This is a genomic window from Dyella sp. Tek66A03, from assembly GCF_052567735.1.
On record NZ_CP199584.1, the window covers coordinates 517,681 to 744,720 of the forward strand.

General features: G+C 62.4%; 200 protein-coding genes, 3 tRNA genes, 3 rRNA genes and 2 pseudogenes. 129 read left to right on the forward strand and 79 right to left on the reverse strand.

The features are described 5' to 3' along the window. Window positions 1-120 precede the first annotated feature (120 nt). The 3 genes from thiC to ACT01B_RS02245 all read left to right on the forward strand — a co-directional run bounded on the left by thiC (window position 121) and on the right by ACT01B_RS02245 (window position 2,991). Entirely contained in the window at window positions 121-1,998 is a 1,878-nt protein-coding gene (thiC, locus tag ACT01B_RS02235; protein ID WP_445145774.1) for a phosphomethylpyrimidine synthase ThiC, read from the forward strand. 130 nt (window positions 1,999-2,128) lie between these two features. After that, window positions 2,129-2,719: a ferritin-like domain-containing protein gene (locus tag ACT01B_RS02240; RefSeq protein WP_445145775.1), complete on the forward strand. Its 591-nt coding sequence runs from the start codon at window positions 2,129-2,131 to the stop codon at window positions 2,717-2,719. A gap of 65 nt (window positions 2,720-2,784) precedes the next feature. After that, the gene (locus ACT01B_RS02245) at window positions 2,785-2,991 is read left to right on the forward strand and encodes a hypothetical protein (RefSeq protein ID WP_445145776.1); all 207 of its coding nucleotides are present in this window, start codon (window positions 2,785-2,787) and stop codon (window positions 2,989-2,991) included. 72 nt (window positions 2,992-3,063) lie between these two features. Here ACT01B_RS02245 and ppa read toward each other — a convergent pair whose 3' ends face one another. The 5 genes from ppa to ACT01B_RS02270 all read right to left on the reverse strand — a co-directional run bounded on the left by ppa (window position 3,064) and on the right by ACT01B_RS02270 (window position 9,686). Then, window positions 3,064-3,603, reverse strand: coding sequence for an inorganic diphosphatase (ppa, locus tag ACT01B_RS02250; protein ID WP_445145777.1), 540 nt, complete (start codon window positions 3,601-3,603; stop codon window positions 3,064-3,066). 134 nt (window positions 3,604-3,737) lie between these two features. Continuing rightward, a complete protein-coding gene (locus ACT01B_RS02255) occupies window positions 3,738-4,574 on the reverse strand; it encodes a 2OG-Fe(II) oxygenase (RefSeq protein ID WP_445145778.1) in 837 nt (278 codons plus the stop codon). Between the two features lie 59 nt (window positions 4,575-4,633). Continuing rightward, window positions 4,634-6,766, reverse strand: a complete 2,133-nt coding sequence (locus ACT01B_RS02260) for a prolyl oligopeptidase family serine peptidase (RefSeq protein WP_445145779.1) — start codon at window positions 6,764-6,766, stop codon at window positions 4,634-4,636. Between the two features lie 216 nt (window positions 6,767-6,982). Continuing rightward, window positions 6,983-9,031 (reverse strand): sodium-translocating pyrophosphatase, encoded by a 2,049-nt coding sequence (locus ACT01B_RS02265; RefSeq protein WP_445145780.1) that lies wholly within the window; start codon window positions 9,029-9,031, stop codon window positions 6,983-6,985. Window positions 9,032-9,233: 202 nt separating this feature from the next. After that, on the reverse strand, window positions 9,234-9,686 hold the full coding sequence (locus ACT01B_RS02270; RefSeq protein ID WP_445145781.1) for an RcnB family protein: 453 nt from the start codon (window positions 9,684-9,686) through the stop codon (window positions 9,234-9,236). Between the two features lie 183 nt (window positions 9,687-9,869). On the opposite strand from ACT01B_RS02270, the gene ACT01B_RS02275 reads away from it, so the two are divergent. After that, window positions 9,870-10,640: an alpha/beta hydrolase gene (locus tag ACT01B_RS02275; RefSeq protein ID WP_445145782.1), complete on the forward strand. Its 771-nt coding sequence runs from the start codon at window positions 9,870-9,872 to the stop codon at window positions 10,638-10,640. Here ACT01B_RS02275 and ACT01B_RS02280 read toward each other — a convergent pair. Continuing rightward, complete coding sequence (locus ACT01B_RS02280; RefSeq protein WP_445145783.1) at window positions 10,630-11,901, reverse strand: 6-phosphofructokinase; 1,272 nt, start codon at window positions 11,899-11,901, stop codon at window positions 10,630-10,632. The genes ACT01B_RS02275 and ACT01B_RS02280 overlap by 11 nt on opposite strands. Window positions 11,902-11,908: 7 nt before the next feature. Then, complete coding sequence (locus ACT01B_RS02285; RefSeq protein ID WP_445145784.1) at window positions 11,909-12,337, reverse strand: VOC family protein; 429 nt, start codon at window positions 12,335-12,337, stop codon at window positions 11,909-11,911. Window positions 12,338-12,564: 227 nt separating this feature from the next. Here ACT01B_RS02285 and ACT01B_RS02290 point away from each other — a divergent pair, with 227 nt between their 5' ends. From ACT01B_RS02290 to ACT01B_RS02320, 7 genes are all read left to right on the forward strand, one after another. Next, window positions 12,565-13,149 carry an adenylate kinase gene (locus tag ACT01B_RS02290; protein WP_445145785.1) on the forward strand — a complete coding sequence of 195 codons (585 nt, stop codon included), beginning with the start codon at window positions 12,565-12,567 and terminating at the stop codon, window positions 13,147-13,149. 99 nt (window positions 13,150-13,248) lie between these two features. Continuing rightward, entirely contained in the window at window positions 13,249-14,604 is a 1,356-nt protein-coding gene (mpl, locus tag ACT01B_RS02295; protein ID WP_445145786.1) for a UDP-N-acetylmuramate:L-alanyl-gamma-D-glutamyl-meso-diaminopimelate ligase, read from the forward strand. A gap of 190 nt (window positions 14,605-14,794) precedes the next feature. Continuing rightward, on the forward strand, window positions 14,795-15,397 hold the full coding sequence (locus ACT01B_RS02300) for an LON peptidase substrate-binding domain-containing protein (RefSeq protein WP_445145787.1): 603 nt from the start codon (window positions 14,795-14,797) through the stop codon (window positions 15,395-15,397). Between the two features lie 79 nt (window positions 15,398-15,476). Beyond that, a complete protein-coding gene (locus ACT01B_RS02305) occupies window positions 15,477-16,295 on the forward strand; it encodes an SDR family oxidoreductase (RefSeq protein WP_445145788.1) in 819 nt (272 codons plus the stop codon). A 5-nt stretch (window positions 16,296-16,300) separates the two neighbouring features. Continuing rightward, window positions 16,301-16,756, forward strand: coding sequence for an HIT family protein (locus ACT01B_RS02310; protein ID WP_445145789.1), 456 nt, complete (start codon window positions 16,301-16,303; stop codon window positions 16,754-16,756). Continuing rightward, window positions 16,753-17,172 (forward strand): VOC family protein, encoded by a 420-nt coding sequence (locus tag ACT01B_RS02315; RefSeq protein WP_445145790.1) that lies wholly within the window; start codon window positions 16,753-16,755, stop codon window positions 17,170-17,172. The genes ACT01B_RS02310 and ACT01B_RS02315 overlap by 4 nt, the downstream gene beginning before the upstream one ends. Before the next feature lie 618 nt (window positions 17,173-17,790). Beyond that, window positions 17,791-19,131 carry a sigma 54-interacting transcriptional regulator gene (locus tag ACT01B_RS02320; RefSeq protein WP_445145791.1) on the forward strand — a complete coding sequence of 447 codons (1,341 nt, stop codon included), beginning with the start codon at window positions 17,791-17,793 and terminating at the stop codon, window positions 19,129-19,131. Here the strand turns inward: ACT01B_RS02320 and ACT01B_RS02325 are convergent. Continuing rightward, a complete protein-coding gene (locus ACT01B_RS02325) occupies window positions 19,090-19,260 on the reverse strand; it encodes a hypothetical protein (RefSeq protein WP_445145792.1) in 171 nt (56 codons plus the stop codon). The genes ACT01B_RS02320 and ACT01B_RS02325 overlap by 42 nt on opposite strands. A gap of 721 nt (window positions 19,261-19,981) precedes the next feature. On the opposite strand from ACT01B_RS02325, the gene ACT01B_RS02330 reads away from it, so the two are divergent. Beyond that, window positions 19,982-21,217, forward strand: coding sequence for an acetylornithine transaminase (locus ACT01B_RS02330; protein WP_445145793.1), 1,236 nt, complete (start codon window positions 19,982-19,984; stop codon window positions 21,215-21,217). A gap of 28 nt (window positions 21,218-21,245) precedes the next feature. Here the strand turns inward: ACT01B_RS02330 and ACT01B_RS02335 are convergent, their stop codons facing one another. The 3 genes from ACT01B_RS02335 to thiE all read right to left on the reverse strand — a co-directional run bounded on the left by ACT01B_RS02335 (window position 21,246) and on the right by thiE (window position 24,186). Next, window positions 21,246-22,112, reverse strand: a complete 867-nt coding sequence (locus tag ACT01B_RS02335; protein ID WP_445145794.1) for an ion transporter — start codon at window positions 22,110-22,112, stop codon at window positions 21,246-21,248. A gap of 153 nt (window positions 22,113-22,265) precedes the next feature. After that, window positions 22,266-23,552 carry a glutamate-1-semialdehyde 2,1-aminomutase gene (gene hemL, locus ACT01B_RS02340; RefSeq protein WP_445145795.1) on the reverse strand — a complete coding sequence of 429 codons (1,287 nt, stop codon included), beginning with the start codon at window positions 23,550-23,552 and terminating at the stop codon, window positions 22,266-22,268. Window positions 23,553-23,562: 10 nt separating this feature from the next. Continuing rightward, entirely contained in the window at window positions 23,563-24,186 is a 624-nt protein-coding gene (thiE, locus tag ACT01B_RS02345; RefSeq protein WP_445145796.1) for a thiamine phosphate synthase, read from the reverse strand. A 100-nt stretch (window positions 24,187-24,286) separates the two neighbouring features. On the opposite strand from thiE, the gene ACT01B_RS02350 reads away from it, so the two are divergent. Further along, window positions 24,287-24,484 carry a rubredoxin gene (locus tag ACT01B_RS02350; RefSeq protein WP_445145797.1) on the forward strand — a complete coding sequence of 66 codons (198 nt, stop codon included), beginning with the start codon at window positions 24,287-24,289 and terminating at the stop codon, window positions 24,482-24,484. A gap of 231 nt (window positions 24,485-24,715) precedes the next feature. Here the strand turns inward: ACT01B_RS02350 and ACT01B_RS02355 are convergent, their stop codons facing one another. Then, window positions 24,716-25,165 carry a DUF192 domain-containing protein gene (locus tag ACT01B_RS02355; protein ID WP_445145798.1) on the reverse strand — a complete coding sequence of 150 codons (450 nt, stop codon included), beginning with the start codon at window positions 25,163-25,165 and terminating at the stop codon, window positions 24,716-24,718. Window positions 25,166-25,610: 445 nt separating this feature from the next. Between ACT01B_RS02355 and ACT01B_RS02360 the strand changes: the two genes are divergently transcribed. From ACT01B_RS02360 to glpK, 7 genes are all read left to right on the forward strand, one after another. Further along, window positions 25,611-27,155, forward strand: a 16S ribosomal RNA gene (locus ACT01B_RS02360). 199 nt (window positions 27,156-27,354) lie between these two features. Further along, a tRNA-Ile gene (locus ACT01B_RS02365) sits at window positions 27,355-27,431 on the forward strand. 11 nt (window positions 27,432-27,442) lie between these two features. Beyond that, a tRNA-Ala gene (locus ACT01B_RS02370) sits at window positions 27,443-27,518 on the forward strand. A gap of 234 nt (window positions 27,519-27,752) precedes the next feature. Then, window positions 27,753-30,632, forward strand: a 23S ribosomal RNA gene (locus ACT01B_RS02375). A 194-nt stretch (window positions 30,633-30,826) separates the two neighbouring features. Next, window positions 30,827-30,941, forward strand: a 5S ribosomal RNA gene (rrf, locus tag ACT01B_RS02380). The 16S, 23S and 5S rRNA genes sit together here with 2 tRNA genes alongside, the layout of an rRNA operon. Window positions 30,942-31,245: 304 nt before the next feature. Further along, window positions 31,246-31,806, forward strand: coding sequence for a TIGR00645 family protein (locus ACT01B_RS02385; RefSeq protein WP_445145799.1), 561 nt, complete (start codon window positions 31,246-31,248; stop codon window positions 31,804-31,806). Between the two features lie 70 nt (window positions 31,807-31,876). Next, the gene (glpK, locus tag ACT01B_RS02390; protein ID WP_445145800.1) at window positions 31,877-33,376 is read left to right on the forward strand and encodes a glycerol kinase GlpK; all 1,500 of its coding nucleotides are present in this window, start codon (window positions 31,877-31,879) and stop codon (window positions 33,374-33,376) included. Between the two features lie 137 nt (window positions 33,377-33,513). Here glpK and ACT01B_RS02395 read toward each other — a convergent pair whose 3' ends face one another. Further along, a complete protein-coding gene (locus tag ACT01B_RS02395) occupies window positions 33,514-34,449 on the reverse strand; it encodes a carbohydrate kinase family protein (RefSeq protein WP_445145801.1) in 936 nt (311 codons plus the stop codon). Window positions 34,450-34,707: 258 nt separating this feature from the next. On the opposite strand from ACT01B_RS02395, the gene ACT01B_RS02400 reads away from it, so the two are divergent. From ACT01B_RS02400 to ACT01B_RS02455, 12 genes are all read left to right on the forward strand, one after another. Beyond that, window positions 34,708-35,754 carry a rod shape-determining protein gene (locus ACT01B_RS02400; RefSeq protein WP_445145802.1) on the forward strand — a complete coding sequence of 349 codons (1,047 nt, stop codon included), beginning with the start codon at window positions 34,708-34,710 and terminating at the stop codon, window positions 35,752-35,754. Window positions 35,755-35,782: 28 nt separating this feature from the next. Then, on the forward strand, window positions 35,783-36,784 hold the full coding sequence (mreC, locus tag ACT01B_RS02405) for a rod shape-determining protein MreC (protein WP_445145803.1): 1,002 nt from the start codon (window positions 35,783-35,785) through the stop codon (window positions 36,782-36,784). Next, on the forward strand, window positions 36,781-37,266 hold the full coding sequence (gene mreD / locus ACT01B_RS02410; RefSeq protein ID WP_445145804.1) for a rod shape-determining protein MreD: 486 nt from the start codon (window positions 36,781-36,783) through the stop codon (window positions 37,264-37,266). The genes mreC and mreD overlap by 4 nt, the downstream gene beginning before the upstream one ends. Before the next feature lie 5 nt (window positions 37,267-37,271). Further along, window positions 37,272-39,278 carry a penicillin-binding protein 2 gene (gene mrdA / locus ACT01B_RS02415; protein ID WP_445145805.1) on the forward strand — a complete coding sequence of 669 codons (2,007 nt, stop codon included), beginning with the start codon at window positions 37,272-37,274 and terminating at the stop codon, window positions 39,276-39,278. Then, entirely contained in the window at window positions 39,275-40,393 is a 1,119-nt protein-coding gene (gene rodA / locus ACT01B_RS02420) for a rod shape-determining protein RodA (protein WP_445145806.1), read from the forward strand. Before mrdA ends, rodA begins: the two co-directional genes overlap by 4 nt. 174 nt (window positions 40,394-40,567) lie before the next feature. Continuing rightward, a complete protein-coding gene (mltB, locus tag ACT01B_RS02425; RefSeq protein WP_445145807.1) occupies window positions 40,568-41,581 on the forward strand; it encodes a lytic murein transglycosylase B in 1,014 nt (337 codons plus the stop codon). Then, window positions 41,578-42,513 carry a septal ring lytic transglycosylase RlpA family protein gene (locus ACT01B_RS02430; protein WP_445145808.1) on the forward strand — a complete coding sequence of 312 codons (936 nt, stop codon included), beginning with the start codon at window positions 41,578-41,580 and terminating at the stop codon, window positions 42,511-42,513. The genes mltB and ACT01B_RS02430 overlap by 4 nt, the downstream gene beginning before the upstream one ends. A gap of 61 nt (window positions 42,514-42,574) precedes the next feature. Further along, on the forward strand, window positions 42,575-43,804 hold the full coding sequence (locus ACT01B_RS02435; protein WP_445145809.1) for a D-alanyl-D-alanine carboxypeptidase family protein: 1,230 nt from the start codon (window positions 42,575-42,577) through the stop codon (window positions 43,802-43,804). A 14-nt stretch (window positions 43,805-43,818) separates the two neighbouring features. Next, window positions 43,819-44,109 carry a YbeD family protein gene (locus ACT01B_RS02440; RefSeq protein ID WP_445145810.1) on the forward strand — a complete coding sequence of 97 codons (291 nt, stop codon included), beginning with the start codon at window positions 43,819-43,821 and terminating at the stop codon, window positions 44,107-44,109. 159 nt (window positions 44,110-44,268) lie between these two features. After that, complete coding sequence (gene lipB, locus ACT01B_RS02445) at window positions 44,269-44,937, forward strand: lipoyl(octanoyl) transferase LipB (protein ID WP_445145811.1); 669 nt, start codon at window positions 44,269-44,271, stop codon at window positions 44,935-44,937. Window positions 44,938-44,956: 19 nt separating this feature from the next. Further along, window positions 44,957-45,958: a lipoyl synthase gene (lipA, locus tag ACT01B_RS02450; protein ID WP_445147407.1), complete on the forward strand. Its 1,002-nt coding sequence runs from the start codon at window positions 44,957-44,959 to the stop codon at window positions 45,956-45,958. A gap of 23 nt (window positions 45,959-45,981) precedes the next feature. Further along, a complete protein-coding gene (locus ACT01B_RS02455) occupies window positions 45,982-48,237 on the forward strand; it encodes a carboxy terminal-processing peptidase (protein ID WP_445145812.1) in 2,256 nt (751 codons plus the stop codon). 264 nt (window positions 48,238-48,501) lie between these two features. Here ACT01B_RS02455 and ACT01B_RS02460 read toward each other — a convergent pair whose 3' ends face one another. The 4 genes from ACT01B_RS02460 to ACT01B_RS02475 form a co-directional block, all read right to left on the reverse strand. Beyond that, window positions 48,502-49,878 carry a leucyl aminopeptidase family protein gene (locus tag ACT01B_RS02460; RefSeq protein WP_445145813.1) on the reverse strand — a complete coding sequence of 459 codons (1,377 nt, stop codon included), beginning with the start codon at window positions 49,876-49,878 and terminating at the stop codon, window positions 48,502-48,504. 269 nt (window positions 49,879-50,147) lie between these two features. Beyond that, a complete protein-coding gene (locus ACT01B_RS02465; protein WP_445145814.1) occupies window positions 50,148-50,864 on the reverse strand; it encodes an HAD family hydrolase in 717 nt (238 codons plus the stop codon). After that, entirely contained in the window at window positions 50,861-51,844 is a 984-nt protein-coding gene (locus tag ACT01B_RS02470) for a substrate-binding domain-containing protein (protein ID WP_445145815.1), read from the reverse strand. The genes ACT01B_RS02465 and ACT01B_RS02470 overlap by 4 nt, the downstream gene beginning before the upstream one ends. Before the next feature lie 544 nt (window positions 51,845-52,388). Beyond that, window positions 52,389-53,780 carry a Do family serine endopeptidase gene (locus ACT01B_RS02475; protein WP_445145816.1) on the reverse strand — a complete coding sequence of 464 codons (1,392 nt, stop codon included), beginning with the start codon at window positions 53,778-53,780 and terminating at the stop codon, window positions 52,389-52,391. Between the two features lie 344 nt (window positions 53,781-54,124). Here ACT01B_RS02475 and ACT01B_RS02480 point away from each other — a divergent pair, with 344 nt between their 5' ends. From ACT01B_RS02480 to ACT01B_RS02500, 5 genes are all read left to right on the forward strand, one after another. Beyond that, window positions 54,125-56,272: an adenosylcobalamin-dependent ribonucleoside-diphosphate reductase gene (locus ACT01B_RS02480; protein WP_445145817.1), complete on the forward strand. Its 2,148-nt coding sequence runs from the start codon at window positions 54,125-54,127 to the stop codon at window positions 56,270-56,272. A 114-nt stretch (window positions 56,273-56,386) separates the two neighbouring features. Next, window positions 56,387-57,049, forward strand: a complete 663-nt coding sequence (locus ACT01B_RS02485) for a histidine biosynthesis protein HisIE (RefSeq protein WP_445145818.1) — start codon at window positions 56,387-56,389, stop codon at window positions 57,047-57,049. Between the two features lie 224 nt (window positions 57,050-57,273). Next, a complete protein-coding gene (locus ACT01B_RS02490; RefSeq protein ID WP_445145819.1) occupies window positions 57,274-57,999 on the forward strand; it encodes a TSCPD domain-containing protein in 726 nt (241 codons plus the stop codon). A gap of 130 nt (window positions 58,000-58,129) precedes the next feature. Beyond that, complete coding sequence (locus ACT01B_RS02495) at window positions 58,130-59,287, forward strand: DUF3800 domain-containing protein (RefSeq protein ID WP_445145820.1); 1,158 nt, start codon at window positions 58,130-58,132, stop codon at window positions 59,285-59,287. Window positions 59,288-59,658: 371 nt separating this feature from the next. Further along, entirely contained in the window at window positions 59,659-60,342 is a 684-nt protein-coding gene (locus tag ACT01B_RS02500; RefSeq protein WP_445145821.1) for an epimerase, read from the forward strand. A 45-nt stretch (window positions 60,343-60,387) separates the two neighbouring features. Here ACT01B_RS02500 and ACT01B_RS02505 read toward each other — a convergent pair whose 3' ends face one another. After that, window positions 60,388-60,627 (reverse strand): hypothetical protein, encoded by a 240-nt coding sequence (locus ACT01B_RS02505; RefSeq protein WP_445145822.1) that lies wholly within the window; start codon window positions 60,625-60,627, stop codon window positions 60,388-60,390. Window positions 60,628-60,769: 142 nt separating this feature from the next. Then, complete coding sequence (locus ACT01B_RS02510; protein ID WP_445145823.1) at window positions 60,770-61,357, reverse strand: DUF1415 domain-containing protein; 588 nt, start codon at window positions 61,355-61,357, stop codon at window positions 60,770-60,772. Between the two features lie 307 nt (window positions 61,358-61,664). Here ACT01B_RS02510 and ACT01B_RS02515 point away from each other — a divergent pair, with 307 nt between their 5' ends. The 4 genes from ACT01B_RS02515 to ACT01B_RS02530 all read left to right on the forward strand — a co-directional run bounded on the left by ACT01B_RS02515 (window position 61,665) and on the right by ACT01B_RS02530 (window position 66,185). Next, window positions 61,665-63,236: an SDR family NAD(P)-dependent oxidoreductase gene (locus tag ACT01B_RS02515; protein ID WP_445147408.1), complete on the forward strand. Its 1,572-nt coding sequence runs from the start codon at window positions 61,665-61,667 to the stop codon at window positions 63,234-63,236. 114 nt (window positions 63,237-63,350) lie between these two features. Further along, window positions 63,351-64,208, forward strand: a complete 858-nt coding sequence (locus tag ACT01B_RS02520; protein WP_445145824.1) for a PhzF family phenazine biosynthesis protein — start codon at window positions 63,351-63,353, stop codon at window positions 64,206-64,208. Between the two features lie 44 nt (window positions 64,209-64,252). Next, entirely contained in the window at window positions 64,253-65,146 is an 894-nt protein-coding gene (locus ACT01B_RS02525) for a hypothetical protein (protein ID WP_445145825.1), read from the forward strand. A gap of 109 nt (window positions 65,147-65,255) precedes the next feature. Beyond that, the gene (locus ACT01B_RS02530; protein WP_445145826.1) at window positions 65,256-66,185 is read left to right on the forward strand and encodes a M14 family metallopeptidase; all 930 of its coding nucleotides are present in this window, start codon (window positions 65,256-65,258) and stop codon (window positions 66,183-66,185) included. 192 nt (window positions 66,186-66,377) lie between these two features. On the opposite strand, the gene ACT01B_RS02535 is transcribed toward ACT01B_RS02530, so the two are convergent. The 8 genes from ACT01B_RS02535 to ACT01B_RS02570 form a co-directional block, all read right to left on the reverse strand. Beyond that, a complete protein-coding gene (locus ACT01B_RS02535) occupies window positions 66,378-66,770 on the reverse strand; it encodes a hypothetical protein (RefSeq protein WP_445145827.1) in 393 nt (130 codons plus the stop codon). 361 nt (window positions 66,771-67,131) lie between these two features. Then, a complete protein-coding gene (locus ACT01B_RS02540) occupies window positions 67,132-67,917 on the reverse strand; it encodes a lysophospholipid acyltransferase family protein (RefSeq protein ID WP_445145828.1) in 786 nt (261 codons plus the stop codon). 243 nt (window positions 67,918-68,160) lie between these two features. After that, complete coding sequence (locus tag ACT01B_RS02545) at window positions 68,161-68,913, reverse strand: hypothetical protein (protein WP_445145829.1); 753 nt, start codon at window positions 68,911-68,913, stop codon at window positions 68,161-68,163. Beyond that, entirely contained in the window at window positions 68,907-70,154 is a 1,248-nt protein-coding gene (locus tag ACT01B_RS02550) for a hypothetical protein (RefSeq protein WP_445145830.1), read from the reverse strand. Before ACT01B_RS02550 ends, ACT01B_RS02545 begins: the two co-directional genes overlap by 7 nt. A 239-nt stretch (window positions 70,155-70,393) precedes the next feature. Beyond that, entirely contained in the window at window positions 70,394-70,528 is a 135-nt protein-coding gene (locus ACT01B_RS02555) for a hypothetical protein (protein ID WP_445145831.1), read from the reverse strand. Window positions 70,529-70,633: 105 nt separating this feature from the next. Next, window positions 70,634-71,704, reverse strand: a complete 1,071-nt coding sequence (locus ACT01B_RS02560; RefSeq protein WP_445145832.1) for a TraB/GumN family protein — start codon at window positions 71,702-71,704, stop codon at window positions 70,634-70,636. A gap of 580 nt (window positions 71,705-72,284) precedes the next feature. After that, the gene (locus ACT01B_RS02565; RefSeq protein ID WP_445145833.1) at window positions 72,285-72,449 is read right to left on the reverse strand and encodes a hypothetical protein; all 165 of its coding nucleotides are present in this window, start codon (window positions 72,447-72,449) and stop codon (window positions 72,285-72,287) included. A gap of 290 nt (window positions 72,450-72,739) precedes the next feature. Next, on the reverse strand, window positions 72,740-73,075 hold the full coding sequence (locus tag ACT01B_RS02570; RefSeq protein WP_445145834.1) for a hypothetical protein: 336 nt from the start codon (window positions 73,073-73,075) through the stop codon (window positions 72,740-72,742). A 552-nt stretch (window positions 73,076-73,627) separates the two neighbouring features. Between ACT01B_RS02570 and ltrA the strand changes: the two genes are divergently transcribed. The 6 genes from ltrA to ACT01B_RS02600 all read left to right on the forward strand — a co-directional run bounded on the left by ltrA (window position 73,628) and on the right by ACT01B_RS02600 (window position 79,137). After that, the gene (ltrA, locus tag ACT01B_RS02575; RefSeq protein ID WP_445143493.1) at window positions 73,628-74,869 is read left to right on the forward strand and encodes a group II intron reverse transcriptase/maturase; all 1,242 of its coding nucleotides are present in this window, start codon (window positions 73,628-73,630) and stop codon (window positions 74,867-74,869) included. 444 nt (window positions 74,870-75,313) lie between these two features. Beyond that, on the forward strand, window positions 75,314-76,318 hold the full coding sequence (locus tag ACT01B_RS02580; protein ID WP_445145835.1) for a restriction endonuclease: 1,005 nt from the start codon (window positions 75,314-75,316) through the stop codon (window positions 76,316-76,318). Window positions 76,319-76,389: 71 nt separating this feature from the next. After that, the gene (locus tag ACT01B_RS02585) at window positions 76,390-77,016 is read left to right on the forward strand and encodes an HAD-IA family hydrolase (protein WP_445145836.1); all 627 of its coding nucleotides are present in this window, start codon (window positions 76,390-76,392) and stop codon (window positions 77,014-77,016) included. Window positions 77,017-77,159: 143 nt separating this feature from the next. Continuing rightward, entirely contained in the window at window positions 77,160-77,807 is a 648-nt protein-coding gene (locus ACT01B_RS02590; RefSeq protein WP_445145837.1) for a hypothetical protein, read from the forward strand. A 271-nt stretch (window positions 77,808-78,078) separates the two neighbouring features. Beyond that, window positions 78,079-78,492, forward strand: coding sequence for a response regulator transcription factor (locus tag ACT01B_RS02595; protein WP_445145838.1), 414 nt, complete (start codon window positions 78,079-78,081; stop codon window positions 78,490-78,492). A 108-nt stretch (window positions 78,493-78,600) separates the two neighbouring features. After that, window positions 78,601-79,137: a DUF4199 domain-containing protein gene (locus ACT01B_RS02600; protein WP_445145839.1), complete on the forward strand. Its 537-nt coding sequence runs from the start codon at window positions 78,601-78,603 to the stop codon at window positions 79,135-79,137. Window positions 79,138-79,349: 212 nt separating this feature from the next. Here the strand turns inward: ACT01B_RS02600 and ACT01B_RS02605 are convergent, their stop codons facing one another. Continuing rightward, window positions 79,350-80,096 (reverse strand): ZIP family metal transporter, encoded by a 747-nt coding sequence (locus ACT01B_RS02605; RefSeq protein ID WP_445145840.1) that lies wholly within the window; start codon window positions 80,094-80,096, stop codon window positions 79,350-79,352. Between the two features lie 590 nt (window positions 80,097-80,686). On the opposite strand from ACT01B_RS02605, the gene ACT01B_RS02610 reads away from it, so the two are divergent. Continuing rightward, window positions 80,687-81,040, forward strand: a complete 354-nt coding sequence (locus tag ACT01B_RS02610) for a hypothetical protein (protein ID WP_445145841.1) — start codon at window positions 80,687-80,689, stop codon at window positions 81,038-81,040. A gap of 80 nt (window positions 81,041-81,120) precedes the next feature. Here ACT01B_RS02610 and ACT01B_RS02615 read toward each other — a convergent pair whose 3' ends face one another. Next, window positions 81,121-81,735 carry a TetR/AcrR family transcriptional regulator gene (locus ACT01B_RS02615; RefSeq protein ID WP_445145842.1) on the reverse strand — a complete coding sequence of 205 codons (615 nt, stop codon included), beginning with the start codon at window positions 81,733-81,735 and terminating at the stop codon, window positions 81,121-81,123. Window positions 81,736-81,850: 115 nt separating this feature from the next. Here ACT01B_RS02615 and ACT01B_RS02620 point away from each other — a divergent pair, with 115 nt between their 5' ends. After that, window positions 81,851-82,501, forward strand: a complete 651-nt coding sequence (locus ACT01B_RS02620) for a glutathione S-transferase family protein (protein WP_445145843.1) — start codon at window positions 81,851-81,853, stop codon at window positions 82,499-82,501. 200 nt (window positions 82,502-82,701) lie between these two features. Here the strand turns inward: ACT01B_RS02620 and ACT01B_RS02625 are convergent, their stop codons facing one another. Both ACT01B_RS02625 and ACT01B_RS02630 read right to left on the reverse strand, forming a co-directional pair. Beyond that, complete coding sequence (locus ACT01B_RS02625; protein WP_445145844.1) at window positions 82,702-83,682, reverse strand: hypothetical protein; 981 nt, start codon at window positions 83,680-83,682, stop codon at window positions 82,702-82,704. A gap of 36 nt (window positions 83,683-83,718) precedes the next feature. Next, the gene (locus ACT01B_RS02630; protein ID WP_445145845.1) at window positions 83,719-86,109 is read right to left on the reverse strand and encodes a hypothetical protein; all 2,391 of its coding nucleotides are present in this window, start codon (window positions 86,107-86,109) and stop codon (window positions 83,719-83,721) included. A 1,190-nt stretch (window positions 86,110-87,299) separates the two neighbouring features. On the opposite strand from ACT01B_RS02630, the gene ACT01B_RS02635 reads away from it, so the two are divergent. From ACT01B_RS02635 to ACT01B_RS02650, 4 genes are all read left to right on the forward strand, one after another. Next, entirely contained in the window at window positions 87,300-88,070 is a 771-nt protein-coding gene (locus ACT01B_RS02635; RefSeq protein WP_445145846.1) for a carbonic anhydrase, read from the forward strand. Window positions 88,071-88,373: 303 nt separating this feature from the next. After that, window positions 88,374-89,837 (forward strand): hemopexin repeat-containing protein, encoded by a 1,464-nt coding sequence (locus tag ACT01B_RS02640; protein ID WP_445145847.1) that lies wholly within the window; start codon window positions 88,374-88,376, stop codon window positions 89,835-89,837. Between the two features lie 142 nt (window positions 89,838-89,979). After that, on the forward strand, window positions 89,980-90,312 hold the full coding sequence (locus ACT01B_RS02645; protein ID WP_445145848.1) for a DHCW motif cupin fold protein: 333 nt from the start codon (window positions 89,980-89,982) through the stop codon (window positions 90,310-90,312). A 141-nt stretch (window positions 90,313-90,453) separates the two neighbouring features. After that, entirely contained in the window at window positions 90,454-90,744 is a 291-nt protein-coding gene (locus ACT01B_RS02650) for a DUF2845 domain-containing protein (protein WP_445145849.1), read from the forward strand. A gap of 109 nt (window positions 90,745-90,853) precedes the next feature. On the opposite strand, the gene ACT01B_RS02655 is transcribed toward ACT01B_RS02650, so the two are convergent. Together ACT01B_RS02655 and ACT01B_RS02660 are read right to left on the reverse strand one after the other, a co-directional pair. After that, window positions 90,854-91,330 (reverse strand): SRPBCC family protein, encoded by a 477-nt coding sequence (locus tag ACT01B_RS02655; RefSeq protein WP_445145850.1) that lies wholly within the window; start codon window positions 91,328-91,330, stop codon window positions 90,854-90,856. Further along, window positions 91,323-91,658: an ArsR/SmtB family transcription factor gene (locus tag ACT01B_RS02660; protein ID WP_445145851.1), complete on the reverse strand. Its 336-nt coding sequence runs from the start codon at window positions 91,656-91,658 to the stop codon at window positions 91,323-91,325. The genes ACT01B_RS02655 and ACT01B_RS02660 overlap by 8 nt, the downstream gene beginning before the upstream one ends. 276 nt (window positions 91,659-91,934) lie before the next feature. Between ACT01B_RS02660 and ACT01B_RS02665 the strand changes: the two genes are divergently transcribed. Further along, window positions 91,935-92,933 (forward strand): Vgb family protein, encoded by a 999-nt coding sequence (locus tag ACT01B_RS02665; protein WP_445145852.1) that lies wholly within the window; start codon window positions 91,935-91,937, stop codon window positions 92,931-92,933. Between the two features lie 52 nt (window positions 92,934-92,985). Here the strand turns inward: ACT01B_RS02665 and ACT01B_RS02670 are convergent, their stop codons facing one another. Further along, the gene (locus ACT01B_RS02670) at window positions 92,986-93,711 is read right to left on the reverse strand and encodes a DUF4440 domain-containing protein (RefSeq protein WP_445145853.1); all 726 of its coding nucleotides are present in this window, start codon (window positions 93,709-93,711) and stop codon (window positions 92,986-92,988) included. Between the two features lie 384 nt (window positions 93,712-94,095). Here ACT01B_RS02670 and ACT01B_RS02675 point away from each other — a divergent pair, with 384 nt between their 5' ends. Together ACT01B_RS02675 and ACT01B_RS02680 are read left to right on the forward strand one after the other, a co-directional pair. Continuing rightward, window positions 94,096-96,015 (forward strand): AI-2E family transporter, encoded by a 1,920-nt coding sequence (locus ACT01B_RS02675; RefSeq protein ID WP_445145854.1) that lies wholly within the window; start codon window positions 94,096-94,098, stop codon window positions 96,013-96,015. 188 nt (window positions 96,016-96,203) lie between these two features. After that, window positions 96,204-97,109 (forward strand): hypothetical protein, encoded by a 906-nt coding sequence (locus ACT01B_RS02680; RefSeq protein WP_445145855.1) that lies wholly within the window; start codon window positions 96,204-96,206, stop codon window positions 97,107-97,109. Window positions 97,110-97,243: 134 nt separating this feature from the next. Here ACT01B_RS02680 and ACT01B_RS02685 read toward each other — a convergent pair whose 3' ends face one another. From ACT01B_RS02685 to ACT01B_RS02705, 5 genes are all read right to left on the reverse strand, one after another. Further along, entirely contained in the window at window positions 97,244-98,092 is an 849-nt protein-coding gene (locus tag ACT01B_RS02685) for a helix-turn-helix domain-containing protein (RefSeq protein WP_445145856.1), read from the reverse strand. A gap of 144 nt (window positions 98,093-98,236) precedes the next feature. Next, a complete protein-coding gene (locus ACT01B_RS02690; RefSeq protein ID WP_445145857.1) occupies window positions 98,237-98,788 on the reverse strand; it encodes a carboxymuconolactone decarboxylase family protein in 552 nt (183 codons plus the stop codon). A 310-nt stretch (window positions 98,789-99,098) separates the two neighbouring features. After that, the gene (locus ACT01B_RS02695) at window positions 99,099-99,902 is read right to left on the reverse strand and encodes a radical SAM protein (RefSeq protein WP_445145858.1); all 804 of its coding nucleotides are present in this window, start codon (window positions 99,900-99,902) and stop codon (window positions 99,099-99,101) included. Window positions 99,903-99,953: 51 nt separating this feature from the next. Continuing rightward, the gene (locus ACT01B_RS02700; protein WP_445145859.1) at window positions 99,954-100,523 is read right to left on the reverse strand and encodes a hypothetical protein; all 570 of its coding nucleotides are present in this window, start codon (window positions 100,521-100,523) and stop codon (window positions 99,954-99,956) included. Next, window positions 100,520-101,179: a toprim domain-containing protein gene (locus tag ACT01B_RS02705; RefSeq protein ID WP_445145860.1), complete on the reverse strand. Its 660-nt coding sequence runs from the start codon at window positions 101,177-101,179 to the stop codon at window positions 100,520-100,522. Before ACT01B_RS02705 ends, ACT01B_RS02700 begins: the two co-directional genes overlap by 4 nt. A gap of 391 nt (window positions 101,180-101,570) precedes the next feature. Between ACT01B_RS02705 and ACT01B_RS02710 the strand changes: the two genes are divergently transcribed. The 18 genes from ACT01B_RS02710 to ACT01B_RS02795 all read left to right on the forward strand — a co-directional run bounded on the left by ACT01B_RS02710 (window position 101,571) and on the right by ACT01B_RS02795 (window position 121,110). Continuing rightward, window positions 101,571-102,218: a YjfI family protein gene (locus ACT01B_RS02710; protein ID WP_445145861.1), complete on the forward strand. Its 648-nt coding sequence runs from the start codon at window positions 101,571-101,573 to the stop codon at window positions 102,216-102,218. Between the two features lie 9 nt (window positions 102,219-102,227). Then, window positions 102,228-102,920, forward strand: coding sequence for a PspA/IM30 family protein (locus ACT01B_RS02715; protein ID WP_445145862.1), 693 nt, complete (start codon window positions 102,228-102,230; stop codon window positions 102,918-102,920). A gap of 87 nt (window positions 102,921-103,007) precedes the next feature. Then, a complete protein-coding gene (locus ACT01B_RS02720; protein ID WP_445145863.1) occupies window positions 103,008-103,649 on the forward strand; it encodes a DUF2491 family protein in 642 nt (213 codons plus the stop codon). A 22-nt stretch (window positions 103,650-103,671) separates the two neighbouring features. After that, window positions 103,672-104,232, forward strand: a complete 561-nt coding sequence (locus tag ACT01B_RS02725) for a DUF1190 domain-containing protein (protein WP_445145864.1) — start codon at window positions 103,672-103,674, stop codon at window positions 104,230-104,232. Window positions 104,233-104,235: 3 nt separating this feature from the next. After that, window positions 104,236-105,396: a glutathionylspermidine synthase family protein gene (locus ACT01B_RS02730; RefSeq protein ID WP_445145865.1), complete on the forward strand. Its 1,161-nt coding sequence runs from the start codon at window positions 104,236-104,238 to the stop codon at window positions 105,394-105,396. A gap of 148 nt (window positions 105,397-105,544) precedes the next feature. Beyond that, window positions 105,545-105,958: a VOC family protein gene (locus ACT01B_RS02735; protein WP_445145866.1), complete on the forward strand. Its 414-nt coding sequence runs from the start codon at window positions 105,545-105,547 to the stop codon at window positions 105,956-105,958. A gap of 377 nt (window positions 105,959-106,335) precedes the next feature. Further along, a complete protein-coding gene (locus tag ACT01B_RS02740) occupies window positions 106,336-108,153 on the forward strand; it encodes a lysostaphin resistance A-like protein (protein ID WP_445145867.1) in 1,818 nt (605 codons plus the stop codon). 191 nt (window positions 108,154-108,344) lie between these two features. Continuing rightward, on the forward strand, window positions 108,345-109,376 hold the full coding sequence (locus ACT01B_RS02745) for an IS110 family transposase (RefSeq protein ID WP_445145868.1): 1,032 nt from the start codon (window positions 108,345-108,347) through the stop codon (window positions 109,374-109,376). A 311-nt stretch (window positions 109,377-109,687) separates the two neighbouring features. Continuing rightward, complete coding sequence (locus tag ACT01B_RS02750) at window positions 109,688-110,245, forward strand: hypothetical protein (RefSeq protein WP_445145869.1); 558 nt, start codon at window positions 109,688-109,690, stop codon at window positions 110,243-110,245. Window positions 110,246-110,322: 77 nt separating this feature from the next. Continuing rightward, window positions 110,323-111,483 (forward strand): IS30 family transposase, encoded by a 1,161-nt coding sequence (locus ACT01B_RS02755; RefSeq protein ID WP_445145870.1) that lies wholly within the window; start codon window positions 110,323-110,325, stop codon window positions 111,481-111,483. An 812-nt stretch (window positions 111,484-112,295) separates the two neighbouring features. Further along, the gene (locus ACT01B_RS02760) at window positions 112,296-113,327 is read left to right on the forward strand and encodes an IS110 family transposase (protein ID WP_445145871.1); all 1,032 of its coding nucleotides are present in this window, start codon (window positions 112,296-112,298) and stop codon (window positions 113,325-113,327) included. Window positions 113,328-113,622: 295 nt separating this feature from the next. Continuing rightward, a complete protein-coding gene (locus ACT01B_RS02765; RefSeq protein ID WP_445145872.1) occupies window positions 113,623-114,081 on the forward strand; it encodes a GNAT family N-acetyltransferase in 459 nt (152 codons plus the stop codon). 55 nt (window positions 114,082-114,136) lie between these two features. Next, window positions 114,137-114,508, forward strand: a complete 372-nt coding sequence (locus ACT01B_RS02770) for a hypothetical protein (protein WP_445145873.1) — start codon at window positions 114,137-114,139, stop codon at window positions 114,506-114,508. Between the two features lie 159 nt (window positions 114,509-114,667). Beyond that, window positions 114,668-115,375 (forward strand): hypothetical protein, encoded by a 708-nt coding sequence (locus ACT01B_RS02775; RefSeq protein ID WP_445145874.1) that lies wholly within the window; start codon window positions 114,668-114,670, stop codon window positions 115,373-115,375. 181 nt (window positions 115,376-115,556) lie between these two features. Next, window positions 115,557-115,958 (forward strand): HIT family protein, encoded by a 402-nt coding sequence (locus ACT01B_RS02780; RefSeq protein ID WP_445147409.1) that lies wholly within the window; start codon window positions 115,557-115,559, stop codon window positions 115,956-115,958. 137 nt (window positions 115,959-116,095) lie between these two features. Further along, complete coding sequence (locus ACT01B_RS02785; protein ID WP_445145875.1) at window positions 116,096-116,299, forward strand: hypothetical protein; 204 nt, start codon at window positions 116,096-116,098, stop codon at window positions 116,297-116,299. A 90-nt stretch (window positions 116,300-116,389) separates the two neighbouring features. Beyond that, window positions 116,390-117,826: an IS1182 family transposase gene (locus ACT01B_RS02790; RefSeq protein ID WP_445145085.1), complete on the forward strand. Its 1,437-nt coding sequence runs from the start codon at window positions 116,390-116,392 to the stop codon at window positions 117,824-117,826. Window positions 117,827-118,746: 920 nt separating this feature from the next. After that, window positions 118,747-121,110, forward strand: coding sequence for a hypothetical protein (locus tag ACT01B_RS02795; protein WP_445145876.1), 2,364 nt, complete (start codon window positions 118,747-118,749; stop codon window positions 121,108-121,110). A gap of 18 nt (window positions 121,111-121,128) precedes the next feature. Here ACT01B_RS02795 and ACT01B_RS02800 read toward each other — a convergent pair whose 3' ends face one another. After that, a complete protein-coding gene (locus tag ACT01B_RS02800) occupies window positions 121,129-121,419 on the reverse strand; it encodes a hypothetical protein (RefSeq protein ID WP_445145877.1) in 291 nt (96 codons plus the stop codon). Between the two features lie 58 nt (window positions 121,420-121,477). Beyond that, window positions 121,478-121,876, reverse strand: coding sequence for a GNAT family N-acetyltransferase (locus ACT01B_RS02805; protein ID WP_445145878.1), 399 nt, complete (start codon window positions 121,874-121,876; stop codon window positions 121,478-121,480). A gap of 396 nt (window positions 121,877-122,272) precedes the next feature. Here ACT01B_RS02805 and ACT01B_RS02810 point away from each other — a divergent pair, with 396 nt between their 5' ends. After that, window positions 122,273-122,899 (forward strand): hypothetical protein, encoded by a 627-nt coding sequence (locus ACT01B_RS02810; RefSeq protein ID WP_445145879.1) that lies wholly within the window; start codon window positions 122,273-122,275, stop codon window positions 122,897-122,899. 59 nt (window positions 122,900-122,958) lie between these two features. Next, entirely contained in the window at window positions 122,959-123,606 is a 648-nt protein-coding gene (locus ACT01B_RS02815; RefSeq protein WP_445145880.1) for a hypothetical protein, read from the forward strand. Window positions 123,607-123,709: 103 nt separating this feature from the next. Here the strand turns inward: ACT01B_RS02815 and ACT01B_RS02820 are convergent, their stop codons facing one another. From ACT01B_RS02820 to ACT01B_RS02865, 10 genes are all read right to left on the reverse strand, one after another. After that, entirely contained in the window at window positions 123,710-124,114 is a 405-nt protein-coding gene (locus tag ACT01B_RS02820; RefSeq protein WP_445145881.1) for a GFA family protein, read from the reverse strand. Window positions 124,115-125,077: 963 nt separating this feature from the next. Next, complete coding sequence (locus tag ACT01B_RS02825; RefSeq protein ID WP_445145882.1) at window positions 125,078-126,643, reverse strand: phospholipase D-like domain-containing protein; 1,566 nt, start codon at window positions 126,641-126,643, stop codon at window positions 125,078-125,080. Window positions 126,644-126,883: 240 nt separating this feature from the next. Further along, complete coding sequence (locus tag ACT01B_RS02830) at window positions 126,884-127,189, reverse strand: hypothetical protein (RefSeq protein WP_445145883.1); 306 nt, start codon at window positions 127,187-127,189, stop codon at window positions 126,884-126,886. An 82-nt stretch (window positions 127,190-127,271) separates the two neighbouring features. Further along, the gene (locus tag ACT01B_RS02835; RefSeq protein ID WP_445145884.1) at window positions 127,272-128,663 is read right to left on the reverse strand and encodes a sugar porter family MFS transporter; all 1,392 of its coding nucleotides are present in this window, start codon (window positions 128,661-128,663) and stop codon (window positions 127,272-127,274) included. 75 nt (window positions 128,664-128,738) lie between these two features. After that, window positions 128,739-129,647: an SMP-30/gluconolactonase/LRE family protein gene (locus ACT01B_RS02840; RefSeq protein WP_445145885.1), complete on the reverse strand. Its 909-nt coding sequence runs from the start codon at window positions 129,645-129,647 to the stop codon at window positions 128,739-128,741. Next, complete coding sequence (locus ACT01B_RS02845; RefSeq protein WP_445145886.1) at window positions 129,644-130,408, reverse strand: SDR family NAD(P)-dependent oxidoreductase; 765 nt, start codon at window positions 130,406-130,408, stop codon at window positions 129,644-129,646. Before ACT01B_RS02845 ends, ACT01B_RS02840 begins: the two co-directional genes overlap by 4 nt. Before the next feature lie 4 nt (window positions 130,409-130,412). Then, the gene (dgoD, locus tag ACT01B_RS02850) at window positions 130,413-131,561 is read right to left on the reverse strand and encodes a galactonate dehydratase (RefSeq protein ID WP_445145887.1); all 1,149 of its coding nucleotides are present in this window, start codon (window positions 131,559-131,561) and stop codon (window positions 130,413-130,415) included. Beyond that, complete coding sequence (locus ACT01B_RS02855) at window positions 131,558-132,196, reverse strand: 2-dehydro-3-deoxy-6-phosphogalactonate aldolase (RefSeq protein WP_445145888.1); 639 nt, start codon at window positions 132,194-132,196, stop codon at window positions 131,558-131,560. The genes dgoD and ACT01B_RS02855 overlap by 4 nt, the downstream gene beginning before the upstream one ends. Window positions 132,197-132,206: 10 nt before the next feature. Continuing rightward, a complete protein-coding gene (locus ACT01B_RS02860) occupies window positions 132,207-133,130 on the reverse strand; it encodes a 2-dehydro-3-deoxygalactonokinase (protein ID WP_445145889.1) in 924 nt (307 codons plus the stop codon). Then, window positions 133,127-133,852, reverse strand: coding sequence for a FadR/GntR family transcriptional regulator (locus ACT01B_RS02865; RefSeq protein ID WP_445145890.1), 726 nt, complete (start codon window positions 133,850-133,852; stop codon window positions 133,127-133,129). The genes ACT01B_RS02860 and ACT01B_RS02865 overlap by 4 nt, the downstream gene beginning before the upstream one ends. 402 nt (window positions 133,853-134,254) lie before the next feature. Here ACT01B_RS02865 and ACT01B_RS02870 point away from each other — a divergent pair, with 402 nt between their 5' ends. The 9 genes from ACT01B_RS02870 (at window position 134,255) to ACT01B_RS02910 (ending at window position 145,323) form a co-directional block, all read left to right on the forward strand. Then, a complete protein-coding gene (locus ACT01B_RS02870) occupies window positions 134,255-135,409 on the forward strand; it encodes an aldose epimerase family protein (RefSeq protein WP_445145891.1) in 1,155 nt (384 codons plus the stop codon). Between the two features lie 101 nt (window positions 135,410-135,510). Then, window positions 135,511-136,698, forward strand: coding sequence for a 1,4-beta-xylanase (locus ACT01B_RS02875; protein WP_445145892.1), 1,188 nt, complete (start codon window positions 135,511-135,513; stop codon window positions 136,696-136,698). A gap of 117 nt (window positions 136,699-136,815) precedes the next feature. Further along, window positions 136,816-139,632 carry a TonB-dependent receptor gene (locus ACT01B_RS02880; protein ID WP_445145893.1) on the forward strand — a complete coding sequence of 939 codons (2,817 nt, stop codon included), beginning with the start codon at window positions 136,816-136,818 and terminating at the stop codon, window positions 139,630-139,632. A gap of 98 nt (window positions 139,633-139,730) precedes the next feature. Then, window positions 139,731-141,302: an exo-alpha-sialidase gene (locus tag ACT01B_RS02885; RefSeq protein WP_445145894.1), complete on the forward strand. Its 1,572-nt coding sequence runs from the start codon at window positions 139,731-139,733 to the stop codon at window positions 141,300-141,302. 57 nt (window positions 141,303-141,359) lie between these two features. After that, window positions 141,360-142,349, forward strand: coding sequence for a glycoside hydrolase family 43 protein (locus ACT01B_RS02890; protein WP_445145895.1), 990 nt, complete (start codon window positions 141,360-141,362; stop codon window positions 142,347-142,349). A 139-nt stretch (window positions 142,350-142,488) separates the two neighbouring features. After that, entirely contained in the window at window positions 142,489-142,767 is a 279-nt protein-coding gene (locus ACT01B_RS02895) for a hypothetical protein (protein ID WP_445145896.1), read from the forward strand. A 112-nt stretch (window positions 142,768-142,879) separates the two neighbouring features. Beyond that, window positions 142,880-143,857, forward strand: coding sequence for a ribosome small subunit-dependent GTPase A (gene rsgA, locus ACT01B_RS02900; RefSeq protein ID WP_445145897.1), 978 nt, complete (start codon window positions 142,880-142,882; stop codon window positions 143,855-143,857). A 369-nt stretch (window positions 143,858-144,226) separates the two neighbouring features. Then, window positions 144,227-144,583, forward strand: a complete 357-nt coding sequence (locus ACT01B_RS02905) for a GFA family protein (RefSeq protein WP_445145898.1) — start codon at window positions 144,227-144,229, stop codon at window positions 144,581-144,583. Window positions 144,584-144,984: 401 nt separating this feature from the next. Beyond that, on the forward strand, window positions 144,985-145,323 hold the full coding sequence (locus tag ACT01B_RS02910; RefSeq protein WP_445145899.1) for a GGDEF domain-containing protein: 339 nt from the start codon (window positions 144,985-144,987) through the stop codon (window positions 145,321-145,323). A gap of 11 nt (window positions 145,324-145,334) precedes the next feature. Here the strand turns inward: ACT01B_RS02910 and ACT01B_RS02915 are convergent, their stop codons facing one another. The 3 genes from ACT01B_RS02915 to trxA all read right to left on the reverse strand — a co-directional run bounded on the left by ACT01B_RS02915 (window position 145,335) and on the right by trxA (window position 148,933). Then, window positions 145,335-146,390, reverse strand: coding sequence for an acyltransferase family protein (locus tag ACT01B_RS02915; protein WP_445145900.1), 1,056 nt, complete (start codon window positions 146,388-146,390; stop codon window positions 145,335-145,337). Between the two features lie 164 nt (window positions 146,391-146,554). Beyond that, the gene (gene rho / locus ACT01B_RS02920; protein ID WP_445145901.1) at window positions 146,555-148,324 is read right to left on the reverse strand and encodes a transcription termination factor Rho; all 1,770 of its coding nucleotides are present in this window, start codon (window positions 148,322-148,324) and stop codon (window positions 146,555-146,557) included. A gap of 258 nt (window positions 148,325-148,582) precedes the next feature. Beyond that, the gene (gene trxA / locus ACT01B_RS02925; RefSeq protein ID WP_445145902.1) at window positions 148,583-148,933 is read right to left on the reverse strand and encodes a thioredoxin TrxA; all 351 of its coding nucleotides are present in this window, start codon (window positions 148,931-148,933) and stop codon (window positions 148,583-148,585) included. 442 nt (window positions 148,934-149,375) lie between these two features. Here trxA and ACT01B_RS02930 point away from each other — a divergent pair. The 11 genes and pseudogenes from ACT01B_RS02930 (at window position 149,376) to ACT01B_RS02980 (ending at window position 164,169) form a co-directional block, all read left to right on the forward strand. Further along, a pseudogene (locus ACT01B_RS02930) lies at window positions 149,376-151,080 on the forward strand (DEAD/DEAH box helicase). Window positions 151,081-151,239: 159 nt separating this feature from the next. Next, window positions 151,240-151,917, forward strand: a complete 678-nt coding sequence (gene ftsE / locus ACT01B_RS02935; protein WP_445145903.1) for a cell division ATP-binding protein FtsE — start codon at window positions 151,240-151,242, stop codon at window positions 151,915-151,917. A gap of 50 nt (window positions 151,918-151,967) precedes the next feature. Continuing rightward, window positions 151,968-152,921, forward strand: a complete 954-nt coding sequence (ftsX, locus tag ACT01B_RS02940) for a permease-like cell division protein FtsX (protein ID WP_445147410.1) — start codon at window positions 151,968-151,970, stop codon at window positions 152,919-152,921. A gap of 148 nt (window positions 152,922-153,069) precedes the next feature. After that, entirely contained in the window at window positions 153,070-153,912 is an 843-nt protein-coding gene (locus ACT01B_RS02945) for a response regulator (RefSeq protein ID WP_445145904.1), read from the forward strand. Further along, complete coding sequence (gene ung / locus ACT01B_RS02950; protein ID WP_445145905.1) at window positions 153,909-154,610, forward strand: uracil-DNA glycosylase; 702 nt, start codon at window positions 153,909-153,911, stop codon at window positions 154,608-154,610. Before ACT01B_RS02945 ends, ung begins: the two co-directional genes overlap by 4 nt. 182 nt (window positions 154,611-154,792) lie before the next feature. Continuing rightward, a complete protein-coding gene (gene rpoH / locus ACT01B_RS02955; protein ID WP_445145906.1) occupies window positions 154,793-155,650 on the forward strand; it encodes an RNA polymerase sigma factor RpoH in 858 nt (285 codons plus the stop codon). A 107-nt stretch (window positions 155,651-155,757) separates the two neighbouring features. Continuing rightward, window positions 155,758-156,456, forward strand: coding sequence for a response regulator transcription factor (locus ACT01B_RS02960; protein ID WP_445145907.1), 699 nt, complete (start codon window positions 155,758-155,760; stop codon window positions 156,454-156,456). Further along, window positions 156,453-157,883, forward strand: a complete 1,431-nt coding sequence (locus ACT01B_RS02965; RefSeq protein ID WP_445145908.1) for an ATP-binding protein — start codon at window positions 156,453-156,455, stop codon at window positions 157,881-157,883. Before ACT01B_RS02960 ends, ACT01B_RS02965 begins: the two co-directional genes overlap by 4 nt. Window positions 157,884-158,048: 165 nt before the next feature. Then, the gene (locus tag ACT01B_RS02970; RefSeq protein ID WP_445145909.1) at window positions 158,049-161,252 is read left to right on the forward strand and encodes an efflux RND transporter permease subunit; all 3,204 of its coding nucleotides are present in this window, start codon (window positions 158,049-158,051) and stop codon (window positions 161,250-161,252) included. A 252-nt stretch (window positions 161,253-161,504) separates the two neighbouring features. After that, window positions 161,505-162,716, forward strand: coding sequence for an efflux RND transporter periplasmic adaptor subunit (locus ACT01B_RS02975; protein WP_445145910.1), 1,212 nt, complete (start codon window positions 161,505-161,507; stop codon window positions 162,714-162,716). Further along, on the forward strand, window positions 162,703-164,169 hold the full coding sequence (locus ACT01B_RS02980) for an efflux transporter outer membrane subunit (protein ID WP_445145911.1): 1,467 nt from the start codon (window positions 162,703-162,705) through the stop codon (window positions 164,167-164,169). Before ACT01B_RS02975 ends, ACT01B_RS02980 begins: the two co-directional genes overlap by 14 nt. Before the next feature lie 102 nt (window positions 164,170-164,271). On the opposite strand, the gene tal is transcribed toward ACT01B_RS02980, so the two are convergent. The 4 genes from tal to ACT01B_RS03000 all read right to left on the reverse strand — a co-directional run bounded on the left by tal (window position 164,272) and on the right by ACT01B_RS03000 (window position 170,386). After that, complete coding sequence (tal, locus tag ACT01B_RS02985; protein WP_445147411.1) at window positions 164,272-165,231, reverse strand: transaldolase; 960 nt, start codon at window positions 165,229-165,231, stop codon at window positions 164,272-164,274. 31 nt (window positions 165,232-165,262) lie between these two features. Continuing rightward, a complete protein-coding gene (locus ACT01B_RS02990; protein WP_445145912.1) occupies window positions 165,263-166,573 on the reverse strand; it encodes an NAD(P)/FAD-dependent oxidoreductase in 1,311 nt (436 codons plus the stop codon). A gap of 63 nt (window positions 166,574-166,636) precedes the next feature. Then, entirely contained in the window at window positions 166,637-168,805 is a 2,169-nt protein-coding gene (locus ACT01B_RS02995) for a primosomal protein N' (protein ID WP_445145913.1), read from the reverse strand. A gap of 462 nt (window positions 168,806-169,267) precedes the next feature. Then, complete coding sequence (locus ACT01B_RS03000) at window positions 169,268-170,386, reverse strand: DUF3667 domain-containing protein (protein ID WP_445145914.1); 1,119 nt, start codon at window positions 170,384-170,386, stop codon at window positions 169,268-169,270. A gap of 127 nt (window positions 170,387-170,513) precedes the next feature. Between ACT01B_RS03000 and ACT01B_RS03005 the strand changes: the two genes are divergently transcribed. Together ACT01B_RS03005 and sppA are read left to right on the forward strand one after the other, a co-directional pair. Then, window positions 170,514-171,881: an MATE family efflux transporter gene (locus ACT01B_RS03005; protein WP_445145915.1), complete on the forward strand. Its 1,368-nt coding sequence runs from the start codon at window positions 170,514-170,516 to the stop codon at window positions 171,879-171,881. A 152-nt stretch (window positions 171,882-172,033) separates the two neighbouring features. Continuing rightward, window positions 172,034-173,899, forward strand: a complete 1,866-nt coding sequence (gene sppA / locus ACT01B_RS03010) for a signal peptide peptidase SppA (protein ID WP_445145916.1) — start codon at window positions 172,034-172,036, stop codon at window positions 173,897-173,899. Between the two features lie 69 nt (window positions 173,900-173,968). On the opposite strand, the gene ACT01B_RS03015 is transcribed toward sppA, so the two are convergent. Further along, window positions 173,969-174,793, reverse strand: a complete 825-nt coding sequence (locus ACT01B_RS03015) for an ABC transporter ATP-binding protein (RefSeq protein ID WP_445145917.1) — start codon at window positions 174,791-174,793, stop codon at window positions 173,969-173,971. Window positions 174,794-174,856: 63 nt separating this feature from the next. Beyond that, window positions 174,857-175,075, reverse strand: coding sequence for a hypothetical protein (locus tag ACT01B_RS03020; protein WP_445145918.1), 219 nt, complete (start codon window positions 175,073-175,075; stop codon window positions 174,857-174,859). Between the two features lie 102 nt (window positions 175,076-175,177). Here ACT01B_RS03020 and ACT01B_RS03025 point away from each other — a divergent pair, with 102 nt between their 5' ends. Further along, entirely contained in the window at window positions 175,178-175,960 is a 783-nt protein-coding gene (locus tag ACT01B_RS03025) for an SDR family oxidoreductase (protein ID WP_445145919.1), read from the forward strand. Window positions 175,961-176,195: 235 nt separating this feature from the next. Here ACT01B_RS03025 and ACT01B_RS03030 read toward each other — a convergent pair whose 3' ends face one another. Continuing rightward, window positions 176,196-176,831 (reverse strand): DUF4124 domain-containing protein, encoded by a 636-nt coding sequence (locus tag ACT01B_RS03030; protein WP_445145920.1) that lies wholly within the window; start codon window positions 176,829-176,831, stop codon window positions 176,196-176,198. A 373-nt stretch (window positions 176,832-177,204) separates the two neighbouring features. Continuing rightward, complete coding sequence (locus ACT01B_RS03035; protein WP_445147412.1) at window positions 177,205-178,149, reverse strand: DegV family protein; 945 nt, start codon at window positions 178,147-178,149, stop codon at window positions 177,205-177,207. A gap of 187 nt (window positions 178,150-178,336) precedes the next feature. On the opposite strand from ACT01B_RS03035, the gene ACT01B_RS03040 reads away from it, so the two are divergent. The 4 genes from ACT01B_RS03040 (at window position 178,337) to ACT01B_RS03055 (ending at window position 188,447) form a co-directional block, all read left to right on the forward strand. Next, window positions 178,337-179,128: an AMP nucleosidase gene (locus tag ACT01B_RS03040; protein WP_445147413.1), complete on the forward strand. Its 792-nt coding sequence runs from the start codon at window positions 178,337-178,339 to the stop codon at window positions 179,126-179,128. 431 nt (window positions 179,129-179,559) lie between these two features. After that, window positions 179,560-182,556: a TonB-dependent receptor domain-containing protein gene (locus ACT01B_RS03045; RefSeq protein ID WP_445145921.1), complete on the forward strand. Its 2,997-nt coding sequence runs from the start codon at window positions 179,560-179,562 to the stop codon at window positions 182,554-182,556. A 1,017-nt stretch (window positions 182,557-183,573) separates the two neighbouring features. Continuing rightward, window positions 183,574-186,546, forward strand: a complete 2,973-nt coding sequence (locus ACT01B_RS03050) for a TonB-dependent receptor plug domain-containing protein (RefSeq protein WP_445145922.1) — start codon at window positions 183,574-183,576, stop codon at window positions 186,544-186,546. A 71-nt stretch (window positions 186,547-186,617) separates the two neighbouring features. Beyond that, on the forward strand, window positions 186,618-188,447 hold the full coding sequence (locus ACT01B_RS03055; RefSeq protein ID WP_445145923.1) for a sulfotransferase: 1,830 nt from the start codon (window positions 186,618-186,620) through the stop codon (window positions 188,445-188,447). 14 nt (window positions 188,448-188,461) lie between these two features. On the opposite strand, the gene ACT01B_RS03060 is transcribed toward ACT01B_RS03055, so the two are convergent. Continuing rightward, complete coding sequence (locus tag ACT01B_RS03060) at window positions 188,462-190,108, reverse strand: tetratricopeptide repeat-containing sulfotransferase family protein (protein WP_445145924.1); 1,647 nt, start codon at window positions 190,106-190,108, stop codon at window positions 188,462-188,464. Next, window positions 190,105-191,682, reverse strand: a complete 1,578-nt coding sequence (locus ACT01B_RS03065; protein WP_445145925.1) for a tetratricopeptide repeat-containing sulfotransferase family protein — start codon at window positions 191,680-191,682, stop codon at window positions 190,105-190,107. The genes ACT01B_RS03060 and ACT01B_RS03065 overlap by 4 nt, the downstream gene beginning before the upstream one ends. Before the next feature lie 158 nt (window positions 191,683-191,840). On the opposite strand from ACT01B_RS03065, the gene ACT01B_RS03070 reads away from it, so the two are divergent. Both ACT01B_RS03070 and ACT01B_RS03075 read left to right on the forward strand, forming a co-directional pair. Then, window positions 191,841-193,163, forward strand: a complete 1,323-nt coding sequence (locus tag ACT01B_RS03070) for an aspartyl/asparaginyl beta-hydroxylase domain-containing protein (RefSeq protein ID WP_445145926.1) — start codon at window positions 191,841-191,843, stop codon at window positions 193,161-193,163. A gap of 437 nt (window positions 193,164-193,600) precedes the next feature. Further along, window positions 193,601-194,563, forward strand: coding sequence for a quinone oxidoreductase family protein (locus tag ACT01B_RS03075; protein WP_445145927.1), 963 nt, complete (start codon window positions 193,601-193,603; stop codon window positions 194,561-194,563). 54 nt (window positions 194,564-194,617) lie between these two features. On the opposite strand, the gene ACT01B_RS03080 is transcribed toward ACT01B_RS03075, so the two are convergent. The 3 genes from ACT01B_RS03080 to ACT01B_RS03090 all read right to left on the reverse strand — a co-directional run bounded on the left by ACT01B_RS03080 (window position 194,618) and on the right by ACT01B_RS03090 (window position 196,397). Then, entirely contained in the window at window positions 194,618-195,532 is a 915-nt protein-coding gene (locus ACT01B_RS03080; RefSeq protein WP_445145928.1) for an ion channel, read from the reverse strand. An 80-nt stretch (window positions 195,533-195,612) separates the two neighbouring features. Beyond that, window positions 195,613-196,119 (reverse strand): M48 metallopeptidase family protein, encoded by a 507-nt coding sequence (locus ACT01B_RS03085; protein WP_445145929.1) that lies wholly within the window; start codon window positions 196,117-196,119, stop codon window positions 195,613-195,615. Then, the gene (locus tag ACT01B_RS03090; protein WP_445145930.1) at window positions 196,116-196,397 is read right to left on the reverse strand and encodes a hypothetical protein; all 282 of its coding nucleotides are present in this window, start codon (window positions 196,395-196,397) and stop codon (window positions 196,116-196,118) included. The genes ACT01B_RS03085 and ACT01B_RS03090 overlap by 4 nt, the downstream gene beginning before the upstream one ends. A 66-nt stretch (window positions 196,398-196,463) precedes the next feature. Here ACT01B_RS03090 and ACT01B_RS03095 point away from each other — a divergent pair, with 66 nt between their 5' ends. From ACT01B_RS03095 to ACT01B_RS03105, 3 genes are all read left to right on the forward strand, one after another. After that, a complete protein-coding gene (locus ACT01B_RS03095) occupies window positions 196,464-196,922 on the forward strand; it encodes a PIN domain-containing protein (protein WP_445145931.1) in 459 nt (152 codons plus the stop codon). 75 nt (window positions 196,923-196,997) lie between these two features. After that, entirely contained in the window at window positions 196,998-197,399 is a 402-nt protein-coding gene (locus tag ACT01B_RS03100) for a hypothetical protein (protein WP_445145932.1), read from the forward strand. A 46-nt stretch (window positions 197,400-197,445) separates the two neighbouring features. Continuing rightward, on the forward strand, window positions 197,446-197,634 hold the full coding sequence (locus tag ACT01B_RS03105; protein ID WP_445145933.1) for a CPXCG motif-containing cysteine-rich protein: 189 nt from the start codon (window positions 197,446-197,448) through the stop codon (window positions 197,632-197,634). 15 nt (window positions 197,635-197,649) lie between these two features. Here ACT01B_RS03105 and pncA read toward each other — a convergent pair whose 3' ends face one another. Then, entirely contained in the window at window positions 197,650-198,303 is a 654-nt protein-coding gene (gene pncA, locus ACT01B_RS03110; RefSeq protein ID WP_445145934.1) for a bifunctional nicotinamidase/pyrazinamidase, read from the reverse strand. 205 nt (window positions 198,304-198,508) lie between these two features. Between pncA and ACT01B_RS03115 the strand changes: the two genes are divergently transcribed. Both ACT01B_RS03115 and ACT01B_RS03120 read left to right on the forward strand, forming a co-directional pair. Further along, on the forward strand, window positions 198,509-198,877 hold the full coding sequence (locus tag ACT01B_RS03115; RefSeq protein ID WP_445145935.1) for a hypothetical protein: 369 nt from the start codon (window positions 198,509-198,511) through the stop codon (window positions 198,875-198,877). A gap of 81 nt (window positions 198,878-198,958) precedes the next feature. Beyond that, a complete protein-coding gene (locus ACT01B_RS03120; RefSeq protein ID WP_445145936.1) occupies window positions 198,959-200,158 on the forward strand; it encodes an MFS transporter in 1,200 nt (399 codons plus the stop codon). 3 nt (window positions 200,159-200,161) lie between these two features. Here ACT01B_RS03120 and cls read toward each other — a convergent pair whose 3' ends face one another. Both cls and ACT01B_RS03130 read right to left on the reverse strand, forming a co-directional pair. Then, window positions 200,162-201,565 carry a cardiolipin synthase gene (cls, locus tag ACT01B_RS03125; protein ID WP_445145937.1) on the reverse strand — a complete coding sequence of 468 codons (1,404 nt, stop codon included), beginning with the start codon at window positions 201,563-201,565 and terminating at the stop codon, window positions 200,162-200,164. A 101-nt stretch (window positions 201,566-201,666) separates the two neighbouring features. Then, window positions 201,667-202,596, reverse strand: a complete 930-nt coding sequence (locus ACT01B_RS03130) for a LysR family transcriptional regulator (RefSeq protein WP_445145938.1) — start codon at window positions 202,594-202,596, stop codon at window positions 201,667-201,669. A 208-nt stretch (window positions 202,597-202,804) separates the two neighbouring features. Between ACT01B_RS03130 and ACT01B_RS03135 the strand changes: the two are divergent. The 3 genes and pseudogenes from ACT01B_RS03135 (at window position 202,805) to ACT01B_RS03145 (ending at window position 206,062) form a co-directional block, all read left to right on the forward strand. Further along, window positions 202,805-203,919 (forward strand): annotated as a pseudogene (locus ACT01B_RS03135) (MFS transporter). Between the two features lie 25 nt (window positions 203,920-203,944). Beyond that, the gene (locus tag ACT01B_RS03140; protein WP_445145939.1) at window positions 203,945-205,003 is read left to right on the forward strand and encodes an SDR family oxidoreductase; all 1,059 of its coding nucleotides are present in this window, start codon (window positions 203,945-203,947) and stop codon (window positions 205,001-205,003) included. Window positions 205,004-205,045: 42 nt separating this feature from the next. After that, window positions 205,046-206,062: a zinc-binding alcohol dehydrogenase family protein gene (locus ACT01B_RS03145; protein ID WP_445145940.1), complete on the forward strand. Its 1,017-nt coding sequence runs from the start codon at window positions 205,046-205,048 to the stop codon at window positions 206,060-206,062. 46 nt (window positions 206,063-206,108) lie between these two features. Here the strand turns inward: ACT01B_RS03145 and ACT01B_RS03150 are convergent, their stop codons facing one another. Both ACT01B_RS03150 and ACT01B_RS03155 read right to left on the reverse strand, forming a co-directional pair. Further along, a complete protein-coding gene (locus tag ACT01B_RS03150; RefSeq protein WP_445145941.1) occupies window positions 206,109-207,476 on the reverse strand; it encodes an FAD/NAD(P)-binding protein in 1,368 nt (455 codons plus the stop codon). 31 nt (window positions 207,477-207,507) lie between these two features. Continuing rightward, the gene (locus ACT01B_RS03155) at window positions 207,508-208,086 is read right to left on the reverse strand and encodes a cysteine dioxygenase (RefSeq protein ID WP_445145942.1); all 579 of its coding nucleotides are present in this window, start codon (window positions 208,084-208,086) and stop codon (window positions 207,508-207,510) included. A gap of 224 nt (window positions 208,087-208,310) precedes the next feature. Here ACT01B_RS03155 and ACT01B_RS03160 point away from each other — a divergent pair, with 224 nt between their 5' ends. Further along, window positions 208,311-208,601, forward strand: a complete 291-nt coding sequence (locus ACT01B_RS03160; protein ID WP_445145943.1) for a hypothetical protein — start codon at window positions 208,311-208,313, stop codon at window positions 208,599-208,601. Between the two features lie 118 nt (window positions 208,602-208,719). On the opposite strand, the gene ACT01B_RS03165 is transcribed toward ACT01B_RS03160, so the two are convergent. Beyond that, window positions 208,720-209,379: a TonB family protein gene (locus ACT01B_RS03165; protein WP_445145944.1), complete on the reverse strand. Its 660-nt coding sequence runs from the start codon at window positions 209,377-209,379 to the stop codon at window positions 208,720-208,722. A gap of 191 nt (window positions 209,380-209,570) precedes the next feature. After that, window positions 209,571-210,398: a universal stress protein gene (locus tag ACT01B_RS03170; protein ID WP_445145945.1), complete on the reverse strand. Its 828-nt coding sequence runs from the start codon at window positions 210,396-210,398 to the stop codon at window positions 209,571-209,573. 335 nt (window positions 210,399-210,733) lie between these two features. On the opposite strand from ACT01B_RS03170, the gene ACT01B_RS03175 reads away from it, so the two are divergent. The 3 genes from ACT01B_RS03175 (at window position 210,734) to ACT01B_RS03185 (ending at window position 212,317) form a co-directional block, all read left to right on the forward strand. Then, window positions 210,734-211,162: a hypothetical protein gene (locus tag ACT01B_RS03175; protein WP_445147414.1), complete on the forward strand. Its 429-nt coding sequence runs from the start codon at window positions 210,734-210,736 to the stop codon at window positions 211,160-211,162. A 118-nt stretch (window positions 211,163-211,280) separates the two neighbouring features. Beyond that, window positions 211,281-211,949, forward strand: coding sequence for a PAQR family membrane homeostasis protein TrhA (trhA, locus tag ACT01B_RS03180; RefSeq protein WP_445145946.1), 669 nt, complete (start codon window positions 211,281-211,283; stop codon window positions 211,947-211,949). 5 nt (window positions 211,950-211,954) lie between these two features. Next, window positions 211,955-212,317 carry a TfoX/Sxy family protein gene (locus tag ACT01B_RS03185; protein ID WP_445145947.1) on the forward strand — a complete coding sequence of 121 codons (363 nt, stop codon included), beginning with the start codon at window positions 211,955-211,957 and terminating at the stop codon, window positions 212,315-212,317. A 37-nt stretch (window positions 212,318-212,354) separates the two neighbouring features. Here the strand turns inward: ACT01B_RS03185 and ACT01B_RS03190 are convergent, their stop codons facing one another. The 3 genes from ACT01B_RS03190 to ACT01B_RS03200 form a co-directional block, all read right to left on the reverse strand. Next, the gene (locus ACT01B_RS03190) at window positions 212,355-214,127 is read right to left on the reverse strand and encodes a DUF885 domain-containing protein (protein ID WP_445145948.1); all 1,773 of its coding nucleotides are present in this window, start codon (window positions 214,125-214,127) and stop codon (window positions 212,355-212,357) included. Between the two features lie 92 nt (window positions 214,128-214,219). Then, window positions 214,220-214,702 carry a DUF456 domain-containing protein gene (locus ACT01B_RS03195; RefSeq protein ID WP_445147415.1) on the reverse strand — a complete coding sequence of 161 codons (483 nt, stop codon included), beginning with the start codon at window positions 214,700-214,702 and terminating at the stop codon, window positions 214,220-214,222. Window positions 214,703-214,769: 67 nt separating this feature from the next. Beyond that, window positions 214,770-215,546, reverse strand: a complete 777-nt coding sequence (locus ACT01B_RS03200; protein WP_445145949.1) for a ferredoxin--NADP reductase — start codon at window positions 215,544-215,546, stop codon at window positions 214,770-214,772. A gap of 367 nt (window positions 215,547-215,913) precedes the next feature. On the opposite strand from ACT01B_RS03200, the gene dusA reads away from it, so the two are divergent. The 4 genes from dusA to ACT01B_RS03220 all read left to right on the forward strand — a co-directional run bounded on the left by dusA (window position 215,914) and on the right by ACT01B_RS03220 (window position 219,411). Then, a complete protein-coding gene (gene dusA, locus ACT01B_RS03205) occupies window positions 215,914-216,918 on the forward strand; it encodes a tRNA dihydrouridine(20/20a) synthase DusA (RefSeq protein ID WP_445145950.1) in 1,005 nt (334 codons plus the stop codon). A gap of 84 nt (window positions 216,919-217,002) precedes the next feature. Further along, a complete protein-coding gene (locus tag ACT01B_RS03210) occupies window positions 217,003-217,335 on the forward strand; it encodes a PepSY domain-containing protein (protein ID WP_445145951.1) in 333 nt (110 codons plus the stop codon). Beyond that, complete coding sequence (locus tag ACT01B_RS03215) at window positions 217,335-218,027, forward strand: response regulator transcription factor (protein ID WP_266149863.1); 693 nt, start codon at window positions 217,335-217,337, stop codon at window positions 218,025-218,027. Before ACT01B_RS03210 ends, ACT01B_RS03215 begins: the two co-directional genes overlap by 1 nt. Continuing rightward, window positions 217,993-219,411 carry an ATP-binding protein gene (locus ACT01B_RS03220; protein ID WP_445145952.1) on the forward strand — a complete coding sequence of 473 codons (1,419 nt, stop codon included), beginning with the start codon at window positions 217,993-217,995 and terminating at the stop codon, window positions 219,409-219,411. The genes ACT01B_RS03215 and ACT01B_RS03220 overlap by 35 nt, the downstream gene beginning before the upstream one ends. A gap of 285 nt (window positions 219,412-219,696) precedes the next feature. Here ACT01B_RS03220 and ACT01B_RS03225 read toward each other — a convergent pair whose 3' ends face one another. Then, the gene (locus ACT01B_RS03225) at window positions 219,697-220,461 is read right to left on the reverse strand and encodes a M90 family metallopeptidase (RefSeq protein ID WP_445145953.1); all 765 of its coding nucleotides are present in this window, start codon (window positions 220,459-220,461) and stop codon (window positions 219,697-219,699) included. Between the two features lie 11 nt (window positions 220,462-220,472). After that, entirely contained in the window at window positions 220,473-220,691 is a 219-nt protein-coding gene (locus ACT01B_RS03230) for a hypothetical protein (protein ID WP_445145954.1), read from the reverse strand. A 343-nt stretch (window positions 220,692-221,034) separates the two neighbouring features. On the opposite strand from ACT01B_RS03230, the gene ACT01B_RS03235 reads away from it, so the two are divergent. The 8 genes from ACT01B_RS03235 to ACT01B_RS03270 all read left to right on the forward strand — a co-directional run bounded on the left by ACT01B_RS03235 (window position 221,035) and on the right by ACT01B_RS03270 (window position 227,040). Beyond that, window positions 221,035-222,006, forward strand: a complete 972-nt coding sequence (locus ACT01B_RS03235; RefSeq protein WP_445147416.1) for a biotin--[acetyl-CoA-carboxylase] ligase — start codon at window positions 221,035-221,037, stop codon at window positions 222,004-222,006. Continuing rightward, on the forward strand, window positions 222,003-222,761 hold the full coding sequence (locus tag ACT01B_RS03240; RefSeq protein WP_445145955.1) for a type III pantothenate kinase: 759 nt from the start codon (window positions 222,003-222,005) through the stop codon (window positions 222,759-222,761). The genes ACT01B_RS03235 and ACT01B_RS03240 overlap by 4 nt, the downstream gene beginning before the upstream one ends. 36 nt (window positions 222,762-222,797) lie before the next feature. After that, window positions 222,798-223,508, forward strand: a complete 711-nt coding sequence (locus tag ACT01B_RS03245; RefSeq protein ID WP_445145956.1) for an SPOR domain-containing protein — start codon at window positions 222,798-222,800, stop codon at window positions 223,506-223,508. Window positions 223,509-223,560: 52 nt separating this feature from the next. Then, window positions 223,561-223,636, forward strand: a tRNA-Thr gene (locus ACT01B_RS03250). A gap of 15 nt (window positions 223,637-223,651) precedes the next feature. Next, the gene (locus tag ACT01B_RS03255) at window positions 223,652-224,062 is read left to right on the forward strand and encodes a rhodanese-like domain-containing protein (protein WP_445145957.1); all 411 of its coding nucleotides are present in this window, start codon (window positions 223,652-223,654) and stop codon (window positions 224,060-224,062) included. Between the two features lie 9 nt (window positions 224,063-224,071). Continuing rightward, entirely contained in the window at window positions 224,072-224,986 is a 915-nt protein-coding gene (gene rocF / locus ACT01B_RS03260; protein WP_445145958.1) for an arginase, read from the forward strand. A 324-nt stretch (window positions 224,987-225,310) separates the two neighbouring features. Then, entirely contained in the window at window positions 225,311-226,672 is a 1,362-nt protein-coding gene (locus ACT01B_RS03265) for a tryptophan--tRNA ligase (protein ID WP_445145959.1), read from the forward strand. 38 nt (window positions 226,673-226,710) lie between these two features. Further along, on the forward strand, window positions 226,711-227,040 hold the full coding sequence (locus ACT01B_RS03270) for a hypothetical protein (protein WP_445145960.1): 330 nt from the start codon (window positions 226,711-226,713) through the stop codon (window positions 227,038-227,040).

The window sequence follows — 227,040 nt, forward strand, 5'->3', positions numbered from 1 at the left end:
GGCGCCGTCGCTTCGTTGCTTGTTTGCGAATCCATTCGCAACAACCCGCACATCCGTGTGCGGACTCTTCAACAAAGCGAGTCCCTCCGCGGACGCTGCCCAGATACCGGACGAATGCCGATGAACGCTCTGCCCACTGACCTCGCGCGCGCCGCGCAGGAACTCTCCGAAGCCGTGACGCGCCCGATTCCGGGTTCGCGCAAGGTCCATGTGCAGGGCAGCCGTCCCGATCTGCGTGTGCCGCTGCGCGAAATCGAGCAGGCACAGACGCCGACGTTGTTTGGTGGCGAAGTGAACCCGCCGATCACCGTTTACGACACCTCGGGCCCGTATACCGACCCCGACTATCAGGTCGATCTCGCCTCCGGCCTGCCGCCGGTGCGTGCGGCCTGGATCGCCGAGCGCGGCGACACCGAGCAGCTCGGCGGTCTCAGCTCCGCCTTTGGGCGCCAGCGCGCCGCCGATGCCAAGCTCGATGCCTTCCGATTCACCGGCATCCGCGCGCCGCATCGCGCCAAGGCCGGTGCCAACGTGACCCAGATGCACTACGCGCGCCGTGGCATCATCACGCCGGAGATGGAATACATCGCCATCCGCGAGAACCAGAAGATCGAGGCGCTGCACGGCAGTGCGCTGCTCAAGCAGCACCCCGGTCAATCGTTCGGCGCTGCGTTGCCCAAGCTGATCACGCCGGAGTTCGTGCGTGACGAAGTGGCTCGTGGTCGCGCCATCATCCCGGCCAATATCAACCACCCGGAAAGCGAGCCGATGATCATCGGCCGCAACTTCCTCACCAAGATCAACGCGAATATCGGCAATTCGGCGGTGTCGTCGGGCATCGCCGAAGAAGTGGAAAAGCTGGTGTGGTCGATCCGCTGGGGCGCGGACAACGTGATGGATCTGTCCACCGGCAAGCACATCCACGAGACGCGCGAGTGGATCATCCGCAACTCGCCGGTGCCGATCGGAACGGTGCCGATCTACCAGGCGCTGGAAAAGGTCGATGGCGTGGCCGAAAACCTCACCTGGGAAATCTACCGCGACACCCTGATCGAGCAGGCCGAGCAGGGCGTGGATTACTTCACCATCCACGCCGGCGTGCTGCTGCGCTTCGTGCCGCTCACCGCCAAGCGGGTAACCGGCATCGTCTCGCGCGGCGGTTCGATCATGGCCAAGTGGTGCCTGGCGCATCACCGGGAAAACTTCCTCTACACGCACTTCGAAGACATCTGCGAGATCATGAAGGCGTACGACGTTTCCTTCAGTCTCGGCGATGGCCTGCGCCCGGGCTGCATTGCCGACGCGAACGACGCGGCCCAGTTTGGCGAGCTCGATACGCTCGGCGAGCTGACCCAGATCGCCTGGAAGCACGATGTGCAGGTGATGATCGAGGGCCCCGGCCACGTGCCGATGCACCTGATCAAGGAGAACATGGACCGTCAGCTGGAGAAGTGTGGCGAAGCGCCGTTCTACACCCTGGGGCCGCTGACCACCGATATCGCACCGGGCTACGACCACATCACCAGCGCCATTGGTGCGGCGATGATCGGCTGGTTCGGTACCGCCATGCTCTGCTACGTGACGCCGAAGGAGCACCTGGGCCTGCCGAACAAGCAGGACGTGCGCGACGGCATCATCGCCTACAAGATCGCGGCCCATGCGGCGGATCTGGCCAAGGGTCATCCGGGCGCGCAGGTGCGCGATAACGCGCTGAGCAAGGCGCGTTTCGAGTTCCGCTGGGACGACCAGTTCAATCTCGGTCTGGATCCGGAGAAAGCCAAGGAATTCCACGACGAGACGCTGCCGAAGGATGCGCACAAGAGCGCCCACTTCTGCTCGATGTGCGGCCCGAAGTTCTGCTCGATGAAGATCACCCAGGACGTGCGCGACTACGCGGCCGAGCACGGCACGGGCGAGATCGAGGCATTGGAAGAGGGCATGGCGGAGAAGTCGGCCGAATTCCTTGCCCAGGGTGCCGAGGTCTATCACAAGGCCTGATGCAATAACGGTCACCCGCTGAGACAAAAGCCGTGCGCACACGTGGCGCGCGGCTTTTTTTCACCTGCGTTTCGCGTGCGGCACCCTACGGTTTGGGCTATTGCCTAGCCAGCCCGACGGGAGATAAGCCATGGCGACCAAGCCATTCGTGACCGACATCGAAAACATTCGTCGACGCGCGCGCGAACACATCGACCAGGGCGCGATTACCGCTGGCTACAGTGCGGATCGCGAAACGGTGATCAAGCTGCTGAACGAGGCGTTGGCCACTGAGATCGTGTGCGTGCTGCGCTACAAATATCACTACTACATGGCCAAGGGCATTAACGCGAAAAGCGTGGCGGCGGAATTCCTGGAGCATGCCAACGAAGAGCAGGGCCACGCTGATCTCATTGCGCAGCGCATCACCCAACTCGACGGTGCGCCAAACTTCTCGCCGGAAGGTTTGCTGAGCCGCAGCCATGCCGACTACGTCGAAGGTGACGACCTGGTCGACATGATCAAGGAAGACCTGGTGGCCGAGCGCATCGCCATCGACAGCTACCGCGAGATGGTCCAGTACCTGGGTACGGGGGATTCGACCACGCGGCGCATGATGGAAGGGATCCTCGCCATGGAAGAGGAGCATGCGGAGGATCTTGCGACGATGCTGGACGAGTTGGGCAAGAAGGGCGAGCCAGCCAAGCCGGGGCCGAACAAGAAGAAGTCAGGCAAGAGCTGAGGCCTTTGTCAGCCGCACCCGAGTTTTGGCGTTATAGACAGAACTGTCGCCTTCAGGAGTCGCCCATGTCGACGCCGGATACCGCTAGTCGAACTAGTCATACGCTGCTGCGTACCGTGTCGATTGCGCTGGCCATCGGCGTGCTGGTCGTGTGTGCGCTGATGTGGTGGTGGGTGACGGCGCCGGATATCTATGATCCGGTGGCGGCCGCGTCGAGCCGTGGCGCCTCGTACGCCCAGGCGCTGGCCGCGGTGGCCCAGGCTTTGACCTAGCTCTCAGAGTCGGCTGGCAGGCACAAAAAAAGCGCGCCGCCCGCAGGGGCGACGCGCTTCGATCGACGGCGATCAGGCCTTCTTGTCAGCCTGGTAGCGATCGATGCCGGCCAGGATTTCGGCCTTGGCTTCGTTGGCGCCAACCCAGCCTTCGAGCTTGACCCACTTGCCCTTCTCGAGATCCTTGTAGTGCTCGAAGAAGTGGCCAATGCGCTCCAGCCAGTGGCCGGAGACCGCATCGATGTCCTTGATGTGGGCGTAACCGGCGAAGACCTTCTCCACCGGAACCACCACCAGCTTCTCGTCGCTGCCGGCCTCGTCCGTCATCTTGAGCATGCCGACCGGATGGCAGCGGATCACCGCGCCCGGCACCAGCGGCAGTGGCAGGATCACCAGCGCGTCCAGCGGATCGCCGTCGCCGCCCAGAGTGCCCGGCACATAACCGTAGTTGCACGGATAGCGCATCGGCGTGGACAGGATGCGGTCGACGAAGATCGCCCCACTTTCCTTCTCCACCTCGTACTTGACGGGCTCGGCATCCTTGGGGATTTCGATGATGACGTTGATTTCGTCCGGTACCTTGCGGCCGGCGGAGACGAGGTGCAGACCCATGGGGTGTCCTTAGGCTTAGTCGAAAACAAAGACCCAAAAGGATACGGCAAAAGGTGGTGCATCGCAGCAGCCGGACGTGCCCGCGCCCCGCTTGAGTTCAGATTTGCCGACTCCTGAGGACCAGCCTCCGCCCGTCAGGGACGAAAAGGCCGCTCCCGCAGCCACTTGGTGGCGATCCATTTCTCGCCACGGGTGACCGGCAGGCCGGCATGCAGCGAGGCTTCCTCGCCCGTCTCATAGGCGAAATAGACTGCTGAGCCGCGCATGGCGGTGACGGTGAGTCCCAAGGCCGGGAAATGGGTGCCCCCATCGGCTTCCGGGGTATTGAGGTACATGATCACGCTGGCGATGCGCTGGCCGCCCTTCGCCGTGACTGCCTCGAAGCCGGGCTGGTCTGGGTCAAACCAGTCGTAGTGCGGCTCGTACGCCTGGCCTGGAAGGTAGTGCAGGATCTGCAACCCTTCACCGTGATCCGTGGGCATATCCAGCAAGCTGGCGATGCGCTGCTCGATACGTTGGACCAGCGGCGTCTCGCCATTGCGAAAGAACATGCCCTGGCTGGTGCGCCGTTCGTCCGTCTGGTGCCGGCCATCCACGTCCACGGTGAGCGAGCGTTGCAGCCGAGGTTTGGATTGCGCGATCAGTTCGTCGCATTCCTGATCGGAAAGCAGCCCCTCGAGTACGCGGATCACCGGCGTATCCACGCTAAGCGTGACGCGCACAGCGCGATCGCCAATCACCTGCAGTGGTGGTGCGGGATGTCGCGTTCGTCGACCGTTGGGACGCTTGCCCGTGCCGAGCGTAAGCGTGGCTACCGGGATTTTCAGTACGCGAGCGACGATGTGGCGGCTCTGCTCGCCGCTGTAGCCGGCCTCTTTCATCAGCCGGAGTACGTCCTGGTTGCTGTGTCCGTCGCGAGTCGTGGTAAGAATCCACTCACGCAGTTCAGGGCGAATCGTGTGGTCTTTCATGCGCCATCGAAGGAGAGCCGGCCCATGCCGGCCCTCCCATGTTACGCGGTGAGGCAGGCTTACTTCACGTGTTCCCAGAGATAGCTGTAGCCCAGGGCGCTCATGAAGGCGGACTGCTTGTTGTCCGCCGCGGCGCCGTGACCACCCTCGATGTTCTCGTAGAAACTGGTGTCATAGCCCAGCTGGTCCATCTTGGCGTACATCTTGCGCGCGTGCACCGGACCCACCCGGTCGTCGCGCGTCGAGGTGGTGAACAGCACCGGCGGGTACTTCTGTGCGGCCTTGGCGTTCGCATACGGCGAGAAGGTCTTGATCCATGACCACTCGGCCGGCTTGTCCGGGTCACCGTATTCGGCGATCCACGAGGCGCCTGCGGACAGGTGCGTGTAGCGCTGCATGTCGAGCAGGGCCACCTGGCTGACGATGGCGCCATAGAGCTGCGGATATAGCGTGAGCATATTGCCCATCAGCAAGCCGCCGTTACTGCCGCCCATCGCACCCAGGTGCTGCGGCGAGGTGATTTTGCGCGCGAACAGATCTTCGGAAACCGCCGCAAAGTCCTCGTAGGCGCGCAGGCGGTTCGCCTTTAAGGCTGCCTTGTGCCAGCGCGGACCATATTCGCCGCCGCCACGGATGTTGGCGATGACGTAGACGCCGCCTTTCTCCAGCCAGGCGCGGCCCACATTGCCGCTGTAGTTTGGCTGCAGCGAGATTTCGAAACCGCCGTAGCCGTACTGCAGGGTCGGGTTCTTCCCATCGGCCTTGAGGTTCGTCGGGGCAATCTCGAAGTACGGCACGCGGGTGCCGTCCTTGGACGTGGCGAAGTGCTGGCTCACCGCATAACGCGAGGCATCGAAGAAGCTCGGGCTGTGCTTGATCGCCTGCGCCTCGCCCTGGCCGAGCGTGCCGTAGTACAGCGTGGTGGGTTGCAGGAAGCCGGTGACCGTGAGGAAGTAGTCGTCACTGGCGTCTTCGTCCACCGCGCCTGCTGCGATGGTGGAGAGCTTGGGTGCACCGCCAAGGCTTTCGCGCTTCCAGTCGCCGGCCTGCGGCGTCAACACTTCAAGCTTGTTCACCACGTCGTCCATCACGTTGAGAATCAACTGATGGCGAGTCCACGAATAGCCGTCCAGGGCCGTGCTGTCGGTCGGCTCGAACAACACTGTGAGCTCGCGCTTGCCCTGCCTGTACTTACCCTGCATGTAGTCGTCGAAGCGGGCCGCCAGCAGCGAGCCGGACTTGTACACCTTGCCGCCGACGTTCCAGTCGCTGCGCGGCTCGATCAGCAGCCATTCGCGATGCACGTCGGTGTTGGCGTCGGTCGGCACGTCGATCTTGGTGAGCTTGCCGTCCTTGCCGCGCACGAACGTCTCGCTGTCGTAGAAGGCAATCTGGCGAACGACGAAGTCACGTTCGAATCCGGGCGTGTTGTCGCGCGCTGCCGAGACGCTCATGTCGTCGTGCTTGGCTTCGTAAACGGTGGTGGCGCTGGACAGCGGCGTACCGCGCTTCCATGCCTTCACGATGCGCGGATAGCTCGATGTGGTCATCGAGCCGGGGCCGAAGTCGGTGGCGACGTAGAGATGGTCCTGGTCCATCCAGGCGACGCGACTCTTGGCCTCGGGCAGTTCGAAACCACCCTTGACGAATTGCTTGCCGGGCAGGTCGAACTCGCGGACGACGTCGGCATCGGCACCACCGCGTGAAAGGGAGATCAGGCAGCGCTGGTAAGCAGGCTTCAGGCATTCCACACCGTGCCAGACCCAGTTTTCGCTCTCGGTCTTTGCCAATGCGTCGAGATCGATCACGGTTTCCCATGCCGGCTTTTCCTTGCGGTACTCGTCCATCGTCGTGCGGCGCCATAGACCCTTGGGATGATCCTTGTCGCGCCAGAAGTTGTAGAAGTGATCGCCGATCTTGCTCACCATCGGAATGCGCGTGTTTGAATCGAGCACTTCGAGAATGCGCGCATCGAGTTGCTTGAACTCGGTACTGTCGGCGTATTTCTTGACCGTCTCGGCGTTCTGTTGCTTGACCCAGTCGAGCTGCTTGGCGCCGTCGATATTTTCAAGCCAGAGGTTGGGATCATTACTTGCCGGAGCAGCCGGCGTCACTTTGTCAGTTGCGTGCGTCATGCCGCCTAGTGTGAGGCCCAGCGCCAGTGCCAGCCAGACCGATGTCTTGGATGTCATGTGGTTTCCTTGATTTGTGCTCCCTCTCCCCTCCGGGGAGAGGGTCGGGGTGAGGGGCGGGCGCTTGAGGGATGCTTGCCTGGGGCGAGCTTTTTTTAGAAGCGAGACTGAGGCCAGCGTGACCCCTCACCCCAACCCTCTCCCCGGAGGGGAGAGGGGGCAAATGTGCCATGCGGGTTCGCCCGATCGATGTTGCGGCGATCGGTCGCGCTTCGGTTACAAGAGAGGTATCAGTAACAGGGCCACGATATTGATGATCTTGATCAGCGGATTCACCGCCGGTCCGGCCGTGTCCTTGTACGGATCACCCACGGTGTCGCCGGTGACAGCGGCCTTGTGCGCTTCCGATCCCTTGCCGCCGAAATGGCCGTCCTCGATGTACTTCTTCGCGTTATCCCATGCACCACCGCCGGTGGTCATGGAGATGGCCACGAACAGGCCGGTGACGATGGTGCCGATCAGTACGCCGCCCAAGGCCTGCGCACCGGCTTCCACACCGCCCAGCCACTTGAAGCCGAACAGCACCAGTACCGGCACCAGCACGGGCAGCAACGACGGCACCAGCATTTCCTTGATCGCCGACTTGGTCAGCATGTCCACCGCGCGCGAATAATCCGGCTTGGTGGTGCCTTCCATGATGCCGCTGATCTCGCGGAACTGTCGGCGCACTTCTTCCACCACGGCACCCGCCGCGCGGCCCACGGCTTCCATCGCCATGGCGGCGAATAGATAGGGAATCAGGCCGCCAATCAGCAGGCCGATGATCACGTAGTGGTTGGAAAGGTCGAAGCGGAAATCTGTGACGTTGAGATGCTGCTGGAGGTTATGCGTGTAGTCGGCAAACAGCACCAGCGCGGCGAGGCCGGCGGAGCCGATCGCGTAACCCTTGGTCACCGCCTTGGTGGTGTTGCCTACCGCATCGAGCGGGTCGGTGATGCCACGCACTTCCGGCGGTAGGTCGGCCATTTCGGCGATGCCGCCTGCGTTGTCGGTGATCGGGCCGTACGCATCGAGCGCCACGATCATGCCGGTCATGCTGAGCATGGCGGTGGCTGCGATGGCGATGCCATAAAGGCCCGCCAGTGTGTAGGAACCCCAGATCGCCGCACACACGGCAAGTACCGGTAGCGCGGTCGACTTCATCGAGACGCCGAGGCCAGCGATGATGTTGGTGCCGTGTCCGGTGGTGGAAGCCTTGGCCACGTGCTGCACCGGGGCGTATTCGGTGGCGGTGTAGTACTCCGTAATCACCACCATGGCACCGGTCAGCGCCAAGCCGATCAAGGCACAGCCGTAGATATGGCCCACGCCGTAGGACGAGTCGGCCATCAGCTGGCTGGTGATCGGCCAAAACGCAACGGCGGCAAGCACTGCCGACACGGCGACACCGGCATACAGCGCATTCATGATCTTGGGGCCGCGCGCCTTCACGAAGAACGTGCCGATGACCGAGGCGACGATGGATGCACCACCCAGCAACAGCGGGAACAGCACGCTGTTGCTGCCGGCCTGCTCGGCCATGACGCCGCCCAGCAACATGGTTGCGATCAACGTCACCGCATAGGTTTCGAACAGATCGGCCGCCATGCCGGCGCAGTCGCCCACATTGTCGCCCACGTTGTCCGCGATCACCGCCGGGTTGCGCGGGTCGTCTTCGGGGATGCCGGCTTCCACCTTGCCGACCAGGTCAGCGCCCACATCGGCGCCCTTGGTGAAGATACCGCCGCCCAGGCGCGCGAAGATCGAGATCAGCGAGGAGCCAAACGCAAGTCCGACCAGGGCGTGCAAGGCATGCATGGTCTCGTAGCCCATCTGGCGCAGCACCAGGTAGTAGCCGGTGACGCCAAGAAGGGCCAGGCCAACCACCAGCATGCCGGTGATGGCACCGCCCCGGAACGCCACATTCAGTGCCGCGGCCAGCCCGCTACGTGCCGCTTCGGCGGTGCGCACATTGGCGCGTACCGAAACATTCATGCCGATATAGCCGGTAGCACCGGAAAGGATGGCACCCACCGCGAAGCCGATGGCGGTACCCCACTCCAGCGCGAATCCAATGATCAGGAACAGCACGACACCGACGCCGCCGATGGTGGTGTATTGGCGATTGAGATACGCCTTCGCACCCTCCTGGATCGCCGCGGCGATCTCCTGCATGCGCGCATTGCCCGGTGATTGCGCCAAGACCCAGCGCACCGACAGCGCGCCATACAAAAGTGCCACGACCGCACATGCCAGCACGATCCACAAGCCATACTGCTGCAGCATCAGAGCCTCCCCACGAGTGGTGGTACCTACGTCGGGACCGCCTCCGGCAGCCCGACACGGCGACCGCCCTGTGCGGGCGGTCCTGGGGAGTATAGGCAGAGGTTGACGACAGTCGTGTTGTGCGTCGCAGCGCATTGCGGGCCACGGTCACAAAAAAGGGCGATACCTCACGGTATCGCCCTTGGAGAGAGTCCACGGGCAATCAGCGGATAGCCACGTCCAGGATCATGTTGTCGCCGATCGACACCAGTACGTAACTGCGGTCGTCACGCACCCAGCGGTAGCCATACGGGGGCGGAGCCAGCCGGTAATCGCCGTAATCGTTCACGATATACATGGGCCCGTCATAGCGCACGCCGCGAGCCCACTGGCGTGGACCGGGGTAATAGCGATCGCCGCGGTCATAGCGAGCGCCGTAGTAGCGGCGGTCGTCCCCGCGGTCGTCCCCATCGCCACCTCGATAATGGTGGTCGCGGCCGTCCCAGTTACGATGGTCGTCGCGATCGTGGCGGTCATCGCGCTCATCGCGGCCATGGCGATCGGTGTAGCCGTGCCCGCGGTCGTGTCCATGGTCGTCGTGATCCTGGTCGGCCAGGACGGCGCCACTGCTCACGAGCAGGGATAGGGCTACGAACATGCTGGAAAGGGCCTTCATCGCATCCTCCTCGGGATATCAGCCAACGCATTTGGCGTTGGTCAGGCAATGCCATCGTAGAAATCGGCATCTGAACGGGGAGGGTGATTTCCTGCGAAGGACGTGCGAGCTTTCAGCTTTCGCTCATTCACGTGAAAGCGTGGGTCGAGGGCCTGCTGGCGGCTTGTGCACGAGGGAGGGGTAATGTTCCTACGGGTGATGGCGGTCTTGGCTCTGCTGGCTGCGCTGCTTTATGGCGCACTTTGCCTCTCGCTGTACCTGGGGCAGCGTCAGCTGGTCTATCACCCGGAGGGGACCTGGCGTATCAGTCAGCGAACGGATCTCGAGCTGGCCCGAGACGGCGTCAGGCTGCGAGGGTGGGTCATGAATCCTGGGAAGAGTCGGGCGCTGCTGTACTTCGGCGGCAACGCTGAGCGGGTCGAGGACGCGCGCGCCGATCTTGCGACGTGGTTTCCCGATCGGACGATTTATCTGTTGCCCTATCGCGGCTATGGCGCCAGCGAGGGCGTGCCTACCGAATCAGCGCTGGTGGGCGACGCGGTCGCCCTGTTTGATCAGGTGTCGCCGCAGCATGCGTCGGTCGCGGTGATGGGCCGCAGCCTGGGCAGCGGCGTGGCGGTCCAGCTGGCGGCACAGCGGCCAGTCGAACGGCTGGTGCTGGTCACGCCGTTCGACAGCCTGGTGCGCGTGGCCGCGGCCTATTACCCATGGGTGCCGGTGAATGGCCTGATGCGCGAGCGATTCGACTCGTGGCATTACGCCGCCGACATCCATGTGCCGGTCTTGCTGGTGCGCGCGGAGCAGGATGAAATCATTCCGGCCGAACGCACGGCGGCGCTCGCCGCCGCTTTTCCACAAGCGCCCACGCAACGGGTCGTTGCGGACGCGGGCCACAACACCATCCAGGACTACGCCGATTACCGCGTGAGCATGTCCCGCTTTCTCACGCCTTGAATGGTGGCAGCTTGCGTGGCGCGGCCTCGTTCCTGAGCGTCACGTATTTCGGCAGGCCATCCTTGCCGTAAGGCAACGATGCTTCGCCCTGAATCAACGGGGCGAGATAGCGTCGAGCCGCTGCCGTGATGCCGAAGCCATCACGGGTTAGAAATCCTGCCGGCATCTTCTTTTCGCGATTGGCGATCTTCAGCAGCGGTGCGGCTTCGATTTTCCAGCGATAAGGCGTATCACTGGTGCGCACGATCACTGGCATGACGGCGTTCATGCCGGCCACCGCGTAGTCAACGGCGGCCTTGCCGACGGCGTAGGCCTGATCGGCGTCGGTCTTCGAAGCAAGGTGGCGAGCCGAGCGCTGCAGGTAGTCGGGCAGGGCCCAGTGATACTTGTAGCCGAGCTTCTCCTTGACCAGGGCGGCCAGCACCGGTGCCACGCCGCCCAGCTGGCTATGGCCGAACGCGTCGCGCGTGCCGGCTTCGGCGAGGAACTGGCCCTCCGCATTGCGGATGCCTTCCGAGGCGACGACCGTACACCAGCCCACTCGTTCTACCGTGGCTTTCACCTTGGCCAGGAAGGCGGCCTCGTCGAACACGCGCTCGGGGAACAGGATGAGGTGCGGTGGCGCATCGGCGCCTTCGCCGGCGAGGCCCGCGGCGGCGGCGATCCAGCCCGCGTGGCGACCCATCACTTCGAGGACAAACACCTTGGTCGAGGTATCGGCCATCGAGGCAACATCGAGGCTGGCTTCCAAGGTGGACACCGCGGTGTATTTCGCCACGGAACCAAAACCCGGGCAGCAGTCGGTGACGGCGAGGTCGTTGTCCACCGTCTTGGGCACGCCGATGCAGCGGATGTCATAGCCCATGGCCTTGCCGAGCTGGGAGATCTTCAGTGCGGTATCGGCCGAGTCGTTGCCGCCGTTGTAGAGAAACCAGCGGATGTCGTGTGCGCGGAACACGTCGATCAGGCGCTCGTACTCGGCGCGGTTCGCTTCCAGCGACTTCAGCTTGTAGCGGCAGGAGCCGAAGGCACCGCCTGGCGTGTGACGCAGTGCCGTGATGGCGGCTTTGGATTCCTTGGAGGTATCGATCAGGTCCTCGCGCAGGGCGCCGAGAATGCCGTTGCGTGCGGCATACACCTTCACGCCCTTGGCGCGCGCGGCCTCGATCACGCCAGCGGCGGTGGCGTTGATCACGGCGGTGACGCCGCCGGACTGGGCATACAGCAGGCGACCTGAGGCTGGGGATGTCGACTTCGTCATGGGCGTATCAGTCCGGTAGGGCGAGGTTGCCTTGCTCATCAAACACGAAGTACGGGTTGAAAGCGAACTCCCATAGATGACCGTCCGGGTCCGCGACGTAGCCCGAATAGCCACCCCAGAACACTTCCTGCGGCGATTTGATGGCGCTGGCGCCAGCCGTTACCGCAGCGTCGAACCACTCATCGACCTCGGCCTTCGAGCTGGCGTTGCGGGCGAGCGATACGGCCGCGAATCCCGTGGGCTGATCGTCGACCTGGGCATCTTCCGCCAGCGCCTGACGGCCGTAGAGAGCCAGCACGCCTGCACCGCCTTTCAGGAAGACGATGCCTTCATTGCTGGCGGACGATGCCTTCCAGCCCAGCGTCTCGTAAAAACGCCGCGAGCGCGCAGGGTCGCTCACGCCAAGCGTCACGATGTGAATTCGGGGTATCGACATGGCAACTCCTATCCTCGGAAGGCTGGTCGACGCCTGTCTTGGGGCGTCGAGGTGTCCTTTGTGACCGTCGTGTGTCGTCAAGTATCCGTTTTGCAACAAGGGTTTGGCACGAAATAGCTGCTGCTGTCGTTTGACGGCACCCCCTTCAGACGCTAATTTGAAGGCTAATTTTCATGCATCCGACGGGCGCCGCAGCGTGCGGCAGCTCGTGGATACCTTGGAGCATTATGCGACTCGTCCTACTCGGTCCGCCCGGCTCGGGCAAAGGCACCCAGGCCGCGCGGCTGAAGGTGGAACTCGGCGTACCGCACATCTCGACCGGCGACATGCTTCGCGCGGCGGTGGCGGCGGGGACGCCGCAGGGCCTCAAAGCCAAGGAAGTGATGAATGCCGGCAAGCTGGTGTCCGACGACATCCTGCTCGGCATGCTGGAAGAGCGTCTTTCCCAGCACGACGTCAAAAACGGCTTCATCCTCGACGGCTATCCGCGCAACCTGGCCCAGGCCGATGCGCTCGACCACCTGCTGGCCAAGATCGGCCAGCCGCTGGACGCCGTGGTGAAGCTCGACGTGCCGAACGAAGTGATCATTGGCCGCTGCGAAATCCGCTTCAAGGCCGAGCATCGCCATGACGACGATCCGGAAGTCGTGCGCGATCGCCTGCAAATCTACGCCGAGCAGACGGCGCCGGTGGCGGATTTCTTCGCCCGTCGCGGCAAGCTGCAGGTGGTCGATGGTGTGGGTGAACTGGACGAGGTCACCGCACGCATCAAGCGCGCACTGTCCAGCAAATCGGCCGCCGCCAACGTCTGATGCTCCGGGCCGCCCCGCGTCAAGCATTGACGGCGGCCCAATGTTTTCCGGGGCGGATCATCGCTTCGCCGCCCTCCGGTTCCAGCGAACAGGTTACACATGCGTCTGCATATCCTTGGCATCTGCGGCACCTTCATGGGCGGCGTCGCCGCGCTGGCACGTGAGCTAGGGCTCACGGTCGAAGGCTCCGACGCGAACGTCTATCCCCCCATGAGCACCCAGCTGGAGTCGCTCGGCATCCGCTTGATGGACGGCTACCAAGCCGACTACCTCAAGCCGACACCGGACCTCGTGGTGGTCGGCAATGCGATGGTGCGTGGCAACCCGGCAGTGGAATACATGCTGGACGCGCAGCTGCGCTATATCTCCGGCCCGCAATGGCTGGGCGACACGTTGCTGCAGGGGCGCGAAGTGCTGGCGGTAGCCGGCACGCATGGCAAGACCACCACCACCAGCCTGCTGGCGCATCTGCTGGAAAGCGCAGGGCTGGCGCCTGGCTTCCTGATTGGCGGCGTGCCTGGCAATTTCGAGGTCTCCGCCCGCGTCGGTAGCGGCAAGCCGTTCGTGATCGAGGCGGACGAATACGACAGCGCCTTCTTCGACAAGCGTTCGAAGTTCGTGCACTACCGTCCGCGCATCGCGATTCTCAACAATCTCGAATACGACCACGCGGATATCTTCCCGGACGTGGCCGCCATCCAGCGTCAGTTCCACCACCTCGTGCGCACAGTGCCGGGCAATGGTCGACTGATCGTCAACGCGCACGACAAGCATTTGTCCGAAGTGCTGGCGATGGGCTGCTGGACACCGGTGGAGACGTTCGGCATTGGCAAGGGCGACTGGCAGGCGGAACTGCTCGCCGCCGATGGCTCGGCCTTCGCCGTGCGCCACAATGGCGAGTCGATCGGTGAAGTGCGTTGGCCCCTGCTGGGCAACCACAGTGTGATGAATGCACTCGCCGCGTTGGCTGCCGCCACGGCGGCCGGCGCTGATCCGCGAGCACTGCTGCCAGCCTTCGCCAGCTTCGAAAGCGTCAAGCGGCGAATGGAAATCGTCGGTGAGGTCGGCGACGTGCGTGTCTATGACGACTTCGCCCATCACCCCACGGCGATTGCCACCACCTTGGCGGGTCTGCGTGCCAAGGTCGGTACATCGCGCATTTTGGTGGCGCTGGAGCCACGCTCCAATTCGATGCGCCTGGGTGCCCATTCGGAAGCGCTGGCACCTTCGCTGGCCGACGCCGATGCCGTGGTGTTTCTGCACCGCCCGGAGCTGGCGTGGGATGCGGGGCGTGTCACCGGCGCACTCAATGGTCGCGGCAGCGCCGTGCCGACAGTCGATGCGCTGATCGGCGCGCTGCGTAGTCAAGTGCGGCCGGGTGACCACGTGGTGTTTATGTCCAATGGTGGTTTCGAAGGCGCGCCTAGGCGCTTTGTGGAAGCGCTAAAGGCGTAGCCCCATTTGCATTAGCTCCTTCTCCCCGCAGGGGAGAAGGTTGGGATGAGGGGCGGGTGCTCGCGACAGCGGTGAAACGTGTTGTCTTTAGCTTGGCGACGTTCCCGCGAGCACCCGCCCCTCACCTCAGTCCTCTCCCCGAAGGGGAGAGGAAGTAAGCAGCGTCGCCAACCCGCTAAACTTACCCTCCATGGCGGCCCAAACCCATCTCATCGATCTGCCGTTGTTTCCCCTCGGCACCGTGCTCTACCCCGGTGGCCAATTGCCGCTGCGCATCTTCGAGCCACGCTATCTGGACATGGTGCGCGAATGCGCGCGCACGGGCAGCCCGTTCGGCGTGTGCCTGATTCTGCAGGGGCACGAGGTGGGCGAGCCGGCAATGCCGGCGGCCGTGGGCACCTTGGCGCGGATTACCGACTTCCACAATCGCGAAGATGGTCTGCTGGGAATACTCGCGGAGGGTGGTGAACGCTTTCGCGTATCCAGGACGCGGGTACGCTCCGACGGCTTGGTCCGTGGTGAAGTCGAGTTATGGGCGGCAGAGGAGACTCAACTTGTCCCCGTGGAGTTCGCGCTGCTGCAATCCATTCTTGAGCGCCTGATCGAGAACATGGCGCCGCATTGGCGGCATGCGCCGCGTCATCTGTACGAGGACGCGGGCTGGCTTGGCTTTCGATTGGCGGAACTGTTGCCGCTGCACGACGACGAGCGGCAACGCCTGCTGGAATTGACCGACCCCGTGGGGCGGCTCGGCGAGCTGCGCGATATCCTGCCGCGTTTCCAGAAGGCCTGATGATCGACGTCGTGAACGCTCGCATGGCAATCACGACCTGACGTTCTACACTCTTTCCTTTTTGGCGGAGACGCAACTCATGGGCAGTCTGGCAGGCAAGACTTTGTTCATCACCGGTGCTTCGCGCGGTATTGGACTGGCGATCGCGCTGCGCGCTGCGCGTGATGGCGCCAACATCGCCATCGCTGCGAAGAGCAGCGTGCCCAACCCCAAGTTGCCGGGCACCATCCATAGCGCGGCGGCGGAAATCGAGGCGGCCGGCGGCAAGGCGTTGCCGATCAAGTGCGACATCCGCGAAGAAGCCGAAGTGCAGGCCGCCGTGGCGGCCACCGTGGAGGCGTTCGGCGGCATCGATATCCTGGTCAACAACGCCAGTGCGATCTGGCTGGCCGGCGCGCTCGAGACGCCGATGAAGCGCTTCGACCTGATGCAACAGGTAAACGCGCGTGGCAGTTTCCTGTGCGCACAGGCGTGTCTGCCGCATCTGCTCAAGGCTGCCAACCCGCACATCCTCACCCTGGCGCCGCCGCCGTCGCTCAAACCCAAGTGGTGGGCACCGCATACCGGCTATACGCTGGCCAAGATGGGCATGAGCTTCGTCACGCTTGGTCTTGCGGGTGAGTTCGGTCCCAAGGGCGTGGCGGTCAACGCGCTGTGGCCGCGCACCATCATCGCTACCGATGCGCTCAACATGATTCCTGGCGTGCCGCTGGATCGTTGCCGCAAGCCGGCCATCATGGCGGACGCCGCGCATGCGGTGCTTACCCGTGCCGCCGCGGGTTTCGCGGGCAACTTCCTGATTGACGACGAGGTGCTGCGCGACGCCGGCATCACCGATCTATCGCCCTACGCGATGGATCCGACGCAGCCGCTGCTGCCTGACCTCTTTCTGGACTGATCGCCGTGGTGTGTCCGTTCTGCGCCATCGTGGCGGGCGACCTGGAGGCAAGCGTGGTCGCCGAGACGGACGCGGCCTTGGCGTTTCTCGATCTGCGTCAGGCAGTGCCAGGACACGTACTGGTGGTGCCGCGCCAGCACGTCGAGGACATCTACGCGATCGATCCGACCATCGCCGGTGCCGTGATGCAGTTGGGCGTGCGCGTCGCGCATGCCCTGCGCGCGGCGTTCGACCCGCCTGGTCTCAACGTGTGGCAATCCAACGGTCATGCCGGCGGCCAGGAAGTGCAGCATTTCCACCTGCACGTCCAGCCGCGTCGCGTCGCCGATGGCCTGCTGCGCATCTATCCCCACGGCGTGCCCGTGCAGACGCCGCGCGATGAGCTTGATCGCATGGCCGCGCGCATTCGCCTATCCCTACCGCTTGACGGCGTTTCCCCCACGCCATGGAGTGCTTCATGAAATACCTGCATACGATGATCCGGATCCGCGATATCGACGCCAGCCTGCGTTTCTTCTGCGAAGGGCTGGGCTTGAAAGAAAACCGCCGCATGGAGAACGCGGCCGGCAAGTACACGCTGATCTTCCTGGCTGCGCCGGAAACGCCGGAGGCTGAAGTCGAGCTCACCTATAACTGGGGTTCGACCGAGGATTACGGCAGTGCGCGCAACTTTGGCCACCTGGCGTTCCGCGTCGACGACATCTACGCCACCTGCGCCCGCCTTCAGGCCATGGGCTACACCATCAACCGCCCGCCGCGCGATGGCCACATGGCCTTTGTGCGCTCGCCCGACCTCATTTCCATCGAATTGCTGCAGGATGGCCAGCTGCCAGCGCAGGAGCCCTGGGCGTCGATGCCCAACACCGGTGTTTGGTAATCCTTTGACTGATCCCGGTCCGGCCTGATGCCTGACCGTCGTCGTCGTGTCATTCCTGTCACGCGCCTTGCGGTATCTGGCTGTCCGCTGGCGCGTGATGTTTCTGCGAAAAAACGCCAAGGGATGCCCTGATCTATTCAACGAGGGTGGCATGATGTCCAGAAAGTTCGCAGGGTGTGGGGCGTGGCGAAGCGCAGGCTGGCTGCCTGGGCAAGCCGCGCACCGCGGCCTGCGGGCTTTCTGGACATCACCCGAAGGGCCGGTTCTGTCTGCCCACAGCTGCGCACCGCGCCGTCTCGACAGGCGGCCAGCCTGCCTTCGCCGACGCAGCACGCATCTGCAGGCAGACAGAACCGGTGACACCCTCGTTGAATAGATCAGGGCATCCCTAGGCCATAGGTCTTAGCCAATCGCCCGACCCCCGGCTTCCGTTCGACGGATATGCGCCATTTGTCGGGTGCCTGTCATGCGCATAGTTGTATATTGTGCGACGCATATCACACTTTTCATCGGTCGCGGCGTTGGGTTGCGCGACGGACGTGGTAACCGGGGGGTAGCCAACGACTTGGCTGCGTCCGGCCGAAACCTGTGACCCTTATAGGGGAGGGGGAGGGAGCCATGGCTGTATTGAGGGAGGAAGCCAGACGCTGTGTCGTCTGGTTTGGGCAGCCTGACAGCGAGGAACGCGCTGGCCTGGCGAGGGCGGGATGGATTATCCGCGTGGCCAATGCCGGTACGCAGAGTGGCGTCGGCATGCGCAACAACGACACGGTGGTGGCGTTGGCGGATCTGCGCCACAGCGACTCCGAGCCGGCCCAGGCCATGGCCCAGCTCATGGCCGATCATCCCTGGCTGCCTTGGGTGGCGCTCATCGCGCCCGACATGCCAACCAACGACCCACTGATCGATCGCATCCTCGAGGCCAGCATCGAGTACTTCACCACACCGGTGGACGTCGATCGGCTGCTGGAGTCCCTGGCGCGGATCGGCGGTGACCAGCCGCTGGTCGCCGAGCCCAGCGACATCGGCGTGACCGGCCGCAGCGCCGCCATCTGCACGGTGGTGGCGAGCATTCGCAAATATGCGCCGGTGGAACTGCCGGTGTTGATCACCGGCGAGACGGGCACTGGCAAGGAAGTCGCTGCACGTGCACTGCATGGGCTCTCGGCCCGCGCCGAGCGGCCGTTTGCGGCCATCAATTGCGGGGCGTTGCCGCCCAACCTGGTGCAGTCGGAACTGTTTGGACATGAGCGCGGTGCCTTCACCGGCGCCAACGCACGCCGCATCGGCCATTTCGAGACGGCGGCAGGCGGCACGGTATTTCTCGACGAGGTCGGCGATCTGCCGCTGGACGCGCAGACCAGCGTCTTGCGTTTCCTGCAGGAAGGCACGCTGGAGCGCGTAGGCAGCAGCCAGTTGATCAAGCTGGACGTGCGCGTGCTGGCCGCCACCCACGTGGATCTGGAAAAAGCCGTCGAGCAGGGGCGTTTCCGCGAGGATCTGTACTACCGCCTCAACGTGCTGCGCCTGCGCATGCCTGCGCTACGCGAACGCGAGGATGACGTGGTGACGCTGGCGCAGCGCTTCCTCGATGCATTTCGCGAGCAACATGCCAGCCGCGCGCGTTCCTTCAGCGCCGCGGCGCGGCGGGCCATGCTCGATTTCGCGTGGCCGGGCAACGTGCGCGAACTGCTCAACCGGGTCCAGCGCGCGGCCGTGGTCGCCGAGGACGCCTTGATCGGCGTGAACGACCTGGATCTGTCCGATGTACTGACCAAACGGGCGGCGCATTCCAGTCTCGGCAACACGCGTGTGGCCGCCGAGCGCGATGCGGTCATGGCCTGCCTGCGTGAAAGCCGCTTCAACGTGAGCGAATGCGCGCGCCGACTGAAGGTGTCGCGGGTCACCATCTATCGCTTATGCAAGAAGCACCAGCTCGCGCTCGACGAGTTGCGCTGAGTAGATGTCCAGGGCGAGGGCCTGTGCCTCAGAGGCGGCGTGTTCGCCCTTGGCGGGATGCGTCGCCAGCGGGCCTTTGACGAAGTCGATGGCCGCAGCGAGGTGAGCGGCGGGCACTCGCAAAAGCATGGCTGGGTCGGCGCCGGCCCAGCCGAGGCACTGCAAGCACCCGCCGCTCACCGCTCATCCAAAGAGGAAGGCCCCCGACCCGCAGGGGTCGGGTCGGGGGCTTCCATTGGTGCCCCGGCCACAGGGGTTGCCGGGTTACCGCCCACATGACCGCCTTGCGGCGGAATCTCGATCGGGCCACAACCTAGGGCGTGGCCGTTGATGACGGGATGGAAAGGACGACCATTGCCAGCTGCGAGCCTCGCGCCGACGTTGCCCTGGGCCTCCCAAAGGCGTTGCCAATCCGCCGCCGTGGATCTCCCTGCCACGGTGGTCGGTGCGTTGTCGCAGCTGGCCCTTCCCCCTTCCCGCCTGTACGAGTGAAAGAGAGCAAGCGGCGTGCCAATGGGCGTAAACCCTTCAACCGCGCGGGTTGACCGTGCACAGACCGGTTACCGCTCGCGCGAATGGCGTGTTGACGGCGTTACACCCGCATCCGCCAGAAGGCGGCCTGGTGGCTGGTGAGCCGCGCGGTTAAGCGCTTTTCCAAGGGCTGTAACGTGATCGATACAAGTTGCGGGGCAGGTTGACACTCTTGCTGGCCGCTGCGCTTCAGGGGCGCCGTGCAATCACCTGGCGCAGGGCTTACGATGCGTGGTGCGTCGCAGCAGGCTCGCGGCGTCCCCCTTCCCTCCCAACCTAAGTTATGGCGCCGTCCCTCCGACGACGCCCGGAGTACGCCATGCAATCGCAAGACCCTTCCGCCCAGTCCCTGATCGATCTCGGCAAGCGCTACTGGCTGCCGGTGTATCGACCGCGCGATGTGGTGCTGGATCACGGCAAGGGCGCGCGCGTGTGGGACACCCAGGGGCGCGATTACATCGATTTCGGTGCAGGCATCGCGGTGAACGCCTTGGGCCATCAAGACCCCGATCTACTCGACGCGCTGACCACGCAGGCACACAAACTGTGGCACACCAGCAATGTGTTCTACAGCGAGCCCCCACTGCATCTGGCCGAAGAGCTGGTGACTGCATCGGGCTTCGCTGAGCGTGTTTATCTTTGCAACTCGGGTACGGAAGCGAACGAAGCCGCCATCAAGCTTGTGCGCAAGTGGGCGGCATCGCAGGGACGTGAGGCTGACAAGCGCGTCATCGTCACCTTCCGCGGCTCCTTTCACGGCCGCACGCTCGCAGCCGTCACCGCTACTGCGCAGCCGAAATACCAGGAAGGCTATGAGCCGCTGCCGGGCGGCTTCCGCTATCTCGACTTCAATGACGTGGGCGCGCTTGAGTCCGCCTTCGCCTTGGGCGACGTGGCGGCGGTGATGCTGGAGCCGGTACAGGGCGAGGGCGGCGTGCTGCCTGCTGCGCCCGGCTTCATCAAACGTGTGCGCGAGCTGTGCGACCAGTACGGCGCGCTGATGGTGCTGGACGAAATCCAGTGCGGCATGGGCCGTACCGGTTCACTGTTCGCCTACGTGCAGGACCAGGCGACGCCGGACATCGTGACCCTGGCCAAGGCGCTCGGCTGTGGCTTCCCGATTGGCGCCATGCTGGTAGGCCCCAAGGCGGCCGAAATCATGCAGTTCGGCGCACACGGCACCACCTTTGGCGGCAACCCGCTGGCGGCGGCGGTGGCGCGGGTCGCGCTGCGCAAGTTGTCTTCGCCGGAAGTGCTGGGCAATGTACAGCACCAGGCGCAGGCGCTACGCGATGGCCTGGCGCGCATCAACGCATCGCTGGATGTGTTCGACGAAGTGCGCGGCCGTGGCCTGATGCTCGGCGCGGTGTTGAACGATGCCCACAAGGGCAAGGCAGGGGCGGTACTCGATCACGCCGCCGCGCACGGCTTGCTGCTGCTGCAGGCCGGGCCGGACGTGCTGCGCTTCGTGCCGGCACTGAATATCAGCGACGCCGATATCGCCGAAGGTCTGCAACGCCTGGAAGCCGCGCTGCGTTCCTACCTGGCAACCTGAACTCGCGCGACAACCGCCGCGCGCCGCGCTACGGCGGCGTGCGAGTCAGCGCGGCACCGCATGCGCGGCAGTACCGCGCATCGCGGTCATGATCGGCAAGCTGACAGCCCGGGCACACGGTTTGTTGGCGCGCATCGCGGATGCCAGCGGCCAGTTCCGCGGCAAAGATGCCGGTGGGCACGGCAATGATGCTGTAGCCCACCAGCATGATCAGCGAGGTGAGTACTTGGCCCAGCGGGGTACGCGGCGTGATATCGCCATAACCCACCGTCGTCAGGGTCACGATGGCCCAGTACATCGCACGGGGAATGCTGGTGAAGCCGTTCTGCGGGCCTTCCACCAGAAACATCAGCGCGCCGAAGATCAGCACCAGCGTCAGGATGACGCTGACGAAGATGAGGATCTTACGGCGTCCACGCACCACTGCGGACCAAAGCAGATCCGCTTCGCCCACGTAACGCGTCATCTTCAAAATGCGAAAGATGCGCAGGATGCGCACCGCGCGGATCACCAGCAGGTATTGGCTGCCGGTGACGAGCAGGCTGAGATAGGTCGGCAGCACGGTCAACAGGTCGACGATGCCGAAGAAACTCAGCGCATAGCGGCGCGGCCGGGCCACCACGGCCAGGCGCATCACGTATTCCAGCGTGAATGCGATCGTGAAGATCCATTCCAGTACATAGAAAGCGGTCTCGAACCGCTCAGACAGGTCGACCACCGTGTCGAGCATGGCGACCAGGATGCTCGACAGGATGGCCACGATAAGCACCAGGTCGAACAGCCGTCCGGTTGCATCGTCATGGCCGAAGATGATGTGAAACCAGCGGGCGCGCCATCCGCTCTGCGTGGCGGGAGCGACGGAAGGCTCACTCTTAAGCGGCTTCGGCTGGCTCATGCGTGTGGAGTCCCTTACGCGTTGGAGCGCAGCATAACGCCGGCGTGCTCCTTTGAGCGTGGCCATTCGCCGTATCTCACACTCGCCAGGCGCAACCTACGATCACGATGCACGCCATTCGAATCGGATGGCGTGCATCGTGCTTTGTACGACTTACCCGGCGCGGGCGGAACGCATGGCCGCGCGTGCAGCTTCCAGCGTATCGGCGATCTCCTGCTCGCCATGCGCGCTGGAAACAAAGCCGGCTTCGAAGGCCGAGGGCGCCAGGTACACCCCGCGTTCCAGCATGCCGTGGAAGAAGCGGTTGAACATGGCCGTATCCGCGGCCGTGGCCTGGGCGTAGGTGTCGACCTTTTCGCTGGTGAAAAACAGACCGAACATGCCACCGACGCGGTTTGTGCTGAAGGCCAGTCCTTCACCATCGGCCACCGCCTGCAGTCCGTCAGTGAGCAGGCGGGTGCGGGCGGCGAGCTGCTCATAAAAGCCCGGGGCCTGGATCAACTCCAGCATCGCCAGGCCAGCCGCCATGGCGACCGGGTTACCCGACAAGGTGCCCGCCTGATAGATCGGGCCCGCGGGCGCCACTTGCTGCATCAGTTCGCGACGACCGCCATAGGCGCCCACCGGCATGCCGCCGCCGATGATCTTGCCGAACGTGGTGAGGTCCGGCGTGACGCCGTAATGCGCCTGCGCGCCACCCAGGGCGACACGGAAGCCGGTCATCACCTCATCAAAGATCAACAGCGCGCCATGCTTCGTGCACAGCTCGCGCAGGCCTTGCAGGTAACCGTCCTTGGGCGGAATGCAGTTCATATTGCCCGCGACCGGCTCGATGATCAGGCCGGCGATGTCACTGCCGTGCTCATCGAACAGCACGCGCGCCGCATCCAGATCGTTATAGGCAAGCGTCAGCGTGAGGTCGGCATTCGCCTTGGGCACGCCGGGCGAGGTGGGCACGCCAAAGGTCAGCGCGCCCGAACCCGCCTTCACCAGGAAGCTGTCGCCATGGCCGTGGTAGCAGCCTTCGAACTTCACGATCTTGTTGCGCCCCGTGGCGCCGCGGGCGACGCGGATGGCCGACATCGTCGCCTCGGTGCCGGAGTTGACCATGCGCACCATGTCGATCGAGGGCACCAGGCGCGTAATCGTCTCGGCCATGGTCACTTCGGCCGGGCAGGGCGTGCCGTAGGACAGGCCATTCTTGACCGCGCGCTCCACCGCCTCGCGCACGTGCGGATGGTTGTGGCCGACGATCATCGGGCCCCACGACCCCACGTAGTCGATATAGCGCTTGCCTTCCACGTCCCACAGGTAGGCGCCGTCTGCGCGTGCCGTAAAGAACGGTTCGCCGCCCACCGACTTGAAGGCGCGCACCGGCGAGTTCACGCCGCCCGGCATCAAGTGCTGCGCGCGTTGGAAGAGTTCGTGGTTGGTGGTCATCGTGGAAGTCTCAATGCGAAGGGAAAAGTCGAGCAAAGCGTTCGGCGGCGCCGCGCACGTCCGGATCGCCGAACACGGCCGAAATCACGGCCAGGTAGTCCGCGCCGGCGTCGATCAGGGATCCACCATTGTCCGGGGTGATGCCACCGATCGCCACCCGAGGCACGCCGAGCGCGGCGCTCTGCCGCAGCAGTTCAGGCGAGGCACGTTGTGCGTCCGGCTTGGTCGGCGAGGGGAAGAAGGCGCCAAAGGCAACATAGTCGGCGCCGGCCGCGGCGAGCAAACGCGCACGTTCAAGCGAGTCGTAGCAGGACACGCCAATGATTGCCTGCTGCCCCAGCGCGCCGCGTGCGGCCGCGACATCGCCATCGTCTTCACCCAGGTGCACCCCGTCGGCGCCCGCGGCCCGGGCCAGCTCAATATCGTCATTGACGAGCATGGGGACGCCTTGACCGGCGCACAGCGCCTGCAGAGCCCGGGCTTCGGCAAGCCGGCGCTCGCCGTCACTCGTCTTGTCGCGGTACTGCACCAGCCGGGCGCCCCCCGCGAGCGCCTGGGCCACTACATCCAGCAGGTCGGGGCGGGGGCCGTCGGTAATCACATAGAGGCCGCGGCCCCGGAGTCGAGCATGCATTGGGTTCAATCCTGGAACAAAAGGAGGCGCCATACGCTTTCGCATCGGCAGGGGAGTTGCGAGAATGCGCCTCTTATTCTCCTTATCAAGCAGTTCAGCGATGAATCAGAGCTCCAACGAAACCGGCACCCTGCGCAAATGGATGTGTGTTGTCTGCGGCTTCATCTATGACGAGGCCCTGGGCGTTCCCGACGAGGGGATCGAGCCTGGTACGCGCTGGGCCGACGTACCCGATACCTGGACGTGCCCGGACTGCGGCGCGACCAAGGAAGACTTCGAGATGATCGAAATCGACTGATTTCGCTCTCCGCGTCGCCCTCAAACGGCCCGATTCCGTCATCGTACGGACCGGGCCGTTTGCTTAAATGCTCCTGCGCACCACGAAACGGTGTGCACAGCGCAGGAGCAGCAGCATGCAACAGTTCATTCCTTTTGAAGACGATTGGGACGCCCTGGAACATCTGCGCCCCGACTCGCTGATTCCTTACCATGTCGGCGTCCCCTGCCGGCACGATCTATCAGTCCCTTCTTACTGCACGGTGCCGACTGTCCCCTCGATCGTCAGCTCGTCGCCCATCTGCACGCCGATCTGCGCTGCGGTGCCGCCTGGCAACTCCAATACATAGCGCGCCGGGAAGTCGCTCGGATAGCTGGGGCAGGGATCGGCCTTGCACGGCGGCACATTCGGCTGCACCGACACCAGTTTCCGCTTGCCATCGAAGTAAAGGATATCGAGCGGGATAAGCGTGTTCTTCATCCAGAACCAGCGCGGCGCGTCTTCTGGAAACACAAACAGCATGCTGTGATCGGCCGCCAGCTCGGTACGCATCATCAAGCCACGCTCACGGCCCGCATCGTTGGTGGCGAATTCCGTCGTAAAGCGCTTGCCGTGCAGCTGCACGGCGGGCGCGCTCGCCTGGGGCGCGGCGAAAGCACCGGTGGCAAAGACCATAAGAAGAGGCGCGAGCAGTCGTTTCATTGTTGTGTGGGCTCGTTTCAGAGAGGTGTTGGCGAGTGTAGCGGCGCCTGTGTTTGTCATCGCAGTGAAAAAAATGTGCTCTTACCCCTTCCCAGGTCTGCGGATGGGCGCTATTATTCCGCTCCTGCCAACGAGACGCTCTTCGTTGGACGGTTTCCACCCCAACCCGACAGCAAAAAGTTCCACGCTGAAGGTGTTGACGGACCGGAAAAACGATGTAAGATGAGCGGCTCACTCGGAACGAAATGTTCCAGCGCGACATCGGCAACGAGTCGCAAGTGATTGAGATCTTTGACAGTGTGCGCAGGTGACTTGTGTGGACGCCTTGCAGTGGACGGAATGACTGTCCAAAGTAATGCAAGGGTCCAACATAAAGTCAGCAATGACGTTTTACGTTGGGACAATCCCTTCAGAAAGATAGATGGTCTTCGGATCATCGAAAACTTAAGTGAAGAGTTTGATCCTGGCTCAGATTGAACGCTGGCGGCATGCCTAACACATGCAAGTCGAACGGCAGCACAGCAGTAGCAATACTGTGGGTGGCGAGTGGCGGACGGGTGAGTAATGCATCGGGATCTACCTAAACGTGGGGGATAACGTAGGGAAACTTACGCTAATACCGCATACGTCCTACGGGAGAAAGCGGGGGATCGCAAGACCTCGCGCGGTTAGACGAACCGATGTTCGATTAGCTAGTTGGTAGGGTAATGGCCTACCAAGGCGACGATCGATAGCTGGTCTGAGAGGATGATCAGCCACACTGGAACTGAGACACGGTCCAGACTCCTACGGGAGGCAGCAGTGGGGAATATTGGACAATGGGCGCAAGCCTGATCCAGCAATGCCGCGTGTGTGAAGAAGGCCTTCGGGTTGTAAAGCACTTTTATCAGGAGCGAAACGCTGTCGATTAATACTCGGCGGAACTGACGGTACCTGAGGAATAAGCACCGGCTAACTTCGTGCCAGCAGCCGCGGTAATACGAAGGGTGCAAGCGTTAATCGGAATTACTGGGCGTAAAGCGTGCGTAGGCGGTGAGTTAAGTCTGTCGTGAAATCCCCGGGCTCAACCTGGGAATGGCGATGGATACTGGCTCGCTAGAGTGTGATAGAGGATGGTGGAATTCCCGGTGTAGCGGTGAAATGCGTAGAGATCGGGAGGAACATCAGTGGCGAAGGCGGCCATCTGGATCAACACTGACGCTGAGGCACGAAAGCGTGGGGAGCAAACAGGATTAGATACCCTGGTAGTCCACGCCCTAAACGATGCGAACTGGATGTTGGTCTCAACTCGGAGATCAGTGTCGAAGCTAACGCGTTAAGTTCGCCGCCTGGGGAGTACGGTCGCAAGACTGAAACTCAAAGGAATTGACGGGGGCCCGCACAAGCGGTGGAGTATGTGGTTTAATTCGATGCAACGCGAAGAACCTTACCTGGCCTTGACATGTCTGGAATCCTGCAGAGATGCGGGAGTGCCTTCGGGAATCAGAACACAGGTGCTGCATGGCTGTCGTCAGCTCGTGTCGTGAGATGTTGGGTTAAGTCCCGCAACGAGCGCAACCCTTGTCCTTAGTTGCCAGCACGTAATGGTGGGAACTCTAAGGAGACTGCCGGTGACAAACCGGAGGAAGGTGGGGATGACGTCAAGTCATCATGGCCCTTACGGCCAGGGCTACACACGTACTACAATGGTCGGTACAGAGGGTTGCAATACCGCGAGGTGGAGCCAATCCCAGAAAGCCGATCCCAGTCCGGATCGAAGTCTGCAACTCGACTTCGTGAAGTCGGAATCGCTAGTAATCGCGGATCAGCTATGCCGCGGTGAATACGTTCCCGGGCCTTGTACACACCGCCCGTCACACCATGGGAGTGAGTTGCTCCAGAAGCCGTTAGTCTAACCGCAAGGGGGACGACGACCACGGAGTGGTTCATGACTGGGGTGAAGTCGTAACAAGGTAGCCGTATCGGAAGGTGCGGCTGGATCACCTCCTTTAGAGATAGGCAGCTTTCGCTGCTGCAAGACGTCCACACAAGACACCTGCCCTTAATTTCACGCAAAGCGTTTGCTTCACGCGGCTTCCGTGCCGCGAAAAGCAAAACCAGCCTTCCCTGGCTGGACTTTTCAATGAAACCCACGCGCTGATGCTGGTCATTGGCTGCGTTATTTTCGTTGGAGAGGTACAAAGGTTCCCGGGTCTGTAGCTCAGGTGGTTAGAGCGCACCCCTGATAAGGGTGAGGCCGGTGGTTCGAGTCCTCCCAGACCCACCACCAAATCACTTGGGGCCATAGCTCAGCTGGGAGAGCACCTGCTTTGCAAGCAGGGGGTCGTCAGTTCGATCCTGACTGGCTCCACCATTTGGTGACCGGACGTGAAAGGTAAGGCAGCGCACACATAAAGATTTAGAAACGAGGCGGCATTGTGGCCGTTCTTGTGTTCTTTGAAAAACTGTAAACGAGTGACAAGCGTCTTGGTTCGAAACCGAATCGAGATGTGTCGAAGAGGCAATTAAGCGAATCGTTGTTTTGCATGAGTTGGCATCCCCTCGTAAGGGATGTGCAATCCGGCCCCGAGGCGACTTGGGGTTATATGGTCAAGCGACTAAGCGTATACGGTGGATGCCTTGGCAGTCAGAGGCGATGAAGGACGTGGCAGCCTGCGAAAAGTGTCGGGGAGCTGGCAACAAGCTTTGATCCGGCAATGTCCGAATGGGGAAACCCACTCCGCAAGGAGTACTGCATGGTGAATACATAGCCATGCAGGGCGAACCCGGGGAACTGAAATATCTAAGTACCCGGAGGAAAAGAAATCAACCGAGATTCCGTCAGTAGCGACGAGCGAACGCGGACTAGCCCAAAAGTTTCTAGTGTTTTAGCCGAACGGTTTGGAAAGGCCGGCCATAGCGGGTGATAGCCCCGTAGGCGAAAGGGCATTAGAGATGAAATTGAGTAAGGCGGGGCACGAGAAACCCTGTCTGAACATGGGGGGACCATCCTCCAAGGCTAAATACTCCTGACTGACCGATAGCGAACTAGTACCGTGAGGGAAAGGCGAAAAGAACCCCGGAGAGGGGAGTGAAATAGACCCTGAAACCGTATACGTACAAGCAGTGGAAGCCCGCAAGGGTGACTGCGTACCTTTTGTATAATGGGTCAGCGACTTACTGTCAGTGGCAAGCTTAACCGTATAGGGGAGGCGAAGGGAAACCGAGTCTGAATAGGGCGCATAGTCTCTGGCAGTAGACCCGAAACCGAGTGATCTATCCATGGCCAGGTTGAAGGTGCGGTAACACGCACTGGAGGACCGAACCCACATCTGTTGCAATAGATGGGGATGAGCTGTGGATAGGAGTGAAAGGCTAATCAAACTCGGAGATAGCTGGTTCTCCTCGAAAGCTATTTAGGTAGCGCCTCGTATGAATCTTCCTGGGGGTAGAGCACTGTTATGGCTAGCGGGCCATCGCGGCTTAGTAAACCATGGCAAACTCCGAATACCAGGACAGAATGTACGGGAGACACACGGCGGGTGCTAACGTCCGTCGTGAAAAGGGAAACAACCCAGACCCGCAGCTAAGGTCCCCAAGTTATCGCTAAGTGGAAAACGATGTGGAAAGGCATAGACAGCCAGGAGGTTGGCTTAGAAGCAGCCACCCTTTAAAGAAAGCGTAATAGCTCACTGGTCGAGTCGGTCTGCGCGGAAGATTTAACGGGGCTAAGCGATACACCGAAGCTCGGGGTGCACATTTAGGTGTGCGCGGTAGAGGAGCGTTCCGTAAGCCTGTGAAGGTGGATTGAGAAGTCTGCTGGAGGTATCGGAAGTGCGAATGCTGACATGAGTAACGTTAATGGGGGTGAAAAGCCCCCACGCCGAAAGCCCAAGGTTTCCTCGCGCAACGTTAATCGGCGCAGGGTGAGTCGGCCCCTAAGGCGAGGCAGAAATGCGTAGTCGATGGGAAGCAGGTTAATATTCCTGCACTTGTCTGTAGTGCGATGTGGGGACGGAGAAGGTTAGGTCTACCGGGCGTTGGTTGTCCCGGGGAAAGGCGGTAGGCATGAGGGTTAGGCAAATCCGGCCCTCTTTATGCCGAGCACCGAGACGAGCCCTTTTGGGCGAAGTGACTGATACCACGCTTCCAGGAAAAGCCACTAAGCTTCAGCTACAGAGAAACCGTACCGTAAACCGACACTGGTAGGCAGGGTGAGAATCCCAAGGCGCTTGAGAGAACTCGGGTGAAGGAACTAGGCAAAATGGCACCGTAACTTCGGGAGAAGGTGCGCCCTTTTTGGTGGCTACATGCGTAGCTGAGCTGAGAAGGGTCGCAGTAACCTGGCCGCTGCGACTGTTTATCAAAAACACAGCACTCTGCAAACACGAAAGTGGACGTATAGGGTGTGACGCCTGCCCGGTGCTGGAAGGTTAATTGATGGGGTCAGCCGCAAGGCGAAGCTCTTGATCGAAGCCCCAGTAAACGGCGGCCGTAACTATAACGGTCCTAAGGTAGCGAAATTCCTTGTCGGGTAAGTTCCGACCTGCACGAATGGCGTAACGACAGCGGCGCTGTCTCCACCCGAGACTCAGTGAAATTGAAATCGCTGTGAAGATGCAGCGTTCCCGCGGCAAGACGGAAAGACCCCGTGAACCTTTACTATAGCTTTACACTGAACGTTGAGTTCTTCTGTGTAGGATAGGTGGGAGGCTATGAAACCGAGACGCTAGTTTCGGTGGAGCCATCCTTGAAATACCACCCTGAAGTGCTTGACGTTCTAACCTAGGTCCGTAATCCGGATCAGGGACCGTGTATGGTGGGTAGTTTGACTGGGGCGGTCTCCTCCCAAAGAGTAACGGAGGAGCACGAAGGTACGCTCAGCGCGGTCGGACATCGCGCACTGTGTGCAAAGGCATAAGCGTGCTTGACTGCGAGATCGACGGATCAAGCAGGTACGAAAGTAGGTCTTAGTGATCCGGTGGTTCTGTATGGAAGGGCCATCGCTCAACGGATAAAAGGTACTCCGGGGATAACAGGCTGATACCGCCCAAGAGTTCATATCGACGGCGGTGTTTGGCACCTCGATGTCGGCTCATCACATCCTGGGGCTGTAGCCGGTCCCAAGGGTATGGCTGTTCGCCATTTAAAGTGGTACGCGAGCTGGGTTCAGAACGTCGTGAGACAGTTCGGTCCCTATCTGTCGTGGGCGTTGGAGATTTGAGGGGGGCTGCTCCTAGTACGAGAGGACCGGAGTGGACGTTCCGCTGGTGTTCGGGTTGTCATGCCCATGGCATTGCCCGGTAGCTACGAACGGAAGTGATAACCGCTGAAAGCATCTAAGCGGGAAGCACGCCCCAAGATGAGATCTCCCGAGACTTCGAGTCTCCTTAAGGCACCATCAAGACTAGGTGGTTGATAGGCGCGGTGTGGAAGTGCAGCAATGCATTGAGCTTACGCGTACTAATGAGCCGTGCGGCTTGACCATATAACCCCAAGACGCTTCGCTAGAGATAATTCCTCGCGATACATCTAAATCCGATTTCACCTCGACGCTTGTCACTCGTTTACATCCTTATTCACGTGAGATCCGTCTCACGAGAAGAGCAAAAATCGGCCATCCATGGCCGAACTCTTCAAAGTTTGAAGCGGGCGCTGTTTAAGCGCTGCTTTAACCCTTTCCCTGGCGGCTATAGCGCTGTGGTCCCACCCGATCCCATCCCGAACTCGGAAGTGAAACGCAGCTGCGCCGATGGTAGTGTGGCATTGCCCATGCAAGAGTAGGTCACCGCCAGGGGCTTTATCCTCAAACGCCTTCCCTTTTGGGAAGGCGTTTGTCTTTATCCCGAACCCTCGTCGCTCACGCGACGGGGGTTTGTTCTTTTGGACGCGTCGAAAACGTCAGGCGTCACCGCATAGCCCATCCATACCTCACCGTCATCCCAGCGTTCGCTGGGATGACGGTGAGGAGGGGCGAAGGCGAGAGAGGAATCGAGACGGTTTTGTGCTTGCCTTGTGCTGAACGCCAAAAGCTCGCTTGGTGTCCGTTGCCGCAATAATTTGCGATGATCATCGGCCCCCTATAGAGCTTCGATGATTCCATGACGACTCCAACGACGAGCCGCCTCGGTCCGCTTTCCTATCTGATTTTCTCCTCACGTTGGCTGCAATTGCCGCTTTATCTCGGCCTGATCGTCGCGCAGGCGATCTACGTTGTTCAGTTCATTCGCGAGCTGTGGCACCTGGTGATGACCACCTTGTTCAACGGCGGCATCGACGTCACCGTCGCGGACAGCGCAGAAACCACCATCATGCTGACCGTGCTGGGCCTGATCGATGTGGTGATGATCTCCAACCTGCTGGTGATGGTGATCGTCGGCGGCTACGAGACGTTCGTGTCGCGCTTGCGGCTGGAAGGGCATCCCGACCAGCCGGAATGGCTTTCGCATGTGAATGCCACGGTGCTCAAGGTGAAACTGGCGATGGCGATCATCGGCATCTCATCGATCCACTTGCTGGCTACCTTTATCAAGGCCGCCTCGCTTAGCAGCCAAACCATCATGTGGCAGATCCTGCTGCACCTCACGTTTGTGGTTTCGGCGGTGGCTCTGGCCTATATCGACCGCATCATGCAGCCGGGCGCCAAGGCCGAAAGCCACTGACGCGAGATAGGCGCGCCGGGTTGTTGCTACGCTTGCCCCAACGGCATTCAAGCGACGGAGCGGTCCCTGCGTGGAACAGCGTTACATCCTCGCCCTTGATCAAGGTACGACCAGTTCCCGCGCGATTCTTTTCGATCGCGCGGGTACGGTCGTGGGCTCGGCACAGCGCGAGTTTGCGCAGATCTTTCCCGAGCCGGGCTGGGTCGAACATAACCCGCGGGATATCCTCACCAGCGTTCTGGTGACGGTGACCGAGCTGCTCGCGAACACCCAGGTCGATCTGGCGGAGATTGCCGCCATCGGCATCACCAATCAGCGCGAAACGACGGTGGTATGGGATCGCGCCACCGGTCAGCCCGTGCACAACGCCATCGTGTGGCAATCGCGGCAGAGTGCGGCGATTTGTGAGCGCCTGCGGAGCGAGGGTTACGAACCGCTCGTGCGTGAACGCACGGGTCTGCTGATCGACGCGTACTTCTCGGGAACCAAGCTGCGCTGGATCCTCGATCATGTTGAAGGCGCTCGTGAGCGCGCCGAACGCGGCGAGTTGCTGTTCGGCACGATCGATACCTGGCTGATCTGGAACCTGAGCGGCGGAGCAGCGCACGTCACCGATGTCAGCAATGCCGCTCGCACCCTGCTTTACGACATCCATCGACGCTGCTGGGATGATGACCTGATGCACATGCTGGATATTCCGCGCGCCATGCTGCCCGAGGTGCGCTCAAGCAGCGAAGTCTATGCGCGCACAGCTCCTTCGCAGTTTTTCGGCGCCAGCGTCCCGATCGCGGGTGTCGCTGGTGATCAGCAAGCCGCCTTGTTCGGGCAGGCGTGCTTCGCGCCGGGCATGGCCAAGAATACCTATGGCACCGGCTGCTTCATGCTGATGAACACCGGCGAGCAGGCGGTACCGTCGAAACACGGCCTGCTCACCACCATCGCCTGGCAACTGGGCGATCGCACTGAGTACGCGCTCGAAGGCAGCATCTTCGTCGCCGGCTCGGTGATCCAGTGGTTGCGCGACGGCTTGCGCATGTTGGGTAAGGCGAGCGATTCCCAGGCTTATGCCGAGCGGGTGGCATCGAGCGAAGGTGTCTACGTGGTGCCGGCGTTTGTCGGTCTTGGTGCGCCTTATTGGCGTAGCGATGTACGCGGGGCGGTGTTCGGTCTCAGTCGTGGCACCAGCAAGGAGCACTTCGTGCGTGCTGCGCTTGAATCGATGGCGTATCAGTCACGCGACGTGTTGACGGCGATGGAAGCCGATGCGGGTATCGCGTTGAAGGAGTTGCGCGCTGATGGCGGCGCCATGGCCAACGACTTCATGGTGCAGTTCCAGAGCGACATGCTGGGTGTGCCGGTGCTGCGTCCGCGCGTGCAGGAGACTACGGCGCTCGGCGCGGCCTATCTCGCGGGACTTGCCGTGGGTTTCTGGCGCGACTGCGATGAGATCGCGAGCTTGTGGCAAGTCGATCGGCGCTTCGAGCCGGTGATGCCCGAAGCCGAACGCGAGCGACTGTATCGCGGCTGGCAGGATGCGGTGAACGCGACCATGGGTTTTCGTGTGGGCTGAAACGAACGAGCCCCTAGGCAGGGGCTCGAAGTTCGATCGGTGGGAGCGGCTTTAGCCGCGATGAGGCGACCGGTCGTCGCGGCTAAAGCCGCTCCCACCACAAGGCTGCCTTCATCTCTCCCTAAACCAACGGGAGGTCAGTCGATTGAGTAGCCGAACTGATCCTTGAACTCGGCCGCGAACTGGGCGAAGTCGAAGTGCTGGTTTTGCGTGCCCGGGTGCTCCACCTTCAGCGCGCCCATCAGCGAGGCCATGCGACCGACGGTCGGCCAGTCCTTGCCGGCCATGAGACCGAAGATCAGGCCGGCACGGTAAGCGTCGCCGCAGCCGGTCGGATCGACCACCTGGCGCTCACGTGCCGGCGGGATTTCATGCGTGATGCCGTCGGTATAGATCTGCGAACCGCGCGGACCCTGCGTGACGATATAGGCCTTCACGCGCGAGGCGATCTCCTGCGCGCTCCAGCCAGTGCGCTGCTGCAGCAGCTGCGACTCGTAGTCATTGACGATGACGTAGGTCGCCTTTTCGATCATGGCGCGGAATTCCTCGCCACTGAACAGCGGCATCGCCTGGCCCGGGTCGAAGATGAAGGGCACGCCGCGGGCGGCGAACTCGTTCACATGCTGCAGCATGGCGTCGCGGCCATCCGGCGCCACGATACCGAAGCTGATCTCCGGGATGTCGCGCACGTGGTTCTCATGGGCGCTGAGCATGGCACCCGGATGGAAAGCGGTGATCTGGTTGTTGTCCAGGTCGGTGGTGATGAAGCACTGCGGCGTGAACTGGTCGTCGAACGCACGCACATAGTCCAGGCGGATGCCGTACTTCTGCATATGTGCGCGATACGGGGCGAAATCCTGGCCAACCGTGGCCACCGGCAACGGGTCGCCACCGAGCAGCTTGAGGTTGTACGCGATATTGCCGGCGCAGCCGCCGAACTCGCGGCGCATGGCCGGCACCAGGAACGACACGTTCAGGATGTGAACCTGATCGGGCAGGATGTGATTCTTGAACTGGTCCTGGAACACCATGATGGTGTCGTAGGCGAGCGACCCGCAGATGACGGCAGACATGATGCGAGGATCTTCCCTGGCAGATGGAGTGGGGGCCAGGAGGCTTGTCGCCCGACCTTGCCCAAAGCGTTTGATGATACCGATATCGAGCTCCAACGGCGACTTTCTTGCGAAAGGCCGCTCGTGTCTGGCACCTCCAAAACGTGCTTATCATCGCGTAGACAAAGGCTTTCTTAACGAGATTGTCCTTGCGAAACGGGGGTTTGCTGACTAGACTGGCCCGCTTACTTTTTAACCAGCCCAACACGCGGCGGACACATGTTCAAGAAGTTTCGCGGGTTCTTTTCCAACGACATTTCCATCGACCTTGGCACGGCCAATACGCTCATTTACGTGCGCGGCCAGGGCATTGTCCTGAATGAACCGTCGGTGGTGGCGATCCGTCAGGAGCGTGGCCCGGGCGGTCCGCGTACAGTCGCTGCTGTTGGCAGCGACGCCAAGAAAATGCTGGGTCGTACGCCAGGCAACATTGCGACGGTGCGTCCGATGAAGGATGGCGTGATCGCCAACTTCTCGATGACTGAGGCGATGCTGCAGCACTTCATCAAGCAGGTGCACAAGTCGCGCATGCTGCGTCCGAGCCCGCGCGTGCTGGTGTGCGTGCCGTGCGGCTCCACCCAGGTGGAGCGTCGCGCCATCAAGGAATCGGCCGAAGGCGCCGGTGCGCGTGATGTATTCCTGATTGAAGAGCCCATGGCCGCTGCGATCGGCGCCGGTATTCCGGTGCACGAGGCGCGTGGCTCGATGGTGCTGGATATCGGCGGTGGTACCTCGGAAGTCGCGGTAATCTCGCTCAACGGCATCGTCTACTCGCAGTCCGTGCGCGTTGGCGGCGACCGTTTCGACGAAGCCATCATCAACTACGTGCGCCGCAACCACGGCACCTTGATCGGCGAATCGACCGCCGAGCGCATCAAGATGGAGATCGGCTGCGCGTTCCCGCAGAGCGAGGTCAAGGAGATCCAGATCTCCGGCCGTAACCTCGCCGAGGGTGTGCCGCGCATGTTCACCATCAACTCCAACGAAGTGCTGGAAGCGCTGCATGAGCCGCTGTCGGGCATCGTGGCAGCCGTGAAGTCCGCGCTGGAACAGACTCCGCCCGAGCTGTGCTCGGACGTGGCCGAGCGTGGCATCGTGTTGACCGGCGGTGGTGCCTTGTTGCGCGACCTCGATCGCCTGATCTCCGAGGAGACCGGCCTGCACGTGCAGGTGGCCGACGAACCGCTGACTTGCGTGGCACGCGGTGGTGGCAAGGCGCTGGAGCTGATCGATCAGCACGGCAGCGACTTCTTCGCCGCCGAATAAGCTACCGACAGAGGGGAGGGGATAGCCCATGGCGCTCGCGCGCGAGGAATCCTCGCCCCTGTTCGCCGGCACCGTTGCCGGCACGCTCAGGCTTATCTTCTATCTTGCGCTGGCCATGGTGCTGATGGTGCTCGACCATCGCAATGGCTGGATTTGGCGTTTGCGTTATGCCACCTCGGTCGTGGTCGAGCCGGTGTATCGCCTGGCCGGCCTGCCGGCGGCCGGCATGCGCACGATGAGCGTCGCTTTTGCCGATCGCAAGATGCTGACCGAACAGAACCAACGCCTGCGCGAAGATCTGTTGCTGGCCAATGCCAAGCTCAATCGCATGGCCTCAGTGGCGCAGCAGAATCAGCGACTCAAGGAACTGCTCGATACCCAGCACAGCCTGGAACTCAACGTGCAGCTGGCTCGCGTGATCGACGTGGATCTGGGCGCCAGCCGCCACCGCATGCTGCTCAACGCGGGCGCGCGTGACGGGGTGAAGTCAGGGCAGGTGGTGATCGATGCGCACGGCGTGATGGGCCAGGTGGTGGAAGTCATGCCGAGGACCTCGCTGGTGATGCTGGTAACCGACCCCGATCACGCGATTCCCGTGGTGATCGAGCGTACCGGCCTTCGTACCGTGGCCTATGGCCTGCGTGAGGGCGATTTGCTCAGCCTGCCGAATATTTCCATGGCGTCGGATGTGCATGCCGGCGACAAGCTGCTGACCTCGGGCTTGGGCGGGCGTTTCCCGCCGGGATTCCCGGTGGGCGAAATTCTTAGCGTCGACCAATCGCCGTCCGGCATGTTCCTGGAGGCGCGTGCGCGCCCCACCGCGGACCTGGATCGCAGTGAGGACGTGCTCTTGCTGCATGACCAGGCCGAACCCGCAGGCCCGCCCGAACCCGGCGCACCGGCGGGGCCGCCTGCGGACCTGGCACCGGTGACGCCCGCCGTCCCCACGAGCAGCGCGCCGCCTCCGCGTTCCGCCGAGGCGCGCGTGTCGCCAGCTCCTGCGGCTAGCGCCGCGCCGGTGCAGCCATGAACAAGCAACGGATCAATCTGCTGTGGTTCGTCGGCACGCTGGTGTTTGCCTTGCTGTCGATGCTGATCCCGCTTCCCGCGCCATTGCAGCCGTTCAAGCCGTACTGGCCGGCGCTGTTCCTGCTCTATTGGTCGCTGGAATCCGCAGATCGCGTGAATCTTGGCCTGGCCTTCTGCATCGGCCTTGGCGCCGACCTGCTGGATGGCGTGCTGCTCGGCGAGCAGGCCATGCGCCTGTGTGCGCTGGTGTTCATCGCGCTGCGCTTCCGTTCGCGCCTGCGTTTCTTCCCCATGTGGCAGCAGACCTTGGCCGTGCTTGCCCTGCTGGTGAACGACCGCATCTTGCTGCTGATGGTGCGTACCTTTGCGGGTGAGGCGCTGCCGCCGGCTACGTGGTGGATTTCGCCATTTGTCGGTGCGGCGCTGTGGCCGTTCCTGTTCCTGCTCATGGACGACCTGCGCATGCGCTTGCGCATTCAGTAGCGGCCATGGCCTTGAAACGACGTTCCATCAAGGATACCCGCGGTGAGCGCACGCTGTTCCAGCGGCGCGCGCTGGCGGGGTTTGCCTTGATTCTGCTCGGTCTGTGCACCCTGATCGTGCGCTATCACTACCTGCAGGTGCACCGTCATGATGAGTTTGCCCTGCGCTCGGAGAACAACCGGGTCAAGCCACGGGCGATTCCGCCGGCACGCGGCCTGATCTTCGATCGCAATAGCGTGCTGCTGGCCGATAACGTGCCGGCCTTCCGCCTGGAAGTCGTGCCCGAGCAAGTGTCCGACATGAAGGCGATGTTGGCGCAGATCGGCGACGTGGTGCCGCTCGGCGACGACGACATCGACACGTTCAAGAAGCAGCTCAGGCAGAACCGCCGCTTCGACAGCGTGCCGCTCAAGATGCACCTGACTGAGGACGATATCGCGCGTTTCGCCATCAATCGCTGGCGATTCCCGGGCGTGGACGTCGTGCCCTACCTGACGCGCCGTTATCCCTACGGTGCCTTGTTCGCGCACGTTGTCGGTTATGTCGGCCGTATCGACGCGGACGACGTGAACCGGCTCGACCCGGACCGCTACAAGGGCACCAGTCATGTGGGCCGCAGCGGCCTGGAACGTTCGTACGAGGACATGCTGCACGGCACGCCAGGCTATGAACTGGTCGAGGTGAATGCGGACGGGCGCACCCAGCGTGTGCTGGAAACGCATCCGCCGATTCCCGGCAAGAACCTGTATCTCAGCATCGACGTGCGCGTGCAAAAGGCCGCGACCGATGCGTTCGCGGACAGGCCGGGTGCGGCCGTGGCCATCGATCCGCGCAATGGCCAGGTGCTGGCGATGGTCAGCGTGCCGAGCTTCGACCCGAACCTGTTTGTCAACGGCATTGGCCGCGCCGACTACACCGGCTACATGACGGCGGAAGACAAGCCGCTGCTCAATCGCGCGATTAAGAGCGCTTATCCGCCGGGCTCCACCGTCAAGCCGTTCCTTGCGCTGGGCGGCCTCGAATACGGCATACGCCGACCGGAAGACACGGTGTTGTCGACCGGCGAATTCTGCATGCCCGGCCAGCAGCGCTGCTATCGCGATGACGAGCGCGGCGGCAATGGCGTCGTCAACATGGTGCGCGCGATCGAGCTCTCCACCAATACCTACTTTTACAAGCTCGCCCTGGACATGGGCATCGACCGGCTAAGCAGCTGGATGGGCAGCCTCGGCTTCGGACACAAGACGGGCGTTGACCTGCTGGGCGAGGCTGAGGGCATCTTGCCTTCGCGCGAATGGAAGGCCACGCGCAGCAAGTTCGGTTGGTTCCCCGGCGAAACCGTGATAGCAGGTATCGGCCAGGGCTACTGGAACGTCACGCCGCTGCAGTTGGCCCATGCCACGGCAACCTTTGCGGGCCACGGCACGCCGTTCGCGCCGCGCCTGGTGATGGCCACGGCCAATGTGAAGGAGCGCCCGGTACCGCTAGCCAATCCGCCCAGCGGCCCCTCGGTGATCCGCAAGCCCAGCAACTGGAATGTGGTGAACCAGGGCATGGAAGCGGTGATTACCGGCGGTACGGGCAAGGCTGTTTTCATTGGCTTCCCCTATGTCGTTGCTGGCAAGAGCGGTACCGCCGAGCGCTTCTCGCGCCGGTCCAACGATTACGACACCAACAAGAACAGCGCTCACCTGGCCGCGCGCCACCGTGCCTGGTTTACTGCCTACACACCTACCGATGCACCGCGTATCGCCGTGGTGGCGATGTTGGAAGCTGGTGCCTGGGGTGCGTCGGACGCCGGCCCCATCGTGCGCAAGGTGATGGAGGCGTGGATCGCGGCGCAAGGCGGCGCGGTGCCGCCGAGCAAGACGCCGGAAACTGGTGTGGTTTCCGCCTCCAGCGCACCGGAAGAGCCCGAAGACACGCCCGTGGCGACGCCCGCCGATATGCCCGCCGGCGTGCCGGCTGATTCATCCAGCACGGCTTCGCCGGAAGACGGAGGCAACCGATGATCGACGAACTCCAGGCGCGCCTGGTGCGCGTCCTGCGCCGCATGATGACGCGGCCGCGCATCGACCTGCCGCTGGCTTTTGGCTTGTTCGTGCTCGCCATCGTCGGTCTGATGACCTTGTACAGCGCCAGCGGCGGCAGCCTGGGCATGATCACCGGTCAGGCCGCGCGCTTCGCGATGGGCGGCCTGCTCGTGCTGCTGATCTCGCGCATTCCGCCGTCCACCCTGCGCAGCTGGACGCCATGGCTCTACGCGGCCAGCGTCGCCTTGCTGCTGGTGGTGGCGGCCTTGGGTCAGGTGCGCAGCGGTTCCAAGCGTTGGCTGGACCTGGGCGTGATGTCGTTCCAGCCGTCCGAGCTGCTCAAGCTCACCATGCCGATGATGGTGGCCTGGTATCTGCATTCCCGACAGCTGCCGCCGCGCTGGAAAGACATCGTCGTGGTCGGCATCCTGATTGCCATTCCCGCCGGCCTGATCGCGGAACAGCCTGACCTGGGCACGGCCTTGCTGGTGTCGGCGGCCGGTGCGTTCGCGCTGTTCCTCTCCGGCATGGCGTGGTGGAAGATCGGCAGCCTGCTCGCTGCGGTGGGCGGCATGGTCCCGGTGGCCTGGCATTTTCTGCACGAGTACCAGCGCAACCGCGTGCGCACCTTGCTGGATCCGGAATCGGATCCGCTGGGCAATGGCTGGCACATCATCCAGTCGCAGATCGCAGTAGGCTCGGGCGGCATGTTCGGCAAGGGCTGGCAGCACAGTACGCAGTCTCGCCTGGACTTCCTGCCCGAACACACCACCGACTTCATCTTCGCGGTGTTCTCCGAGGAGTTCGGCCTGGTCGGCGTGATCGGCCTGATGCTGTTGTATGCCTTCATCATCGGCCGCTGCCTGTGGATTGCGATGGAAGCGCGCGACACCTATTCGCGCCTGCTCGCCGGTGCCATCGGCATGAGCTTCTTCGTCTATGTGTTCGTCAACGGCGGCATGGTCGCCGGCATGTTGCCGGTGGTGGGCGTACCGATGCCGCTGGTGAGTTATGGCGGCACCTCGGCGGTATCGTTGCTGACCGGCTTCGGCGTGGTGATGTCGATCTTCGCCAATCGCAAGATGCACGATTAGTGGGAGCGGCTCTGTGGGAGCGGCTTCAGCCGCGATAGCAGTGCCTGCAGAGAGCCATCGCGGCTGAAGCTGCTCCCACACGATCACGCCCATACAACTGCGTGGAAATGCCTGGTTTAACCCTCTTCGCGTGCTAGGCTTTGCGTGAAGCCGTTCACGACAGCGAAGTCCTTCATGCCCTCGATTCCCGCGTCGCTCCCGACTCGTCGCCTCGTCGCCTCGCTGGGCTTGTTACTCGTCGCTGTATGCATGCCGGTTCGCGCCCAAATCCACCCGGGTCAGGCGCAGCTGGTGAGCGAAGTGGCCAAGGACACCGGCAAGAATCCCAAGGCGCTGAACGCGCTGCTGGATCGCGCGCAAAAGCAGCAAAGCATCCTCGATGCGATCAGCCGCCCTGCCGAAGGCAAGCCCTGGAAGGACTACCGGCCGATCTTCATCACCGATAAGCGCATCAACGACGGCGTCGCCTTTTATCGCGAACACCGCGAGCTGCTCGAGCGCACCGCCAAGCAGTACGGCGTGCCGGCCGAATACATCGTGGCGATCATCGGTGTGGAGACCTCGTACGGTCGCAACACCGGCAAGTACAAGGTGCTCGACGCGCTGGTGACGCTGGGCCTGTATTACCCGCCGCGCGCCACGTTCTTCCGCGACCAGCTGAAGACCTTGCTCGAGCTGCCGGACAGCCAGCTTGGCGGCCCCATCGACAGCTTGACCGGCTCGTATGCCGGTGCGCAGGGCTGGGGCCAGTTCATGCCGTCCAGCATCCGCGACTTCGGTGTGGATGCCGATGGCGACGGGCATATCGACCTGAAGAATTCGCTGCCGGACATCTTTGCCAGCGTGGCCAACTACTTCGCCAAGCACGGTTGGCAGACCGGTGGCCCGGTCGCCTTGGCCGCTCAGGCCGATGCGGCCGCCAGGCCGATCTCGGTGAACGACTCCTCGCCGCAGTGGCCGCTGGAGCAGCTGCAAGCCTGGGGTTATGCACCCTCGCAGTCGCTCAATCCTGGCGCACCTACCAGCCTGCAGTCGCTGGAAGGTGCCAATGGCATGGAGTACTGGTTCACCTTCCAGAATTTCTATGTGATCACCAAGTACAACCGCAGTCCGTTGTATGCGCTGGCGGTGCATCAGCTGGCGCAGGAGATCGCCGAGGGCGTGCGCATGGCGGATGCCCGGCAATGAGATGGTGGCATGCGCTGCTGCTTCTGCTGATCGTTCTGCTGGCCGCCTGCAGTGGGAACAAGACCCGCTCCCCGGCGAGTGCTGGCGGATCGCGCGCGCGTGTCGCGTCCTCGTCCTCGTCGGCCAGTGGCTCCTCGCGTGGCGGCTTCCAGGACGACACCAGCCGTCCGCAGAGCAGCCGCTATCGTGACGGCAGCGACAGCGTGCCGGATGGCCCGCCGCCGGACATCAGCAAGCTGCCCGAGCCGGTGCCCAAGGTCGAGCCGCGTGCCCTGTATGGCAACAAGTCGCCGTATACCGTGCTGGGCCAGTCCTATCAGGTGCTGCCTGGTCCCGGCGGCTATGTGGAGCGCGGCATCGCGTCGTTCTACGGCAACAAATTCCACGGGTACAAGACCTCGAGTCTCGAGGACTACGACATGTACCAGTTCACCGCCGCGCACAAGACCTTGCCGCTGCCCAGCTATGCGCGCGTGACCAACCTGGAAAACGGCAAGAGCGTGATCGTGCGCATCAACGATCGCGGCCCGTTCCACGAGAACCGCCTGATCGACCTGTCGTTTGCCGCCGCCGTGAAGATCGGCGTATGGCCGAAGGGCACCGGCCTGGTGGAAGTGCGCGCCATCGATCCCGCCCAGCCGCTCACGGCGCAGACACTGCCGCCGCCACCCCCTCCGCCCAAGCCCGCCAGCCCGGGGCCAGGTATTTACCTGCAAGTGGGCGCATTCTCCGACGTGACCAATGCCGAACGCGTGGCGCAGCAGCTGCGCGTGGCCAATTTTGCGCCGGTACAGGTCGTGGATGCCCAAATCAACGGTCGTAGCATCCGTCGCGTGCGGGTGGGGCCGATTGCCAGCGTCGATCAGGCCGATGATGTGACCTCACGCATCGAGGGCATGGGTCTGCCTCGGCCGCAGGTCGCGGTAGACTAAAGCATTGAATTCTCGCGACGTCTCATAGCGTCGCCATACAGCACTTGGATTGAACTGAACGATGAGCCTGATTCGCCGTACCCTGACCTCGTTTGCCGTCGCCGCCCTGGTTGTCGGTACCGCCTTCGCCCAGCAGACCCCGCCAAAACCCGTGCCTGTGCCCCGTCCGGTCACGCCAGAGGCGCCCGTGCCGCCACCGCCGGATGTGGACGGCAAGAGCTGGGTGCTGATGGATTACGCCACGGGCCAGGTGCTGGCGTCCAAGGACCCGGACGTGCGTCTGGAGCCGGCCTCGATCACCAAGGTGATGACCGACTACGTGGTGTCGGCGGAAATCGCCAATGGCAAGATCCACATGACCGACCCGGTCACCATCAGCGAAAACGCCTGGCGCGGCGGCGGTGCAGCCACCGACGGCTCCACCAGCTTCCTCAAGCTCAACAGCCAGGTGCCGCTGAAGGACCTGCTGTACGGCATGATCATCCAGTCAGGTAACGACGCCGCCATCGCGTTGGCCGAGCACACCGCCGGCTCCGAGCCCGCCTTCGCCAACCTGATGAATGCCTATGCCAAGCAGCTGGGCATGACCAACTCCAACTTCCAGAACGCGTCGGGCTACCCGATCGCCAACCACTACACCACCGCACGTGACATCGCCCTGATGTCGCGCGCGCTGATCCACGATTTCCCCGAGGACTATGCGATCTCGGCGATCAAGGACTTCGAGTGGAATGGCATCAAGCAGCACAACCGCAACCTGCTGCTGTGGCGCGACCAGACCGTTGACGGCATCAAGACCGGCCATACCGCTGCCGCCGGTTACTGCCTGGCCGCCTCGGCCAAGCAGGGCGATTCGCGCATGATCGCCATCGTCATGGGTGCCAGCAACGAGAAGGCCCGCGCCGATTCGGCCCTGGCGCTGATGAACTACGGCTTCCGCTTCTACGAAACCCACAAGCTTTACGACGCCAGCAAGCCGCTGGCCACGCCGCGCCTGTGGAAGGGCCAGGCCAATGACCTGCCGCTGGGCGTGGCCGACAACGTGCTGATCACGGTCAAGCGTGGCGACTACGACAAGCTCAAGGCCACCATGGATATCCCGGCCACCCTGATTGCCCCGTTCACCAAAGGTCAGCAGGTCGGCACGCTGCGCCTGACCCTGGACGGTCAGCCGGTGCAGAACGTGCCGCTGATCGCCCTGGCCGATGCCCCGCAGGGCGGCTTCTTCGCCCGCCTGTGGGACAGCATGATGTTGTGGTTCCACAGCGACAAAAAGCCTGAAGCAAAGTAACGGAGGCTACGGTGATGCGCGATATCGAATCGATCGAGGCCCGCCAGGACGGCCAGGGTTTCCAGTTCCCGGGCGAGTTCGAAATCACCGCCATGGGCAATGCGAGCGCGGAACTGCAGATCCGCGTACCGCAGATCCTGGAAGGCGTTGGCTTGCACGTACTGCATGAGACGGTGAAGCACCGTCAATCGCGGGAGGGCAACTTCCTGTCGGTCACGGTGAGCTTCCGCTGCGAGACGCGCGAACAGTACGACGCGGCGCACGCCGCGTTGCGGGCCGATGCGGATATCCGCTACACCTTGTAAGCATCAGGGACCGTGGGCAGGGGCGTCGTAACAGGGCGCCCTTGTCGTTCCTGGCCCTGACGAAGCACGTGGCAGCCAGTTTTCATGCTTGTGCCCCTCTTGGCTTCCCCGCTATTCGGCCGCACTTCTACCCAATCCCCGGCCCATCAGGTTCACCCCATGTCCCTGCCGCTCAAGGTTCGTCGTCTCGGTCGTCAGCCCTACGCGGCGACGTGGGAGGCGATGAGTGACTTCACCAACAACCGGGGGCCGGACACGCCCGATGAGCTGTGGCTGCTCGAGCATGACCCGGTGTTCACCCAGGGCCAGGCCGGCAAGGCGGAACACGTGCTGGCGCCGGGCAATATCCCGGTGGTGCAGGTGGACCGCGGCGGCCAGGTGACCTATCACGGGCCCGGCCAGATCGTGGGCTATCCGCTGATCGACCTGCGCCGCGCTGGCGTCAGCGTGCGCGAGCTGGTCAACAAGCTCGAGCAATCCATCATCGATACGCTGGCGCATTGGAATATCGGCGCTGAACGGATGGATGGCGCGCCCGGGGTTTACGTGGCTGGTGCGAAGGTGGCCGCGCTGGGTCTACGCGTACGCCGTGGCTGCAGTTTTCACGGCCTGGCCTTCAATGTATCGATGGATCTGGAGCCTTATCACCGCATCAATCCTTGCGGTTACAAGGGTTTGGCGGTCACCCAGGTGTTAGACTTGGGTGGTCCGTCGCGCTTGTCCGACGTCGAGGACGCCCTGGTGGAAGAGTTCTGCCGCCAGTTCGGATTCGACGCTGAACAGGCCGCCCCCATTCTCCCTGAACTCCCCGCTCGTGCAGCGGTCTGAGCTTGCCTACATGAGCGAAATGTCCTCTTCCTCCCCCAAGGTTATTCCGATCAGCGTTGTCGCTGGCACGTCTGCCGTCGACAAGCAGCTCGGTAACGACAAGATTGCGCTTAACCGCGCAGGCTTCGACACGGCCGTACCCACGCTGCGCAAGCCGAGCTGGATCCGCGTGCGCCTGCCGCAGGGCAATGCCGTGCAGCAGCTCAAGGCGCGCCTGCGCGAAAACGCGCTGGTCACGGTGTGCGAAGAGGCCAGTTGCCCGAACATCCACGAGTGCTTCAGCAAGGGCACCGCCACGTTCATGATCCTCGGCGAGGTCTGCACGCGTCGTTGCTCGTTCTGCGATGTGGCGCATGGCCGTCCGGCCGCGCCCGATCCGCTGGAGCCGGCACGCCTGGCCGAAACCATTCACGACATGCGCCTGAAGTACGTCGTGATCACCTCGGTGGATCGCGACGACCTGCGCGACGGCGGTGCCGAACATTTCGCCGCCTGCATCCGCGCGGTGCGCCACGCCAGCCCGAACATCCGCATCGAGATCCTCACGCCCGATTTCCGCGGCAAGGGTCGCATGGAGCGCGCGCTGGAAGTGCTCAAGGACTTCCCGCCGGACGTGTTCAACCACAACCTCGAAACCGTGCCGCATCTGTATCGCGAAGTACGTCCGGGCGCCGACTACCAGTGGTCGCTGGACCTGCTCAAGCGCTTCAAGGCGCAGCATGCGGACGTACCGACCAAGTCCGGCATCATGCTGGGCCTGGGCGAGACCATGGAGCAGGTGTTGGAAACCATGCGCGACTTGCGTGCGCATAATGTCGAGATGATCACTATTGGGCAGTATCTGCAGCCCACGCCGCATCATCACCCGGTGATCCGTTACTGGACGCCGGAAGAGTTCGAGCAACTGCGTGAAGCCGGTGAGGCGATGGGTTTCCATCATGTCGCTTCCGGCCCGCTGGTGCGTTCGTCCTATCACGCTGACCTGCAGGCTCACGCCGCGGGCGTCACTGAGCATGCCTAACTGAGCAGGCCTAAAGAGACTTTATGAAACTGCGCCCATCGCTTGCCCTATTGCTAGCCCTTGCCGTCACCGGTGTCGGCGTCCATGCGCAGTCCGCTGCTGACCTGACCGACGCCAGCGCGCCGCGCAAGTTCTCCACCTTGCCGTTGAAGCCGACCACGACCGAGGCGCAGGCCGCGCAGCTGTCGGCGCGCTTCCTTACGCGCTTCCACTACGACGCGCAGCCGCTCGACGCGGCGATGTCGCAGAAGATCTTCAAGGCCTACATCGATAGCCTGGACGGCGAGAAGGTGTTCTTTACCCAGGCCGACATGGCCAAGTTCGCGCCGCTGAAGACACAGCTGGACGGGTCGATCTGGAACCAGGACCTGTCCGGTCCGTTCTCGATCTTCAACCTGTACGTGCAGCGCGCGATCGAGCGCATGACTTACGCGCGCGCCCTGCTCACCAAGGGCTTCGATTTCACCGCGAACGAAAACTACAACTACGACCGCAAGAAGGTTGACTGGCCCAAAGACCAGGCCGAGCTGGATACGTTGTGGCGTCAGCGCACCATGAACGACTGGTTGCGCCTGAAGCTCGCCGGCAAGACTGACGATGACATCCGCAAGACGCTGGACAAGCGCTATGCCGGCTACATCGATCGGGTGAAGCAGCTCGACGGCGAAGACGCGTTCCAGTCGTTCATGAACGCCTATGCCGAATCCACCGATCCGCACACCGATTACCTCGGCCCCCGTGCGGCGGAGAATTTCGACATCTCCATGAAGCTGTCGCTGGAAGGCATCGGCGCGGTGCTGCAGGCGCGCGACGAGTACACCGCGATTCGCGAAGTCGTCCCGGCCGGTCCGGCCGCCAAGTCCGGCAAGGTGCATGTGGGCGACCGCATCCTCGCGATAGGCGAAGGCACCAGTGGTCCCATGGTCGACGTGATCGGCTGGCGCCTGGACGATGTGGTCAAGCACATCCGCGGCAAGAAGGACACCACCGTGCGGCTGGAGATCCTGCCGTCTGACGGGGGTGTGGACGGCAAGCACGAGATGATCACCCTGGTGCGCCAGAAGGTGAGCATCGAAGAGCAGGCGGCCAAGAAGAAGATCATCGAGATCAAGGACGGCAATGTCAGCCGCAAGATCGGCGTGATCGACCTGCCGACCTTCTATTCCGATTTCGGTGCGCGCCGCGAGGGCGACAAGAACTTCAAGAGCGCGACGCGCGACGTGGCCAAGCTGCTCGGCGAGCTCAAGGCCGCCGGTGTCGAAGGCGTGGTGATGGATCTGCGCAACAACGGCGGCGGCTCGCTGGCCGAGGCCAACGAACTCACCGGCCTGTTCATCGACAAGGGTCCGGTCGTGCAGGTGCGCGATGCGCGCGGCCAGGTCGAAGTGCAGGGTGACGACGATCCGGGCATGTCCTGGAGCGGTCCGATGGCCGTGCTGGTCAACCGTGGTTCGGCCTCGGCGTCGGAAATCTTCGCTGCTGCCATCCAGGACTACGGTCGCGGCCTGATCGTCGGTCAGCCCACCTTCGGCAAGGGCACGGTGCAGAACCTGGTCGACCTCGACCGCTTCACCCGCACCGGCCAGGAAAAGCCGCAGTTCGGCGAACTGAAGATGACCATTGCGGAGTTCTTCCGCATCAACGGCGGCTCCACCCAGCTCAAGGGTGTGACGCCGGACATCCAGTTCCCCAAGAATGGCGACGAGAAGGACTTCGGCGAGTCGACCTACGACAACGCCTTGCCGTGGACCCAGATCGCGCAGGCGGATTACAAGCCGGTGGCGAATCTCAAGGCCTACCTGAGCCCGCTGCAGACCAAGCATGACGCCCGTGTGGTCCAGTCGCCCGCGTGGAAGCTGATGCTCGACGAGCTGGCGCAGTACCGCAAGATGCGCGACCGCACGACGATCTCGCTCAACTTTGCCCAGCGTGAGCAGGAGCGCAAGGAGCTGGACGCTTTGCAGGCCGACTTCCGCGCGCGCCACAAGGCGATCGACGGCAGTGCTGATGTTGAAGACGACGTGGCGACCGACGATGGCCTCAATGCGAACGAGCGCAGCCTCAAGAGCGAGCTGAAGCAGGAGACGGATGCCAAGAAGGCCCCCGATCCGCAGTTGAACGAAACCGCGCACATCCTGTTCGACGCGGTGGGCCTGATCAAGGCGGACTCCAAGCTGGCGGCGCAGGTGCTGCCCTACGGCGGCAAGTTCGATACCAGCTCGACGGCAGCGGTGTCGCAGACACCGGCTCCGGCCAGCCCGGCGGCGACCACGCACTAAGCGGTTCGCCAGGAAAACCAAAAAGGGCGGTGCGCAAGCGCCGCCCTTTTTTTATGGTCGTAGCGCGCTTCGGCTCCTTCTCCCCGGAGGGGAGAAGGTTGGGATGAGGGGCGGGTGCTCGCGATAACGCATCAACTGGGCGTGGTTGCCCACGGCAAAAAACGGCAAGCTGGCGATAGGGCGCACAGCTAGGGTGTCGCAAGATTGGCCCCTCATCCCAGCCTTCTCCCCTCTGGCGAGAAGGAGCTAGAAGCCACCGCTCGCTCAGCTGTAGCGCTGCTGCAGGAACGCAAAGAACGCACGCAGACCCAAGGCTTCGCCACCACGGGGGCGCCCGGGGCGATCCCCGTCATTCCACGCATACGTATCCAGATGCAGCCACGCCGTCGTCTCCGGCACGAAGCGCTCCAGATACAGCGCCGCGGTGATCGCACCGGCATGGCGCGAGGCGCCCGAGTTGGCCATGTCGGCCAGATACGATTCGAGCATCTTGCGGTACGGGCGCCACAGCGGCAGTCGCCACAGCGGATCGTTCACCTCACGTCCCGCGGCGAGCACACGCTCCGCGAGATCGTCCCGGTTGCCGAACAGCGCCGGCAGGTCGGGGCCGAGCGCGATGCGTGCGGCGCCGGTGAGCGTGGCGAAGTCGACGATCAGGTCCGGCTTCTGCTCGCTCGCGTAGGTGATCGCATCGCACAGGACCAGGCGGCCTTCCGCATCGGTGTTGTCCACCTCGACCGTGATGCCGGCACGCGTGGTGATCACTTCACCCGGACGCATCGCGGCGCCGGACACGGCGTTTTCCACGGCGGGAATCAGCAGGGTCAGGCGCACCGGCAGTTTGGCCTGCATGATCAGGCCGGCCAGGGCGATCGCGTGTGCGGCGCCACCCATGTCCTTCTTCATCCAGCGCATGCCATCGGCCGGCTTCAGATCGAGGCCGCCAGTGTCGAAGCACACGCCCTTGCCGATCACCGCAAGCTTGGGATCGCTGGTCTTGCCCCAGTTCAGTTCGATCAGACGCGGCGCGCGATGGCTGGCGCGGCCCACGGCATGGATGGTGGGGAAGTTGGCGTCGAGCAGCTCGTCGCCCACCCACTCGCGCACCTTGCCCTTATGCGCCTTGCCCAGCCGCTTGACCGCGTCAGCCAGGTGCTTCGGGCCCATGTCTTCGGTCGGGGTATTGACCAGGTCGCGCACCTGCGTGGTGGCTTCCACCAGCGGTGCCAGCACGTCCAGCTCGGCGGCGGCGATGGCGAGCCTGGCAGGCGCGCGGCGAGCCTTGCGATAGCGCGTGAATTCGTAGGCGCCCAGCGCCCAGCCCAGCGCGATCTGCAGGGTGTCCTTCGGTACGCCCTCGTCGGCCAGGTGATAGACGGCCTCAGGTAGGGTGCGCGGCAACGCGCCCAGCGAGCTCAGAACGTCGCCGGTGTCCACGCCGACCAGCACGCGTATCAGCTTGCCGCTTTCATCGGCGATCAGCGCAAACGTGCCCGGCGTGGCATCAAAGCCGCAATCGGTCAGCCAGCGGCGTTGTGCGGCGGTAAGGCGGCGCTTACTGGCAGCAAAACGGGCAGCGTCGGTGGTCTCGATGGCGATGCTTTGGCGGTCGCCGGTTTTGCGTTCGATAAGAGCAGACATGAAGTTCCTTGCGCGGCGTAGGGCAGCCGGCCGCGATGGCGGCGTACGAAGCCCTAATGATGCGCGCTTTTGGGGGTTGGGTCACTCGCTCGCCCGTCGCTCGTCTCTCGCTCGTCATCCCAGCGAAAGCTGGGATCCAGCGCCTTTGGAGGCGCTGCGACAAGGCGAAAGGCACTGGATCCCAGCTTTCGCTGGGATGACGGTTCTACCGGGACGACGGTTCTACTTCGGACAATGCCGCAGTCGTTGAAGACAGTCCGAGCGCTCGCTCAACCCCGCGCCTCAAGCCAATCCGCCAACGCACCCATGTCACGCAGATCCAGGTCGGGTGCCCGACCGAGGGCGCCGGGCCAGGGGTGGCCTGCGCGGTTGATCCATGCCGTGCGTAGCCCGGCGTCGCGGGCGCCGACGACATCCAGTTCCGGATCATCGCCCACGTGCAGGATCTCGGCGGGCGTCAGGCCCAGGCGTTCGGCTGCGGTGATGAAGATGCGCGCATCGGGTTTCGCCACGCCGGTGTCGCGTGCGCTGACGTGGTGGGCGAAGTGAGCGCGGATGCCGATGCGTTCGAGATCGGCGTTGCCGTTGGTGAGGCTGACCACCGGCCAGCGTTCGGCAATACGCTGCAAGGCAGGAAGGCTGTCGGGATACAGGTCGACGCTGTTGCGCGCCGAGAAATAGATGTCCCACAGCGTGTCGAGCGGTGCCTGCTCAATGCCGCAGGCCGAGAACGCGCGCTGCATGGTGATATAGCGCTGCGCGGTGAAATCGTGGGCGAGATCGGTGCGTTCCGCCGCCACCTCGGCACGGAGCACGCGCATGGCCGGGATCGGCCATGCGCGTGCGACGTCGGGATAGTGCTGGCGCAGATACGCGTCGAGATCGCGGTCTGCGCGCTCCAGGGCCGGCAGCACCGGCCACAGGGTGTCGTCGAGATCGAGCGTGACGGCGCGAATGCGGACGTGGCGCTCAACCTCGGTTATCACTGGTGCGCGGCACCCGTTACCGCCGCCGGCTCTTCGGCCGGCATCTTGATGCCGTTCTCGGCCAGGATCTTGGCGCGACGTGCGTGGTCCTGCTCGGCCAATTCCGGTGCATCGGTGTACGGCACGAGCTGGTGCTGGCGGGCGAGCGCCTTCACCGCGTCGGTCTTGAGGAACGCCATGAAGGCTTCGATCTGCGCGGCCTTCGGGCTGTTCTGTTTGGTGACCAGGTAGAGCGGGGTGTACAGCACGTAGCTGCCGCTGGTCACGGTCGCCACGCTCGGACGCGTGCCGTCGACGCTGACCATCTTCACCTTGCCATTGCTCGCCACGCCCGACAGGGTGGTTACGCCCAGCGCATTGGGGTCGAGCGTCACGGCTTCTTCCAGCTTCGCCGTATTGACGTACAGGCGCGGCGCGGCGATCGGCTGGTTGCCGCGGCCGAAGATCAGGCGGCGCAGGCTGTACTCGACACCGTCACCCGGGCTGGCCACCGCGTACAGATTGATCGGCGCGTCCTTACCGCCGACTTCCTTCCAGTTGGTGATCTTGCCGAAGTAGATCTGGTGCAGCTGCGCAATGGTGAGGTTGCTCACCTGGTTCGACGGATGGGTGATCATCACCAGGGCGTCGTACGCAACCGGCAGGAACACCAGGTCGCTCTCGCTGCCACCGGCGCTGCCGCGCGCGCTGCCCGCGATGTCGGCGGTGCCCATGGCGACCGCATCCAGGCCCGAGGCCGTATTGAACGGCTGGATTTCGATGCGACCCTTGCCGCTCTTTTCCCACGCCTTGCTCACGTCTTCCACCACGCCGCGCGCGGTGGCGTAGTCACCACGCCACACCAGGGCGGGTGCCGTGGACGCGGCGGGCTTGGCGGGCGACTTGGCCTTGGTCTTGCCGGTTGCGGCAGCAAGCGCACCGGTGGCGGCGCATGCACTGAATAGCGCAACGATGAGCAGACGAGAAATGCGAGAGGACATGGCGATGAGGAACCCCGAGGCTTTGAGTGTGGCGTCCGCGTGCGGCCTTGACCAGAACGCGTGCAAGAAAAAGCGTGTAACCCGGCTATTTCATCCAGCTCAGGCCCAAACATCAAGCTAATTCATGCGTTTGCACCGCTGAAAAACGCGATGTTGCGCACGCACTGCAAAGTTGTTCATCGCACGTTGTTGTCTCAGTGAGGGGCATACGGTCGCATATGGGGTGCGACGGCAGGCGTTAGCTCATTCGTGGTCCGTACGCGTCCGTTATTCGGGTTTTTCCGTAATTCCAGGGAGCCGTCTCCCTCCTCACCGACGGAACCCCATCTCTCCTCACCGTCATCCCAGCGAAAGCTGGGATCCAGCGACTTGGACTTCGTAACTTTGGCGCAGGACCCTAAAGGCAATGGATCCCAGCTTTCGCTGGGATGACGGTGAGGTGGGGATGACGGTGAGGGGAGTGACGGTGAGGGGCGCGGCAACGTGGGACGACTAAACCGTGGCGTGACGGATGCCGAGGATCAGCCCCCCGTCATTCACCGCTCTAGCGCACATCCACATACCGCACCCCATCCTCACCCGCCACCACCAGCACCAACTGCTGTGGATTCACACCGGCCAGTTGCTGCAGCGTGCGCAGGTTCGGCACGCGCAGGTTGCCCACGCCGACCACGATGTCGTTGGCCTGCAGGCCCGCCTGCGCGGCGGGACTGCCCGCACGGATCGCGCCCACGCCCACGCCGGCAACACCCTGGCCGCGCTGATTCTGCGAGAGCTCGTTGAAGGTCACCCCGGCCAGGCGCGGATCAAGCTTGTCGCCATCGAGCGTGGCGAGCTTCTCGGCCACCAGCTTCGCGGTGACATCGTGCGTGCTGCCATTGCGCTGTACGCTCAGCTTCACCGCGCTGCCGACCGGCAGCAAGCCCTCGGCATTGCGCAGCTCCTGGGCGTTGTGCAGCGGCTTGCCGTCGATCGCGGTGATCACATCGCCGACCTGGATATCGGCATCCCCGGCCGCCGAGCCCGTGGCCACGCGCGTCACCACGGCCCCGTCGGTCGCCTTGAGGCCGAGTATCTGGGCGATGCGCGGCGTGATGTCCTGCGTCTCCACACCGAGGTTGCCGCGATTGACCTTGCCGGTGGCAATCAACTGACGCATCACCTCGCCACTCAGGTTGGTCGGAATGGCGAAGCCGATGCCCACGTTGCCGCCCGAGGGCGAGAAGATCATGGTGTTGATGCCGACCAGTTGGCCGTGCAGGTTCACCAGCGCACCGCCGGAGTTGCCGGGGTTGATCGAGGCATCGGTCTGGATGAAGTTCTGGTAGCCGTTGCCGCCCAGGCCGCTGCGCCCGAGCGCGGAGACGATGCCCGAGGTCACCGTCTGGCTCAGGCCGAACGGGTCGCCCACGGCGACCACGAAGTCACCCACGCGTAGCTTGGACGAATCGGCCATCGGCAGCGCCTGCAGGTTGGTCGCCGGGATCTGCACCACCGCCACATCGGTGTCCGGATCGGCGCCGACCAGCTTGCCCTTGAAGTTGCGCCCGTCCTGCAGCGACACCGTGATGTCGTCGGCACCGCCCACCACATGGTTGTTGGTCAGCACATAGCCCTTGGCGGCATCCACGATCACGCCCGAGCCCAGGCTCTGCTCCACGCGCTCGCGCGGTGAGTTGGGCACGCCAAAGAACTGGCGGAACATCGGGTCGTCGAAGTACGGGTCGCGCACCTGCACGCGTGTCTTGGTGGAAATGTTGACCACCGCCGGCGTCACCTTCTCCAGCATGGGCGCCAGGGAGGGCAGGGGTTGGCCATCGACGGAGGGCGGCAGGGAAGCGTGGCTGGCGTCCGGTACCAGGGTGATCAGGGCAAGCGCAGACGCGACGAGCACAAGCGAAATAACGACGGGTCGGCGGGTGAGGCGGGCAAACATGGAGGCGTCTTTCCTTGAGTGAGGGGCCGTGCTTCGACTCGCCGTTGCGACCACGGTTCCATAGGTCCGTTACTGACGAAAACCCTTTACATCGACCGGGCTCAGGGGTAACTTCCCATTCCGTTCGCGACCACAACATCTTGTGTAATCAGACTGGGAGGAAACCCAAGCGCTGGGGTCACAAGACATCCTCAGGGGGATGTGGTCGAAGGTCGGGCATGGAACGCAAGGGTTGGGCAGCTGTACCGGCTATGCGGTTCCGGTGCTGGCCTGACGCGAGCGGCTTAGCCGATAAAGAACAAACCAAAGGGGCCGAGAGGCCATACCTGGAGGTCAGGAAGCCGATGAGCACCATGCGTGCACCCGTTGTAGGTCGTGACACCGCAGCCATTCCGCTGCAACCGGCGTCTTACGATATCTGGGACAAGAAGTACCGCCTGAAAGCCAAGTCAGGTGAACCGGTCGACGGCAGCGTCGACGAAACCTATCAGCGCGTCGCGCGCGCCCTGTCCGATGTGGAAGCCACCCCAGAGCTGCGTGAGCACTGGTTCGAGCGTTTCCTGTGGGCACTGCGCCGCGGTGCGATTCCGGCTGGGCGCATTACGTCCAATGCCGGCGCGCTGGCGCACAAGCCGGCCACCTCCACCATCAACTGCACCGTGTCCGGCACCATCCGCGACTCCATGGACGACATCCTGGAGAAGGTGCACGAGGCAGGCCTCACGCTGAAGGCCGGCTGCGGCATCGGCTACGAATTCTCCACGCTGCGTCCGCGCGGCGCGTACGTCTCGGGCGCGGGTGCCTACACCTCCGGCCCGCTGTCCTTCATGGATATCTACGACAAGATGTGCTTCACCGTCTCGTCGGCCGGTGGCCGTCGCGGCGCGCAGATGGGCACATTCGACGTCAGCCATCCCGACGTGAAGGAATTCATCCGCGCCAAGCGCGAAGACGGCCGCCTGCGCCAGTTCAACCTGTCCCTGCTGATCACCGACGGCTTCATGCAGGCGGTGGAGCACGACCATGACTGGCCGCTGGTATTCCCGGTGCACGTCAAGGAACAGAACGAGATCGACCTCACCGACGCCGAGAAAGTCGTTTGGCGCGAGTGGCCCACCCACGACAACTACGTGGAGCGCGAAGACGGCCTGGTCGCCTGCAAGATCTACGGCCACATCCGCGCGCGCCACCTGTGGGACATGATCATGGTGTCCACGTATGACTATGCCGAGCCGGGTTTCATCCTGATCGACAAGGTCAACGAGATGAACAACAACTGGTGGTGCGAGCACATCCGCGCCACCAACCCGTGTGGCGAGCAGCCGCTGCCGCCGTACGGCTCGTGCCTGCTCGGCTCGATCAACCTCACCACCTTCGTGCGCGACCCGTTCGGCCCCAAGGCCCGTTTCGACTGGGACGAATACCGCGAAGTGGTGAAGATCTTCACCCGCATGCTCGACAACGTGGTGGAGATCAACGGCCTGCCGCTGCCGCAGCAGCGCGAGGAGATCCTCTCCAAGCGTCGCCACGGCATGGGCTTCCTGGGCCTGGGCACCACGTTGACCATGCTCAAGATGCGCTACGGCACCGCCGAGTCCGTCTCCTTCACCGAGGACGTCTCCCGCGAGATGGCCGTGGCCGGTTGGGAAGTCGCGCTCGACCTCGCCAAGGAAAAGGGCGCCGCCCCGGTGCTGCTGCGTGACTACGCCATCACCGGCGACATGCTGCGCAAGCGTCCGGAAATGGTCGCCGACGGCTACAAGGTGGGTGACACCATCCCCGGCCGCGTGCTGCACGCCAAGTACAGCCGCTACATGCAGCGCATCGCCAGCGTGGCACCGAACCTGGTCGCCCAGCTGGCCGAGACCGGCGCGCGCTTCACCCATCACAGCTCAATCGCGCCCACCGGCACCATCTCGCTGTCGCTGGCCAACAACGCCAGCAACGGCATCGAGCCGAGCTTTGCGCACCACTACTCGCGCAACGTCATCCGCGAAGGCCGCAAGACCAAGGAAAAGGTCGAGGTGTTCAGCTACGAGCTGCTCGCCTACCGCGCCCTGATCAATGCCGACGCCATGCCGTTCGCCACCGAAGGGCTGACCAAGCTGCCGGATTACTTCGTGTCGGCCGACGATATTTCGCCCAAAGAGCACGTCGACATCCAGGCCGCCGCGCAATTGTGGGTGGATTCGTCCATCTCCAAGACGGCGAACGTGCCGACCGACTACCCGTACGAAGACTTCAAGGACATCTACTTCTATGCCTATAAACAAGGCTTGAAGGGATGCACGACCTTCCGTTTCAACCCCGCCGCCTTCCAAGGTGTGCTGGTCAAAGAATCGGATCTCGAAAGCACCCTCTATCGTTTCGAATTAGAGGACGGTAGTGTGGTGGAACTGAAAGGCAACGAAGAAGTGGAATACGACGGCGAAATGCATACCGCCGCCAATTTGTTCGATGCCTTGAAGGAAGGGTATTACGGAAAGTTCTAAACTAGTCGCCGGTACCTGGCTTCCAGGTGCCGGCTCGCTGGCGAAAGCAATCCGAGTGCCCCAGAGGCAAGGCTCACTACAAGTTCCAAATCCACGTCGGAGGGGATTACCCGCATGTCTATCGATACAGAGTTTGATCTGAAAGAAGAAGCCGTTGTGGTTGTTGACGCGCCGGTGGAAGTTGCCGCTGTCGAAGTAACGCCGGTGGCAGCGCCCAAGAAGGCCCGCGCCGCCAAGAAGAAGTTGTCGCCGGCCAAGAAGGCAGCTCCGGCCAAGAAGGCGGCGAAGAAGGCGGTGAAGAAGACCGCCAAGAAGGCTGTGAAGAAGGCTGTCAAGAAGGCGGCTGCCAAGAAGGCTCCGGCCAAGAAGGCCGCTGCCAAGAAGGTCGCCAAGAAAGCGGTGAAGAAGGCTGCCGCCAAGAAGGTCGCCAAGAAAGCGGTGAAGAAGGCTGCCGGCAAGAAGGTAGCCAAGAAGGCCGTGAAGAAGGTCGCCAAGAAGGCAGTGAAGAAGACTGCCAAGAAGGCCGTCGCCAAGAAGGTGGCGCGCAAGGTGGCCAAGAAGACCGCCAAGAAGGCCGTCCGCAAGGTCGCCAAAAAGGCCGTCAAGAAGGTCAGCAGCAAGAAGACGGCACGGAAGGCCGCAGTAAAGAAGGTGGCTAGGAAAGTCGCCGGTAAGAAGACCGCCGCCAAGGCGGTCAAGAGGTCCACTGCCAGCAAGAAGGCGAGCGTGAAGAAGGCCGTGCGCAAGCCGGTCAAGAAAGCCGCCCGTCGCAAGTAAGTCGTAAACCGGTCCGGCCCGGCGTTATAACGCCGGGCCGGGTCGTTCCAAAGTGACCGACAGGACCGGACACCTTAGTCCCGTCGTTCCAGCGGCTCTCAACAGCCGAAGGGCTGGTCAAGCTGGAACCCAGCGCCTTTAAGGCCCTGAATCTCGGGACCCCACCAGTCCCACCAACACCCAAGCCGTCGCGCGCCGCCACTACTCGAAAAGAAGCACACACCATGGCGATCAAGATCGAAAAGAAGATCAAGGGCTATAACGTCGTCAAGCCCGAGGACAAGGCCGCGCCCGCCGCAGCACCCGCCGCGCCCAAAGAAGCGCCCAAGGCGGAAGTCATCCAGATGCACGAGAGCCTGGAGCGTCCCGAGACGCTGGTCGGCTCCACCTACAAGATCAAGTCGCCGCTGTTCGAGCACGCGTTGTACGTCACGCTCAACGACATCGTGCTCAACGCCGGCACCCAGTACGAACAGCGCCGCCCCTTCGAGATCTTCATCAACTCGAAGAACATGGACCACTTCCAGTGGATCGTGGCGCTCACCCGCATCCTCTCCGCCGTGTTCCGCAAGGGCGGCGACGTCACCTTCCTGGTGGAAGAGATGAAGGCCGTGTTCGACCCCCGCGGCGGCTACTTCAAGGCCGGCGGCGTCTACATGCCCTCCATCGTCGCCGAGATCGGCGCGGTCATCGAGCGGCACATGAAGATGATCGGCCTGATCCACGACCCCGAGATGGACGAATCCACCCGTAAGCTGGTCGCCGAAAAGCGCGCCGCCTACGAGGCCCTGGCCGCCGGCAAGAAAGCCGCCACCACCGAAGCCCCCGCCGAAGCCTCCAACGGCTTCCCGCCCGGCGCCACCCTCTGCGCCAAGTGCAACACCCAGGCGCTGGTGCTGATGGACGGGTGTCAGACGTGTTTGAACTGCGGGTATAGCAAGTGCGGTTGAGTTTGTTGCTTAAAGATCAATGAAATTAAAAAGGGCGGCAGCGATGCCGCCCTTTTTTTGCGGAGGAGCGAGGGATAAATGAGTCTGCCTCCTTTATCTCCCTATCCCGTTTTTCGCTTGAGGAGCAGGGATGGATCAGTTACACGTTTTTGTAGACGAGTACGGCGATCCTCACCTGGATCTTAGTAAGCCTGGTGTTTCCTCAACATATATCGTTGCGGCTCTGTGCGTTCGGGAAAGAGAACTGGAGCGCGTCAGGTCTGAGTGTGAGGAGATTCGCCGCAAATTTTTTCAAGCCGGGGAAATGAAGTCAAGTTCGATTGCCGCCAACGATGGGCGGCGACTTAACGTCCTGCGGGCACTTTGCAAGCTCGATGCATTCGTAATCGCATTTTGCGCAGATAAGGAAAAAGTTGACGCGGGGTCTGGTCTAGCCTTTAAGAAGAGCTTTATCAAGTTTTTTGCGCACGCACTATATGAGCGCATTACTCGTTGTGCCAGTGATGCAAGAATATTGGCTGATGAGCACGGAAGTGCCGAGTTTCAGGAGGAATTCAAGGCCTATCTCCAGCGAAAATTTAAACCCGACTTGTTTGCGTCCATAACGTTTGATTGTGGCCATAGTAAGGCGGACGCACTTCTTCAGGTCGCAGATGTGTTTGCCGGAAGCTTTGCGCGTATTTTTGATGAGAAGAAGCTTTCCGAGCGTGCCGAAGAATTGAAGGTCGTTCTATATAGCAAAGCCTCCATAACTCATTGGCCGAGTGGGGATGAAGAAAGCGAAGTCCAAGCCGACGAACATATCAGCGCCGACGATGAGCACATACGCACGTACTGTGTTCGTCGAGTGCGCAGCTACCTGGAGGGTGCAGTTGCCGAGATGGGGGATCAAGATGAGCGAGCCAGATTGATTTTCTTGGATGTGCTGCTTGCCCATCACACTCTTGGGGAGCCGGGAAGCTTTGTCTCAACCTCTACGCTACAGAGAGAAATAAGCACTCTTTTAGGTGAGTCGTTTAGTCAGCATCGTCTTCGCTCGAGTGTGGTGGCGAAGCTTAGGGACGCTGATGTGATCATCTCTAGCTGCGCTAAGGGTTACCGAATACCGTCCTCTCTTCGGGATGTATTGGAGTTCGCATCTTTTGCAAACTCTCAAATCCCACCAATGGTGGCGCGTCTCGAGAGGGCTAGAAAGGGGGTTCGAGAGGCTACGCTTGGGCGTGTCGATATACTTCAAGGTGTCAATTTTAAGAGCTTGCAAGCGATCGTTGAGGCGGCGCGCGGATAAACAGCAATACACGAAGAACGATGCCGGGTTCGACCCAAATGCGGTGCAAGGATGAGTTATCGCCAGCTCCGAGACATCGAAATAACGGGGTCGAGTTGAGTTATTTCACGTCGCCGACCAAGTCGTGGTCGCGGGGACATCAATCTGGCCAGATCTTCGTAACAAACAGAGGTCAGAGTGCACTTTTCCTGGAAGTGGACTCAGACCCCTGTTTTGGCTCGCTCTCACTGCCGCATGAAGCACGACCGCCTCAGTTGAAAAGTCGGTAAGGACGTTGTCGTGTTTAGATGACGAATTGGCGCAATCGGATTAGCGGACTCACCGAGCGATCGCGATACTTGATAGACAACGCTATCAAGTGACGCCTACGTATGAGAGTGGCTCTGTTCGGTGCGACCGGCATGGTCGGCCAAGGTGTATTGCGCGAATGCCTGCGAGATGCCGCCGTCTCGCAGATCGTCTGCGTCGGGCGCACACCTCTTGGTATGCAGCATCCGAAGGTCGAGGAGCTCGTCAGCGGGGATCTCTTTGAATTGGATCAGTTCGAAGACGAGCTGCGCGATCTCGATGCATGCCTCTTCTGCTTGGGGGTTTCTTCGAGCGGCATGTCCGAGGAAAGCTATCGTCACCTTACCTACGACCTGACTCTCTCGGTGGCCGGCTTGCTGGCCCGGCTCAATCCCGGTATCACCTTCGTGTATGTATCGGGGGCCGGTACCGATAGCTCCGAGCAAGGTCGAAGCATGTGGGCGCGGGTGAAGGGAGCGACGGAGAATGCGCTCCTGCGCTTGCCGTTCAAAGCGGCTTACATGTTCAGGCCCGGGGTCATCGTGCCCCTTGATGGCATCCAATCGAAGACGCCGAGTTATCGGATTTTCTACGCCATGCTCGGCGTGTTGCTGCCACCGCTGCAGCGACTCTTCCCTCGGTTTATGAGCACGACTCGAACCATCGGGCTGGCGATGCTCGAGGTGGTTCGGCACGGGGCGACGTCGCCGATTTTGGGCCCTGCGGACATCAATGCCGCGGCGATCAAACGAATGACCGACACCTAACACGCGTACAAATAAGGGGTCAAAGTGAGCTGGCCCGGATTCCGCCTAGGTCTCCGCCGCCTTTTGCGCGAGTTCTTTGATCTTGAGCACACGCAACTGTTCAGACTTTTTGAGTCCTTCGCGAGCCTCTTTGATCACTTCGTGGGCCAGATTTAGGTTGGTGTGATGCCGCTTCATAGCGATAGCGGCATCCAGCCGTTGCTGGGCTGCCTTGATCGCATTATCGACGCGATAAAGGGGGCCATGCGGGTTCGTAGTCAGGGGTGGGTCGTAGCTTTTCGTCATGGTGTTTCTTCGTGATCAGGACGGCACGATAGCCCTGTTGACCTCGCTCCGCACGCGCATCGTCGTTACCTGCTTGGAAACAAAAGGGTGAAAACAGGGGGCAGAGTGCACTCTTTCTAAAAGTCGACTCTCACCCCTGCTTTCATTCGGGAACACCCACGTCAAGCGCATCCCAGCCCGCGCGCCCCAGCTTTCGCAACGTCTCGATATTCCGGCGATAGATCTCGTCCGGGTCGCTCATCGCATCGGCCGCGCGTTCGACGCTGGCCTCGCGCAATAGATGCAGGGTCGGCCAAGGCGACCGGTTGGTGGCGTTCTCTACATCATCCGGCGCGGTGTCGGCGAACTGGTAGTGCGGGTGAAAGCTGGCGACCTGTAGCACACCGTCGAGCTTGAGTGTCTCGACGGCGGTATCGGCGACATCGAGGAAGTCGTTGTAGTCGAGGAAGTCGCCCAGCACGTGCGGATGGATCAGCAAGGTCGTTTCACACTCGTCCGCATTGACGGCGGCGAGGCTTTGCAGTTCGCCGCAGAGATCGTCCAGCAGCGCGTCGGTATCGCGGGCATGGCTGACCGCATAGCGGATCTTCCCTTGGATGAACGGCGCTCGTGCAAACGGGCAGAGATTGAGGCCGACCACGGCGCGCTCCACCCAACGGCGGGTGGCGTCGATGTAGGGCGTGTCAGCGGCGCTCACACCGGCGGTGATGGCGGAAGATGTGTCGGTCATGGGGAAGGTCACAGGCGGGTCAACACGCACTATAGCCCTCATGCCGAACAAGCTTGGATCCCAGGCCCGACCTGGGTACGGCCCTGGCACCTGGCCTCATACAGCGTCGCCAATGGCCAGCCGGGTGCCTAGCCCAGGGGCTTCCCAAGGCCGCCCCCGCACCCCCAATCGTCCAGGCCGACCACGGCAAGCTGAACGGCTTAACCCCCGAGCCCGGCCATAACAGGCAAAATAGACGGTTGGCTAGGTGCGATGCGCCCTCCTGCATCTCACTTCGCGCCGCCTTACTCGATACGGATCAATGCTCGTGACCACCACCACACCACCGCCCGGCGACGCCGATACCGAACTGCTGCAGCGCGTACGCGAAGCGGCGCAGCTGCTGGAAACGGTGGCGGCCGATCGACTCTTACTGGACACGCTGCCGGCGGATGACCGCCAGCGCCTGTCTCAGGCGGTGGCGCAGGTCTATCACCCGGATCCGGTTGAGCGTCGGATCAAGCTGAAGGCGGCCCAGAAGGCGCGGCATGTGGCGAAGATCCAGGCCGAGGACAGCGTGCTCAACCAGACTGGTATCCGCGAACTGCGTCGCAAGCCGGTTTTCACCACGCCGAATGTATTTGCTCCGCAGGGTTTCCAGGCGCACGACATCGCGCCCGATGCCGACGCCGCGCAACCGCGCGAATCAATCGAGCCCAAGCACTGCTATGTGTGCAAGCAGAAATATTCGGCGATCCATTTCTTCTATGACCAGTTGTGCCCAACCTGTGCTGCGTTCAACTACGCGAAGCGCACCGAACTGGTTGACCTGCGCGGTCGCGTCGCGCTGCTGACCGGTGGTCGCGTGAAAATCGGTTATCAAGCCGGTCTGAAATTGCTGCGCGCCGGTGCGGAACTGATCGTCACCACGCGCTTCCCGCGCGACTCGGCGGCACGCTATGCCGAGGAAGCGGACTTCGGCGAATGGGGCCATCGCCTGCAAGTCTACGGACTGGACTTGCGCCACACGCCCAGTGTCGAAGCGTTCTGCCAGGAACTGGTCGCCACGCGGCCGCGACTGGACTTCATCATCAACAACGCCTGCCAAACCGTGCGTCGCCCACCCGACTTCTACGCGCACATGATGGACGGCGAGACGGCTGCGCTGCACGACATGCCCGAACACGTGCGCAAGCTGGTCGGTCACTACGAGGGCCTGCGCGGCTCCAACATCCTGCCCGATGCGGGCGTTGCAGCGACCCCGCTGGCCAGCCGCGCCGCGGACCTGCCCGGCCTGGCCCGCGCTGCCGAACTATCCCAGGTGCCGCTGCTGCCCGAAGAACTGCTGGCGCAGAGCCATCTGTTCCCCGAGGGCCGGCTCGACCAGGATCTGCAGCAGATCGATTTGCGCGAACGCAATTCGTGGCGCTTGCTGATGGCCGAAGTACCTTCGGTGGAATTGCTGGAAGTGCAGCTGGTCAATGCGATCGCGCCGTTCATCATCAACGCGCGACTGAAACCGCTGATGCTGCGCACTCACGAACGCGACAAGCACATCGTCAACGTGTCGGCGATGGAAGGCCAGTTCTACCGCAACTTCAAGACCACGCGCCATCCACACACCAACATGGCGAAGGCCGCGCTCAACATGATGACGCGCACCTCGGCCACCGATTACCACAACGACGGCATCCACATGAACAGCGTCGACACCGGCTGGGTGACCGATGAGGATCCGGCCGAGCTGGCAGCGAAAAAGGTGCTGGAAGAGCGCTTCCACCCACCGCTGGACATCGTTGACGGCGCCGCGCGCATCGTCGATCCGATCATCAGCGGCATCAACACCGGCGAACACGCGTGGGGGCAGTTCCTCAAGGATTATCGACCGACCGACTGGTAAGTCGATCAGTCGAAGCCATCGGGCCGCCGCTGACGAAGAAGCCGGTATGGCAACTTGGTATCGTTTTTGTAAAAGTCGACGCTTGCCCCCGCTTTGATCCTATAAGGACAGCTCGTGCCTCGTAGTCTCTTCAAGCAAGTTGATGTGTTTAGCGATCAGCCCTTCAAGGGAAACCCCGTCGCGGTGATTTTGGATGGGGATGATCTTTCTGTAGATCAAATGGCGGCGATAGCTCGTTGGACGAATCTCAGCGAGACAACCTTTGTCCTCAAGCCAAACGATCCGAGGGCAGACTATCGCGTGCGGATCTTTTCGACGGTGCTTGAGCTTCCGTTTGCCGGACACCCGACGCTGGGAACCTGCCATGCCTGGCTGGAGGCGGGAGGGAAACCCCGTGGCGGCGAAATCATCCAGGAATGCGGGGTCGGGCTGGTGCGTGTTCGGCGCGACGCGAATCGGCTGGCGTTTGTTGCGCCGCCCCTGCAACGATCCGGTCCGGTAGCCACCGACCAGGCGGAAGCCGTCCGCCGCGCCTTGCGCATCGAAGCGCATGAAATGCTGGGCGCGCAATGGATAGACAACGGTGCCGGTTGGCTGGCCTTGAGATTGTCCAGCCCCGACGTCGTCTTACGCATCAAACCCGACTTCGCCCAACTTGGAAGCACGCCGGTGGGAGTCTTTGCGGCATGGCCCGCACGTGCAAGCCATGACGACGTAGAGTTCGAGGTCAGAGCCTTTATAGCAGGCGATGCGATGCCCGAGGATCCCGTCACCGGTAGTCTCGTCGCCGGTATCGCGCAGTGGCTCAGGGGCGATCATCTGGCACCAGACACCTACCTGGTGAATCAGGGCCGCCTGCTTGGGCGTGCGGGCAAGATCCACGTGAACGTCCATGACGAGGATATCTGGGTGGGTGGAAACACCTTGACGCTGGTTGATGGCGTTTTGGATGCCTCAGTCGCTGCGCCTTAGTTCCTGGTTTCGGCTCCCTCTCTGGTTCCATTGGACTTCCACGTATGCGCGAAATAACGATTGGCTTGGTACTGGGAGTTATGTTGCTTTCCGGGCGAGCCAGCGCGTCGGATGCCGCCACCTCAGCATACGTCGCCGCCAGGAATAAGGCTGTTGTAGAGATTCGTGTGGCATCGGAGCGAGAGCCGGCAACGGTGGAGCCGCGTAATAGTTCGGCGTTGAACCAGCTGCAGGGAATGATTAAGCAGATCATCGGGCCCATTCGACTGGAGGGATTTCCCACCAGCGGCACCTCGAACGTGGATGATCTGGTCGAAGACCTAGGCTACGGCAAGCTCGATGGCATCGCTGTCCAGTCTTTCGATGGCAAGGAGCAAGCCGTGGTCTCGACCATGCCACTATTGCGAACCTGGCTTCGGGATACCTCGGACATCGCCGAGCACCATCCCATTGCTACCACCGCCGACGTCGTGGCGACATTCGCTACGGAAATCTTCTATACCCGTGTGTTCCAAGATGATGCGTACTACTACAAGTACGCCGAGCTGCCGGTGACCTCCGGCAGCGCGACAGGGCCAGCCCGCGCCATCTTGTTCGCAGCAGCTCAAGACTACCCGGCGCCGAGCCCACCTGACGCCATCGTGGTTACCGTTGTGAGTGGCGAAAAGGTCATCGTCATTAAAACGAAGGCCAAGGCCCCCGATATTGCCAGCTGCGCATCCACTTTCAAGCGGGAATACCAGCTTGCGCAAGACGCGTATGCGGCTTATCAGAAGTCCAGGCTGCGCGATAAAGCGGCCTTCGACAGATCTACCGACATGGAAGATCGCGCCAATAGTCATTATCTCCAGTGCTACGGGCAGCATCTTCCGGAACAGCCGGTCTATGCCGAGCTAGTGAGAGAGGCCCAGGCACTCGTAGACAAAGTGCAGTGGTGAAATAGCGGGACCAGCTTTAGCTATTTTTGTCCCACCCAACGGGTGGTTGCAGGTGGGTCAATCTGACCCCATGCTTCGACACAGTTTTCCCAGCAAAGCGAGCGACCTGATGACGACCAACGCACCCTATCCCATCGGCATGCCAGGACAACCCTGGGGTAGTGCGGAAGTCGCCATCTGGCTGTCGCAGCAGACCCGCAAGCGCAGCTATGCGACGGAAGTGCTGAGCGTGATCGATAAGCTGAGCGATCGCTTCGACGTGGAGCAGTACGGCAGCCTGGATTACGCGAGCGACAACTATCCGTTGCTGGCGATCAAGAGCCGCGACTGGCAAGGCGACCTTCCGACCGCGCTGGTGACCGGTGGCGTGCATGGTTATGAAACCAGCGGCGTGCATGGAGCGTTGCAGTTTGTGGAGCAACACGCGGCGAGCTATGCGGGCCGGATCAATCTGTTGATCGCGCCCTGCGTCAGCCCATGGGCCTATGAGCGGATTCATCGCTGGAACGCCGACGCGCTCGACCCGAACCGCTCGTTCCGCGACAACAGCCCGGCGCAGGAATCGGCAGCGCTCATGAATCTCGTCGCGCCCTATGGTGATCGCGTGCTGGTGCATATCGATCTGCATGAAACCACCGACAGCGACGAGTCCGAGTTTCGCCCGGCACTCGCCGCCCGCGATGGCCTGCCCTACGTACCGGGCGAGGTCCCGGATGGCTTCTACCTGGTCGACGACGCCGCGCATCCCCAACCCGAGTTCCAGAAGGCGGTGATCGCGGCGGTGGCGAAAGTCACCCACATCGCACCGGCTGATATTAAAGGCGAAATCATCGGCTCGCCCATGGTTGCGCCGGGCGTCATCGAATACGCGTTCAAGAAGCTCGGTCTCTGCGCCGGCATCACCAGCGCACCCTACAAGACCACCACCGAGGTCTATCCCGACAGTCCGCGCGCCAGTGCCGAGCAATGCAACGCTGCGCAAGCGGCAGCGGTGTGTGCGGCGATCGATTTTGCGTTGGCAAAAGCGGGGAACATGTAGGTTTGGAGGAAGGTTCTCCTTTCCCTCAGGCAGCACGCTGCCCCGGCTTTCCGACCTCTATCGGGCATCCACTCAGTGTTTGTCCTTGGGCGGCGTGCCGCCAAGAAGCGTATGCCAGGGATTTTGTGATGTTGTTATCAAGCATCCGCAACGTGCCCATCCATTAGATAGACGCTTCCCTTTCTGCGAGGACTACCTTCCGGCGGCACCATTGCGTGGCGCGCTGCAATGGTAGTTATTCTCTATCGCGTCTATGTCGTCCGCGGAGATGCGATGGGCGATTTGTTCCTCGGTCGTCATGCCTCTCCATACTTCGAGATCAAGGCAGTGAGGATCGACCGCTCCGGTGAAGCTTCCAATGATCCGGATGACACCAGCAATGCCTTGGGTGCGCGGGTCGACCATGCGAAACCGCTCCTTTCCCGGCTCTAACCCGCCAGGAATCCGTAGGTTCTGCTGCCCGCGCAGGGACCGTTCAGTCAAATAGCCGCCTCCGGCCACATAGGTGTCACCGGCGGCGTTGGTCGAAGCTTCAACGGTCGCGATAGGGTTCCTGATGGCGGTTGGAGAACTGGCCGGCGTCATGCCGATGACTTCGCGGGACTTCTGAGTCTTGCGCGGTATAGGCTCGCTGGGCGCTGTGACTACCTGAGTGGCGCGTGAATCTAAGTGGCTCGTTGGATGCTCCTTCCGGGGCACGTCAACTTTAATGAATCTCACCTTGAGGGCATCAGCCGAGTGTGGCGATGACATGGCGGACCGCTGCAGCGGCACGGGCCGGAAGATCAAGAGCGCGATACCTCCGTGGATGACTGCAACGATCACTAGGACGGGCATCCGGAGCGTCCATCTTCCACGCCCGGTAGTGATACTCCAGCGGCGGCGAAGGGAGGGCACAAACGTTCCGTTCGGATGATCCATGTGGCCTCATTGATACATGGCGGTATCAGTCCCTAATTGAATTAGATATCTGCGGGGTATCAAATAGGCTTTCCAACGCCGGAGCTGCTTTTAGGAGCAGTGGTGTCGACCGGAGCCTGTGTCGAACCTCGTCCATCAGTCGGGAGTCATCCGCCACCGAAGCCTCATCAAACAGCGGGGCGCGCCTGACATTGTCCCAGTAGACCCAATGCCAAGGCATGACGGATAGTTGCCGCTCCAGGTCATTGAACAGCGCGCAAGTCATGGAAAAGATGTTCTGTTCCTTCTCGGTGCTGTTTTGCTTCTCGGGGTAAATTGGCTCGCCAAAAATAATTCGCAATTGGTGCTTTCCTTCCGGAACGGTATAGGTCGGGATGACTGGCGCCTTGGAGAGCAGGGATAGGTACGCCACACCGCCCATTGCGGGATACAGGCGACCAAAGAAGGGCACATACAAGCAATCAGAAGGACGTTGGATGACGTCGAACATGATGCTGATGCATTGTTTGCTTCGTAACGCACGAGCAGCCTTGACCAGATCATTAGCCTGATTGTGAAGTACGTTCAATCTTGCTGCGAAACGGTCGAATAGTTTGTCAAACCGTTCATTCTCTGGCACGGATTCGACCGGGTCGTAGAAAACGTGGGATGGTCGGTCGGAAGTGCCTTCAGATGCGAAAAGCAGAGCGGATCCCAGGAACGGCCCATAATGCGGACTTGCAAAGATGGCTCCCTTTTCACCTCTAGTCCATTTGTGCAGTACCGCCTTGTTCACAATGATGCAGTCGTTGACATATTGATCAAGCGTCATTGAGTCCACTTGAAACGCTTTTTCTTGGAGCCTTCGATTCTGCGTGCGATGCGCAAGCGCGGTAGCGCGGTATTGGGGGAATTTGTCTAAGATGATCTGGGGAGGAAGGCCACTAGGAGCCTCCCGCCTATCTGGCCGGCGCGCAACTAGAAGTCGTGCAATCCTTGAGACCAGGCCCGGGAGGGTGGAATTAGCGGTATTGATCATCATGCCAAGCAGCCGTTTGAACCATCATGTGAGCCATCAGCTACGAAGCTGATTCCTGATCTCGATCCTGGCTGCATCCAACGTACATAGCCAAGGCGCAAAGGCCGAAGGATCAATATGCCGATCTCGATATGTACGTATGAGGCCCTGGATTTCCTGAATCCGTTGGGACAGCAGTAAGTAAAAGTTGCTGCCTTGCTTCAGAGCGAACGTGTTGCGCGCGTACCAGTCAGAAATATCCTTCTTTTGGTATGAGGCAAGGGGGCGAATGATATCCGCCATAATGCTGTTCATTGCAGTAGCCGTAATTGACCTGGGGATGTCGACTGTGTACGGCCTCAGTATCAGCATCGACGGCCGTCCGTGCTTAGCGCGGGATTCGGCCACGCCAAGATGGGTATCTGGTCGGAAGCGCATCAAGAGCATGACTTCGACAGGGGAGACCTGGTAGGAGAGTCCGTCGACATCAACGGAATGATAAGAATCGTCGATTGATGCCAATTGATCTTGGAACACGGCAACAATGAATGGAAGGGAGTGAAGATTCCTCACCTGCCTCCATAGTGACAATGGCGTATGGACCCAAGGGGCTGCGGATGGAAACCAGGATTCAACCAGGCCGCGATGGCCCACGGCTTTTACGGGATGCCCATGCCTTGTACATGCAACTAGAAGTTCAAAGGCTGAGCTCGTACTCGGCAGAAAGAGGAGAGGATAGCCGCGCCGGTCGTTCTTTTTGACGAGGTTTCGAGCAAGCAAGTCCAGCCTGAGCTGCGTTAATGTCAACATGCGGCAGCAGCCTTGTTCGTTGCAATCCCCAGAGTGGCGCGGAAAGATCGGAAACCCAGGATCATCAGCGCCATGCCAATGAGAAGAAGCTGGAAGATTGCCCAAGCGAAGTGACCATAGGTCGTGGCGACATCCATGGCCGAAGCACCTTGATGTGAGCGGATCGCGCTGGCCCAAAGTTCAGGGACATTGCTTAGCGCCAGGCTCCATGTGCGGGCGAGCTCCGACACGATGTATGCCATATAACCCGATGCCACCAATGCGAAAAGCAGTGATGCCGCAGTCCATCGGCTACATAGAAGTTTCCGCCGGCCACTCTGCTTGCCGGTGAGCATCGTTCGAAGATGGTTGGCAATGCGTGTATGTAGATTGGTGACATTGAGCAGATCAGAAAGTATCCAGTATCCATCGTATTTCATGACAGGATTGATCGTTGTTGCCATTAGAAGGAACGTGATTCTTGTCGCCATTGCCAACGTCGCATCCTCTGCGATTACCGAAGCCAGACCGAGGCACGCGGCAAAGATGGATTGGAAGTAGAGGCCACCCAAGCTCACTTGAAGGCGTTGCTTCGGCGGCAATGACCAGCTTCCTCGAACGTCCGCGTAAAACGCAGGCCATATCCAATAGATACCAATTCCGATGCCACCCTGAAAACCGGTATTGCGAACACAGCCAGTGATGTGCCCAACTTCATGGACGAGCACACCAAGCAGGGCCACGCAAACAGCGGCAAGGAACGAGCCTCCCGATTGGGTTGGACTGTGCAGAAGGAAGTTGCAGACTCCCAACAGCGAGAACGTCATCGCGACGAGTGCTGCTGCTGGCGAAAACATCGCAGTGAGAGGTTGCGCGAGGTGATGGCAGATATTTTTTGGAAGAATGAGTAATCGGAGGCGCAGCGCGTGCCCATCGGGCAGGGTTGTCAGTCCTTCAATCGTGTCGAAATGCGTCTTGCACCAGGCGGTGAACTCCGCCAATGACTCGCCATCGGCATCGGCGTCGACGCCGGCAATGGCTAGGTAACGTGCGTAGGCATGCTCGTACGAGTCATTTGGCCGCACGGACAAAGACAGTGCATGAATACGCTGCGCCGTTGCACGATCTGTCAGGAAGTGGACCACTCCATCGATCGATACGCGCCACCGCTCCCTCTCCGTTGAGGAGGAGAAACGGGCGATGTCAACATCGCCCGTCACCTCGGGTGGTAGCTGGGATCCTTGGACGGATGCAGCCTTCATAATCGAGTCCTGGCAGTATCAATCGCACCAGCACTCGATTGGGAGAATCGGCTTCGCAGCAGCCGCCACGGACTCCATCTCCAATCTTGACTCCAGATATTCCAAGTTCAGATCTTCAGCTAGGTCTTCCATTTGGTCGTTCCTCATCGAAGGCGGATAATCGAATCAACGGAATGATGTGTGAGCAGTGCAGAAATGAGAGCGCGTTCTTCCGTTGATCCACTGAGATCAATCCAACGTCAGAAGTGGCAGATACAAATCGGAGTGGTTTCCTCAATTTGTGATTGCGCCACGGCTGCCGACATGGATTCCATTTCAAGGCGGGTCTCCAACATCTCCAGGTCCAGAGTTTCGTTGGGTTCGTTACGAGCCATACTATTTCTCCTTGCTGTTAGCGCCAGCTAAGGGCCGGCGATGACGAACTATTCGTCATTGCGTCTAGCTAAGGCCGTCCGATTGGCCTGCTATAGACTGTTACCTTATTCACGACCACGTTGAAGCGGTTGCTGGTTATCGTGCTCGTTCGGCGATGTCACGATGTAGCCGGAAGTCCTGAGTGCTGTGAGATATCCGTTATCTGAGATGACCTGATCCATAGGAAGCAGCGCCATGGTCCGCTCGTTGCTTTCGATTGCGGAATCGACCGCTTTCACCCAGGTCTGTTTGATCTTGTCGTTGATGTCATTGATACCGAGTCGTTTTGCAAAATCAGTGTCGCCAAGCGCGGACAAGCATTCATCCTTCTGCGGCACGGCAAGCACGCTGCGCAGCGCCACGATATTCCCGGTCGCCCAAGCGTTCGCGCGTGCGATTGCTTGCGAGAGAGCTTGTTCAGTAGCATCCAAAATGCCGCTTAGACACTGTTGGTCGTCCATCGTGGCCTGCTTGAAGCGCTTTGCATCAGCCCGCGGATCCTTCAGGATCATGACGTACGAAGTGTCGGCCACTTCAACCTTGTGACGTTCTGCCATGGCATAGATCGCCTTCTCGACACCACCATCGTTGGTCATTTGAGATTGCTTGATGGCGGCGGCATACAACTTCTCCCCCGCAAACATCGGCCTTAAGCGATCCGAGCCCGACGAGCCATCTAGATATTTGGTTTTTTGCACCTCCCAGCGACTGTATAGAGAGGGCGGCAGCGCGTCTTTCAGCGTCCTTCCCCCAGGGAGTTTCTTGAGCCCCATCATTGATGGGATAAGAGACAGCCGTCCCCAAAAGCCGACCCTAGCCCCTATCACCATGCGAGGGACTTTGAGTACCTGTTGCGACGATTCGACAAGTTTCTCGACGCGCGCTGAATCCCATTGCATGTTCTTTGGTAGCGGTTGGGTTATGCCGAGTACCCACATCACGTGGTCGCCCTTGGTTACCTTCCAGAGGGCGGGACCAGAAAGAACGCCGCTTACTACCACTGGTGCCAAGTCCACTACGTCCGGCCCGGCGCTGGCGGACTTGGTCGATTGCGCATGTGCTGAAGGCGTGGAGGCGCTCAGTATCACTACCAGAAGGCTTAGCGAGCCGATAACCCGGGAGGTGTCTTTCGCCATAATTGCCATCACGTCGACTACCGACGGTCTTAAGCGGCGTCGGAGGAAGTATGCAGATGATCGAAAGAGTCGTGCGGCCATAGTCGCGTGCATGATGTCGGCTTCGTGGCAGGTGTTGTTGCCGGAAGGCCTCGGTTCTTTCGAGAAGCCGCTGTGTGAGAGATTGGATCTCGGAGCCTTCAACGAAAAAGAAGGCTTCCGGTCGCTGGATGTATACATTTTCTAAGCCCCGCGCCGTAACCACTGCGGTCACCTTAGGAGCCCGTTTGCCCACTTGGAAATCGGATAAGTCCCAAAACGGTGGCGGAATGTTTTGACTCTGGATGTAGTTGTCAGTACTTGGCCATACACAGAATCAAGGCATCCGTCGGGTTCGAGTCTTTAACCAGAACGCAGGGCGCGGTTTGGCCGGTATCGGGGGGGGCATGAGCATTGGGGAGAAAATGGAACCAGGTTGAGTTATCAAACCCGGGGCATCTCACTCTTTCCCTTCCTTCACCCTGTCTCACTCAGGCGGCATGCTCGGTCCCTCTCTGCGTAGCTACTGGCTCGGCGCCTCGGCACGCACGCTCAACACCAGCTAGGCGGTAAACAGTCCGTCCGTGATCTGACCTTTCAGCGGCCAACGACCGGGCTCCACGCTTTGGCTGTTGGCAAGCAGGCGCGCCAGGGCGTGGACGCCGGTGCAATGCACGGCGAGCGTCGCCTCGGCGCGTGCCCGGGCGCCTCGGCTTTCGGCGACCATCCAGTAGACCCGGCGTAGGGGATTGAGGCGCTTGTCTTTCGACGGACTCGAACTCGCGAGCGCTTTGCGTGTGATCGGTCTGAGCCATGATCAACGCCGTCGAGGTGCTGGTGGCGGCGGGCGGTAGGCGTTGCCAAGCAGGAACTTCTGCGTAGGCCACGGCGGATCCGCGGATAGGCGCTGGCGGCGATCCGTGTAAGGCAAAGCCCTGTTTCGGGGTAAGTCGTCACCAAGGTGCGGTGCACCGCCGAACCGGCCGGTGCACCGCGGGGACGATCACAAGGACGCGCTTACCCGTTCATCGCTCGCTCGTCGCTTAGCTGCTTGGCGTACTGCTCCAGGCACTGGATCGCCACGGCTACTCCGTCCTTGAAAAGCGTTGGGAGTGGCCATGTTAGGGGCTGGGCATTGGGGTGCCTCGCCTTCGCCTTTCGATGCTGCTCGTCCTCAAACCACAGTCGCGAAAGCGCGTAGTGCGCGAGCGCAACGTCGTCGAAGGTCGTGCCGCGTGGCGAGGGTGCCTGTGGACGATGAGCCGATAGACCGGCAGCGGGCGAGTCGGTGAACGAGTCACCCAAGGCGAGAAACGACAGGCGTGCGGGTACCGTATGATCGTGGACAGCCATGATCAACTTGTGTGCCAAGAACGCGTAGCTCTGTAAGAGCTAGCGATGCTTTATCGAAGATGAGGGAAGGCCCCTCGCGGTCAACGTACAGGCGTGGATCGCAAACCCCTCCAAGCTGCGCGAGTCAAGAGCTCGGGTGGTGAGCGTTGGAGTTAAAGGCGTGGACAACCACGTCAGGTGTGGATTACCGAGACGAACGCAAGTGAATCGCTGTCGACGTGTCGAAAAATGGTTAGACGTTGCCGAAACCGTGCTGATGAGTTGCAGCGCGCGACCCAAGATCAGGGGGCGACCTGCCTACCGCCTGATTGGCAACCGGCATGAAGGCGACGTGACGGTAATCCAGGCTTTGATAAGGAACTTGGGAACCTGTCGTGCCGATGCGAAGGGAGAACCTCAAGGGGAAGGCCTCCCCAAGAGGGTGAGTACCGATGCGGCGCACAGGGGCGGAAATGCCCGTAGTAGGGAGGAAGGTGCCGTAATGGCACTGGACCGAAGGGGCATTGTTATCCCGGTTGGACTTAGCGAACAACTCGCAAGAGGAGGATTTGCATGAGCCTGGCCAAACCCTTTGTTATTTCCAAGCGGGAAGTGTGGGAGGCATACCAGCAGGTCAAGGCGAACCAGGGTGCGGCCGGTGTGGACGGCCAAACGTTGAAACAGTTTGCGCAGAATGAGAACAATCATCTGTACAAGCTGTGGAACCGAATGAGCTCGGGAAGCTACCGACCGCAACCGGTGCGACGAGTGGACATACCCAAGAAGGGCGGGACAACGCGTCCCCTAGGCATACCCACCGTCGTGGACCGGATTGCTCAAACGGTGGTCAAACGGGCTCTGGAACCCACGTTCGAAGCCATCTTCGATCGTGATTCCTTTGGCTATCGCCCCGGTCGCTCAGCCCATCAAGCGTTAGCGGTGGCGCGTCGGCGCTGCTGGGAACGCGACTGGGTCCTGGACCTGGACATCCGGGGGTTCTTCGACACCATTGACCATCGATTACTGATACATGCAGTACGCAAGCACACCCAGTGTGCCTGGGTGCTGTTATATATCGAGCGATGGTTGGCCATGCCGGTCCAGATGCCCGATGGCAATCAGGTCGTCAGTACGGGTCGGGGAACACCGCAAGGGGCGGTTATCAGCCCACTGCTAGCTAACCTGTTTCTGCACTATGTGTTTGATCGGTGGATGCGGGAGTCTCATCCAGGCATCACCTTCGAACGCTATGCCGATGACATCGTTTGTCACTGCCGAAGCGAGCAGGAAGCGAAAGCACTCAGGCAGTCCATTGAGGATCGGCTGGCCCGCTGCAAGTTGGCACTGCACCCGGAGAAGACGAAGGTTGTCTATTGCAAAGATGCCAATCGGAAGAGCATCTATGTCAGCTGCTCTTTTGATTTTCTTGGCTACGAGTTTCGGCCAAGAGAAGCGCGGAATCGGCGAGGGCAATTTTTCACCAACTTCACACCCGCGATCAGTGCCAAGGCCGCACGTGCGATGCGGCAGACCGTCCGCGGATGGGCGATACATCGACGCAGCGATTTGGGCTTCCAACAAATCGTGGACTGGCTAAGTCCTGTGTTACGGGGATGGGTGCAGTATTACGGCCACTTCCACCGCTCTGCACTAAACAAAGCCATGTTCACCATCGATCGCTATCTCGTGCGTTGGGCGTTACGGAAATACAAACGACTGAAGAGACACTGGAGCCGTGGGTGGCAATGGTTGAATGGCATCAAGCAACGTCAACCCAACCTCCTGCCACACTGGATCTTCGGTGAGGGTGGATGACAAGAGCCGGATGACGGGAGACTGTCACGTCCGGTTCCGTGAGAGCCTGTGGGGGAAGTTCCCGTGGGCTACTCGACCCAGTTAGTTGGTGATGGTTAGCGGGTCGTGGGTGTTGTCGCACCTACGGCCCGCGCCTCATGACATTGCTGCCATGGTCACTCGCGTAGCCCAATCCAAAGAACGCCGCGAGTGACGGACGGAAAGTAACAAACGCCAACTTTGCTGCCTGTCAGCGATTGCCGCCGCCGCCCATCCGCCCATCTGATACATCGGGTGTCGTCCAAGCGCTCGCCACCATCGAGCCGAAAGGCTTGCTCGCATGGGTGCTCAGGCTGCCTGTCAGCGCAAGGGAGGGCTTGTAACGACCGGTCTAGGCCGTAACCCGTAGCAGACAGTTGTAGGCCTTTCACAGTATGGTCTAGGCGCTCGCAACCGGGGGGAGTTATGGCGAAGCGCAGGGAAAGCGGCATCGACGTCGTTGCATCCATGTCCTGGCCGGTTGGTCTCGGACTGGGACTCATCGCCTTCATAGGCATTCGCTACGGCATTGGCTGGCTACTGAGTGTTAGCGGCAATCCATTGCTGTCGCTCGCAGGCAGTCAAGCAGCATCGGGCATCTATGCCCCCTTCGCTTGGATAGCCATGTTGGGGTGTTGCATTGGAGCGCTAGTGTCGTTTCTAAAGCGCCGTGGCCGCAGACACCTGCTCACATCCCAAACCGGTCTCGGCAGCCTCGGCGCCATGAGCTGGCAGGAATTCGAGCAGCTGGCGGGTGAAGCCTTTCGGCGCCAGGGCTATGCCGTGGAAGAAACCGGCCAGGGCGGTGCCGACGGTGGCATTGATCTGGTTCTGCGCAAGGGCGGTATGACGACGCTGGTGCAATGCAAGCAGTGGCGGTCGCAACAGGTTGGCGTGAAGATAGTGCGGGAGATGTTCGGCCTTTTGGTGGACCAAGGCGCCGACGCGGTGAAGATCGTTGCCCTTGGCGAATACACGCCCGATGCACAACGATTTGTGCGCGGAAAACCCATCGAGCTTATGGATGGCCGCACTCTCCTCGCGACCGTGATGAAGATTCAAGCCCGCACAGAATCCGAAGTTGCGCTTGATAAGCCCGTCTATTTCGCGGCGGGCGTTTTGACCTGTTTGCTGATCGCACTGATCCTTTCGCCCCGGTCGGCGCAGCGTCTTACGGCACCAGACGCGCACGTAGAGGTATCAGCGCCGGGCACACCAGCCCAACTGCCTGCATTGCCGATCGCGCCGCTTCGACCGATGGCTGCGCCCGCCACGGCCACCGTCGCGACGCAGCACGCAGCGGCAACGAACCAAAAAATCTACCAGGCAGACACCCCATTGTCGGGTGAAGAGCTGCGCGCCTGGGAGAAGAGGAATCGCGAGTCGATGAAGATTCTTGAGAAGACCACGCCGGAGCTAGAAACGAAGTAACGGGGCCGGATCGGGCCGTTTGCCGGAGGCGGCATCACCATCAGCCTCGCATGAACTAATGGAGCGCCACGGTGATCAGGACCATCTTCTTCGACTACGACGGGGTGCTCACGACGGACAAGAGTGGTTCGCTGACAACGTTGCGATACCTGAGCAAGACCAGTGGCATCGCCTTATCAACGCTCAACGCCGCTTTCGGCCCCTACACCGCGGATCTGCTCATGGGCAGGGTGAGTCACACCCAAGTCTGGGGTGGGGCATGCGAGGCCATGGGCGAATCGTTGGATATTGGTCTGCTCGTTGAGGCGTTCGAAAGCACGCCATTGAATACGGTCATGCTTTCGCTGGCTCGTCGGCTGCGGGAAAACTATTCGGTCGGGATCATCACGGACAATAGTAGAGACCGGATGGACCACCTCAGGAAATGCCAGGGGCTGGACTCCTTGTTCAGCCCTATCGTTGTCTCTGCGGAAGTTGGCAGCAGTAAGCGTAGCCAGGACATCTTTCTATGCGCGACATCCTGCGCAGGCGTGGCACCTGACGAATGCGTCTTCATCGACAACAGCGAGGACAACGTGGTGATGGCGCGCGACTTGGGCATGCATGCTGTCTTCCATGACGATGATAAGAATGACATCGATGCGCTGATGGAGGCGCTGGAGGAATTGGGCGTCCGTGTCGGCGGTTACAGTTTTTAGCCTGAGTGCGCTCTTGTAGAAACAGCCGAACAGAGCTCGCTCACTGGCTTTCAACGAACGCCTGCAGCGCAGGTTCTTGCCAGTTTTGCAGGCATTACGCAGTGGATATAGTGAGCCGACACAAACCACAGGGAAGGGGTGATATGAAGAAGGTCGCGCTACTTTCGGCCGCGGTTGTGGCCTGCTTTGGTTTGTTTTCGGCCAACGCCGTGTCAGCTCAACAGGTCACTGCCACCAGACAGATTGCGCCGATCTTTAACCAACTGCTGCTCTTGAGCGCGCCGTCAACCTTCAGGCCTGTGTTTGAGAACGTCGGCAATCGTGGCGCGTTCTATATTGCCGAATCCGTGCCTGCTGGCGAAAGCGCTAAGCAGTGGACCCAGATGATTACGAAAACCGGCGCGAAGGATCTGGCGACCCGGGCCAACCTCTCGCCTCAGGTGTTGGCGGTGAACTTGGCCGGCCGTTTCAAGTCCGCATGCCCGACGTCATTCAACAGCCTTGATCTAGGTGCCATGTCGCTGGACGGGCATGATGCGTATGCCCTGGTGGCGAGCTGTGGCAGCGTTGCCGATGGCAATGGCTCACACAGCGAGTCCACGCTGATCGTCCAAATCAAGGGTGACAAGGACTACTACGGCCTCCAGTGGGCAGTACGCGGCCCAGCATCGTTGCAACCGCTGGCCTTGACCGCACCCGCCTGGAGAGAGCGTCTCCAGACGCTCCAGCCCGTCCGTCTTTGCCCCATCGTTCCTGGAGAGTCGGCGCCGTACCCAAGTTGTCTCCATTAAGCCACGAATCGATCTTCGCGTGGCTTGCCGAGAGGCGGACATTCGCTGATACATGCGCGAGAGGTCGACTTGGTAGCATGGCTGAAGCCGCGTATTGAGGGCCGGTCAGGGACGGCGCCCGCTTACGATCACCTGCTGGCGCCCCAGCCAAGTAGCTTCCCGAGACGTTCTGAGCTGGACCGAGGCCGCCGAGTGTCGAATCGAGAGGTCCTTTCTTGCCGCCCGCGGACCGGCGCTAAGATGACCTCGTACGGGGCGAGCGGAGGCGGTGATGTGGAAGCGGGTGGTCGGCTACGGGGCGCTGCTGGCGGCGGGATCGCTCGCCCTACAGTGGCTCGACTACCAGCGCCTGGCACGGATGCATTCGGGCGACATCTACCTGTTCCTCGTCGCGGCCGCCTTCCTGGTGCTCGGCATCGTCTTGGGCGTGCGGGTCTTCGCCACGCCGGCGGCGCCCGCCTTCGACGGCAACCCGAAAGCGCAGGCGGCGCTGGGCTTGAGTGGGCGTGAGCTGGAGGTGCTCCACGAACTGGCAGCCGGCCACTCCAACAAGGAGATCGCGACACACCTCCACGTTTCTCCGAACACGGTCAAGACGCACGTGGCGCGGCTGTTCGAGAAGCTGGGCGCGAGGCGGCGCACCGAGGCGATCCGCCGGGCACGCGAGCTTGGGATCGTGCCCTGACGCCGGATGATTTGGGATGAATAGGCCGAAATCATCCATTCGGGCGATTGCCGAACGGTGCCGGATCGCGGTCAATGGCGGCGCCATCCATCATTGAGGAGTAACGCCTTGTTCCGGACCATCCTGAAATTTGGCGTGATAGCCGGCTTGGTCGTCGGCGGGTTCGAGCTTGTCACCTTCGTCTTGTTCTCCGGGATGCCGCCGCTGAAATACGGCATGGTGATTGGCTATACGACGATGCTGATCGCGCTGAGCGCGGTTTTTGTGGGGATTAAGCGGCACCGGGACGTGGACCGAGGCGGGGTTATCGCCTTCTGGCCGGCACTCGGGGTCGGGCTGGGAATCAGCTTCATCGCCGGGATCTTCTACGTGGTCGCGTGGGAAGCGGTGCAGGCGATGACGCACATGGAATTCGCCAGCTCCTATGCGCAGGCGATCATCGCGAGCGCGAAGGCGAAGGGCGCGAGCGCCGAGGCGCTGGCAAAGCTGAGCGCCGACATGGAGACCTTCAAGGTCCAGTATGCGAACCCGTTGTACCGCCTGCCGATGACATTCGCGGAAATCTTCCCGGTCGGGGTGCTGGTGTCGCTGGTCTCGGCGGGACTGCTGCGCAACAGCCGGTTTTTGCCCGCGCGGCGGAGTTGAAGTGTTTTATGACCGTGGGTCAGTCAGGTTGTGCGCTACGCGGGTTCCAAACAGTGCAGTAATTTATTCGCAAAGGGCTGCTTCCGGCCCGATATAGGTATTCCGACCCGTTCTCAGTGACCATGTCACGGCTAGCGGACATTCCAAATCGAACGCCTACAAACATGGCCGGGTATCCAGGATACGTAGCGGGGCTTCTGCGCCACCGCACGCTAGGCGTTGCGCTCAATGAGAGCTGCCGTCCACATGAAGGCCAGCCCCGCCATCACGCCCAAGGCGGGTGTAAAGCGTTGACGTGTATCTAAGGTGGGCCATAGACCAGGAATGACATCACCGCACGCTAAGTAGATCGTTGTGCCGGCGGCTAAGGTCAACATCATGCCGGGGAAGATCGCCGTATGGCTAAGCAGCATCACGCTCAACGCCCCCACCGGCGCAGCGGCTGCCGTTGCTAACGATAGGATGAAAGCACGACGCGGCGAGTACCCTCCAGCAACCAATACGCCGGCGTTACCCATCTCGCGCGGCAATTCGTGTGCCAGGATCGCTAGTGCGACGACGAAGCCGAGGGAGCGATTAACGGTGAAACTCGCGCCGATCACGATGCCATCGACCAAGTGATGAAAGGTATCGCCAACGATGTCCATGCGTGCAAACGTCGCTGTCGACGTTTGCCTGTTGAGCGCGCGTACTGCGCATTCGATCAGCAAAAGGCCGAGTACACCGATAGCCATGTTGCGCCCGGCGTCGCCAGGGGATACCCCCTGAGCGAGTGCCTCGGGAAGCATATGAAGGAACGCGTCCCCCAGCAGTAAACCCGCGGCGGAGGCTTGCAGCCAAGGCAGCCAGCCGCTTAGCAAGCGTTGAGGTAACCATACAACGAACCGTGCGGCGAACGACGCCCCCGCTACCAGCGTGCTCGCCGCTAAGGCGCTCCAAACGTCGATGGCAGCCATCATGAGTTCGCCGTGGTTCCACATCGAGAAATCAGTGAATTCGCAACACGCACCGGAGCAGGAATTCACATGTCTGCCGGGACGCGGGAGGCGCGCCTGACGCCTCCTTGGTTGATCTACGACCAAGGCCCTTAGGGTAATGTTATAACATTACTTATCTGCGACGGTGCGCATCCGGCGGGAATATCGGTATTGCCGCCCAACACGACAGGCTTTGGGGGACGGATGGATGGCGCGCCAGCGGTGCCGCTCATCACCCCAGGCCTAAATACCGTTAGCCATCGGCCACCTGATCTCAATGTGGTCGGCAGGCGAATGAAAAGCGACCAGGTTGACTTCCTTTCTTCCCGATAAAGCAGCCGGGTACCGCCTTTCTCGTTGGACGTGTTCGTCGTCGATGGGATCGTTACCCGCACGCCTCAGCGCGATGCACCAACGCCGGCTGTTCGCGTATGACGAGAATATGTTCTTTAACATATTCTCCCGCTGCGTATGCTTGAGCGCTGGCGCTGGCGCATGCCCCGGAAGATGGGCTTGGCCGGGATCAATACGCCAAAGGCGTCACGTCCGAAATCCCCATGTCGGAGTCGATCATGAAGCAATTTCTGGCCGTCTATATCGCTACCGAGGCATCGCACAAAGCATCTGGATGGGATGGCTTGAGCGAGGCGGAGAAGCAAGCGCGACAACAAACAGGTGTGCAGGCCTGGGGCAAGTGGGTGGAAGCCCACCGCGATGCCATCGTTGATGTTGGCACGCCCTTGGGAAAGACGCTGCGTGCGTCGAAAGGTGGTGTCGAAGGTATCCGCAACGCACTGACGGCATTCACCGTGGTGCGAGCCGAATCCCATGAGGCGGCGGCAAGGATGTTCGAGCGCCACCCGCATTTCATGCTCTTTCCGGGCGATTCCGTCGAAGTCATGGAATGCCTGCCCTTGCCGGGGTAGCACGTTCTCCAGCTGGCTCGCGTCCTGCGCATAAACCACGCATGGGTCCGCTCCTGGCGGCGGGCAGCGCCTGCTTTGGTCTAGGCGTTCAACACTCGCCGTTCCACCTGTTCCTGTCCGAGCAATGCCAGCGCCTGATATTTTGCTGCGGCCCGTAGCGATCGACGCAGATTGGGATCGTTGGTGGTGCGGGCCAGTACCATGCCGCCGACGCATAAGGCGACCATGGTCTCTGAGCGACGTTCGGCGTCGTGGGTGCCGTCGAGCGCGGCGCGATAGATATTGCTCATGCTCCGGATCAGGTCGGTGTAGGCCTGCTGCGGCTCCAGGCCGGCGCGAGCGACGTCGCCGGGCAGTGCGTACAACGGGCAATGCATATCGATGTTGTCCAGCGCTTCGTCACTCAGATAGAGATCGATCAGCATCCGCGCGAGCTGGCGTGGATCGTCGATCGCTTGCGCTGCGTCAAGCGTCTTCACGGCGAAGGGGTTGCAGGTAGCGAAGCTCGCTACAGACGCCGCGTAAAGCTCGTCCTTGCTCTCGAAGTGATGATAGAAGGCGCCGCGTGTCAGCCCGGCGGCCGCCATGATCTGGTCGATGGTGACCTGCTCGAAACCGTGGCGATTGAACAGGCGGCGGGCGGATTCGACGATGCGTGAGCGCGTTTGGGTCTTGTGTTCTGGGCTGTAAGGCATGAGTGGGAACCTCCGTCCGCCTGATATAACAGACCATCAAAATATGTTCTTTAACATAATTTGTTGCTGCGTATGCTCCGTCCTCGGTGGTGAAGAAAACGCACCGGAGGATGTTATGAAAATCTACTGGATCAAGGCGCAGGCGCCCCGCCGCGTACTGGCGCTGGTCAAATACCTTGGTATCGACGCGGACTGCATCGAGATGGATCTGAAGGCTGGCGGCATGAAGACGCCGGAGTACACCGCGCTCAATCCCAACCGCAAGGCGCCGACCATGGTGGATGGCGATTTCGTGCTGTGGGAGTCGTCCGCCATCATGGCGTATCTCTGCATAAGGGAGCGCTCGGACATGTGGCCGGCGCACCATCCGGCTGAACAGGTCGAGGTGCTTCGCTGGCTGTCATGGAATGATCACCACTGGTCACGCGCGGTGGGGCCGTTCTACTTTGAGCACGTGGTCAAGGCCACGTTCCACATCGGCGAGCCGGACCGTTCGTCGCTTCCCGCCATGATTCCAGAGCTGAAGACGCTGGCCGCCGTGTTGGACGGCCATCTGGCGGGCCGCGACTTTGTGGCATGCAACAGGCTCACCATCGCCGACTTCCAGCTTGCCTCCATGGCCTGTGATTGGCGCCGTTCCGAGATGCCCTTGGGCGACTACCCCCATATTGTGCGCTGGCTCGATCGTCTGATGCACATCCCCGCCTGGGCAGAACCCTGGCCGACCCAGGCGGTGGAGAGGGGCGAAAAGGCGTTGGCGGGGTAGGGTCGCAAGCCTGGACGCACTATGCGAATGGCGGAAACCGGTGCCAAGCTGCCTTATTTCTCAACCCCGACCCAGGTGCGGTTGCGGGGAAGTCAATCTTCCCCGTCCGCTATGAATCTGAAGTGTTGAGCGTGATTGAGGAGCTGCGCGCGCGCTTTGACGTGGTGCAGTACGGTAGGCGTAATGAACGTTGGTTGCGCCTAGCAACGAACAATGATCCTGCACAGCTTGTGCGATGGTCCACGCTCAAGGAAGACGGAAAGCTCGAGTCGTTCCTTGCATGCACGCAAAACAAGCTCGGCGATGGCGCGCTCGCATGAGCGTATGGCGATGGACTCCGAGCAGGTGTGCAGGACAAAGCCCTCGAAATCACCGAAACAGTTGAACAACACTTCACACACCTTGCCGCGGTGTTCAATGGTGTCTTCGCAGCGATCCGGGAGGGTGGGCGACGGCAGTTGACCTATCGGGGATGGTTGGATGCTGCCGGCGTTTCCGCCGAAGCCATCGACGCGGCCCGATAGTAATGACACATAGCGTTTGAGCACGAGGTACCAGCGGTTGGATAGCGGCGTTTGTTGCAGGCGCCATTTCATGATGGACAGCGTTTGTTCCTCTTGCCTAAGCAACTCTTCGCCAGTCTTCACCGGTATGGTGATCTGGAACGTGCCGACCACGCGTCGCCAATCGCGGTTGATGCCGGGGTGTGACGACGCGGCGGGCGTCGTTCGAGCAGCGCCCATCAGACGGGCCGCAATCACGTTCGAGCCGGGTGCTTGTCGCGTGGAGATACGACGCACCACGACCTGAAATTGCTGCGCCTTCGGAACGCCCGCGGGCAGCTCGATCGTGAACAACCCGGCCAGGTTGCCGCCGGTACCGAACGGAATGGGCACGAAGCTGACGCGCGAGTTCACCGTGTACTCGACCGTGTTCAAGTCCGTCGCCGTGGGGGCTGCGGTGGAATACAGCAGCATGGCCAGGCGTACCACGTCGGACGAACTCGCCTGCGGCCAGTAGATCTGCAATTTGCTGCCCAGCGGGGTGTTACCCCAATCGATCATGAGCTCGTCCGGGTAACCCAGCAGCGTGGTGACGCTTTGCGCCGTGCGCGCGCTCGGCCTCAGGTCGAATGTCTGCGGAACGATGCGAGCGGCGGTTTGCAGGTTTTGTTGAGGCATTGGAATCCCCTGGAGGGAATACAGGCACGTGGCCGGCTAACCCGAATTGGTAATCTGCAGATTGCGTTGCGCCAGCTTGTCCGAGTTCTCGGGGCTGAGCGTCACGCCGCTCGTGTTGATGATGGGAGTACCGTCGTAGGCGATCTGCGCGACCAGGCAATGGTGCGTCCCTGGTAGCGGTGGCGAGATGGAGAAAAAGTCGAGGAAGCAGCCGAAATAGGTCCAGCTCTCTGTGGTCGTCCCGCTGGGTATGGGCAGGTCGTGCTGGTTGGGGCCGTAGTCCCCGCTGCCGCCAGGCGTGGCAAACATGGGAAACGTGGTGCCGTCCGCACCTGCAAGCGGTGAACTTGGCAGACCGTTCGAATCGTTGTTGCTGAGATACGTCCACTCGGGCAGATAGTCCGTATCGTTGGATTGCGTCGCGAACAGGCGGAAGAAAACCCGCACGGTGGGTGGCATGCTGCCACCTTGGCGCAAGCGCACCCTGGCCACGGCGAAATTGAAGTTTGGCGAGGATGCCGTGCCCGGATTGACCGAGGTTTCCTCCTGCAAGTCGTTCGATGACGACAATGTCGTGAAGGGATCGCTGGCGCCCGAGACGTTGAAGCTCGGATTCGAATTAAGCGACTGCAGCAGGTTCTGGATATACGTATAGGGCGCGCCGCTTGGAAATGTTGCGAATGGAGCGGAGCCCGGCGTCGCCTTGAAGACGCGCAATTCCTGGCTCAGATAGAAGACGTTGTCGGCACCCGGATCGACGTTTGTAAAATATGGGTCGGCACCACCGACTAGCTCGAACTCCGTTTCCGCCGCGTAGAACTTGCCACCAACCGTAGCCGAGGCTTCGAGGATCAACAGGTTGGCGGCTGGGGCGTTCCCCGGGAAATCACTCGTCGGAATACTGTTGATATCGAACGGGATCAGGGTTCGGTTGCCTACCGTGATGGCGGACTTCTGCTGAAAGCCAAGGCCACTGGCAAACGGACCCGAAAGCGAGATCGTGGGATTGCCCACGGATGGAACGCCATCGAACACCACATAGAAGGCACTCGGGAAGTTCGAGTGTTGTGTCTGCGCGGTTTGCACTTCGTCAAAACCGAAGACGTTCTTGTTGGTCCAGAAGTAGAAGTTCGGATTGGGTCGTGCGAGCCACGCAATCGCATTCAGGTAGTACTGCTGGATGGGGCCGAGTATCGCCGGGAGATTGGCAAAGCCGGTATCCGTACCCGTGGGGCCGGTGGTCGACCCGGGAGGGTTGGACGTCTGCGGATCGCCGATGAGATTCTTGTCGAGATAATGGTGGAAGGTGGAGCCGGTGATGATGCGGCCCACGTTCGCGAAGCGTCCGTCGTACACGCTCACCATGCCGCGAATCTTGGCATTGGTTTTGCCAACGCTGGGATCCAGTGAGGCGTGACCGAGATCGGAGCCCCAGGCCACCACTTCGGGCTGCACCTGCTCGCCGCCAACATTAGGAAACTCGTCGTGGGGGGTTAGAGTGAAGCCGCTTGCCTGGGTGGTCGGCCGACCACCGCTCACCACATAGCCGGTAGGCACGGCATACTTGGTCGGGTTGCCGCCGCCGTCGTTGGGCTTGAAGCTGGTGGCGCCCGAGCCGCCCATGACCGATTGAAAGTCGGTCGCTTCGCCCTCGTGCATGTGGTCGGGGAAGTTTGCGATGACCACGCCGCCAGCCCCGCGCATCACCGTGTGCACAGTCGGGCTGCTCGCCAGCGGCATACCGTTCTGCGCGAGCACCGGCTGCGGTGTCTGATCGGACTGGTCTTCGAAGTAGTAGAGGTTGTCGGCGTTGTCGGGTCGCAGTGTGTCGTTGCGATCGGGCAGCGACGTAGCACTGCCCACGGCTGACCAGTTGGTAGCAAAGGTCTGTCCAGTCACATCGGCCTGGGCATCGCTTGGGTTGGCCGCGTTGCCACCGAAGACCCATCGACGCATGGTTCTCAGGCGTGGCATATGCCGGCACATGCAGGAACCAATGCCGTCGTGATCACCCACGGCAAACACGCCGCCGCCACCACGCATGAACTCCTCCACCGCCTGGAGCTCCGCCGGTGTAACCGGTACGTCGGTGCCCGTAAGGCCACCACCACCGTTGATGCCCTCATCGCCGATCATCCAGATCACGTCGTAGTCGGCGAGATTGACCGGATTGGCCGCGCTACCGGTAAACAGAAAGTCTTCGGGGTAGTCGATAGCCGCCGCCGTCTGCGGATAGGCGGCGATGAGCTGCGATCGGCGCCGATGTGCGGTGTAGACCGAGATGCTCGGGACGTTGGCGGTGTTGCGCAGCGTGGACAGCAGCACCGTGAGGCCGAAATAACTGGCATCGAGGTCAGTGGACGCCTGCTGCGGACCAAAGTTGAAGCGGGTCCCGTCGGTCACGAAGAGCACGTTGATATCAGCCATATGCTTGCCAACCCCCGGGTGATCGAAGGGTGTTACGTGCAATAGCGGACGTTGCCGGCGATGCTTCGAGCCGACACGATGAGTGTGCTAGATAGAGGAAGTCGTTCCGTGATCGAACGATCAGTGAATCATCCACTGAGCGGGGGAACCAGCTAAACCGTTCAACGCATCCCTGCGATCTGTGGTGCTTCGGAAGAACAGCAACCGTGCTGAATCAGATGCGCTGTCCGCCAGCATGGAACATCGGGCAAGGCGGCATGCGAACTTTGCGATTTAACTATTGGGGTTGTTCAAGCGCGGTGTAGATGGAATGAAGCAATTCATAAAGTCAGCCTGTTACGAGGTCCTTCTTTGCATTCCGTGACGCGCATCAAATTTTCGCGGTGAACGAAGGTTTGCCTGCCGCATGCAAAGAGAGCTTTATCGCGTGCTGCCGAATGCAGCGACGAACTGAGTGGGTGACCAGCATTGCGTTTCTTTTTTATGGTTAAGGATTGAGGCCGCGCATCGGCATAGGGCTCGCAAGACGTCTGCAATGACGACTTGCGTTGAACCTGGAGGGGCACCATTTCGCTTCGGCTTGTGTTCTGACGGAATGATCCGTCGATCTCTTCGCGATGCTCTTCAATATGCCGACCTGCTTCGCCGTGCTTGATCGGACTTTTCCCTGCACTTCACCGACGAATTTTCATCGGTTGGCATGCAGTGGTCGCCAAGTCGTTGGCGCCGTGCACCTGATCTAACCATCGCTAGACGATCCCGCTTCCGACTAAGGCCTGCCAATAAGGGGCCGGAGACATTTTCGAATCCGGTAGTGTCTCCGGCCCTCGATCGAGAGGGGCGTAGGGCCATTAACCGCCTCCTTTCCTATGTCCTGCACGCCATCCGTGTTGGATAGGTCTCGGGTGCCCTCTCGCTTGGCGAGGTGCCGCCCGCGTCAGGAAAGTCCGGTCAGGCGTTCCTTCACACCGGCGCGAAGGTCTACGCGGGAGAATTCCACTGCCAAGCGGGTTTGCACCTGCCTGGAGGTATCGGCCGCGCGGTGGTCGCAGCGCTATTCCGGCGTTTGCCTCTGACATGGATGAGGTGGCGGTCCTTGGTTGTCGTGTGTCGACGTGGCCGGCTCCCATGGTGGCGTTCCATAACGTCAGGGGATGAACATGCATAGATCCAAGCGGCACCTGGCCGGTATGACCGTCGTGGCGGTCCTGGTGGCCTCAGTCAGCGTTCTGGCCTCGCCTCCATCATCGGTGAACTGGGCGTCGCTGCCCCACTGGTCGTACACGGGGGAAAACGGTCCCTTGCACTGGTCGGCCTTGGATCCGAGGTTCGTGGCGTGCGGCAATGGCAAGGCCCAGTCTCCCATCGACCTCGAGTCGCGCGATGCCAAGAGCGGGAAGGCCGGCGAGTTCCATATCAACTATGGGAAGGGCCCAGTAAAGCTGGTAAACAACGGTCATACAGTCGAGGCGGATGTTGGCGACGCCAGGGACAAAGTGCTTTTCGATGGCGAAACGTATCGACTGGACCAGTTCCACTTTCACGCGCCGAGTGAGCACACCACGAACGGCACGCGCTTCCCGCTGGAAATCCACTTCGTCAATGAGGATCGAAACAAGCGCGTCGTCGTCGTTGGCGTGATGGTGAAGCTGGGCAAGGAGAACGAGAGCCTCGCGCCCGTGCTCAAGAGTCTTCCTGCATCGGAGAACAAGGCTTCGACGAACGCCCGGCCCCCGGTCACGGTGGACCTTGCCTCCGTGCTTCCCCACGATCACAAGGCCTATGTCTATACCGGATCGTTGACCACGCCGCCTTGCACGGAGGGCGTGCATTGGATTGTGCTCAACCAGCCTATTCAAATGTCACAGGATCAGATTGCATCCTTCAGCCGGATCTTCCCCGACAACCATCGACCTCTGCAAAACGCCAATGGTCGGGAGATCGACGACGAGTCTGAGTGAGCGTCACGCGGCGGAAGCCCCCGATGGATCTCATTCATCGCACGGATCGTAGCCATCATGACGGCTTTCGCGTTGATCAAAAGGCCTACGTATCAGGATAAGAAAACAGGACTTTTTACGTTGTTTTTTGGCCCATCTCTAGCACTTACGCACTATGGAGCGGGTAGCGCACCGGCGCTAGGCTCCGAAGTGGATCGCATGTCGCGTCTGCGGTTTCGACGTTCCTTCATCGCATCATGCGGTCCGCCACGCCAACGGAAGATTTACTCGTGAGAGGTCGTGCACCCCTCGAGGAGAGCCGCCGTGTATGACTACTTCTTTTCTGGCAATCAATATATCCGCGTGACGCGCGGCGATACGGGACCGGGCGTCGTAGACGCCGGCTATCCGAGGACCATTTCGCCCAACTGGGGTTGGGGGTCATTCGGTGCCAATGGGATTGACGCCGCGCTTTATAGCGGCTCGAAGTGCTATTTCTTTGCCGGCAGCGAATACATTCGGGTGACGCGTGGGGTGACCGGGCCGGGCGCCATCGATCCGGGTTACCCGCGCTCGATTTCGCCGAACTGGGGCTGGGGCGCGTTTGGCGCCAACGGCATCGATGCAGCGCTCTACAGCAACTCGAAGTGCTATTTCTTCTCGGGCCAGGAATACATTCGCGTGACCCGCGGCGAGACTGGTCCGGGCACGGTGGACGCGGGCTATCCGCGGCCGATCTCGGTGTGGGGCTGGGGTTCGTTTGGCGCCAACGGTATCGATGCGGCCTTGTATAGCGGTTCGCGCTGCTATTTCTTTGCCGGCAATCAGTACATTCGGGTAACGCGCGCCGACGAGGGTGCGGGCACGGTGGATGCCGGCTATCCCAAATCCATCTCACCGAACTGGGGCTGGGGAGACTTCGGCAGCAACGGCATCAGTGCGGCGCTCAATAGCGGCGGCCCATATGCAGCCATCCCCGCGAGAGGACTGGGCAGCAATTCGAACTACTTCCTGTATAGCCCGGGCCAGCCGGTGCTGCTCAACGCGGGTCGCGCATTGGAGCGCCGCGTCGGTCCCATCGATCCCGTGTTTACTCCGTGCAATCACCTGCTGGGGCTCTCGGTCCACATCATCGTGGATACCGAGATTTCCGGCACCAACGGTTTCGGCTTTCAGATCAATGCGTACTCGGCCAAGGGGGAGTTTGACGGCGCGCAGCAGTACGTGGTGCTGGTCGATCCTAATATCAGTCCGCCCGGCATGATGTGCATGGTGGACAACTTCCATTCCGTGCACCAGCAAGTGATCAATATGTTTGATCGGCTGGCCAACCTGCCAAGTAATACGCTTCCCGTCGGGTATCAGATCACGATCACGCTGTTGAACGATGCCGCCGACAACATCATCGGCGCGAACTATGTGCTGACCGACAATCAGGGCCAGATCGTCGGCCATCGTACCCTCTCGTTCAGTGATCACCCCGCGCAGGTGCTGGCACCCATCGTCGCCTTCCAGCTCAACTTCGTGGGCGACATCAATGGCGCCACCACCATGCTCGCCTCCGGCGCGGGCACCATGACCTACACCGCCGCGAACCTCATGTCAGTGCTGAATACCGAACCGTCGTGCGTGGACTGGAACTACAGCACGGTGGAGGCTGCCAACAGCGCATACAGCCTGTTGCCCAACACACCGAGTCAGAGCTTTACCCAGTCGTTCGGCCTGAGCGTTGGCGGCAAGGTGATCCACAGGGTGGGCAAGGTGGAGCATGTGCTCGCGCTGAGGTAGCGATCGTCCCTGTTCCACTGGCTCGCCGCCAGATGCCTGTGGCCAACCACGAGCCTGCTGTCCTAGGTCAACCGGGTGCCGATTCTCGGAAACGGCGCCACGTTATGCTATGGAATAGACATCCATCCTGGAACGCCTGCCGATGAAGATCCCCGCCTTACCATTCACCGTCACGGACTGGGAGCATGTGCCGCCCACCCTACATCCCGGCGAAACGGGTGAGGCGCGCTGGCGGACGTTTGTCGTTGGCGATTTGCGGGTGCGCCTGGTCGAGTACAGCCCCGGCTATCTGGCCGATCATTGGTGCGATCGCGGCCATGTGTTGTACGTGCTTGAAGGTGAACTGCATACGGAACTGAAGGACGGTCGTCGTTTCGTTCTCATGCCCGGCATGAGTTATCAGGTTTCCGACTACGGCGATGCGGCCCATCGATCGTCCACCGCAACGGGCGCGAAGCTTTTCATCGTCGATTAGGCGCGCGTCTTTGATTCTGGAGTGTCTCTGGGCCACTTCACATCGACGATCCCCTACAGGTGATGGGGGCACAGCCTGATAATGGAACGGTTTTGGACTCTGCCGATTGTGAGAGTTTACTCCTGGTCGAGGAGAGTCCTTATGTTTCGCCATCTGATCTTTATCTTGTTGCTCGCAAGCGGTACGGTGCATGCCGAGACTTCGCTGCGCATCAATAACAAAGTGCTGACCGTGGGCGACAGCGCGGTACGCGTACTGCAATTGATGGGCGAGCCGACGATACGCGCCTTTCCGAATCCTCAGACGGGTGGCCTGCCGAATAACCAATTGGCGTCCGGTGAGCACTGGCAGTACACGCAGAATGGAAAGACCATCATCGTGACGATTGTCGGCGGCAGAGTGGCCAACTTTGAAACGCTGTACCAACAATGACGGTGGGTGCGTCATTTTTGTGGGGCGGGGTCAGAGACACTTCAAATCTGAAACGGTCTCTGACCCTTTGCTTCTCTCTAACCGATATCAAAGAGTGCCTTGCCCATGCTCACGCTTTTTCGGCGCGGGTGCTTTCACTGGGGTAAGGCTGCTGCAGGGCGATGGCGCCGGTCTCCAGCAGGGACTTGAGGTTGGAGATGACCTTCGGCCAGCCGCCGGACACGGCTTCGATGAGTTTCGAGGGCGAGCGCTCGATGGTGTGGGTGATGGAAAGCTTGACCGCCGTTCCATCGGGCTCCAGCTCCATCGTGCATAGCGAGTCGCCTTCAGCCTTGAGTTCAGGCTTGTTCTGGTGCTGCCAGCGGATCACCAGGCGCCGCGGCGGCTCGGCCTCGACGATCGCGCCGGCGTCGAAGATCTGACCGTCGCCGGACACCATCGTCCACGGTGACCCTGCCGTCCATGCGCTTTCGCAGTGCATGCCGAACCAATACTGTTTCATGAATTCCGCGTCGGTCAGGGCTGCCCACAACTTTTCCGGCGTGGTGCGGATGTAGCTTACGTAGACAAACGTTGATCTAGTCATCGGTTTGCTCCAATCGTCGTTTCAATTCGGAGAGCGCCTTGAGGCGCGGCTTTTCGAACTTCGCGATCCAGCGCTCGTAGATCTCTTGCAGCGGTACGGGATTGAGGAAGTGCAGCTTTTCGCGACCGCTGCGCACGGTGGTGACAAGGTGCGCCGCTTCCAGCAGGTCCAGGTGTTGCGTTACGCCCTGGCGCGACATCTCCAGGTGCTCGCACAACTCGTTGAGGGTGCGGCCGTCGTGTGCGTGCAGCAGATCCAACAGCGTGCGCCGGCTGGGATCAGCGAGGGCTTTGAACAACAAGTCGGTGTCATCGGCGAGATCGACCATGAGCGCCCATATGCAAGTATTGACTTGCCTAAATAATAGGCAAGTCAATACTTGCATGTCAAGTGCTGGCCAGCGATCCAAGGGCGCATCAATCGTGGCCGCGCAGCGGTGACTGGCGAATGGCGCTGCTGTCAGTTGCGCTTTCGAGCGCGCCCCTCCCATGGCCAGGATCGGTGGCACAATAAAGCGGTCCGCGGACTTCGAAACCTATCCCGAGCGAGGGAGGCGGCCATGCTGGAAATCGCGAGAGTAAAAGTTGTCGCGGCAGTGACGATAATGCTCGAATCCGGGCTGGCGCCGTTGTTCGCCATGGCCATGGTCGGCTCCTTCCCCAACGTGGCTTCGGCGCAGGCGCCAACGCCATCCTTCGAAACATTCGCCGTTCCCGCCGGCAGCGCGCCGCACGATGTCGCGCCGTCACCCGATGGCACCGTGTGGTACACCGCCCAGGCGCGCGGAGCGGTGGGACGGCTGGACCCACGCAGTGGCAAGGCCGACTGGATTCCGCTCGGCCCGGGAGCAGCGCCGCACGGCGTGATCGTCGGTCCGGATCGGGCAGCATGGATCACCGACGGCGGCCAGAATGCGATCGTGCGCGTCGATGCAAAAACACTGGCCGTCACGCGTTTCCCGCTGCCGATGGATCGCCACGACGCCAACCTCAACACGGCCGTCTTCGACCGGCGAGGGCATCTGTGGTTTACCGGGCAAAATGGTATCTACGGCGAGCTCGATTCAGCCAGCACCCGCATGCGTGTCTTCGATGCGCCACGCGGGCGAGGGCCGTACGGCATCAGCGTGACGCCTGACGGCGGCTTGTACTTCGCGTCGCTGGCTGGCAGCTACCTTGGTCGCATCGATCCTGCGAGCGGCGCGGCACAGGTCATTGAGCCGCCCACACCGAATCAAGGCGCACGCCGCGTCTGGTCCGATTCGAAAGGGCGCCTCTGGGTCAGCGAGTGGACCGCAGGAAAAGTCGGCGTGTTTAACCCGGCAACGCATCAATGGCGCGAATGGCCGCTGCCTGGAAAAAATCCGCACGCGTATGCGATCTTCGTCGATGACAAGGACATCGTCTGGCTCAGCGAATGGAGTGCCAACGCGCTAGTGCGCTTCGATCCGCGCACCGAGGGCTTCGAGGTGTTGACGCTGCCGCGCCCGAACGCAAACGTTCGCCAGATGATGGGTCGCCGAGGAGAGCTCTGGCTATCCGAATCGGGGACCGATCATCTGCTGCTCTATCGGACGGGCACAGCAGATGCCGGTGCCAAATGACGGCACAAAGTCATTAAGGGCAGGTCCTACGTTCGATGTATCGAATGAAGGATCAACTGACTTTCTTGAATTCAACGCCGTGTCCTTCTCGTCGGGACGAGAATCCGGTCACCTTGCCGTGGCTATCGCGCTCGAAGACTCGGCGTGCGCGCGGCTGCCCCGGGGTAAAGAGCACGTCGCGGACCTCGGCCAGCAGCGTCGTCGGTTTGGCGCCGTTGGTGGCACTGAGAAGCTGGCTGCCCTGGCGAGTAATGGTGACGGTAAAGTCCGGTGCTGCCTGATAGGTGCCGGCGTACTGATCCAGCTCGCCGGCGGTAAGCGAGGTGGCGGGCGGGTCATCGGATAGCGCCACGGTCTGGCTCGATATCATGCGCCAGGCATCGCCCTCATCCAGCCATACTTCGGTAGAACGAAAGCGCGGCGTCATGGTTTGATCACCGACGTGTACCGTCGCGTTATCAGTAAAGCTGGTTACCGCAACCTTGCCATGCACTTCGATGTTGAAATCGGTTTGCACCAGCTGATTCGTGACGCCTTTCGGTGCCCCCGGTCCAGGCGTGGTGATGTCCTTCTTGGTGGCAATGTCGCCGCCCTCGTTGATGAAAATCACGTGATCGTCAAGGTAGCGCGCCAGTGTCTTGGTATCGCCCGACGCGGAGGCGTCGGAGAACTCCTGCGACTGGCGCTTGATCTTGGTCGCGACATCTTCGGTGGCGTGCACGGCGCTGGTGGCAAGAACGGCAAACATGATCATGGCGTAAGGCAGGGTGCGTTCCATGGCTATCTCCCGTGTCTGGCTCTCAATGTATATCCCTCGCAGGGCGAATCATGTGCCGTTCGTCGTGGTGCAGCCAGGTAGGAGCATGTACCGGCCGGTGCGCCGCTTCACGCCCTAAGCCGCTCCGCCTACTGTCTGACCAAGCCAGGTTGGCGAGTCGGAAAGAGGGGGCGGTGACATAGCTGGATTAGAAAATGTCTCCGTTCCTTTTTCCCAAGAAAGTCCTGTGCAAGGTCTGCATTTGACCCGAAGTGGGCATGCCGCTCTGCCGGGGTCTTCCATCCACGCGTAGCGACTGACTCGCGGTTATGCTCTTGTTCGCCCGAGGGCACCGTCGCGGTGTTCGTCACGCCCAAGGCCTAGCAGGCGAGAGGAGATTTCCCCATGGCTCATGAATCCGATGCATTGCCAACCGCCTCGCCGACCCAGCGTGCGATCACCATCATCGCTGCCGCCACCGTATTGGCCCTGCTGTACTTCGGAAGGGAAGTGCTGGTTCCGGTCGCCCTTGCGCTGTTCCTCAGTCTGCTGATGGCTCCGTGGGTTCGCCTGTACCGGCGCATCGGCCTGGGGCACGGTGCCTCCGTGTTTGTCGCTGTGCTCGGCCTGGCAGTCGTCATGACCGGATTGGTGACCGTCGTCGGCACGCAGGTCGTTCACATGGCCCGAAGCCTGCCGCAGTACGAGGCGACCGTTCACACCAAGATTCAGACGCTGCGCGCCATGACCATCGGGCGCATGGAGGTGATGCAAGGGGAATTCGGCAAGGTGATCAGCGAGTCCGACGATCGGAATGCCTCCCTGCCGACAAAGTCTGCAACCACCTTATCGAGCGCGACGTCGACGGCGACCCATGGCGTTCCGGAGCAGGCGCAGGCGCCGAGCACCCCCCTGGCGGTCATGACGCGCGTTCTGGTCGCGACCTGGATTCCATTGCAGACGGCGGGCATCGTGCTGGTCGTCCTCATTTTTGTCTTGCTCGAGCACGAGTCCCTGCGCGACCGTTTCATCCGCCTCGTCGGCGGTGCGGACCTGCGTGCGACGACCGCGGCGATCAACGATGCCGGCGGGCGTTTGTCGCGGTTCTTCGTCTCGACGTTCTCGGTCAACTTTGGGGTGGGCGTCGCGATCTGGGTGGGGCTGACGCTCATAGGGGTTCCGAACGCACCGCTTTGGGCGGCCCTCACCGCTACGTTGCGCTTTGTACCGTATGTGGGTGTGTGGATCGTGGCCGTGCTCGCCGCGTTGTTCGCGGCGGCCGTCGTTCCAGGTTGGTCGCTGCTGTTCCTGACGCTGGCACTGTATGCCTTTGTCGAAACCGTCGTGGCGCAGTTCGTCGAGCCTTTTCTCTACGGACATACGACGGGCCTGTCGCCGTTGGCCGTCGTTGTCGCGGCGATTTTCTGGAGCTCGCTGTGGGGGCCGGTAGGCTTGATCATGTCGACGCCGTTGACACTGTGTCTCGTGGTCGCTGGGCGACACGTCAAGGCACTCGATCTGCTCAGCGTCCTGTTGGGCGATACGCCGGCATTGACCATGCAGCAGCGGCTCTACCAGCGCGCCCTATCCGGTGACTTCGACGAAATCCTTGTCGAGGCGCGTGCTTTCCTGAAACGCAAATCGTTTGCCGCCTATTGCGATGCGGTTCTTTTGCCGGCCGTGCAGCTCGCCCGCACCGACCTGGCACGGGGGGTCATCAGCCGGGAGCAGCAGGCCGGCGTTCGAGAGGTCATCGTGACAGTCATTGAGATGCTTGGTAGCGAGGGACGAAAATGGATTCGCCGGCATCACCGGGCATCGGTTCTCGATGAAGTGAGTATCGGCCGCCAACTGCGCCAGCAGCGCGAGGACATCAGCGGTCGCTGGCAGGGGCCGCTGTCGGTAGCTCCGCAGTCGGTGGTTATTTGCATGGGCTTTGGCTCTCTTGCCGATGATCTGGCCACCGAGATTCTTACCCGCATCCTGCGCGACCTGCATATTGATGCGCGACATTTATCCTCCGGTGACTTCGCAGCCTTCGAGGCCGAGCCGCATCCGGACTCGACGCCGAATGCAGTGTCAATGCTCTACCTCGTCACCACGGATCCGACCGGGGCACAGGGCATCGACAGCATGGCAGTCGACATGCGCGGCCGGTTTCCCGCGGCGTGTATCGTTGCCGTGCTGCTCCCGGACACATTGACGCCAGGGGAGGCGCCGGCAGTTGTCAGTTCCGACGTCAATGAAGTCGTGAACTCGCTGGAGGCGGCCGCGCTTCAGGCCATCGATCGGTTTCCCAAGAGCGCGACCGGCTCCGCGCCCTAGGCAGCCACCAACGCCATCATGATTCGACCTGACTTCCGGCAGGTGAAGCTTTCTTGGAGGAGCTCTAGTCTGTCTGGCAGCTGTTCGATCAAGGGTGAATGACCGGTTGCCTTCCCTGGGATGTCACGGTCATCACTTCAACCCGCTGTACCGATGCGTTTTCACGCTCATTCGCGAGGTTATGACCCATGAAAGGCATGCCGTCGATCATCTGTTCGCTGTGTGTTGCCGTCAGTGCGCTATGGATCACGCCTTTTGCTTCCATGGCAGCTCCCGCGACTTCAATGCCTGAGCTGATCACGCTGGACGGCATCATTCACGCTGATAGCGACGACACGCTCGCTTTCACTCCCGACGGAAACACCGTGTTCTTCGATCGGAGTAACGGGCCGCATAAGACGATCATGGTGTCGAATAAAGTGAACGGCTCGTGGTCGACGCCGCAGATCGCCAGTTTTTCCGGTCGCTGGTTCGACCAGGACCCGCTCGTCGCGCCGGACGGGAGCTATCTCTTGTTCGATTCCGATCGGCCAATTACGCCGGGTGGAAAGCCATTGGTGCAGAATTACTTCAGCGGTGGCAAGTCCGCGCCGGGTGCCAATATCTGGAAAGTTCAACGGAAAGGTGACGGGTGGGGCGCCCCCGTGTGGCTGGGACCGGTCGTCAATAACGATGTGTTTATCGATTTCGCGAGTGTCGCTTCCGACGGAACCTTGTACTTCATCCGTTGGGACACGAATGAAAAGATCATGCACATGTGGCGGTCGACCTATCGCGACGGACACTATCTAGCGCCGGTGAGCGCAGGAGTCGGCGACCCTACCGTTTCCATACACGATCCTGCCATCGCGTCGGATCAATCATTCATCCTGTTCGATTACGGCAAGGTAAAGGGAGGCCTCGGTCGCCTATCTATCGCGTTTCGTGAAGGCGACCATTGGGGCAAGCCCATGGACATGGGCGATGTCATAAACAAAGACATTCCATGGGGGGCGCGTCTCTCACCTGACGGCCGTACGGTCTACTACACCGGGCAGTCGGGTATCTGGCAACTCTCACTCGCCCAATGGTTACAACAACCTCGTCACCGATAACGCACTCGGCTCTCCATTTTGGGAGGGCGGCTGGCTTCATCAGGCAATAGGCGCCTCTCGCCCGCGAATACCGGTACGCCATTGCTGGCCTTTGAACAGGTCGTGCCCCGTTCGAGCCATGAAGGCATGTTCCGTCAGGGAGTGCTTTTATCCAGACCATCCACCAGTCGGCGGTGGGCAGTCTCGGTGGCTTCGTCGGCGGGAAACATGGATTCAATGCGCAGTTCTTGCGTGGTGATGGTCTGTGGCGTGCCAACCGTGGTGATCATGGAGAAATAGCGCAGCACCTGACCGTCTTTTTGGAAGCTGAGGGGGACCATGGGTAGCGTGGGTTCAGTCCCTCCGGCGCCGATGGATCGGAGGGACGGGTCGACATCGTCATAGGCGAGTAGCGACGTCAATAGCTCGCGTGTGCGCTCGTCCAGGGTATGGCCGACCGATTCGCGATGGATGCGCTGGATCAGCGCCTTGGAGGCTTCTTTCCAGTTGACGATAAAGGGGCGCAAGGCCGCCGGGTCGAACATGAGGTGGAGCAGGTTGCGCGGTTCAGGGTGCGCCTCAAGGTCGATGAAGGCGCCAAAGAAGCGAAGTGCTGATGGATTCCGCATAACTACGTTCCAGTGGCGGTCCATGACGATCGCTGGAAACGGTTCGTGGTGGCGGAGGATGCGCTCAAGCGCGCGCGTCACGCTGCTCAACTCTTCGGCGTTCCAGGTGTCTTCCTTGTAGGTCGGCGCAAAGCCCGCGGCAATCCATATCTCGTTGCGGTCGCGGAATGGCACATCGAGCGCCTGAGCAATGCTGCCGAGGGTCTGCCGGCTCGGCGCACTGCGTCCACTTTCAATGAAACTGAGATGCCGCTGCGATACGCCGGTATCGAGCGACAGGTCGATTTGACTCTTGCCACGAATGTCGCGCCAATGGCGTAGCAATCGACCGAGTTCATGTTTGGGCAAGTCTTGGGCGTGCTTAGGCATGATCATGAGAATTCCAGCATGCGTTGCCAGCGATCAGCTCTTGTGATTCGTCTCGTGTAACGTCGATAAAGACTTGTGCAAAGGTGTCGGTAAGCAAGAACCGCACCCTCTGTGAAATGCGGAGGGACGGTAAACCAGTGGAGCAAGTCGTCAACTGCGCGACCACATGTGTTGCTTGAATGCCTCTTCGATAGGCGGGTTCGTGATGGTGGCAGTGTAGTTGGTGATCGTGGACGCCGCGACGATCGCAATCACCTCAAGCAAATGCGCCTTGTTGAAACCCGCGTCGAGGAACTGATCCATGTCCTGCTGAGTGAGATGGCCGCGCTTCTCGATCATCGCGCGCGCCAAGAGCGACAACGCCGCGAGCTTTTGATCGTTCGGTAGACGTCCGGCTCGAATGGCGTCGACATCCGCAATAGTAATGCCCTCTTGCAAAGCAAGAGCACTGTGGAATGCGACCGCCCACCGACTCGAATTGGCCGCCGCATCGGTGAGAAGCACGATCTGAATCTGGTCTTCGGCGAAACTTCCGCCGTGAACTTTTCCAAAGAGGCCGACCAGGGACTCGATCAGCACCGGCGATGTCGCCATGGCGCCGGCGATGTTCGGAATGACGCCGAAGGCACTTTGGAGTGTCTCCAGGGAAGCGCGGGAATGTTCAGGTGCGGACTCGATGGTGTGAACGGGAAACGACTTCATGATGATGACCTCACAAGTGCGGGGGAGGGAGCGTGTGCCGGCAGGGGCTGACGGCTTGGGAGGCATCATTGGCTGTTGTCGAGCTAGCAGCAATTACGCGCGAGGTAATAAGGGCGCCTGACCGTTGCAGCCTTGTGACGTGACACACCGGGCCACGAGACCGCCGTTGGGGCAGGTGGCCGAACGATTGCGGCGAGGTGTTGCAGCGACCGGTCGAGATCGCCATCCGAAGCAGGCATGGCCGTCAGTCGTCGCCGTAGTGGTGGACCACATCGGGGCATGGTTTAGGCGGCGCCCGAATGCTGTTCAGTCAACGCCGGGATGCGTAGTCGGGGACACGCCTGGCCGGTACGGTGTAGCCGGGAATCGTGTAGAGCAGGGTGTCGAGCGATTCGCTTGCACGCTCGAGCACCACGCGACCGTCGGCTTCGACGACCGGCAAGGGTTGCGTGGAAAAGTCGAGCCAGCGGATGTCGAGACGACCGCGAAGCGTGTGCCGCAAGTGGCGGACGCGTTCGCGCAGTCGTGTACGTTGCGCGGATGTCAGTCCGTATTCGCCTTGCGTCCGATAGCCGCTGCCGCGCGGGATGAAGGGCAGTACGCACCATTGCGGTACTCCTTCGGCCAGGCAGTAGTCCGCCATCCAGTCCAGTACCCATTCACCACCGGCGACTACCGTGGTCTGGATCCCGGTGGGAATGCCAGCCGCGAGCAGGGCGCGGAGGTGCCGCGTGGCCGGATCGAAGGCCTCGCGGCCTACGACGGCATCATGGTGTGCGCGATCGCCATGCAGGCTTAGCTTGACCCGGGTGTGGGCCGCGCGGAGCGCCGGCAGCAGGCGAGCTGGGAGCGCGATGCCATTGGTGGTGAGCCGCGATCCGCCGCCGCTTGCCTGCACATGGGCGAGCAGTTCGGGCAGGGCGGGATGAATGGTGGGTTCGCCGCCGCAGAAGTGGATCGTTCGTACGCCCTGGCCAGCCAGCCAGTCCAGCCGTTGCATCAGCACAGGAGCGGGCGGGTGCGCGCCGTCAGGAGGCGCCAGGCAAAAGCCGCAGCGCGCGTTGCAATACCGCGTGACGCGAAAGCAAACCATGGCTGGCAGATGCAGTTTCATGGCGACGCCGGAGCCCTTGCGTGGGCGAGCCGATGGTGGCGCCTTCGACGATCAGCGCCTTCGGCTCTCGCTGAGCATGTTGCAGAACAGTGCGCCCTGCTCGAGCGCATCGTCAAGCGCTACATGGTTATGTGGCAGGTCGTCGAACCAGCGCCTGGGCATCGCATTCTTGGTGCTACGCCGATAGTCCTTGCGCAGCAGCACCATGGCCATGGTCTTCATGTCGAGCGCGGAGAAACTGAAAGGGCTGCGCCCGGCGAAACGGATCAAATACCAGTACACGAACATGAAGTCGAACGCTGCCGGATAGCCGACGAACACGGGCAATCCCGGCAGCGCCTCCAGCCATTGGGCGTAGTCCGTCATGGCCGTCTTGGGTGCGCGCAGTTCACGGCGCGTCGCCTGCCAGGCCTCGGGGTGCTGCTCCCACCAGGCGAGCGTATCCGGGTGGCCGCTTGCGCCGGGCAGCAGCTCGAGGTTTGCGGTGAAGGTGCCGAGCAGGGTCTTGTCGGCGGTATAGGCGGCCGATGCAAAGCTCAGCAGCGAATGCGGTCCGGGAATCGGTCCGTCGACTTCGACATCGGTACTGACATAGATCTCGGAACGCGCGGAGTCGCTCATCGGGCAGTTGTAGCACGGGCCTGGAAGCTTTCGCGGAGCCAGCGCGCCATGGCGGCCGGGCCGCGCTTGAGCAGCGCCGTGTTCCAGTCCTTGCAATGCGGTGGCGGCAACAGGCGGCGCGCGGTTGAGCGCGGCAGGCGCTGGATGTAGTGCGCCACCTCATCCTCGCCCGGCGCATTGGCGTCGAAAGCCAGCCACACGATGCGCCTCGCGCAGACCTCCGGCAGCCACGGCGCCCAGCGTCCGATGGTGGCGACGCCGCCCCACCCGCATGCGGCGAGCGAGAGGGCATCGAAGATGCCTTCGACGAGGATCAGTGGCTCGCCATGCCAGCCTGAGCCCGTAGTGGCTACACCGCCACCGGTGCCGATGGTGAACATCTTGTCCTGCCCGCGCAGGGTTTCCAGGTAACGGCCATGCACCGAGGCCAGTCGCGTGTCGCGGTCGTACATGCCGATCAGCACGGCGGCCCGACCGTTCCAATCGGGGTCGAAGCGCATGCCGGCTGCGTCGGCGATGGCTAGCGGAATCCCTCGTCGTTCGACATACGCCTGAGCAGGCGTGCCGGCGAGCGGCGCGGCGCGGGCAAGGCGCTCGTGCGGCAGCTCGCCCGAGTGGGGCATGGTCGGCGGATCGCTGTGCGTGTGCAGGGGCATGGGTGGTCGTGTTGCCAGCCAGGGTACGGCCGGATCGTGCCCGCGTCCCTGACAAGCGGATGTCATGGACCGGCATGAGCGATGGGGGCGACCTCCCGGGTCTGGCCATGTCGCTGACCCCTTGGCTTTCGTTTTATGCGGCAGGCTTGCTTCGCCACTGGATGATCGGGGCGACGGCCTGCCCGCTCATCGAGAGTGTTACTTTCACTGATTGCGCCAAGGCGCTCGGATGCGCCGCATCGCTCTGGCGACCAGGAGAGCGGCTCCCTTTGCAGGGGCGCGGCCCAGTCCGCTGTTACGTAATATCACATGTGATACCGTAACACGGTTATTCGGCTATATGATCCGCGCCATCTCGATGGCAGGGTCTTATCACATGTGATGGATGCCCATGACCGACAAGCAGGACAGGACCCCCCAAACGGCCCGGAAGCGGTCACCCGCCGCCACCGAAGCCCAGCGACGCTATCGAGAACGACAGAAAGGAGCCGGCCTCGTTTCGCTCCAGCTGTCGATCTCACCGGTAGAGCGTGACCACCTCATGGCGTGTCTCGCTGCCTACCGGCTTCGACCACTTACAGCCCAGCTCACGGGAAAGGATTACGACGACATGGATCACCAGCCCTGGACGGCTCAGCGCCTGTTCGACGCACTGAGCGGCCACAGTTATGCGCACGACCGCGGCATCCAGTTCCAGATGCGAAACGGTGGCGACCCGATGATCGAGGCGGAGCTTCCGCACTATGGCGACCTGCCCGTGCAGATCGTGGTGACGGAGTCGGAAATCCGCGCTTCCTCGGTGCTCTGTTCCGCCTCGCACGTGGCGAACACCGCAGCATTCAACGAGATGTGCCTGCGGCTGAACCTGACGTTCCCGCTCTCGGACTTTGGACTGCTGGACGTCAGCGGCGAGCCGACCTACGTGGTGTTCGGCCAGCTCTCCACTCACAGTTCCATCGCGAACATCGTTGAAGAACTTGAAACGCTCGGCCACAACACCATCCTGGCTGCGCACGAAATCCAACCCTTTCTGGCGTGAGAAACAACCATGGCTTCCATTTTCGACAAACTCGTCACCCTCGTCCGCGGTACTGGCACCAACATCGGCCAGACCATCGTCGACAAGAACGCCATCACCATCCTTGAGCAGGAAGTCCGCGACGCCACCGCTGCCATCACCGACGCGCGCAACGCGCTGGTCAAGCAGATGGGCGAGCGCAAAGTGAAGACGAATGCCACCGACCAGATCGACCAGAAGCTGAAAGAGCTGGGCAGCTGGACGCAGCAGGCCATCGACAAGGGCAACGAAGCGCTGGCTCGCGAATGCGCGGGCAAGATCGCCGCGCTCGAGAACGAGCGTGCCGAGCTGCAGAAGACCGTCGACAGCATGAGCGAGAACATCAGCCGCCTGGAGGCTTCGATCAAGCAGGGCGACGTCACCATCGCCGCGCTCAAGCGCCGCATCGATGCCGTCAAGGCGACCGAACAGGTCCAGCGGGCGCAGGAAACCGTGTCCGCCGCGGGCACCGGGGCCAACGCCAAGGTGCGCAACGCGCTCGACTCGCTCGATCGCATCAGCTCCCGTCAGGAGCAGCATGCCGCCGAACTGGAGGCCGCCAACGAAGTGGCCAGCCAGGTGGGTGACGGTGGCCTGGAGCAGCGACTGGCCGAAGCCGGCATCCTTCCCGGCGCCACCGCCGCCGACGACGTGCTGGCTCGCTTCAAGAAGCCCGGCGCTTAAGACGCCTCCGCACCAGCGATAAACCTCGCCCGCTTCGGCGGGCCGAGTTCCTTCACGCTCGCATCCGACGCCGAGGGGGCGTCCATCATGTTTGGTTTATTCAAGCAGAAAACCGCAACGACCGATGCCAAGCCCGAGCTGCCCATGGGTTTTCGCCTGGGCGGTGCCGTGCGCATCGACAACGTCATGTTCCGCGCCAACGCAGGCGCCTTTGCCTTTGACATCCCGTCGGACGACCAGATGATCGAGGCGCTGGGCAGCGTCGACCTGGGCGGCGGCAGCCATCTGCGCCGGCTGTATCTCACCGACGATGCGTGGATCCAGCTCAGCATGACGGGCGATGACATCGACGACATGAAGCTGTTCGTGTTCGCCGAAACCCGCAATCCGCCGACCAAGCTCGATTTCCGGCGACTCGCTGAAGCCGGTTCGGAAATCGGCCAGTCCAGCATGGTCTACGCCGGCCACCGCTACGAGCGCGTGTGGTCGAAGGAACTGCCAGGCTGGGTGCCGCCCATCGTCTATGACGAAAGCGTCAAGCACATGCCCGACGGCGAAAAGGATTTCGAGCTCACGCATTACTCCATGCTTTACCAGCGCGAGATTCCGGGCATGGGCGAGCGCTACGAGTATCTCTTCCTTACGCTGGAGGATTATTCGGCCGACGAATTCGTCTACGTGATCTCGCTCGGCTGCGACCTATCGAGCGCCGATCTCGTCATCAACTAACGCGCGTGAACGGAGGCATGCCATGAAACGCTCCACTGCCTGCAAACTCATCCTGATGGGTGTGGCACCGCTTGCGCTCGCCGCATGCGATTCGAAGCCGGAGGTCGCCGAGGCCAACTACAAGACGGTCGATGAGTGCACCACCGCCGGTAATCCGCAGCTCGAATGCCAGAAAGCGTTCGACAAGGCACAGGACGGCCAGGTTGCATCCGCGCCGCACTACAAGACGCGCGAGGACTGCATCCGCGACTACGGCGAGGACATGTGCCAGTCGCGCGTCGACAACCAGGGCAGCAGCTTCTTCGGCCCGCTGATGACCGGCTTCCTGATCGGCCGCATCTTGCAGAATAACCGCTACGTCTATGTTGAATCGCAACCGATCTACCGCACCCGCGATGGCCGCGACTACCAGCCCTATACGAGCAGCGGCGGTGCCGGCGGCTTTCGTTCGTCGTATTCCGGCTGGTCGACGGGCAAGTCATGGAGTGGTTCCGGTGGTTCGGACGCAGGCTCGCATGCGATCACGGACAGTCGTGGCGGCTTCGGTTCGGCATCGGCCGCGCGCGGCGGCTGGGGCGGCTGAGCGATGAGGCGCTTCGTGGTCGAGCCACGTGCGGACTGGAAGCAAACCGCCGAGACGTACGGCTTCAACTTCCACACCATCCGCGGCGAGCCGTACTGGGACGAGACCGCCTATTACGCGTTTTCGCTGGCACAGATCGAGCGCGACATTGAAGCACCGACGCGCGAGATCCACGAGATGGCGATGGATCTCGCCGGTGAGATCGTGCGCAGCGAGGCGCTCATGCAGCGCCTCGCCATTCCTCGCCACTATTGGGATTGGATCGCCGACTCCTGGGGTCGCGGTCAGCCGCATTTGTACGGGCGCATGGACCTCGCCTACGATGGCACCGGCCCGGCCAAGCTGTTCGAGCTCAACTACGACACGCCCACCAGCCTCTACGAGGCCGCGTTCTATCAGTGGGTGTGGCTCGAGCAGCAAGTCGAGCGCGGCGTGCTGCCCAAGCGGGCGGACCAGTACAACTCGATCCAGGAAAAGCTGTGCGAGGCCCTGGCGACCATCGCCAAGTCGCTGCCGCGGCCATTTTATTTCAGTGCCGTGCGCGAGTCGGCGGAAGATCAGGGCACCGTGCAGTACCTGCGTGACTGCGCCCACCAGGTCGGCATCGATGCCGGCCTGATCGCCCTGGAAGACATCGGCCTGTCGACTACGGGAGCCTTCACCGACCTCGACTCCATCGTGATCGGCACACTCTTCAAGCTTTACCCGCTGGAGATGATGTTCGAGGACGAGTACGGCAGCCACCTTCCTTCCTCCGGCATCCAGCTGATCGAGCCGGCCTGGAAGGCCGTGCTGAGCAACAAGGGCGTGTTGCCGTTGCTGTGGGAGCGGCATCAGGGCCATCCCAACCTGCTGCCCGCCTTCTTCGAAGACGCGCCCACCACTTTGACGCCCGGGTGGGTACGCAAGCCCATGCTGTCGCGCGAAGGCGCCAATATCGAGCTGCTCACCACCGATGGCACGGCCGCCTGCACGGACGGCCCCTATAGGGAAGGACCGCGCATCCTGCAGGCCTGCCATCCACTGACGCGCTTCGACGGTGGTTATCCCCTGATCGGCAGCTGGGTCATCGGCGACTTGCCGGCCGGCATGGGCATCCGTGAAGACCGCTCGCTGATCACGCAAGACACCTCGCGCTTTATTCCCCATGCCATCGTGGATTGAGGCGGGCAACGGCGCCATCCAAGGTGAAAACGGTGGCCCGCTTCACATCAAATACGCGCTTGACAGCCCATGTCGATTTTCCCACTTCTCGTTCGTCGGTAAGGTACCGCGGTAATTCCGCCGCGGCCTATATCCAAAGGTCAGAAAAATGAGCAAGAAGATCTTCGTTAATCTGCCCGTGACGGACCTGAAGCAGTCGAAAGCGTTCTACGAGGCCGTTGGTGCGGTCAACAATCCCGCATTCAGTGACGATACCGCGGCGTGCATGGTGTTCTCCGATGCGATTTACGTGATGCTGCTCACGCACGACAAGTGGCGCCAGTTCACGAGCAAGCGGATTGTCGATGCGCACGTAGACGCACAGGTGCTGTTGTGTCTGTCGGGTGATAGTCGCGACGAAGTGTCCAGCCTGGTTGATAAGGCGAGTGCCGCCGGCGGGAAGGCCGATCCGACGCCCGTGCAGGACTACGGCTTCATGTATGGCCGCAGCTTCGAGGATCCCAACGGTCATATCTGGGAAGTCATGTGGATGGATCCCAGCGCCATTCCGCCCCATGGTTGAGTATTCCTTCAACGGGCAAGGGGCATGCGTCTAGTCGCGTAGGCCGAGAAGGTACGCTTCCGACCGAGGCGGACCTTCTCAAAAAAAACGTCGCATGACGCCATTTGTGCCCGTGGATGAAACGATCATCAATTGCCGGCGCTGGCGCTGGCGCTTGAGCCCGCTGCAAGCCAACGGGCGCTATCGCCGGGGCATTAGTTGGTGCGGTACGCTTCACCCAGCCACATGCAAGGGAGCTCCGGGGGGAGTGTCCCTATGCGACGTGCAAGGGGGGCTTCGTGAGTTGTTGCAAAGATCCGGCGACATCGGTCGCTTGTGCGAGTGTGAAAACGGTACGAGCAAACCATCCATCTGTGCGGGTTGAGCTTGTCTGTTTGATGCGACTCTTGCTGGCCATGGTATGCCTGAGTGCCAGCATGATCTGCCTCGCCGATGACGGATCGGTGATACCGGTCGACGTCCTGCGGGACACGACGCGGGTGACGGCGCTGGTGTCGAATGCCCAGCAAGATGCCTACAAGAAGGTCATGGCGGCCTATGCCAAGGAAGAGGCAGCCCATTCCAACGACGAAGTGCTGGTATTGGCGCGCTGCAGGTTCATCGACGGCTTCGTAGAAAGCGAAGACCTTTCATGGAGCGAAGACGCCGAAGCGGATAAGGAGGCTTGCCAGCAGGCACTTGACCATCGTTTTCACGATCGTGCTGAATCCAATCTCTACCTTGCCCAGCAACATTATGGCGAGGATGCCGTCGGCTTCATGCGGAACTTGCTGCCCGCGAGCCAGCATTGGACGCCACAGCAGCAATCGCGCCTACACGCCCTGCTTGCCCGGGCTTATACGTCGAAGAAGCAGACGGCCTTGGCGGGTCAGGAAGCGTTGGCATCGGTGCAACTGGATCCGGCCAGCAACGAGCTTGTGACCGCACTGCGCTATCTGTGCAACACCGGCCGGTGCAGTCAGGCGGAAACGATGCTCGCCAGGACGCCTGTCTCGAAAGAGCCTTGGCAAGCGTCGCAGCGCGTGCGTTTCGCCGCGGACAACCTGAGTACGCGTGTGGCGATAGACGAGCTGGCTCGCTCTCAGCACACCGGTGCGCAGGGTGATCCATGGCTTGCCGCCCATGTCTATATGCGAGCGGGCATGCCGGCGAAGGCGGCCGAGGTGCTGAGCAAGATCAAGACGCCATCGACCTACCAGACCATGGAGCAGTACAAGCTGCGCGCGGAAATTGCCTACGGGCAGGGGAACGGCCAAGCTGAGTCGGCCGCGATTCGGGAGTGGTTCGCCAAGGTCGGCTTTACGGAACCTTTGCTCTTCGCCTATGGATCACTGCTGGCCCACGATCCCATGCAATTGTTATCTCCGCCGCTGATGCCTTTGGCTTTGTTGACGCTGGCCATGCTGATCGTGATGGCCTTGCTGCCTGGCCTGATCGCTTTCCCCGCGCATTATCGCGGCACGGTGCGGGCGCGCCTCAATAAACCGACACCGCCCATCTTCGAGTCCATCGGGCTACGCCACATGTGGTTGGGCCTGGGCACGCTGCTGGTCATTTCGGTCCTGGTGCCGATGTTGGGGGCAGGGAGCGCGCTGCAGGTGGTCTCGGCGGGTCGTGCGCTGTCTACTGCCGAGCAGACCGCCTTGGCCGTCTCACAGCTCGCAACGGTGGCGCTTGCCGGCTTGCTTCTGCTGCCCGTTATCCGGCAACTCACGTGGCGACAATGGGTTGGTGATCGTGGCCTGTTGGTGGCCTTGATCTCCGTGCCGGCCTTCATGATTCTCAAGATCGTGATCTTCTGGCTGATCGCATACGCAGCGCATGCGCATGGACCGATCCAGAGCACGACGCATGATCGTGAAATAGTGGGGATCGCGGCGGGCGCTGCGCATATCGGTGGTGCTGCCCTGGCGCTGCTTCTGGTTGCGGTGCTGGTGCCGATCCTTGAAGAACTGGTGTTTCGCGGCTTTATCCTCGGAGGACTTACTCGTCACCTGAGTTTCGGATGGGCGAACACCTTGCAGGCATGCCTGTTTGCCATCCTGCATTTCGACTTCACCCACGTGGCGTTCTATGTTTCGCTTGGCCTTGTCGCAGGCTGGCTGGTTCGCCGAACACGCGGCCTGGGCGCATCGATAGCGTTGCATGTACTGAACAATGCCATCGCCACCGTGTGGTTGCTTTCTGCAGGGTGATGTCCGATAGGCGACCAAGTGCCCGTTTGGACTGAGGCTCGAGAGAAGCATAGTGTCCCTTCCGACGGCGGTCTCAATCGGTTGAGGCCGCAACCCGGGGCAATGAGATGGACTCCTCCTCACCATCGGCATCGTTGAGTGCCAGACTGGAGTTGCGAAACAACCAGTCAACGGCGAGAAGGAGTCCACTCATGAAGCTTATGCGCATTGGGGTCGACTTGGCCAAGAATGTCTTCCAGGTCCACGGTGTCGATCGTCGGGAGAAGGCGGTGTGGCGCAAGAGGCTGCCGCGAGATCGATGGTTGCAGGCAGTGAGTGAAGCCGCCGAACCGGGCTGCGAGGTCGGCATGGAGGCCTGTGCCGGTGCTCACCATTGGGCCAGGCAACTACAGGCGCGAGGTTTTCGAGTGAAGCTGATCGCGCCCCAGTACGTGAAGCCGTACGTGCTGCGCAACAAGAGCGATGCCAAAGATGCGGAGGGCATCTGCGAAGCAATGAGTCGGCCCAGCATGCGCTTCGTTCCGATCAAGACGGTGGAGCAGCAAGACATCCAGGCCGTGCATCGCATTCGCACCAGGTTGGTGGATGATCGGACGGCCAAAGGCAATCAGATCCGTGGCCTGGTGGCCGAGTATGGCCTGGTCGCTCCCAAAGAGTTGTCTTCGTTGCGTCAGGCGATCCCGTGTTGGTTGGAACGCGCCGACAACGGCTTAAGCGCACGCTTTCGCCATCTGCTTCATGACCTGTGGCAAGACCTGCTCACGCTCGATGCACGTGTGATGGAACTGGAGGACGAGATTCGAGCGCTGGCGAAGTCCGATCCCGACGCGGTTCGTCTGCAACAGTTGCGTGGCGTCGGCCCGATCATCGCCACTGCACTGGTAGCGGCGATAGGCGACGCCAAACAGTATGCCAATGGCCGCCAACTGTCGGCCTCGCTAGGCCTGACGCCGGCGCAACACAGCTCGGGCGGCAAGGAGCGGTTGCTGGGCATCAGTAAACGCGGGAACGCCTACGTGCGCTCGCTGTTGGTGCATGGCGCCCGAGCGATGCTGCGTACGGCGGCCACCAAGGACGATGCCTTAAGCCGATGGGTGATCCAGTTGGCGGCACGATCCCACCCCAACGTGGCCTGCGTGGCGCTGGCCAACAAGACGGCGCGCATGGCCTGGGCCATGTTGCGTCATGGCACGGATTACCAGCCGGCCTTGGCGGCCGCCTAAACGAGTCACGTCTGGAACTATCCTATCCACGATTGCGAAGCACCCTGCACGATGACGAACCGGTCGGACCGGCGTCGGCAAAACCCTGAAATGTCCACGTGCCACGAGCACGACGGAGCGATTGGGAGCCGATGCGCGACTAGCTCATCAAGGCCCAGCAACCTCCGGGAGTGAGGTTGGCGGAGGCCGGATATACGTTTGCAGTCGACACGGACGCCAGAGCGCGGGATGCTTGCAACAGGGGAGGAGTCCATATACGGACATTCGGCAACAAGGTGTCGACGGCCTTTCATTAATGCAAGGGGAGCGTGGTGACAAATGGCTTTGCGATAGCGTTGCTTTTTCTTTGTTCCATGTTGGCTGCATTTTTTGCAGCAAGAAATTCGCGTACTGAGCAAAAAAATGCCGAATTGCTTCGGAAAACCGGCGAGCTTAAGGCTCCCCGGTGGCCCGTGGTCATCTTCTTAATGCTGGCCTTGGTAGCCAGCTTCATGGCGGTTGTGACGGATCATCCAGGTGCGAGAGGCCCCACGTGGCCCATGTCCCTGTTTGGGTTCGGCGGCACGGTTTTTGTCTTGGTGCGCTCGTTTACTGGCGTGCGCCTGGAGCCGGCTGGTATGCGTTTTGGCTGGCGATACCGAAACTACGTGGCCTACTCGGAGATGGCCCAGCTGGAGCTGATGTCAACGGCCAGATCTATTGTTCTCTCAGTGGTGGTTCGATATCGCGGGAAGGAAACGGTCGGAACAGATCTTGCGTATACGCGCCTGCTAGTCGAAGAGCTGCAGAAACGCTCGGGGTGTGAGATCACATATCGTGACTATCGAGGACGAGTCACCCAGGCCCCGCAGTGGTGGGGCAAGCTTTAAAAAGGTCCGCTTTCGACTGCGACTTCAGGCGGTGAACGCAACACACTATAGACGCGCAAGCGGAAGGAGTGTTGCCCATGACGACGGTACCCCGGAAGCATTTCACGGACACCCAGAAGGCGCTGATGTTCGATCGCTGGCAGCGAGGCGAGTCGCTGCATCAGATCGCCAAGCTATTTGATACCCGCCATTCCTCGATACGCAACGTACTGGCCCGGACCGGCGGTATTCGACCTGCCCCACGCCATCGTGCCCTGCGTGCCCTCACGCTGGCGGAGCGGGAGGAGGTATCTCGCTCAGTGGCGCTGGGATGCTCGCTCCGGTCTGTTGCCCTGCAGCTTCATCGGGCGCCATCCACGATTAGTCGGGAGATCCGACGTAATGGTGGTCGGGACGGCTATCGAGCGAACCAGGCCGATCAGCGCGCCTGGGACCGGGGGCGCCGCCCCAAGGTCTGCAAGCTGAAGAAGCATCGCGTGCTGGCCAAACTCGTGGCCGCCAAGTTGCAGCTAGAGTGGTCGCCGGTGCAGATTGCGGGGTGGCTCAAGCACCGATCAGGTGGCCAGGAGGAGCAGCAGGTGTCGCACGAGACCATCTATTGCAGCCTCTTCATCCAGGCCCGTGGTGCCCTGAAAAAGGAGCTTCTGGTGCATTTACGGCGCACCCGCGCGATGCGCCGATCGCGCCACCACACGCAGAAGACGGACAACCATGGCCAGCTCGCCGGCATGGTCTCCATCCGTGAGCGTCCGGCCGAAGTCGAGGATCGCGCCGTGCCCGGCCACTGGGAGGGCGATCTGATCATGGGGAGCCACAACACCCAGATTGCCACGCTCGTCGAACGTCACACACGTTTAGTCATGCTGGTGAAGGTTGACGGCAGAGATACGCAAACGGTCATCGATGCGCTCATCAAGCACGCGCACAAGCTCCCCCGGGAGCTTTACAAATCACTGACCTGGGATCGTGGCAAGGAGATGGCCGATCACCAGCGCTTTACGCTGGCGACCGATATCCAGGTCTATTTCTGCGATCCTCAGCATCCGTGGCAGCGCGGTTCGAACGAGAATACGAACGGACTACTTCGGCAGTATTTTCCCAAGGGCACCGATCTGTCGGTGTACTCTCAGGCTAAACTCGATGCGGTAGCCAGGCGATTGAATGGACGTCCGCGACAAACACTGAACTTCGAAACACCTGCCGAACGATTCCAACAATGTGTTGCATCGACCGCCTGAAGTCGCAACCTGAAACGGACCTTATTGAGGTAGCCAGCACCAAATGGACGTAGCAGGGGCATCTATGAGGTCAACTGATGAAAATCGCCGACCCTGGGTAGCAAGAAGTGCTGCCATCATTGCAATTGTCTGGGTCGCTGGTTACTTCCTGACAGGAACTGTGGCGGGTGCAACGACCATTGCGGGCATGCTCGTGTTGGTTGCTTTGGCTGGCCTTCTTTACACATGAAGATGTTCGAGCGCACTTAATTTGCATGTCCGCTTCCGCCCCGGAGCAGTGATAGAGGCGACTCAGAGGAATCACGTTTCCATGAAGATACGTTGGCTTGGTTTGGGCACTTTAGTCCTGTCGGCTTGCTTTGCTTGTAGTGCTTCGGCCGGCGACAAATCTGGCGTTGGGCTAACGAGGAAGGCGGCGTGTGATCAACTCCGGGGTGTCGTTAGTAAGCAGTTGAGCGCAAGTCACGGACCTGATGAATATCGTTGCGGTGAGGATAGACCAGGTGCTTTGGGCGGCTACTACGTCTTCGCGCTCCGTTCCAACTATCCGGCCCCGAAGGGGGCTGGCCCCGATTGGGTGGGTAGCGGGCTAGTTGGTTGGTACGCAGTGCGGATTTCGGATGGGCAAGTGCGAGACTGGGATGTCGCGAATCTGCGGTTAAGGGCCGTGATCAGGTAGCCTCTTTTGGCGTTACACCGTAAGGTCCGCTAGCGGCCCGGAGCAATGAGATGGACTCCTCCTCACCATCGGCATCGTTGAGTGCCAGACTGGAGTTGCGAGAAACCAGTCAACGGCGAGAAGGAGTCCACTCATGAAGCTTATGCGCATTGGGGTCGACTTGGCCAAAAATGTCTTCCAAGTCCACGGTGTCGATCATCGCGAGAAGGCGGTGTGGCGTAAACGGCTGACGCGAGATCGGTGGCTGCAGGCGGTGAGCGAAGCAGCTGAGCCGGGTTGCGAGATCGCCATGGAGGCCTGCGCCGGTGCGCACCACTGGGCCAGGCAACTGCAAGCACGGGGCTTTCGCGTGAAGCTGATCGCGCCCCAGTACGTGAAGCCGTACGTGCCGCGCAATAAGAGCGATGCCAAAGATGCGGAGGGCATCTGCGAAGCGATGAGTCGACCTAGCATGCGCTTTGTCCCGATCAAGACGGTGGAGCAGCAAGACATCCAGGCTGTGCATCGCATTCGCACCAGGTTGGTGGACGATCGGACGGCCAAAGGCAATCAGATCCGTGGTTTGGTAGCCGAGTATGGCCTGGTCGCTCCGAAGGAGTTGTCTTCGTTGCGCCAGGCGATTCCGTGTTGGCTGGAGGAAGCCGGTAACGACTTGAGCACGCGCTTTCGCCGTTTGCTCCATGGACTGTGGCAGGACCTGCTCACGCTCGACGCGCGCGTGGCGGAGCTGGAGGATGAGATTCGAGTGCTGGCGAAGACCGATCCCGATGCGATTCGACTGCAGCAGTTGCGCGGCGTCGGCCCGATCGTCGCCACTGCGCTCGTGGCGTCGATAGGGGACGCCCGGCAGTACACCAACGGCCGCCAGCTGGCGGCATCCCTTGGCCTGACGCCGGCGCAACACAGCTCGGGTGGCAAGGAGCGGCTGCTCGGCATCAGCAAACGCGGCAACGCCTATGTGCGCTCGCTGCTGGTGCATGGGGCGCGTGCCATGTTGCGCACGGCAGCCACCAAGGACGATGCCTTAAGTCGATGGGTGACCCAACTGGCAGAGCGATCCCATCCCAACGTGGCCTGCGTTGCGCTGGCCAACAAGACGGCGCGCATGGCCTGGGCCATGTTGCGTCATGGCACGGACTACCAACCGGGGTTGGCGGCCGCCTAAACGAGCAACGTCTGGAACCATCCTATCCACGATTGCGAAGCACCCTGCACGATGACGAACCGGTCGGACCGGCGCTGGCAAAACCCTGAAATGTCCTAGTGCCACGAGCACGACGGAGCGATTGGGAGTCGGCGCGCGACTAGCTCATCAAGGCCCAGCATCCTCAGGAGCGAGGGTGGCGGAGGCCGGATATACGTTTGCAGTCGACACGGACGCCAGAGCTGCGGGATGCTTGCAACAGGGGAGGAGTCCATATACGGACCTCACGGATTGACCCTGTCACTTCGGAATCACCATGGACATTCGAACACTCGGTACAAATGACCTCGACCTCATTTGTCGGCACCGCGAAGAAATGTTTCGGGATGCGGGTAGAAGCGATGATGTGTTGACGCTGATGACCGAGCATTTCCGCGAATGGGTTAGACCACGTCTGCTGGATGGATCCTATTTTGGCTACGTGATGTTGGACGATGGCACGCCTGTCGCTGGCATCGGTCTGATGCTCATCGACTGGCCGCCACATCCCGAGCATCCAACGCATGAAAAACGCGGATACGTCCTGAATGTCTTTGTTGAGCCCGACCACAGAAGACGTGGATTGGCCTGTGAGTTGATGAAGCTGGCGGAAGCGGAGTTCGTCAGGCGCGGGGTTTGCTACGCCGTTCTACACGCAACGGAGAAGGGCAAGCCGCTATATCAGGGGTTGGGCTGGAACGGCACTGCAGAAATGGCGAAGGCGTTGCCTTCGTAACGCCCGCTTCCGACCCGGAACGGACCACATGTAGCGATCAAGGGGACTCGTTCGGATGAAGAGTTCGTGGCTGTCGAAGTTGGCAGGCTCCATCGGTTTGGTGCTGGCCTTGGGCTCAGTGGCCGGCACCGTACTCGCATGCGAAGAAGCACCGGTCAGCGGTGGGAAGTGCCTCACCCTGCGTGGGCGAGTTTCTCTCTACAACGGAACCCCCTCGATGCGGATCTGGCCGATCGGTTCCAACAGGTTGCTCGGGGTAGTTCCAGCCGAAGATGAAGACGCCCCTGCGAACATCAAGAGTGTGGTCACCTTTGAACAGTCTGCCACCGCCGACTTGGAAGTTTGCCCCGTTACCCAGGCCGAACAGGGTGAAATGCAGATGGTCTGCATTCGCTCAGCGCGAGACGTTAAGCTGAAATCACCATAGAGGCTGGAAAGGTCGGCTTCCGACCCGATGCGGACATTTTGGGGGATTGACCAGGCACGTACGCGCTTCGGCCTAGGATCTCGCATCATGTGCGGGTGACGGTTCAACAAGGGGCATGTCCGCGGCATGAATATGAATACCACTAGGGGAGGCCGGCGAATGTTTGGGTTCGAATTGCATGGTTGGGAAACCATGCTCATAGTGTCGGCGTTGGTCGCGGCCGCCGCCGCCATAGGCGTCGGACTCGCAACGTATGCGGTCATAACGCTCACCCGAGAAGAAAACTCAGCAAATTCAGAGGCGCTAGAGCGGTACAAGGCAGACGCTGCGCTAAGAACCGCCGATGCCACCCGAGGGGCAGCACAAGCAAACGAGCGCGCCGCAGAGCTAGAACGACAAGCCTCGGAATTAAAGAAAGAGGCCGAGTCCGCCAAGGCGGAGGCCGCGAAGGCGAACGAACGCATTCTGGAAATGAAGCGGATGCGTAGGCTGGAAAAGCCACAAGCGGAAGCCCTAAGAGATGTGTTCGCATCTTCGGATTTCCAAACTGAGCCAAAAGTCGCTCTAAGGGTTGGCGCCGTTGCTGATGCCGAGGCCCAAATGTTTGCAATGGAGTTTCAGAACCTGTTTGCGTCCTGTGGCGTGAACATATATCCGACACAGGGAGGTGCCCCGAATGAAGTTCTGCAGCTGGCGCCTACTGAGACCGGTCTCATCATGAGCGTTAAGGACCCGACGAAGCCACACAGTGCTTTCGCCATCGTGCACCGTGTCTTACATGCCGTTGGGCTTCCTTGCGGAGTTGATGAAGACCACTCACTTGGCGAGACCGAAGGGATGCTCGTCGTCATGCGGAAGCCCGGCTAAAAATATCGACCTGCCGCTCAACAAGACGCCCAACCCCATTGGAATAGTTCGGCCGCATTGGAGATGCCAATTGATCCAGCTTCCCGTAAGAGATCCATGTGACCTTTGTGAAACGGCAGGTCGCAAAGAAAGATGGGCGATCATCGATGAGAGCGAGCATACGCTCACCGTGATAAATCCCATGCAGTTCGAAGTCGGCCAGTGTTGCGTCATCACACGTCGGCATGTTGCTACGCTGCTCGACCTTTCTCATCAGGAATGCGAGGCGATAATGGTCTCGGCCAAGAGAGTCGCGCAGGCGCTTGTCAAAACGTACCAGCCCCTCGGGATACTAACGTTTCAAAACAACGGGGTCTTTAGTGGGCAAGAAACACCCCACTTCCACTTCCATGTCGTGCCCCGACAGAAGGGGAGCGATTGGGGCGTAGGGCCGCCACAGCTCGCGACATTCGATGGTGCCGGGCGTCAAAGGGGAGCATCACACGATGCAGACGGAGATTCCCAGCGTCGAGCGCGAGTTCAAGCTTCTTCCAGGCGACTTGCTGAGACCGCAGCTCTAATTCGTTCGAATCTGCATGAGTAGCAAAGCTTTGGAGAGTTGACTGATCTGCAGCGCATGGTGAAGTGGTGTCCTTCAAGGCGGACGCCGTGGATGGGGTCCGCTTCCGACCCAGAGCGGCCCTTTGTATGCTGGCGCCAAAGGATCAGGGGGAGGTCCATATGGGTGACAAGATCGCCACTACCGTGTTCTGGCTGATCGCCGGGACACTCATCATCTTTGGCCTGGTCGCTCTCATCGGATCGCCGTTTCGAAGTTTGGAGCTCTGGCAGATCGCCGTAGGTGCGCTCTGTGCGATTGCCCTGATATTCGGCCTTCGCCAGTGCGTGCAGATCTTGCGCGGAAAGCGGCGTGTGGGTAACTGACCGAGACGTCCGCTTCCGACCGAGGCTGTGTGAAAACACCTAACCACTCAGCCTTGCTACGCTAGGCACATCCTAGCGTGGGTGTGCCTCATGAAGCGATTCGTTGAAGGTGCCGATCGGTCGCAGAGCGTGCTGTTTCCCGAGCGACTGGATGACTACATCGATGACGACAATCCCGTGCGGATTGTCGATGTCTTCGTCGACGAGCTGAACCTTGGCGACCTGGGCTTTTCAGGTGTCGAGCCTGCCGCCACCGGTCGCCCCAGCTATCACCCCGGCACGCTGCTCAAGATCTACATCTACGGCTACCTCAATCGCGTGCAGTCCAGCCGCCGCCTGGAGCGCGAAGCCCAGCGCAATGTCGAACTGATCTGGCTGACCGGCCGCTGCATGCCGGACTTCAAGACGATCGCCGATTTCCGTAAAGACAACGGCTTGGCCATCCGGCGCGTGTGCAGCCAGTTCGTGATGCTGTGCCGGCGAATGAAGCTGTTCACCGATGCGGTGGTTGCCATCGATGGCAGCAAGTTCAAGGCGGTCAACGGCCGGGACAAGAACCTCACCCAAGCCAAGCTCAAAGCTCGACAAGAACAGCTCGAATCCAGCGTGGCTCGGTATCTGGCCGAACTCGATCGCGCCGATCGCGAGCCTGGAAGCTTGCCGGAAGTTCGGGTGAAACACCTGGGACAGAAGATCGCCACGGTGCGCGAACAGATGCAGCAACTGGCCACGCTCGGTAACGCGATGCGAGAGGTACCCGATCAGCAAATCTCGCAGACCGATCCCGACGCGCGCGCCATGGCGACCAGCGGTCGAGGCTCAGGCATCGTCGGCTATAACGTGCAAGCGGCCGTGGAGGCCACCCATCACCTCATCGTGGCCCATGAGGTCACGAACGAAGGCCATGACCGTCACCAGCTGACGGCCATGGCCACGCGTGCTCGCGATGCGATGCAACGCGATACGCTCACTGCCCTGGCCGACCGCGGTTACTTCAAGGGCGAGGAAATCCTGGCCTGCGAGCAGGCGGGTATCACGCCATTGGTGCCCAAGCCGCTGACCTCCAGCAGCAAGGCGGCGGGGCGTTTCGACAAGCGTGATTTTCGCTACCTGGCTGACCGCGACGTGTATCAATGCCCCGCGGGTGAAGATGCACCTCGGCGCATGACGTGCGATGAAGGTGGCAAGTCGGTGCACGTCTACTGGTCGTCGGCCTGCCCGACATGCCCACTACGATCGCAGTGCACCACCAGTCGCTATCGACGCATCCGACGCTGGGAGCACGAGACGGTGCTGGAAACCATGCAGGACCAGCTCAATGCACGTCCCGACGCCATGCGCGTGCGACGACAAACCGTCGAGCACGTGTTCGGCACACTAAAAGCGTGGATGGGGGCGACACACTTCCTCACGCGCACTATGCCGAAAGTCGCCACGGAGATGAGCTTGCACGTGCTGGCCTACAACATGAAGCGGGTCATGAAGATCATGGGGGTGAAGCCGCTGATGCAGGCCATCATGGCCTGACTAGGCGTTGATACTTGCGCTCGATCTTTGAGACGATCACGCGAAGTGAAACAGCGTGACGCTTTACTCGAGTTTTTGTGTTTTCACACAGCCTCGACCCGGAGCAGACCTTACGTGCGTAGGGACAGAATGAGGTGAGGCGCTTCGGATGAAAACCTTCCCACTCAAACGGAGTGACGGCCAAATCTTCGCGTTTGAGATCTACGCGTCCGGCCTGTGGACGGGCTCACTTGCGCGGTTGTTGCGGCGAGCCCCGGGTGTAGCCAATGTCCGACGGGTCCGGGAGGACGACCATCGGCTCGCATTTGAGGTCAATGGCGAGCCCTTTATGGTGTGGGAACCGTGGGGGGACAACTCACGGTATTGGGTTGGCCCTGCGGATACCGCTGTGACGTCGGGAAATGCCGGAGTTCTAGAGGCCTATCTCAAACAAGCCCAAGTCTGGTTCGAATGGCCCGTGCGCCTACTTGATGGCGGGTAACGATGTGCTGGGGTCATCAGTTTATGTCCGCTTCCGACGGCGGCCTCAACCGGTCGATGCAACATGAGGCTGGCCGTCGAAATACCTAAAATCGCCTTGGCCATTTCAGGCGTGGGCCTCTGGATCTATCACACGGTCCTGTTCGACGACTTGGCCCTACATGGTTCGAGGAAGGGCGATGCTCTGCACGTGGTCGAGCTAAATGACCATGGGATCTATTCATACATAACGCTGGCCCAGTCCAGCGAACTTACGCGCGTCGCATATGCCGCGGGTCTTCTGTTTTCGCTGGCCGTTCTGATTGACTTGATACAGAGGAAGCGCACTAAGTAGCGCACCTTGCAGCCAGGCCAGCTCGTCTGCAAGCTGGACACGTCCGCTTCCGACCCGGAGCGGTACTAATACAAGGAAAGGGAATGATGAAGCGTGTAGTGATCGCATGAAGCCCATTTTCCATTCAATGCGCTCCTGCGTCGTATTGGCAGGGTTGCTGGCTTTCATCGGCGCGGGCGCATCATTGGCCTCGTCGCCTGTGGCCGTGCAGTCCTCGTGGGTGCTTGGCAGCGAGACCTACAAGGAGACCTACATCAATCAGCCCTTCATCGGGAACGGCTACCTGGGCTTGCGTATCCCGGCGGCTGGCGAGGGCTATTGGGAAGGCACGACAGCACCCGACGACAGTTCCTCCTGGCCGCTGCGCACCCCGCGCTATACCTCGGCCCTGATCGCCGGCTACTACGGCAGGGCGGCCTTTCTGTCGGCGCTGCCCAATTGGTCGCCCCTCACGATCCGCGATGCTTCGGGACGTTATGATCCGCTCGCCCTGTCCGCGTCGCAGCTATCGGCCTACCACCAAGCCATGGATATGCAGCATGGCGTGGTCACCACCTCGGTCGTTTGGACATCACCACGCGGCAACAAGGCGCGGCTGACATGGACGATCTTCGCCCATCGCAGATACGAGCGGCTTGGCGTCGTGCGAATGGACGTGACTGCACTGGATTGGCGCGGCTCCATGAACGTGGATGCGTTCCTCGACCTGCGCGGCGTCCGCCGCGCCACGGTGCTACCGAATCGGGTCCCATCAAGTGCGGCGACGAACAGCGCCGAGACAGCGATCGCCAGCGACATCCTGCATACCAAGGCTGTGGAGGCCTTCACCGTATCGTCACCCGCTGGCCTGCGGCCGGCCACGGTGCTTGACGGTGACGACCAGCGAGGACTGAGCTGGACGTTCACACCTGTGATCGGTACGACCTACACCTTCATCAAGTACGTCGGGGTCGCCGCCGCATCCGACAAGCCGCACCTCGCAACCGACGTCGGCGAGATCGCGCGCCAGGTGGCGAAGGCTGCCGCCGATGGCTCGTATGAAGGTGGCGGCGATCAGGCCAGCATCTATGCGCGACTACTGGATGCTCATGAGCAGGCATGGCTGGACCTCTGGCAGAGCGATGTGATGGTCGACGCCGATCATCCGCATCTGCAGAGTGTCATCCACGCATCGGAATACGCGCTCTATGCCAATGTACGGCAATACGCTCGCGCGAGCGTGGCGCCGGCGGGCCTCACCAGCGACAACTACGCGGGCATGATCTTCTGGGACGCGGAGACGTGGATGTATCCGTTCCTGTTGACCATGCATCCGGAGCTGGCGAAGTCGGTCGTGGACTACCGGTACGACGCGTTGCCCAACGCGTTGCGCAACGTCGAGGAGCGCTCGTCGGAGGTCCGTGCGACGCGTGGCGCCTTTTTCCCCTGGACGTCCGGCAATGGACTCCTGGCGGTGGACCGCGGCGAAACCCCCGAAATCCATTTGCAGGCGGATATCGCGCTGGCGCAATACCAGTACTACGAAGCGACCGGCGATAGGGGCTGGCTAAGGAACAACGGCTGGCCCGTGATTAAAGCGATTGCCGATTACTACTGCTCGCGGGCCACCAAAAATCCGGACGGGAGCTACAGCATCCGGGGAGTCGACGGTCCGGACGAATACACCGTCGACGCGACCGACGCAGCTTATACCAACGGCAGCGCGATCAAAGCCATCCATTTGGCGATCCACGTCGCGCAGCTGCTCGGCCTTGACGCGCCCACGGCATGGGGGGAGGTGAGCAAGAAAATCGTACCGCCCGCCCTTGATCCCGAGCTGCGCATCCACCTCCAATTCGCCGGTTTCTCCGCCCGCTCATCGAAGCAGCTCAAGCAGGCGGACGTCGTGCTCCTGACCTACCCGATGGAATACCCGATGCCGTCGGACGTCGCTATCAACGACCTCAACTTCTACGCCGCCCGCACCGACCCCCTGGGGCCTGCGATGACCAACTCCGTGCAGGCCATCATTGCGGCGCAATTCGGGTTGCCGAGCTTCACTACGTTTTTCAGTCGCGCCTATCAGCCCTATGTCGTGGGCCCCTATCTGAACTTCAATGAGACATCGGTGATGGCGCCGAGCGCGGGACAAGGCTATCCGGCCTATACCTTCGTGACCGGTGCGGGCGGGTTCCTGCAAACCCTGTCCAACGGCATTGCCGGGTTCCGCTTCCGAGAAGATGGCATCGACCTCGCTCCCGTGATCGCACGGGACGCTGTGGAGGGATCCGCCCTGTCGCGCGTTTACCTGAGAGGCATGCATTGGCAGGGGAGAACCTTTGATGTTGATGTCACGCCGCGGCAAACCCGCGTCATACTGACGAGCGGCTCGCCGGCCATCGTTCGCACACAAGCCGGCCAGGAAACACTTGAGTCGGGCAGGCCCTTGATACTGGACACACGAGTTATTCCATCGCGGCCCGGTGGCTAAACCGGCTGGCGCGAGCGCTTAACTGGCCGGTCCGGTAGAGTACGGCGAAGTGTCGGCTTGCGACCCCATATAAGTTTCCGTCCCGTTCTCAGTGACCATGTCACGGCTGCCAACATGGCCGTGGGTTTGACCATGCACGCTAAGCAAATCTCCGAGCTCATGGAAGAAGCCCAGCTCCAGACCTGCGACGGCCCCATTGGCCGTGATGGCCCATTCGCGCGGCATCCAGTCGGCAACGGGCAGCAGTGGGATGTCCACATTCGAGCCGAAACGGACGGTCCGTTTTGACTCAAAGTAGATGAGCACCATCGGCATACGCTCTGATCGACCGTTTGACGAACGAGTACATCCCGCTGCGACGCGGGTGTCATGGCCCGATCGATTCCAGATCGTGGCGCATGATCGGGCGAGCCGGAACGCGCCTGGTAATTACCTTGAATCCGGCGCGCGCGAAGGTCGAGGCATAGCCGGTACCTGAGGCGCTTGGCGAGACCTCTGCATCGAAGGGATAGGCCTCCAGCGCGGGCGCTCCAGCGCGCTTTGCTGTGCGAAGAGCCTCCGCGATCAGCGCCAATGTGATGCCCCGTCGGCGATGCCCCTTGCGGACATAGAGACAGGTGAGCGACCAGACCGGTGCGCTATCCACGGGTTTCAGTCGCCACATGCGATCAAGCGCCGGCAGGGCGGCTCGAGGGGTTAGCTGACACCAACCCACGGCGCTCCCGCTTTCGAACGCGATCAAACCAGGTGGCGGGCCAGCATCCACGATCGCCCGAAATACCGCTTCGTTATCGGCTGGGGCTTGCCTCAGATATGCACCAGCAGCCTTTGCAGGCGCCGACCGGACCGAACAGGTCGGCGAGAGCCGGCCACAGATCAGGCGTGAGCGGGCGGATGGTGAGAGTCATGCGATGAGGGCTCGAGCCACTGCTGAGATGAAACTAATCCCAAACGAAACGGCATGACAAGCCGACATGTCCCCCATGCACTTCAAGCTTCATGGCTGGAGCGGGCTTAAGTATCGGGCGCCGGTCTGATCTGGTCACGCGCGTCAGGGCGCGAAATAGGCACGCAAAGAGATAATCTGAGCACAGCTTCGGGCAAGACCAACGGCGCGTCACGGTATCTTCACACGAGCGCTTGAGCTCAACAGGAGGTCAGCGTGTCTCACAGGAAACTGGCAGCATCCAAGTTCGCGATATCTCTATGGGTGGCAGCAGCTTTGTTAGCCGGCGCGATGTCATCGGCCAGTGCCGTCGATGGCCCGAAAGATCCCACTGGCGTATTCGCAGCCCCGCAACGTGACGGTTCCCACGATTTCGATTTCCTTATCGGGGACTGGCAAGCACATGTCCGCCGCCTACCGGATCGCCTCAATAATTCCACCCAGTGGGATGAATACGATGGCATCTCCAATCATCACAAATTGCTCGACACTAACGCCAATTTCGAGCAGTTTGAGGTAACGAGTCCCGACAAGAGGTTGCACATCAATGCGCAGACCTTGCGGATGTACAACCCGGAAACGTTTCAATGGAGCATCTACGGCCTGGATTTGGACAAAGGCGAACTCGATGCGCCCGTCATCGGTGAATTCCACGGCAATCGAGGCGAGTTCTACAATCACCAAACGTGGAAGGGGCGCGTGGTCCTGGTCCGCTGGATGTGGCTCAACATCTCGCCGAAAGCGGCGCGCATGGAGCAATCGTTCTCTCCAGATGGCGGCAAGCATTGGGAGGTGAACTGGATCTGTGAGTTGTCACGGCAGATGGAGGTCACCTCTCCATAACGCATGCCCTCCGGGGAGTTGCGAATGCTCCTATCCATCCTGGCCCTCGGGAGGAGTTGATGTCACGACCGGAGAATCACTCACAGGTCATTACCGGCCTCGGGCTGCGCGCGCACAAAGGTGGTGCCGTGGTGGTCTGCGTCGCTGTTGCGGAGGGAGAGCCTCGCGTCGTCCTCTCCACGACTCTCGAAACCTGCGCTGACGGCGACCGGCTTTCCTTTGAGCCTTACCGCGTCGCGGCCGAAATGGCGCGGGGCCCGCAGAACGAGACCACAGCAGAAGCGGCGGCAGCGGTCGCGGAGGGGCGCAGGCGTCAAGATCGGCTGGCAGCCAATGGGCTGCAGGGCATTGTCCGTCAGCTGGAGGCAGCGAGGTGCAACCCGGTCGTCGCCGCCTTGCTCGTCAATCGTGCCGGCTGGATCACCGACCTCCTCGCATACAGTCTGGCCTGGCCGGAACATGTGCCGGTTGCCGAAGCCCTGGCCGTGCGTGACGCTCTTCGGTTTGCATCCCTTCAATGTGGTATCGAGGTTGCCGAACTGGACGAGAAGTCGCTTTCCGATCTCGCGGCGACGACGCTGGGCTTGCCACCGACGGCGATCGACGCCCGCCTGAAGGCTCTGGGCGCGCCCATGGGGAAACCGTGGCGGAAAGAGCAGAAGCTTGCCTGCCTGTCTGCCTGGATCGCGGTTTCAAGGCCGCGCTAACGATCAGGCGCACTCGATCCGTACGCTGCAGCGCCGGCAACAGGATGGACTGGAACGTCCGGCCCTGCAGCGGCACCCGACCTGGACCCGTCCAGGGACGAGGTCATGTGGGATCTCGGTCGTAGCGCATGATATCGATGGGCAATTGCACCCATGCATGTCTCCGGCACTCATAGACTGAGTCCTGAGGTGCGGGAAAGCTCGGATCGGCAAAGGTCCCTACCGCGACCGACACCGACCGGTCATCGCCTTCTTCGGTGTGAAACACCGTGCTTCCGCAGATCGGGCAAAACCGAAAGCGGAATTTCGATCCATGCTCGCCCGTGCGGACGAATTCCGTGGCAGTGCCAGCGACCGTAAAAGGAGTCGCATAACCGGCAAGTGCCGCGAACACGCTACCCGTGCGCTGTTGGCAAGCCAGGCAATGGCACACGCCAACGCCCAAGGGCTCTCCTTGAACCTCAATGCGGAGTTGCCCACAAGAACAAGAGGCTGTTTTGCTCGACATATGACACCTCGGCTTCGACGATTCCGAAATGGGTGCCGGAAACTATGCCACGGTAAAGCTGTATCAGGTCGGGTTATGCGTCGTTCTCGTCGCCGCTATCGTCGTCGCAGGACTCCCCCACCGGTTAACAGGCCTGGGGGCTGCAACACGACTCTGACTCGTCCTATAGTGTGTCGCAGCTGGCAGCTCAAGCCGCAAACCAGTAACGGCTAGTCACGGCTTGATCGATCGCCTGGCACAGACGGAGTGGCGGATGCGACCGTTGACTCGACGACAGATCACATGGGTGCTTTGCGCCGCGGTGTGGCTATGCGCGTCATCAGCCGGTGCCCAGAGCCTTCCGCCGAAGGGCACCCATCCCGATGCGACACCTCCCGAACTTGGACTGAAGCAAGCCACAGGCCATGCCCCCAAGGCGGCCGCGACGAATTTGTCGATGATTCAAGGGGCGGCGTCGATGCCGAAAGCTGCCAGTGACTACCGCGAGCCATTGCGAGATCCCTCGGTGCTTGGTACCGCTCCCTTGGGTTTTCGATCAGGCTCGCCGGCGGCCAGTGGCCTTGCACCGTCACCACCGGTCGTACCGATTTTTCCTTCGGACGGTTCCTCCAGGCTTGAGCGCGTCTCGCGGGGAGCACTGGAATTTGCCGCGAAGGTGGCGCTATCCATAGCGGCGGCGAGAACGGGTATGCAGACGCCGGTCCCGCCTCCATCCTATCCGGCCTACCAGCCCAGCTTTCCTGTACCGGTGCCCATGTCGGTGGCGGCAAACTGCCAGGCGAGCGACGTGGATGGCGCGCCAACCAACTGTGTTGTTCATTGATCGCGCTGGCGGGACACAACCTGGGGCGTTCCAGATCCGCTCCGAGATCATGGAAGTCGTGCCAGTGGCGCGGATCGCCTCGTCGGCAAGGGCCTGGCCGAAGCCGCTAATGACGGCGGCCCCCTGAGCGCGGATACGCGTTAGAGCAAACCATCGATGGGCAGCAGGCGAAGAACAGACACTTCCACGCGCTTCTTCGTCTTCGCTTCCGGCTCCTCCTTATAGCTGACGTCCTTGCCGTCATCCGTTGCTTGCCAGACAAGGTGATGAGAGGCAGGGTCGAGCAAGACCTGGTAGGCGTTGGCAGGTTGCGTCGCCGTGGTGAAAAAGTCGGTGATGGCGTGCGCCAGGCCGGGCGAGTCCACGATGATGCCCATTTCGGTATTCAGTAATTTCGAGCGCTGATCCATGTTCAGGGAGCCGATGAAGACCTGGTGGTCATCCACCACGATGGTCTTTGCGTGCAGACTGACGCCGGAGGACTTGCCTAGGGCGGTCGATGCCTGGCTTTGCCCTGTGGAAGGTCGCAGTTCGTAGATCAGCACGCCGCCTTCGACAAGATCCTTGCGGTAATGCACATAGCCCGCATGAGCTGCCGTCTCGTCGGTCGACGCCAGGGAGTTCGTCAGCACTTTGACGGTTACGCCGCGCTGCACAAGCGAGGTGAGATGCTTCGTGCCCTCGTCGCCAGGAATGAAGTAGGGCGTGGTTGCCAGGATCTGATGCTGCGCACCATCCACCAGCGCCTTGAGCTTGGGACCGATGCGAAGTTCGGGCACGTCGTGCGTGGTCTCGATTTTCTCGGGCTGATCTGCCACCAGTTCGGCATCTCCCCAAAACCAGGCGCCCCGTCGATCAGCGGTGGGACCTCCGGGCAACTCTTCCAATACGGATTGCGCGTAGTCGGAGTCTGTATACGCGCGAACTTCATGTTGCAGGATTTGCCGCGCCATGGCCAGGCGCTGGGCGGAATCGCCGGCGTTGGTCAGGCTTTTGAGTGGATACGCGGAATCGCAGTTCCAGTAAGTGTCGAACGCGGCAGACGCTTGCTGGACGACGGGCCCGATGGCCACCACATCAAGATCGCGGAAATGGGTGTCGCTGCCCGCATCGAAATACGGATCGCCAATGTTTCTTCCGCCAATGATGGCGACGCTGTTGTCGACGATGAATGACTTGTTGTGCATGCGCCGATTGAGTCGACGCCATTCGAGCATGAATTGCGTGGCGCGAGAGAGCAGCGACGGGTCTCTGGTCTGCAGCGGGTTGAACAGCCTCACCTTGATATTGGGATGTGAATTCAGCGCATCGAACAAATGGTTTTCGTCGGTGAAGTTGTTGTCATCGATCAGCATCCGCACGCGCACCCCACGGTCGGCTGCGGTGAGCAAATGCTGCATCAAGAGATGCCCGCTCATGTCATTGGCGAAAATGTAGTACTGCAGATCGATCGAATGCTTGGCATGGTCGACAAGGGCTACCCGGCTGAGCAGCGCATTGGTGCTAAGCGTCAGCAATCGAAAGCCGGACTGATTCTGGTGCTGATCCACTTCCGCGTGCGTGTACTGGGCGGAGGGGGTATCCGTAGCTGGGGGCAGCTGGTGCGATTCCGGCTTGTCCGTACTGGGTGGGAGCGAGCCACATGCCGGTAGGAACAGGCACAGTGCCGCGAAGGCAAACGCGACGATCGGACGATCTGTTCGCATGTTCCCGCTCCGAGATGACCAGCCAGAAGGATGCTTTCGACTCGCTCACGCCCAGCATGAATCGCTCATTTAGCATACTTCGACGCCATCCGAGCTGACTGCCAGTCAGGAATCCCCGGAACTACCCTGGCCGGCCCAGAGGTCCTTCGACCATCCGTCGATGCCGGTTTTCTGCCGGCGTGAAAACTTTCGCTGCCTCCCGTGAAGCCGTTCAAACGACCGTGTGATATATCTCCAGGGTCATCCGGAGGTGGCGAATACGCAGGGCGCAACTTCAAATTCCCCTTCGGTGCTGCCGCTGACGGTGGGCACGGTGCCGAGCGACGACCAGCTGGCGCCGTTGTCGGTGCTCTGGAACATCGTGCCATTCGTGCTCGCGATGAGCCGCCCATAGGTGTTGACCGGGCCATGGATCAAGCGCACCACGCGTGGATAAAGCGTACTTCCCTGCAACAGGGTTCCGGTTGCTGCCTGCGCGACGGTGGCAGCCGCGCAGGCAACGAAACCAAGCAAAAACAACAGGGCGAACCGACGACAAGAGCCCAAGCACCTCATGCAATCCTCGCTTGCCGCACAGGCGGCTATCGTGTGGATGGGTATTGCGGGAATGCGGCCGGTTGCGCCCGCGCTATTGGCCGATATCGCGCAGCCGCTTGCCGCTGAGCAGGTTGCGTTCGATCTGCTCGAGCGTCACACCCTTGGTCTCCGGCACCAGCCAGAACGTGAGTGCGATGAAGGCGAGATTGAGTGCGCCATAGAGCCAGAAGGTGGAGGCGTTGCCGATGCCGTTGAGAAGGCTCAGGAACGTCGCGCCGACGATCATGTTGCCGATCCAGTTGACGAAGGTGGAGCAGCCGATGCCGAAGTCGCGACCCTTCAGTGGCTGGATCTCCGAGCACAGCGTCCACACCAGCGGGCCGGCCGACATGGCGAAGCCGACAATGAACACCAGCAGCATGCCCACGGTGAAGATCTGCGCGGCATGGCTCTGGATGCCCATGTTCATCATGCTGCCGACCACGCCTAGACCTACGGCCATCACGCTGAAACCGGTGTAGAGAATGGGCTTGCGGCCCCAGCGATCGATCAGCGCAATGGCGATGAAGGTCGCCAGCACGTTGGTCAGGCCTACCAGTGCGGTAAACCACATCTGTGCATCGGTGGCATAGCCCATGGCCTGGAAGATGCGCGGCGCGTAGTACATCACCACGTTCATGCCGGTGAATTGCTGCATGAGCTGCAACAGCACGCCCAGGCCCACCGAGCGGCGGAAGTTCCGGTTCTCAAGGAACAGGTGCCAGCCTCGCTGCGGGGTCTTGAGCTGTTCTTCGATTTCCGCGGCCTCCCTGGCGACGACTTGCGCGTCTCCGCGCAGGCGATGGAGTACGTCCACGGCCTCGGCGCGACGGCCGCGCATCATCAACCAGCGGGGACTGTCTGGCAGCAGCGTCACGCCAAACAGGAACAGCACGCCGGGTATCGCGATGACACCGAGCATCCAGCGCCAGGAGCCGTGGTAGCTCAGCGCCGTATCGGACAGGAAGGCCACCAGGATGCCGATGGTGATCATCAACTGATAGGTGGAAATCATCGCGCCACGGATGTGCTCGGGGGCGACTTCCGCCAGATAGAGCGGTGCGGTAAACGTGGCGACACCAATCGCGAGGCCGAGCACGACTCGGGCGGCGATCAGCGTCTCGGGCGACCAGGCGAAGCCGGACAGCAGCGAGCCGAGTACGAACAGCACGCCGCCGAGGATGAGCGAACGCTTGCGTCCCAGTGTCGCGGAAAGCCAGCCGGCGCCCACCGCGCCCACTGCCGCGCCGAACATCATGGCGCTGACGATCCACTCGATCATGTGGTCGGTGATCTTGAATTCCGCCTGGATGAATTGCGTCGCGCCGGAAATGACGCCGATGTCCAGGCCGAACATGAGGCCCGCCAGGGCGGCGAGTACACAGGTGAAGATGACGGTCGCCCTGGGCTGCGCCGTGGACGACGCAATGGCATTGGTATTCATTGGATAACTCCCCCGCTTCCGATGATTAGGTTGCCGCTTTGGTTCATAGGTATGGATGGCAGCGCCCGGCCTAAATCAGGCTGACGCGATGATGTGCGGCGGTGGCCCCGGAAAACGCGGTTCGCGTAGGCCGGTGTAATGGGCTGGCGCCTGAAACAGCGCGCCGGCCATGGGTTGCGTGGCGAGCGCTTCGGCGTCCAGTCCGTCGCGCGCGCTGGTGATGTAGAGCGTGGACAGGTCGGCACCGCCAAAGGCGACGCGTGTCGGTTGCGACACCGGCACCTCGATGCATTGGTCGATCTGGCCGTCCGGCGTGTAGCGCACGACGCGGCCAAGGCCCCATTGAGCGTTCCACAGGCCGCCGTCACGATCCACGGCGGAACCGTCGGGGTCGCCACGATCGTCATCGAGCTGCACAAACGGATGCGCCGGGCCGCAGATGTCGCCGTAGTCGCAACGTTGAATGAGCCTGCTGGGCGAATCGCAGAAATAGAGCGTGCCACCGTCAGGGCTGAAGGCAATGCTGTTGCTGATCGCCACGTTGGGCAAGGGCAGTCGCTCAAGCGACAAGTCGGCGTTCAACCGATAGAAGCCACCGAGGGTTTGTTTGTCCGTGCCAGGTGCCTGTTCGTGCAGGGTGCCGAAGACGAAACGGCCTTGCCTGTCGCAGGCGCCATCATTGAGTCGTGTCGGTAGCCCCGCCTCCACCTCGGTGATGGCTGCCCACGTCGCCGTGGCCAGATGGAAGAACGCCAGCCGCGTAGCGAGTCCAAGCAGCAGCCAGCCATCCGCCTCGCACAGCGCAAGGCAGGCGAGTCGTTCGGGCATGTCCCACTGATGCAGGGCACCGTCGTGGGGACGGTAGCGCCACAGCACGGCGCCATGGATGTCGGTCCAGTACAGCACTTGCATGCGATCGCACCAGACGATGCCTTCGCCAAGCGTGTTGCCGACGTCGATGACGATCTCGGCGGACTGCTTCATACCCAGCCGCCATCCACGATGAAATCCTGCCCGGTACACATGCGGCTATCGTCGGCAGCGAGGAACAGCGCAGCGCGTGCGAGATCGTCCGCCATCAGGTAGCCGGGCAGGCACTGCACGCGGGCGATTTCGGCTTCACCTTCCGCGTCGAGCCATAGTTGTCGCTGCTTGTCGGTGATAACCCAGCCCGGCACGAGTGCATTGATACGGATGCGGTCCCGGCCCAGTTCGCGGGCAAGACCATTCACCAGGCCATGCACGGCCGCCTTGGCCATCGCGTACATGGGATAGCCGCTGTTCTTTTTCATCCAGCCGGTGGAACCGAGGCAGATGACCGAGCCGCCGCCGAGTTCGCGCATGTCGTGGCGCACGGCCTGCGTGGCGAAGTACTGGTGGCGAAGGTTGATCGCGACGTTGTGGTCAAACTCCGCCGCCGTGGTGCTGCCGAAGGCGTGGCGCACGTCGTTGGCGGCGTTGTTCACCAACACGGAGATCGGCCCATGCGCGGTACGCCCCTGGACGATCGCGGCGTCGAGCGCGTCGAGATCGGTCACGTCGCAAGGCAGGAACAGCGGCCGGTGGCGGGCGTCGGCGAGACGTTCGACCAATGCGCGGCCGTGCGTCTCGTCGATGTCGATAAAGGCGACCTTGCTGCCCTGACGTGCGAAATGCTCGACGAAGGCCGCGCCGATACCGCTGGCGCCACCGCTAATGAAGACGCTGCGGTCGGCCAGGCTTGGATAGTGGGCGAAAGCAGTCATGGGCTTACCACTCCGCCACGCTGCCATCGTCGTGACGCCAGACCGGGTTGCGCCAGCGATGGCCGACCTTGGCGCGTTCGATCACATAGTCCTCGTTGACGGTGATGCCCAGGCCCGGGCCACCCGGTATGGCGACGAAGCCGTCCTCATAGGCGAACACACTGCGGTCAGTCACGTAGTCGAGCAGATCGTTGTCGGCGTTGTAGTGAATGCCCAGGCTCTGCTCCTGGATGAAAGCGTTGTGGCAGATCGCATCGAGCTGCAGGTTTGCTGCCAGCGCGATCGGTCCCAGTGGACAATGCAAGGCGATGGCCACGTCATAGGCTTCGGCCATCGCGGCGATCTTGCGCGTTTCGGTGATGCCGCCGGAGTGCGAAGGGTCGGGCTGGAGAATGTCGACGCCGCCGATCTCCAGCACGCGCTTGAAGTCGTAGCGGGAATACAGCCGCTCACCCAGCGCAATCGGCGCGGGCGACAGCGATGCCAGCTCGGGCAGGGCCTCGAGGTGCTCGGAGAGCACCGGCTCCTCGATGAACATCAGCTTGAACGGCGCGAGTTCGCGCATCAGCACCTTGGCCATCGGCTTGTGCACGCGGCCATGGAAATCCAGGCCCAGGCCGATATGCGGGCCGACCGCATCGCGCACCGCCTGCACGTTGGCCAGCACCTGTTCGACCTTGGCGTGGGTGTCGACGTACTGGAGTTCTTCGGTTGCGTTCATCTTGACTGCGGTGAAGCCGCGCGCCACGGCTTCCTTGGCGGCGCGTGCGGTGTCGGCGGGACGATCGCCGCCGATCCACGAATAGACCCGGATGCGCTCGCGCACCGGACCACCGAGCAGCATGTGGGCCGGCTGTCCCAGGTCCTTGCCCTTGATGTCCCACAGCGCCTGGTCGATGCCGGCAATGGCGCTCATCAGCACGGGGCCGCCGCGATAAAAGCCAGAGCGGTACATCACGCTCCACAGGTCTTCGATATGCCGGGGATCCTTGCCGATCAGGTAATCGGACAACTCCTCGACCGCGGCGGCCACGGTGTGGGCACGTCCCTCGACGATCGGCTCACCCCAGCCGCTGATACCAGCATCGGTATCGATGCGCAGAAACAGCCAGCGCGGCGGTACGAGGAAGGTGGTGAGACGCGTAATTTTCATGCATGCGGTCCTTGGGAAGCGTGTTGGCCATGCCAGGCATCAACGAAGGCTTGCGCACGCGCAGCCACGTCCTGGGCCTGGCGGCCCGGTGCGTAAAGTGATGAGCCGATGCCGAAGCCGGTGGCGCCGGCGGCAAGCCAGGGAGTCATCGTGTGAGGTGCGATGCCGCCAACCGGCAGCACGGCGACATCCGCAGGAATGACCGCGCGCCAGGCCTTGAGTGCCGCGGGCGAGGACTGCTCGGCAGGGAACAACTTCAGGGCGTCGGCACCGGCCGCCAGCGCAGCGAACGCTTCGGTGGGCGTGGCCACGCCGGGTACGCAATAGAGCCCGGCCTGTTTGGCGGCCCTGATGATCGTCACGTCGGCATGCGGCATGACGATCAGGCGCCCACCGGCATCGGCCACTTGCTGCACCATGTCCACGCTCATCACGGTGCCGGCGCCGATCAGGCAGCGCGTACCCAGGGCGTCAGCCAGTCGCCGGATGCTGTGGAACGGCCTGGGCGAATTGAGCGGCACTTCCAGGACGCGAAAGCCCGCGTCGGCGATGGCGGTGCCGATCTCGACCGATTCGTCTGGATGCAGGCCACGAAGAATGGCCACGAGGGGGAGCGGGTGGAGCCAGGGCATCATGACGGCTTACCTATTCAGGTGACGAAGCGACCAGGCCAGCGGTGGCCGCGATATGCCAAAGACCTAGCGACGTCGTGGAATCGGGGGTGGTGATGGCTTGGAACCCAAACAGCCGGGCTGCCTTCAGATAACGGGCGCAAAGCACGACATCGCCGACGATCTGGACGGGCGTGGCCGCATCGATCCAGTCATTGGCTGCGGCCATGCGCAGTTCGTCGCCAATCAGCAGGCCGGAGAGATAGTCGGGTACCGACGCGGGTGCCAGGACGCCGTCGAGCATGCGCACGCGTGCCGAAAACAGCTGCGCGAGTCCGCCGGCAGGTCCGCTGTCGCGCGCTGCGAGCACGCCTTGGGCAAACGCCGCCGCATCCTGTTCGTGCCCAGCAGGAGGTTGCGCACAGAGGCTGGAATAGGTGGTCAGCAGGCCGTAGAGCTCACCCGTCATCATGGTGGCGAAGCCGCTGACCATGCCGTCGCTAATGGTTGCCCACTTGCTATGCGTGCCGGGTAGCAACAACGTGCCGTGCCACCGTGGCTCTTGGTGCTGTGCCAGTACGCCGGCAATCTGAGTCTCTTCGCCGCGCATGACATCGGGTCGCTGGGGATCGCGCAGCCCGGGCACCAGGTGCAAGCGGCGTCCATCGGGCGTGGTCATGACGGACAGGGCGTGGGCGAGATCCGCCGCGTTCGCTGGCGTCGCCAGATACGGCACTTCCAGCCAGCCGTTACGGCTACCCACCATGCCGCAGCTGATGACGGGGACGTCGGGCCACGCATGCACGGCGAGTGCGAAGGCTTCAGCGAAGCCGCCAACGGGAAGCTTGCGCACGCCGTGGGGAAGCGCGCGCGACTCCAGCACTTCGCCGTGCGTACCGTAGCGATACGCACGCAGATGCGTGCTGCCCCAGTCGATCCCGATCAGCGACGTGGTCACGCGCTGGCCTTTTTGCGGGACCGCTTGCGGCTGCGCTGCAGGTTGGCCTGCGAGTCGGCAATCATCGCCAGCATGGCCTTGCGTGCCACTTCGGGCTGTTTGCGACGCACGGCCTCAAGCACTTTCTGGTGATGCGGCAACGAATACTTGAAGTTGCTGGAGTTGCGCGCGGACAGCGTAAAGAAGGTGCCGAGCGCGGTCTCCACGACCGAAAACAAAGACTGCAGCAGCTCATTGCAAGTGGCATGCAGCACGGCGTCGTGGAAGCGCAGGTCTGCCTCGGTCCATTCGTCGAGGGTCTGCGCTGCCTCCATGCTCTTGTAGGCATTATCAATGGCGGCGAGCTGAGCTGACGTGCGTCGACGTGCGGCGGCAGCGGCTGCTGCCGGCTCGATGACCTCGCGCATTTCCACCAGCTTGTCGACAAAGTCGTCGGTAGGCATCGATGCGCAGCGCCACCCGAGCACGTCGGCATCGAGCTGGTTCCAGTAGCGCTCTTCCAGCACACGCGCGCCAACGCCAGTGCGCGATTCGATGAGGCCTTTGGCCGAGAGCACCTTAAGTGCCTCGCGCAGTGCAGTGCGGCTGACTTGCAGGCTCTCCGCCAGCGTCTCCTCGCGGGGTAGCACGTCACCCGGCTTTACCTTGCCGCTGACGATGCGTAGCCCAAGCTCGTGCATGACGTGTCCGTACAGACTACGAACTGCGCTCGACTTTCTCATGACGTCCCCTGGGCCCCCGTGCTACCGATGATCAACGTGTGCATCTGAGCCTCCTATGCCCACGATCCATTTGTCATACAAACTGACTATAAGCACTTTGGCTAGGTTCTGCCAAGCTGCTCGTTGAAGTTTTTCTCATAACGCTCGCATGTCATCCACGATAGCGAAGATCGGCTTTGCGGCAACGCAAAATCTCTTATCTCGTTTGGCATCGTTCCGCACACGGTGAGATCCCCGATCCACCCCAAGAAAACGCTATCTTTCTGATCGCATCGTCCAGGCGGGCTGCGGTTGACGCGTCGCACAATGAAAGTTTTTTTAATCAATCAGCGCTTGCATGATTATCATACAATGTGGTTGCATGCGGTCCATCCCGTGATACGGCGAAGGGGACGACAGATCATGCAGCGCGCAGGATGGATGGGTTCGATGCTTTGTCTGGCAGCGCTATCGGTAACGGCTCACGCCGCGTCCGATGCCAGGCGCGAGACGTTTGGAGCGCTGCCTGACGGCACGCACGTGGATGCTGTCGTGCTCAGCAATGCGCATGGGGCCAGCGCCCGCGTGATCGCTCTCGGTGCCAGTCTGCAGTCGCTTTCGGTGCCCGATCGCGACGGCAAAGCTGCCAATATCGTGTTGGGTTATGCCTCGCTGGATGGCTATCTGCAGAAGCCACAGTACTTCGGCGCTACCGTGGGTCGCTATGCCAATCGCATTGCCAAGGGGCATTTCGTCCTGGATGGCCATCCGTACGACGTGCCGGCGAATGATGGGCCGAACTCGCTGCACGGAGGTACACGCGGTTTCGATAAAGTGTTGTGGACGATAGGCGCCGTCAAGCACGACGCCGACTCCGCCAGCGTGAGCCTGACCTATGTGAGCCCCGACGGCGACATGGGTTATCCGGGCAAGCTGACCGTGACGGCCACGTACACGCTCGACGACAGCAATCGCCTGTCGATCGACTACCGCGCCAGCACCGACCGGACCACCATCGTCAACCTGAGCAATCACGCGTACTGGAATCTTTCCGGTGAAGGCTCGGGCAGCGTGATGGAGCAGCGCTTGACCATTCCGGCGGATGCCTACCTGCCGGTCGACGCTACATCGATTCCCACGGGCGAGTTCGGCAAGGTGGAAGGCACCGTATTCGACTTCCGTCAGGCCAAACCGATCGGCCGCGATATCCGCGACGGTCACGAGGTGCAATTGCTCAACGGGCGCGGCTACGACCACAACTGGATCATCAGCCGCAGCGCGGCGGCGGCACCACGCATGGTGGCGCGCGTGGAGGACCCAGCGTCCGGTCGCGTGCTGACACTCAAATCTGCCCAACCCGGGCTGCAGTTCTATTCGGGCAATTTCCTCGATGGCACGACGGTTGGCACGGGTGGCCACGTTTATCGCCAGGGTGATGCCTTCGTGTTGGAGCCCCAGCTCTATCCGGATACGCCCAACCAGCCCGCGTTCGGTTCCGCGCGCCTGGAGCCGGGGCATGAATACCGCAACCTGATCATTTACGAGTTCAGCACCGAACCGGCGCACGCCGCACGTTGATCACGCATGGACTGACACGGGGCGCCCGTCTAGCCGCCCTTGGGGGAGCGTTTTGCCCGAAGTCGGGCGGGACGGCTTCACCATTACCGAGGGGATACACCATGAAGTTCGCACTACTGGCTACGGCATTGGGTTTGGCGGCAGCTTTAGCCGCGACGCCGACCCTGGCCAAGGACGCCACCACGCGTTGGTCGCCTACCGAAGCCAAGACCTGGTATGGGCAACAGCGCTGGCCGCTCGGTAGCAACTACGTGCCTGCCGACGCGATCAACCAGCTGGAAATGTGGCAGGCCGATTCGTTCGACCCAGCGGCGATCGATCGCGAACTCGGTTGGGCGCAGCAGCTTGGCATGAGTACGATGCGAGTGTTCCTGCACGATCAGTTGTGGCAACAGGACGCCGCAGGGTTCAGGCAGCGCATTGATCGCTTCCTGGATATCGCCAGCAAGCATGGCATCAAGCCCATTTTCGTGCTGTTCGATTCGTGCTGGGATCCTGAGCCGCACCTGGGTCCGCAACACCCGCCGATCCCGGGCGTGCACAACTCCGGCTGGGTGCAAAGCCCTGGCGTCGCCATGAGCGATCCAAGCCAGTACCCGCGGCTCGAGCAGTATGTGAAAGGCGTGGTGGGCGCGTTCGCCAACGACAAGCGCGTGCTTGCGTGGGACGTGTGGAACGAGCCGGACAATCCCGGTGGTGGCAACTACGACGCCAAGGAGCCCAAGGACAAGTTCCAGCGCGTGGCGCAGTTGCTTCCGCAGGTATTCGCCTGGGCGCGCAGCGCGTCACCGACGCAGCCACTCACCAGCGGTCTGTGGCATGACGACGATTGGTCGAACACGGCACATCTCAACGCGGTGGAGCGCACCCAGGTCGAACAGTCGGATGTGATCAGTTTTCACAACTATGGCTGGCCGGAAGAGTTCGCCGGACGCGTACGACAGCTGATCGGCTATGGCCGTCCGCTGATCTGCACCGAGTACATGGCGCGAGGTGCGGGCTCGACCATCGATGGCGTGCTGCCGCTGGCCAAGCAGCTCGATGTAGGCATGGTCAATTGGGGCTTCGTTGACGGCCGCACGCAAACCAGGATGCCGTGGGATTCCTGGCAGCGTCCCTACACGCTGCAAGAGCCAACGTTGTGGTTCCACGATCTGCTTCATCAGGACGGCACGCCGTACCGGCAACGGGAGGCGGACATTCTCCGCTCGTTGTCACGCGCTCCGCGCGGCGTCGCTCCCGCCGATGCACTGAGTTATCCGAGCCAGGGGCCGCTGCCAGCGCACTGAGCGGCAGTCCGATTCGTTCTCGCGCTTTTTTCCGCCGCGGCGTCGCCGCAGGCTTTTCGCACAAAAACACTGTTGGCCACGGCTGACGGGCTTAAACCTCTGAGGGGAGGCTTATCCATGAATCGCGCATATATCCGGAAGACTTTGCTCGCGGCAATGATCGCCACCGCGTTTAGTGCCGCACACGCCGCCGATGTACCCGCCGCGCAGACTCCGGCGGGCGATCAGGCGCAGGCGGCCCAGCCGCCAACCACCGGTTCACCGGCAACCGCGCCAGCCGCTGCGCCTAAGAAAGCCGCGACGGCCAATGAGGCCGCTCCGCAAGGTGCCGTGAACTTGTCTGGCGTGGTGGTGACGCCGTTGCGCAACAGCTTGCAGAGCGCGCAGTCGATCAAGCAGGACTCGCGCATGATCGTCGATTCGATCGTGGCCGAGGACATCGGCAAGTTGCCGGACAATAGCGTGGCGGACGCGCTTCAGCGTATCACCGGCGTGCAGGTGGCCCAGGGCTTCCAGGGCGAGACGGATTCGGTGGTCATTCGTGGCCTGCCCAATGTCATCACCACGCTTAATGGACGCGAGATCTTCAGTGGCGTCGGCCGTGCTTTCGCCTTCCAGAATCTTCCGTCCACCGCGGTGAAGACGGTGCAGGTCTACAAGACTAGCGAGGCCAGCCTGCCGACGGGCGGCATCGCCGGTGTGGTCGACATGCAGACCTTTCGACCGTTTGACTTCGCGGGCAGCAAAGTCGCAGCCACCGCGACCGGTACGCACAGCAAGTACGGCGACCATACCGATCCCAGCGGCAGCGTGCTATTGAGCAATCGCTGGAATACGGACATCGGCGAAGTCGGTGCGCTGGTCAATGCGGGCTACAGTCGGCAGCACTATGACTACAACGCCGTTTGGGGCGACTTCCCGAAAGTGCTCACGGGCGCTTCCGGCAATCCCATTCGTACCTCGGGCGGCGACCTAATTGCGGCGCCCAACGGTTTCGGTGCCGATTACAACATCGGCGATCGCAAGCGCGAAGAATTCAATTACGCGTTGCAGTGGAAGCCCAATGACAGTACGGAGGTTTACGTTGAGGGCTTGTATGACTGGGAGCACGACAACTACAACCAGCCGTTCTTCTTCAGCTTCCCGGTGGGTGTAGTCAACCCGAGCAGCTTGAGCGTCAGCAACCATTGCTATGCGAATCAGCTCACGGGCTCGCCGTACTACGGCCAGCGGATTTGCGATGCATCCAGCGGTACCTGGAGCGGCGACACCTACGCGGCGACCAGTACGCAGGCGCATCAAGAACGTGGCCAGGATAGGCAGAACTCGATCGGCGCCAAATGGCACGGCGATCGTCTGAGCCTGTCCACGGATCTGTCGTTCAATTCAAGCTCGTTCAACGAACAGACCTTTATTGTCGATACCTTCCTCAAGGGCCCGATCACCACCGTCTGGAGCGGCATCAACGGCGGCCAGCAGAACTGGCAGCTCGGAGGCAACCCGGAACTGAATCCGGCCAACTACTATCTCAACGGACTGTTCCAGACCTGGAATAACCAGCGCGGCAAGCAGACCGCCTGGCGTGGCGATGGCAATTACGACCTTAACGGTGACTTCTTCCAGTACATCGACTTCGGTTTGCGCTATTCGGACCATTCAGCGGAATACGACGGCAGCGTCGAGATATCCACGCCACCGCCGGGCGGCACGGGTGCGATTTCGCTCAATCCGAATCCCGCCAACCAGGTTGTCGCGCGTTTCCCCAGCGGCTATTTCTGCAGCCAGCCGACGACCTCGGCGATCCCGGTGCCGTGGCTGAGCGGCTGCTACAACTTCCTGGTCAACAATGCCGGCGCGATCCGCCAACTGTATGGTCTGCCGACGGGTCTGGCACCGGATAACCCCGGCCGCTTCTACCATATCGATGAAAAGTCCTACTCCGGCTATACGCAGGTGGGTTATGGCAACGAGATGTTCGGACTGCCGTTCGATGGCTTGATGGGCCTGCGGGTGGAGCGAGTGAAGCGCAACCTCGACGCCTTCTCCTTTGATACGTCGACCAGCATCTATACGCCCCTGTCCGCCTCTACCAGCTCGCCGGTCTATCTGCCAAACCTGAGTTTCAATCTGCACTTCCGCGATGATTTGCAGTTGCGCCTGATTGCCGCCAAGACGCTTACTTACCCGGATTTCGGTCAGCTGAATCCGTCGCTTTCGCTCAACCCGCCCACCATCAACCGGGCGGGTGCCGCGAGTAGCGGTAATCCGGACCTCAGGCCGATTCGCTCGAACAACTATGACGCGTCACTCGAGTGGTATTTCGGTCCAGCGAGCTATCTCAGCGGTGGCGTGTTCTATCGCGACATCAACGGCTACATTCAGAACTACGTTACCAACGTGGTTATTGCCGGTCTGCCCTACCAGCTTTCATCGCCGCAGAGTGCGGGCTCGGGCCACTTGAGCGGTACCGAGGTTGCCTACCAGCAGTTCTTCGATTTCCTGCCTGAACCGCTGAGTGGCCTGGGTGTACAGCTCAACTACACCTATATCGAAGGCTCGACCCGCTCACCGCAGTACATCGGTGGCCCGGTGGTGACCTCGCCGTTGCAGAACGTCTCCAAGAACAATGGCAATGCTGTACTGATGTATGAAAAGTACGGGTGGTCTGCGCGCCTCGCTTACAACTATCGCAGCCGCTTCATCGACGGCTTCAACCAGCCGACGGTGGCCGGTGTCAACGATGAGATCAAGCCGGCCAACCAGGTGGATTTCTCGCTGGGCTACGACGTAAACCGCTACTTCACCGTGGTGCTCAATGCGACCAATATTTTTGGCGCGAATCTTCACCAGTACTGGGGCGATGGCGACACCCGCCCGCGCGATATCCGCTATCAGGACCGTACTTTGGGTCTCGGCGTGCGCTTCAAGATGTGACTTCCCCACGTTGGCGGCCGGTGGCAGTGACAAGCCACCGGTCCGCCGATTTTTTATTGCATGATTCGCGCGGCTGATGAGCGCGTGCTGGAATCCGCATGAAAAGCCTACGTTCCGCTCTTTTCCTGGTTGGCGCGAGCCTCGTCGCCGTGGCGGCACCGGTCCTCGCCGAGGAGCAGGATCCCGTGGCGGGCACGCATCTGGCCGATGGTGCCGGTTACGTGTCGATCACGCGTATTGAGCATGGCGCCAGCCAGGACAACGGTCGCTTGCTCATGGCCTTCGAACAGGACGGCATGGCCGGCATTCCGCTGTGGGAGAGCCGTGACGGCGGCGACCATTGGCACTCGCTGATGAACGTTACCGACCAGAGCCACGCCGGTGATCCACGCTGGCAATTGCGCTGGCAACCTCACATCACCGAATTGGCCCGCGCCGCCGGCGATCTGCCCGTCGGCACCTTGCTGCTATCGGCAAATGCCACGGGCGACGATGCGAAGGGACGACTCATCAACGAAGACTTGCAGCTATACGCTTCGACCGACGGCGGCAAGACGTGGCGCTATCGCAGCTCGATCATCAAGGGCGGCGGCAACCCCAGCGACAAGGACAACAGGGGCGTGTGGGAATCCAATGTCCATGTGCTCGATGATGGCCGGCTGGTGGCCTACTACTCCAGCGAGCAGCACAAGGCCGAAGGCTACAACCAGGTGCTGGCGCACAAGGTTTCCGCCGACGGCGGCCGGCACTGGGGCAGCGAGACGCTGGACGTGGCCATACCGGGCGGCGTACAGCGGCCAGGCATGGCCATCGTCGAACGGCTTCCCGATCATCGCTATGCGATGACCTACGAGAACATCGACGGTCCACGCAACGGCCAGGCCTTCATCAAGTTCAGTCGCGACGGCCTGGACTGGGGTGATCCACAACGTCATGGCGAACCGGTGATGACCCAATCCGGCGCTTGGCCGGCAGCCTGTCCAGTCGTGCGCTGGTTCCCGCTGGGCGGGCCAGAAGGTGTCATCGTGGTATCAGCCGAACGCGGAGGCGGTGGTGGCGATGAAGGCGGGCGCGCGTTGTACTGGAACAATGCCTCGGGCCGTGGCCCCTGGTGGGAGGTGCGAGCGCCCGTGCAGAAGCGCACCGGCAATATCCATGCGGGTTGGACCCAGGCCCTGCTGCTTCGTGATGACGGTCGCCTGTTGCATGTGACGACTTCGTCCTCGCCCGATGCGCCGCAAAGCGTGGCCCGCAACGAAATCCTCTTCAATTCGGCGGTGCTGCATTTCAATCGCTATGAGGCAGAAGACGCCCAACTCACCAACGCCGTGACCATTCCCGACCCCAGCGCCTCCAACCGCCGCAAGGCGCGACTGGCGGCTGGCCCCGAGGGACGCCTTCGCTTCCTGATCAACGTTGCGAACGCCGGCACGCACGTCGTGCGCGTGCGTTACGCCGACGTTGGCTTGCCCGCGACGCCATCCATCGTCGTCAACGGAGCCACGCAGGCAGTAACTGCCGGCAAGGAGAAACAGCAGGGCTGGCAGGTCCTCACGGTTTCTGTGCCAATGATGGCGGGCTTTAACACGGTGGACGTGGATGGCGGCGAACACGTGCTCGACATTGACGACCTGCAGCTGGATGGCGATGCCGATGCGGTGGGCGGATAAGTTGCCTTCGCATGCGCGGCCGATCGCCGCTAGCTCGATCGCGAAAAGGAAAGATCGATGACCTCTCGTTGGCTCGCCACGGCGCACGCTGCATGTCTGTTTATGCTGCTGGCGGTCACCGCTCACGCCGCGGCTGATTTCCATGCCGGCTCGCCGTTGTTGCCCTCGGGTCCCGATCCGTGGGTCACCCAGCGCGACGGCTTCTATTACTACACCCATACGCTTGGCGACCGGATCGCCCTGTGGAAGACGCGGGATATGACCCGGCTGGGCGAGGCTGTGCCCGTCGTGGTTTGGCGCCCGCCCGCTGCGGGTGCCAACTCGGCGTCGATCTGGGCGCCGGAGCTGCATTTCCTGGACGGCAAGTGGTACCTGTACTACACCGCCGCCGACAAGGCGCATAACGATGATGCCCATCGGCATGTGTTCGTACTCGAGAACGCCTCGGCCGACCCGACCACGGGTCAATGGATCGACAAGGGCATGTTGCGGACGCACTACACCGGTATCGATGGCACCGTGTTCGATCATGCTGGCCAACGGTATTTTGTGTACTCGGCTTACGTTGACGATCACAGCGACCTGGTCATCGCGGCGATGCGCAACCCGTGGACGCTGTCCGAGCGTCAGGTCGATATTGCCGCCCCGACCTTTGCCTGGGAAATGCAGGGTGGCCGCAAGATCCTCGAAGCGCCGGAGTTTCTAGAGGGGCCTGATGGCAGGGTCTTCCTCACATACTCCGCCAGCGCCTGCTGGTCCGATAGTTATGCGTTAGGACTACTCAGTGCCGACGCCAAGGCCGATCTCGCCGAGCCCTCTTCCTGGTCGAAATCGTCCACGCCCGTGTTCGCCACCTCGACACGCAACGGCGTCTATGCACCGGGCCACAACGGTTTCTTCAAGTCCCCGGATGGCAAGCAGGACTGGATTATTTATCACGCCAATGGCGGCCCTAACTGGAAATGCACGGCCCGTCGCGCACCGCGGATTCAGCCGTTCCATTGGCGGTCGGATGGCACGCCGGACTTTGGCGAGCCCGGCAGCTGAAGTCTTGACGTCATCCAGCTCGACGGGTGCTGTTTTCACCACCAAGCTATCCCGCTTCAAGCCTCCGCTGCTAGGTTCTTCACATCGAGTGCGCATCTATAGCTGACCTTCAACCCGCGCCGCGCGATGGCGCAGCACGATGATGATCCCGTCGCACGCCGACTCCCTGGCGCTCACTCTTGGTTGTCATGCGCGGACATTGCAATGCCTGGATGAAAGCGGTCATGGCATCGTCGCCGATGCAAGCCTCTGGTCCACTGGTCGCCGTGCGGGCGAGCATCGCGTGCGCGTCGAGGCAACACAGCACTTGCAAGCCTTGCGGCACGGGGCTACCCTGCGCCTCCCGTTAACCCATCAAGAGGAGGTCATGACCATGATTGTTGTAGCAGCTGCCTCCGCCGGGTCGACGCGCGTCTGATCGTTTTGCCAGCCTTTGTGCTGGCTCGTTTCACCTTCCCGCGTTGCTCCCTGGCGATTCGTTCGGCTCCCTGTCGGGACGTCGTCGTTTTCCTTGTATCCAGGGTTCCCCCATGTCCATGCAAACGCTTTCCCAGCTCGGCTGGCGGCCTAGTTACGCCCAGCACTTGACGCTGGCTGATTTCGAAGCGGGTTATCCGGCGCGCGTGACCGCCGTGCATCGCAGTGGCCTGTCCGTACTGTCCTCGCGCGGGGCCGGTTCGGTCGTGTTGCCGCATCATCTTGTCGACGCGCCATCGACGGTCGCCGTTGGCGACTGGGTGCTGATCGAGCACGAGGCTGACCGCGTGATTCGATTGCTGGAACGTCAATCGTTGATCGAGCGTGTGGCTGCGGGTGGCGAACGCCGGCGCCAGTCCATCGCCGCCAATATCGACACGCTTTTCATCGTTACCTCCTGCAACGATGACTTCAATCTTTCGCGGCTGGAACGGTATCTTGCGCTGGCCTGCGCGGCCGGCGTCGAGCCCGTAGTCGTGTTCACCAAGGCCGATCTGAGCAACCAGGCCAGCAACTATGTAACCGAGGCTGTAGGCACGTTGGGGGAGGTGACCGTGCTGGCGCTGAATGCGACGGACGCAACAGCCGTTGCAGAACTGGCGCCGTGGCTCGAAGCAGGGCGCACGGTAGCCTTCGTCGGCTCTTCCGGCGTGGGCAAGTCGACGCTGACCAACGGCTTGCTCGGCGACACATCACGACAGACGCAGGCCATTCGCGAAGACGATGTTAGGGGGCGGCATACGACGACGGCGCGGGAAATGTTCCCGACGGCCTCCGGTGCCTGGGTCATCGACACGCTTGGCATGCGCGAACTGCGCATCGGCGCGGTCGAGTCGGGTCTCGGTACCGTCTTCGACGATATCGAAGCCCTGGCTGCGCAATGCCGATTCCGCGATTGTCACCACGAAGGCGACGCCGATTGCGCCGTGCAGCGTGCGCTTGCCGATGGCGCGCTCGATCACCGGCGGCTGGCCAACTATCGAAAACTCCAGCGCGAGGCCGCCGAGGCACAACGCACGCTGCGGGAGTAGCGCGAACGGAGCCGCCAGTTCGCTACCATGGTGAAAGACGTGATGCGGGCAAAGCGTGACCGACTGGGGCGCTAGGGAAAGCAGCGCGGGGGCGCCATTTTTCCGCAGGCGGCGCTGCCGGTGCTTGGGTTTAGGCTGAGTCTGGGTGGCTAGCTAAATTGAAAACCATCGTCATTCCAGCTTGACCAGCCCTTCGGCTGTTGAGAGCCGCTGGAATGACGGGTAGGGGACTGGAATGACGACCTTAATTCTTCAGGATAGTGGGTAAAAGACGCACTGCCTTTTGTGGGACGATTCAAAACACGGGATGACCTGCGAGCACACCTTGCCATGACCCAGCGCGTCGCTACCTGCAGTTGTCGGCAACTCATGCTTCGTACGACGGAGGAGCCGCTGCGCATCTCCATCTGTCACTGCCACGCCTGCCAGCGGCGCACTGGCAGTGTGTTCGGGGTGCAGGCGCGCTTTCGCATGGCGAGCGTGGTGATTCGCGGCCAGGCGACGACATACGTGCGTGCCGGCGATTCTGGCGGGACCGGTACGTTTTACTTTTGTCCGGTGTGCGGCGCGACGGTCTACTACCAGCTGGAAGGGTTGGAGGACCTCGTAGGTGTTCCCATTGGTGCATTCGCCAACCCCGACTTTCCGGCGCCGCAGGTTTCGGTCTATGAAGAATGCATGCACCCCTGGGTGACGCTGCCTGACGGCATGGAGCACCTGTCGTAGGAAGACGCCCAAGTCGTAGCGAGACGCTGACGCGTCGTCTGCGCGCTGATCAGACCGTTTTCTGGGTCCACCAGGCGTCATTGACGGTAAGGCGTGCCTTCATGCGTCGGTCAACGCGTTGATCGAACCTGCGCAATGCGACATGCGCCACCAGCCCTAATACGGTTATCAGCAGGCAGCAGCCCGGTGCCCACCAGACGCTAAACCATCGCAGCAGCAAAAGACTCAACAGCGGCGCGGCAGCCAGGGCGAACAGCGCTATTTGCCAGGTGCGTCGAAAGCCGGGCAGCCCGAAGATGCCCAGCGGCAGCGCGATCAGCAGCGAGCCAAGCAGTAATTGGGCGGGGAGATCCCAGCGCGGCGACGAGTGCCTCCGTGCGATCGCCAGACAACTTCAGGGCATGGTCCGCCGCGAAGGGGATCTGGTCGGCCGTTATGGTGGCGAGGAATTCATGGCCCTGCTTCCGGGCTCCGATATTTCCAGCGCGCATGGCGTGGCCAAGAACATGCTGCAAGCCATAAAACGGCTTGATATCAAGCATCCGGCGAGCCCGTACGGTTGCGTCACGCTGAGCATCGGCGTGGCGAGCATGGATACTTTATCCATGCACATGCAGGGTCGTGTCGACGAGCTGCTCGGCTATGCCGATCGCGCGCTTTATTCGGCAAAGGCGGCGGGCCGCAACGCGGTATGCACTTACCCATCGATTCTGCAGGCCTCTGGCGTGGAGTCAGAGTGATGATTTTTAAATCATGGCGCCAGGTCCGGGAACCAATGGCGAAGACGGCGCTTGAGCGATAGCGCAGGTGCTTCTGCAGCGTGCCAGGAGCACCAGCCAAGCAGCGCGGTAACGATCGTTGCGACAACCGTCGTCGTAACGTAAGAGTGGGTTGCCGGCCAATAACGGACGGACAACTGCTGTACGAAAAAGGCGTACAGATAAATACCGTAGGACAGATCGCCGAAGCGTGCGGCGGCTCGGAGTCCTGGCGTGCTACGTAATCCTAGCCATAGCGTGAGTGGCGCAATGACCACCCATGCCGCAAGCTGGATATGCTCAATGAGCGCGGCGGTCAAAAGGCATGCGACGCCGACGCCGACCAAGCGGAGCCAATGGCGCCGGATCTCTGCATCAAACTGGCGCGCACACACACCGGTGAGAAAGAAGGCGCTGTAGTAGTAGCAAAGGTTATCGAACGCGTTACCCAAAGAGTGGCCCGGTAGCGTCTTGAAGTACATCAACGCGACAACAGCCAGGGCGAGCAGTGACAGCAGTCTTTGTCTGAGGCCAATGGCGCCAAGGATGGCGACGTACGCATAGCACCTTGCTTCAACGGGAATCGTCCACCAGCTTCCATTGACGGCGGACAGGCTCGTATTGACGGGTGTCGTTTCGAACACGCCCGGTAGGCTGTAGACCGGGCGTAACTGCGCATTGAACATGACAAACCGGCGCATTCCGCGGCCGAAATACTCGCCAATGGGTATCGATGTAATCACCGCGCCAGCGATGGCAATCACCACGGCGGCAACCATCAAGGCTGGCCAGATGCGGAGAAAACGACGCATGGCGAAACGCATGATATGCGGATCGTTGTACCAACTTTCGGTTACCAGGTAGCCGCTCATAACGAAGAACATCGCAACCGCGATATTGCCAAGCGTCATCGGAAGGCCAAGGATGCTTTCATGCATGCCGAGCAGTACGAACTGATGGGAGAACAGCACCATCAGCGAGGCGGCTAGCCTTAGTCCGTCGAAATTATTGCCATGACTACGCGGCCGCGGTGGGCTGATGTCAGTCATGCGCGAGCGTCCATGCGATTCATTGGGCTGCAGTCATCCTTGATGATTGGTTTGCAGCAGTATTAAGTGCGACCGAACCTGGCCCGGTTGATCGCGTTACGGTGTGGGCATCATGCGCGCGACGCTAACAGAAGAAAATAGGGCCGGCATAGCCGGCCCTATCGTTAACGCTTCATCGAGTTGAAGAACTCGTCGTTGGACTTGGTGTTCTTCATCTTGTCGAGCATGAACTCCATCGCGGCCAGCTCGTCCATCGGATGCAGGAGCTTGCGCAGGATCCAGATCTTGGAGAGCAGGTCCGGCTCGATCAGCAGGTCTTCGCGGCGGGTGCCGGAACGGTTGATGTCGATGGCCGGGTACACGCGCTTCTCGGAGATGCGGCGGGACAGGTGCACTTCCATGTTGCCGGTGCCCTTGAACTCCTCGTAGATCACCTCGTCCATCTTGCTGCCGGTATCGGTCAGCGCGGTGGCGATGATGGTGAGGCTGCCGCCTTCCTCGACGTTACGCGCGGCGCCGAAGAAGCGCTTCGGACGCTGCAGCGCGTTGGCGTCGACACCACCGGTAAGCACCTTGCCGGAGCTCGGTACCACGGTGTTGTAGGCGCGGGCGAGACGGGTGATGGAGTCGAGCAGGATCACCACGTCACGCTTGTGCTCGACCAGGCGCTTGGCGCGCTCGATCACCATTTCGGCGACCTGCACGTGGCGCACGGCCGGCTCGTCGAAGGTGGAGGAGATCACTTCGGCACGCACGGTGCGGGCGATTTCCGTCACTTCTTCCGGACGCTCGTCGATCAACAACATGATCAGGTGCGCGTCGGGGTGGTTGTAGGTGATGGCCTGCGCGATGTTCTGCAGCATCATCGTCTTACCGGACTTCGGCTGCGAGACGATCAGGCCACGCTGGCCACGGCCGATAGGTGCGACCAGGTCCAGGATGCGGCCGGTGATGTCCTCACTGGAGCCGTTGCCACGCTCAAGCTTGAAAGCCTTGCGCGGGAACAGCGGGGTGAGGTTCTCGAACAGCATCTTGTTCTTCGACGCCTCCGGCGGATCGCCGTTGATGTCGTCGACCTTGAGCATGGCGAAGTAACGCTCGCCTTCCTTCGGGTGACGCACGCGTCCGGTGATGTAGTCGCCGGTGCGCAGGTTGAAGCGGCGGATCTGGCTGGGCGACACATAGATGTCGTCCGGACCGGCCAGGTAGGACTCGTCGGCCGAGCGCAGGAAGCCGAAGCCATCCTGCAGGATCTCCAGCACGCCCTCGGCCCAGATGCCACCGCCGGAGCGGGCATGCGCCTTGAGGATGTTGAAGACCACGTCCTGCTTGCGGGCACGCGCCACGCCTTCCTGTACGCCCAGCGATTCGGCGAATTCCAGTAACTGGATCGCGTTCTTGCGCTTGAGCTCGGTCAGGTTGATCAGGCGATCGTTGCTGCCAGCATCAGCGTACTCATCGTCCACCGGCAGGCCGTTGGGGTTGCGCGGATGACCGCCACCCTGCTGACCGCCCTGGGCACCGGGACCGCCAGGGCCGCCAGGGCCACGCGGCTGGTTGCGCTCATGGCGACGACGACGGCCGCGACCATCTCGGTCGTTGCGGTCGTTGCGATTGTTGAAGGCCGGGTTGCCGCCATTCGGCTGGCCACCTTCGCGGGCTTCCTGCGGCGGGCGTTGGGCGCCATCGCCTTGGGGAGCGGACTCGGAGGGGGCCGTATTCACCGGGGCTGGCGCCGGAGCCGGAGCCTCGGCAGCCGGCGCGGAGCGCTCGACCGGCGGGGGCGGCGGTATATCCAGCTGCGCCTGCTTCTCCGCTCTGGCGGCTTCGGCCGCTGCGGCAGACTTGCGTGGTGCTCGGGTGCGGGTCTCTGCCACAGGCTTCGACTCGGCGCCCTTGGCGTCGGTAGTTTCTTTGCTTTCGATATCAGACACGGGCAAACCTCATGCGGGGCGCCGTTGGTTACACAGGGAGGGTGACGGTGCGCGGACGGCGCGGGGGACAGGACTGTCCCGACGGACAGATGAAATCTAGCACCCGATCCGCGGCGACGTAAAGCGCCGTGATCGAGCTAATTCACAATTGGGACGGTTCATACGTCTTCCGGCGGCCCCCTGGGAACGGCGGGGAGGCCGTGGCAGAGCCATGCTCGCCATTCCAGCTTTTGCTGGAATGGCGACCTCACAAGGTTTTTAAACGGCCTTGTCCAGCTTCTGCTCGATGGCCTTGTCGATCAACTGGGTCAGCTGGCCCTTGCTGACCGCGCCGATCTGGGTGGCTTCGACCTTGCCGTCCTTGAACACCATCAAGGTCGGGATGCCGCGGACGCCGTAGTTGCGGGGCGTCTTCTGGTTGTGGTCGATGTTGATTTTGGCAATGCGCAGCTTGCCCTCGTACTGCTTGGCCAGCTCGTCCAGGACGGGGGCAATGGCCTTGCACGGGCCGCACCATTCCGCCCAGAAATCCAGCAACACCGGGGTGTCGGACTTGAGCACTTCCTGCTCAAAGGCATCATCGCTTACATGGGTAATCAGGTCGCTCACCGGGGTCTCCGAGGGTAGGCGGGAAGGGGTTTGACGACCTCGCGCCCAGCATCGGCTACACTGGGGCGCCCATGAAACGCGGGGTCGTTCCGAAAAGAAGGTTGGTTGCCGTTGCGGCAGACCTCCATTCCAGCCTAACTCGGGGCACGATTCAAGCGATTCAAGGGCGGCCACGGACAGTTCCGTTGACATAGGTGAAAGGGTTCCCTTGGAGCCCAGCTTCTTAGGACGCAGTCCTTTGACCTATGCCAGCGGGGCTGCCGGTACTTGCCGCCTCCCTCCGGCGCCAGCCACGGAAACGTGTCGCCAGCACGCGCAATCTTCGGATTCTGCCTGCCCCACGCCCTGGCCGCGCCGATCATCCACCCGTTCCTCGAGGCGTCTCAACGCCCGGGAGCCGGGCAGTCTGCTCCTGCGATGCCCGCTCAATAATCCCAAAGCGATGTCACAAACCGTACTCACTGATACTTTTTTCACCAATTTCGATCTTCATCCGCTGCTGCAGCAAGGCCTCGACGAGGCCGGCTTCACCCGCTGCACGCCGATCCAGGCGCTGACCCTGCCAGTGGCCCTCGTGGGCCGCGATGTGGCCGGCCAGGCACAGACGGGCACGGGCAAAACCTGCGCCTTCCTGGTGGCGACGATGAACCGCCTGCTGACCACCTCGGCCGTGGCCGAGCGCAAGGACAGCGATCCGCGTGCCCTGGTGATCGCCCCGACCCGCGAGCTGGCGATCCAGATCGAGAAGGACGCCAAGGCCGTCGGCCGCTACACCGGCCTGCGCACTGCGCTGATCTATGGCGGCGTCGACTATGACAAGCAGCGCCAGCAACTCAAGGACGGCTGCGACATCATCATCGCCACGCCGGGCCGTCTGCTCGACTACTACAAGCAGCACGTATTCAGCCTCGACGCCGTCGAGGTGATGGTGATCGACGAGGCGGACCGCATGTTCGACCTCGGCTTCATCAAGGATGTGCGCTTCATCTTCCGTCGCCTGCCGGCGCGCGAGCAGCGCCAGGTGCTGCTGTTCTCCGCCACCTTGAGCCATCGCGTGCTGGAGCTGGCCTACGAGCACATGCACAACGCCGAGAAGCTGGTGGTGGAGACGGAAAACGTCACCGCCGACCGCGTGCGCCAGCTCGTCTACTTCCCGGCCAAGGAAGAGAAGATGCCGCTGCTGCTCAACCTGCTCGACCGCACCAAGGCCGAGCGCAGCATCATCTTCGTCAACACCAAGGCGGCCGCCGAGCGCATCACCGATCGGGTGAAGCGCCAGGGCTACCGCGTGGGCGCGCTGTCCGGCGACGTGCCGCAGCTCAAGCGCCAGAAGCTGCTGCAGCGTTTCCAGGAAGGCCAGCTCGACATGCTGGTGTGCACCGATGTAGCCGCCCGCGGCCTGCATATCCCGGCGGTCAGCCACGTCTTCAACTACGACCTGCCGCAGGATGCCGAGGATTACGTGCACCGCATCGGCCGTACCGCACGCCTGGGCGCCGACGGCGACGCGATCAGCTTCGCCTGCGACCTGTATGCGATGTCGCTGCCGGATATCGAGACGTATATCGGCCAGCGCATCCCGGTGGCAAACATCGAGCCGGACATGCTGGTGATGCCCAAGCCGCGCGAGCAGGACGCCCAATTCATGGCCGACGTCGCTGCCGATAGCGCCGCGTTCGGGGACAAGGTCGAAGCACGCGAGAAGGATGGTTCGCCGAGCAAGCGTCCGCGCAGCCGCAACGATCGCGGCCGCGATGGCGAGCGTCCGGCCCGTAGCGACAAGCCGCGTGAACCGCGCAAGCCGCGGGTCGAGGTGGCTGCCGAGGAAGCCGTCGTCGCCGTGGCAGCGCCCGCCGAGGCCAAGCCCGCAGTAGAGAACGGCGAGGCGGTGGATGCGGCGGAGCGCAAGCGCCGCCGTCGCCGCGGTGGTCGTGGTCGTCGCCGTGACGGCGATGCGCCGGCTGTGGAGACGGCAGCGAGCCCAGCCGCCGAGAACGGCCGTGCTCCGTGTGGCGAGCGTCGCTCATCCCGTGAGCGCGGCGGTGCGGACACCGGGCATGCGCGTCCTTCGCGCCAGGTGGCGATCACCTCCGGCGTGTCGAACGAGCAGCACTCGCCGAAGAAGGACGGATTCTTCCGTCGCTTGAGCCGCTTCTTCACCGGTCGCTAGGTCTTCGGATCGGCGGCGCACTTGCGTCAAGCTGTCGCGGGCCTAACCCGCGGCAGCCGATCGACAGAAAGCGCCTGACCTTCGCGCGTGCATCCCTTATCCTTCCCGCAAGGGCTCTTAGGATCGGGGACACGCGGTGATCCGCTTTGATCAAGTCAGCAAACGCTACGAAGGCGGCCACGAGGCCCTGTCGCAGCTTTCCTTTGAAGTGGCGACAGGCGAGATGGCCTTCGTCACTGGCCATTCCGGCGCCGGCAAGAGCACCTTGCTCAAGCTGCTGGGGCTAATCGAACGTCCCTCGCACGGCGTGATCACGCTGGAAGGGCAGCACTTGGGCAAGATCGGCCGCAGCGGCATTCCCAAGCTGCGCCGCCGCATCGGCATGGTGTTCCAGGACCATCGCCTGCTGATGGATCGCACCGTATTCGCCAATGTCGAGCTGCCACTGATGATCGGCGGCATGGCCCCGGTCGAGCGCAGCAAGCGCGTGCGCGCGGCGCTGGAGAAGGTGGGCCTGCTGGCCTATGAGCGTCAGTTGCCTGCCACGCTTTCCGCTGGCGAACAGCAGCGCGTCGGTATTGCGCGCGCCATCGTGGCCAAGCCCATGCTGCTCATTGCCGACGAACCCACCGGCAATCTCGACCCCACGCTGGCGGTGGAGATCATGGGCTTGTTCGCCGAGTTCCAGCAGGTGGGCACCACCGTGCTGGTGGCCAGCCATGACCTGCCCTTGATCAAGCGCATGCGCAAACGCGTAGTGGTGCTCGATCACGGCCGCCTAGTGGCAGACGTCGCCGCGCAGGAGGTGCTGTGAGCACGCAGCCCCAGATTCCGCTCAAAGAGACCCCTCTCAACGAAAGCCCGCTGCTTTCCGAAACCCAGCCGCGTGGCGGGCGTAAGCGTACGCGCCCGGTAGCGAGCTGGCGCGAACACCATGGCTGGAGCGCGGCGGCCAGCCTGCGCCGCTTGATGTCGCGCCCGGTGGGCACCTTGCTCACCGTGGCGGTGATGGCCATCGCGCTGGCCTTGCCGCTGACCTTCTATCTCCTGCTGGGCAATGTGCAGAAGATGGGCGAGGCCCTGGGGCAGAACCAGACGGTCAGCATGTTCCTGCAGCCGAGCCAGGGCGGTTCTGCGGCGGAGTTGGTGGCCAAGAAACTGCGCGACCGCCCCGACGTGGCGGCCGTCAAGATAAAGACGCCGCAGCAGGGCATGGACGAGCTAGCCAAGATGCAAGGCTTTTCGGGCGCGCTGCATACGCTGGAAAACAACCCGCTGCCGTATGTACTCGAGGTGCTGCCTGCACCGGACGTCAGCGCCGATGGCGTCGAGCGTCTGGTCGCGGACATGCGCGGCATGCAGGGCGTGGATCAGGTGCAGGACAGCGGCACCTGGCGCCAACGCCTGGAAGCCTTGCTTGGCGTAGGCCAGCGCGCGGTGCTGATTCTTGCCGTCCTGCTGGCGCTGGCGGTGCTGCTGGTGGTCGGGAACACCATCCGCGTGGATATCGCCAGCCGCAGCGAAGAGATCGGCGTGCTGATGCTGGTGGGCGCGAGCCGCGCCTTCGTGCGCCGCCCCTATCTCTATGCAGGCATCTGGTATGGCCTGTTCAGCGGCGTACTGGCGGCGGGTTTCGCGGTACTGGTCGAGCTTTCGCTGGCCGATCCGGTCGCACGGCTGGGTCATGCCTATGCCGGCAAGCTGCACATCGATGTGCTGCCGCCATGGCTGCTGGCGTCGGTGCCGGTGGCCGCGGCCGTGCTTGGCTGGCTTGGCGCACGCCTGGTGAGCGCATGGCAGCTGCGCAAGGCCGCCTGAACCGTGCGCGGGCTCACGCCCGCGTCGGAGGTGTAATGAGAGGGTTGCGTAGCCGGTGCATGCTGCCGGCCATCGAGCTGACAGTGCAGGGTGATTGCGCTGAGATTTTGCCGACAGGGAACGCCGGCCAAGACGTGGATGACAGGGGATGAGTGCGAGTTTCAGCAGTCGCGTGATGGGGGCGGCGCCCAGGGTGCTGGTCGTCGACGGCTCCAAGGTAGTGCGCCAGTTGATTGCCCGTGTGCTCAAGGCCGAACTACCCGAATCCGAGGTAATCGGCTGCGGCACGGGCGCGGAGGCGCACGCCTTGCTCGACGGCGGCGCCTTCGATTTCATCACCATCGCGCTGCGTCTTCCCGATATGGATGGCCTCGAGTTGGCGCGTCACGTGCGCGAATCGGCAGCGCAGGTCTATGTGCCCATCGTGGTGGTCTCGGGCGATGTCGATGACCGCCTGCATCGCCGCACCCTGGGCGAACATGTCACCGACTATTTCGACAAGTCGCTGGGTTTCCAGGCGCTGGCCGAATTCATTCGCGGCTACGTGCGCCCGCAGGACCGGGCCGAAGGCGACGTGTTGTACGTCGAGGATAGCCGCGTGGTGGCCTTGGCCACCCGCCGCATCCTGGAGAAGCACGGGCTTACCGTGCACCACGTAGTCAGCGTTGAGGATGCGCTGGTGCTGCTGGATGCCGCCAAGGCGCAAGGCGCGGTGGGCGCCGACATCGTGCTTACCGACGTCAGCCTCAAGGGCGAACTGACCGGCGGCGACCTGCTCGAGCGGATCCGTCGCGAATACGGCTACGGCAAGGGCCGCCTGCCGGTGCTGGTGATGACCGGCGACGAAAATCCGGTGAACCAGGCCGCCTTGCTCCGCGCTGGCGCGAACGACCTGGTCGAGAAGCCGATCGAGGAAAAGCTGCTGATGACCAAGCTGTTGTTCCAGCTGCGCGTGTCGCGGCACCTGCGCGAACACGACGAAGCGGCATGACCGAGGATAAGGTCAAGCTGGAACCCTCCTGGAAGGCGCGCATCGGGGACTACCTGGCGCGGCCCGATATGCAGGCCCTAGGCGAATTCCTGCGCGCCGAAAAACAGGCCGGCAAGGTGATCTACCCGCCAGGGCCCGACATCTTCGCCGCCTTCGACCACACCCCGTTCGACGCTGTGCGCGTGGTCATCCTGGGCCAGGACCCGTACCACGGCCCGGGGCAGGCGCATGGGCTGTGCTTCTCGGTACGCCCGGGCGTGCCCTCACCGCCCTCGCTGCAGAACATCTTCAAGGAAATCCAGCGCGATCTGGGTTTCCCGGCGTCGGACCACGGTTGCCTCACGCCCTGGGCCGATCGCGGCGTGCTGCTGCTCAATAGTGTGCTGACGGTCGAGCAGTCCTTGGCCGCCTCGCACCAGGGCAAGGGCTGGGAAGGCTTCACCGATGCGGCCATCGAGGCCTTGAACCGGGAACGGGAAGGGCTGGTGTTCATGCTCTGGGGCGCCTACGCCCAGCGCAAGGGGCAGTTGATCGACCCGGCCCGCCATTGCGTTCTGAAGTCGGTGCACCCATCTCCCTTATCAGCGCATCGCGGTTTTATCGGCTGCGGGCACTTCTCGTCGGCGAACCAGTACTTGGAAGCCCACGGGGTCGCCCCCGTGGACTGGTCCCTGCCGCCACGCTCTCAGCTCAGCTGAGTGGCCGTTCACGCCTTCTGAACCGCCCGGACGGCACAGTGAGCCTCCCCCCATTCGTCACACTGGACGAATGCCCCGCATTCCTGTACGATGCAGTTCACTAAAGGGACCGGAACCATATCGGTCCTTTAGCACTCGTACTACCTGAGTGCTAAGCTCATCCCTCACAGGAGATTCCACACATGTCTCAAGCTTTGGTGACCGCCAACCTGCCGGTGCCGAGTGTCGTCGGCAGTTTGGATGCGTATATCTCGGCCGTCCATCGGATTCCGGTGCTCAGCCAGGATGAGGAGCAGGCGCTGTCGCGCCGCTTCAACGGCGAGAATGATTTGGAATCGGCGCGCCAGCTGGTGATGTCGCACCTGCGCTTCGTGGTCCATGTGGCCCGCGGCTACAACGGTTACGGCCTGCAGCTGTCTGACCTGATCCAGGAAGGCAATATCGGCCTGATGAAGGCCGTGAAGCGCTTCGACCCCGACCAGGGTGTGCGTCTGGTGAGCTTTGCGGTGCACTGGATTCGCGCCGAAATGCACGAGTTCATCCTGCGCAACTGGCGCATCGTCAAGGTCGCCACCACCAAGGCGCAGCGCAAGCTGTTCTTCAACCTGCGCAAGAGCAAGAAGCGCCTGGGCTGGATGAACGCCGAGGAAGTGCGCACCGTGGCCAAGGATCTGGGTGTGCCGGAAGCGACCGTGCGCGAGATGGAATCGCGCCTGTCGGGCCGTGACATCGGTTTCGAAGCCCCGGCGGATGCCGACGAAGACGCCAGGCCGGCGCCGGAAGCGTTCCTGATCGACGAGGGTGCGGACCCGTATGAGAACGTGTCCGACGCCGACCATGCCGACAACCAGCTCGGCACGCTGTCGGCCGCGCTCAAGAACCTGGACGCGCGCTCGCGCGACATCATCCAGCGCCGCTGGCTGGACGAAGACAAGGCCACCCTGCAGGACCTCGCCGACGAGTACGGCGTGTCGGCCGAGCGTATCCGCCAGGTCGAAGCCAATGCGATGAAGAAGATGCGCGGCCTCTTCGCCGCCTGATCGCTGCGATCGGCGTACCATGCCAACGGCCCCCTGTGGGGCCGTTTGGCTTTGCGGAGACATGGTCGCTTCCGTGCCCCTTAACCGGATGTTCGGTCCACTAAGCCATGCCCAGAGTTCTGGTAATCGAAGACGACGAAACCACGGCGCGAGAAATCGTTGCCGAACTCCATGTGCACGGCATGCTGGCCGAATGGGTCGCGAACGGCCGCGAGGGTTTCGATCGCGCGTCCCAGCATGACTACGACCTGATCACCCTGGATCGCATGCTGCCCGGCATGGATGGCATCGACGTGGTGGCCGAGTTGCGGCGCGTGCAGATCGACACGCCGGTGCTGATGATCAGCGCGTTGAGCGATGTCGACGACCGCGTGCGGGGTCTTCGCGCGGGTGGTGACGACTACCTCACCAAGCCGTTTGCGCCCGACGAAATGGCCGCACGCGCCGAAGTGTTGCTGCGCCGTCGCCAGCCGCAGGCGGCACAGCGTCTGCGCGTGGCGGATCTCGAGCTGGATCTAGTCAGTCACCTCGCTTACCGCAACGGCCAGCCGTTGGCCTTGTTGCCGACGGAATACCGGCTGCTCGAATTTCTCATGCGTAATTCGGGTCAGGTGCTGACCCGCGCGATGATCTTCGAGACGGTGTGGGGCTTCCATTTCGATCCCGGCACCAACGTCATCGACGTCCATATCGGCCGGCTGCGGCGCAAGATCGATGGTGGGGGACAGCTGGCGCTGATTCACACGGTGCGCGGCACGGGCTATATGCTCACGGCCGCGCACGACACCTTGCCGGTGGCAACATGAACGCACGTCCCAACGCCTGGCACTCGACCACCTCGCGCCTGATCCTTATCTACGGCGCCTTGTTCGCCGTGTGGGGCTTCATCCTGGTAGGCGTTATCCAGTGGGAGACGACCCGTTACCTCAACGGGGTGATCGACCAGGTGTTGCTGCAGCGCATGCATTACATCGCCTCGACCGATCCCGCGCGCATGCCGGCGACGGTGGATGCCGCCAGCGCCATCGATCCGCACGGCATCATGTCGGTGGGGCTGTTCGATCGTGATCATCGCCCAGTGGCCGGCAATATCGACCGCCTGCCGACCTCGCTGGCGCAGGACGGCCAGGTGCACCTGCTCCAGCATGGCCTGCCGCGCCCGGACCGCGATGCCGAGCACGTTGGTGCGCGCGGCCTGGCAAGCAGGCTTCCCAATGGCGACATCCTGGTGATCGCCAAGGACACCAGCACGATCGATGGCCTCGGCGCCATCATTCGTCGCGCGCTGTTGTGGGGCATCTCGTTGACCATCATCCCCGGCCTGCTGGGCGGATTCCTGTTACGGCGTGGTCCGTGGAAGCGCATTCGCGCACTGCAGGAGGCGACCGATCCGATCCGTCAGGGCGACCTCTCCAAGCGCTTGCCGGTGAGTCGACGTGGTGACGAACTGGACCAGCTGGCCGCCATCGTCAACACCATGCTGGGTGAGATAGAACGGCTGATGAGCGAAGTGAAGGGTGTGTGCGACAACATCGCGCACGACTTGCGCACGCCGCTTACGCGCTTGCGTGCTCGTCTATACCGCACGCAACAACAGCTCGAAGGTCGGCCCGAGGAGGCCTTGCTGGAAGCGAGCATGGTGGATATCGATGCGGTACTGACGCGCTTTCGCGCCTTGCTGAGAGTCTCCGAACTGGAGGACCGCAACCGCGCCGCCTGCTTCGACGAGGTGGATATCGGCCACGTGCTGCGCCAGGTGCACGAGTTCTATGCGCCGGTGGCGGAAGACCGCGGCCAGCCGTTCGAGCTGGACGTGCAGCCGCTGGCGCCGATCCGCGCGGACGCGCATTTGCTATTTGAGGCGTTGGCGAATCTCGTCGGCAACGCGATCAAGTTCACGCCGCCGGGCGGCAAGGTCAGTTTGCGCGCGAGCATGGACAAGCGTGGTCCGCGGGTGGACATCATCGACAGCGGTCCGGGCATTCCTGCCGATGAGCGCGATGCGGTGACACGCCGCTTCTACCGCGGCGACAACAGCCGCACGACGGCGGGCTCAGGGCTGGGTCTGAGCATTGTCAGCGCGATTGTGCGCCTGCATGGCTACGCGCTGGATATCGGTCAGGCGAGCACGGGTGCGCGTCTCACGCTGTATTGCTATCCGGTGGCACCGGGCGAGAAGCCCGGAACCTGTCTGTCGCGAGCGGTGCCGGAAGTGACGCCTCTGACGGCGTGAGGGGTGTTTGCTCCTTCTCCCCAAAGGACAGAAGGAGCTCGCAGCAAAAAAGGCCGCGCCCGCCCGCCAATATGAAATTATCTTCATCCGCGCGGGCCACTCTTGGGAGCATCCGCGTGCGAAAATTTGCGGCGACGCATCATTTCGCGCACGGAAGTCCCCCGCATGCTTGGCATCGTCCGGATCGCGCTTACGCGACCCTATACCTTTGTTGTTTTCGCGCTGCTCATCCTGATTTCAGGAGTCATGGCAGCAGGCCGTACGCCGACCGATATTTTTCCGGATATCAATATTCCGGTGATTGCTGTCGCGTGGCAGTTCACCGGCATGACGCCCGACCAGATGGCCGGCCGCATGAATACGCCGTTTGAGCGAACGCTGACCACTACGGTCAACGATATCGAGCATATCGAGGCGGAATCGATCAACGGCATGGGCATCACGAAGATCTTCTTCCAGCCGGGCGTGAACATCGCCGTCGCCAATGCCCAGGTCACCGCCATCTCGCAAACCCTGATCAAGCAGATGCCACCGGGCGCGACGCCCCCGTTGATCGTGAACTACAACGCCTCGACCGTACCCATTCTTCAGTTGGGACTGTCGGGCAAGGGGCTTAGCGAACAGCAATTGGGCGATCTCGGTCTCAACCTGCTACGCCCGCAGCTGGTGACGGTGCCGGGTGCGGCGATCCCATACCCCTTCGGCGGCAAGACGCGCCAGATTACGTTCGATGTGGATCCCGCTGCCTTGCAGGCGCGCGGCCTGTCGACCCAGGACGTGGCCAATGCGCTGGCGTCGCAGCAGCAGGTCAGCCCGATCGGCACGCAGAAGATCGGCAAGTACGAATACGTGATGGATCTCAATAACTCGGCCGACCACGTGCAGGAGCTCGAAGACCTGCCGGTCAAGACTGCCAACGGCACCACCATCTATATCCGCGATGTGGCGCATGTGCGCGACGGCGCGCCGCCGCAGACCAATATCGTGCACGTCGACGGCGTGCGTTCGACCCTGCTGTCGGTGCTGAAGAACGGTTCCACCTCGACCCTGACGATCGTTGCGGATGAGCGCGCCAAGGTAGCGGCGATGAAGGACGCGTTGCCGGACAACCTGACGGTGACGCCGATTGGTGATCAGTCGTTGTTCGTGCGCGCTTCGATCAATGGCGTGGTTCGTGAAGGCATTATCGCGGCGGCGCTGACCAGCCTGATGATTCTGTTGTTCCTGGGCAGCTGGCGCTCGACCCTGATCATCGCCACGTCCATTCCCCTGGCCGTGCTGGGTTCCGTGTTCACGCTGTCGGCCATGGGCGAGACGCTCAACATCATGACCCTGGGTGGCCTGGCGCTGGCGGTGGGCATCCTCGTTGACGAGGCCACGGTGACCATCGAGAACATCAACTGGCACCTGGAGCAGGGCAAGGATGTCGTCACCGCGATCGTCGACGGTTCGGCGCAGATCGTGGTGCCTGCCTTCGTCTCGCTGCTATGCATCTGCATCGTGTTCGTGCCGATGTTCTTCCTGCCGGGCGTGTCGCGCTATCTGTTCGTACCGATGGCGGAGGCGGTGATCTTTGCGATGATCTTCTCCTTCATCCTGTCGCGTACGCTGGTGCTGACCATGGCCAAGTACCTGTTGCAGGCGCATCCGCCGACCGCCGATGAGCATGGCCAGCACTTGCCGTTGCCGCCGCCGAAGACGGCGCTGGGTCGTTTCCAGCGGGGCTTCGTTGACCGTTTCGAGCGCTTTCGCGCCGGCTACATGGGCCTGCTCGACTTGGCATTGCAGCATCGCAAGGTGTTCGTGCTGGGCTTCCTCGGCTTCGTGGTGCTGTCGTTCGCGCTGCTGCCAGGTCTGGGCAGCAACTTCTTCCCCGACGTCGATGGCGGTCAGATCCTGGTGCATGCGCGCGTACCGGTGGGTTCGCGCGTGGAAGTGACGTCAGCCCAGTTCGCCGACATGGAAAAGGCCATCCGGCAGATCGTTCCACCGGACGAGTTGGATACGATGATCGACAACATCGGCCTGTACAGCAGCTCGATCAACACCATTTACAACAACACCGGCGAGATCGGCGAGCAGGATGGCGACATTCAGATCTCGCTGAAGGAAGGTCATCGTCCCAGCGCCGAGTACGTGAAGATTCTGCGCGAGAAGCTGCCACGCATGTTCCCGGGTACAGTGTTTTCGTTCCCGCCAGCGGACATCGTCAGCCAGATTCTGAACTTCGGTTCGCCGGCGCCCATCGACTTGCAGATCCGCGGCTATCATCTGCCTGCCAACTTCGTGTATGCGAATCAGTTGTTGAACAGGATTCGCCAGATTCCCGGTGTGGCCGATGCGCGCATCCAGCAGTCGCAGGCGGAGCCCACGTTCAAGATCAAGGTGGATCGCACGCGTGCGCAGTTGCTTGGGCTGACCGAGGGCGATGTCACCAGCAGTCTGGTCGCCGATCTTTCGGGTACCTCACAGGTGGCACCGACGTTCTGGCTGAATCCCGACAATGGCGTGACCTATCCGATTTCGGCCCAGGTACCGCAGTACCGGCTCGATTCGCTGGCCTCGTTGAGCAATTTGCCGATCACCTCGAAGAGCGGCGGCAGTCCCCAGGTGCTTGGCGCGCTGGCTGATTTTTCGCGCTCGCATAGCGACACCGTCGTGAGCCAGTACAACATCCAGTCGATGGTGGAGATTTTTGCCACCACGCAGGGGCGCGACCTGGGCGCGGTGGCTGCCGACATCCAGAAGGTGCTTGACGACACCGAGAAATTAAAGCCCAAGGGCGCAACGGTCGCACTGCTGGGTCAGGTGCAGACGATGCACGCTGCTTACTCGGGTCTGCTATTCGGCCTGCTGGGCTCGATCGTGCTGGTCTACCTGTTGATCGTGGTGAACTTCCAGTCATGGTCTGACCCGTTCGTGATCATTACCGCCTTGCCCGCCGCGTTGGCTGGCATCGTGTGGATGCTGTTCATCACGCACACCACGTTGTCGGTGCCGGCGCTGACGGGCGCAATCATGTGCATGGGTGTGGCTACGGCCAACTCGGTGCTCGTGGTGAGCTTCTGCCGCGAACGGCTCACCCACCATGGCGATGCCACCCTGGCGGCACGCGAGGCGGGATTCGTGCGCTTCCGTCCGGTGCTGATGACCGCCCTGGCCATGATCATCGGCATGGTGCCGATGGCGCTGGGCCTGGGCGATGGCGGCGAGCAGAACGCGCCGCTGGGCCGGGCCGTGATCGGCGGCCTGCTGTTTGCCACCACTGCCACGCTGATCTTCGTTCCCGTGGTTTTTTCCATCGTGCACGCGCGGCGTGGCCGCGCGCCTGATTCGGCCGTCATTGCCGGAGAGCCTGTCCATGTATAAGAGCCTGTATTCATATGCCAAGTACCCCGCGTTGCGCCTGAGTGGCCGCCACGCGGCCGTGCTTGGCGCAGCGCTTGACTGGCCGTCAAGTCAAGCCGAGCGCGGCCGCGTGGCGGCCACTCAGGCGCAACCCTTCGGGCCGGGTCTGTTTGCCCCCTGGGCGGCGTCATCACTCAGTCGTGTATCGACATACACTCCTTCGTTCTTCCTTGTCCAGCGGGCAAACAGCTCCCGGCGCGGGGTACTTGGCATATGAATACAGGCTCTGACCATCTCACTTCGCTTCCCGAGTCGACGCCGTCGCCGCGCCGACTACGATTGGCCGCCGCGGTCGGCGCCGTAGTCTTCGGTTCGATCGTGGTGATCGGTGTCGCCACGCGTCTGACCGAGGCACGCAGCCTGCGCCAGTGGACTGACGCGCAGGCGATTCCCACCGTCGTCATCTCGACGCCCGAGCCCAACAACGGCAAGGCACCGCTTGAGCTGCCTGCGCAGATGGACGCCTTTACCAACGCACCGATCTACGCGCGTACCAGCGGTTACCTGAAATCCTGGGACAAGGACATTGGCGCCCAGGTCAAGGCCGGCGATCTGTTGGGCGTGATCGATACGCCGGATCTCGACCAGCAGCTGTTGCAGGCACAGGCCGACCTGGCCAGTGCGCGCGCCAACTCGGCGCTGGCGGCCACCACGGCCAAGCGCTGGCAGGAGTTGCGGGCTACCGATTCGGACTCGGTGTCCCAGCAGTCGGTAGACCAATTCAATGGTGACTACGCGGCCAAGCAGGCGCAGGTGAATTCGGCGCAGGCCAATGTTGACCGCCTGAAGGCGCTCAAGTCCTACGCGCGCATCCTGGCGCCGTTCGATGGTCGCGTCACCGCGCGCAACACCGACGTTGGCGCGTTGATCACGGCCGACAGCAGCGGCAGCGGCACGCCGCTGTTCGCGGTGTCCGACACCAGCAAGCTGCGCGTCTATGTGCGGGTCCCGCAGGTCTATGCACCCGGCATCCATCGTGGCGACGAAGCCACGCTGACGGTGCCGGAGTATCCCGGCAAGACCTTCACCGCCAAGGTCGAGGCGGATGCGCGGGCCATCGCGCCTACCTCGGGCACGACCCTAGTCCAGTTGCTGGTCGATAACCCCGATGGCCGCCTGCTGCCTAGCAGCTATGCCAGCGTGAGCTTCAATGTGACGTCGGACACGCAAGGCGTGCGCGTTCCCGCCGAAGCGCTGATCTTCGACGACAAGGGACTGCACGTGGCCACGCTGGACGCCAACGATCACGTGCAATTCAAGACGGTGACGATCCGTCGCGATTTCGGCAAGACGGTGGAACTGGGTTCGGGCCTGGCGCCGGACGATCGCGTGATCGATAACCCACCCGATGGCCTGGCCGTCGGTGATCCGGTCCGCATCGCCAAGAACGCGCAGCCGGCGGCGAAGCCCCATGAAAAAGCCTAAGAGTCTTGCCGCCACCGTGGCGGCTACCTTGGCGCTGAGTGCCTGTTCGATGGCACCCGCCTACAAGGTGCCGGACGCGCCGGTGGCGCCGCAGTTCCAACCCGGTGGCCCATGGACTACGGCCGCGCCAGCTGATCAATTGCCGCGCGAAGGCTGGTGGAAATTGTATGGCGATGCGCGCCTGGATGATCTGGAAGATCAGCTGCTCGTGCACAACGCCGATCTCGCTGCGGCGTTTGCCAGCTACCAGCAATCGCGCGATTTCCTGGCCCAGGTGCGCGCCGATCTGTTCCCACAGGTATCGCTGGGCGCGAGTGCGATCCGTACCCGCCAGTCCGACAATGCGGCGCTGCGCGGTGCGACGTCGCCGGGTGTGTACAACTCGTATTCGCTGACCGCTCAGGCCAGCTACGAAGTCGATCTGTGGGGCCGCGTCCATGACAACGTGGCGTCCGGTCGTTCGTCGATGCAGGCCTCGGCGGCCGACCTCGCTTCGGTGCGTCTGAGCCTTGAAGCGGAGCTGGCCAACAGTTATCTATCGCTGGTGGGTGAGGATCGCCAGATCGACCTGCTGCAGAAGACGGTGGAAGCCTATGAGCGCGCCCTGCAGCTCACCAGAACCCTGCAGGCGGGCGGCGCCGTATCCGGGCTGGACGTGAATCGCGCGCAGACGCTGTTGTCGTCGACGCGCTCGCAGCTTTCGCAGACGCAGGCGCAGCGCGCCTTGCTGCAACATGCAATCGCGGTGCTGGTGGGGCAGTCGGCCTCGACGTTTACGCTGGATGTGAAGACCGATCTGCCCAACCTGCCGGTAATTCCGATCGGCCTGCCGTCGACGCTGTTGCAGCGTCGCCCAGATATCGCTGCTGCGGAGCGCCGCACGGCGGCAGCGAATGCGCAGATCGGCGTCGCGCGTTCGGCCTTCTTTCCGTCCCTGAACCTGAGCGCCGGTGGTGGTTTCGCCAGCGGTACCTGGGGTAACCTGCTGACCGCGCCTAGCGCTGTCTGGGCCTTGGGCCCGAGCTTGTTGATGGACGTGTTCGATGGCGGTCGCCGTCGCGCCCAGGTGGCAGCCGCACATCACGCCACGGACGAGGCCGGTGCACTCTACCGCGGTGTGGTATTGACGGCGTTCCAGCAGGTGGAAGACAACCAGTCGATACTTACCGATCTCGGTACGGCGATGGTTGATCAGCAAGAGGCCACCAAGGCGGCCGATCACACGCTCAGTCTGTCGCTGGCCCTCTACAAGCAGGGTGCGAACGGTTACCTGGATGTGGTGACGGCACAGGTCGCCGCGCTGGATGCGCATCAGGGCCTGCTAAGCCTGCAGACGAACCAGCTGCAAGCGAGCGTGGGCCTGGTGCGCGCGCTGGGTGGTGGCTGGTCCAGTGACGAGCTGGCGCCGGACCATCTCGCGCAGGAACAGAAAATGAGCAGCGCGACGAAGTGATCAAAGAAAGACGGACTATCGTCCGTCTTTCCCTGCCTGCATCGCGGCAAATCTTGTTGTAGGAGCGCACCCTGTGCGCTCCTACATAAGCAGAAATCCGCGCTAGAGTTTGGCCGCCAGCAGCGTTTCCAGCTTGCGCTGGTCGGCCGCAAACTTGCGGATGCCATCGGCGAGCTTGTCCGTAGCCATGGCGTCTTCGTTATGGCCCCAGCGGAAGCCTGCCTCGCTGAGCGGTGCAGGCTTGGCCTGGCGGGCGCCGTCGTCGCTTAGCGCGCGGGCTAGAGGCGACGCATCCTGCTCCAGCTTTTCGAGCAGGTCGGGGCTGATGGTGAGTCGATCGCAGCCTGCCAACGCCTGGATCTGGCCGACGTTGCGGAAGCTCGCGCCCATCACCACGGTATGGAAGCCGTGTTCCTTGTACCAGGCATAGATACGACGCACCGACTGCACACCGGGATCTTCGTCCGGTGCATAGCTCTTGGTGGACGTGTTCGTCACATACCAGTCCATGATGCGGCCGACGAACGGCGAGATCAGGAACACGCCTGCCTCGGCGCAGGCCACGGCCTGCTCGAACGAGAACAGCAGGGTGAGGTTGCACTGGATGCCGCGCTTCTCCAGCTGTTCGGCGGCGCGAATGCCTTCCCACGTCGACGCCATCTTGATCAGGATGCGCTCGCGCGGCACGCCGGCCTGCGCGTAAAGCTCGATCAGACGCTCGGCCTTGGCGATGGTGGCATGCGTGTCGAACGACAGGCGCGCATCGACCTCGGTGGAAACACGACCCGGCACCAGTTCGATGATCTTGCGGCCGACGGCCACGGCGAGGTGATCGCCTGCGTCCACCAGCTGCTGCTCGCGCGAATGGCTCTTGGACTTTGCCCATTGCACGGCTTCATCGATCAGCGGCGCGTACGCCGGCAGCTCGGCAGCCTTAAGCAGCAGGGAGGGGTTGGTGGTGGCATCCACCGGCCGATAGCGGGCGATGGCCTCGATGTCACCGGTGTCGGCGACTACGGTGGTGTACTGGCGCAGTTGTTCTAGTTGGGAAGGCACGTCGATTTCCGTCTGGGTGAAGCGTTGATTCTCCACGCTACTCGTCGTCAGGCAAGGGCTGTGGAGCACGCGATGGCGTATCGGACCCGGTGACGATGCGTGCATGGCGCTGGTACGTCCAGTATGACCAGCCCCAGTCCAGCAGTACCACCAGCCGGTTGCGGAAGCCAATCAGAAAGGTCACATGCGCCAGCAGCCATACCCACCAGGCCAGCAGGCCGGACAGCTTCAGGCGGCCAAACTGCGCTACGGCGGCCATGCGCCCAATGGTCGCCAGCACGCCATCGTCGCGATAACGGAACGGGCGCGTGAGCGGGGTGCCGCGCCAACCGGCCCGAAGCACATCGGCGACGTAACGGCCCATCTGCTTGGCGGCGGGTGCCACGCCGGGAACCAGCTGGCCGCTCTCCTGCGTGACACTGGCCAGATCGCCGATCACAAAAACTTCCGGATGACCCGGCAGGCTGAGATCCGGCCGCACCAGCACGCGTCCCGCGCGGTCCACGGGCGCGCCCAGCACCCGGCCCAGGGGTGACGCGGCGACACCCGCAGCCCACAGCACCGTGCGTGCGGTATACGGCGTGTCACCAAGCATGACGCCGTTGCTGTCGATGGCGGTCACGGCGGTGTTGAGCCGTATGTCGACGCCGAGCTTGTGCAGCTGCCGACGCGCCTTTTCGGAGAGGTCCGTATCGAAGGCAGGCAAGAGCCGCGGCCCAGCCTCCACCAGCAAGACATTCGCCTGGCGCGGATCGGCCCGACGGAATTCGCGTGGCAGGGTGTGTCGGGCGAGTTCAGCCAGCGTGCCGGCGAGTTCGACGCCGGTCGCGCCGCCGCCGACCACGACAAAGTTGAGCCACTGCTGCCGTCGTGCCGGATCGTCCTCGCGTTCGGCCCGCTCGAAGGCCAGCAGTACCCGGCGACGAACGGTGAAAGCATCGTCCAGCGTTTTGAGCCCCGGCGCGTGGGCTTCCCATTCGTCATGCCCGAAGTACGCATGCGTCGCACCGGTGGCGACGATGAGTGCGTCGTAGCCCAGCTCGCCGCTGACCAATCGAACGCGACGTCGTGCAAGATCGACTTCCAGGGCTTCGTCCATCAAGACGGTGACATTAGTCTGCTTGCGCAGAATCTGCCGCAAGGGCGCTGCGATGGAGGGCGCCGACAGGCCAGCGGTGGCCACCTGGTAGAGCAGTGGTTGAAACAGATGGTGATTGCGTCGATCGATCAGCGTGATGCGAGCCTCGGTGTCCGCGAGCCCGCGGGCCGCGGCCAGCCCGCCGAAGCCTCCGCCGAGGATGACCACGTGAGGTGGTGTCGAGGGAGAACGTGCGTTGTTGTCGTCCATGCCAAGCCTCGCGCTGCAAGAGTTCATGGTGCGTAGGAAGGTATCGCTTCCTTCGGTCTTTGCTCAGTAGAGATCGATCGGATCGACGTCCAGCGACCAGCGCACGCGGCGCGCGGAAGGCAGGCGCCACAGCGACTGGTGCCAGGGCCGCAGCAGCGCGTGCAAGGCGCCGCGGCTGGTGGCCTCGATCAGCAACTGCCCGCGATGACGGCCTGCGCGCAAGGGCATGGGGGCAGGCATCGGGCCGGCAATTTGCAAGGGTGCACCAGCCAGCGCAGCGTTGGCGTCGGCGAGAAAGGCATCCACGTGTTCGCGCTGATGCGCTTCTGCGCGCAGCAAGACCTGATGGCCGTAGGGCGGCAGATCGATGCTGCGACGCTCATCGAGCAGGCTGCTGGCAGCCGCGGCATAACCCTGGGCGAGCAGCTGGCGCAGCAGGGGATGATCCGGATGATGGGTTTGCAGCAACACGCGCCCCGGCTTGCTGGCGCGTCCCGCGCGTCCGGCGACTTGCACCACCAGTTGGGCGAGTCGTTCGCTGGCGCGGAAATCCACGCTGTGCAGGCCTTCATCCACGCCCACGATCGCGACGAGGGTGAGGTTGGGCAGGTCGTGGCCTTTGGCCAGCATCTGCGTGCCGACCAGGATCGCGGGACGATCCTCATGCAGCCCCTCCAGCAGCTGCTCGAACGCATCGCGCCGGCGCGTGGTCTCGCGGTCGATGCGCAGCACCGGCACGTCGGTGAAGCGCGCAACAAGGGCTTCTTCCAGTCGCTCCGTGCCTTGGCCCTGGGGCTTGAGGTCGGGTGCGTGGCAGGCCGGGCACTGCTCGGGCACGCGCGCGCTGTAATCGCAGTGGTGACAGATCAGCTGGCGACGGCCGGCATGCAAGGTCAGCGGGTGTTCGCAGCGCGGGCATTCGGCATGCCAGCCGCAGGCGTGGCAGAGCAAGACGGGCGCATAACCACGACGGTTGCGAAACACCAGCGCTTGCTCGCCACGCGCCACGGTGTCGGCCACCGCGGCGAGCAGGGCCGGCGACAGGCCGTGTTCCAGCCGTTGCGCACGCATGTCCACGATCTGTACCTGCGGCGGCCGGATGGCGCCTGGCCGCGCCCGCAGATGCAGCGACTGGTAGCGACCGGCTTTCACATTGGCCAGGGATTCCAGCGATGGTGTCGCCGAGCCCAGCACCACGGGCACGTTGAGCGCGCGCGCGCGCAGCAAGGCAAGATCGCGCGCGTGATAGCGGAAACCTTCCTGTTGTTTATAGGCGCTGTCGTGCTCTTCATCGACCACGATCAGGCCAGCATGGGGAAGTGGAGTGAACACGGCCGAGCGGGTGCCCAGGATGACTTTGGCTTCCCCCGTGCGTGCGCGCAGCCAGGCGCGCGCGCGATCGCCTTCGGCCAGATTGGAATGCAGCACCTGCACCGACACGCCAAGCCGATCGCGCAGCCGCCGTACGGTCTGTGGCGCGAGGCCGATTTCCGGCACCAGCAGCAGCGCCTGCTTGCCCTGGGCGATGACCTGTTCGATCAGCGCCAGATACACCTCGGTCTTGCCGCTGCCGGTGACGCCATCGAGCAGGAACGGCTGAAACCGGCCCAGCGATGCGCCGATCGTCGTCACCGCCTGCTGCTGTTCGGCGCTCAGGGCCGGCGCCACCGTGGAGGGCGTATGGGTAGCGAGCCGGGATTCGACCCGCGCGATCAAGCTGGCCTCCGACAATCGACGCGCTGCATCGCGCCAGCCGGGCAGCGCCTCATGGAGCACATCGGCGGTGAGCGGCCCGGCCGCCAGTGTTTCCAGTAAGGCGCGGCTGCGGCCACGGCGGCTGGCGGCATCGAGCGCGCTGCGACCGGCCTGGGTGAGCTCCCACATTTCCTCCCGCGTGTCTGGCAGGGCGCGGTCTTCGCGCAAGGCCAGCGGCAGCGCATTGGCATACGCCTCGCCGGGAGCGCCCAGCCAGTAGTCGGCAGCCCAGGCCAGGGTGGTCATCAACTCGCTGTCGAGCAGGGCGTCGTCGTCCAGCACGCGCAGCGCTTGCTTAAGCCGGGCCTGCCCTACGGCGGTTTCGACATCGCACGCCACCACGATGCCTACGGCCGTGCTCTTGCCGAACGGGACCAGCACGCGGCTACCCACGCTCGCCACGCCTGCCGCAGGCGGCAGGTAGTCGAACAGGGTCGGCAGCGGAACCGGGAGCGCGACGCGAAGGACGGCGGGCATGAACACCTCGTGGCGGCTCAGTGTAACCGGGGTCGTTAAGCTCCGGGATGGTGCGACGAAGTGCTACGTGCGGTGGCGAATGGTCGGCTGGCCGCAGCTTGCATCCGATAGCTGCCCCGTCATCTAGGAGTCGGGGCTAAGTGACTCTTGGCAGGGGTCTTTTCCATTTATCCACAGCAGCTGTGGATAAGTCTGTGGATGCAACGTTGAGGGAGTGCTTTCAGGCGCATGAAAACGGCGTTCATGACGTTCTGCGTAAGTTTTAACCATGATGAAATAGTCTTTAAATTCAAGTGGTTAAAATTCTTACTCGGCTGGCGTTCATACAACTGACATAGGCACGGGACTTGCCTTGACAGCCATGTGACGCTGTGTAAAACCCCTATCCGGACCTTCCTGGTTGCCCTGCAAACCCGCGCGGTTGCACGGGTTTTGTGTGATGGGCATCACAAACCATGCACCTCAATGCGACAGGCCGAGAAAGGCGGCAACACCGAGCGCAGACCCGAACAGCCAGCAGTAGCACCAGCCCAGGAACAGGTATTTGACCGTGGTCATGAACCAGCCTTGGCGATACACCCGCTTCTGCATGAGCAGCAGGTAGATCGGTGCCCACACCAGCAGTGCCCAGCAGAGGAAGGTCAGCGGCGTGGCGACCCAGGCGGCGTGCGGCACCAGCCAGCCGCGCAGCAGCACCAGCAGCATGCCGAGCAGGAGGGAGAGGAACAGGAAGGCGTGGCTGTGCAACGCCACGATCAGGTGTTCCATATAAAGCCGCCGCCTGAAGATGTACACCACCTTCAACAGCAGGGCGAACAGGGGCATCAGGAAGAACAGCGTCTGCGGCAACACGGCGAACGTACCGGCGAGGATACGTTCGCGTGCGTCGGCGCCTTCCTCGCCGCCGTTTGCGACGCCCTTCATATTGACGATCGCGTGGTCTACCGAACGGTTGAAGCTGGCGTTCATGCCGTCGGTGAGCCAGCTCAGATGTACCTGCTTGTGCTGGAAGTTCCAGTCGTCGGCGGTACGCGTCTCCAAGGGTGCGGCCCCGAGCTGCTCGAGCCGATGATTGGCCTGGTCACGCTTTGAGGCAAGGGCGTTCTTGATCGCCGCGCGCTCCACCTTCGTCTCGGATGTGCCTTTGTGGGTGTCGTCATGCAGCTGCTGGTAATGCGCGCGCACGGCATCGCCCGTCAGGTCCTTGGCGAACTCGCCGGTGCCTGCGCTGGCGCTGGTGTCGACCTTGACGAAGCTGAAATTCTCGACGGCCACGTGGCAGACGAAGAACGCCAGCAGGCACAGCACAAACATCATGCGAAACGGTGCCACGTAGCGTTGGCGCCGACCGGAGAAGTACTCCATGGTCAGGAAGCCTGGGCGGTAAAGCAGTGGCGGCAACGTGTTCAGCACGCGCGCGTCCACATGCAGCAGCATTTCCACCGTGTCTTCGACCATGTGATGCATGGGCCTGAGCACGGTATGGATGGACTGCCCGCATTCGTGGCAGAACTCGCCCTGCATCGCCGCAGCGCAGTTGGCGCAGTGCACGCCCTCGAACGACACCAGTTCCTTCTTCATGTGTCTACCCCAGATTCAACAAGCGAGCGATCTTGGCACAAGCGGATGACGGCCGGCACCTACACGCGGCCAGGGTGCCGGCCACTTCCCTGGCTCCTGTAGACTCCACGCCCCAGGAGTCCCCTTCATGAAGTCTTTCCGCCCCGATCGCGCCCGCGTAGCGCACGAGGTCGGCGCCACGGTGCGCCTCGCCCTGCCTCTGATCGCTGCCCAGCTGGCGGCGGTGGGCCCCAATTTTGTCGATGCCGTGCTGGCCGGCCATTTGAGTGCGCATGTGCAGGCGGCCGTCACCACAGCAGTGAGCATCTGGGCACTCGCCCTGGTCAGCGGCATGGGCATGATGATGGCCGTGCCGCCGTCGGTGGCGCAGCTCGATGGCGCGGGCCGTCGCCACGAGGTGGGCGCGGTCTTCGTACAGGCGCTGTGGCTGGCCTGGGGCATGGGCATCGTGCTGTGGTTCCTGATACGCCACGCGTCGCCGCTGCTCGACTGGATTGGCGTGGTGCCGACCTTGCGCACCGACGTCACGCATTTCCTGCACGCGATCAGCTGGGCGGCCCCGGCCTTGACCAGTTATTTCGCGCTGCGCGGACTGTCCGAAGGCCTCTCGATGACGAGGCCTTCGATGTACTTCAGCTTTGGCGGCCTGCTGCTGTTGGCGCCGCTGGGCTACGTGATGATGTACGGCCGGCTCGGGCTGCCGCAGATGGGTTCGCTGGGTAGCGGCATCGCCACGGCGATCGTGCTGTGGCTGGAGATGATCGGCTTCTCCATCTATGTGGCCAAGCACCCGGCTTATCGCGACCTGGGCCTGCGTGCTGGCATGGCGTGGCCCAACCGCAAAATCCTGGGCGAATTGCTAAAGATCGGCGGCCCGATGGCGGTCACCCTGTTGGCAGAGGGCGGGCTGTTCGTGGCCGTCGCATTGGCGATTGCGACCCTGGGCGAAACCGTGGTGGCCAGTCATCAGGTGGCCCTGAGCGTGGCCACCGTTGCCTTCATGGTTCCACTGGGTCTGTCGATGGCGATCACCGTGCGGGTTGGCAACGCGGTCGGTCGCGACGACGCGCGCGGGGTTCGCTATGCCGGTTTCTGCGGTATCGCCCTGGCGCTAGGCGTGCAGGCGGTTTCCTCCAGCGTGATGCTGGGCATGCCGCATCTGCTCGCCCGCCTGTACACGAATGATGCATCGGTGATCGCGCTTGCTGCGCAACTGATGGTGCTGGCCGGCCTGTTCCAGTTCTCCGATGGCATCCAGGTCACCTCCAACGGCGCCTTGCGCGGTCTCAAGGACACGCGCGTTCCAATGGTCATCACCCTGTTCGCCTATTGGGTGATCGGCATGCCGGTGGGCTGGTGGCTCGCGTTCCACCAGGGGCTGGGTGCGCGAGGCATGTGGATGGGCCTGATCGCCGGGCTCAGCATGGCCGCGGTGTTGCTGTTCGCGCGGTTCTGGCGCAACGCGTTCCATGCGACCTGGCGGCGGCCAGGCTGACGGTTTTCTGGTAGCGCCCGCCTGCCGACGCGCCGTGCTCCCTCGCCCCCTTTGGGGAGAAGGAGCCAAGGCCAACCATATGTGTCGTCAGCACCACATGACCTGCGCCGCGCGAACGGCTACGCTGTTGCGGACATTCTGAGGAACTTCGCATGACGGAGCGTCGCCCCAACGGCTTTTGGGCCTTTCTCTGCGTCTTTGGGCGCGGCATCAACGTGGTCAGGCTGGTCATCCTCAACCTGGTCTTTTTCTTCGTCCTGTTCCTCTTGCTGCTGGTGCTGGCGGTCGGCCTTATAAGTAGCCGCGCCGACCGCGTCGTGCAGAATGACAGCGTGCTGGTGATCAAGCCGCAGGGCGAACTGGTCGAGCAATACAGCCTCGATCCGCTGCAGCGCGCCGTGCAGACGTTTTCCGGCAACCCGCCCAGGCAGGTGCAGCTGCGTGATCTGGTCGGCGCCATCGATGCGGCGGCCAAGGACACGCGCATCACGCGCATCCTGCTCGAGCCCGGTGAGATGCAGGGCGGTGGTTTTGCCGCGCTGCGCGAAGTGGGTGCGGCGCTGGACCGTTTTCGCGCTGCGGGCAAGCCGGTGATCGTATGGGCGGCGGATCTCGACCAGGGCCAGTACTACCTCGCCGCGCATGCCGATCGCGTGCTCGTCGATCCGCAGGGCGGCGTGATGATTACCGGCCTCGCCAACTACCGCCTGTTCTACAAGAACCTGCTCGACAAGCTTGGTGTGGACGTGCACCTGTTCCGCGTGGGCCAGTTCAAGAGCGCGGCCGAGCCCTACATCCTCGACCATGCCTCGCCCGAGGCGAAGGAAGCGGACAGTTTCTGGATGGGCGGCTTGTGGGATACCTACATCGACGAAGTGGCGAAGCTGCGCAAGCTCGATCCCGCCACCTTGCGTGCCGACATCAATGGCCTGCCGGAGCAGATCGCCAGTACGCGCGGCGATCTCGGCCAGCTCGCGCTTGAGCAGCATCTGGTCGATGGCGTGGCCACGCCGGCCGAGCTGGAAAACATGATGCGCAAGGAAGGCGTGCCTGCCGGCAAGAAGGGCGAAGGATTCCGCCAGGTTTCGTTCCAGCGTTACGCCAACACCCTGCCTAGCGACGATGGCACGTTCACGCCCGGTGTATCCGTGGTGGTGGCCGAGGGCGAGATTGCCGGCGGCAAGCAGCCGCAGGGCGAGGTGGGTGGTGAGTCCACCGCGAAGCTGATCCGCGATGCCCGCCAGGATAAGCGCACCAAGGCGCTGGTGCTGCGCGTCAACTCGCCGGGTGGCGAAGTGTATGCGGCAGAGCAGATTCGTCGCGAAGTCGCGCTGACACGCGCCGCCGGCATCCCCGTGGTGGTTTCGATGGGCAACGTGGCCGCCAGCGGCGGCTATTGGATCTCCATGAATGCCGACCGCATTTATGCGCAGCCCAATACGATCACCGGTTCCATCGGCATCTTCGGCATGGTGCTCACGGTGCCGGGCACGTTGGACAAGCTCGGCGTCAGGAGCGATGGCGTCAGCACCAGCCCGCTCGCCGGAGGCTTCGATATCACGCGTCCGCTGGATCCCAAGGCCGGCAACGTGATTCAGGCGATCATCGAAAAGGGCTACCGCGATTTTGTTGGCCAGGTCGCCAAGGCGCGCGGCAAGCAGTACGACGCCGTCGACACCATCGCGCAGGGTCGCGTGTGGACCGGACAGCAGGCACTCGAGCGTGGACTGGTCGATCAGCTTGGTGGCCTGGGCGAGGCGGTGGCCGACGCCGCCTCCCGCGCGAAGCTGGGCAAGACTTACGCGGTGCGCTACGTGGAAGAGCCGCTCGGTGGCTTCGAGCAATTCCTGGTGGGGCTCAATGACAACGCCATGGTGCAGGTCGCCCAGGCCTATGGCGTGCACCTGCCGGCATGGGTTGCGCAGATCGATGCGATGGCGCCGGAGTTGAAGCTGTTGCGTAACGCCAAGGCAGGTCATCCCAACGTCTACGCGTACTGTTTCTGCGCGCCGCGCTGAGCCCTGGCGCAGCCGCTTCAGTGAAGAGAAGCCCCGGTCGAACCGGGGCTTCTTCATGTTTGCGATGGGTTATTCGACCGCTGCGCTGTAGTAGTCGCCGTGCCGCTGCACGCGTACCGGCATGTCAAACGTCTTGGACAAGGCGGCATCGGTAAGCACCTCGGCCTTGTCGCCGTGCTGCACCAGCTGGCCGTCGCGCAATAGGGCCACCTGGGTGATCTCAGGCAGGATCTCTTCGATGTGATGGGTGACCAGCAACAGCGTGGTGCCGTTGCGGGCAAGCTGGCGCAGGCTTTCCAGGAAGCGTCGACGGCTGGCCATGTCGAGGCCTGCACATGGCTCATCGAGCAAGAGCGCGCGAGGGCGATGCACCAGGGCGCGCGCAATCAGCACGCGCCTCGCTTCACCCGTAGACAGGCTGGCCATGCGGCGTCCGAGCAGATGCTCCGCGCCGGCGTGTCGCAAGGCCTCGTCGGCGCGATCGCGCATGGATGCGGTAACGCGATGATCGAGTCCCAGGCGGCGTGCGGCGAAGAAACTCGACAGTACGGCTTCGGAGACTTCCAGCACGGCGTCGCTGCTGCAGTCGTCCTGCAGCGAAGGCGAGACGATGCCCAGCAGGCCGCGCAACTCGGACACATGCCAGCGATCCCGATTGAACACGCGCATGGACGCGCGCCCGTCGCCGCGCGCAAGTGGATAGATCTCGCGCGTGATAAGCCTTACCAGGGTGGATTTACCGGCACCGTTGGCGCCGAGGATGGCGGTATGCTCGCCCGCGTTGATGCGCAGGCTGAAGCGGTCAAGGATAAGGCGATCGCCGCGCATCACGCTGGCGTCGTCGATCTCCAACAGGGGCACGTTGCCCAGGTCATCGGGGGAAGGGGCGTTCATGCTGGACACGATGCCCGTATGGACGTCGATTTGCCAAGCCCCTGGTTAAGGGGCGTGAGGCGCTCATTGCTCGGCCGTTTGCATCGCCTGGCGCTGTTTCTCGGCTTGCTGGTCGACCGTCTTCTGCACATCACGGGCGCGTTGTTCGTCTTTTTTCATGTTGTCCCAAGGCGTTGCGACGCGGGCGGTGCTGGCCGCCGCAGGCTGGGATTGCGGTTCTGGCGGCTTGCCGGAGCAGGCGGCGAGGGCGCAGAGACAGAGCGTCGGGGCAAGCCATTTCATGGACGATCCTCGTTAGTGTCCGCCTCAGTGTTACGCCTGGCGGCGAAGGCGGCAAGCATGACCCGGTTGGAGGGAGGCCGGAACAGGCTCTATGCTTCGCGCATGAACAGTCGAATCGACGCCTGGCAACTGCAGGGCCATACCGCCTTGATCACCGGTGCCAGCAAGGGCATTGGCTATGCCGCCGCGCGCGAGTTGGGCGGCCTCGGCGCCAACCTGCTGCTGGTCGCACGCGATGTCGATTACCTCGAACAGGTACGCGTGGAGTTGGTCGACGATTTTCCCGGCATCGAGGTGATGGCCTTCGGCGCGGATCTCGGCGAGCAGGAGGAGCGGCTGGCAGTCTTCGATTGGGTGGCCGATCTCGGTGCGCCGCTGTCGTTGCTGGTCAACAACGCGGGTGGCAACCAGCCCGCGCCGACGTTGGCCTATCGCGAGGACGAATACCACGCGATCTTCGAACAGAATGTGTTCTCCGCTTTCGAGATGTGCCGGCTCGCCCATCCGCAGCTCGTGCAGCATGCCCATGCGGCGATCGTGAATGTAGGGTCGGTTTCGGGCGTGACGCACGTGCGTACCGGTTCGCCTTATGGCATGAGCAAGGCGGCCTTGCATCAGCTCACGCGCAACCTCGCCGTGGAGTGGGCCACCGATGGTATTCGCGTCAATGCGGTGGCGCCGTGGTACATCCGCACGCAGCGCTCGGAGCCGGCCTTGGCCGACGATGAGTATCTGGACGAAGTGCTCGATCGCACGCCATTGCGCCGGATTGGCGAACCGGAGGAGGTGGCTGCGGCGATTGCCTTCCTGTGCCTGCCTGCCGCGAGCTACATCACCGGCCAGGTGCTGGCGGTGGATGGCGGCTTCCTTAACTACGGGTTTTGATCGAGCGCTTATCCACAGCGGGTGTGGACAGCGGTAGGACTAGCCTGTGGATAGACACCGCAAATGCTTGTCAGCGCGACGATTTCATCATCCTGCTCAGTTTGGCGTCACGCGCCACGCAGTTTTCCACAGGATTTGGGGAAAGCCTGGTAGCAAGCCTGTGGAAAACTCTGCAACGGCCTTGCGTGGCGGTGACTTGCATGGCATTGCGCAAAAAATGCGCAACGCTCTCCCCTCAACAGCCGCGTAGCTGCTCGCGCAATTCCTGTTCGCGTTTTTCCAGCGGCGGTTGATCGCTTTTGAACGCGCGCTTGAGCTTGGTCTCGGTGGCATCCAAATCCTCGCGCAGTGCGTGGCAGGTTTCCTGCGGCGTCAGTTCGCGGCACTGGTCCTGTACCCATACGAAGTAGTTTGCGATCAGCCCCGGCCGTATGCGGCCACGATTGAGTTCGGGTGCGGATGCACCGGCGCTGTTGGGTGGTCCGTAGACCTGCGACAGCGGCAGCGACCCGGCGCCGAGGATGCCGTAGGGCACCTGGTACGGTTGTGGGTCACCGTTGTCGCTGAGATAGGTCTTGCCGTCGGTGGCGCTGATGCAGGTATACATCAGCGGCAAGGGAGGCAACGGTTCGACCGGCTCGGGTGGCGGCGATGGCTCCGCCGCGACGGTGGCCGCGGGGGCGGGCGCCGGCGCTGGACGTGTCACTGGCTTGGTATCGTCCAACTGCAAGGTCTGCTGGCGCTGGGTCCCGGGACAGGGCTTGTCCTGATAGATCGCCCTGCCATCGGCCGTGGTGCATTTGTAGGCCGTGCCGGCGACAGCCGGCAGGCCAGCGCATAGGAGGAGCATCAGGACCAACAGACGGATCATGCGAGAGCCTGCTCTAAGAGCCTGTCTAAAGTCTCCGCGTGGCCCGCACCGGGAGCTGTTTGCGCGCAGGCCAAGGAAGAAGGAGGGTACACGGGGAGGCGCCATGGATGGCGCCGGCTTTGAGGAGTGAGGAGTGTACGTCCGTACACGACCGAGTGATGACGCCGGCCCGCGGGCAAACAGACCCGGCCCGGAGGGTTGAGTCCGTGCGCCCGCCAGGAACCGACGCGCGGCTCGACCTGACGGCCAGTCCTCGCTCCTCAAAGCCGGCGCCATCCATGGCGCCTCCCCGCGTGCAGGCGCTTCACCACGCCTCGCTCCCTGGCGGGCGCACGGACTCAACGCGGGCCACGCGGAGACTTTAGACAGGCTCTTAGAATTCGGCGACGTGTTCCTCGGCGGCAAAACCCAGGGTCACGGCGCCTTCGCCCACGTTGACCATGCCGGTGATGCTCATGGGGGCTTCCATCAGTTCCACGCCGAACTCTTCGCAGGCGGTGCGCAGCGGAGCATAGCCCGGCAGCTTGGCAAGTTCGGCCAGGTCGCCGCCGTAGCTGACGCAGACCACCGGCACCAGCAGACCCGCGCGCACTCTTTCGGCCGCGTAGTTGAACAAGGTCTCGGCGCCGTGCTCGAAGCCGCGCACCTTGCCGACCGGGCCGGTGTCGCCCCGATAGCCGCGCAGCAGTGGCTTGATATCCAGGGCCGAGCCCAGCATGGCGCTGATCAGGCCGACGCTGCGATCGCCCTTTTTCTTGGCGCGTGCGCGCAAGTAGTAGAGGTCGCGCGGCAGCATGTAGCCGTAGGAATTGTTGGCGATGTAGGTCAGGCGTTCGCGGATGGCGGCGGGTGTCTCGCCGGCTTCAATCAGCCGGATGGCCTCGACGATGGCCGGTGCGGCACCCGCGAACAGGTTGCGCGTGTCGATGACGCGCATCAGGAAGGGGCCGGTGATGCCGCTTTTTTCGCGCACGGCGCGATAGTTCTTGAGCACCGCGAAGCTGGCCTTGATCACGTGTTCGTTGATCGGGCTGCGCGTGGCCGTGATGGTGAGGCAGAACACGCAGTCCTGCTCCAGCACGAGCTTTTCGAGAAACAGCTTTTGTACTTCCTCGACGGAACAGGGCTCGGTTTCGGCCGAATGGCTACGGCTGCCGAGGTTGCGATCGAGAAAACGATGCAGTTCGACCTGACTGCGATTGTCGAGGAACACCTCGTCATCGACGCGCACGGTAATGGGCATTACCGCGATATTGTGTTTCTGTAGAAACGCCTGCGGTATATCGCAGGACGCGTCGATGGCCAACCCCATCCGCATCATGTCACCCCCCAGTGAACGGCGTTGCCAACATAGCATGGGCGGTGAAGGCTGCCGACCCCGACGAATGGGTGATGTCCAGCCCGTTGTCGCGAGTAAGATGCGCGCACTGATCTGGCATCTTGCCGGCGTGGCGTCGCCGGTAACGCGCAGCTATCCCAAGGCTGCGCCGACCTCAAAGGGTCTTATGAAGGACAAACAGGAAATCGTCTCCAACTGGCTGCCGCGCTATACCGGTACGCCACTGGAGCTGTTCGGCGAACACATCCTGCTGACCAATTTTGGCCATTACGTGGAACAGTTCGCGCAATGGCACGGCGTGGATGTGCAGGGTCGCGATCGGCCCATGCCGAACGCGACCGCCGATGGCATCACGCTGATCAATTTCGGCATGGGCAGCCCCAACGCCGCCACGGTGATGGACCTGCTCAGCGCTATCCGGCCCAAGGCGGCGTTGTTCCTGGGCAAATGTGGTGGCGTCAAGAAGAAGAACGCAATCGGCGACCTGGTGTTGCCGATCGCCGCCATCCGCGGCGAGGGCACGTCCAACGACTATCTGTTGCCGGAAGTGCCGGCGCTGCCGGCCTTCCAACTGCAGCGCGGCGTCTCCACCACCATCCGCGACCTCGGCCACGACTACTGGACCGGCACGGTGTACACCACCAACCGCCGGGTCTGGGAGCATGACGAGGGGTTCAAGGATTATCTGCGGCGCACCCGCTGCATGGCCGTGGATATGGAAACGGCCACTATTTTCGCGGCTGGCTTTGCCAACAAGATTCCTTGTGGTGCCCTGTTATTGGTGTCGGATCAGCCCATGATTCCCGAAGGCATCAAAACCGAGGCCAGCGACCGTGGTGTCACGGCGCAGTTTGTCGAGCGCCACATGCGCATTGGTATCGAGGCCCTGAAGCTGGTGCGTCGCAATGGGCGCAGCGTGAAGCATCTGCGCTTTGAGGACGACGCCGGATTCGACTAGCGCCGGTGATTATTAAAAGCCCGGGCCAGGCGTCGCACGACGCCGGCCCAGGCACACGGTTTTTTCACCGTCGTTTCACTGCAAACCCATGATTGTCTGCCAATAGCGGGCGGCTTTGCTTGCCCGATGGATTAACAAATCAAGTCATCTCGAAATTATATTCGAAATAATGAAGAACGCGTGAAAGTTAGCGAAATATAATCCGCAATTGTTATTCACGTAGTCTACACATAATCGATATTTTGTTCGTTCATATTTAATTTCAACGGTTATTTCTTGCTGTATAGATTTTATTGACTATCTGTAAGTAAAGCGTGATAAATGCCCAGCGCTTAGGCCTCTGGCCTATCCCTAATGTTTGGGTTCATTTGGCGCGGATTTGGGCGGGGACTTTTCCAAATCCAGTCACACTAATAATGGGAGGCTGTCTCATGAAGTTCGGGGAAAATAAACTTTGCACGTCGGTGCGCCTGGCGCTGTCGCTCGGTATGCTCGCAGCTAGCGTTTATGGCACCACAGCTTTCGCGCAGGATGCGCAGACCGCCGCGCCGCCACCACCGCCACCGCCGCCGGATCAGGCCAAGAGCAAGACGCTTGAGACGGTCACCGTGACCGGTTCGTTGATTCGCCGCGTTGACGTCGAGACGTCCAGCCCGGTCGTCACCATCGACCGCGCCCAGATCCTAGCTACCGGCAAGCAGACCCTGGGCGACCTGGTGCAGCAGCTGCCGGCGATGACCGGCGGCAACGTCAATCCGCAGACCAACAACGGCGGCGGTACCGGCGCTTCCACCATCAACCTGCGAGGCCTGGGTTCACGCCGCACGCTGATCCTGGTCAATGGCCAGCGCCTGCTGAGCAAGGATCCGAACGCCATTCCAGTCGATGCGATCGAGCGCATCGAGGTGCTGCCCACCGGCGCTTCGGCGACCTACGGTTCGGACGCCATCGGCGGCGTGGTCAACTTCATCCTGCGCAAGAACTACCAGGGTGCGACGTTCACCGCCAACGTGGGTCAGTCCGATCGCAATGACGGTGACCAGACCGGCTATAGCTTCACTTTCGGGCAGACGTCCGACAAGGGAAGCATCATGGGAGGCATTAGTTACAACAAGCAGGATCCCGTCTCTTCATCCGCACGAGACTTCTCCAAGAATGCGCTGACCCTGTCGCACGGCAAGGTGTTCGTCGGTGGTTCATCATCCACACCGGTGGGCTACATCCAGTTGCCGGGGTTTGACGCCAACGGAAACGTCATCCCTGGCAGTCTGGCGGACCAGTTCGGGGGGTGCTCGCACGTATCACTGAGCAAGGGTGGCAACAGCCAGATAGTCAACACGGCGAACTATCACTGCTACACCAACGCTGACAAGTACAACTACGCGTCGGTCAACCTGATCATGACCCCGCAGGAGCGTACCAGCGGCTACATCTTTGGTGACTACCACCTCGGCGACCACGTGACGGCTTACGTGGATGCCATCTATACCAAGACCTCGTCCAACTTCCAGTTGGCACCGGCGGTGTATGGCTCCGATACAACGGGCGCGAATATTGCCGGCCCGGACCCGGTAACGGGTCTAGGCGCTAACGCCTTCAACCAGTTCGGCACGAGTTTTGGCACCAGCGGTAACCAGTTCCGTTCACGCCTGACCTCGAATGGCAATCGTACGGCTGGGGTCGGCAGGGACGACGCCCAGGTCAATACCGGCTTCAAGGGCGACTTCACGGTCTGGGAGAAGAACTGGAACTGGGACGTTGGCTACAACTACGGCCACCAGAGCGTCGTGACCACGACCGGTGGCCTGGTCGACCAGACCAAGCTGTATACGGGCACATCCACCATTGGCGCGGATGGTCTTGCGACCAGCCCAAATTGCCCCAGCGTGGTGGCCTGCCAATTCAATCCGTTCGACATCAATACGCCAGGTTCGATTGCGGCGATCAAGGCGGCGAATGTAGCGGCTCCTTCCAACCTCTACACGATCGAAAAGACCTGGCACGCCGGTCTTAACGGCGAGGTGTACACCCTCCCGGCCGGTGCCATACAGCTGGCCGTCGGTGCCGAGTACCGTACGGAGTACGAGCGGTCCATCCCGGCACCGCAGCTGGTGATCGATCCCCTCACCGGCACCTGCGCTCTGGGCAGCCAGTGCCTCAGCGCCGTGCAGGGTGGTTACAACACCAAGGAAATTTACGCCGAAACGTTCATTCCGATCCTGGCTGGCATGACGGGCGTGCAGTCGCTTAACCTGACCATCGGTAGCCGTTATTCGCGCATCCAGACCTTTGGCAGCACGAACAACTTCAAGTTCGCGCTTGAATGGAAGCCGATCGACGACCTGTTGGTGCGTGGCACGATGGAAGATGTGTTCCGCGCGCCTAACCTCACCGAGCTCTACGTCTCGGGTTCGGATGCGCCGTTCATCCATACCGATCCCTGTACCGGCTACACCGGCGCGCCGGCGGGCTCACCGCTGGCCATGGCCTGCCAGTTCGTGCCGCCCAATGGCACGTTCCAGAACACTTCGGTGGTGTCGCAGACCCAGGCCTCCACGGTCATACAAGGTGCTCGCGTGGCGGGTTTCCCGGTCAAGCCGGAACACGGCACTTCGTATGACTTCGGTCTGGTGTATAGCCCGTCGTATGTGCCAGGCCTGTCCACCACGGTCGACTTCTGGCGTGTGCAGCTGAGGGACACCATCGTCAATGTGGGCCTGCAAAGCCTGCTCAATCTTTGTGCGGCCGGGTCGACCATCTATTGTCAGTACATTCACCGCACGCCCAGCGGCCCGAATGCAGGCCAGTTGCTGCAGTCCACCGTTGAGCCGGTCGGCAATCTGGGCAGCCTGAGCACCGCCGGCATCGACTGGCAGGCAAACTACAAGCTGCCGCAATTCTCGTTTGGCCAGTTCAACGTCGGCGTCAATGCCACCTACCTGAGGTACTACACCCAGGAAACCTCACCAGGCGTCCCCGGCAATATTACCTACCAGAATGCCGGTCGCTTCCTGCCGTTTGGTTCCGCTCAGGCCGCTGCCTGTCCCGATAACACGGGCATCTGCCTGTTCCCGCGCTGGCGTGCACAGGGCTTCGTGGATTGGCAGCAGTATGGCTGGAGTGCCCAGTGGCGTATGCGCTGGATTGGTAGGTTCTCCAACGGCGGCGCCGCGGGCTCCCAATACGACACGCAGCCGGACTTCGTTTCGGGCACGATCCTGCACTACGGCTCGACGATGTATAACGATGTCTCGCTCGGCTACAACATCGCGCCGATCAACACGCGTGTGGACTTTGGCGTCAACAACATCTTCGACAAGCAGCCGCCTATTCTGTACGCGAACAACACCCTCAACGCTAACACCGACCCGAGTGACTTCGACCTGATGGGCCGTTATTACTATGCTCGCGTAACGGTCAAGTTCTAACTCGACTCGTAGCGTCAACCTCAAAGGGCCGCGTGAATCATTCACGCGGCCTTTTTTATGACGGTGATGCGTACTCTTTCGCGTGATGCCCACTCACCGAAGGATGATGATCGGGCGGCTGGCGGCATGGATGACCACGTCAGCATGGAGTTCCCCAAGCATCTATATGCCGCCGTGGCTTGGGCACACCAATGAGCCAAGGGGGAATGCCGGGTAAGCCAGCGTCCACCTGGACCTGTCCGGGGTACGCCGCCTTTGAGCGCGGAGGCGCCGGGCGGCGGGGCGGCACACCGCGCGTCTCGCAATCGCGCCCAGGCGAACGTGCCACCTGGCGGCGAGGGAGCTGCTTGGGGGGGCGGGTTCAACCGTGCGACGAGTATTTCAAGAGCAGCCTTGAGCACTCCTGTGCGGCCCTGGGGGCGGACGCCATGGCCAATTCGCGCCCCGCGTTTGCCGACGACATGGCTTGTGAAGCCCATTGTCGGCCGCGAATCACCCTCGATTCCTGAAGGAATCAAAAACCGAAATGGCCGATCACGATGTCGCAACGCAATTTATTGGGTGTCGCATACGGCGAGGTATTGATGCAGTGAAACGGATTCGGCGTCCTGACTGGGGTGCAAGGACCTCGCGCTTGCATGCCTACCGTCGACTCCGCGTTAAATCATTGCAAATCAATGAGATGGAGCTTCCCCTGAGGCCGGATTCCATGCGCTGCGATTAGCGCATTCCGTCGTTTTGCGCTCGCGTCAGCCGGATCGGTGCCCCGCACTGCAGCGCCGGGTGCGGTCCAAAACGGGTTAGGATGGCGAGCGCAAGTCGCAGGAGCTTGCGATTATGCGTGGGAAAATACCGTTGCACAATGTATAAATTTTGTTGACTATTCGTAAGCAGAGCGCAATAAAATGCGTGGCGCTTTGACTACAAGATCGCCCCGTGATGGGTGAGTAGGGCGCAGGTTTGGAGCGGGGACTTTTTCCAAATCCAGTCATAAATAAATAACGGGAGGGTGTCTCAATGAAGTTCGGGGAAAATAAACTGTGCACGTCGGTGCGTCTGGCTCTGTCGCTGGGTGTGCTCGCTGCTAGCACCTACGGCACTGCTGCTTTCGCGCAGGACGCGCAGACCAGCACCACGGCGCCGGAAACCAAGAGCAAGACTCTCGAAACGGTCACCGTGACCGGTTCGCTGATCCGCCGTGTGGACGTCGAGACAGCCAGCCCGGTTGTGACGATCGATCGCGCCCAGATCCAGGCCACCGGCAAGCAGACGCTTGGCGACCTGGTCCAGCAGCTGCCGGCCATGACCGGCGGTAACGTCAACCCGCAGACCAACAACGGTGGCGGTAGCGGTAGTTCAAGCATCAACCTGCGTGGCCTGGGATCCAAGCGTACGCTGATCCTGGTCGACGGCCAGCGCCTGCTCAGCAAGGATCCGAACGCCATTCCGGTCGACGCGATCGAGCGCATCGAAGTGCTGCCGACCGGCGCCTCGGCGACCTACGGTTCGGACGCCATCGGCGGCGTCGTCAACTTCATCCTGCGCAAGGGCTACCAGGGGGCGACCTTCAGCGCGAACGTCGGCCAGTCCGATCGCAATGACGGTGACCAGAGCGGCTATACCTTCACTTTCGGACAGACGTCCGACAAGGGAAGCATCATGGCCGGCCTGAACTACAACAAGCAGGACGGCGTCGTATCGGCAAACCGCGCCTTCTCCAAGAATGCGCTCAGCCTTTCCGGTACCCAGGTCAACGTTGGTGGTTCGTCCAACACCCCGTATGGTCATATCCAGCTTCCGGCCGCCCTCAAGAGCCTCTTCCCGGGCGGCTGTGGCGGTGTCTCCTCCGGCTACGTGACCCTGAATCCGGGTGCCAACAGTAATGTTGTGTCGCCGGCCAACTACCACTGCTACAACTCAGGCCCGACCACCGACAAGTACAACTACGCGGCGGTCAACCTGATCATGACCCCACAGGAGCGTACCGGCGGCTTCATCAATGGTGACTACCACCTCGGTGACCACGTCACCGCTTACCTGGATGCGATCTACGCGAAGACCTCGGCCAATTTCCAGCTGGCACCGGCTGTGTATGGCACCGGCACGGGCGCCGTGGTTGCCGGCCCGGACCCGGTAACGGGTCTAGGCGCTAACGCGTTCAACCCGTTCGGCGCCGTCTTTCAGACCCCCGTTGCGAAGACCGACCGGAAGTTCGGTTCCCGTCTGGTCACCGCTGGCTTCCGCCAAGCCTTCACGGGCAGGGAAGACGCCCAGATCAACACCGGCTTCAAGGGTGACTTCACTGTTCTTGAGAAGAACTGGAACTGGGACGTCGGTTTCAACTATGGCCACCAGAGCGAGACCATCACGACCACGGGCTTGGTTGATCAGACCAAGTTGTACACGGGCCCTTCGACGCTCAATCCGGATGGCTCCGCTACGTGCCCGGCTGGCGTTGACCCTGTTGCCTGCCAATTCAATCCGTTCGACATCCACTCGGCCGGCAGCGTCGCCGCGCTCAGGGGTGCCAGCACTGCAGCTCCGTCGAACATCTACACCCTCCAGAAGACCTGGCACGCTGGCCTTAACGGCGAGTTGTTCACCCTTCCGGCCGGTGCCGTGCAGTTGGCCGCTGGTTTCGAATATCGCAAGGACTACGAGCACGCGGTCCCGTCGCCGCAGCTGGTGATCGACCCCACCACCGGTAGCTGCGTCCTGGGTAGCCAGTGTCTCAGTGCCGTGCAGGGTGGTTACAACACCAAGGACCTCTACGCCGAAACGTTCATTCCGGTGCTCGCCGGTCTGCCGGGTGTGCAGTCGCTGAACCTCACCGTCGGTGACCGTTACTCGCGTATCCAGGGTTTCGGCAGCACGAACAACTTCAAGTTTGCGATCGAATACAAGCCGTTCGACGACTTGCTGCTGCGCGGCACCATGGAAGACGTGTTCCGCGCCCCGTCGCTGACCGAGCTGTATGCTTCTGGCTCTGATGCGCCGCTGATCCATACCGATCCGTGTACCGGTTACACGGGTGCACCCGCAGGTTCGCCGCTGGCCTTGGCCTGCGTGAACGTGCCGACCAATGGTACGTTTACGAACGACAATATTACTGGACGCACCCAGGCCGGTACGATCGTGCAGGGTTCCCGCGTTGCGGGCGTGCCGATCAAGCCGGAGCACGGTACCTCGTACGACTTCGGCCTCGTGTATAGCCCTTCGTACGTTCCTGGCCTGTCCACCACGGTCGACGTGTGGCGCGTGAACCTGCAGGACACCATCACCACCGTGGGTCTGCAGAGCCTGCTCAATGTCTGCGCTGCCGGTGCGACGCAGTACTGCCGCTTCATCGTTCGCGATGCCACGGGCCAGATCTCGCCCGCCACGATTGAGCCGGTAGCAAACCTCGGCTCCATCAGTACCAGTGGTATTGACTGGTCGGCCAACTACAAGCTGCCGCAGTTCTCCTTCGGCCAGTTCAACGTTGGCCTCAATGCGACCTATCTGAAGTACTACAACCAGGATACGGCGCCTGGTGTCGCGGCAGCGGACGTCTACAAGAACGCGGGTCACTTCCTGCCTTATGGCTCGGCGGCTTCGGCGGCCTGCCCGGATAACGCCGGCGTCTGCCTGTTCCCGCGTTGGCGCGCACAGGGTTACGCGAGCTGGCAGCAGGGTGGCTGGAGTGCTCAGTGGCGTATGCGCTACATCGGTACGTTCCAGAACGGCGCTCCGACGGGTTCGCCGCAGGACAGCTTCCCGGATGGCAATTCGGGCACGATCCTGCATTACGGTTCAACCGTCTACAACGACGTGTCGGTCGGCTACAACATCGCCCCGATCAACACCCGTGTGGACTTCGGCGTGAACAACCTGTTCGACAAGCAGCCGCCTATGCTGTACGCGAACAACACGCTCAATGCCAATACCGACCCGAGCGACTTCGACCTGATGGGCCGCTACTTCTGGGCTCGCGTGACGGTCAAGTTCTAAGTCAATAGAAGAAGCGTTAACCTTGAAGGGCCGCGTGAGTTATTCACGCGGCCCTTTTTTTTGGGACCACGATGCAAAACCTCATTCCCCAGATCGCCGCCGCCTTGAACGCGGGCCAGCTGCAGCAGGCCGAGCAGCTATGCCGGACCGCGCTGCTCGAAGCGCCGCGCGATGAGAATCTCCTGTTGCTGCTGGCGATGAGCCTGCAGTCACAGCAGCGCCTGCCTGAAGCGCTGCCGATCTACGCACAACTGACCGAGCTGTACCCGGAAAGCAGCGTGCATTGGGGCAACTACGGCACGGTCCTGGCCGACGCGGGCGCGGGGGACGAGGCACAGGCGGCCTATTCGAAAGCGATCCAGTTAGACCCCGGCAATCCCTTGCCAAGAGTTCACCTGGGTAGCTTGCTGATCGAGCGGCGCGACTATCTCGCCGCCCGCGAGGTCTTGCTCGATGCCGTCGCGCTGGATCGGCAGTCCCCATTGGCGCGCATTGAAGCCGCCAGGGCATGCTGTCTTTGCCAGGATACCGAGGGCGCCGGCGACCTGCTCAAGCCTTGGCGTAGCTGGTTTCCGATGAACGATGATGGCCTTCAACTGCAGCTGGCCCAGGTGCTGACGCTGAGGAACGATGTACCCGATGCGGCCCAGGTCCTGGAGGACCTGATCACCCGTCAGCCAGGAAACGCGGATGTGAGACTCCTGCTGGCCAGCATCTATGAGCGCTTCAACCGGCTGGACGATGCCGAGGCGATGGCCTTGCCCGTGGCCCGGGCGACGGCTGGCATAACCGACGCACAGCGCAATGAAGCCGACCATCTGCTGGCGACGCTGGCCCTGCGCGGGAACGACTTCGCCGGTGCCCGACGGCTGCTGGAAGGGTGTGGACCGCAGGACGAGGATGACTACGCACACTTTTTCCAGCTGGCTGCGGCGTGCGACAAGCTCGGGGATACGGCGGTGGCGATGGCTAGCCTGCGCGAAGCACATCGCATCGAGGCCAGGGAACGACGCTTCGACTCGCCCGAGTATTTCACGCCCGATGCGCCCGCCATGCCGGTCGACGCCCCCGGCGTGACGGTCGAGCAATACACTCGCTGGCCGCGACTGATCGCGCCCGAGGCACACGATTCGCCGATTTTTGTGGTCGGCTTTCCGCGCTCTGGCACGACCTTGCTCGAGCAGATGCTGGATGCGCATCCCGGCCTGCAGTCGATGGACGAGAACCCGTTCTTCAATCGTCTTGCCAACACCTTGCGCAGTCACGATCCGCGCATCCTGGAAGACCTCAGCGTGTTGCGGCAATACGACTGCGACGAGCTGCGCAAGAGCTATCACGCGATGGTGGCAGAGCGCATTGCGCGTCGCGTAGAGACGCGCCTGGTCGACAAGAATCCGCTGAACATGCAGTGGTTGCCGATGATCCATCGGCTGTTCCCCGAGGCGAAGTTCATCCTTGCACTGCGGCATCCGTGCGATGTCATTTTTAGCTGCTATATGCAGAGTTTTCGCTCCAGTGGCCTGGCGGCCGCTTGCAGCACGCTCGAACGTCTGGCCCACGCTTATGTGGAGACGATGACGCGCTGGCTCGAGCAGGTAAGCATCCTGCAGCCGACGGTGATGGTGTCGCGATACGAAGAGCTGGTGACGGACTTCCCGCAGCAGGCAGCACGCATCGCCCAGTTCCTCGAACTGGAAGACGCCTCACCGATGCTGCGCTTCGACCAGCATGCCCGCAACAAGACCTATATCGGCACGCCCAGCTATTCCCAGGTGATCGAGCCGGTGAACCGCAAGGGCATGGGTCGCTGGCACAAGTACCAGGGCGATATCGAACCGATCCTGCCGATTCTTGAACCGATGTTGCGCCAGTGGGGATATGCCACCGACGTGAGCGGCTGATCGGCACGCTCGTTTCAGCGTTCGGGAATCCGCAGCAGCGCCGGCAGATACGGCGCGTAATCGCGCCAGCGTCCGGCCGAACGGGTATGCACCGGCTGGCGGGCCTGCCACGCGCTGGCCGTGCTGATGCCGCGGCTTTCCTGCGTGGGTTCGACGGACGCGGCGGGTAAGCCCAGCCATTCGGCCAGCGCCGCCATGCCAGCGTCAGGCGCGGCCACGAGTGCTTCGTAATGCACGGTACGGATCGAGTCGGGATAGAGTTCGCACCAATGCGCCATCAGGCGACGGCAACCCTGGATCACCGTGGCGATGTCGTTGAAGTCGTAGGCGTAGTCGTGTGCGCGGTCATGGAACGATTGCGACCATAGGGACAGCGCGGTATCGCGCGCATCGCGTTGGCAATGGATGATGCGTGCATTCGGCCACAGCGCCATGATCAGGTCGACGTGCAGCAGATTCAGCGGTTGCTTGTCGACGAACCAGGTCGCGTTCGAGTCGTCCTGTCGCAGCTGTGCCGCATAGAGCGCGGCCGCTTCTTCAAACCGTTCGCGCTGGCTCGGTGGCGCCAGTGAAAGTCGCTGCGCCATCACCTGCAGCCAGCCCAGCTCACCGCGATTGCATACTTGCGGGTGACGTGCGAGCAGTTCGGCCAGCAGTGTCGTGCCGGAGCGCGGCACGCCCACGATGAATACCGGTGTCCAGTCGGCGGGCGCGGGCAGCGTCCATGGATAGGCAGGGGCCGCCAGGCGCGCCTCGACGGCGCGCTTCCATTGCTTGCGCGGCCAGTTGCGGGCGGCATGCGCACGCGCATTCGCTTCGCTGAAAAAGCGCACGGCCTGCGCATAGTCGGCGATGTCGTCGTGGGCCTTGCCCAGGGCGAACAAGGTGGTCGTGCGTGCGTTGTCGCTCAGCTCGGAGCGCTCAAGCAGCTCGCGGAACAGGGCGAAGTCGGCGTGGCTGGCGTCGCGGTAGCGCTGCAATCCGGACAGGCCGATCGGGATGTTCCACTCCACGGCTTGTGCGTCGTGGGCCAGCGCGAAATCGTAGTGTTCGCGTACTCGCTCGAACTGGCCAAGCTGGATGCCGAGCATCCCGGCATAGGCATGCAGGCGCGCATCCTCGGAGCCGGCCGCGAAGGCGGCCTCGCAGATTCGCGTAGCGTCTTGTGGGCGTCCGTAGTCGTCGAGCATCTCCACGGCCTGAATGACGGTGTCTTCGTCATGCGGGCCGTGCTTGAACAGTTGATGCATCGACTCTGCGGCGGCCTGCATGCGGCCTTGTTCGCGCAACAGACGGACCAACAGGAAGCTTGCCGCGATATCGTCGGGATGCCTGGACAGCCAGTCGCGCAGCAACGCTTCGGCCTGTGCATGTCGTTGCATCTGCCAGCACAGGCCGGCAAGTCCGACGGTCAGGTCAGCAGAAGCCGGGTAGCGCGTGGTCGCAGCTGCGAATACTTCCAGCGCCGTTTCCAGCTCGGTGCGCAATACCAGGGCGCGACCGCATGCCAGCCACGCCTGTTCGGAGGCATCGGACAGGGCATCGATCAGGGCTAGACGAGCGCGTAGCGGCAAACCCTGGGCGAGTTGCTGATCGTAGATCGCCAGGCAAGCCTGGCTCGCGTTTGCGGCCTGCACGGGGATGCCGGCGAATACGCTCATGATGCGAACGGTGGCAGGTGCAGCGCCTTGCGCAACGGATCGAGCAGGCTCCCGTAGCGATGTGAGCGGGCCGTGTCGCGGCGCAGGGGCTGGCGTACCTGGGTGGCGCTGGGCGAACGCACGTCGCGCACATTCTCATGAAAATGCAGGCAGGCTTCTTCGTACGGCAGCTGGCAAAACGCCAGCAACTCGCGGATCTGCGTTTCCGGATCGGCAACCAGTGCTTCGTAGCTGTTCTCGCGGACGAAGCCGGGGGCCAGGGCGGCACTCCGCGTCGCGCTGCGATCAAAGTCGCGCCAGAAGCTGGCCAGGTCGTCGAAGGTGCGGCTGTAGCCGTTGCTGTAATCGAGCTGTTGGCGATAGCAGGAGAAACAGGTTTCCAGCGGATCGCGGCGGCAAACCACGATGCGTGCGCCGGGCAACATCGCGCGGATGGCGCCGATATAGATCCAGTTGTTGGGCAGCTTGTCGGTGAACACCGGCCGCTGGCGACGCCAGTGCGCCGTGCGTTCCAGGTAGCGTTGCCCCAGGCGCTGCCAGTCCTGCGCTTGCATATCGTCGACCCACTGCGGAAACGGTTTGCCGCGGCGGCGCGATTCCTCGGCCAGCACTTGCGGCAAATCAGGCAATTCGCCGGCACCTTCCACTTGCGAGTGCGAGGCGAGGATCTGTTCGATCAGGGTCGAACCGGAGCGCGGCAGGCTGACAATGAAGATCACCTCCTGCCCCTGCGATCCGCTGGCACCCTGCGGGGCTGGCTGGAATGCGCTGGAAATGGCCGCGATGCTGTTCGAGAACGCGGTTGCGCTCCATGTCTGCTGGCGCCGGGCGATGGAGTTGGCCGTGGCCAGGGCGGCGAGCGATTCCGCGTATTGCCCCGCGTCGTCGAGCGCCTTGGCCAGGGCGAAGCCGATCGCGGTGCGGTCGTGTTCGCTCGCCTCCGGACGTTGCAGGGCGGCACGCATATGCGCGACATCATCCTCGCTGAAGCGCTGCGTCTTGAGATCGGCCAGACCCCACCAGGCCATGCCCGCGGCAGGATGCTTGGCGATCAGCGCACGGTACTCCGCCGCAGCTTCGGTCACCCGCCCGCGCGTGCGCAGCAGATCGGCGAGCAGCGCGCGTGCGGCGACATGATCGGGCGCCACGGCGATCGCGCGCTGCAGTGCTTCCACCGCTTCCTCGTTGCGCACACATTTGGTCAGCATGATGCCTAGGTTGTACCAGGCCAGGGCGAGACCGGGCTGCAGCTCGCAGCTGCGGCGCAGGGCCTGGATCGCCGCCTCGTATTCGCCGCTGCTACCCAGCAGGGAACCCATGGTGTTGTAGTAAAGCGGGTCCTGCGGGCGTTGCGTCAGCGCGCGCTGCATGACCCGAATGGCGTCCTTATGCTCACCGCGCAGGCTATGCACACCGGCCTTCATCCGCAGCACTTCGGGGTGGTCCGGATAGGCCGCCAGGGCAGCGGACAGATGCTGGTCGGCCTCGGCCACGCGCCCAGCGTCGAGCGCCTGCCCGGCGATCATGACGTGTTGGGTGGCGGCTGGTCCCAGACCTTGTAGACGCGGATTCATCAAAACCCCTATCAGGATGTGGTTTGCGCAGCGCATCAAGATGCGGGCATCGCTATGCGTACGGCTTCTCCAAACGCGTCTATTATGCCCATACCCGCCGCGACGAGGCCGGCGGTCTTTCCATGGGGTAGTAACGGGGCATGGCGGTAGATCAGACGATGAATGGCGGGATCCAGGCAGGTGCCGCAGCCCTGCGCGAGATGGCGGTGAACGGCTTGCGGCAGGGTGATGCCGGGTTGGCGGAGCAATATTTCGCCCGCTTGCTCGACCTGGTTCCCGGCGATGTGGAGGCGCTGCAGTTCCTGGCCAGCCGCCATTTGGTGCGTGGGGACGCCGTGCGTGCCGTGGCGATGCTGCTGACCGCCGAACAGGCACGACCCGACGCCCCAGACACGTTGCATCAGCTGGGTTCGGCGCAGATGGCCGCGGGTGATCTGCAGGGCGCCGTGCGCAGCTTGCGACGCTGCCTGCAGCTGGCCCCGCAGATCTTCGTCGCGCGCTTGCGCCTGGGCATCGCGTTGGAGCAGCTGGGCGAGGCACATAACGCGCTGCTGGCTTATTTCGGCGCCGTGAACGCCGCACAGACGCAAGGCCGCTGGATGAATGACGCCACCACCGCACCCGGCTTGCAGGGGGCGGTGAAACACGCGATTCAGTTCATCGACGCGGGGCGACGTCCGGTGTTCGACGCCGTATTGGAACCGTTGAGGCAGCGCTACGGACGGGCCGAGCTGACACGCGTGGAGCAATGCCTGGCCATCTATCTTGGCGAGCAGCCCGCGCCCTTGCCCGATCCGCGACAGAAGCCGAAGTTCCTGTATTTCCCCGGCGTGCCCAGCCAACCGTACTACCCGACCTCCCGCTTTCCGTGGCAAGCCGAGCTGGCGGCCGCCACCGCGTCCATCCGCGAGGAGTTGATGGCCGTGCTGACGGAGAATCAACCGTTGCAGCCGTTCCTGGGCGAGCGCTCGCCCGAGGAGCTCAAGGAGCATCTGCGTGCGTCTGGTAGCGAGGAGGCCGTGTGGGATGGCTACTTCTTCTATCGGCATGGCGAACGCTTTGACGAGCAGTGCGCCCGCTGCCCCCGCACCTCAGGCCTGCTCGACTCGCTGCCGCTGGTGCGCATTCGCGACCATGCGCCAGAGACCTTGTACTCGGTGCTGCGTCCGGGCACCCACATCCTTCCGCATCGTGGCGTTACCAATACGCGTCTCGTCACCCACCTGCCGTTGATCGTGCCGTCGGACTGCGCGATTCGCGTCGGTGGTGAGATCCACGAGTGGCAGGAAGGGCGCTGCGTCACCTTCGACGATACCTTCGAGCACGAGGCTTGGAACAACAGCAGCGAGACGCGCGTGGTGTTGATCCTGGACAGCTGGAACCCTGACCTCACCGATGTGGAGCGCGTGGCTGTGACCGACCTGGTCGAGGTCATCGGCGACTTCAACCGGGCCAGTGAAGTACCCGTGCCCTCGGGCTGAACCCCCAGCCCTTTTTTTATCAACCCGTGCGCCTCTCTACTGCAGGAGCGCACCCTGTGCGCGACGATCCGGCAGGATTGCCGGTTTGCACAGCGTCAGCTGCCCGCAGGGCGAGGGCCATGGATGGCCCGAGTGAAAAGCCAACGGAGCGGTAACGCCGTGATGGCGCACAGGGTGCGCTCCTACAACAGCGGCTCGCGACCACGCCAAACCAAGGCGTAAGCCAAAGACCTTGAAAGAACGGGCGCCAAGAGCCTGTTTGAAATCCGTCGTGATGTCAGGACATGGTCGGATGAGGGAAAAGTTACCCCAGCGATATCCGTCGTGATCCATTTGAATGCATTCGCCCGCTGCTGAAAATGCGTGAAAAGCCGCCAGCATAGGAATCAAAGCTGGCATCCTTGCGTGGATTCGATATCGCTTTGAGGAAGCTTCCGATGCACGCTCTGACCTTCGATCGCTTTGGTGCCGCCGATGTGCTGCATTGGTCGGAACAGCCCGATCCGGCGCCTGGCCCGGGGCAGGTGCGAGTGCGCATGCACAGCGTGGGGCTGAACTTCGCTGATGTGTATCGCCGCAACGGCAATTACCACCTCAGCGGTTCGGCACCGTGGACGCTCGGTTACGAGGGGGCTGGCGTGGTCGAAACGCCGGTGCCGGGCGACCAGGGGTTTCCCGCGGGGACGCGCGTGGGCTTTGCCGACATGCCCCATGCCAACGCTGAACTGGTCGTGGTCGATCGGGACCGCCTGATCCCGCTGCCCGACGATATCGATTTCGATATCGCCGCCGCCGTGCTGCTGCAGGGTCTTACCGCGCAGTACCTGGTGACCGACAGCTTCATGGTGCGGCCGGACGACGTCGCCGTCGTGCATGCCGCGGCCGGTGGCGTGGGCCTGTTGCTGGTGCAGATGCTGAAGGCGCTCGGTGCGGTGGTGCTGGGCATCGCCTCCAGTGAGACCAAGCGTGACGCCGTGATCGCCGCCGGTGCCGACGTGGCGGTGGGTTACGACGCCTGGGTGACGGCGGCCAGGGAGCTGACCGGCGGTCATGGTGCGGATGTGGTCTACGACTCCGTCGGGCGCACGCTGGCCGATAGCCTGGCCGCGGCACGCATCGGCGGCACGGTCGTCTTCTACGGCATGGCGGCGGGTGATCCCGACCCGGTCGATCCGCGCTTGCTGATGGACCGCTCGCTCACGCTCACCGGCGGCGACTTGTGGAACGTGTTGACCGGTGCGGATAGTCGTCGTGAACGGGCTGCCGCTTTGTTTGAACAGATTCGTCGCGGCGCGCTCAAACCGCATATTGCGGCTCGCTTTGCACTGCGCGACGGTGCCCGGGCGCATGCGTTTCTGGAGAGTCGCGCAGCCATCGGCAAGGTGCTGCTCACGCTCTGAGAGCCAACCCTTTCGAGGTCTTTGGTCAATCTCGGGCTGGCCCTGACGCGAACCTCAAAAGCGATCGGTGTCCTCGTCCTCACCGACCGGCAACACGTGATGAAACACGCCGTAGTCGATGTGGCTGACGCCGAGTTCGTCGTCATGAACAAGGTCGACATAGCGATGGTTCCAGCGCCAGTCACGATGGTTCCACTGGCGCCGAGCTAGCATCGATTGCGACGTGGTCTCGTCGATGCCTTCGATGGTCAGCAATAGCGTCGCCTCCGCCTCCGCTAGAGTTTCCGGCGTCATGCCGTGCAGTACGCTGCCTTCATCGATCACGTGCATCAGGCTCCAGCTCAGCGAAAATACCGGGTGGCTGTTCCGCACCAGTGTGAGGTCGTGAATGCGGCGCAGGCGAAAGCCTTCGGGCGAGATTTCACGCAGCAGTAGATGCAGTTGGGCAGAGGCTTCGGCAATCACATTCTGACGTGCGTTGGCGGCGCGGACCATCAAGGTGGGCTTGCCGTGGATGCGACGCACAACGGGATAGTCGGCGAAGATCATCTTCGCGCGCGGACGCGAGAACCGCGCAAAGACCATGCCGGTGACCAGGGCGATGCTGAGCATCCCGGTGAAGATCTCCACCGTGGCCACCAGATGTCCGTAGAACGTCTGCGGGTGCATGTCGCCGTAACCGACCGTGGCCAGCGTCTCCACACTGAAGAAGAACGCGCCACCGAAGTTGCGCGGAAACTGGTTGGCGATGGCGTTATCACCAAGCTCGTAGAAAGCGGCGAACAGCACGTTCAGCAGGACGAAGATCGTGGCGGCCAGGCCGAAGAAGACCGGCCAGCGGATGAGCAGGGCGAAATGGTAGATGTCGTCCCAGAAATGTTGCGTCAGCCCCTCGCTGACGAACTGACGACCACCGATTTGGACCGTGCGCGGGCGACGAGGAAACAGCTGCAGCAGCTTGCGTCTCATGGTGCGACACCATCCACTCAGGTTAAGCAACGCGCCTGGATGGGCGCGGGAGGTCGCCATTCTAGCGTGGCGAGGGTGGGCTACGAGGTGCGCTTGGCGAGCAGGTCGCGCCAGGTGAGGTGCAGGCGCAGGTCGAGTTCCTGCTGGTGGTAGTCCGGCTGCATGTACTCGCACAACTGGTAGAACGACTTGTTGTGCTCGGGCTCCTTCAGGTGTGCCAGCTCGTGCACCACGATCATCTGCAGGAACTCCGGCGCCGCCTCTCGAAACAGCGAGGCGATACGGATCTCCTTGCGCGCCTTCAGGCGTCCGCCATGGATGTGCGAGATGGCCGTATGCAGGCCCAGCGCGCGCTGGATCACGTCCAGCTTGCTGTCATACCAGACCCGATCGATAGCGGGAGAGTTGCGCATGTGTTCCTGGCGCAGCACATTCGTATAGGCGTAGAGGGCCTTGTCGCTCTGGATATCATGGCGGCCCGGATGGCGGCGCTGCAGATAGTCGCCAAGCTCGTCGCGCTCAATCAGCTGCCGTACCTTGTCCAGCAACGCTGGTGGATAGCCGCCGAGATACTTGAGCGTTGTCATGCATCCGGCTGCTCGGTCGGCGCATCGTCAAAACCGGTATAGCCTTCTGGAAACACCGGTGTACCGTCGCCTTCCAGCGACAGGACCGCCGCCAGCGCCCTCGCTGCGGCCAGCTCGGCTTGCTCTTCCTGGCGGAAGCTGCGGTTCTCGCATACGGCGTAATACACCGGGTAGCCATGGCGTCCGAGCGGTGTGACGACGATGCAGGCAGTAAAGCGGGAACCTTCGGCGACCGCCGTAGAACGGACCACAAAGTCGTCGAAAAGGCGTTCGGTCATGGTAGTTGTCCGGAGGGCAGGGGCGTTAGTGTACCTCGCGCGCCGCAGCTAGCCGGCTGTGCCACCATGCGCGCCATGCCTGAGCGTACGCCCCGCCTCGTCCTCGACACCAATGTTGCGCTTGACCTGTTCGTGTTCCGCGACACCGGCTGCGCCCGCCTGTGGTCGGCGTTGCAGGCGGGCACGGTAAAGGCCGTGGTGGACGACGCCTGCCACGCCGAATGGCTGGCCGTGCTTGGCTACCCGGCGCTGGCGCTACCGGACGAGGTCCAGCGCGAGGCCAGTGCGACGTTCGACCAGTGGATACAATGCTTGCCCGAGTCGAGCTTGTCGCCGCGCAGCGAGCTGGTACTTCCGCGCTGTGCCGATCCGGATGACCAGAAATTCCTGGAGCTCGCGCTGGCGGCCGATGCACGCTGGCTGCTGAGCAAGGACAAGGCCGTGCTGCAGCTGGCCCGGCGCATCGCGCGCGAGGGATGGTTCGAGATACTGACGCCATCGGCCTGGGTGCCACCGGTCACGTGAGTGTGCGATTCACGCCGGTTTGATCGCACAACCGCGATCCTCGTCGACGATGTGTTCACGCGAAGGAATCAGGCAATGAAAGCGATGCTATGTGGCTTGGCTGCGATCGTGCTGGCCGGTTGCGGTACGGCAACGACCCATGACACCGCGATCCGCAACGCCGTCAGCAATCGACTATTCCTCTACCAGGCACCCAGCGACGGTGATGCCACCTTGCTGGTGGTCCGCGACAACGGTCTGTTTGGTGGCGGTTGTTCCAGCCAGATCTTCATCGACGACAAACAGGCGGCGCAGCTGGAAATCGGCGAGCAGGCGGCGTTCCGCCTGCCCAGTGGCACGCATGCGATTTCGCTGCAAAACTCCGGCGCCTGCCGACGCTTGAGGGATACCCGGGTGGATGCGACGCTGGGCGCTGGCGAGGATGTCACCGTGCAAGTGAATGCGCGGGGCTCGTCCCTGTCGATGGCCAAGCGCTGAGTGCCTGACTGTCGCTTGCCTTGGCGACCGTGAGGGAGTGAGCGCCATGCTTGACCCTGTTCTTATCCATTGTCCCTACTGCGGCGAGCCGATCGAGATCCTGGTCGACGGTTCGGAAGAGCGCCAGCGTTACATCGAGGACTGCCAGGTCTGCTGCCGCCCGATCGAGATTGCGGTCGAGGTCGGCGCGGACGGTGAACTGCAGGTTGGCGTCACCTCGGAGAACGACGGCTGATCGCCTCGTGCCGATTCAGCCCAGGGCGCTCGAGTCGATCACGTCGACACCCAACTGGTCGTAGCGCACGCGGGTGGCGAGGTCGGCATCGGCGTCGGGCGACACCGGGCGGGTCAGGTCCCACAGCACGTGCGTGCGAAAATCCAGCTCGACCGCATCCTGTGCCGTCCACAACACGCATACATCGCGCGCCAGCCCGCATACATACACTTCGTCCACGTCATGTCCGCGCAGCCAGTCGGCCAGTCCGGTGGAAGGGCGCTGGCCATCGGGTCCGTGGTTCTCACGAAAACCGCTATAGGAATCCACGCGCGGGTCGTCGCCCTTGCGGATGACCGTGTCCACCATGGTCCAGTCGATGCCGGGGTGCAGTGCCGCACCTGGCGTGCCCTGCACACAGTGGGTCGGCCATAGCATTTGGGCGTGGCCATACAGGGGAATGCGCTCGAACGGTTCGCGGCCGGCATGGGTGCTGGCAAAGGAGACGTGACCGGCGGGGTGCCAGTCCTGCGTGGCGACGACATGGCGGAACAGGCGCCGTTTCAGTAACTGATCGATACCAGGGACGATGGCGTCGCCCTCGTGGCAGGCCAGGGCGCCGCCGGGCATGAAGTCTGGCTGCACGTCGATCAGGATCAGGGCGGCGCGGCTGCTGATGGGGTGGCTCATGGGTCGTTCGAAGCTCGTAAGGGGTTACGTTCAGCGAGTCTAGTCGGCTACCTGCGCGCAACGATGTGACCCGTTCGACGGGTGACGTGTACGCAATGTGTGTTGTTCAGAGTAAGGAATTTCTTACACGTAGCTCTCGGGTAGCCCGTAAGCCGCCTGGCTAAGGGCATAATGCCTGCAAACAACAACAAAGGTGGACAGGGGTATGCCTTACGACCAGTCGTGGATGGGGTACGGCCTAATAGGTGGCCTGGAAGCCGGTGCCATCGCCGCGGTCGTGGCCTTTCTGATGTTTGGACTGATTCACTGGTTCGGCCGGACCCAGGGCTGGAGCCTGGGCCTGGAGATCAGCTGGGCGGCCGTGCTCAGCATGCTGCTGGCTGGCGGTGGCGACCTGTGGAACCTGTTCTATTTCAACTATGGCCGACTGCAATCGCTGGAGTTGCTGCGGGCGCGACTGGCCGAAGTGCACGATCCCGATAGCATGGGTCTGCGCGTGCTGAGCGAATTCATCGGCGTTGGCATCGGTGTCTATCTTGGCTGGTTGCTGTTCGCCCGCCGCCGACTGTCCTGATGCTCCAGTCGCGGCGCTCAAGCTGCGAAGTCTGCCGCCAGGCTCGAATATCTGGCCTTCCTTTTCCCGCACGTTGTCGTCATGCATACCCAAGCTGAAGTCGCTGCCAGCGGCCTGCCGTTGACTCTCCGCATCGTCCAGATCGTTGGCTTTACCTTTCTGGCTTACCTGGTAATCGGCATGCAGTTGGCGGTGCTGCCGCCGTTCGTGCATGACGACCTGGGCTTCGGCGCGGTGCTGGCGGGGCTGGTCATCAGCACCCAGTACGTTGCCACCCTGCTCAGTCGAGGTTTCGCCGGGCGCACGTCCGATACCGCAGGCCCCAAGCGGGCGGCGGTGATCGGCATGGCGGCCTGCGGCGGCAGCGGTCTGTTGATGATCGGCGCAGCGCTGCTGCACGACCTGCCAGGCGCATCGCTGGGCCTGTTGCTGCTGGCCAGGCTGGCATTGGGCATGGGCGAGAGCTGCGTGGCCACGGGCTGCATCATGTGGGGCATTGGCCGGGTGGGCAGCGCGCATACGGCCAAGGTGATTTCCTGGAACGGCATTGCCACCTACGGCGCACTCGCCGTGGGCGCGCCGCTCGGCGTGCTGCTGACCTCGGCCTTTGGCTTCGTTGTCATTGGCATCGCCAGCGTTGCGCTGATGCTGTTGTCGCTGTTGTTGGCATGGCGACGCCCGGCGGTGCGTGTCGAAGCCGGCGAACGTCTGCCCTTGCGTCATGTGTTCGGGCGTGTGGCGCCGTACGGCATGGGCCTGGCGCTGGGTTCGATTGGCTTCGGTGTCATCGCTACCTTCATCACGCTCTTCTACGCCAGCCAGGGCTGGGTGGGCGCGGCGCCGACGCTGAGTCTGTTCGGACTGTGCTTTGTGGGTGTGCGGCTGGTGTTCGGCTGGACCATTGCGCATTTCGGCGGCTATCGCGTGGCCTTGGTGTCGCTCCTGGTCGAGTGCCTGGGCCTGCTGGTGCTGGCCAGCGCAAACCACGTGGGGATGGCGATGTTGGGGGCGGCGCTGAGCGGCATTGGCTTCTCGCTGATCTTTCCGTCGCTTGGCGTCGTCGCGGTGGATAGGGTGAGCGTGAGCAATCGGGGCTCCGCGCTGGCGGCGTATTCGGTCTTCATCGATGTGGCCCTGGGCATCACGGGTCCGCTCGGCGGCTGGATCGCTTCGGGCGGTCGTTACGCGCCGATGTTCGTCGTCGCTGCGCTGATGTCGCTGGCAGCTGCCGTGCTTACCGGTGGGCTGTATATGACGTATGGCAACACGATGCGTGGCTGATGCTTACAACACCGGATCGAACAGCCGCGCGACATGCATGGCCAGGCGCTGGAGATACGGCGCCCTCAGATACTCCGCCTCGGTCACCTCGTGCGCGTGCGCGAAATCCTCATGCAGCATGGCCTCGACCTGCATGGCGAAATCGCGGTCCACGTTGAGCGCACCGATCTCGAAATTGAGGCGAAACGAGCGGTTGTCGAGATTCATGCTGCCGACCGACGCGGTGTCGTCGTCGATCAGCATCACCTTCTGATGCAGGAAACCGGGCTGGTAGCGGAAGATGCGGATGCCGGCGCCCACCGCGTCGTGCGCATAAAGCCCGGTGGCGAGAAATACCGTGCGGTGATCGGGGCGCGATGGAATCAGCACGCGCACGTCCACGCCGCGAAACACGGCAAGACGCAAGGCCGACATCACCGCCTGGTCGGGAACGAAATAGGGCGTGGTGATCCATAAGCGCTTGCGCGCCGCATGAATGGCGGCGACGAAGAACAGCGAGCAGGTTTCCTGCCGGTCGGCGGGGCCGGTGGTGACTACCAGGGTGTGCGCATGGCCTTCGTTGAGCGTGGGCGGCAGCAGCGGCGGCAAGGCGCCGGTCACCCAATGCCAGTCCTCCGCGAAGCTGCGTTGCAGATCGGCGACGGCCGGTCCTTCGATCTGCAGGTGGGTATCGCGCCAGGGCGCAAGTGGTGGCTTGAGTCCGAGATATTCGTCGCCCACGTTGAGACCGCCGACAAAGCCGCGAGTGCCGTCGATCACCACGATCTTCCGGTGGTTGCGGAAGTTGAGCTGGAAGCGATTGCTGCGCCGCTGCGTGGCGAACGGATGGATGGCGATGCCGGCATCGCGCAGCGTGTCCACGTATTGCCGTGGCAGGGCGTGACTGCCGATGCCGTCGTAGAGCACGCAAATCTCGACCTTTGCGCGTGCGCGCTCCAGCAAGATCTGCTGCAGACGCCGCCCCAGGTGGTCGTCGTGGATGATGAAGAACTGCACCAGCACGCAACGCTTCGCCTCGCCGATAGCGGCAAGCATGGCATCGAACGCGGCATCGCCATTGATCAGCAGGCGGAGTTTTTGCCCGGCATGGAAGCGTGTGCGCAACATGTGCGCGATTTCGGCGTAGCGGGCGCAGGCGCCGTGCGGGGACTGGGCGGATTCCAGCTGGATATCGGCCATGGCCTGCATCTGCTCGCGGCGCAACCGATGCAGGTCGACGTAGCCATGGAAGCGGCTGCGGCCCAGGTAGAGGTAGGGCACGAGGGTGACATAGGGCAGCAGTACCAGGCCGAGTGCCCAGGCGAAAGCGCCCTGTGGCGTACGCGTGTGCATCACCGCATGCATGGCCGTCAGCACGCCAGCCGCATGCAGCAGGACAAGCAAGGTACCGATGATGCTGCTCAACATGCGTGGTGCTCAGTCGTGCCGAAGGCGGGCGTGTTGCCGTGGGTCGACATGGTGTCCTCGTGGACCAGGTGGCGTGGTACGGGAAACTTGCAGGCGTGTTCTCAGGTCATGGCAAGGCGTACGGTATCGAGCACATCGCGTTCGCGCTGTTCCAGCTCATGCTGCAGATGATCGACGAAAAGGCGGATGCGTGCAGGGAGGTAGCAACGACTTGGATAGACAGCGTAGATGTCCGCTTCAGGCAGGATCACGTCGGCGAGCAGCGGCACCAGCCTTCCGGCGCGAACATCGGCGGCAATATCCCAGGCGGACTTGAAGGCGAGGCCGTGGCCGGCCACTGCGAGTGCGCGCATCAGGTCGCCGTTGTCGCAGGTGATGCTGGCGTCGATGCGCAGGGTGCGGGGGCCTTCGGGCGTCTGCAGGATCCACGGCAGGATGCCGTGTCCGGGGCGGTGCAGCATCAGGCAGTCATGCTGCGGCAGTTCGTCGGCACTGGCAGGGCGGCCACGTCGCGCCAGATAGGAAGGCGCCGCGCATACCACGCGGAAGTTGCGCGCGAGCCGGCGCGAGACCAGTCGCGAGTCGGTGAGGTTGCCGCCGCGCACCGCCACGTCCACGCCGTGCTCGAACAGGTCGAGGATCGCGTCGGAGTTGGTCAGGCGAAGCTTCAGTTGCGGGTGCTGCGCGGCGAAGTCTGCCGCGATCGGGCCAATGTACTGGCGTCCCATGTCCACCGCGGCGGACACATGCAGCTGCCCGCGCACCTCCAGTTGCCCCAGGCCGACGGCAGCGTTGGCGTCGTCCACGTCGGCAATGATGGCCAGGCAGCGTTCGTAGTAGATGCTGCCTTCTTCGGTGAGGGTGAGACGGCGAGAGCTGCGCTGCATCAGCCGCACGCCCAGCGCCTGCTCCAGTCGGGTGAGGCGCTTGCTCGCGGCGGCCGGGGACAGGCCAAGCTCCCGCCCGGCGGCCGAAAGGCTGCCATCGGTGACGGCGCGGACAAACAGCCGCATGTCTTCGAAATCGACCATCTTCAACTTTTTGGAAAAGATGCGTCTCTAGTTTGCTCAATTCACGCAGGACTCCACAAGGCGCACAGTGCCGCCGTTTCCTCCGTTGAGCCAATCTCATGACTATCCGATCCGCCGGACTGCGGCGATGAGCGCCGTTTCGAGCAAATGGGCGCTGTTTGCCCTATCGGTGGCAGCCTTTGCCATCGGCACTACCGAATTCGTGATCATGGGCCTGTTGCCGGAAGTGGCCGCCGACCTGCATGTGAGCATTCCCTCGGCGGGGTTGCTGGTGTCGGGCTATGCGCTGGGCGTGGCTGCCGGGGCGCCCTTGCTGGCCGCGCTCACCGCCCGGATGGAGCGCCGCAACGCCCTGCTGCTGTTGCTAGGTCTGTTCATCCTCGGCAACGCGCTTTGTGCCGTGGCGCCGAACTACGGCGTGCTGATGGTGGCGCGCGTAGTCGCTGCGTTCTTCACGGCTCGTTCTTTGGTATCGGTGCGGTGGTGGCATCGCATATCGTGCCGCGTGACCAGGCGGCCCGCGCCGTCGCACTGATGTTCACCGGCCTGACCCTGGCTAATGTGTTGGGCGTACCGTTCGGCACCTTTCTCGGCCAATGGGCCGGCTGGCGCGCGACCTTCGGCGCGGTCACCGGGCTGGGCCTGGTGGCGGCCATGGCCGTATGGCGGCTAGTGCCAGCCTTGCCGGATCTGCCTATGCCCCACATGCGTCGCGAGCTGGTGGTATTGCGGCAACCCCAGGTGTTGCTTGCACTGGCGATGACGGTGCTCGGCTTTGGAGGTGTATTCACTGTATTCACTTATATCGCGCCGATTCTTCAGCAGCAGTCCCACGTAAGCGTGGGCGCTACGGGTTGGGTGCTGGTGCTATTCGGTGCCGGCACGACCGTGGGCAATATGCTGGGCGGTCGCCTGGCCGACTGGCGCCTGATGCCGTCGCTGATCGGTGTGCTGGTGGTGCTGGCACTGATCATGCTGGCGTTTGCCTGGACCATGCACGACACCACGGCCGCGATCATCACCGTCTTCGTGTGGGGCGTGGCTGCGTTCGCCACGGTGCCGCCGCTGCAGATGCGCGTCGTGCAGCAGGCCGGTGACGGACCGCATCTCGCATCGACGCTCAATATCGCCGCGTTCAATCTGGGCAATGCGATCGGTGCCTTTATCGGCGGCTCGCTGATCGATCTGGGTTTTGGCTTGCCCTCGGTCAGCATCGCCGGTGCCGTGGTCACCGTGCTTGGCTTGCTGGTGACGCTGGCCAGCGCTGCGCTGGGGCGTCGCCGTACTACCAACGCCATCGCTGGCAGCGTGGTCCGCGCGTAATCACTCGCGATCGCAAGGGAATGTCATGAGTAAAGCAATGAAGGTAGCCCTGGTCGTCGGTGCCCAGGGCGTGATTGGTCGCAACCTCGTCGATCATTTGGCAACGTTGGACGATTGGCGGGTGGTTGGTCTATCGCGTCGTGGCGGTATATCGACGGATGGTGTGCAGCACGTCGCGGTGGATCTGCTCGATCCGGGCGATACCCGCGAAAAGCTCGCCGGCCTTCAGCAGGTAACGCACATCTTCTACACGGCCTATCAGGATCGCCCGAGCTGGGCGGAACTGGTGCCGCCGAATATGGCGATGCTCATGAATGCCGTCGAAGCGATCGAGCCGGTGGCGATGCGCCTGCAACACATCAGCTTGATGCAAGGCTACAAGGTCTACGGCGGTCATCTAGGCCCCTTCAAAACGCCTGCACGCGAAACCGATGCGGCCTTCATGCCTCCCGAATTCATGCACGACCAGCAGCGCTTTCTGGAAGCGCGGCAAATCGGTAAGGCGTGGAGCTGGTCGGCGATCCGCCCAGCGGTGGTCGGTGGCTTCGCGCTCGGCAATCCGATGAATCTCGCGCTCGCGATTGCGGTGTACGCATCGATGAGCAAGGAACTTGGTTTGCCGCTGCGTTTTCCCGGCAAACCCGGTGCCTACGACCGCTTGCTGGAAATGACTGACGCCGGCCTGCTGGCGCGCGCCACCGTGTGGGCCGCCACCGATGAGCATTGTGCCAACCAGGCGTTCAACATCACCAATGGCGATTTGTTTCGCTGGAATGAGATGTGGCCCGCCATCGCCCGCTATTTCAAGCTCGAGGTGGCGCCGCCGTTGCCATTGGCGCTGGATACGGTGATGGCGGACAAGCAGCCGTTATGGCAAGCGATGCTCGACAAGCATGCGCTCGCGCCGCACGCCTATGCCGAAGTGTCGTCATGGCGTTTTGCCGATTTCGTATTCTCATGGGACTACGACATGTTCGGCGATGGCTCCAAGGCACGCCGATTCGGCTTCCATGAGCACGTCGAAACACAGGCGATGTTCATGCGCTTGTTCGACGATTTTCGCAGGCGCAAAATCATTCCCTAGCGTCGCGTGTCAGCTATCCGAATCAGCTCTCAGGAGTACCTCATGAAAGCCGTCGCTTATCGACATATCCTGCCGATCACCGATCCTCAGAGCCTGTTGGATGTCGACTTGCCCGCGCCGGTGGCACAGGGGCGCGACCTGCTGGTCAAGGTCGAAGCCATCTCGGTGAATCCCGTCGACACCAAGATACGCATGCGTGCCGATCCGCAGGGCACGGATAAGGTGCTTGGCTGGGATGCTGCCGGAACGGTGGTGGCGGTCGGTGCGGACATCAGTCTGTTCAAGCCGGGCGACGCGGTCTACTACGCCGGTGCGATCGACCGCTCTGGCAGCAATGCCGAGCTCCAACTTGTCGATGAACGCATCGTAGGGCGCAAACCGGCTGCGCTGGATTTCGCCCAGGCGGCGGCGATGCCGCTTACCACCATCACCGCATGGGAACTGCTGTTCGACCGCCTAGGCGTTCCGCGCGGCAGTACGGCGCGCCGTGGCAACGTGCTGGTAGTCGGTGGTGCGGGCGGCGTGGGTTCCATGGCGATCCAGCTGGTGCGCCGCCTGACCAACCTCACGGTCATCGCTACGGCATCGCGCGATGACAGCCGCGCATGGGTAAGGGACATGGGGGCGCATCACGTGGTCGATCATCGCAGCGACCTGGTCGCCCAGGTCAAGGCGATCTCGCCAACGGGCGTCGACTACGTGCTGAGCCTCACCCATACGGAGCAGCATTTTCCCGCCCTGGTGGAGCTGCTCAAGCCGCAGGGCAAGCTCGGCCTGATCGACGATCCGGCAACGCCGCTGGATATCCGCCTGATGAAACCCAAGAGCCTCTCGTTGCATTGGGAGTTCATGTATACGCGTTCGCTGCATCACACCGATGACATGCAGGCGCAGCATGTATTGCTCGATGAAGTGGCCAATCTCGTGGATGCCGGCGTGCTGCGCAGTACATTGCGCGAACATGCCGGCACCATCAATGCAGCGAATCTGCGCCGCGCCCATGCACAGCTGGAGAGCGCAAGCACGATCGGCAAGCTGGTGCTCGGCGGCTTCGCGTAAAAACCGCTGTCGCACGGCAGATGCCGAGGCATCTGCCGTGGGCTGTTCAAGGAGCGAGAATGCGATCCGCCAGGTTGCGCGCCTGCTGGCGGATCTCCGGCATCGCTGTCGATTCCCACAGCGTGCCGCGCAGCAGGGTGCCGATGGCGTAGAGGTGAGGCCAGGTCTGGCCGTCATGCTTTAGGCGGCCTTCGGTGGTTCCTTCGCAACCCAGTCCGAGTACATCCGGCGTCACATGCCCGTTGGTCGCCAACTGACGAATCAGGCGATGCTTCGTGCGGCGCACATCGGTATTGAGGCCAACAGTCTGGATCACCACGTCGGCGTCCATCGATGAGATCGAGCCATCGCGTGGCGAACGAATGTCCAAATGCAGCTTGCCGCCGGCCACATCGACGGCCTGCAAGCGACCGCGACGGCGTTGCAGCCGACCCTCGTTTTCCAGCGCCTGCAACGATGCCATGACCTGTGGTGCCATGCGGTGACGCATACGCTCCCACGCCCAGCGCGCATGGCGCAGAAAGCTAGCGCGTTCGGAGACTGGCAAAAGGCCCCACAAGGTCGGCGTATGCGGACGCAGGCTGTCGATGACCGTGCGCCAGTCGCCGCTCTGTGCCGCAGCCTCACGCAGCAGGCGTATCCAGGTGCGGATATCTGGTGCATCGCGCATCGATTCGATCAGGTCGCTGCTGTCATCCACGGGTGCTGAAGCAGACTGCAGATGCGACTCCGGCAACAAGCCGTGTCGCGATATGGCAAGGAACTGCGCGTTCGGCCATTGCGCGGATAGCTCCAGAAGCACATCCACCGCGGTGAGGCCAAGACCAATCAGCACCACCTTGAGCGGTCGGCTGTCGGGCTTTACTGAAGCGAGGAAGCCCCACGGCTCGGTCACGTACTGGCCGCTCTCGAGTGCCGCTTCGCTCACGCCAGCCAGGGGCTGTGGCGGCAGCGATCCCAGTGCAAGGACGGCGGCATCGACGCGACTGTTCTCCTCGCCATGAATGACGGTGACACCTTCGTTCTCCGGCACCACGGCATCGACCGCAAACGGCAGCACGCGTACGTCGTGGCCGGCGTCGCGGGCGCTTTCCAGCGCGCGCGCGACTTCCGCTTCCAGGTAGTCGCCGTAGAGGCGACGCGGCAGGAAGTCGGTTCCCGCAATGGTGTGATCGCCACGCTGGGCAAAGTCGAGGAAGCCGCGCGGCTTGGCGGCGAACATGCTCATGGATGCCGCACGCACGTTCAGTAGATGCCGGTCGGAACGGGTGCCGTAGGCCACGCCGCGTGCCGACGTGTCGCCGCCGGTATACCAGTCCAGATGCAACGGCTGCGACGGCTGGCGTTCCAGCAGCTCGCTCAGCAGCGCTGCCGCTGCCGCGCCGCCGCCGATAATGGCGACCCTTCGATACATGCCACTCCCTTAAATGATTGCGTTGTACGGCTCAGGCGTGCAGGTGGCCGGCAATCGCGGCGCGCTGCGGCCAAGTGAGCCATTGACCGGTTTCGCCGGCTTTTTCGTATGTGGCGTACTGTGCCAGATCGCCACCATAGACGTGAAGCGTCAGTGCGGTGTCGTGCCGGGAAAGATTGCGGCAGCGATGCGCATAGCGATCATCGGCATCGAACCAGCTGGCGTCGCCCGGCCCCAGCCAGTCGCGTCCCATCGGTTTCAGGGAGCGACCTTGCGGGTCACGGTCCCACGACTCCACTTCGAGCGCGCCATGCAAGGCCAGCTCGAGCCCCCACAGGCCGCCATGGTCGTGGATCGGGGTAACATGGTTGGCAGGCCATGCGCTTACCAGCACGCTGATGTTCGGCTTGCTGCGCAAGGCTACCAGCCAGCGCTCAAAACCCTTGTTGTGCGTACGCAGATCGGCCAGGTCGTCATTCAGCGACTGCCGGTTCTGGTACACCATGCGACTGAGCTCTCTTGCCATCGAAGCAAGATCCGGATGCTCGCCTACACCATAGGAAAATGCGATGTCACGCAGTGCCTTGAGGTGTTGCATGTGTTTAGCCATGCGATGGAACTCGTCAGGAACCGGGGCGCAGTGGACCATGCACATCGTTAAAGTCCCGTAACTTCGAGCGTGCCGAAAGGCCTGGGCAGGTCATGACTTCCGCAACATGCGAACGCTGTGGCATGCGCGCAAGATCGTAGCCGTCGAGGCCTTGAAACTCGCGTCGGCCGCCAATATGTCGGCCGCGTATGAAGCCTCTGGGCTGTGCTGGAGGGAGGTGCGCCATGATCGCGATAAGCCTGCTCTTGATGTTGGTAATGACGTTATGGCTCATGGCCGCCGTCATCGGGGTCGTATTCAAGTTGACGTTCGCGCTGATCGGCGGCCTGTTCAGCATCGTCGGCGCGGCGCTGGGACTGCTGTTCGGTGGCTTGGCCCTGCTCGTCATCGCGCCGATCGTGGCGCTGGCCGTGTTGCCGTTCTGCCTGCCGGTGATCCTGCTGTTGGCCGTGGTCTGGGCCATTGCACGCGCCACGCAGCGATCGGCGCCTGCAACTCCGGCCACTGGTCGCTGAAACATCACGCTTGCCGTGGAATGGCCCGGCCTGGCGTTCAATGCAGGCCGGGCCTTTCCTTTTCAATCGATCGGCGCGCTGGGGATCGCCCGATCCGTGCCAATCAGGCCCTGGTGTATCAAAGCTGATTCAGGCTGAAGCTGACCGGCACCTGCGCCCATGCCCGTATGGCGTGCCCGTTCGCCATGGCAGGCTCGAATGTCCAGCCCTTCAGTACCTGCTCACGGGCGCTGCGATCGAGCAGGGCGTAGCCGCTGCTCTTGGCGATCATGACGTCTTGGGGTACGCCATGTTCATCCACCAGCACTCTTAGCAATACCGTGCCTTCCATGTGCGCGTGCAGCGCCTGCGGCGGATACTTCAGTGGTACCGCCTTGTAGGCGAGGGTGGCTTCGACCGGTGCCGCCTCCGTTCCCGTCGATGGTGTATCGGAGACCATGGTGGGCGTGACGGTCGGTACCGCCATGGGGCTGTCCTCGCTCGACATGGCCTCTGGCGCGGCAACGGGCAGGGGCTGCACCTGCGGATGGGCGATGGGCTTGGGTTGCACGATGGGCTTGAGTTCGAGCGTTGGCGGCGGCTTCACCTCGGGCGGAGCGGTGACCCAGTGGATCTGGATGTCGGCCAAACGCTGCACCTGTTCGGCCAGGTGAGGCGCCAAGGGCCGCATGACGGCGAGCAGGGCGGCGAGATTAAGGGCGATGGCGGCACTGAGTGCGGCGATGCGCACGCTATCGGGATGGGCGGTACGAGATACAGCCAGGCTTGCGGACGACATAAGCGACCTCCTGACGGCTCGATGTTGGGATGGCATCCGCAGCGCCGCGTGGGGACGCGGTGGGGATCGTGCGGATGCGAAACCAGCCTAAGCCTACAAAAATGACTTGCGCAAGTGGCCGTATGGAAGGCTATTCTGTGCGGCGGGGCCGGTGGGGTCGCGAGAGCGAATTTTTGGGTCGTTGGACGGACTCAGTGCGCCACCAGCATCGGCACATCCCCATGCATGAACAGGTGGCGCGTCGTACCGCCCAACATCATCTGGGCAAGCCGTGAGCGGCTCCATGCGCCCATCACGATGAGGTCCGCAGCATGCTTGTGCGCCGCGTCCAGCAACGCGGGGCCCGCGGCATGACTGGGGTTGGTATCTAAAACTTCCACCCGTGCGCGAATGCCGTGGCGTTGCAGCCAATCGGCGAGTCCTGGCGGCGGCAGCACGGGCAGCAGGTCCGCATTCATTTCGCTGCCGTCCAGTACCAACACGTCGTCCGCTTTCTGCAGGATGGGTATCGCTGCGGCGAGTGCGAGGGCAGATTCGCGGCTGCCATTCCACGCCACCAGCACGCGGGCACCGAGGTCGGGGACGGGCGCCAGATCCGGCACGACCAGCACCGGTCGGCCGCTGGCGAAGACGCAGCGCGACACCGATCCAAAACCGACTGGGGCATCACTGCGCTGCTGGCTGCGCTCCATGATCAGGAAGTCGTAGCCCGAGGCTGCCTGACTGACGGTTTGGACCGTGTCCCCCTGGGTGACCCGCCAGGCGCCGGCCAGGCCGTGGGCGCCGAGCAGCTGTTGCCAGTGGGGCGCGTGCGTATGGGCTTCGGCGACCCGGCGCTGGGTTTCTTCCAGTTGGACCGGCACCGCCTCCGGCAGGCTGAAGGCGGCGGCGGGAAGGTCAGCCACGTAAAGCGCATCCAGCCGCGCACCCAGGCGACGTGCCAATGCCAGGGCGGCACGCGGGGCAGGTACGTCCAGGTCCCAATGGTCCAGATGCAACAGCAGATCGATAGCTGACATCGCGCGGTCCTCCTGATTCCAGTCCCTGCCCAGCTTAGAGCCTGTTCATTGTCTCTGCGCAGCCCGGGCCGCCGCAGCTTGGCCGTGGCTGCGGGGCGGGCTGATGCGTGCGGATCTGAAAAAAAAGCCCCGCACAGGGTGGCGGGGCCGCAAGACCGAGCATCGGGGGAGAGAGAGGGGATGCCCGGTCGCGCCATTCTCCCGGCGTCCGGCTTGATTTGGTGTACAGCCTGGGTGAAGGGAGCATTCACGTGTCAGAAGGAGGATGCTTGCCAGAATCATCCTCCCGCCTCGCCTGGGCGTGAGCGCCGCTAAATAGGAGAAGTGGTATGACGATGTGGAAAAGCGTGGGTGCGGTGGCGCTGGTCCTGGCCTGTTGGATGGCCTCGACCTCGGCCCGCGCGGGAGACATCGAATGCAAGATGGATTTCCATCTGTCCGGCTGGTCGGTGTTCTATCAGACGGCCACCGGTAGCGGCACCGTCCATTGCAGCAACGGGCAAAGCATGGGCGTGCATATCCGTGTGAAGGGCGGTGGTCTGACCTTTGGCAAGAACGAGATTGACCACGGCATCGGCAAGTTCTCCGGCATCACCAGCATCAGCGAGATCAAGGGGCATTACGCCGATGCAGGGGTTCACGCGGGCGCCTCGAAATCCGCCGGCGCACGGGTGATGACCAAGGGCAATGTCTCGTTGGCGCTGAGCGGAACGGGCAAGGGCTGGGATCTCGGCGTGGCCTTTGGCGCTTTCATCCTCGAATGACCCACTTGCGGGCGTGGCGTTGCCTACGTTGCGCCCGGCTTTGCATTCGATCCGCAGATGGCTAAGGTGGCGGGGTTCGTGCGGTCCCGTACGTTTCGATAGACGAGGAATCCCCACCATGTCCGCCAACCCCGGCACGGCTACCTCCCGTTATGCCTTTGGCGATGAACTCGCCAGTAGCGTCATCCACGGCATTGGCATCGCGCTCAGCATCGCCGGCCTGGCCACCCTGGTGGCGTTCTCCGCGCTTTATGGCGACGCGCGCGCTGTCGTCGCCAGTGCGGTATTCGGTACCACCCTGATTCTTTGTTACACCGCATCGACGCTCTATCACTCGATTCCGGGTGTGCTGGCCAAGCGGGTGCTGCGCACGTTCGACCATATCGCGATCTTCCTGCTAATCGCCGGCACCTATACACCTTTCACCTTGATCGCGTTGCCCGGCGCCTGGGGCTGGGGTTTGTTCTGCGCGATCTGGGGGCTGGCCTTGATGGGCAGCGCGCTGGAGCTTGGCTTGCTCAAGCGTTACCGCCGCCTTGCCGTACTGATGTATGTGGCGATGGGCTGGGTCGGCCTGATTGCGTTCAAGCCCTTGAGCGAGCACCTGCAGTTCGGCGGCATGGTGTTGTTGATTGCCGGCGGCGTGGCCTACACGCTGGGCGTACCGTTCTATCTGTGGCGCAAGCTGCCTTACCACCACTCTGTATGGCACGTCTTCGTACTTGCCGGCAGCGTGCTGCATTACCTGGCGGTGCTGTTCTATGTGATTCCCGCCGCGCCGGTGTGAATCCCGTGCTCGACGCGCTGCGGCGCGACCTTGAGGACGCCGCCACCCATCTGGGGCGGCCACATGATCTGCGTTTCCATGCGATGTTCGGCGGCTTGATGGCCTACTTCGGCGAGAAGCCGTGTGCATGGCTGTCGACCCAGGGGCTTGCGCTGAAGCTCGCCGCAGAAGATCAGCTTGATCTGCTGGCGCGTGAAGGCGCCAAGCGCTTCGAACCACGACCCGGCCTGCCGCTGAGCCGGCAATACATCGTGCTGCCTTCATCGCTCTGCAGCGACACGGCGCAGCTGGCCATGTGGCTGGAGCGCAGCGCAGAGGCACGATCGATGCCCAAAAAGAAAGGGCCGCGCCCGAAGACGCGGCCCTAATCGTTGGCGGGGACGAGGTGGTCCCCGCGCGCCTAGATCACTGCTTTTTCTGCGACGGGATGAACTGCGTACGCACCGCTTCGGCCAGCTGTTCCGGTGGCAGCAGGCCCTGGCCAATCACGAAGTCGTTGAAGGCCTGGCGATTGAAGTCCTTGCCCAGTGCCAGCTCGGTGTCCAGGCGCGTCTGCTGCAGGCGCATATAGCCGTAGAAATACGCCGTGGCCTGGCCCGGGCTGTTGAAGGTGTAGCGGTCCAGCTCCTGCTGGGTCATCGCTTCGGACAGACCCACCTCGTGGCGCAGAACATCGTGCGCGCGCTCCTTGCTGATCAGGCCGAGGTTGAGCATCGGGTCCAGATACGCGCGGGCAGCGCGCTGCAGGCGAGCCTGGAGGGCGACGAACTGACCAGCCGGCGGCTCATACGGCAGCATCTCCGATTCCGCGTACAGCGCCCAGCCTTCCACGTTGACGCTATTGAAGGCGAACAGGCTGCGCGCCAGCGACACGCCGCGCTCCACCATGGCGGCAAACTGCAACTCATGTCCTGGGCGGCCTTCGTGCGAGGTCAGCGTCCAGGCCGCAGCCTTGTAGGTGAAGTCGTCATACGACTGCGACTTGTCGCCGTTCGACGACGGATTGCCCATGGTCAGCACGAAGGTGCCCTGCTCACCGTGGTTGTTGATGAAGGGCGGCGGATCCATGTGCGGTGCCGGTACGGCGGCGGTTTCCGCCTCGGAGGCCAGACGCATCTGCATCTTGCGCTGCGGCAGCGTGATGATGTGCTCGCGGCGGATGGTGTCTTCGATCTTGCCGATGGTTTCGTGATACCACGGCACCACGTCGTCCTTGCCCAGCTGCTGCTGCTTGAGCGCCTTCAGCACGTCACGGTAGTCCGTGGCGTCGATGCCTTCGGCCTTGGCCACCACCGGCGCCATCATCTGCATCATCGAGCGCAGTTCGACGAATTCCAGCTGCGCCTGCTTGATCAGCTGCTCCGGCGGAATGTCGACGCCCACCTGCTTGAGGTTGTACGCATACAGCGGCTCGGGCAGGCGGAAGTCCGCGCGTGCGCGCGGCACGATGGTGGCGCGCACCCAGCTGTCATAGTCCTTCAGCTGGCTGTCCAGTGCATCGAGGGCGGCCTTGCCTTCAGCGTCGTCCAGCTTGTACTTGGCGAACAGCTGGCGGATGCCCTGCGCGTAACGCTGGGTGTTGGCGAGCTTCTGCTCCACTTCGCCCTTGTATGGGCCGATCAGGTCCTTCTCGCCCAGGCGCGCTGTGGTCTGCGCCTTGGCCAGCTCGGTGATCGGCGTGCAGCCGGGCGCCTTGCCTACATAGCATTGCAGTCGCTTGAGCGCGGCGGGGCGGCGCTTGGCGGCGACATCGTCCTTCAGCAGGGCGAATTCGCCACCAAAGATCAGCTGGCCCACGTCCTGGTAGGGGAGCAGGTATTTGTGATTGAGGTCGATGCCTTCGATCTGCTGATCGGCGGCCTTGATCAGGATCTGCAGATCCTGCTTCACATTGGTGTCCTTCTCGGCGGCCAGCATTTTCTCGAGCTTGGCCTTCGCATCGACCAGCGCGGCACGGGTGCGCGCATCGACGTCGGGCTTGAGATCGGCGACCTTGGCGTCGTACTCAGGCAGGCCGATCTGCGAGGCGAACTCCGGACTGAACTGGGCGAGCACGTCGAGCATCACCTTGGAGTCGGTGTTGCTGCGCTCAATCCAGGTAGGTGTCTTGGTTTCTGCGTGAACCGATCCGACAGCGGCCAGCGAGACCGCCATGGCAAGGGCGAGACGTTTGGACATGTTGTTCCCCAGAGAGTGGTACCCGGAGCCTATAAGGGCAGCTGCGACGGGCGCCATGTGCCGAAGGTCTCGGGGCGGCCCTGAGGCGGCATTTAGCCGATCAGCATGGCGAAGGCGAACAGGCCGATCATGATGAACGAAATCACCAGCTTGATCAGGGTACCGAACAGCAGCCCCATCCAGGTGGCCGCTCCCACATGGGCCGAGCGCAGCACGCTGGTGCCCGAAGCAAGCTCACCCAGCAGTGCGCCTGCGAACGGTCCCAGCAACAGGCCCGCGATGCCGAAGAACATGCCTATCAGCGTACCTAGGCCGGCCCCCGACAAAGCCAGTGGGCTCGCCCCTACGCGTTTGGCGCCCAGTGTGGCGGCGACGAAGTCGACGATCACGCCCAGGGTGCCAAGCAAGCCGATCACGACCAGCCACCACAGCCCCACGTGCTGATACTGATTCACCGCCGCGGCCAGCCAGATGCCACCGAAGATCATCGGGATGCCCGGCAGCGCCGGAAGGATATTGCCAACCAGTCCACCCACCATCAGTAGAACGGCCAATACGTAGAGCGTGATCTCCAGCATGGTGACTCTCTCTCTCTCAGGTACGTGCCGCCACATCTCGACGTGGAAGAGTGAGCTGCGACGCTTACTTCTCGACGAACGCGCGCTCGATCACATAATCGCCTGGTTCGCGGGTTCGCGGCGAAATCTGAAAGCCGCGGCTATCCAGCAGGGCGCTGGTGTCGTCCAGCATGGCGGGACTACCGCAAAGCATGACGCGATCGGTCGCCGGATCGAGCGCGGGCAGGCCGATGGCCTGGCTCATGGCACCGTCGACGATGGCGTCCGTGATGCGCCCCTGGTTGCGGAATGCTTCGCGCGTCACGGTGGGGAAGTAGATGAGCTTTTCGCGGGCGAGCTCACCGAGGTATTCATGCTGCAGCAATTCATGCTGCAGGAAATCGGCGTAGGCAAGGTCGCTGATGTTGCGCACGCCGTGGGCGATCACGATCTTGTCGAAGCGCTCATAGGTCTCCGGGTCGCGCACCAGGCTGAGGAACGGCGCCAGGCCCGTGCCCGTGCCAAGCAGATACAGATGCCTGCCCGGCTTGAGGTCATTGAGCACCAGCGTGCCGGTTGGCTTGCGGCTGACGATGAGCGGGTCGCCCGGCCGGAGGTGCTGCAGGCGCGAGGTCAACGGTCCGTTCGGCACCTTGATGCTGAAGAATTCCAGGTGTTCTTCGTAGTTCGCGCTGGCAATGGAATACGCGCGCATCAACGGACGTCCATCCACCTCCAGGCCGATCATCACGAACTGTCCGCTGTCGAAGCGAAAGCCCGGATCGCGCGTCGTGCGGAAGCTGAAAAGGCTATCGTTCCAGTGGTGCACGTCGATCACGTGCTCCGTCGCCAATGCCACCATTGCCGGTTACCGTCCAGATGTAGAGGGAGCTGCGGGCGTGGCCCCGGTTGGGGGACCGGTTTCGGACTCGTAGGGGGAAGGCGCAAGCCGCTGCGCCTGACGAGTGCTGCCGCAGGTGCAGCCAGGGGGCCATTATGCCATCGCCGGACGGGCTGTTCATGGCAAGCCGTCTGCGCAGCGCCCATCGCGGAAAACGAGGCCCCGCACGGTTTTGCAGCCGAATCGGCAATTTCAGCGCCGTGGCCGACCCGGAGCACGCAAATCACTGCGGCATCATGACGCGAGCCGCATCGTCGCCATGCCTGGCTTCCGCATTGCTCCGATGCCCCGGCCATGCGGTTCCCTGTCAGCACGTACAATAGCGTTCATGTCTGCAGCCACTATCCCCACCGCCAGGTCCATTCAAAAAGAAGACTGGCGCCTCACCGTCGCCCCGATGATGGACTGGACCGATCGCCACTGCCGCTATTTCCATCGGCTGCTGTCGCCGCATGCGCGCCTGTATACCGAGATGGTGACGAGTGCCGCGTTGGTGCGCGGCAAACAACTGCGGTTGCTTGAGCATAGCCAGCAGGAACATCCGGTGGCGCTTCAGCTCGGCGGCAGCGATCCACAGGAGCTCGCGGTGGCGGCACGTTACGGCATGGACGCGGGTTACGACGAGATCAACCTCAACGTGGGTTGTCCCTCCGATCGCGTGCAGTCGGGTCGCTTCGGTGCGTGCCTGATGCGCGAGCCGGCCCTGGTCGGCGATTGCGTCAAGGCGATGCGCGATGCGGTGGTCGTGCCGGTGACGGTGAAGTGCCGTATCGGCGTGGACGACCAGGACGAATACGCTGATCTGCAGCATTTCACCGAGATGATGATCGATGCCGGTGTCGACGTGCTGGTCGTGCACGCACGCAAGGCTTGGCTGCAGGGGTTGAGCCCGAAGGAGAACCGCGAGATTCCGCCGCTCGATTACCAGCGCGTGTATCGGCTCAAGCGCGAGTTTCCGCAGCTGACCATCGTCATCAACGGCGGCATCACCACGGCCGATCAGGTAAAGGCGCACCTGACCCAGGTCGACGGCGTCATGTTGGGGCGCGCGGCTTATCACGACCCCTATGTACTGGCCCTGGTCGAGGCGGCGCTGTATGGCGAGCCGCTGCCCACGCGTGAAGACGTGCTGCTGCGCATGCGGCCGTACATCGAAGCAGAGCTTGCTCGTGGCACGGCGCTCAAGCACATCAGCCGCCATCTGCTGGGGCTCTATCAGGGCGAACCGGGCGCACGCGGCTTCCGTCGCCGCTTGAGTGAAGGCGCCCATTTGCCGGCTGCCGGCTGGGCGCTGATCGAACAGGCGATGGCGCCAACCCAGGTTGCCGCGTGACGTCGCCGGCCCGTCCGGTCAATATTCAGCCCCGATTCCATAGTCTGAACGAAGATGCCTCTCGTCCCCGCAGGTTATTCGGGTTTGTTTAACAAAATTAAAACAATTCTGTGTGGCTCGGTGTTGCTGCTTTCGCTGTCGGCGGGATCGGCTGTGCTTGCTGCGCAGACCGTCGAGCCGGCGATGACGCTGGAGCAGGCGGTAACCCAGGTGCAGCAGGAGACTGGCGGCAAGGTGCTGTCGGCCAGTACCGTTCGGCGTGGGCGAACCTCCTTCGAGCATCGGGTGAAGGTGTTGACGCCTACCGGCCATGTGCGGGTAGTGACCGTGACCACGGAGGCCAGCAAGGGGCCGGCTTCCAACGATTCGACCAAGAATCCGTCCGCTGACGGTGATAGCAACAAGGAGAAACACTGATGCGCATCCTTTTGGTTGAGGACGAGGCGCCGCTGCGCGAAACGCTCGCCGCCCGCTTGAAGCGCGACGGTTTTGCTGTCGATGCGGCCCAGGACGGCGAGGAGGGCATCTACCTCGGTCGCGAGGTCCCGTTCGACCTGGCCATCATCGACCTGGGGCTGCCCCGGATGTCGGGCATGGACCTGATCAAGGCGCTGCGCGAGGCCGGCCAGCGTTACCCGATCCTTATCCTCACCGCCCGTGGCGGCTGGCAGGACAAGGTCGAGGGTCTCAAGCACGGTGCGGACGACTATCTGGTCAAGCCGTTCCACGTCGAGGAACTGCTGGCGCGCATCAATGCGCTGGTGCGTCGTGCCAGCGGCTGGTCCAAGCCGGTGCTGGCCTGCGGCCCGATCAAGCTCGATACCACCGCGCAGACGGTGACTGTGGAAGGCAAGGTCGTCGACCTGACCAGTTACGAGTACAAGGTGCTGGAATACCTGATGCTGCATGCCGGCGAACTGGTCTCCAAGGCCGACCTCACCGAGCACATCTACCAGCAGGACTTCGACCGCGACTCGAACGTGCTGGAAGTCTTTATTGGTCGTCTGCGCCGCAAGCTGGACCCGGACGGTAACCTCAAGCCCATCGAGACGGTACGTGGACGCGGATACCGCTTTGCCATCCCTCGCAGCGAAGCCGACGACGAGTGAGTCGCAACCGCCGCGCCGTCCATTCTCACTGGCGGCGCGAGCGGCGCTTGCCACCAGCTTCGTGCTGGCGGCCTTCCTTGGCGTAGTCGGACTCACGCTGTCGCGCACCAGTGCCGATAGCGCCCTACAGGGTCTGCAGGATCGTCTGCAGAACTTCGTCGTGGCCTATCTGGCGGGGACCGAGGTCGGTCGTTCCGGCAAGGTACTGCTGCCCGACACGCCGCCCGACCCGAGCTTCTCGCGGCCAGGCTCGGGCCTCTACGCCGTCGCCATCGGCGACAACGGTTTCAAGTGGGAGTCGCCTTCGGCGATCGGGCGCGACTTTGCCTTTCTCAAGCCGCTGGCGCCGGGCGAAGGGCAGTTCGACGGCCCGATCGATACGCGCATGGGGCGGCTGTACTACTACACCTACGGTGTGGCACTCGATACGGCGGAGAAGAAGTCGGTGCACCTCACCTTCATGGTGGCGCAGACCGAAGACCAGCTCGAAGGACGCAACGCCGTGTTCCGCCGCAGCCTGGTCTTCTGGCTCGCATCCTTGGGCGTGATGTTGATCCTGCTGCAGATGCTGCTGTTGCGCTGGAGTCTTACGCCGTTGCGCAAGGTGGCCAACGAGATGACGCGCGTGGAGCGCGGCGAAAGCGAGCATTTGGCTGACCAATACCCGGCCGAACTTACCGGTCTTACCGAGCGCATCAACGCCTTCGTCGACAGTGAGCGCGAGCAACGCGTGCGCACGCGCAATACCCTGTCCGATCTCGCACACAGCCTGAAGACGCCGCTGGCGGTGATCCGCTCGGGACTCGAAACGGTGAACGACGAATCGGGTTTGCGCAACCAGGTGCTTGACCAGGTGCGCAAGATGGACGAGTTGGTGGCCTATCAGTTGGCACGCGCGGCGACATCGGGGCGGCAGACCTTTGCGGCAACCGCCATTCCGATCGCGGGTCACGCCGAGGACCTGGTGCAGAGCCTCGAGAAGGTCTATGCGGCGAAGAACGTCTTGTGCGAATTCGATATTGACGACAACGCGGCGTTCTACGGAGAGCAGGGCGACCTGCTCGAACTGATGGGCAATCTGTTGGAGAACGCGTTCAAGTGGGCCCGTCACCAGGTGCTGCTGGTGGTGAAGATGCGCCCTGTCGCTGGCCGCCCGCGCCCCGGCTTATGGCTGAGTGTCGAGGACGACGGCCCGGGCATCGACGAAGACAAGATCGAGAGTGTGCTGCAGCGTGGCGTGCGCGGTGACGAAAGAGTGCAGGGGCACGGCATCGGTTTGTCCATCGTGCAGGACATCGTGCGCGCCTATCAGGGCGAACTGATCGTCGATCGTTCGCCGGAACTCAACGGTGCTCGCTTCAGCGTGCGGCTGCCGCCAGGTTAAGGCAACGCTGAATAAGTATCGCCGTCGCCATGATGTCTGGAAGGCCCGCAGGGTGTGTCGTGCGGCGCCGGCAAGACTGGCCGTCTTGCCAAGCCGTACGGCGCAGCCTGCGGGCCTTCCAGACATCACCCAAACACTTGAAATCCTATCAGTTGGGCCGGCCCTGTCTGCCCGCATCTCTTCGGTGCGCCGACTCGACAGCCAGCCAGGCTGCCTTCGCCGACGCCCCTGTGAGCTGCGCGCAGACAGGGCCGGTGGCGACGGCGATACTTATTCAGCGTTGCCTTAAGGGGCCGGCGACGGTCCGTAATACGCATCCAGCAGATCGGCTACCGCCGCGTCGGCGCGACGCAGCACCGCCGGTTGCGACCAGTGCAGCTCGCTGACCACGGCGAAGAATTCATCCGCACCTTCGGCGGCATACGCATCGATCAAGGTATCGCGTCCGCGCGCCACGTCGTTGGCGAGATGATCGAACGCTCGCTGGAACGCCACGATCCATTGCCGTCGAACGATATGTGCTGGCAGTGGCGGCACGCCGTCGGGTGGGCCATCGAGCATGTCGAGCTTGTGCGCGATCTCGTGCACGACCACGTTGTAGCCGTCCCATGGCCGCTCCAGGTCGAGTTGCACGTCGGCAAGCGACAGCACCAGCGGCCCGCGTTCCCACGCTTCGCCGATGAGCACGTCTTCGCCTTCGCTCACGATGCCGCTGCGCTCGTCGTGGTGGCTGCGATGCACCTTGAACTCGCCGGGATAAATCAGTATCTCACGCCAGCCGCGCAAGGCACGCGGGCCTTGCTGGAGCGCAGGCAGGCACGCCTGCATGGCGATCAGCGTGCGCAGATGCCCAGTCAGTTCCGCTCCGGCCAGGGCATGAAAGCGCTTGCGTGCGAGGAAAACCGCCACCAGTCGCCGCAATTCATCCTGGCGCGCGTCATTCAGCCTCAGCGCCAGCGGACATGCTGCGAGCGCACCTTGCCAAAGTGGGTCAGGGAGCGGTGGGGGAGTGAAATAGGCGCGGAAACGCCGCCACCATGATTCCGGCACAGGCCGAAGACTTACTGGATAGAGCCGGGCAGCAGTGACTGCCAGCCAAGATTGGCGCGGTGACTGCGCGGTGCCGTGACGGGGTTGACGCCCGGGCAGTTGTCATTGGTGGACGAGGATGCCGCCGGCCCCGATGAAGGCGACGCATCGCGTGGCAGGCCCAGTGCGTCGCCGCTGCTGTTGCCACCGCCATCGTGAGTGCTGGACGTGCTGTCCACCGAACGCTGCATGGAGGTCAGATCTTGGGTGTCAGCATCCATGGCCGACGCAGCACCGATGCTGCCGACACACAGAGCACAACCTATCAAGAACTTTCCGGCGACCATGGCGGCGCAACCCCTTGATCCACAATCCAAGCACCGGATGCTGGCAGAAATGGGTACCCGATACCAGTGCCCTGAAAGCCGCCCGCAAGAACCCGCGAGTCCCAGAAGTCATGGAGGAAGACGCCCGTGCCAATGTTTGGGGAGTGCACGCGGCAGGCTAGAATTGTCCGATGCTACGTCTCACTTCCCCGCGCGATTTTACCATCGGTTGCCGCTCATGCGGCCTCCCTGGCGTGGGCTTGCGCTGATGCAGGCGCAAGAACTGCTGGTCGCGCTGGCGGGCGGGAACACCGTATCGGGTGCCTTGCTAGCCGAGCGCGCAGGAGTCACTCGCGCCGCCATCTGGAAGCAGATCGAGGCGTTGCGTGCGCGAGGGGTGCCGGTGGAGTCGCGCGGCACGGCCGGCTATTGCCTGCCCTGGCCTGTGCAGGTGCTTGGTTTGCAGGAGATCCGCGCGGCGCTCCCAGCACATGTGCGCAAAGACTTGGGCGCACTGGAGCTACATTGGGAGATCGACTCGACCTCCAATGAGATACAGCGTCGCCTTGGCACGTGGCCCGACTTGAGCATGGTCCTGGCCGAAACCCAGAGCGCTGGCCGGGGGCGCCGTGGTCGGGCCTGGCTGTCGCCGCCGGGCTTGAATGTCTACCTCTCCTGCCTGAAGCGGTTCGACGCGGGTTTCGCCGCGCTCTCGGGCTTGTCGCTGGCGGTGGGTGTCATCGTGATGCGCACGCTGGCGGCCCTGGGTATCCAGGGCGCGGGCCTCAAATGGCCTAACGATGTACTGAGTGACGCTGGCAAGCTGGCCGGCATCTTGGTCGAACTGAGCGGAGAGTATCAGGGCCCCTGCGCCGCCATCGTCGGCGTTGGCGTCAACGTGCGGCTCACCGCTGCGCTGCGCGAGCAGGCTGGGCAGCCCATTAACGACCTGGCCAACCTCGCGCATGGCGAGGCGCCCGATCGAAACCAGGTCGCGGCGAGCTTGATCGCCAACCTGGTCGAAGGTTTACGCCAGTTCGAACGCGACGGCTTCGCGGGATTCGTCGACGAATACGCCGGACATGATTTGCTGCGCGGCAAGGCGCTGCACCTGCAAGGTGCGCTGGGTGAGCGCGATGGCGTCGGCGCTGGCGTGGATGCGCGTGGTGCACTGCTGCTGCAAACACCCACCGGCGTGTTGTCGGTCGACAGCGCCGATGTGACGGTGCGTCGCGCATGAGACTTCTGCTTGACCTGGGCAACACACGCCTCAAGTGGGCGCTGCGCGACGGTGGCGACTGGCAGTCTCAGGGCGCCGTGAGTTGGAACGAGGACATCGTGCTGGCGCTGCACGAGGCCTGGCGCGATTTACTCGTACCTGCTGTCGTCACAGGTGCTTCGGTGGTGGACGGCGGGCGCGAGGCCCAGGTCGCTGCGGTGGTGTCGGCCTGCTTTGCGCGCGAAACGCAGTGGCTGCGCACGCCGGCCGAAGCCTGCGGCGTGCGCAACGCCTACGCCGAGCCGTCGCGCCTGGGCGTGGACCGCTTCCTGGCTATGGTGGCCGCCCGCGCCGATGGTCTGGGGCCCTGCGTGCTGGCTGGCGTGGGCACGGCGCTGACGCTCGACGCGCTGGCGGCGGATGGCCTGCACCTGGGCGGCCTGATCGCCCCCGGGCCTCAGCTGATGCAGCAGTCCCTGCTAGGTGCGACCGCTCGCGTGCTGGTCGAACGACCGGGGCGCGTGCTCGACGTCGCCGACAACACGCCCGATGCGGTGGCTTCCGGTTGCTGGCAAGCGGCCGCGGCGCTGATCGAGCGCTTCGTGGCGCGCCTGGCACCCGCGCTCGGCGGTGCGCCGCTGCTGATTCTGGGTGGTGGCGACGCCGAGGCCTTGTTACCGCTGGTGTCCGTGCCGGCAAGGCTGAGCACCGATAGCGTGCTGCGTGGCCTGGCCGTGTGGTCGGACGCACATTCCTCTCTCCGGTCGGCTCTCTAGAATGCCGGCTCGTGTCGTTTGCCTGACGGATCGACGATGTTCCTGCGCCTGCTCTTCGTTCTGCTGATTGCCCTCAACATTGCGGTGGGTGCGTGGTTGCTGCTGGGGCAGGACGACGTGCATGGTCGCAGTGTCACCGACCCGGATGTGCCGGCGCTGAAATTGCTGTCCGAGCGCCCGGCGCCACCCGCCTCGACGGCGCCGCCGGTAGCGTCGGCATCGACGGCTGTCGCCCCGGACGTATTCACGCCGTCCCTATCGCCAGCCCCGACTCCGGGAGCGCCACCGCGCCAGACCACCTATACCTGCATGGCGCTTGGGCCGTTCGCCACGCCGATTGATCTGCGTAACGCCCGCGCGGCGCTTACCAGCCAGGCCGCGCGCATGCGCTCGCGCCAGGAACAGACCACCCAAACCACGGGCTGGTGGGTCTATCTGCCCGGTGGCGGCAGTCGCGACAAGGCGCTGGAACTGGCGCGCCGGCTTACCGCGGCCAATGTCGGCGAGTACTTCATCGTCAGCACGGGTGACCAGTCCAACACCATCTCGCTCGGCCTGTTCAAGGATCCAGCCAACGCGCGCCGTCGCCGCGACCAGGTGGCGTCGGCCGGATTCCCGGCCCAGATGAGCGAGCGTACCGAGGCTGTGCCGGAATACTGGCTGGACGTGGTAGTGTCCGACAACGGCCACGCGGATTGGCGCAATCGTGTGCGCGGCGTGGGGTCGCACAGCACCGGCTGTTTCTGAGGTCGATGTTTTGACGTCAATCCGCGCGGTTTTGCTAGACTTCGCCTTCTTCGCCGGCATAGCTCAGTTGGTAGAGCAACTGATTTGTAATCAGTAGGTCGCGGGTTCGATTCCTGCTGCCGGCACCATTCGAGGATTCCCGCATGCGCAACGCGTCCTTGGCCGCCCTTCTGATGTTGGCGGGGGCGAGCGTCGCCATGGCGACGGACGTTCCGCTGGCGGCTGAGCAACTGGTGCAACAGCAGCAGACGGGGCAGGCGCCCTTGCTGCTTGATGTGCGTCACACCGACGAATTTCGCGACGGTCATATTGCAGGCGCATTGAATATCCCGGTGGAGGAGCTGGCCAGTCGCGCCGGCGCCCTGGGCGTGCCGCACGATCGCGAAATCGTGGTGTACTGCGTCTCCGGGCGTCGCGCCGCGCGTGCGCAGGAAACCTTGCTGAGCCTGGGATATACCCATGTGCGCCAGCTCGAGGGCAGCCTGAATGCATGGCGGCAGCGTCAACTTCCCCTGGTGCGCGAGAGCGCGGCCGATCCAAGCCATCCTCACTGACGAGACTTCATGCGTAACAAGGCACTATCCCTGATTGGTGTACCCACCGACATCGGCGCCGGCCATCGCGGCGCCTCGATGGGCCCAGAGGCGCTGCGCGTGGCCAATTTGGCCAGCAAGCTGGAGCGGCGCGGGTTCGAGGTCATCGATCACGGCAATCTGCAGGGCCCGGTCAACCCCTGGCAACCAGCGCAGGATGGCTATCGCCATCTGCCACAGGTCGTGGCGTGGAATCAGGCGGTCCATACGGCCGTCTATACCGAGCTGACTGCCGGCAGATTGCCAGTGATGCTGGGGGGCGACCATTGCCTGGCCATCGGCTCGATCAGTGCGGTGGCACGCTATTGCCGTGAGCAGGGTAAGAAACTTCGCGTGCTGTGGCTGGATGCGCACTCCGACTTCAATACGGCTGATGTCACGCCTTCGGGCAATATCCACGGCATGCCGGTGTCCTGTCTGTGCGGCAACGGGCCCAGGGAATTGGTCGAGCTGGGTGGGCATGTGCCCGCCACTTCACCGGACGTGTATCGCCAGATCGGCATCCGCTCGGTGGACGAGGGCGAGAAGCGCCTGGTGCGCGAGGCTCAGGTCCGCATCTTCGACATGCGCCGGATCGACGAAGCAGGCATGAAGGCCGTCATGGAAGAAGCACTTGCCGACGTGGATGACAACACGCATCTGCACGTGAGTTTCGACGTCGATTTCCTCGATCCGACGATCGCGCCGGGCGTGGGCACCACCGTGCGGGGTGGGCCGAACTATCGTGAGGCGCAGCTGTGCATGGAGATGATCGCCGACACCGGGCGCGTGAGCTCACTCGACATCGTCGAACTCAATCCGGCCTTCGACAAGCGCAATCAGACGGCAAGGCTGGCGGTGGATCTGGTCGAATCCTTGTTCGGCAAGTCCACCCTGATCCGTTAAGGCGACGCTGATTAAGTATCGCCATCGTCACCGCCCCTGTCTGCGCGCAGCTCACAGGGGCGTCGGCGAAGGCAGCCTGGCTGGCTGTCGAGCCGGCGCACCGAAGAGATGTGGGCAGACAGGGGCGGCCCCAACATGTTGAATTTAAGGGACGGGGTGATGCCTGGAAGGCCCGCAGGCCGCACTGCACGGCTTGGCAAGACGGCCAGTCTTCCCTGCGCCAGGCGGTGCAGCCTGCGGGCCTTCCAGGCATCATGACGATGGCGATACTTAATCAGCGTCGCCTTAACGCCCCGACACAACCATATTCTTAAAGAAGCGCACATGAAGACCCGCGTACTCACTGGTATCACCACCACCGGCACGCCGCATCTGGGCAACTACGTGGGTGCGATCCGCCCGGCGGTAGCCGCCAGCCGGCGCGATGACGTCGATGCGTTCTACTTCATGGCCGACTACCACGCGCTGATCAAGAGCGACGATGCGGCCCGCATCGAGCGTTCGCGCCTGGAGATCGCCGCCACCTGGCTGGCCGCCGGCCTCGATCCGCAGAAGGTCACGTTCTATCGCCAGTCCGACATTCCGGAAATCCCGGAACTGACCTGGTTCCTCACCTGCGTCGCGGCCAAGGGGCTGCTCAACCGTGCGCATGCCTACAAGGCTGCCGTGGACAAGAACAGCGCGGCGGGCGAGGACGCCGACGCCGGCGTCACCGCGGGCCTATACATGTATCCGGTGCTGATGGCGGCGGACATCCTTGCCTTCAATGCGCACAAGGTGCCGGTGGGCCGGGACCAGATCCAGCACGTCGAAATGACGCGCGATATCGGGCAGCGCTTCAACCACATCTACGGCCGCGAGTTCTTCGTGCTGCCGGAAGTGGTTATCGAGGAGCAGGTGGCGACGTTGCCGGGCCTGGACGGCCGCAAGATGTCCAAGAGTTACGACAACACCATTCCGCTGTTCGCCGGTGGCCAGAAGCATTTGCGAGAGACGATCATGCGCATCGTCACCGACTCGCGCCTGCCCGGCGAAGCGAAGGATCCGGACAGCTCGTCGCTTTTCACCATCTTCCGCGCGTTCGCCAGCGAAGCCGAATCGGCGGCGTTCCGCCAGGCGCTGGTCGATGGCCTTGGCTGGGGCGAGGCCAAGCAGGTGCTGTTCGAGCGCATCGAGGTCGATGTGGCGCCGATGCGCGACAGCTATGACGCGCTGATCGCGCGTCCGGGCGTGATCGAAGAAATCCTGCACGAGGGTGCGAAGAAAGCGCGTGCGATTGCCGCGCCGAAGATGGCCGAGTTGCGCGATGCCATCGGCCTGCGCTCCGGCGCATCGAGCACGCCGTCGGCGGCTGCCAAGGCTGCGCCGAAGGCGGGCAAATTGCCGCGCTTCGCCAGTTTTCGCGATGGCGATGGTAGCTTCCGCTTCCGCCTGTTCTCCGCCGAGGGCGAAGAGTTGCTGTTGTCCAAATCGTTTGCCGACCCCAAGTCCGCCGGTGCGTTGCAGAAGCGCATCAAGGAACTTGGCGCGGTCGCGGCCGTGCTGCAGGCGCAGCCCTTGGCGCTGGCGCTGGAATTGGACGGCGAAGAAGTGGCCACCACGCCCACCTATGGTGACGAACAGGCACGGGACGAAGCCCTCGCGCGTTTGCGTGGGGCACTGGATCAGCTCGCGGCACAGGAATGAGTGCGGCAGGCGCAGGCTCTGATGGAGTGATCTGACTTATGCGTTACCTCGCCATCCTGTTGTTGGCGCCTTGGCTGCTCATCCTTGGCTGGGCTTATTGGGCCTATCCCAAGAGTCTGCCGCGTACGCGAGCACGCCGCAGTTTTGACGTGGCCGCTTTGCTGTTGGCCGCTTTCGCAGCGGTGCAGTGCGACATGGTGGCGTTTGATACGGCCAGTGTGCCTGCCGTTGGCGAATACGGCCCTTCAAGCGGTGCGATCTGGCAGCAGGTGCTTCCGGCCCTGTATGGCTATGGCGCCTGTGTGCTGGTGCTGGTCTTGGCCATGATCATCCGCCATCTCGTATGGCGCCCCCACGCGCGCTCATAG

Excerpts from the sequence above, each read along its gene's own strand:
- lipA (WP_445147407.1), top strand. The coding sequence starts at position 44,957 with ATGTCCTCTTCCTCCCCCAAGGTTATTCCGATCAGCGTTGTCGCTGGC.
- ACT01B_RS02330 (WP_445145793.1), top strand. The coding sequence starts at position 19,982 with ATGCAATCGCAAGACCCTTCCGCCCAGTCCCTGATCGATCTCGGCAAG.
- ACT01B_RS02300 (WP_445145787.1), top strand. The coding sequence starts at position 14,795 with ATGGCGGCCCAAACCCATCTCATCGATCTGCCGTTGTTTCCCCTCGGC.
- ACT01B_RS02695 (WP_445145858.1), bottom strand. The coding sequence starts at position 99,902 with ATGAAACTGCATCTGCCAGCCATGGTTTGCTTTCGCGTCACGCGGTAT.
- ACT01B_RS02510 (WP_445145823.1), bottom strand. The coding sequence starts at position 61,357 with ATGACCGACACATCTTCCGCCATCACCGCCGGTGTGAGCGCCGCTGAC.
- ACT01B_RS02770 (WP_445145873.1), top strand. The coding sequence starts at position 114,137 with ATGAAGAGTTCGTGGCTGTCGAAGTTGGCAGGCTCCATCGGTTTGGTG.
- ACT01B_RS02285 (WP_445145784.1), bottom strand. The coding sequence starts at position 12,337 with ATGTCGATACCCCGAATTCACATCGTGACGCTTGGCGTGAGCGACCCT.
- ACT01B_RS02765 (WP_445145872.1), top strand. The coding sequence starts at position 113,623 with ATGGACATTCGAACACTCGGTACAAATGACCTCGACCTCATTTGTCGG.
- ACT01B_RS02560 (WP_445145832.1), bottom strand. The coding sequence starts at position 71,704 with ATGGCGAAAGACACCTCCCGGGTTATCGGCTCGCTAAGCCTTCTGGTA.
- ACT01B_RS03130 (WP_445145938.1), bottom strand. The coding sequence starts at position 202,596 with ATGGTCGATTTCGAAGACATGCGGCTGTTTGTCCGCGCCGTCACCGAT.
- ACT01B_RS02905 (WP_445145898.1), top strand. The coding sequence starts at position 144,227 with ATGCTTCGTACGACGGAGGAGCCGCTGCGCATCTCCATCTGTCACTGC.
- ACT01B_RS03075 (WP_445145927.1), top strand. The coding sequence starts at position 193,601 with ATGCACGCTCTGACCTTCGATCGCTTTGGTGCCGCCGATGTGCTGCAT.
- ACT01B_RS02480 (WP_445145817.1), top strand. The coding sequence starts at position 54,125 with ATGAGCACCATGCGTGCACCCGTTGTAGGTCGTGACACCGCAGCCATT.
- ACT01B_RS03140 (WP_445145939.1), top strand. The coding sequence starts at position 203,945 with ATGAGTAAAGCAATGAAGGTAGCCCTGGTCGTCGGTGCCCAGGGCGTG.
- ACT01B_RS03255 (WP_445145957.1), top strand. The coding sequence starts at position 223,652 with ATGCGCAACGCGTCCTTGGCCGCCCTTCTGATGTTGGCGGGGGCGAGC.
- ACT01B_RS02620 (WP_445145843.1), top strand. The coding sequence starts at position 81,851 with ATGAAAATCTACTGGATCAAGGCGCAGGCGCCCCGCCGCGTACTGGCG.
- ACT01B_RS02795 (WP_445145876.1), top strand. The coding sequence starts at position 118,747 with ATGAAGCCCATTTTCCATTCAATGCGCTCCTGCGTCGTATTGGCAGGG.
- ACT01B_RS02615 (WP_445145842.1), bottom strand. The coding sequence starts at position 81,735 with ATGCCTTACAGCCCAGAACACAAGACCCAAACGCGCTCACGCATCGTC.
- ACT01B_RS03030 (WP_445145920.1), bottom strand. The coding sequence starts at position 176,831 with ATGATCCGTCTGTTGGTCCTGATGCTCCTCCTATGCGCTGGCCTGCCG.
- lipB (WP_445145811.1), top strand. The coding sequence starts at position 44,269 with ATGTCCCTGCCGCTCAAGGTTCGTCGTCTCGGTCGTCAGCCCTACGCG.
- ACT01B_RS02730 (WP_445145865.1), top strand. The coding sequence starts at position 104,236 with ATGAGGCGCTTCGTGGTCGAGCCACGTGCGGACTGGAAGCAAACCGCC.
- ACT01B_RS02280 (WP_445145783.1), bottom strand. The coding sequence starts at position 11,901 with ATGACGAAGTCGACATCCCCAGCCTCAGGTCGCCTGCTGTATGCCCAG.
- ACT01B_RS02435 (WP_445145809.1), top strand. The coding sequence starts at position 42,575 with ATGAGCCTGATTCGCCGTACCCTGACCTCGTTTGCCGTCGCCGCCCTG.
- ACT01B_RS02665 (WP_445145852.1), top strand. The coding sequence starts at position 91,935 with ATGCTCGAATCCGGGCTGGCGCCGTTGTTCGCCATGGCCATGGTCGGC.
- ACT01B_RS02490 (WP_445145819.1), top strand. The coding sequence starts at position 57,274 with ATGGCGATCAAGATCGAAAAGAAGATCAAGGGCTATAACGTCGTCAAG.
- ACT01B_RS03270 (WP_445145960.1), top strand. The coding sequence starts at position 226,711 with ATGCGTTACCTCGCCATCCTGTTGTTGGCGCCTTGGCTGCTCATCCTT.
- mltB (WP_445145807.1), top strand. The coding sequence starts at position 40,568 with ATGCCCTCGATTCCCGCGTCGCTCCCGACTCGTCGCCTCGTCGCCTCG.
- ACT01B_RS02685 (WP_445145856.1), bottom strand. The coding sequence starts at position 98,092 with ATGATCATGCCTAAGCACGCCCAAGACTTGCCCAAACATGAACTCGGT.
- ACT01B_RS02400 (WP_445145802.1), top strand. The coding sequence starts at position 34,708 with ATGTTCAAGAAGTTTCGCGGGTTCTTTTCCAACGACATTTCCATCGAC.
- ACT01B_RS03025 (WP_445145919.1), top strand. The coding sequence starts at position 175,178 with ATGAACAGTCGAATCGACGCCTGGCAACTGCAGGGCCATACCGCCTTG.
- rocF (WP_445145958.1), top strand. The coding sequence starts at position 224,072 with ATGCGTAACAAGGCACTATCCCTGATTGGTGTACCCACCGACATCGGC.
- ACT01B_RS02945 (WP_445145904.1), top strand. The coding sequence starts at position 153,070 with ATGAGTGCGAGTTTCAGCAGTCGCGTGATGGGGGCGGCGCCCAGGGTG.
- ACT01B_RS02290 (WP_445145785.1), top strand. The coding sequence starts at position 12,565 with ATGCGACTCGTCCTACTCGGTCCGCCCGGCTCGGGCAAAGGCACCCAG.
- rpoH (WP_445145906.1), top strand. The coding sequence starts at position 154,793 with ATGTCTCAAGCTTTGGTGACCGCCAACCTGCCGGTGCCGAGTGTCGTC.
- ACT01B_RS02350 (WP_445145797.1), top strand. The coding sequence starts at position 24,287 with ATGAATCAGAGCTCCAACGAAACCGGCACCCTGCGCAAATGGATGTGT.
- ACT01B_RS02265 (WP_445145780.1), bottom strand. The coding sequence starts at position 9,031 with ATGCTGCAGCAGTATGGCTTGTGGATCGTGCTGGCATGTGCGGTCGTG.
- ACT01B_RS02885 (WP_445145894.1), top strand. The coding sequence starts at position 139,731 with ATGAAAAGCCTACGTTCCGCTCTTTTCCTGGTTGGCGCGAGCCTCGTC.
- ACT01B_RS03005 (WP_445145915.1), top strand. The coding sequence starts at position 170,514 with ATGAAGTCTTTCCGCCCCGATCGCGCCCGCGTAGCGCACGAGGTCGGC.
- ACT01B_RS02270 (WP_445145781.1), bottom strand. The coding sequence starts at position 9,686 with ATGAAGGCCCTTTCCAGCATGTTCGTAGCCCTATCCCTGCTCGTGAGC.
- ACT01B_RS03055 (WP_445145923.1), top strand. The coding sequence starts at position 186,618 with ATGCAAAACCTCATTCCCCAGATCGCCGCCGCCTTGAACGCGGGCCAG.
- ACT01B_RS03165 (WP_445145944.1), bottom strand. The coding sequence starts at position 209,379 with ATGTCGTCCGCAAGCCTGGCTGTATCTCGTACCGCCCATCCCGATAGC.
- ACT01B_RS03240 (WP_445145955.1), top strand. The coding sequence starts at position 222,003 with ATGAGACTTCTGCTTGACCTGGGCAACACACGCCTCAAGTGGGCGCTG.
- ACT01B_RS03120 (WP_445145936.1), top strand. The coding sequence starts at position 198,959 with ATGCATACCCAAGCTGAAGTCGCTGCCAGCGGCCTGCCGTTGACTCTC.
- ACT01B_RS02660 (WP_445145851.1), bottom strand. The coding sequence starts at position 91,658 with ATGGTCGATCTCGCCGATGACACCGACTTGTTGTTCAAAGCCCTCGCT.
- ACT01B_RS02430 (WP_445145808.1), top strand. The coding sequence starts at position 41,578 with ATGAGATGGTGGCATGCGCTGCTGCTTCTGCTGATCGTTCTGCTGGCC.
- ppa (WP_445145777.1), bottom strand. The coding sequence starts at position 3,603 with ATGGGTCTGCACCTCGTCTCCGCCGGCCGCAAGGTACCGGACGAAATC.
- ACT01B_RS02815 (WP_445145880.1), top strand. The coding sequence starts at position 122,959 with ATGTCACGACCGGAGAATCACTCACAGGTCATTACCGGCCTCGGGCTG.
- ACT01B_RS02760 (WP_445145871.1), top strand. The coding sequence starts at position 112,296 with ATGAAGCTTATGCGCATTGGGGTCGACTTGGCCAAAAATGTCTTCCAA.
- ACT01B_RS02835 (WP_445145884.1), bottom strand. The coding sequence starts at position 128,663 with ATGAATACCAATGCCATTGCGTCGTCCACGGCGCAGCCCAGGGCGACC.
- ACT01B_RS02500 (WP_445145821.1), top strand. The coding sequence starts at position 59,659 with ATGAGAGTGGCTCTGTTCGGTGCGACCGGCATGGTCGGCCAAGGTGTA.
- ACT01B_RS02800 (WP_445145877.1), bottom strand. The coding sequence starts at position 121,419 with ATGGTGCTCATCTACTTTGAGTCAAAACGGACCGTCCGTTTCGGCTCG.
- ACT01B_RS02870 (WP_445145891.1), top strand. The coding sequence starts at position 134,255 with ATGCAGCGCGCAGGATGGATGGGTTCGATGCTTTGTCTGGCAGCGCTA.
- ACT01B_RS02275 (WP_445145782.1), top strand. The coding sequence starts at position 9,870 with ATGTTCCTACGGGTGATGGCGGTCTTGGCTCTGCTGGCTGCGCTGCTT.
- ACT01B_RS02960 (WP_445145907.1), top strand. The coding sequence starts at position 155,758 with ATGCCCAGAGTTCTGGTAATCGAAGACGACGAAACCACGGCGCGAGAA.
- ACT01B_RS02680 (WP_445145855.1), top strand. The coding sequence starts at position 96,204 with ATGAAAGGCATGCCGTCGATCATCTGTTCGCTGTGTGTTGCCGTCAGT.
- ACT01B_RS02385 (WP_445145799.1), top strand. The coding sequence starts at position 31,246 with ATGACGACTCCAACGACGAGCCGCCTCGGTCCGCTTTCCTATCTGATT.
- cls (WP_445145937.1), bottom strand. The coding sequence starts at position 201,565 with ATGTTGAGCAGCATCATCGGTACCTTGCTTGTCCTGCTGCATGCGGCT.
- ACT01B_RS03175 (WP_445147414.1), top strand. The coding sequence starts at position 210,734 with ATGTGGAAAAGCGTGGGTGCGGTGGCGCTGGTCCTGGCCTGTTGGATG.
- ACT01B_RS03040 (WP_445147413.1), top strand. The coding sequence starts at position 178,337 with ATGAAGGACAAACAGGAAATCGTCTCCAACTGGCTGCCGCGCTATACC.
- ACT01B_RS03095 (WP_445145931.1), top strand. The coding sequence starts at position 196,464 with ATGCGCGCCATGCCTGAGCGTACGCCCCGCCTCGTCCTCGACACCAAT.
- ACT01B_RS03230 (WP_445145954.1), bottom strand. The coding sequence starts at position 220,691 with ATGCAGCGTTCGGTGGACAGCACGTCCAGCACTCACGATGGCGGTGGC.
- ACT01B_RS02980 (WP_445145911.1), top strand. The coding sequence starts at position 162,703 with ATGAAAAAGCCTAAGAGTCTTGCCGCCACCGTGGCGGCTACCTTGGCG.
- ACT01B_RS02675 (WP_445145854.1), top strand. The coding sequence starts at position 94,096 with ATGGCTCATGAATCCGATGCATTGCCAACCGCCTCGCCGACCCAGCGT.
- ACT01B_RS02855 (WP_445145888.1), bottom strand. The coding sequence starts at position 132,196 with ATGATGCCCTGGCTCCACCCGCTCCCCCTCGTGGCCATTCTTCGTGGC.
- ACT01B_RS02725 (WP_445145864.1), top strand. The coding sequence starts at position 103,672 with ATGAAACGCTCCACTGCCTGCAAACTCATCCTGATGGGTGTGGCACCG.
- ACT01B_RS02505 (WP_445145822.1), bottom strand. The coding sequence starts at position 60,627 with ATGACGAAAAGCTACGACCCACCCCTGACTACGAACCCGCATGGCCCC.
- ACT01B_RS02755 (WP_445145870.1), top strand. The coding sequence starts at position 110,323 with ATGACGACGGTACCCCGGAAGCATTTCACGGACACCCAGAAGGCGCTG.
- ACT01B_RS03170 (WP_445145945.1), bottom strand. The coding sequence starts at position 210,398 with ATGTCAGCTATCGATCTGCTGTTGCATCTGGACCATTGGGACCTGGAC.
- ACT01B_RS03060 (WP_445145924.1), bottom strand. The coding sequence starts at position 190,108 with ATGAGCGTATTCGCCGGCATCCCCGTGCAGGCCGCAAACGCGAGCCAG.
- ACT01B_RS02440 (WP_445145810.1), top strand. The coding sequence starts at position 43,819 with ATGCGCGATATCGAATCGATCGAGGCCCGCCAGGACGGCCAGGGTTTC.
- ACT01B_RS03045 (WP_445145921.1), top strand. The coding sequence starts at position 179,560 with ATGAAGTTCGGGGAAAATAAACTTTGCACGTCGGTGCGCCTGGCGCTG.
- ACT01B_RS02570 (WP_445145834.1), bottom strand. The coding sequence starts at position 73,075 with ATGGCTGTCCACGATCATACGGTACCCGCACGCCTGTCGTTTCTCGCC.
- ACT01B_RS03085 (WP_445145929.1), bottom strand. The coding sequence starts at position 196,119 with ATGACAACGCTCAAGTATCTCGGCGGCTATCCACCAGCGTTGCTGGAC.
- ACT01B_RS02610 (WP_445145841.1), top strand. The coding sequence starts at position 80,687 with ATGAAGCAATTTCTGGCCGTCTATATCGCTACCGAGGCATCGCACAAA.
- ACT01B_RS02535 (WP_445145827.1), bottom strand. The coding sequence starts at position 66,770 with ATGACGCCGGCCAGTTCTCCAACCGCCATCAGGAACCCTATCGCGACC.
- ACT01B_RS02325 (WP_445145792.1), bottom strand. The coding sequence starts at position 19,260 with ATGCTTTTGCGAGTGCCCGCCGCTCACCTCGCTGCGGCCATCGACTTC.
- ACT01B_RS02740 (WP_445145867.1), top strand. The coding sequence starts at position 106,336 with ATGCGACTCTTGCTGGCCATGGTATGCCTGAGTGCCAGCATGATCTGC.
- ACT01B_RS02355 (WP_445145798.1), bottom strand. The coding sequence starts at position 25,165 with ATGAAACGACTGCTCGCGCCTCTTCTTATGGTCTTTGCCACCGGTGCT.
- ACT01B_RS02605 (WP_445145840.1), bottom strand. The coding sequence starts at position 80,096 with ATGATGGCTGCCATCGACGTTTGGAGCGCCTTAGCGGCGAGCACGCTG.
- ACT01B_RS02645 (WP_445145848.1), top strand. The coding sequence starts at position 89,980 with ATGAAGATCCCCGCCTTACCATTCACCGTCACGGACTGGGAGCATGTG.
- ACT01B_RS02690 (WP_445145857.1), bottom strand. The coding sequence starts at position 98,788 with ATGAAGTCGTTTCCCGTTCACACCATCGAGTCCGCACCTGAACATTCC.
- ACT01B_RS03190 (WP_445145948.1), bottom strand. The coding sequence starts at position 214,127 with ATGTCCAAACGTCTCGCCCTTGCCATGGCGGTCTCGCTGGCCGCTGTC.
- ACT01B_RS02720 (WP_445145863.1), top strand. The coding sequence starts at position 103,008 with ATGTTTGGTTTATTCAAGCAGAAAACCGCAACGACCGATGCCAAGCCC.
- ACT01B_RS02670 (WP_445145853.1), bottom strand. The coding sequence starts at position 93,711 with ATGGAACGCACCCTGCCTTACGCCATGATCATGTTTGCCGTTCTTGCC.
- sppA (WP_445145916.1), top strand. The coding sequence starts at position 172,034 with ATGACGGAGCGTCGCCCCAACGGCTTTTGGGCCTTTCTCTGCGTCTTT.
- ACT01B_RS03065 (WP_445145925.1), bottom strand. The coding sequence starts at position 191,682 with ATGAATCCGCGTCTACAAGGTCTGGGACCAGCCGCCACCCAACACGTC.
- ACT01B_RS02820 (WP_445145881.1), bottom strand. The coding sequence starts at position 124,114 with ATGTCGAGCAAAACAGCCTCTTGTTCTTGTGGGCAACTCCGCATTGAG.
- ACT01B_RS02630 (WP_445145845.1), bottom strand. The coding sequence starts at position 86,109 with ATGGCTGATATCAACGTGCTCTTCGTGACCGACGGGACCCGCTTCAAC.
- ACT01B_RS02650 (WP_445145849.1), top strand. The coding sequence starts at position 90,454 with ATGTTTCGCCATCTGATCTTTATCTTGTTGCTCGCAAGCGGTACGGTG.
- mpl (WP_445145786.1), top strand. The coding sequence starts at position 13,249 with ATGCGTCTGCATATCCTTGGCATCTGCGGCACCTTCATGGGCGGCGTC.
- dgoD (WP_445145887.1), bottom strand. The coding sequence starts at position 131,561 with ATGAAAATTACGCGTCTCACCACCTTCCTCGTACCGCCGCGCTGGCTG.
- ACT01B_RS02790 (WP_445145085.1), top strand. The coding sequence starts at position 116,390 with ATGAAGCGATTCGTTGAAGGTGCCGATCGGTCGCAGAGCGTGCTGTTT.
- ACT01B_RS02255 (WP_445145778.1), bottom strand. The coding sequence starts at position 4,574 with ATGAAAGACCACACGATTCGCCCTGAACTGCGTGAGTGGATTCTTACC.
- ACT01B_RS02655 (WP_445145850.1), bottom strand. The coding sequence starts at position 91,330 with ATGACTAGATCAACGTTTGTCTACGTAAGCTACATCCGCACCACGCCG.
- ACT01B_RS02710 (WP_445145861.1), top strand. The coding sequence starts at position 101,571 with ATGACCGACAAGCAGGACAGGACCCCCCAAACGGCCCGGAAGCGGTCA.
- ACT01B_RS02455 (WP_445145812.1), top strand. The coding sequence starts at position 45,982 with ATGAAACTGCGCCCATCGCTTGCCCTATTGCTAGCCCTTGCCGTCACC.
- ACT01B_RS02305 (WP_445145788.1), top strand. The coding sequence starts at position 15,477 with ATGGGCAGTCTGGCAGGCAAGACTTTGTTCATCACCGGTGCTTCGCGC.
- ACT01B_RS02590 (WP_445145837.1), top strand. The coding sequence starts at position 77,160 with ATGAAGAAGGTCGCGCTACTTTCGGCCGCGGTTGTGGCCTGCTTTGGT.
- ACT01B_RS03100 (WP_445145932.1), top strand. The coding sequence starts at position 196,998 with ATGAAAGCGATGCTATGTGGCTTGGCTGCGATCGTGCTGGCCGGTTGC.
- ACT01B_RS03235 (WP_445147416.1), top strand. The coding sequence starts at position 221,035 with ATGCAGGCGCAAGAACTGCTGGTCGCGCTGGCGGGCGGGAACACCGTA.
- ACT01B_RS02840 (WP_445145885.1), bottom strand. The coding sequence starts at position 129,647 with ATGAAGCAGTCCGCCGAGATCGTCATCGACGTCGGCAACACGCTTGGC.
- ACT01B_RS02260 (WP_445145779.1), bottom strand. The coding sequence starts at position 6,766 with ATGACATCCAAGACATCGGTCTGGCTGGCACTGGCGCTGGGCCTCACA.
- ACT01B_RS02965 (WP_445145908.1), top strand. The coding sequence starts at position 156,453 with ATGAACGCACGTCCCAACGCCTGGCACTCGACCACCTCGCGCCTGATC.
- ACT01B_RS02470 (WP_445145815.1), bottom strand. The coding sequence starts at position 51,844 with ATGTCCTCTCGCATTTCTCGTCTGCTCATCGTTGCGCTATTCAGTGCA.
- ACT01B_RS02565 (WP_445145833.1), bottom strand. The coding sequence starts at position 72,449 with ATGGTCGCCGAAAGCCGAGGCGCCCGGGCACGCGCCGAGGCGACGCTC.
- ACT01B_RS03020 (WP_445145918.1), bottom strand. The coding sequence starts at position 175,075 with ATGAAATGGCTTGCCCCGACGCTCTGTCTCTGCGCCCTCGCCGCCTGC.
- ACT01B_RS02745 (WP_445145868.1), top strand. The coding sequence starts at position 108,345 with ATGAAGCTTATGCGCATTGGGGTCGACTTGGCCAAGAATGTCTTCCAG.
- ACT01B_RS03105 (WP_445145933.1), top strand. The coding sequence starts at position 197,446 with ATGCTTGACCCTGTTCTTATCCATTGTCCCTACTGCGGCGAGCCGATC.
- mrdA (WP_445145805.1), top strand. The coding sequence starts at position 37,272 with ATGGCCTTGAAACGACGTTCCATCAAGGATACCCGCGGTGAGCGCACG.
- ltrA (WP_445143493.1), top strand. The coding sequence starts at position 73,628 with ATGAGCCTGGCCAAACCCTTTGTTATTTCCAAGCGGGAAGTGTGGGAG.
- ACT01B_RS03265 (WP_445145959.1), top strand. The coding sequence starts at position 225,311 with ATGAAGACCCGCGTACTCACTGGTATCACCACCACCGGCACGCCGCAT.
- rsgA (WP_445145897.1), top strand. The coding sequence starts at position 142,880 with ATGTCCATGCAAACGCTTTCCCAGCTCGGCTGGCGGCCTAGTTACGCC.
- ACT01B_RS02775 (WP_445145874.1), top strand. The coding sequence starts at position 114,668 with ATGTTTGGGTTCGAATTGCATGGTTGGGAAACCATGCTCATAGTGTCG.
- ACT01B_RS02555 (WP_445145831.1), bottom strand. The coding sequence starts at position 70,528 with ATGGCTCGTAACGAACCCAACGAAACTCTGGACCTGGAGATGTTGGAG.
- ACT01B_RS02335 (WP_445145794.1), bottom strand. The coding sequence starts at position 22,112 with ATGAGCCAGCCGAAGCCGCTTAAGAGTGAGCCTTCCGTCGCTCCCGCC.
- ACT01B_RS02995 (WP_445145913.1), bottom strand. The coding sequence starts at position 168,805 with ATGCCCGCCGTCCTTCGCGTCGCGCTCCCGGTTCCGCTGCCGACCCTG.
- ACT01B_RS02715 (WP_445145862.1), top strand. The coding sequence starts at position 102,228 with ATGGCTTCCATTTTCGACAAACTCGTCACCCTCGTCCGCGGTACTGGC.
- ACT01B_RS02580 (WP_445145835.1), top strand. The coding sequence starts at position 75,314 with ATGGCGAAGCGCAGGGAAAGCGGCATCGACGTCGTTGCATCCATGTCC.
- ACT01B_RS03115 (WP_445145935.1), top strand. The coding sequence starts at position 198,509 with ATGCCTTACGACCAGTCGTGGATGGGGTACGGCCTAATAGGTGGCCTG.
- ACT01B_RS02895 (WP_445145896.1), top strand. The coding sequence starts at position 142,489 with ATGATGATCCCGTCGCACGCCGACTCCCTGGCGCTCACTCTTGGTTGT.
- ACT01B_RS03070 (WP_445145926.1), top strand. The coding sequence starts at position 191,841 with ATGAATGGCGGGATCCAGGCAGGTGCCGCAGCCCTGCGCGAGATGGCG.
- ACT01B_RS02395 (WP_445145801.1), bottom strand. The coding sequence starts at position 34,449 with ATGTCTGCCGTCATCTGCGGGTCGCTCGCCTACGACACCATCATGGTG.
- ACT01B_RS02705 (WP_445145860.1), bottom strand. The coding sequence starts at position 101,179 with ATGCCCCTGCACACGCACAGCGATCCGCCGACCATGCCCCACTCGGGC.
- ACT01B_RS02475 (WP_445145816.1), bottom strand. The coding sequence starts at position 53,780 with ATGTTTGCCCGCCTCACCCGCCGACCCGTCGTTATTTCGCTTGTGCTC.
- ACT01B_RS02890 (WP_445145895.1), top strand. The coding sequence starts at position 141,360 with ATGACCTCTCGTTGGCTCGCCACGGCGCACGCTGCATGTCTGTTTATG.
- rodA (WP_445145806.1), top strand. The coding sequence starts at position 39,275 with ATGATCGACGAACTCCAGGCGCGCCTGGTGCGCGTCCTGCGCCGCATG.
- ACT01B_RS02875 (WP_445145892.1), top strand. The coding sequence starts at position 135,511 with ATGAAGTTCGCACTACTGGCTACGGCATTGGGTTTGGCGGCAGCTTTA.
- dusA (WP_445145950.1), top strand. The coding sequence starts at position 215,914 with ATGTCTGCAGCCACTATCCCCACCGCCAGGTCCATTCAAAAAGAAGAC.
- ACT01B_RS03145 (WP_445145940.1), top strand. The coding sequence starts at position 205,046 with ATGAAAGCCGTCGCTTATCGACATATCCTGCCGATCACCGATCCTCAG.
- ACT01B_RS02635 (WP_445145846.1), top strand. The coding sequence starts at position 87,300 with ATGACCGTCGTGGCGGTCCTGGTGGCCTCAGTCAGCGTTCTGGCCTCG.
- ACT01B_RS02595 (WP_445145838.1), top strand. The coding sequence starts at position 78,079 with ATGTGGAAGCGGGTGGTCGGCTACGGGGCGCTGCTGGCGGCGGGATCG.
- ACT01B_RS02540 (WP_445145828.1), bottom strand. The coding sequence starts at position 67,917 with ATGACGCTTGATCAATATGTCAACGACTGCATCATTGTGAACAAGGCG.
- ACT01B_RS02485 (WP_445145818.1), top strand. The coding sequence starts at position 56,387 with ATGTCTATCGATACAGAGTTTGATCTGAAAGAAGAAGCCGTTGTGGTT.
- thiC (WP_445145774.1), top strand. The coding sequence starts at position 121 with ATGAACGCTCTGCCCACTGACCTCGCGCGCGCCGCGCAGGAACTCTCC.
- ACT01B_RS02975 (WP_445145910.1), top strand. The coding sequence starts at position 161,505 with ATGAATACAGGCTCTGACCATCTCACTTCGCTTCCCGAGTCGACGCCG.
- ACT01B_RS02825 (WP_445145882.1), bottom strand. The coding sequence starts at position 126,643 with ATGCGAACAGATCGTCCGATCGTCGCGTTTGCCTTCGCGGCACTGTGC.
- trhA (WP_445145946.1), top strand. The coding sequence starts at position 211,281 with ATGTCCGCCAACCCCGGCACGGCTACCTCCCGTTATGCCTTTGGCGAT.
- ACT01B_RS03080 (WP_445145928.1), bottom strand. The coding sequence starts at position 195,532 with ATGAGACGCAAGCTGCTGCAGCTGTTTCCTCGTCGCCCGCGCACGGTC.
- ACT01B_RS02990 (WP_445145912.1), bottom strand. The coding sequence starts at position 166,573 with ATGGACGACAACAACGCACGTTCTCCCTCGACACCACCTCACGTGGTC.
- pncA (WP_445145934.1), bottom strand. The coding sequence starts at position 198,303 with ATGAGCCACCCCATCAGCAGCCGCGCCGCCCTGATCCTGATCGACGTG.
- ACT01B_RS03150 (WP_445145941.1), bottom strand. The coding sequence starts at position 207,476 with ATGTATCGAAGGGTCGCCATTATCGGCGGCGGCGCGGCAGCGGCAGCG.
- ACT01B_RS02320 (WP_445145791.1), top strand. The coding sequence starts at position 17,791 with ATGGCTGTATTGAGGGAGGAAGCCAGACGCTGTGTCGTCTGGTTTGGG.
- ACT01B_RS02530 (WP_445145826.1), top strand. The coding sequence starts at position 65,256 with ATGACGACCAACGCACCCTATCCCATCGGCATGCCAGGACAACCCTGG.
- ACT01B_RS02625 (WP_445145844.1), bottom strand. The coding sequence starts at position 83,682 with ATGCCTCAACAAAACCTGCAAACCGCCGCTCGCATCGTTCCGCAGACA.
- ACT01B_RS02525 (WP_445145825.1), top strand. The coding sequence starts at position 64,253 with ATGCGCGAAATAACGATTGGCTTGGTACTGGGAGTTATGTTGCTTTCC.
- ACT01B_RS02545 (WP_445145829.1), bottom strand. The coding sequence starts at position 68,913 with ATGTTGACATTAACGCAGCTCAGGCTGGACTTGCTTGCTCGAAACCTC.
- ACT01B_RS03155 (WP_445145942.1), bottom strand. The coding sequence starts at position 208,086 with ATGGCTAAACACATGCAACACCTCAAGGCACTGCGTGACATCGCATTT.
- ACT01B_RS03215 (WP_266149863.1), top strand. The coding sequence starts at position 217,335 with ATGCGCATCCTTTTGGTTGAGGACGAGGCGCCGCTGCGCGAAACGCTC.
- ACT01B_RS03245 (WP_445145956.1), top strand. The coding sequence starts at position 222,798 with ATGTTCCTGCGCCTGCTCTTCGTTCTGCTGATTGCCCTCAACATTGCG.
- ACT01B_RS03160 (WP_445145943.1), top strand. The coding sequence starts at position 208,311 with ATGATCGCGATAAGCCTGCTCTTGATGTTGGTAATGACGTTATGGCTC.
- thiE (WP_445145796.1), bottom strand. The coding sequence starts at position 24,186 with ATGCATGCTCGACTCCGGGGCCGCGGCCTCTATGTGATTACCGACGGC.
- mreC (WP_445145803.1), top strand. The coding sequence starts at position 35,783 with ATGGCGCTCGCGCGCGAGGAATCCTCGCCCCTGTTCGCCGGCACCGTT.
- ACT01B_RS03050 (WP_445145922.1), top strand. The coding sequence starts at position 183,574 with ATGAAGTTCGGGGAAAATAAACTGTGCACGTCGGTGCGTCTGGCTCTG.
- ACT01B_RS02970 (WP_445145909.1), top strand. The coding sequence starts at position 158,049 with ATGCTTGGCATCGTCCGGATCGCGCTTACGCGACCCTATACCTTTGTT.
- ACT01B_RS02735 (WP_445145866.1), top strand. The coding sequence starts at position 105,545 with ATGAGCAAGAAGATCTTCGTTAATCTGCCCGTGACGGACCTGAAGCAG.
- ACT01B_RS02245 (WP_445145776.1), top strand. The coding sequence starts at position 2,785 with ATGTCGACGCCGGATACCGCTAGTCGAACTAGTCATACGCTGCTGCGT.
- ACT01B_RS02495 (WP_445145820.1), top strand. The coding sequence starts at position 58,130 with ATGGATCAGTTACACGTTTTTGTAGACGAGTACGGCGATCCTCACCTG.
- ACT01B_RS03015 (WP_445145917.1), bottom strand. The coding sequence starts at position 174,793 with ATGAACGCCCCTTCCCCCGATGACCTGGGCAACGTGCCCCTGTTGGAG.
- ACT01B_RS02240 (WP_445145775.1), top strand. The coding sequence starts at position 2,129 with ATGGCGACCAAGCCATTCGTGACCGACATCGAAAACATTCGTCGACGC.
- ACT01B_RS02915 (WP_445145900.1), bottom strand. The coding sequence starts at position 146,390 with ATGACTGACATCAGCCCACCGCGGCCGCGTAGTCATGGCAATAATTTC.
- ACT01B_RS02700 (WP_445145859.1), bottom strand. The coding sequence starts at position 100,523 with ATGAGCGACTCCGCGCGTTCCGAGATCTATGTCAGTACCGATGTCGAA.
- ACT01B_RS02880 (WP_445145893.1), top strand. The coding sequence starts at position 136,816 with ATGAATCGCGCATATATCCGGAAGACTTTGCTCGCGGCAATGATCGCC.
- ACT01B_RS02865 (WP_445145890.1), bottom strand. The coding sequence starts at position 133,852 with ATGAGAAAGTCGAGCGCAGTTCGTAGTCTGTACGGACACGTCATGCAC.
- mreD (WP_445145804.1), top strand. The coding sequence starts at position 36,781 with ATGAACAAGCAACGGATCAATCTGCTGTGGTTCGTCGGCACGCTGGTG.
- ACT01B_RS03200 (WP_445145949.1), bottom strand. The coding sequence starts at position 215,546 with ATGGTGGCATTGGCGACGGAGCACGTGATCGACGTGCACCACTGGAAC.
- ACT01B_RS02550 (WP_445145830.1), bottom strand. The coding sequence starts at position 70,154 with ATGAAGGCTGCATCCGTCCAAGGATCCCAGCTACCACCCGAGGTGACG.
- ACT01B_RS03090 (WP_445145930.1), bottom strand. The coding sequence starts at position 196,397 with ATGACCGAACGCCTTTTCGACGACTTTGTGGTCCGTTCTACGGCGGTC.
- hemL (WP_445145795.1), bottom strand. The coding sequence starts at position 23,552 with ATGACCACCAACCACGAACTCTTCCAACGCGCGCAGCACTTGATGCCG.
- ACT01B_RS02845 (WP_445145886.1), bottom strand. The coding sequence starts at position 130,408 with ATGACTGCTTTCGCCCACTATCCAAGCCTGGCCGACCGCAGCGTCTTC.
- ACT01B_RS02780 (WP_445147409.1), top strand. The coding sequence starts at position 115,557 with ATGCAGTTCGAAGTCGGCCAGTGTTGCGTCATCACACGTCGGCATGTT.
- ACT01B_RS02910 (WP_445145899.1), top strand. The coding sequence starts at position 144,985 with ATGGTCCGCCGCGAAGGGGATCTGGTCGGCCGTTATGGTGGCGAGGAA.
- ACT01B_RS03035 (WP_445147412.1), bottom strand. The coding sequence starts at position 178,149 with ATGCGGATGGGGTTGGCCATCGACGCGTCCTGCGATATACCGCAGGCG.
- ACT01B_RS02315 (WP_445145790.1), top strand. The coding sequence starts at position 16,753 with ATGAAATACCTGCATACGATGATCCGGATCCGCGATATCGACGCCAGC.
- ACT01B_RS02460 (WP_445145813.1), bottom strand. The coding sequence starts at position 49,878 with ATGTCTGCTCTTATCGAACGCAAAACCGGCGACCGCCAAAGCATCGCC.
- ACT01B_RS02785 (WP_445145875.1), top strand. The coding sequence starts at position 116,096 with ATGGGTGACAAGATCGCCACTACCGTGTTCTGGCTGATCGCCGGGACA.
- ung (WP_445145905.1), top strand. The coding sequence starts at position 153,909 with ATGACCGAGGATAAGGTCAAGCTGGAACCCTCCTGGAAGGCGCGCATC.
- ACT01B_RS03000 (WP_445145914.1), bottom strand. The coding sequence starts at position 170,386 with ATGAAGAAGGAACTGGTGTCGTTCGAGGGCGTGCACTGCGCCAACTGC.